Origin of the sequence: Streptomyces syringium (assembly GCF_017876625.1) — a bacterium.
GTDB lineage: Bacteria > Actinomycetota > Actinomycetes > Streptomycetales > Streptomycetaceae > Streptomyces > Streptomyces syringius.
The window spans coordinates 1198405-1429090 of the sequence record NZ_JAGIOH010000001.1 but is presented as its reverse complement, the minus strand read 5'-3'; the positions used below and the strand labels follow the sequence as shown (position 1 = coordinate 1429090).

The 230686-nt window shown below is 72.0% G+C and carries 200 protein-coding genes, 3 rRNA genes and 2 riboswitches (2 of these 205 running past the window's edge); of the genes, 116 read left to right on the top strand and 87 right to left on the bottom strand.

Annotated elements, in window-relative coordinates:
* Nucleotides 1-698, bottom strand: partial view of a benzoylformate decarboxylase gene (gene mdlC, locus JO379_RS06245; RefSeq protein WP_209514287.1) — the beginning only. Its footprint begins 964 nt before the window's first position; the window shows 698 of its 1662 coding nt (coding positions 1-698); the start codon lies at nt 696-698; the stop codon falls past the left edge of the window.
* A gap of 166 nt (nt 699-864) precedes the next feature.
* On the opposite strand from mdlC, the gene JO379_RS06240 reads away from it, so the two are divergent.
* Nucleotides 865-1047 (top strand): hypothetical protein, encoded by a 183-nt coding sequence (locus JO379_RS06240; RefSeq protein WP_130876754.1) that lies wholly within the window; start codon nt 865-867, stop codon nt 1045-1047.
* 113 nt (nt 1048-1160) lie between these two features.
* On the opposite strand, the gene JO379_RS06235 is transcribed toward JO379_RS06240, so the two are convergent.
* On the bottom strand, nt 1161-1592 hold the full coding sequence (locus JO379_RS06235; protein WP_130876753.1) for an SPW repeat protein: 432 nt from the start codon (nt 1590-1592) through the stop codon (nt 1161-1163).
* 193 nt (nt 1593-1785) lie between these two features.
* Here JO379_RS06235 and JO379_RS06230 point away from each other — a divergent pair, with 193 nt between their 5' ends.
* Nucleotides 1786-1944, top strand: a complete 159-nt coding sequence (locus tag JO379_RS06230; protein WP_165451491.1) for a hypothetical protein — start codon at nt 1786-1788, stop codon at nt 1942-1944.
* Between the two features lie 132 nt (nt 1945-2076).
* Nucleotides 2077-3231 (top strand): glycosyltransferase family 4 protein, encoded by a 1155-nt coding sequence (locus JO379_RS06225; protein WP_209514286.1) that lies wholly within the window; start codon nt 2077-2079, stop codon nt 3229-3231.
* Nucleotides 3232-3248: 17 nt separating this feature from the next.
* Here JO379_RS06225 and JO379_RS06220 read toward each other — a convergent pair whose 3' ends face one another.
* From JO379_RS06220 to JO379_RS06205, 4 genes are read right to left on the bottom strand one after another with little or no spacing between them, the layout of a single operon-like run.
* Nucleotides 3249-4112, bottom strand: a complete 864-nt coding sequence (locus JO379_RS06220; RefSeq protein WP_209514284.1) for a 5-oxoprolinase subunit C family protein — start codon at nt 4110-4112, stop codon at nt 3249-3251.
* Nucleotides 4109-4723: a 5-oxoprolinase subunit PxpB gene (gene pxpB, locus JO379_RS06215; RefSeq protein WP_209518554.1), complete on the bottom strand. Its 615-nt coding sequence runs from the start codon at nt 4721-4723 to the stop codon at nt 4109-4111. The genes JO379_RS06220 and pxpB overlap by 4 nt, the downstream gene beginning before the upstream one ends.
* Nucleotides 4724-4749: 26 nt before the next feature.
* Nucleotides 4750-5544 carry a LamB/YcsF family protein gene (locus tag JO379_RS06210; RefSeq protein WP_130876750.1) on the bottom strand — a complete coding sequence of 265 codons (795 nt, stop codon included), beginning with the start codon at nt 5542-5544 and terminating at the stop codon, nt 4750-4752.
* Complete coding sequence (locus JO379_RS06205; RefSeq protein ID WP_209514282.1) at nt 5541-6185, bottom strand: GntR family transcriptional regulator; 645 nt, start codon at nt 6183-6185, stop codon at nt 5541-5543. Before JO379_RS06205 ends, JO379_RS06210 begins: the two co-directional genes overlap by 4 nt.
* Nucleotides 6186-6352: 167 nt before the next feature.
* Here JO379_RS06205 and JO379_RS06200 point away from each other — a divergent pair, with 167 nt between their 5' ends.
* The 6 genes from JO379_RS06200 to JO379_RS06175 all read left to right on the top strand — a co-directional run bounded on the left by JO379_RS06200 (nt 6353) and on the right by JO379_RS06175 (nt 16240).
* Nucleotides 6353-7063, top strand: coding sequence for a DUF969 domain-containing protein (locus JO379_RS06200; RefSeq protein ID WP_130876748.1), 711 nt, complete (start codon nt 6353-6355; stop codon nt 7061-7063).
* The gene (locus tag JO379_RS06195; protein WP_209514279.1) at nt 7060-8028 is read left to right on the top strand and encodes a DUF979 domain-containing protein; all 969 of its coding nucleotides are present in this window, start codon (nt 7060-7062) and stop codon (nt 8026-8028) included. Before JO379_RS06200 ends, JO379_RS06195 begins: the two co-directional genes overlap by 4 nt.
* An 80-nt stretch (nt 8029-8108) precedes the next feature.
* On the top strand, nt 8109-8753 hold the full coding sequence (pcp, locus tag JO379_RS06190; RefSeq protein WP_130876746.1) for a pyroglutamyl-peptidase I: 645 nt from the start codon (nt 8109-8111) through the stop codon (nt 8751-8753).
* 78 nt (nt 8754-8831) lie between these two features.
* The gene (locus JO379_RS06185) at nt 8832-10394 is read left to right on the top strand and encodes a hypothetical protein (protein WP_209514277.1); all 1563 of its coding nucleotides are present in this window, start codon (nt 8832-8834) and stop codon (nt 10392-10394) included.
* 175 nt (nt 10395-10569) lie between these two features.
* Nucleotides 10570-11520 carry a hypothetical protein gene (locus JO379_RS06180; RefSeq protein ID WP_245381395.1) on the top strand — a complete coding sequence of 317 codons (951 nt, stop codon included), beginning with the start codon at nt 10570-10572 and terminating at the stop codon, nt 11518-11520.
* A gap of 31 nt (nt 11521-11551) precedes the next feature.
* Nucleotides 11552-16240, top strand: a complete 4689-nt coding sequence (locus JO379_RS06175) for a hypothetical protein (RefSeq protein WP_130876744.1) — start codon at nt 11552-11554, stop codon at nt 16238-16240.
* A 192-nt stretch (nt 16241-16432) separates the two neighbouring features.
* Here JO379_RS06175 and JO379_RS06170 read toward each other — a convergent pair whose 3' ends face one another.
* The 3 genes from JO379_RS06170 to JO379_RS06160 form a co-directional block, all read right to left on the bottom strand.
* A complete protein-coding gene (locus tag JO379_RS06170) occupies nt 16433-17083 on the bottom strand; it encodes a hypothetical protein (protein ID WP_130876743.1) in 651 nt (216 codons plus the stop codon).
* Between the two features lie 33 nt (nt 17084-17116).
* Nucleotides 17117-18250, bottom strand: a complete 1134-nt coding sequence (locus JO379_RS06165) for an L-histidine N(alpha)-methyltransferase (RefSeq protein WP_130876742.1) — start codon at nt 18248-18250, stop codon at nt 17117-17119.
* Between the two features lie 98 nt (nt 18251-18348).
* Nucleotides 18349-18699: a hypothetical protein gene (locus JO379_RS06160; protein ID WP_130876741.1), complete on the bottom strand. Its 351-nt coding sequence runs from the start codon at nt 18697-18699 to the stop codon at nt 18349-18351.
* Between the two features lie 402 nt (nt 18700-19101).
* Between JO379_RS06160 and JO379_RS06155 the strand changes: the two genes are divergently transcribed.
* The 4 genes from JO379_RS06155 to JO379_RS06140 all read left to right on the top strand — a co-directional run bounded on the left by JO379_RS06155 (nt 19102) and on the right by JO379_RS06140 (nt 23450).
* Nucleotides 19102-21738: a sensor histidine kinase gene (locus JO379_RS06155; RefSeq protein ID WP_209514276.1), complete on the top strand. Its 2637-nt coding sequence runs from the start codon at nt 19102-19104 to the stop codon at nt 21736-21738.
* Complete coding sequence (locus tag JO379_RS06150) at nt 21735-22196, top strand: roadblock/LC7 domain-containing protein (protein ID WP_130876739.1); 462 nt, start codon at nt 21735-21737, stop codon at nt 22194-22196. The genes JO379_RS06155 and JO379_RS06150 overlap by 4 nt, the downstream gene beginning before the upstream one ends.
* 8 nt (nt 22197-22204) lie before the next feature.
* A complete protein-coding gene (locus JO379_RS06145; RefSeq protein WP_209514273.1) occupies nt 22205-22702 on the top strand; it encodes a DUF742 domain-containing protein in 498 nt (165 codons plus the stop codon).
* Nucleotides 22703-22841: 139 nt separating this feature from the next.
* Nucleotides 22842-23450: a GTP-binding protein gene (locus tag JO379_RS06140; protein WP_130876737.1), complete on the top strand. Its 609-nt coding sequence runs from the start codon at nt 22842-22844 to the stop codon at nt 23448-23450.
* Between the two features lie 130 nt (nt 23451-23580).
* Here the strand turns inward: JO379_RS06140 and glpK are convergent, their stop codons facing one another.
* The 3 genes from glpK to JO379_RS06125 all read right to left on the bottom strand — a co-directional run bounded on the left by glpK (nt 23581) and on the right by JO379_RS06125 (nt 28569).
* Nucleotides 23581-25098 carry a glycerol kinase GlpK gene (gene glpK, locus JO379_RS06135; protein ID WP_130876736.1) on the bottom strand — a complete coding sequence of 506 codons (1518 nt, stop codon included), beginning with the start codon at nt 25096-25098 and terminating at the stop codon, nt 23581-23583.
* A 56-nt stretch (nt 25099-25154) separates the two neighbouring features.
* Entirely contained in the window at nt 25155-25952 is a 798-nt protein-coding gene (locus JO379_RS06130; protein WP_130876735.1) for a M15 family metallopeptidase, read from the bottom strand.
* Between the two features lie 178 nt (nt 25953-26130).
* Complete coding sequence (locus tag JO379_RS06125; RefSeq protein WP_209514271.1) at nt 26131-28569, bottom strand: glycoside hydrolase family 31 protein; 2439 nt, start codon at nt 28567-28569, stop codon at nt 26131-26133.
* A gap of 230 nt (nt 28570-28799) precedes the next feature.
* On the opposite strand from JO379_RS06125, the gene JO379_RS06120 reads away from it, so the two are divergent.
* Both JO379_RS06120 and JO379_RS06115 read left to right on the top strand, forming a co-directional pair.
* A complete protein-coding gene (locus JO379_RS06120) occupies nt 28800-30812 on the top strand; it encodes an acetoacetate--CoA ligase (protein WP_209514270.1) in 2013 nt (670 codons plus the stop codon).
* A 121-nt stretch (nt 30813-30933) separates the two neighbouring features.
* Nucleotides 30934-31884 (top strand): DUF8829 domain-containing protein, encoded by a 951-nt coding sequence (locus JO379_RS06115; protein ID WP_209514268.1) that lies wholly within the window; start codon nt 30934-30936, stop codon nt 31882-31884.
* Nucleotides 31885-31963: 79 nt separating this feature from the next.
* Here the strand turns inward: JO379_RS06115 and ptsP are convergent, their stop codons facing one another.
* Together ptsP and JO379_RS06105 are read right to left on the bottom strand one after the other, a co-directional pair.
* A complete protein-coding gene (gene ptsP / locus JO379_RS06110; protein ID WP_130876731.1) occupies nt 31964-33634 on the bottom strand; it encodes a phosphoenolpyruvate--protein phosphotransferase in 1671 nt (556 codons plus the stop codon).
* An 86-nt stretch (nt 33635-33720) separates the two neighbouring features.
* Nucleotides 33721-34170, bottom strand: a complete 450-nt coding sequence (locus tag JO379_RS06105) for a PTS sugar transporter subunit IIA (protein ID WP_130876730.1) — start codon at nt 34168-34170, stop codon at nt 33721-33723.
* 737 nt (nt 34171-34907) lie between these two features.
* Here JO379_RS06105 and JO379_RS06100 point away from each other — a divergent pair.
* From JO379_RS06100 to JO379_RS06040, 13 genes are all read left to right on the top strand, one after another.
* Nucleotides 34908-36431, top strand: a 16S ribosomal RNA gene (locus JO379_RS06100).
* Between the two features lie 277 nt (nt 36432-36708).
* Nucleotides 36709-39832, top strand: a 23S ribosomal RNA gene (locus JO379_RS06095).
* 73 nt (nt 39833-39905) lie between these two features.
* Nucleotides 39906-40022: ribosomal RNA gene (gene rrf, locus JO379_RS06090) — 5S ribosomal RNA — on the top strand.
* Together the 16S, 23S and 5S rRNA genes form the textbook arrangement of a ribosomal RNA operon.
* A 206-nt stretch (nt 40023-40228) precedes the next feature.
* Nucleotides 40229-40819 carry a cardiolipin synthase ClsA gene (clsA, locus tag JO379_RS06085; RefSeq protein WP_130876704.1) on the top strand — a complete coding sequence of 197 codons (591 nt, stop codon included), beginning with the start codon at nt 40229-40231 and terminating at the stop codon, nt 40817-40819.
* Nucleotides 40820-40935: 116 nt separating this feature from the next.
* A complete protein-coding gene (locus JO379_RS06080; RefSeq protein ID WP_130876703.1) occupies nt 40936-43431 on the top strand; it encodes a mannose-1-phosphate guanyltransferase in 2496 nt (831 codons plus the stop codon).
* A gap of 128 nt (nt 43432-43559) precedes the next feature.
* Complete coding sequence (locus tag JO379_RS06075; RefSeq protein WP_209514266.1) at nt 43560-44480, top strand: DUF881 domain-containing protein; 921 nt, start codon at nt 43560-43562, stop codon at nt 44478-44480.
* A complete protein-coding gene (locus JO379_RS06070; RefSeq protein WP_003984969.1) occupies nt 44477-44809 on the top strand; it encodes a small basic family protein in 333 nt (110 codons plus the stop codon). Before JO379_RS06075 ends, JO379_RS06070 begins: the two co-directional genes overlap by 4 nt.
* 5 nt (nt 44810-44814) lie before the next feature.
* Nucleotides 44815-45831, top strand: coding sequence for a DUF881 domain-containing protein (locus JO379_RS06065; protein ID WP_245381392.1), 1017 nt, complete (start codon nt 44815-44817; stop codon nt 45829-45831).
* 130 nt (nt 45832-45961) lie between these two features.
* Complete coding sequence (locus JO379_RS34075; RefSeq protein ID WP_370418267.1) at nt 45962-46801, top strand: double zinc ribbon and FHA domain-containing protein; 840 nt, start codon at nt 45962-45964, stop codon at nt 46799-46801.
* 17 nt (nt 46802-46818) lie between these two features.
* Nucleotides 46819-47589, top strand: coding sequence for a transcriptional regulator FtsR (gene ftsR, locus JO379_RS06055; protein ID WP_130876701.1), 771 nt, complete (start codon nt 46819-46821; stop codon nt 47587-47589).
* Nucleotides 47590-47642: 53 nt separating this feature from the next.
* The gene (locus JO379_RS06050) at nt 47643-48116 is read left to right on the top strand and encodes a bifunctional nuclease family protein (protein ID WP_130876700.1); all 474 of its coding nucleotides are present in this window, start codon (nt 47643-47645) and stop codon (nt 48114-48116) included.
* 181 nt (nt 48117-48297) lie between these two features.
* Entirely contained in the window at nt 48298-48912 is a 615-nt protein-coding gene (locus JO379_RS06045; protein WP_130876699.1) for a MerR family transcriptional regulator, read from the top strand.
* 92 nt (nt 48913-49004) lie between these two features.
* Nucleotides 49005-50567 carry a DNA polymerase IV gene (locus JO379_RS06040; protein ID WP_130876698.1) on the top strand — a complete coding sequence of 521 codons (1563 nt, stop codon included), beginning with the start codon at nt 49005-49007 and terminating at the stop codon, nt 50565-50567.
* Here the strand turns inward: JO379_RS06040 and JO379_RS06035 are convergent.
* Nucleotides 50537-50914, bottom strand: coding sequence for a PRC-barrel domain-containing protein (locus JO379_RS06035; protein WP_130876697.1), 378 nt, complete (start codon nt 50912-50914; stop codon nt 50537-50539). The two genes, JO379_RS06040 and JO379_RS06035, sit on opposite strands and share 31 nt — an antisense overlap.
* A gap of 170 nt (nt 50915-51084) precedes the next feature.
* A riboswitch (glycine riboswitch) is annotated at nt 51085-51192 on the top strand.
* Nucleotides 51193-51382: 190 nt separating this feature from the next.
* On the opposite strand from JO379_RS06035, the gene gcvP reads away from it, so the two are divergent.
* Nucleotides 51383-54268, top strand: coding sequence for an aminomethyl-transferring glycine dehydrogenase (gcvP, locus tag JO379_RS06030; protein WP_130876696.1), 2886 nt, complete (start codon nt 51383-51385; stop codon nt 54266-54268).
* A 150-nt stretch (nt 54269-54418) separates the two neighbouring features.
* Here the strand turns inward: gcvP and JO379_RS06025 are convergent, their stop codons facing one another.
* Both JO379_RS06025 and JO379_RS06020 read right to left on the bottom strand, forming a co-directional pair.
* Nucleotides 54419-54625 (bottom strand): DUF5999 family protein, encoded by a 207-nt coding sequence (locus JO379_RS06025; protein WP_207303840.1) that lies wholly within the window; start codon nt 54623-54625, stop codon nt 54419-54421.
* Nucleotides 54626-54965: 340 nt separating this feature from the next.
* A complete protein-coding gene (locus tag JO379_RS06020) occupies nt 54966-55556 on the bottom strand; it encodes a hypothetical protein (RefSeq protein WP_130876694.1) in 591 nt (196 codons plus the stop codon).
* 485 nt (nt 55557-56041) lie between these two features.
* Here JO379_RS06020 and JO379_RS06015 point away from each other — a divergent pair, with 485 nt between their 5' ends.
* Together JO379_RS06015 and JO379_RS06010 are read left to right on the top strand one after the other, a co-directional pair.
* On the top strand, nt 56042-57544 hold the full coding sequence (locus tag JO379_RS06015; protein ID WP_130876693.1) for a glutamate-cysteine ligase family protein: 1503 nt from the start codon (nt 56042-56044) through the stop codon (nt 57542-57544).
* 217 nt (nt 57545-57761) lie between these two features.
* The gene (locus JO379_RS06010) at nt 57762-58514 is read left to right on the top strand and encodes a CPBP family intramembrane glutamic endopeptidase (RefSeq protein ID WP_245381815.1); all 753 of its coding nucleotides are present in this window, start codon (nt 57762-57764) and stop codon (nt 58512-58514) included.
* Nucleotides 58515-58557: 43 nt separating this feature from the next.
* Here JO379_RS06010 and JO379_RS06005 read toward each other — a convergent pair whose 3' ends face one another.
* Nucleotides 58558-59373: a PhzF family phenazine biosynthesis protein gene (locus JO379_RS06005; protein WP_130876691.1), complete on the bottom strand. Its 816-nt coding sequence runs from the start codon at nt 59371-59373 to the stop codon at nt 58558-58560.
* Between the two features lie 143 nt (nt 59374-59516).
* On the opposite strand from JO379_RS06005, the gene JO379_RS06000 reads away from it, so the two are divergent.
* The 4 genes from JO379_RS06000 to JO379_RS05985 all read left to right on the top strand — a co-directional run bounded on the left by JO379_RS06000 (nt 59517) and on the right by JO379_RS05985 (nt 64937).
* A complete protein-coding gene (locus tag JO379_RS06000; RefSeq protein WP_209514262.1) occupies nt 59517-61865 on the top strand; it encodes a glycoside hydrolase family 3 N-terminal domain-containing protein in 2349 nt (782 codons plus the stop codon).
* 281 nt (nt 61866-62146) lie between these two features.
* Nucleotides 62147-62671, top strand: a complete 525-nt coding sequence (locus JO379_RS05995) for a Clp protease N-terminal domain-containing protein (protein WP_130876689.1) — start codon at nt 62147-62149, stop codon at nt 62669-62671.
* A 69-nt stretch (nt 62672-62740) separates the two neighbouring features.
* Nucleotides 62741-63745, top strand: a complete 1005-nt coding sequence (locus JO379_RS05990) for an EamA family transporter (protein ID WP_209514260.1) — start codon at nt 62741-62743, stop codon at nt 63743-63745.
* Between the two features lie 157 nt (nt 63746-63902).
* Complete coding sequence (locus tag JO379_RS05985) at nt 63903-64937, top strand: DMT family transporter (protein WP_209514258.1); 1035 nt, start codon at nt 63903-63905, stop codon at nt 64935-64937.
* Here JO379_RS05985 and JO379_RS05980 read toward each other — a convergent pair.
* Complete coding sequence (locus tag JO379_RS05980; RefSeq protein ID WP_242625933.1) at nt 64924-65610, bottom strand: pyridoxamine 5'-phosphate oxidase family protein; 687 nt, start codon at nt 65608-65610, stop codon at nt 64924-64926. The two genes, JO379_RS05985 and JO379_RS05980, sit on opposite strands and share 14 nt — an antisense overlap.
* A 35-nt stretch (nt 65611-65645) precedes the next feature.
* Here JO379_RS05980 and JO379_RS05975 point away from each other — a divergent pair, with 35 nt between their 5' ends.
* Entirely contained in the window at nt 65646-66977 is a 1332-nt protein-coding gene (locus tag JO379_RS05975; RefSeq protein ID WP_209514256.1) for an aminotransferase class I/II-fold pyridoxal phosphate-dependent enzyme, read from the top strand.
* 102 nt (nt 66978-67079) lie between these two features.
* On the opposite strand, the gene JO379_RS05970 is transcribed toward JO379_RS05975, so the two are convergent.
* Nucleotides 67080-68147: a DMT family transporter gene (locus tag JO379_RS05970; RefSeq protein ID WP_209514255.1), complete on the bottom strand. Its 1068-nt coding sequence runs from the start codon at nt 68145-68147 to the stop codon at nt 67080-67082.
* Nucleotides 68148-68221: 74 nt separating this feature from the next.
* On the opposite strand from JO379_RS05970, the gene JO379_RS05965 reads away from it, so the two are divergent.
* Nucleotides 68222-69136, top strand: coding sequence for a LysR family transcriptional regulator (locus JO379_RS05965; RefSeq protein WP_130876683.1), 915 nt, complete (start codon nt 68222-68224; stop codon nt 69134-69136).
* 33 nt (nt 69137-69169) lie between these two features.
* Here JO379_RS05965 and JO379_RS05960 read toward each other — a convergent pair whose 3' ends face one another.
* The gene (locus JO379_RS05960; protein WP_209514253.1) at nt 69170-69637 is read right to left on the bottom strand and encodes a pyridoxamine 5'-phosphate oxidase family protein; all 468 of its coding nucleotides are present in this window, start codon (nt 69635-69637) and stop codon (nt 69170-69172) included.
* A 160-nt stretch (nt 69638-69797) separates the two neighbouring features.
* Here JO379_RS05960 and JO379_RS05955 point away from each other — a divergent pair, with 160 nt between their 5' ends.
* Nucleotides 69798-70442 carry a cysteine hydrolase family protein gene (locus JO379_RS05955; RefSeq protein WP_130876681.1) on the top strand — a complete coding sequence of 215 codons (645 nt, stop codon included), beginning with the start codon at nt 69798-69800 and terminating at the stop codon, nt 70440-70442.
* A gap of 26 nt (nt 70443-70468) precedes the next feature.
* Here JO379_RS05955 and JO379_RS05950 read toward each other — a convergent pair whose 3' ends face one another.
* Both JO379_RS05950 and JO379_RS05945 read right to left on the bottom strand, forming a co-directional pair.
* The gene (locus tag JO379_RS05950; RefSeq protein ID WP_372449053.1) at nt 70469-70981 is read right to left on the bottom strand and encodes a Rieske (2Fe-2S) protein; all 513 of its coding nucleotides are present in this window, start codon (nt 70979-70981) and stop codon (nt 70469-70471) included.
* Nucleotides 70982-71130: 149 nt separating this feature from the next.
* A complete protein-coding gene (locus tag JO379_RS05945) occupies nt 71131-73248 on the bottom strand; it encodes a S9 family peptidase (RefSeq protein ID WP_209518548.1) in 2118 nt (705 codons plus the stop codon).
* Nucleotides 73249-73345: 97 nt separating this feature from the next.
* Here JO379_RS05945 and JO379_RS05940 point away from each other — a divergent pair, with 97 nt between their 5' ends.
* From JO379_RS05940 to ung, 5 genes are all read left to right on the top strand, one after another.
* Nucleotides 73346-74170, top strand: a complete 825-nt coding sequence (locus tag JO379_RS05940) for a HipA family kinase (RefSeq protein WP_209514250.1) — start codon at nt 73346-73348, stop codon at nt 74168-74170.
* Nucleotides 74167-74562 (top strand): DUF3037 domain-containing protein, encoded by a 396-nt coding sequence (locus JO379_RS05935; protein WP_130876679.1) that lies wholly within the window; start codon nt 74167-74169, stop codon nt 74560-74562. The genes JO379_RS05940 and JO379_RS05935 overlap by 4 nt, the downstream gene beginning before the upstream one ends.
* Nucleotides 74563-74727: 165 nt before the next feature.
* Nucleotides 74728-75489, top strand: coding sequence for a 3-oxoacyl-ACP reductase FabG (gene fabG, locus JO379_RS05930; protein WP_209514247.1), 762 nt, complete (start codon nt 74728-74730; stop codon nt 75487-75489).
* A 17-nt stretch (nt 75490-75506) separates the two neighbouring features.
* Entirely contained in the window at nt 75507-76259 is a 753-nt protein-coding gene (locus JO379_RS05925; protein WP_209514245.1) for an SDR family oxidoreductase, read from the top strand.
* A 113-nt stretch (nt 76260-76372) separates the two neighbouring features.
* On the top strand, nt 76373-77059 hold the full coding sequence (ung, locus tag JO379_RS05920) for a uracil-DNA glycosylase (RefSeq protein WP_130876676.1): 687 nt from the start codon (nt 76373-76375) through the stop codon (nt 77057-77059).
* A 74-nt stretch (nt 77060-77133) separates the two neighbouring features.
* On the opposite strand, the gene JO379_RS05915 is transcribed toward ung, so the two are convergent.
* The 3 genes from JO379_RS05915 to JO379_RS05905 form a co-directional block, all read right to left on the bottom strand.
* Nucleotides 77134-77808: a hypothetical protein gene (locus JO379_RS05915; RefSeq protein WP_209514243.1), complete on the bottom strand. Its 675-nt coding sequence runs from the start codon at nt 77806-77808 to the stop codon at nt 77134-77136.
* A gap of 98 nt (nt 77809-77906) precedes the next feature.
* A complete protein-coding gene (locus tag JO379_RS05910) occupies nt 77907-78419 on the bottom strand; it encodes a DinB family protein (RefSeq protein ID WP_209518547.1) in 513 nt (170 codons plus the stop codon).
* 43 nt (nt 78420-78462) lie between these two features.
* Entirely contained in the window at nt 78463-79065 is a 603-nt protein-coding gene (locus JO379_RS05905) for a TetR/AcrR family transcriptional regulator (protein ID WP_209514241.1), read from the bottom strand.
* Nucleotides 79066-79148: 83 nt separating this feature from the next.
* On the opposite strand from JO379_RS05905, the gene JO379_RS05900 reads away from it, so the two are divergent.
* Nucleotides 79149-80339: an FAD-dependent monooxygenase gene (locus JO379_RS05900; protein ID WP_209514239.1), complete on the top strand. Its 1191-nt coding sequence runs from the start codon at nt 79149-79151 to the stop codon at nt 80337-80339.
* A gap of 17 nt (nt 80340-80356) precedes the next feature.
* Nucleotides 80357-81262, top strand: coding sequence for a Gfo/Idh/MocA family protein (locus JO379_RS05895; protein ID WP_130876671.1), 906 nt, complete (start codon nt 80357-80359; stop codon nt 81260-81262).
* Here the strand turns inward: JO379_RS05895 and lnt are convergent.
* Complete coding sequence (gene lnt / locus JO379_RS05890; RefSeq protein WP_209514236.1) at nt 81234-82790, bottom strand: apolipoprotein N-acyltransferase; 1557 nt, start codon at nt 82788-82790, stop codon at nt 81234-81236. The two genes, JO379_RS05895 and lnt, sit on opposite strands and share 29 nt — an antisense overlap.
* A 619-nt stretch (nt 82791-83409) precedes the next feature.
* Here lnt and JO379_RS05885 point away from each other — a divergent pair.
* Both JO379_RS05885 and JO379_RS05880 read left to right on the top strand, forming a co-directional pair.
* Nucleotides 83410-84318 carry an SAM-dependent methyltransferase gene (locus JO379_RS05885; protein WP_130876669.1) on the top strand — a complete coding sequence of 303 codons (909 nt, stop codon included), beginning with the start codon at nt 83410-83412 and terminating at the stop codon, nt 84316-84318.
* Nucleotides 84319-84322: 4 nt separating this feature from the next.
* Nucleotides 84323-85534 carry a terpene synthase family protein gene (locus JO379_RS05880; RefSeq protein ID WP_207303839.1) on the top strand — a complete coding sequence of 404 codons (1212 nt, stop codon included), beginning with the start codon at nt 84323-84325 and terminating at the stop codon, nt 85532-85534.
* On the opposite strand, the gene JO379_RS05875 is transcribed toward JO379_RS05880, so the two are convergent.
* From JO379_RS05875 to JO379_RS05855, 5 genes are read right to left on the bottom strand one after another with little or no spacing between them, the layout of a single operon-like run.
* Nucleotides 85426-86883 carry a cytochrome P450 gene (locus JO379_RS05875; protein WP_130876668.1) on the bottom strand — a complete coding sequence of 486 codons (1458 nt, stop codon included), beginning with the start codon at nt 86881-86883 and terminating at the stop codon, nt 85426-85428. The genes JO379_RS05880 and JO379_RS05875 overlap by 109 nt on opposite strands.
* Nucleotides 86880-87503 (bottom strand): GTP-binding protein, encoded by a 624-nt coding sequence (locus JO379_RS05870; RefSeq protein ID WP_130876667.1) that lies wholly within the window; start codon nt 87501-87503, stop codon nt 86880-86882. The genes JO379_RS05875 and JO379_RS05870 overlap by 4 nt, the downstream gene beginning before the upstream one ends.
* The gene (locus JO379_RS05865) at nt 87484-87843 is read right to left on the bottom strand and encodes a DUF742 domain-containing protein (RefSeq protein WP_130876666.1); all 360 of its coding nucleotides are present in this window, start codon (nt 87841-87843) and stop codon (nt 87484-87486) included. Before JO379_RS05865 ends, JO379_RS05870 begins: the two co-directional genes overlap by 20 nt.
* Nucleotides 87840-88226: a roadblock/LC7 domain-containing protein gene (locus JO379_RS05860; RefSeq protein ID WP_184737155.1), complete on the bottom strand. Its 387-nt coding sequence runs from the start codon at nt 88224-88226 to the stop codon at nt 87840-87842. The genes JO379_RS05865 and JO379_RS05860 overlap by 4 nt, the downstream gene beginning before the upstream one ends.
* 25 nt (nt 88227-88251) lie before the next feature.
* Nucleotides 88252-89748, bottom strand: a complete 1497-nt coding sequence (locus JO379_RS05855) for an ATP-binding protein (RefSeq protein ID WP_130876664.1) — start codon at nt 89746-89748, stop codon at nt 88252-88254.
* A gap of 400 nt (nt 89749-90148) precedes the next feature.
* Between JO379_RS05855 and JO379_RS05850 the strand changes: the two genes are divergently transcribed.
* A complete protein-coding gene (locus JO379_RS05850) occupies nt 90149-92854 on the top strand; it encodes an ATP-binding protein (protein ID WP_209514234.1) in 2706 nt (901 codons plus the stop codon).
* A 4-nt stretch (nt 92855-92858) separates the two neighbouring features.
* On the opposite strand, the gene ku is transcribed toward JO379_RS05850, so the two are convergent.
* Entirely contained in the window at nt 92859-93896 is a 1038-nt protein-coding gene (gene ku, locus JO379_RS05845; protein WP_130876662.1) for a non-homologous end joining protein Ku, read from the bottom strand.
* A gap of 32 nt (nt 93897-93928) precedes the next feature.
* Between ku and ligD (JO379_RS05840) the strand changes: the two genes are divergently transcribed.
* On the top strand, nt 93929-94831 hold the full coding sequence (gene ligD, locus JO379_RS05840; protein WP_209514232.1) for a non-homologous end-joining DNA ligase: 903 nt from the start codon (nt 93929-93931) through the stop codon (nt 94829-94831).
* Nucleotides 94832-94849: 18 nt separating this feature from the next.
* Here the strand turns inward: ligD (JO379_RS05840) and ligD (JO379_RS05835) are convergent, their stop codons facing one another.
* On the bottom strand, nt 94850-95797 hold the full coding sequence (gene ligD, locus JO379_RS05835; protein ID WP_130876660.1) for a non-homologous end-joining DNA ligase: 948 nt from the start codon (nt 95795-95797) through the stop codon (nt 94850-94852).
* A 52-nt stretch (nt 95798-95849) separates the two neighbouring features.
* Entirely contained in the window at nt 95850-96857 is a 1008-nt protein-coding gene (locus JO379_RS05830) for a PHP domain-containing protein (protein ID WP_209518544.1), read from the bottom strand.
* A 177-nt stretch (nt 96858-97034) separates the two neighbouring features.
* On the opposite strand from JO379_RS05830, the gene JO379_RS05825 reads away from it, so the two are divergent.
* On the top strand, nt 97035-98474 hold the full coding sequence (locus JO379_RS05825; protein ID WP_209514230.1) for an FAD-dependent monooxygenase: 1440 nt from the start codon (nt 97035-97037) through the stop codon (nt 98472-98474).
* On the opposite strand, the gene JO379_RS05820 is transcribed toward JO379_RS05825, so the two are convergent.
* Nucleotides 98471-99901 (bottom strand): lipase maturation factor family protein, encoded by a 1431-nt coding sequence (locus tag JO379_RS05820; protein ID WP_209514228.1) that lies wholly within the window; start codon nt 99899-99901, stop codon nt 98471-98473. The genes JO379_RS05825 and JO379_RS05820 overlap by 4 nt on opposite strands.
* Before the next feature lie 68 nt (nt 99902-99969).
* Here JO379_RS05820 and JO379_RS05815 point away from each other — a divergent pair, with 68 nt between their 5' ends.
* The 4 genes from JO379_RS05815 to meaB all read left to right on the top strand — a co-directional run bounded on the left by JO379_RS05815 (nt 99970) and on the right by meaB (nt 107488).
* Nucleotides 99970-102057, top strand: coding sequence for a SpoIIE family protein phosphatase (locus JO379_RS05815; RefSeq protein ID WP_130876657.1), 2088 nt, complete (start codon nt 99970-99972; stop codon nt 102055-102057).
* 154 nt (nt 102058-102211) lie between these two features.
* The gene (mutA, locus tag JO379_RS05810; RefSeq protein WP_209514226.1) at nt 102212-104137 is read left to right on the top strand and encodes a methylmalonyl-CoA mutase small subunit; all 1926 of its coding nucleotides are present in this window, start codon (nt 102212-102214) and stop codon (nt 104135-104137) included.
* Nucleotides 104137-106344, top strand: coding sequence for a methylmalonyl-CoA mutase (scpA, locus tag JO379_RS05805; protein ID WP_209514224.1), 2208 nt, complete (start codon nt 104137-104139; stop codon nt 106342-106344). The genes mutA and scpA overlap by 1 nt, the downstream gene beginning before the upstream one ends.
* Nucleotides 106345-106357: 13 nt before the next feature.
* On the top strand, nt 106358-107488 hold the full coding sequence (gene meaB, locus JO379_RS05800) for a methylmalonyl Co-A mutase-associated GTPase MeaB (protein ID WP_209514222.1): 1131 nt from the start codon (nt 106358-106360) through the stop codon (nt 107486-107488).
* Nucleotides 107489-107510: 22 nt separating this feature from the next.
* On the opposite strand, the gene JO379_RS05795 is transcribed toward meaB, so the two are convergent.
* Nucleotides 107511-108836 (bottom strand): aldehyde dehydrogenase family protein, encoded by a 1326-nt coding sequence (locus JO379_RS05795; protein ID WP_209518542.1) that lies wholly within the window; start codon nt 108834-108836, stop codon nt 107511-107513.
* A 275-nt stretch (nt 108837-109111) separates the two neighbouring features.
* Here JO379_RS05795 and JO379_RS05790 point away from each other — a divergent pair, with 275 nt between their 5' ends.
* The 10 genes from JO379_RS05790 (at nt 109112) to JO379_RS05745 (ending at nt 131806) form a co-directional block, all read left to right on the top strand.
* Nucleotides 109112-110059, top strand: a complete 948-nt coding sequence (locus JO379_RS05790) for an ATP-grasp domain-containing protein (protein WP_130876653.1) — start codon at nt 109112-109114, stop codon at nt 110057-110059.
* Nucleotides 110056-110889: an ATP-grasp domain-containing protein gene (locus JO379_RS05785; protein WP_209514220.1), complete on the top strand. Its 834-nt coding sequence runs from the start codon at nt 110056-110058 to the stop codon at nt 110887-110889. The genes JO379_RS05790 and JO379_RS05785 overlap by 4 nt, the downstream gene beginning before the upstream one ends.
* 230 nt (nt 110890-111119) lie before the next feature.
* Nucleotides 111120-115667, top strand: a complete 4548-nt coding sequence (locus JO379_RS33635; RefSeq protein ID WP_281066572.1) for a type I polyketide synthase — start codon at nt 111120-111122, stop codon at nt 115665-115667.
* Nucleotide 115668: 1 nt separating this feature from the next.
* On the top strand, nt 115669-118956 hold the full coding sequence (locus JO379_RS05775; RefSeq protein ID WP_209514216.1) for a type I polyketide synthase: 3288 nt from the start codon (nt 115669-115671) through the stop codon (nt 118954-118956).
* Nucleotides 118953-127265 carry a hybrid non-ribosomal peptide synthetase/type I polyketide synthase gene (locus JO379_RS05770; protein WP_209514214.1) on the top strand — a complete coding sequence of 2771 codons (8313 nt, stop codon included), beginning with the start codon at nt 118953-118955 and terminating at the stop codon, nt 127263-127265. The genes JO379_RS05775 and JO379_RS05770 overlap by 4 nt, the downstream gene beginning before the upstream one ends.
* 143 nt (nt 127266-127408) lie before the next feature.
* Entirely contained in the window at nt 127409-127972 is a 564-nt protein-coding gene (locus JO379_RS05765) for a carboxymuconolactone decarboxylase family protein (protein WP_130876648.1), read from the top strand.
* 159 nt (nt 127973-128131) lie between these two features.
* Entirely contained in the window at nt 128132-129187 is a 1056-nt protein-coding gene (locus JO379_RS05760) for a hypothetical protein (protein WP_130876647.1), read from the top strand.
* Between the two features lie 159 nt (nt 129188-129346).
* On the top strand, nt 129347-129931 hold the full coding sequence (locus JO379_RS05755; protein ID WP_130876646.1) for a glycoside hydrolase family 25 protein: 585 nt from the start codon (nt 129347-129349) through the stop codon (nt 129929-129931).
* A gap of 224 nt (nt 129932-130155) precedes the next feature.
* Nucleotides 130156-130575, top strand: coding sequence for a peptidase M23 (locus tag JO379_RS05750; RefSeq protein WP_130876645.1), 420 nt, complete (start codon nt 130156-130158; stop codon nt 130573-130575).
* A 73-nt stretch (nt 130576-130648) separates the two neighbouring features.
* A complete protein-coding gene (locus tag JO379_RS05745) occupies nt 130649-131806 on the top strand; it encodes a hypothetical protein (RefSeq protein ID WP_209514212.1) in 1158 nt (385 codons plus the stop codon).
* Between the two features lie 91 nt (nt 131807-131897).
* On the opposite strand, the gene JO379_RS05740 is transcribed toward JO379_RS05745, so the two are convergent.
* The gene (locus tag JO379_RS05740) at nt 131898-132770 is read right to left on the bottom strand and encodes an undecaprenyl-diphosphate phosphatase (protein WP_130876643.1); all 873 of its coding nucleotides are present in this window, start codon (nt 132768-132770) and stop codon (nt 131898-131900) included.
* A gap of 271 nt (nt 132771-133041) precedes the next feature.
* Here JO379_RS05740 and JO379_RS05735 point away from each other — a divergent pair, with 271 nt between their 5' ends.
* The gene (locus JO379_RS05735; protein ID WP_209514210.1) at nt 133042-134340 is read left to right on the top strand and encodes a helix-turn-helix transcriptional regulator; all 1299 of its coding nucleotides are present in this window, start codon (nt 133042-133044) and stop codon (nt 134338-134340) included.
* A 120-nt stretch (nt 134341-134460) separates the two neighbouring features.
* On the opposite strand, the gene JO379_RS05730 is transcribed toward JO379_RS05735, so the two are convergent.
* The 9 genes from JO379_RS05730 to JO379_RS05690 form a co-directional block, all read right to left on the bottom strand.
* Nucleotides 134461-135393 carry an NADP-dependent oxidoreductase gene (locus tag JO379_RS05730; RefSeq protein WP_209514208.1) on the bottom strand — a complete coding sequence of 311 codons (933 nt, stop codon included), beginning with the start codon at nt 135391-135393 and terminating at the stop codon, nt 134461-134463.
* Nucleotides 135394-135401: 8 nt separating this feature from the next.
* Nucleotides 135402-135797, bottom strand: coding sequence for a nuclear transport factor 2 family protein (locus JO379_RS05725; protein ID WP_130876640.1), 396 nt, complete (start codon nt 135795-135797; stop codon nt 135402-135404).
* A 136-nt stretch (nt 135798-135933) separates the two neighbouring features.
* Complete coding sequence (locus JO379_RS05720; protein WP_209514206.1) at nt 135934-136959, bottom strand: methyltransferase; 1026 nt, start codon at nt 136957-136959, stop codon at nt 135934-135936.
* A gap of 79 nt (nt 136960-137038) precedes the next feature.
* Complete coding sequence (locus JO379_RS05715) at nt 137039-138190, bottom strand: acyl-CoA dehydrogenase family protein (protein WP_209514204.1); 1152 nt, start codon at nt 138188-138190, stop codon at nt 137039-137041.
* A 44-nt stretch (nt 138191-138234) separates the two neighbouring features.
* Nucleotides 138235-140154, bottom strand: coding sequence for a flavin-containing monooxygenase (locus tag JO379_RS05710; RefSeq protein WP_209514203.1), 1920 nt, complete (start codon nt 140152-140154; stop codon nt 138235-138237).
* A gap of 22 nt (nt 140155-140176) precedes the next feature.
* Entirely contained in the window at nt 140177-140629 is a 453-nt protein-coding gene (locus JO379_RS05705; protein ID WP_242625931.1) for a flavin reductase family protein, read from the bottom strand.
* A 39-nt stretch (nt 140630-140668) separates the two neighbouring features.
* The gene (locus tag JO379_RS05700) at nt 140669-140926 is read right to left on the bottom strand and encodes an acyl carrier protein (RefSeq protein ID WP_130876636.1); all 258 of its coding nucleotides are present in this window, start codon (nt 140924-140926) and stop codon (nt 140669-140671) included.
* A 2-nt stretch (nt 140927-140928) separates the two neighbouring features.
* Entirely contained in the window at nt 140929-142221 is a 1293-nt protein-coding gene (locus tag JO379_RS05695) for a ketosynthase chain-length factor (RefSeq protein ID WP_130876722.1), read from the bottom strand.
* 5 nt (nt 142222-142226) lie between these two features.
* The gene (locus JO379_RS05690; protein WP_209514202.1) at nt 142227-143495 is read right to left on the bottom strand and encodes a beta-ketoacyl-[acyl-carrier-protein] synthase family protein; all 1269 of its coding nucleotides are present in this window, start codon (nt 143493-143495) and stop codon (nt 142227-142229) included.
* A 346-nt stretch (nt 143496-143841) separates the two neighbouring features.
* On the opposite strand from JO379_RS05690, the gene JO379_RS05685 reads away from it, so the two are divergent.
* The 6 genes from JO379_RS05685 to JO379_RS05660 are packed head-to-tail and all read left to right on the top strand — an operon-like array spanning nt 143842 to nt 150541.
* A complete protein-coding gene (locus JO379_RS05685; RefSeq protein ID WP_209514201.1) occupies nt 143842-144987 on the top strand; it encodes an acyl-CoA dehydrogenase family protein in 1146 nt (381 codons plus the stop codon).
* 55 nt (nt 144988-145042) lie between these two features.
* Nucleotides 145043-146758 (top strand): acetyl-CoA carboxylase, carboxyltransferase subunit beta, encoded by a 1716-nt coding sequence (accD, locus tag JO379_RS05680; RefSeq protein WP_209514200.1) that lies wholly within the window; start codon nt 145043-145045, stop codon nt 146756-146758.
* Nucleotides 146759-146783: 25 nt separating this feature from the next.
* Entirely contained in the window at nt 146784-148136 is a 1353-nt protein-coding gene (locus JO379_RS05675) for an acetyl-CoA carboxylase biotin carboxylase subunit (RefSeq protein WP_130876632.1), read from the top strand.
* A 52-nt stretch (nt 148137-148188) separates the two neighbouring features.
* Nucleotides 148189-149181, top strand: coding sequence for a DUF6081 family protein (locus JO379_RS05670; RefSeq protein ID WP_209514199.1), 993 nt, complete (start codon nt 148189-148191; stop codon nt 149179-149181).
* Nucleotides 149178-149618, top strand: a complete 441-nt coding sequence (locus tag JO379_RS05665; protein ID WP_209514197.1) for a lipocalin-like domain-containing protein — start codon at nt 149178-149180, stop codon at nt 149616-149618. Before JO379_RS05670 ends, JO379_RS05665 begins: the two co-directional genes overlap by 4 nt.
* Entirely contained in the window at nt 149615-150541 is a 927-nt protein-coding gene (locus JO379_RS05660) for an alpha/beta hydrolase (RefSeq protein ID WP_209514195.1), read from the top strand. Before JO379_RS05665 ends, JO379_RS05660 begins: the two co-directional genes overlap by 4 nt.
* Before the next feature lie 99 nt (nt 150542-150640).
* Here the strand turns inward: JO379_RS05660 and JO379_RS05655 are convergent, their stop codons facing one another.
* Nucleotides 150641-151219: a flavodoxin family protein gene (locus JO379_RS05655; protein WP_130876628.1), complete on the bottom strand. Its 579-nt coding sequence runs from the start codon at nt 151217-151219 to the stop codon at nt 150641-150643.
* A gap of 531 nt (nt 151220-151750) precedes the next feature.
* Between JO379_RS05655 and JO379_RS05650 the strand changes: the two genes are divergently transcribed.
* Complete coding sequence (locus JO379_RS05650) at nt 151751-152518, top strand: AfsR/SARP family transcriptional regulator (RefSeq protein ID WP_130876627.1); 768 nt, start codon at nt 151751-151753, stop codon at nt 152516-152518.
* A gap of 95 nt (nt 152519-152613) precedes the next feature.
* Here JO379_RS05650 and JO379_RS05645 read toward each other — a convergent pair whose 3' ends face one another.
* Together JO379_RS05645 and JO379_RS05640 are read right to left on the bottom strand one after the other, a co-directional pair.
* Nucleotides 152614-153108 (bottom strand): acetyl-CoA carboxylase biotin carboxyl carrier protein, encoded by a 495-nt coding sequence (locus JO379_RS05645; protein WP_209514192.1) that lies wholly within the window; start codon nt 153106-153108, stop codon nt 152614-152616.
* 46 nt (nt 153109-153154) lie between these two features.
* Nucleotides 153155-153949, bottom strand: a complete 795-nt coding sequence (locus tag JO379_RS05640) for a cyclase family protein (protein WP_242625930.1) — start codon at nt 153947-153949, stop codon at nt 153155-153157.
* A 385-nt stretch (nt 153950-154334) separates the two neighbouring features.
* On the opposite strand from JO379_RS05640, the gene JO379_RS05635 reads away from it, so the two are divergent.
* Complete coding sequence (locus JO379_RS05635) at nt 154335-155747, top strand: FAD-binding oxidoreductase (protein ID WP_245381388.1); 1413 nt, start codon at nt 154335-154337, stop codon at nt 155745-155747.
* 151 nt (nt 155748-155898) lie between these two features.
* Nucleotides 155899-156855, top strand: coding sequence for an aromatase/cyclase (locus JO379_RS05630; RefSeq protein WP_209514187.1), 957 nt, complete (start codon nt 155899-155901; stop codon nt 156853-156855).
* A gap of 50 nt (nt 156856-156905) precedes the next feature.
* On the opposite strand, the gene JO379_RS05625 is transcribed toward JO379_RS05630, so the two are convergent.
* Nucleotides 156906-157349: a nuclear transport factor 2 family protein gene (locus tag JO379_RS05625; protein ID WP_209514185.1), complete on the bottom strand. Its 444-nt coding sequence runs from the start codon at nt 157347-157349 to the stop codon at nt 156906-156908.
* A gap of 202 nt (nt 157350-157551) precedes the next feature.
* On the opposite strand from JO379_RS05625, the gene JO379_RS05620 reads away from it, so the two are divergent.
* The 7 genes from JO379_RS05620 to JO379_RS05590 all read left to right on the top strand — a co-directional run bounded on the left by JO379_RS05620 (nt 157552) and on the right by JO379_RS05590 (nt 162469).
* A complete protein-coding gene (locus tag JO379_RS05620) occupies nt 157552-158337 on the top strand; it encodes an SDR family NAD(P)-dependent oxidoreductase (protein ID WP_209514183.1) in 786 nt (261 codons plus the stop codon).
* Nucleotides 158338-158385: 48 nt separating this feature from the next.
* Nucleotides 158386-159153 (top strand): SDR family oxidoreductase, encoded by a 768-nt coding sequence (locus tag JO379_RS05615; protein ID WP_209514181.1) that lies wholly within the window; start codon nt 158386-158388, stop codon nt 159151-159153.
* A gap of 257 nt (nt 159154-159410) precedes the next feature.
* Nucleotides 159411-160268: a metallophosphoesterase family protein gene (locus tag JO379_RS05610; protein ID WP_209514178.1), complete on the top strand. Its 858-nt coding sequence runs from the start codon at nt 159411-159413 to the stop codon at nt 160266-160268.
* Entirely contained in the window at nt 160265-160930 is a 666-nt protein-coding gene (locus JO379_RS05605; RefSeq protein WP_130876619.1) for a 4'-phosphopantetheinyl transferase family protein, read from the top strand. The genes JO379_RS05610 and JO379_RS05605 overlap by 4 nt, the downstream gene beginning before the upstream one ends.
* A gap of 90 nt (nt 160931-161020) precedes the next feature.
* On the top strand, nt 161021-161356 hold the full coding sequence (locus JO379_RS05600) for a hypothetical protein (RefSeq protein WP_209514176.1): 336 nt from the start codon (nt 161021-161023) through the stop codon (nt 161354-161356).
* Nucleotides 161353-161946 carry a hypothetical protein gene (locus JO379_RS05595; RefSeq protein WP_209514174.1) on the top strand — a complete coding sequence of 198 codons (594 nt, stop codon included), beginning with the start codon at nt 161353-161355 and terminating at the stop codon, nt 161944-161946. Before JO379_RS05600 ends, JO379_RS05595 begins: the two co-directional genes overlap by 4 nt.
* Nucleotides 161947-162100: 154 nt before the next feature.
* The gene (locus JO379_RS05590) at nt 162101-162469 is read left to right on the top strand and encodes a nuclear transport factor 2 family protein (protein ID WP_130876616.1); all 369 of its coding nucleotides are present in this window, start codon (nt 162101-162103) and stop codon (nt 162467-162469) included.
* 66 nt (nt 162470-162535) lie between these two features.
* On the opposite strand, the gene JO379_RS05585 is transcribed toward JO379_RS05590, so the two are convergent.
* The 3 genes from JO379_RS05585 to JO379_RS05575 form a co-directional block, all read right to left on the bottom strand.
* The gene (locus JO379_RS05585) at nt 162536-162880 is read right to left on the bottom strand and encodes a DUF1036 domain-containing protein (protein WP_130876615.1); all 345 of its coding nucleotides are present in this window, start codon (nt 162878-162880) and stop codon (nt 162536-162538) included.
* A 12-nt stretch (nt 162881-162892) separates the two neighbouring features.
* Nucleotides 162893-163120, bottom strand: a complete 228-nt coding sequence (locus JO379_RS05580; protein ID WP_130876614.1) for a hypothetical protein — start codon at nt 163118-163120, stop codon at nt 162893-162895.
* 172 nt (nt 163121-163292) lie between these two features.
* Complete coding sequence (locus JO379_RS05575) at nt 163293-164012, bottom strand: TVP38/TMEM64 family protein (protein WP_130876613.1); 720 nt, start codon at nt 164010-164012, stop codon at nt 163293-163295.
* Between the two features lie 213 nt (nt 164013-164225).
* Between JO379_RS05575 and JO379_RS05570 the strand changes: the two genes are divergently transcribed.
* Together JO379_RS05570 and JO379_RS05565 are read left to right on the top strand one after the other, a co-directional pair.
* Nucleotides 164226-164441: a hypothetical protein gene (locus JO379_RS05570; protein ID WP_130876612.1), complete on the top strand. Its 216-nt coding sequence runs from the start codon at nt 164226-164228 to the stop codon at nt 164439-164441.
* Nucleotides 164442-164513: 72 nt separating this feature from the next.
* Nucleotides 164514-165359: a spermidine synthase gene (locus JO379_RS05565; RefSeq protein WP_242625928.1), complete on the top strand. Its 846-nt coding sequence runs from the start codon at nt 164514-164516 to the stop codon at nt 165357-165359.
* A 100-nt stretch (nt 165360-165459) separates the two neighbouring features.
* Here the strand turns inward: JO379_RS05565 and JO379_RS05560 are convergent, their stop codons facing one another.
* Nucleotides 165460-166221 (bottom strand): DUF8017 domain-containing protein, encoded by a 762-nt coding sequence (locus tag JO379_RS05560; RefSeq protein WP_505016580.1) that lies wholly within the window; start codon nt 166219-166221, stop codon nt 165460-165462.
* 336 nt (nt 166222-166557) lie between these two features.
* Between JO379_RS05560 and JO379_RS05555 the strand changes: the two genes are divergently transcribed.
* From JO379_RS05555 to JO379_RS05525, 7 genes are all read left to right on the top strand, one after another.
* Nucleotides 166558-167010: a DUF4442 domain-containing protein gene (locus tag JO379_RS05555; RefSeq protein ID WP_130876611.1), complete on the top strand. Its 453-nt coding sequence runs from the start codon at nt 166558-166560 to the stop codon at nt 167008-167010.
* 189 nt (nt 167011-167199) lie between these two features.
* Nucleotides 167200-167364 carry a hypothetical protein gene (locus JO379_RS05550; protein WP_209514173.1) on the top strand — a complete coding sequence of 55 codons (165 nt, stop codon included), beginning with the start codon at nt 167200-167202 and terminating at the stop codon, nt 167362-167364.
* Between the two features lie 471 nt (nt 167365-167835).
* Nucleotides 167836-169716 carry an NHL repeat-containing protein gene (locus JO379_RS05545; RefSeq protein ID WP_209514171.1) on the top strand — a complete coding sequence of 627 codons (1881 nt, stop codon included), beginning with the start codon at nt 167836-167838 and terminating at the stop codon, nt 169714-169716.
* Nucleotides 169717-169881: 165 nt separating this feature from the next.
* A complete protein-coding gene (locus JO379_RS05540; protein WP_372449052.1) occupies nt 169882-170979 on the top strand; it encodes a glycosyltransferase family 4 protein in 1098 nt (365 codons plus the stop codon).
* 118 nt (nt 170980-171097) lie between these two features.
* On the top strand, nt 171098-171469 hold the full coding sequence (locus JO379_RS05535; RefSeq protein WP_130876608.1) for a hypothetical protein: 372 nt from the start codon (nt 171098-171100) through the stop codon (nt 171467-171469).
* Between the two features lie 162 nt (nt 171470-171631).
* Nucleotides 171632-172315, top strand: coding sequence for a hypothetical protein (locus tag JO379_RS05530; protein ID WP_209514169.1), 684 nt, complete (start codon nt 171632-171634; stop codon nt 172313-172315).
* A gap of 209 nt (nt 172316-172524) precedes the next feature.
* Nucleotides 172525-173211, top strand: coding sequence for a DedA family protein (locus tag JO379_RS05525; protein ID WP_209514167.1), 687 nt, complete (start codon nt 172525-172527; stop codon nt 173209-173211).
* 75 nt (nt 173212-173286) lie between these two features.
* On the opposite strand, the gene JO379_RS05520 is transcribed toward JO379_RS05525, so the two are convergent.
* Nucleotides 173287-173856 (bottom strand): gamma carbonic anhydrase family protein, encoded by a 570-nt coding sequence (locus tag JO379_RS05520; protein WP_209514165.1) that lies wholly within the window; start codon nt 173854-173856, stop codon nt 173287-173289.
* A 135-nt stretch (nt 173857-173991) separates the two neighbouring features.
* On the bottom strand, nt 173992-174432 hold the full coding sequence (locus tag JO379_RS05515) for a gamma-glutamylcyclotransferase family protein (protein WP_207303836.1): 441 nt from the start codon (nt 174430-174432) through the stop codon (nt 173992-173994).
* Nucleotides 174433-174513: 81 nt separating this feature from the next.
* On the opposite strand from JO379_RS05515, the gene JO379_RS05510 reads away from it, so the two are divergent.
* From JO379_RS05510 to JO379_RS05500, 3 genes are read left to right on the top strand one after another with little or no spacing between them, the layout of a single operon-like run.
* Nucleotides 174514-176853: an ABC transporter ATP-binding protein/permease gene (locus tag JO379_RS05510; RefSeq protein ID WP_209514163.1), complete on the top strand. Its 2340-nt coding sequence runs from the start codon at nt 174514-174516 to the stop codon at nt 176851-176853.
* Nucleotides 176854-176868: 15 nt separating this feature from the next.
* Nucleotides 176869-177489: an SH3 domain-containing protein gene (locus JO379_RS05505; protein ID WP_130876603.1), complete on the top strand. Its 621-nt coding sequence runs from the start codon at nt 176869-176871 to the stop codon at nt 177487-177489.
* Nucleotides 177489-178526: a serine/threonine-protein kinase gene (locus tag JO379_RS05500; protein WP_130876602.1), complete on the top strand. Its 1038-nt coding sequence runs from the start codon at nt 177489-177491 to the stop codon at nt 178524-178526. The genes JO379_RS05505 and JO379_RS05500 overlap by 1 nt, the downstream gene beginning before the upstream one ends.
* A 60-nt stretch (nt 178527-178586) precedes the next feature.
* On the opposite strand, the gene JO379_RS05495 is transcribed toward JO379_RS05500, so the two are convergent.
* Nucleotides 178587-179885 carry a streptophobe family protein gene (locus tag JO379_RS05495; protein WP_209514161.1) on the bottom strand — a complete coding sequence of 433 codons (1299 nt, stop codon included), beginning with the start codon at nt 179883-179885 and terminating at the stop codon, nt 178587-178589.
* Nucleotides 179886-180193: 308 nt separating this feature from the next.
* On the opposite strand from JO379_RS05495, the gene JO379_RS05490 reads away from it, so the two are divergent.
* Entirely contained in the window at nt 180194-181363 is a 1170-nt protein-coding gene (locus JO379_RS05490) for a DUF6777 domain-containing protein (protein ID WP_209514159.1), read from the top strand.
* An 81-nt stretch (nt 181364-181444) separates the two neighbouring features.
* Here the strand turns inward: JO379_RS05490 and JO379_RS05485 are convergent, their stop codons facing one another.
* Nucleotides 181445-182308, bottom strand: a complete 864-nt coding sequence (locus JO379_RS05485; protein ID WP_209514157.1) for an EamA family transporter — start codon at nt 182306-182308, stop codon at nt 181445-181447.
* Between the two features lie 110 nt (nt 182309-182418).
* On the opposite strand from JO379_RS05485, the gene JO379_RS05480 reads away from it, so the two are divergent.
* Both JO379_RS05480 and JO379_RS05475 read left to right on the top strand, forming a co-directional pair.
* Complete coding sequence (locus JO379_RS05480) at nt 182419-182991, top strand: helix-turn-helix domain-containing protein (protein ID WP_130876598.1); 573 nt, start codon at nt 182419-182421, stop codon at nt 182989-182991.
* An 88-nt stretch (nt 182992-183079) separates the two neighbouring features.
* The gene (locus JO379_RS05475) at nt 183080-183622 is read left to right on the top strand and encodes a YbaK/EbsC family protein (RefSeq protein ID WP_209518538.1); all 543 of its coding nucleotides are present in this window, start codon (nt 183080-183082) and stop codon (nt 183620-183622) included.
* 141 nt (nt 183623-183763) lie between these two features.
* Here the strand turns inward: JO379_RS05475 and JO379_RS05470 are convergent, their stop codons facing one another.
* Nucleotides 183764-184171 (bottom strand): CoA-binding protein, encoded by a 408-nt coding sequence (locus tag JO379_RS05470; protein WP_130876597.1) that lies wholly within the window; start codon nt 184169-184171, stop codon nt 183764-183766.
* Nucleotides 184172-184247: 76 nt separating this feature from the next.
* Between JO379_RS05470 and JO379_RS05465 the strand changes: the two genes are divergently transcribed.
* The 3 genes from JO379_RS05465 (at nt 184248) to JO379_RS05455 (ending at nt 189273) form a co-directional block, all read left to right on the top strand.
* A complete protein-coding gene (locus JO379_RS05465; protein WP_130876596.1) occupies nt 184248-184874 on the top strand; it encodes a YigZ family protein in 627 nt (208 codons plus the stop codon).
* Nucleotides 184875-185017: 143 nt separating this feature from the next.
* Nucleotides 185018-186190: an exonuclease SbcCD subunit D gene (locus JO379_RS05460; RefSeq protein WP_130876595.1), complete on the top strand. Its 1173-nt coding sequence runs from the start codon at nt 185018-185020 to the stop codon at nt 186188-186190.
* Nucleotides 186187-189273, top strand: a complete 3087-nt coding sequence (locus JO379_RS05455; protein WP_209514155.1) for an AAA family ATPase — start codon at nt 186187-186189, stop codon at nt 189271-189273. The genes JO379_RS05460 and JO379_RS05455 overlap by 4 nt, the downstream gene beginning before the upstream one ends.
* Here JO379_RS05455 and JO379_RS05450 read toward each other — a convergent pair.
* From JO379_RS05450 to JO379_RS05435, 4 genes are all read right to left on the bottom strand, one after another.
* The gene (locus tag JO379_RS05450) at nt 189263-189709 is read right to left on the bottom strand and encodes an Lrp/AsnC family transcriptional regulator (protein WP_130876593.1); all 447 of its coding nucleotides are present in this window, start codon (nt 189707-189709) and stop codon (nt 189263-189265) included. The genes JO379_RS05455 and JO379_RS05450 overlap by 11 nt on opposite strands.
* Nucleotides 189710-189852: 143 nt before the next feature.
* The gene (locus JO379_RS05445) at nt 189853-191028 is read right to left on the bottom strand and encodes a UDP-N-acetylglucosamine--N-acetylmuramyl-(pentapeptide) pyrophosphoryl-undecaprenol N-acetylglucosamine transferase (protein WP_242625926.1); all 1176 of its coding nucleotides are present in this window, start codon (nt 191026-191028) and stop codon (nt 189853-189855) included.
* 142 nt (nt 191029-191170) lie between these two features.
* Nucleotides 191171-193084 carry a YncE family protein gene (locus JO379_RS05440; protein ID WP_130876591.1) on the bottom strand — a complete coding sequence of 638 codons (1914 nt, stop codon included), beginning with the start codon at nt 193082-193084 and terminating at the stop codon, nt 191171-191173.
* 86 nt (nt 193085-193170) lie between these two features.
* Nucleotides 193171-193626, bottom strand: a complete 456-nt coding sequence (locus JO379_RS05435; RefSeq protein WP_209514153.1) for a hypothetical protein — start codon at nt 193624-193626, stop codon at nt 193171-193173.
* Between the two features lie 445 nt (nt 193627-194071).
* Here JO379_RS05435 and JO379_RS05430 point away from each other — a divergent pair, with 445 nt between their 5' ends.
* Genes JO379_RS05430 through JO379_RS05420 form a run of 3 tightly spaced genes read left to right on the top strand, consistent with a single transcriptional unit; the run spans nt 194072 to nt 195248 of the window.
* A complete protein-coding gene (locus JO379_RS05430) occupies nt 194072-194590 on the top strand; it encodes a rhodanese-like domain-containing protein (RefSeq protein ID WP_372449134.1) in 519 nt (172 codons plus the stop codon).
* Nucleotides 194591-194643: 53 nt separating this feature from the next.
* A complete protein-coding gene (locus JO379_RS05425; protein ID WP_130876588.1) occupies nt 194644-194877 on the top strand; it encodes a hypothetical protein in 234 nt (77 codons plus the stop codon).
* Nucleotides 194877-195248: a toxin Doc gene (locus JO379_RS05420; RefSeq protein WP_130876587.1), complete on the top strand. Its 372-nt coding sequence runs from the start codon at nt 194877-194879 to the stop codon at nt 195246-195248. Before JO379_RS05425 ends, JO379_RS05420 begins: the two co-directional genes overlap by 1 nt.
* Nucleotides 195249-195280: 32 nt before the next feature.
* On the opposite strand, the gene JO379_RS05415 is transcribed toward JO379_RS05420, so the two are convergent.
* The 3 genes from JO379_RS05415 to JO379_RS05405 form a co-directional block, all read right to left on the bottom strand.
* Nucleotides 195281-196651: a GNAT family N-acetyltransferase gene (locus JO379_RS05415; protein WP_130876586.1), complete on the bottom strand. Its 1371-nt coding sequence runs from the start codon at nt 196649-196651 to the stop codon at nt 195281-195283.
* A gap of 147 nt (nt 196652-196798) precedes the next feature.
* Nucleotides 196799-198190, bottom strand: a complete 1392-nt coding sequence (locus JO379_RS05410) for a dihydrolipoyl dehydrogenase family protein (RefSeq protein WP_130876585.1) — start codon at nt 198188-198190, stop codon at nt 196799-196801.
* Nucleotides 198191-198266: 76 nt separating this feature from the next.
* Nucleotides 198267-199838 carry an alkaline phosphatase D family protein gene (locus JO379_RS05405; protein WP_209514149.1) on the bottom strand — a complete coding sequence of 524 codons (1572 nt, stop codon included), beginning with the start codon at nt 199836-199838 and terminating at the stop codon, nt 198267-198269.
* A 219-nt stretch (nt 199839-200057) separates the two neighbouring features.
* Here JO379_RS05405 and JO379_RS05400 point away from each other — a divergent pair, with 219 nt between their 5' ends.
* The gene (locus JO379_RS05400; RefSeq protein ID WP_130876583.1) at nt 200058-200492 is read left to right on the top strand and encodes a VOC family protein; all 435 of its coding nucleotides are present in this window, start codon (nt 200058-200060) and stop codon (nt 200490-200492) included.
* Between the two features lie 22 nt (nt 200493-200514).
* Here the strand turns inward: JO379_RS05400 and JO379_RS05395 are convergent, their stop codons facing one another.
* Complete coding sequence (locus JO379_RS05395) at nt 200515-201345, bottom strand: alpha/beta fold hydrolase (RefSeq protein ID WP_130876582.1); 831 nt, start codon at nt 201343-201345, stop codon at nt 200515-200517.
* A 159-nt stretch (nt 201346-201504) separates the two neighbouring features.
* Between JO379_RS05395 and sigJ the strand changes: the two genes are divergently transcribed.
* Complete coding sequence (sigJ, locus tag JO379_RS05390) at nt 201505-202398, top strand: RNA polymerase sigma factor SigJ (RefSeq protein ID WP_307841902.1); 894 nt, start codon at nt 201505-201507, stop codon at nt 202396-202398.
* A gap of 33 nt (nt 202399-202431) precedes the next feature.
* Here sigJ and JO379_RS05385 read toward each other — a convergent pair whose 3' ends face one another.
* Nucleotides 202432-203178 (bottom strand): SDR family oxidoreductase, encoded by a 747-nt coding sequence (locus JO379_RS05385; protein ID WP_130876581.1) that lies wholly within the window; start codon nt 203176-203178, stop codon nt 202432-202434.
* A 150-nt stretch (nt 203179-203328) separates the two neighbouring features.
* On the opposite strand from JO379_RS05385, the gene JO379_RS05380 reads away from it, so the two are divergent.
* Complete coding sequence (locus tag JO379_RS05380) at nt 203329-204069, top strand: GntR family transcriptional regulator (RefSeq protein WP_130876580.1); 741 nt, start codon at nt 203329-203331, stop codon at nt 204067-204069.
* Between the two features lie 24 nt (nt 204070-204093).
* Here the strand turns inward: JO379_RS05380 and JO379_RS05375 are convergent, their stop codons facing one another.
* The 13 genes from JO379_RS05375 to bioB all read right to left on the bottom strand — a co-directional run bounded on the left by JO379_RS05375 (nt 204094) and on the right by bioB (nt 218061).
* Nucleotides 204094-205260, bottom strand: a complete 1167-nt coding sequence (locus tag JO379_RS05375) for an ROK family protein (protein WP_130876579.1) — start codon at nt 205258-205260, stop codon at nt 204094-204096.
* Between the two features lie 109 nt (nt 205261-205369).
* On the bottom strand, nt 205370-206020 hold the full coding sequence (locus tag JO379_RS05370; RefSeq protein ID WP_209514147.1) for a response regulator: 651 nt from the start codon (nt 206018-206020) through the stop codon (nt 205370-205372).
* A gap of 206 nt (nt 206021-206226) precedes the next feature.
* On the bottom strand, nt 206227-207417 hold the full coding sequence (locus JO379_RS05365) for a sensor histidine kinase (RefSeq protein ID WP_209514145.1): 1191 nt from the start codon (nt 207415-207417) through the stop codon (nt 206227-206229).
* 43 nt (nt 207418-207460) lie between these two features.
* Complete coding sequence (gene mug, locus JO379_RS05360) at nt 207461-208006, bottom strand: G/U mismatch-specific DNA glycosylase (protein WP_130876576.1); 546 nt, start codon at nt 208004-208006, stop codon at nt 207461-207463.
* 114 nt (nt 208007-208120) lie between these two features.
* Nucleotides 208121-209563, bottom strand: coding sequence for an adenylosuccinate lyase (purB, locus tag JO379_RS05355; RefSeq protein WP_209514143.1), 1443 nt, complete (start codon nt 209561-209563; stop codon nt 208121-208123).
* Between the two features lie 59 nt (nt 209564-209622).
* Nucleotides 209623-210426, bottom strand: a complete 804-nt coding sequence (locus JO379_RS05350) for an SGNH/GDSL hydrolase family protein (RefSeq protein WP_209514141.1) — start codon at nt 210424-210426, stop codon at nt 209623-209625.
* 72 nt (nt 210427-210498) lie between these two features.
* The gene (locus JO379_RS05345) at nt 210499-211512 is read right to left on the bottom strand and encodes a hemolysin family protein (RefSeq protein ID WP_130876573.1); all 1014 of its coding nucleotides are present in this window, start codon (nt 211510-211512) and stop codon (nt 210499-210501) included.
* Nucleotides 211509-212906 carry a hemolysin family protein gene (locus tag JO379_RS05340; RefSeq protein WP_130876572.1) on the bottom strand — a complete coding sequence of 466 codons (1398 nt, stop codon included), beginning with the start codon at nt 212904-212906 and terminating at the stop codon, nt 211509-211511. The genes JO379_RS05345 and JO379_RS05340 overlap by 4 nt, the downstream gene beginning before the upstream one ends.
* A 183-nt stretch (nt 212907-213089) precedes the next feature.
* The gene (locus JO379_RS05335; protein ID WP_130876571.1) at nt 213090-213536 is read right to left on the bottom strand and encodes a GNAT family N-acetyltransferase; all 447 of its coding nucleotides are present in this window, start codon (nt 213534-213536) and stop codon (nt 213090-213092) included.
* 235 nt (nt 213537-213771) lie between these two features.
* Nucleotides 213772-214452, bottom strand: coding sequence for a class I SAM-dependent methyltransferase (locus tag JO379_RS05330; protein WP_130876570.1), 681 nt, complete (start codon nt 214450-214452; stop codon nt 213772-213774).
* Between the two features lie 124 nt (nt 214453-214576).
* Nucleotides 214577-215290 carry a dethiobiotin synthase gene (gene bioD / locus JO379_RS05325; protein WP_130876569.1) on the bottom strand — a complete coding sequence of 238 codons (714 nt, stop codon included), beginning with the start codon at nt 215288-215290 and terminating at the stop codon, nt 214577-214579.
* A gap of 253 nt (nt 215291-215543) precedes the next feature.
* The gene (locus tag JO379_RS05320) at nt 215544-216848 is read right to left on the bottom strand and encodes an adenosylmethionine--8-amino-7-oxononanoate transaminase (RefSeq protein ID WP_130876568.1); all 1305 of its coding nucleotides are present in this window, start codon (nt 216846-216848) and stop codon (nt 215544-215546) included.
* Complete coding sequence (gene bioB, locus JO379_RS05315) at nt 216841-218061, bottom strand: biotin synthase BioB (RefSeq protein ID WP_209514139.1); 1221 nt, start codon at nt 218059-218061, stop codon at nt 216841-216843. The genes JO379_RS05320 and bioB overlap by 8 nt, the downstream gene beginning before the upstream one ends.
* A 148-nt stretch (nt 218062-218209) precedes the next feature.
* Between bioB and JO379_RS05310 the strand changes: the two genes are divergently transcribed.
* Nucleotides 218210-219379, top strand: a complete 1170-nt coding sequence (locus JO379_RS05310; protein WP_209514138.1) for an 8-amino-7-oxononanoate synthase — start codon at nt 218210-218212, stop codon at nt 219377-219379.
* A gap of 3 nt (nt 219380-219382) precedes the next feature.
* Here JO379_RS05310 and JO379_RS05305 read toward each other — a convergent pair whose 3' ends face one another.
* Both JO379_RS05305 and JO379_RS05300 read right to left on the bottom strand, forming a co-directional pair.
* Nucleotides 219383-219658, bottom strand: a complete 276-nt coding sequence (locus tag JO379_RS05305) for a DUF397 domain-containing protein (RefSeq protein ID WP_130876565.1) — start codon at nt 219656-219658, stop codon at nt 219383-219385.
* Nucleotides 219659-219667: 9 nt separating this feature from the next.
* Nucleotides 219668-220546 (bottom strand): helix-turn-helix domain-containing protein, encoded by an 879-nt coding sequence (locus JO379_RS05300; RefSeq protein WP_130876564.1) that lies wholly within the window; start codon nt 220544-220546, stop codon nt 219668-219670.
* Between the two features lie 265 nt (nt 220547-220811).
* On the opposite strand from JO379_RS05300, the gene JO379_RS05295 reads away from it, so the two are divergent.
* Nucleotides 220812-221240 carry an ATP-binding protein gene (locus tag JO379_RS05295; protein WP_130876563.1) on the top strand — a complete coding sequence of 143 codons (429 nt, stop codon included), beginning with the start codon at nt 220812-220814 and terminating at the stop codon, nt 221238-221240.
* Nucleotides 221241-221597: 357 nt separating this feature from the next.
* Here JO379_RS05295 and JO379_RS05290 read toward each other — a convergent pair whose 3' ends face one another.
* The 3 genes from JO379_RS05290 to JO379_RS05280 all read right to left on the bottom strand — a co-directional run bounded on the left by JO379_RS05290 (nt 221598) and on the right by JO379_RS05280 (nt 223528).
* Nucleotides 221598-222068, bottom strand: coding sequence for a C40 family peptidase (locus JO379_RS05290; protein WP_130876562.1), 471 nt, complete (start codon nt 222066-222068; stop codon nt 221598-221600).
* 4 nt (nt 222069-222072) lie between these two features.
* Nucleotides 222073-222258: riboswitch (cyclic di-AMP (ydaO/yuaA leader) on the bottom strand.
* Between the two features lie 319 nt (nt 222259-222577).
* Complete coding sequence (locus tag JO379_RS05285; protein WP_130876561.1) at nt 222578-222886, bottom strand: hypothetical protein; 309 nt, start codon at nt 222884-222886, stop codon at nt 222578-222580.
* A 6-nt stretch (nt 222887-222892) separates the two neighbouring features.
* Nucleotides 222893-223528: an ATP-dependent Clp protease proteolytic subunit gene (locus tag JO379_RS05280; RefSeq protein ID WP_130876560.1), complete on the bottom strand. Its 636-nt coding sequence runs from the start codon at nt 223526-223528 to the stop codon at nt 222893-222895.
* 201 nt (nt 223529-223729) lie between these two features.
* Between JO379_RS05280 and JO379_RS05275 the strand changes: the two genes are divergently transcribed.
* The 9 genes from JO379_RS05275 to JO379_RS05235 form a co-directional block, all read left to right on the top strand.
* Complete coding sequence (locus JO379_RS05275) at nt 223730-224479, top strand: dienelactone hydrolase family protein (protein WP_130876559.1); 750 nt, start codon at nt 223730-223732, stop codon at nt 224477-224479.
* A 269-nt stretch (nt 224480-224748) separates the two neighbouring features.
* Nucleotides 224749-226053 (top strand): phosphatase PAP2 family protein, encoded by a 1305-nt coding sequence (locus JO379_RS05270; RefSeq protein ID WP_372449133.1) that lies wholly within the window; start codon nt 224749-224751, stop codon nt 226051-226053.
* Nucleotides 226054-226229: 176 nt separating this feature from the next.
* Nucleotides 226230-226529, top strand: a complete 300-nt coding sequence (locus JO379_RS05265; RefSeq protein ID WP_130876557.1) for a type II toxin-antitoxin system Phd/YefM family antitoxin — start codon at nt 226230-226232, stop codon at nt 226527-226529.
* A gap of 197 nt (nt 226530-226726) precedes the next feature.
* The gene (locus JO379_RS05260) at nt 226727-227029 is read left to right on the top strand and encodes an urease subunit gamma (RefSeq protein ID WP_130876556.1); all 303 of its coding nucleotides are present in this window, start codon (nt 226727-226729) and stop codon (nt 227027-227029) included.
* A gap of 17 nt (nt 227030-227046) precedes the next feature.
* On the top strand, nt 227047-227358 hold the full coding sequence (locus JO379_RS05255; RefSeq protein WP_130876555.1) for an urease subunit beta: 312 nt from the start codon (nt 227047-227049) through the stop codon (nt 227356-227358).
* Nucleotides 227351-229072 carry an urease subunit alpha gene (locus JO379_RS05250; RefSeq protein WP_130876554.1) on the top strand — a complete coding sequence of 574 codons (1722 nt, stop codon included), beginning with the start codon at nt 227351-227353 and terminating at the stop codon, nt 229070-229072. The genes JO379_RS05255 and JO379_RS05250 overlap by 8 nt, the downstream gene beginning before the upstream one ends.
* Nucleotides 229073-229074: 2 nt before the next feature.
* Nucleotides 229075-229791: an urease accessory protein UreF gene (locus JO379_RS05245; RefSeq protein WP_130876553.1), complete on the top strand. Its 717-nt coding sequence runs from the start codon at nt 229075-229077 to the stop codon at nt 229789-229791.
* 166 nt (nt 229792-229957) lie between these two features.
* Nucleotides 229958-230653 (top strand): urease accessory protein UreG, encoded by a 696-nt coding sequence (gene ureG, locus JO379_RS05240; RefSeq protein ID WP_130876552.1) that lies wholly within the window; start codon nt 229958-229960, stop codon nt 230651-230653.
* Nucleotides 230650-230686 carry the beginning of an urease accessory protein UreD gene (locus JO379_RS05235; RefSeq protein ID WP_307841901.1) on the top strand. It continues 773 nt past the right edge of the window, so only the first 37 of its 810 coding nucleotides appear in the window; its start codon is at nt 230650-230652; its stop codon lies beyond the right edge, outside the window. Before ureG ends, JO379_RS05235 begins: the two co-directional genes overlap by 4 nt.

Genomic DNA, 230686 nt, shown 5'->3' with positions numbered 1-230686 from the left:
AGCCGCCGGTGCTCGGCGAGCGCGACGGCCGCCTCCCAGGCCCCTTCGGCGTCGATCGCGCCACCGGTCACCAGCACCGGATTGGCGGCCTCCGCCAGCCGTCGGGCGAGGTCCTGCACGGCGGGCGCGGCGGCCGCGGTGCCGTCGTGGACCCGGCGGCGCGCCGCGGCCAGCGCCCCCGCGTACTCCGCCTCGTCCAGCTCCACGTCGAAGTCGTCCATCGGCAGCGACAGGAACACCGGGCCGCGCGGCGCGGTCTCGGCCAAGTGGAAGGCCCGGGCCAGCGCCGCCGGCACGTCCTGCGCGCGCGGTGGTTCGTAGGCCCACTTCACGGCCGGACGGGGCAGGACGGTGGCGTCCACGTTGGTCAGCAGCGCCTCCATGGTCATCATGGCGCGGACCTGCTGCCCGGCGGTCACCACCATGGGCGTGTGGTTGGCGGCCGCGGTGATGATGGCGCCCATGGCGTTGCCGACGCCGGGAGCCGTGTGGAGATTGACCAGGGCGGTCCCGCCGGTGGCCTGCGCGTACCCGTCGGCCATCCCGACGACGACGGCTTCCTGGAGACCGAGCACGTACCGGAAGTCGTCGGGGAAGTCCTGGAGGAAGGGGAGTTCCGTGGAGCCCGGATTGCCGAACACCGTCGTCACTCCACGGGACCGCAACAGCTCAAAAGTGGCTGCGCGTACGGTCGTCATGCCTCGCACCTCTTGGGGTCGGTGGGCCGGTTGGGAGAGGGGAGCATTGCCACTTCCCGCCCGGCAAAGCCATGACAGCCGAAGATCAGCTCAGTATTCATCCGCAGGAGTGAAAACCTGCTTTTCCGCCCGGTCCGACCGGTCTGCGGGTCCTACGGTCGCCGGTATGCCCGACTTGGACGAAGTCATCCAGCGGATCCGTCACGACATGGACAGACGCCTCCGTGAGCGCCTGCGCGGGATGCCGCCGGAGCGGCCGGCCGACTGGCCCGTCGACACCCTCTCCGACCCCCGCGCCGACCGCCCGCTCGACGCGGTCGAACCCGGGCAGGCGGCCGGGACCGGCTGAGGCGTCGTCCCGCGCCCGGACGCGGACGCGACGGCGGGAGGCGGGCCGTCCCTCGGCGGCCGCCTCCCGCCGTCCGGTCGGTGCGGTGGGTTCGGTCTCCTGTGGTCCGGTGGTCAGCGCCTGGATCTGCTCATTCCCAGCCCCGCGAGGGCGAGGGAGCACAGGAGGGCCACGCCACCGACGATGATGTTGCTGACGATGGCCCGGGTGGTGTCGACGTTGCCCGCCACGACCCAGGGCGCGACGATCGTCCACGCGGCTATGCACAGCGCGGCCCAGCTCATCGCGTGCGTACGCTCATACGCCGACCCGAAGCCGCCGAGCAGACAAGCGAAGGCCGCACCGGCGATCAGGTTGGTGATGGCCAGGGTCGTTGAGCCGTTGAATCCGACAATCCATGGTGAGGCGGCCAGATAGACGCCACACATAAAGGCGAGGGCTTCGACGCCCTGTGCGGTGGGTGTCGCGGTGGTTTCCTCCGAGTGCGCGCGGAGCGCCAGGAGGTCCGGGTGCTGGTCGATACGGGGCGACGTAGGAGCGCTCACGTCGGCCACCTTCTTTCCCTACTTGAGTGCCACCTGGCTGTATTTTAACCTCAATTGCCCCAATTTCCACCCTGATGGCGTAGACAACACCACCCCCTGACGCCTGTTTGGGAGTGAGGGAACGGGGGAGCCGCAAGAAGAGGCCGTCGGGAGACCGGCGGGTCACAGGGGGATGAAAAGGGGGAAAACCACGATGGAGCGTCGCGAGGGACAGCAGGAGCAGAGCGCGGGCCGGGCGGGGGACCGGACACCGGGACCGTTACCCGGCCGGACGGAGCTGACGGAGCCCTTGGGCAGCACCGTCCGTGACGAGGACGACAGCGAGCCGCACATCGTCCGCGGCATGGACTGAACCCGGCCCCGACCCGGACCGGGTCCGGACCGCATCCGCCCGGGGCGTCGCGCGGCCAACGCTCACGGGACGTTCCCCGGGCGGAAAGATCCACGTGGCCCGCGAGGCGCGCGGGGGGCCGACAACACCCCTATGCGCATCGTCATCGTCACCGAGTCCTTCCCGCCCGACGTCAACGGCGTCGCCCTCTGCGCCGAGCAGACCGCCCGGCACCTGGCCCGGCGCGGCCACGAACCGCTCGTCGTCACCCCGTCGGGCCCCTACGATCCGGGCGGTGGCGAAGACGACGCCGGGTGGTACCCCGTCGTGCGGGTCCCCTCGATACCGCTGCCCGGCTGTCCGGGGATCCGCGTCGCGCTGCCGAGCCGACGGCTGCCCGGGGCGCTGGCCGCCCACCGGCCCGACATCGTCCACCTCGCGAGCCCTTTCGTGCTCGGCGCGCGCGGCATGAGCGCCGCCGCGCGCCTCGGCGTGCCCGCCGTCGCCGTCCACCAGACCGACCTCGGCGGCTACGCCCGCACCCATCCGGGCACCGGCGGCCACCTCGCCTGGCGGCGGATACGGGCGGTGCACACGGCCGCCGACCGCACCCTCGCGCCCTCCTCCGCCGCCGCCCGCGACCTCGTCGCGCACGGCGTCCCCCGGGTACGGCTGTGGCCGCGCGGCGTGGACTCCACCCGCTTCCACCCCGCACGGCGCGACCCCGAGCTGCGCCGCGCGCTCGCCCCCGGCGGCGAGCTGATCGTCGGCTACGTGGGCCGGCTCGCCCCGGAGAAACGCGTCGAGCTGCTCGCACCCGTCTGCGCGCTGCCGGGCGTGCGCCTCGTCATCGTCGGCGACGGCCCCAGCGCCGCCGGGCTGCGCACCGCCCTGCCCGGGGCCCGCTTCCTCGGCAGCCGCACCGGCGAGGGCCTCGCCCGGATCTTCGCCTCGCTGGACGTCTTCGTCCACACCGGCCCCCAGGAGACCTTCTGCCAGACCGGGCAGGAGGCGCAGGCCAGTGGCGTACCGGTGATCGCACCGGCGGTCGGCGGCCCCCTCGACCTCATCGACCACGGCCGCACCGGCCTGCTCGTGCGGCCCTGTGACGCCGAGGCGGTCCGCGACGCCGTCCTCGCCCTGGAACCCTGCCGCGCCCGGCGCGCCGCGTACGGACGGGCCGGCCGCGAGTCCGTCCTCGGCCGCACCTGGACGGTGATCGGCGACCGGCTCCTGGACCACTACGACGACGTCCTGGCCCGCCGGTGCGCCCGCAGCCGGCCGGCCGTGGAGGGGAGCACGGTCTGAACGCGCCTCGCCGGGCCCTACACCCGTACGGGCACGAACCGCACCGGCGTGCCGGGCACCGCCTGGGCCGCGGCGGCCAGCGACGGCTCGGGGACCACCCCGACGACGGGGTAGCCACCGGTCGTCGGGTGATCCGCGAGGAAGACCACCGGGCGGCCGTCGGGCGGGACCTGGACGGCGCCGAGGACCATGCCCTCGCTGGGGAGTTCGCCCTCCCGCGCCCGCTCCAGACGCGGCCCCTCGGTGCGCAGCCCGATGCGGTTGCTCGCCGGCGACACCCGGAAGGCGCCGCCCGCCAGGGCCCGCCGCGCACCGGGGGTGAACCAGTCGTCCCGCGGGCCGAGGACGACCGGCAGCACCAGCCCGGCCGTGGGCGGTCCGGCCGAGGGCACGGTGTCCGCGGTCAGCGGCGGCCCGCAAGGGGCGCCCAGCGGCAGGGACATGCCCTCGGCGAGCGGTGCGGGCCCAAGGCCGGAGAGCAGATCGCGGGAGCGGCTGCCGAGGACCCGCGGCACGGCCACACCGCCGCCGAAGGCCACGTAGCAGCGCAGCCCCGCGCGGGCGCTGCCCACGTCGAGCACGGCACCCGCCGCCAGCCGCACCGGCGCGCCCCACGCCACCGGGCGGCCGTCGACCCGCACCGGACAGGGCGCCCCCGTCACGGCGGCCGTCACGGCCGTGTCCGTGCGCACGGCACACCCGTCGACGGTGGTCTCCAGGGTGGCGAACGCCGCGGGGTTGCCCACCAGGCGGTTGGCGAGCCGGTGCGCGGGCCGGTCGAGGGCGCCGGAGCGGGGCACCCCGAGATGCGCGTGGCCGGGCCGGCCGAGGTCCTGCACGGTGGTCAGCGCCCCGGACCGCAGCACCGTCAGGGCGCTCACGCGAGTGCCTCGAAGCGCACGCGGGTGCCCGGGGCGAGCAGCGCGGCCGGCTCCCGCGCGGGGTCCCACAGGGCGGCGTCGGTACGGCCGATGAGCTGCCAGCCGCCGGGGGAGGAGCGCGGGTAGACCCCGGTGTAGGGGCCGGCCAGGCCCACCGACCCGGCGGGCACGGCCGTGCGCGGAGTGGACCGGCGTGGCACCCGCAACCGCTCGGGCAGACCGGTGAGATAGCCGAAGCCGGGTGCGAAACCGCAGAAGGCGACGCGGAATTCGAGGCCGGAATGGATGCGCGGGACCTCGTCCTCCGGTACCCGCCACAGGGCCGCGACCTCGGCGAGGTCGGCCCCGTCGTAGCGGACCGGCAGGACGACGGCCGCGCTGCCGGCGGCGGTCAGCGGGGGTATGGACCAGCTCGTGAGGTCCTCGGCGAGGGCGCGCGGGTCGTCGAGGCCGTCCAGCAGGACGGTGCGGGCCGCGGGCACGATCTCGGCCACGGGCGGCAGCGACCCGGTGGCTCGGCGGCGCAGCAGCTCGGCGTGCAGGGCCTGGGCCTGTTCGGCGGTGGCGACCTCGACGAGCAGGGCGCGGCGCCCGACGGGAAGGGCGCGCACGCCGGTGAGCCGCTCCGGGGGCGCGGTCACGCGAACGCCTCGATCCGGACGCCGGCGGCCTCCAGTCCGTCCCGCACCCGGCGGGCGAGCTGCGCGGCCCCGGGGGTGTCGCCGTGCAGGCACAGCGAGCGGGCCTCGACGGCGACCTCCTCGCCGGTGAGGGCGAGGACGGCGGACGCGCGGGCGATGCGGACGGACCGGGTGACGACGGCGTCCGGGTCGGTGATCACGGAGCCGGGCTCCCGGCGGGAGACGAGCGTGCCCGCGGCGGTGTACGCGCGGTCGGCGAACGCCTCGGTGACCACCGGCAGTCCGGCCCGTCCGGCGGCCTCGTGCAGCAGCGAGCCGGGCAGCCCGAGGACGGGCAGCGCCCCGCCCGCACCGGATATGCCCGCCACCACGGCGGCCGCCTGGGCGGCGTCGGTGACCGTGCGGTTGTAGAGCGCGCCGTGCGGCTTCACATACGCGACGTCCGCACCGGCCGCCTGTGCGAAGACGCGCAACGCGCCGATCTGGTAGGTGATCTCGTCGGCGAGCTCGTCCGGCGGCACGTCCATGGCGCGGCGGCCGAAGCCGGCCAGGTCGCGGTAGGAGACCTGGGCGCCGATGCGCACGCCGAGTTCGACGGCGCGCTCGCACACCCGGCGCATCGTGGAGGGGTCCCCGGCGTGGAAGCCGCAGGCGATGTTCGCGCTGGTGACGACCGACAGCAGTGCGTCGTCGTCGGTGAGCCGCCAGCGGCCGAAGCCCTCGCCCAGATCGGCGTTGAGGTCGAGCGCCGGCCGGGGCGTCGTGCCCGGCCCGTCGGCAGGTCCGGTCATCGGCTGGTCTCCCGCATCACGTCGAGTATGAGTGTCCGTGCGTCGTCCAGATAGGTGGTCAGCTCGGCCTCGGCGCGGTCGTACGCGCCGTCGTCGAGGAGGGCGGCGAGGGCGCGGTTGCGCGCCAGGAACGGTTCGTGGAAGCGGCGCGGCGAGGGCATCGCGTGGAAGGCCAGGCGCAGTTCGGCCAGCAGCCGGTCCATGGCGGTGTCGATGCGGGCGCTGCCGGCCAGCGCCGCGAGCGCCCGGTGGAAGCGCAGGTCCGCCGAGCCCACCTCCCGCCAGTCGTGACCGGCCGCGGCGCGCTCGCCCTCGGCCACCGCCCGGCCGACGGCGTCGCGCAGCGTCCGGTCCGCGCCGTCGGCGGCCCGTACCCCCGCGGTCTCCAGGGCGGCGCGCACCCGGTAGATGTCCGTGACGTCGGCGGGCTCCAGGACCCGGACGAACACCCCCCGGTTCAGCACGTGGACGACCAGGCTCTCGTGGATGAGCAGCCGGAAGGCCTCGCGCAGCGTATTGCGCGACACCCCGAGGTCCCGGCCGAGCGCCTCCTCGGACAGCTGGGTGCCGGGCGGCAGTCCGCCGCCCTCGATACGGGTGCGCAGCGCGTCGGCCACGCGCTGCGCGGTGGATCGGGCCATGCGTCCTCCACGTGCGGCGGTCAAGGGCGATGCCAAGGCGTGTTCACCGGCCGCGGCCAAGTGATCCGCCAGTCAAGCCCCTTGAGGATTGTTGAACAATATCTTAGCCTCCTCGCCAGTCACCTCACCCGATCGAGTGAGGTCCGGGAACGCGGAAGGCAAGGCCCATGCTCGTTCTCCTGGGCGTCCTCGTGGTCGTGATCGGCTTCGCCACGAGGCGCAACCCCCTGCTGGTCGTCGGTGTCGCGGGCATCGCCACCGGCCTGCTCGGCGGGCTCTCGCCGCAGAAGGTGCTGGCCGCCTTCGGCACCGGCTTCGCCTCCAGCCGGGCGGTGACGATCTTCGTGATCACCCTCCCCGTCATCGGCCTCCTGGAGCGCTACGGGCTCCAGGAGCAGGCCCGCCGGCTGATCACCCGCTTCGCCGGGCTCACCACCGGCCGTTTCCTGGCCCTCTACCTCCTGCTCCGTCAGATCACCGCCGCACTCGGGCTCCTCAGCGTCTTCGGACACGCCCAGACCGTCCGACCGCTCGCCGCCCCCATGGCCGAGGGCGCGGCCGAGCGGCGCCACGGCCCGCTGCCCGACAAGGCCCGGGAGAAGGTGCGCTCCTTCGCCGCCAGCGCCGACAACGTCGGGCTCTTCTTCGGCGAGGACGTCTTCCTGGCCGTCGGCTCGATCCTGCTCATCACCGGATTCGTCAACACCACCTACCACACCCACCTCGAACCGCTGCAGCTCGCGCTGTGGGCCATACCCACCGCCCTGTGCGCCCTCACCATCCACGGCTGGCGGCTGCTGCGCCTGGACCGGGCACTGGCCGCCGGGGACACCGGAGCCGGCGCGCGCGAGGCCCTCGACCGGAAGGCCGCCAAGTGATCAAGGCAGAGTGGTTCTACTGGCTCGTCGGGGGCATCTTCCTGGTGATGGCCGCCCAGATGCTCACCGACCGCAGCAATCCCAAGCGGCTGGGCACCGCCGCCTTCTGGGGCCTGCTCGGCCTCGGCTTCGTCTACAGCACCTGGGTCGTCGACAAGTCCGCCCCGCCCGAGCCGCTCGGGGTGGCCGTCCTCGTCATGGTCTGCCTCGCCGGCTTCGGCTTCACCGGGCGCGGCGAGGCCCGTACGACGACGCCCGAGCAGCGGGCGGAGAGCGCGCGGCGGCTGGGCGGCAAGCTGTTCGTGCCCGCCCTCGCCATCCCGGCCGTCGCCCTGGTCTGCGCGGTCGGCGTCAAGAAGCTGTCCCTGGGCGGCGAGCCCGTCCTGCAGAAGGGCAGCGAGACCATCCTCGGGCTCGGGATCGGCTCGCTGGTCGCCCTCGCCGTCGGGATGGTGATGCTGCGCGAGCGGCGGATCACCGTGCCCGTGCACGCCGGACGCTCGATGCTGGAGACGATGGGCTGGGCGATGCTGCTGCCGCAGCTGCTGGCGACGCTCGGCACGATCTTCTCCGTCGCGGGCGTCGGCGACCAGGTCCGCCGGATCACCACCGCGGTCCTGCCGGACGGCTCCGTTCTCATCGCCGTCGTCGTCTACTGCGCCGGGATGTTCCTCTTCACCGTGATCATGGGCAACGGCTTCGCCGCGTTCCCCGTGATGACCGCGGCAGTCGGCTGGCCGGTCCTGGTGGAGCAGGCGCACGGCAACGCCTCCGCGGTGCTCGCCATCGGGATGCTCGCGGGCTTCTGCGGCACGCTGGTGACGCCCATGGCCGCGAACTACAACGTCGTCCCCGCGGCCCTGCTGGAGCTCAAGGACCAGTACGGGCCCATCAAGGCACAACTGCCCACCGCGGTCGCCCTGCTCGGCTGCAATATCGTCATCATGGCCGCCTTTGCTTTTTGACCCGTTACGACCCCATCTGACGTCACCTGATGCCATCTGGCGCCTTCCGGCGTCACTTGTCTTGTAGGGAGCACCCCTCGATGACCCGGGTACTGCTGACCGGATTCGAACCCTTCGGCGGCGAGAGCCTCAACCCCTCCTGGCAGGCCGTGCGCGCCGTCGCCGTCGACCCGCCCCAGGGGATCGACGTGCACGCCGCCCAACTGCCCTGCGTCTTCGGCGACGCCATCGACGCCCTGTACGACGCCGTCCGCGAGACCGAGCCCGACCTCGTCGTCTGCGTCGGCCAGGCCGGCGGCCGCCCCCACCTGACCGTCGAGCGCGTCGCCGTCAACATCGACGACGCCGTCATCCCCGACAATCTGGGCGCCCGGCCCGTCGACGAACCCGTAGTCCCCGGCGGCCCGGCCGCCTATTTCGCCACCCTCCCCGTCAAGGCCTGCGTCGCCGCCGTCCGCGACGCGGGCCTGCCCGCCGCCGTTTCGCAGACCGCCGGCACCTACGTCTGCAACCACGTCTTCTACGCCCTGATGCACCTCGCCGCGACCGAACGCCCCGGCCTGCGGGGCGGGTTCGTCCACGTTCCCTACGCGCCGGAACAGGTCACCGACCGGGCCCTGCCGTCACTCCCCGTGGCCACCGTCGCCGAGGGGCTGCGTATGATCGTGATCACCGCCGCACACCGCACCGAGGACGTACGCGCTGTGGGGGGCGCCACACACTGAGGCCACCGGCTCCGGCACCGGGCACGTCCGCCCGTGCCGTTTCGTCCGTTGTCGGGGTGAGCGCCTACTCTGTGCGACGTGACTTCTCCAGCCCCGGCGGCCGTTCCGCCCCAGCTCAACGGGCCCGCACTCCCCCAAGCTCTCGGCTCCGCTCGAGCAGGGGGGACCCCCATCGCCCCGGGCCCGGCCGCCGACGAGGGCCTGGCCCGTCGGCTGCGGGCGCTCGCCTGCACCGCGCCGCTGCACGACCTGGACGCGCGCAAAGCCAATCTCGCGGGCGAGTACGGCGGCTACGCGATGGCGGAGGTGGCCCTGGCCGCCATCGACCTGGTCACGCTCAACATGGACTTCGACACCGGCGCCGACCACGAGCAGATAGTGGCCAGGCTGCTGCCGCGCGTCGCCGCCCAGGAACCGCACCGGTCCGCCGCCGAGCACGAGCGCGTCGCCCGCTGGGTCCTGGAGAACCTCATCAACGTCGGCAGTGTCGACCGCGGCTTCCGGGCCGTCTACGGCACCTTCGGCACCGACGGCACGTACGTCCGCCGCGACTACGACTTCAAGCTGATCGAGGAAGTCCCCGGCCACGGCGGCACCGTCTTCCTGCGCACCACCGACGAGGCCGTCAACGTCCTCGTCGGCGCCCTCGACACCGATGTCACCAGCGCGCAGATCGCCGCCGAGGTGAAGCTGGAGGTCCTCATCAGCCGGGGCCGGCTCGCCGACGCCCAGCTCGCCGCGGAGCAGGCCCGCTACCGCACCGTGCAGTACGCCGAGACCCTCCGCAAGACCCTCGACGCCACCCGCCGCAACGTCCGGGCCGTGGACTGGCTGCGCACCGTCCCCGACATGATCGCCGAAGCGCTCGACCACGTCGCCGACCGCTACCGCCACGAGAACGCGATCCTCACCAACATCCGCAAGGCGCGCGACGAGGCCGAGGAGCCCGAGAACAAGCGGCGCGCCGCCGAGCTGGTCGACATCGTCAAGGACTGCATCCGCCGCCACACCCAGCTGCAGTCGAGGCTGCTCGAAGCCGGCCCCCTCTTCCGCGCCGAACAGGACCGGCAGGCCTTCGCACCCCCGGCCGCCCGCGCCGGCCTCGACCTGTACGGGCAGCTCCTCGCCCCCGTCCTGCCGCTCCCGCTCGAGCAGGCCGGCCGCGTCACCGACGCCTTCTTCACCCACGGCACCGGCCTGCGCACCCCGGTGTCCGTCCGCGTCGGCGACCTGGTGGAGATGCTGCTGACGCCGCCCGCCGAGCGCGAGCACCTCGGCGCGGAGATGCCCGAACCGGACCTCATCGCGACCCCGGACGACAGCCGCTTCAGCGAGGAGCAGCTCGCGAGCGCCATGGAGCTGCTCGACCTGCCGGCCGACGCGCCCCGCCGCCTCTCCGGCCTCCTGGCCGACGCCCGCCGCCGCGACCCGGAACTCCCCTACCTCGTCGCCCTGCTGGCCGTCCACGCCGCGAGCCCCTCGGTCGGCACGGCCTACCGCCAGGGCGAGCAGACCCTGCTGTTCGCCGTCGACGACGGCACCCAGCTCGACGACATCGAGTTCGGCGGCGCCGACCTCATCGTCGGCAAGGCCCTGCTGGACGCGGCCGGCATGGCGGCGGACCGCGCGGAGGCCACGTGATCGCCGTACGGCTTCCCGCCGTGGCGGACGGAGACACCACGGCCCTGCCCCTCTCCCGGCCACCGCTGGGATACGCCCCCGGCCACGGGAAGGGGCGGGTCCGGGGAGGAACTCCCGCCGCCACGGCGAGCCACCACCGCGGCGCGGCCCGGCGGTGCCGAACCGACCACCACCCATGGAACCCCCAGCAGGAGCACCGACCGTGACTGAGTACGACGCCGAGTACCCGGCGCAGCCGGATGTGGCCGAGCCGAGTCCCACCCCGAGCGGCAGCGGCAACGTCACCCCCGCCGACGCCGCCGACGCCGCCCGGCTCATCGCCTTCGGGCTGCAGCCCAAGCTGCTGCCCGCCCGCGACGCCGAGTACGCCGAGCTGCTGCGCCGCCACCGCGACGAGCCCGCCTTCGCGCGGCTCGCGGACGCCGTCGCCGCCGGCCTCGGGCTCATCGTGCTGGAGGTGTCCAGCCGGGCCGGCATGGCCGTCACCGCCGCCGAGGACTCCGTCTTCGCCGTCCGGATGGGCGACTACGCCCGCCGGGCCACCGCCGACTCCGCCGACCGGTTCCTGCACGGCCTCGCCCATCTCGCGGTCGCCGCCATGGCCTTCCCGCGTCCGGAGGACCTCGCCGACGACGGCTACATCGGCCGCGTCACCGTCAACGGCATCGACGCGTTCGTCCGCCAGGCCTGCCGCCGGCTGGAGGAGAAGGCCGCCGAGCAGGGCGAGAACACCGACCCCACCACCGACGCCCCCGGCCTCGAAGCCGCCTGGCGGGTCTACGCCCGGCGCAGCGCGACCGGCGCCACCAAGGACGCCCGCCGTCTCGCGGGCTCCACCACCGGCATCATCGCCAAGGCCGTCGCCTTCCTCGTCGACTCCGGTTTCCTCCAGCGCACCGGCGACGACGCCGGCGGCGCGTACCGCACCACGCCCCGCTACCAGCTCCAGGTCCGCGACATGGCGGGCAGCGCCGCCATGGCCGAGCTGCTGGAGCTGGGTGTCGTCCCTGTCGGCGACGGCAGCGCCACCCTGCTGCCGCCCAGCGACGCCGACGCCCTCGACCTCGTCGCGGACGCCGGACTGCCGTTCTTCGAGAACGGCTTCGACCACAGCAACGCCTCCTGACCACCGCCCGTCACGACAACGAGAGTCCGCCATGTACGAGCTGTCCCGGGTCCGCCTCTACTCCATCGGGCCCGCCGGTGCGCGGTACGCCGACACCGTGCTGGACCTGCGGAGCGTCGGCGCGCCCGTGCCCCACCCCGCGCCCGCGCAGGCGGAGTTCTTCGAGGACGAGCCCGTCGGCCCGCCGCGCCGCCCCGCACCCGCGGGCGTGCTCTTCCTGGAGAACGGCGGCGGCAAGTCCGTCCTCCTCAAGCTGATCTTCTCGGTGATGCTGCCGGGCCACCGCAACACCCTCGGCGGCGCCAGCTCCGGTGTGCTCCGCAAGTTCCTCCTCGCCGACGACTGCGGTCACGTCGCCCTGGAGTGGAGCCACGTCCTCACCGGCGAGTCCGTCGTCGTCGGCAAGGTCAGCGAGTGGCGCGGCCGCCAGGTCTCGGGCGATCCCCGGAAGTTCGCCGAGGCCTGGTACTCCTTCCGGCCCGGCCCCGGCCTGAGCCTCGACTCGCTGCCCGTCGCCGAGTCCACCGCCATGCGCGGCGGCGCCGACGGCAGCTCCGGCGCCCGGGGGCGGCGGCGCACCATGAAGGGCTTCCGCGACGCCCTCACCGAGGCCGGCAAGGCCTACCCGCACCTCGACGTGGTGTGGGAGGAGATCCACGAGCGCTGGAACGAGCACCTCGGCGAGCTGGGCCTGGACCCCGAGCTCTTCCGCTACCAGCGCGAGATGAACGCCGACGAGGGCGAGGCCGCCGGCCTCTTCGCCGTCAAGAACGACTCGGACTTCACCGACCTGCTGCTGCGCGCCGTCACCGACACCCGGGACACCGACGGCCTCGCCGACCTCGTGCACGGCTTCGCCCACAAGCTGGGCCGCCGCGCCGAGCTGACCGCCGAGCGGGACTTCACGGCCGGCTCGCTGGACCTGCTGACCCGCATCGCCGACGCCGCCGCCGTGCGCGAGCAGGCGCGCGGCGTGCACACCGGGGCCGAGCGCCGCACCCGCGTCCTCGCCCGCCGGCTCTCCGCGCGCGGCGCCGAGGAGCGCGGCCGCACCGCCGAGCTGGCCGAGCAGGTCGCCGCCGCCGCGCACGGCGTCACCGACGCCGAGACCGAGCGCGGCCGCCGCTCCCTGGTCGCCGCCGAGATCGCCTACCGGCACGCCTCGCTGGCGCTCGCCGCCGCCGAGAAGGCCGCCGCCGCCCAGCGCCGCGAACTCCTCGACGCCCGTACCCTGCACTCCGCCTGGCAGGCCGCCGAGACCGTCCTGCGCCACCGGGCCGCCGCCGACCGCTCCGCGCGCGTCGCCGCCGCCATCCAGGAGGCCGAACGGGACGCGGCCCCCGCGCTCGCCGCCCGCGCCCAGGCGGCCACCGAGCTCGTCCGGGCCCTCAACACCGCCGCCGAGGAGGGCGAGCGCGTCGCCAACGAGGAGGAGGAGCGCTCGGCCGTCCTCCAGGAGACGGCCGAAGCCGCCCACCGCGACGCCACCTCCGCCGCCACCGAGGCCCAGCGCGCCCGCAGCGAGTCCGGCCACCTGCGCCAGCGCCTCGTCGAGGTCGAGCAGGAGACCGCCGAGGCGGTCCGCGCCGGCTGGCTCGACGACACCGCCCCCGACGCCGACCCGGCCAGGGCCGCCCTCGCCGCCAGCGACGCCGAGAAGCCCGCGGCCGCCGCCTACGAGAGCGCCCGCGAAGCCGCCCGCCAGGCGGCCGAGCGCGCGAAGGAGGCCGCCGCAGCCCAGGCCCGCACCGAGCTGTCCGCCGCCCGCGCCGCCGACGCCGCCACGGCGGCCGAGTCCGCCTACGACGCCGAGCGCCGCGCCGCCGAGTCCCTCGGCGCCGACCAGCGCATCGTCGAACTCCTGGGCCTGCCCCAGCCGACGGCCGCGGGCCAGGTCCCCGGACCGCGCTCGGGACCCGACCGCACCCCCGCCGACCCGGCCCCTGCCGCCAACGCCGTGCCCGCCGCCCGCCGCACGGTGGACGGGCCCCTGACGGCTGAGGAGCTGGACCGGAACGCCGACGCGCTGCGCGAGATGCTCGACGCGAGCGTCGCCGCCTCCGAACGGCAGATGTTCGACCTGCGCACCGCCGCCGCCGACGACTCCCGCATCCTCGGCGCGCTCGGTGACGGTGGTCTGCTCCCGCCCAGCCCCGACGTCCTCGCCACCGTCGAGTACCTCGGCGAGCACGGCATCCCCGCGCTGCCCGGCTGGCGCTACCTGGCCCAGGCCGTCGACCCGGCCGAGCACGCCACCGTCCTCGCGGCGCGGCCCGAGCTCGTCGACGGTGTCGTCATCACCGACCCGGACGCCCACACCCGGGCCCGTGAGGTGCTCGCCCAGGCCTCGCTGCTGCCCCGCTCCGCCGTGGCCGTCGGCACGACCGCCGCCCTGCTCGCCCCGGCACCCGACCCGGAGACCGGCGACGGCTCCGGTGCCTCCGGCGCTTCCGCCGTTTTTCTGGTGCCCCCGAACCCCGCCATGCACGACGAGCGCGCCGCCGACGACGAGCGGCACGCCCTGCGCGCCCGGGCCGCCGCCCGGGACGAGGAGATCCGCGCCATAGCGGCACGGCTGGCCGGCGACCGCACGCTCGCCGCCCGGCTGGCCTCCTGGCGCGCCGGCTGCCCCGTCGGGCGGCTCGCCGAGCTGGCCGCCGAGGCCGAGCGGGCCCGCACCGCCGCCGACGACGCCCAGGAAGAGCTGGCCGAGCTGCGCGTGGCCCGCGCCGAGGCGGACGAGAGCGCCGCCGAAGCCGCCCGGGTGCGCGACGAACGGCAGGAGACCGCCCAGCGCGCCCGCCGCGTCGCCGACGCGCTCGCCGGCCTCGCCTACCGGCTGCGCGAGCGCGCCGCCTGGCAGTCCCGGCTGCGCGAGCTCGCCGAGGAGGCCGCCGAGGCCGAGGAGCAGGCGGCGGTCTGCGTGGACCGCGCCCGCGCCGCCGACGAGGACCGCCGCGCCGCCCAGCGCGCCGCCGACGACGCCCGCCGCACGGCCCGCGCGCTGCGCGCCGAGCGGGCCGAGATCGCGGGCGCCCCCGACGAGGTCGCCGCCGACGCCCCGGCCCCCACCGCCTCGCTGCCCGCCCTGCGGGAGGCCCACCGTGCCGCCTCGCAGCTCTACGAGAAGGTCGGCGTCGGCGCCGACCTGCGCGCCGAGCAGGCCCGTGCCGAGAGCGACGAGAGCGCCGCCCGCGCCGAACTCGACCGCCTCACCAACAAGGTCCGCACCCGCGCCGCCCAGCTCCTCGAAGGCACCGACGGCGCCGACGGCCCGTCCCGGCAGGCCGCGGCGGCCCGCGCCGAGGCCCTCGTGCAGATGCTGGAGACCCGCGCCTCCACCGCCAGCGAACAGCTCGGCCGGCTGCGCGGCGAGGCCGAGCGGCTCGCCCCCGCCGACGGCGACGCGCACACCGAGCTGCCCGCCGAGCTGGTGCCCGCCGACGCCGACCGGGCCAAGGAGCTGCTGCGCACCGCCACGGCCGAACTCGCCGCCGGCACCGACGCCCTGGAGCGCGCCCGCACCGTCCACGGCGACCTGCTGCGCGCCCACCGTGCCGCCGAGGACGCCGCCGCCGGCTTCGACGACACCGCCGCTCTCCTGCGCGACCTGCTGCGCGACAACACCCAGGAGGACGAGGGCGAACAGCCCGAGGCGTACACCGGGACCCTGGAGGAGGCCCGGCAGGCCGCCGCCGAGGCCCGGCGCTCCCTGCGCGGCTGCGCGGGCGAGCTGTCCGCCGCCGAGTCCGCCGTCCGCGAGGCGAGCGACGTCCTCGTACGGCACGCCAACTCCACCCGCTACGAGCAGGTGCGCACCCCCGCCCGCCAGCAGATCCGCGAGCTGCCCGCCGCCGCCCTGCCGGAGCACGCCCTCGCCTGGGCGGAGGCCTTCGCGCCCCGGCTGCGGGTGCTGACCGACGAGCTGGAGCAGCTGGAGCGCAACCGCGACAGCATCGTCGACCGGCTGCGCGGCCTCGTGGAGTCCTCGCTCACCACGCTGCGCTCCGCGCAGCGCCTCTCCCGGCTCCCCGAGGGCCTGGGGGAGTGGTCGGGCCAGGAGTTCCTGCGCATCCGTTTCGAGGACCCCGACCAGTCGACCCTCACCGAGCGGCTCGGCGAGGTCATCGACGAGGCGACCAGCTCGGCCGTCAAGAAGAACTCCGACCTGCGCCGTGACGGCATGTCCCTGCTGCTGCGGGGCGTCCAGGCGGCGCTGCTGCCGCGCGGCGTGGCCGTGGAGATCCTCAAGCCGGACGCGGTGCTGCGCGCCGAGCGGGTGCCGGTCCGGCAGATGGGCGACGTGTTCTCCGGCGGCCAGCTGCTGACCGCGGCCATCGCGCTGTACTGCACCATGGCGGCGCTGCGCAGCAACGACCGGGGCCGAGACAAGCAGCGGCACGCGGGCACGCTGTTCCTCGACAACCCCATCGGCCGCGCCAACGCCACCTATCTGCTGGAGCTCCAGCGGGCGGTCGCCGACGCGCTCGGCGTGCAGCTGCTCTACACCACCGGCCTCTTCGACACCACGGCCCTGGCGGAGTTCCCGCTGGTCATCCGGTTGCGCAACGACGCGGACCTGCGGGCGGGCCTGAAGTACATCAGCGTCGAGGAGCACCTGCGCCCCGGCCTGCCCCAGCAGGACCCGGACGCCGAGCCGGTGCACGGGGAGATCACGGCGACGCGCATGTACCGCCGCCCGGTGGAGGAACCGGCGTAAGGCCTGGCCGGCCGGTCGTGGTCGGCGGCTGCCCCGCCGTTTCGTCCTCAAGCGCCGGACGGGCTGGTTTTGGCTGAGCTCAGCCGCCAAGCCCGTCCGGCGTTTGAGGACACAGCACAGCAGCCCGTCCGGTGCTTGAGGACACCGCCGCGCAGCGGAGGTGCACGCGCCACGGCCCGCAGGGGCCAGGGCTCACCTGCCGGGATCCGGCCGGCCAGGACCGAGCCGGGCGGCCACCCCCGGCTGCCGCCCGTACCGCTCACGCAGCAGCAGCGACAGCTCGTCGCGCAGCCGGCACAGCCCGTCGAGCTGCCCGCCCGGGCGGCGCATCGCCTCGTCGATCGCCAGCAGCTCCTCCGCGGGCACCTGGCTGACGTACGTCCGCAGTTCGGCGAGGTCGAGCCGTCGGTTGAAGTCGTGCACCGCGTCCCGCCAGCGGTGCAGCAGCGCGATCAGCGCGTCGTGCCCCGGTTCGGCGAACGCCCCCGACACCAGCGTCGCGTCCGTCGCGGACTGCACGAGCCGGGGATAGACCCGGGCCTTCGGCGCCAGCGGGTCCTGCGGCAGAAAGCTCTCCCCGGCCAGCAGTTCGCTGTTCTTCACCAGCTCGTCGGTGAGCGCGTACAGCGCCTGCGCGCGCCGCTCCCGCGCGGCCGCCCGCCGCTCCGCGTACACCCCGGTGATGGCGGCGACGAGCGCGAGGCCCGAGGCCACGGGCTCGAAACGGCTGTCCGAGCCCTCGGCGACGGTCACCCACCACACGCACGTGCCGAGCGCGAACAGCAGGCAGGAGATCGTGGCCGCGGCGAAGAACTGCCGGCTGAACCGGCTGACGAGTCCCATCCGACGTCCCCCCGGGCGTCTCATCGCGGCCCGTCAGTCGCGGAACGGATTGGGCCCGGGGACGCGGGGCGCCGGCTCGGGGGCCGCGTCGGCGGACTGGAGCATCAGCAACGCCAGCCCGAACGCGGGCCGGTCGAAGGCGGCGTGCCCGACGTCATGGGTCTCGCCCACCTTCGTCACCCGCGCGTCCACCAGCATCTTCTCCAGACCGGCCGGAGTGTACTTGCGGCTGAGGAGCAGCCGGATGGTGTCCTGGTCGGGGAACGGCACCGTGCTGCGGTCGGGCAGCGTCAGCTCCAGCGGGCCGCCCGTGCGGTTGCGGTAGACGACCTTGATCTTCAGCGCCCGGTCGTCCTCGACCAGCCCCTCGCAGGTGAGGCTGTTCATATCGATCTGGAGGTCGGTGTACTGCATCAGGGCGCTGGTGACGAACTCCCGGAAACGCGGGCTGTTCTCGTACTCGTGGGCCGCCGCGCGCGCCGCCGCCTCGTCCTGCCCGGCCGTGCTCGCCACCTCCAGCAGGAAGCGGTCCTGCGGGCGCAACAGCTTCTCGGCGAGGAGGGCCAGCAGCTGGGTGTCGTTGTCGAAATTGGCGAGCGTATTGCCCAGCAGCGAGTACACCACCGGCTCGTCGCCCACCGCGTGCCGGATCAGGGTGCACAGCCGGTCGAGGTTGGCGGGCATGGAGAAGTCCAGCTGCACCGGCAGCACATCGGCGGGCGGCACGTGCAGATGCTCCAGCGCCTCGCGCTGCGCCAGGCGCAGCATCTCGGCGCTGACGTCGACCGGGATGTAGCAGCCGGAGCGGCCCCGGCTGTCGAGGTATCTCAGCAGCGCCTGGTCCTTCTGGCCGGTGCCGGGCCCCAGGCTCACATAGTGCAGCGGCCCGTCGGGCAGCGTCTGGGTCATCGCGCGCCAGCGGCGGCTGAAGGAGCCGATGCTCTCGCGCATCACCGGGTAGTACAGGTCGTTGCACGCGTGGGCCCACGCCACCGTCGACTCCAGGCCCCAGTAGGAGAAGCCGGAGGTGATGCGCTTGCCCGAGCCGCTCGGATCCGGCCCGTGCCGCAGCCCCGCGGTCACCTGCGCGAGCTTGCCCGACTGCTCCTCGCCGACCAGGCACACCGTCCAGCCCGGGTCCCCGAGAATCGACGGAATCCGACGCACTGCCTGTTCCCGATCCGACATCCGCGACGCCCCCTCCGGCCGGCCGCCGCGCACGGCCGACACACCGTCAACTTCCGAACCTACCCGCCTGTTGACGATCAGGGGAAGCGGGGCCGGCGCGCTCTGCGCATCTCGCGCGCCGAACTGCTGGGCACCGACACCACGCCGTGGCGCTGGCGCCACACCTGCCGGGTCACCCACACGTCCAGCACCGCCCACGTCGCCGCCACCACGCTCGCCACCGTGCACAGCAGTGCGGGCAGCGCGAGCCAGGAACCGACGAGGGTGAACAGCGCCGCGACCATGGCCTGCACCAGCGTCACCGAGATGATGAGCACCGCGCGCACCGCGGAGTCACGGACCGGATCGGGCATCCTCGGCCGCTTGGCCGGCTCCTCCACCCACAACGGCCTGCGCGCGTACGGCCGGATGTCGTGATCCTGGTCCATGACGGCTCACCTCCCCCATTGGCTGCCCCGTTCGGGCCGCTTCCAAAAGGATTCCAAAACGATCCAAAAGCATTCCAAAGGTGGGGGCATCGGATGTGACGCCGTCGCCGTCCCGTCCGACTCACCCCAAGAAAGAGCGATCGACCAGGCCCGATGGTTCCCGTGGGGAGGGCAATTCCAGCCAGTTCGGCCGGTTGAGTGACCTGCCGCGAGCGGGCCGTGACCCGCTGCCGCGCGGGGGGAAAGTCGGGGAATCACCGGACAACTCGGGACGCCCCTCCCGCGCCGACCGGTTCGACGGCCGCACTGGTCTTCGAGCACAGCGCAACGCAGTAGTAGGCTCACGCCGCGTTATCCGTCGGAACACCACCCCCGCGCGCCGGGGTTCACGTAGGGGAGGCCATGCGCTTTCGCGGGAAGTCGATCCGCCGGAAGATCGTGGCGCTGCTGCTGGTGCCACTGGTGTCCCTGACCGGCCTGTGGGCCTTCGCCACCGTGATCACCGGCAGCGAGGCGATGCAGCTGCTCGGCGTCGCCGACGCGATGCGAAAAATCGGTTACCCGGCCGACGACCTGGTACGCGCCCTGCAACAGGAGCGCCGCCAGACCCTCGTCCACCTCGCCGACCCCCGCCGGTCCGACGCCCAGGCCACCCTGCGCCAACGGCAGCGCACCACCGACAGGATGGTCGCCACCTTCCGCACCGGCGCCGCCGACGGCGTCCGCGACGAGATCGACGACACCGCCCGGGCCCGCTTCACCGTCATCGAGAAGAGCCTCGAGACCATCGAGGACATCCGCCGCAAGGTCGACGACAACACCGTCTCCCGCTACGGCGCCTTCCAGGCGTACAACGACCTCATCGAGCCCTACTACGCCTTCCTCGGCAGCCTGAGCGCCGTCCAGGACGACGACCTGGACCGGGAGGGCCGCGCCCTCGTCGGCATCACCCGGGCCCGTGAGGCCGTCGCCCGCGAGGACGCCCTGCTCGCCTCCGCGTTCGCCGCGGGCAGCATGAGCCGCCAGGACCTGCGCGCCTTCTCCGACCACGTCGCCGAGCGCCGGGTCCTCTACAACACCAACCTGCCCGTCCTGCCCGTCGCCGACCAGAAGATCTACGAGGACTACTGGCGCGGCACCAACGCCCAGGCGCTGCGCACCGCCGAGGACGCCGTGATCCTCGCCGGCGCCGGCCGGGCCACCCACGCGGTCAACCCCCAGCGCTGGCAGCACACCATCGCCCCGGTCCTCGACGACCTCGGCCGGATGGGCATCGAGGCCAGCAACCGCTACGCGGACCGCGTCGAGCCCGTCGCCATCGGCGTCCTCGGCAAGGCCGCCGCCGCGGGCGTCCTCGGCCTCGCCGCCCTCGTCGTCTCCCTCGTCGTCTCCTTCAAGATCGGCCGCGGCCTGGTACGGGACCTCAGCCGACTGCGCAAGGAGGCCCACGAGGTCTCCGGCATCCGGCTGCCCAGCGTGATGCGCCGCCTCGCCGCCGGCGAACAGGTCGACATCGAGACCGAGGCCCCCCGCCTCGAATACGGCGCCGACGAACTCGGCCAGGTCGGCCAGGCCCTCAACACCCTGCAGCGCGCCGCCGTCGAGGCCGCCGTGAAACAGGCCGACATGCGCCGCGGCGTCTCCGACGTCTTCGTCAACCTCGCCCGCCGCAGCCAGGTCCTGCTGCACCGCCAGCTGACGCTCCTCGACACCATGGAACGCCGCACCGAGGACACCGACGAACTCGCCGACCTCTTCCGCCTCGACCACCTCACCACCCGTATGCGCCGCCACGCCGAGGGCCTCGTCATCCTCTCCGGCGCCGCCCCCTCCCGGCAGTGGCGCAAACCCATCCAGCTGATGGACGTCGTACGGGCCGCGGTCGGCGAGGTCGAGGACTACAAGCGCGTCGAGGTGCGCCGCCTGCCCCGGCTGGCCCTCCACGGACCCGCCGTCGCCGACCTCACCCACCTCCTCGCCGAACTCCTGGAGAACGCGACCGTCTTCTCCCCGCCGCACACCGCGGTCCAGGTCGTCGGTGAGCGCGTCGCCAACGGCTTCACGCTCGAGATCCACGACCGCGGCCTCGGCATGACCCCCGACGCCATGCTCGAAGCCAACCTCCGGCTCGCCGAGACCCCGGAGTTCGAGCTGTCCGACACCGACCGCCTCGGCCTGTTCGTGGTCAGCCGGCTCGCCCAGCGCCAAGGCGTACGGGTCTCTCTCCAGCCTTCCCCCTACGGCGGCACCACCGCCGTCGTCTTCCTCCCCACGACGCTGCTCACCGAGACCGTCGCGGGCGCCGGTCCGGGGGCCAAGAAGGGACAGGGCAGGGACGAGGACAGCGGCGCCCACGCCAAGCGGCCCGTCGAGCGGGGCGGGACATTCCCGCTCACCCGCCGAGCGCCGCTGGCCCCCGTGCCCCCGGCCGGACCGGCCGCACCGGACAAGGCCGACCGGCCCGTCCGGAGCTGGGTGGCACAGAAGAACCTGCCGGTCGAACTCGAAGCGCCGCTCTCCCTGTTCGACGACGAGACGGACGAGAGCTGGCACGACGGCGAGAACGGCTGGCCCATCCCGCGCCGCGCCACCACGGCCTCCCCGGCCGCGGACCCCGGCGCCGAGCAGCACCACCAGGCGAGCGACGCCCTCGCCCCGCTGCCGCGCCGCAGGTCCCCCGTCCTGGTCTCCGACCACGGCCGGCGGATCGACGACACCGAGGCGGACGGTGCGGCGGGCGCGGCGCGCGAGCCCGCCAAGGACACCGCCGGGGAGCCGGACGAGGACCGGACGCCGACCGGAGGGCTGCCCCGGCGCGTACGACAGGCCAGCCTCGCTCCCCAGTTGAAGGACGGCCCACCGGCCCCCTCCGGCGAGCAGCCGGCCCCCGCCGACCCCGGCCCCCTCCGCGACGCCGACGAGGTGCGGGCCAGGATGGCGGCCCTCCAGCGCGGTTGGCAGCGCGGCCGGGAGGAGAATGAGACGGACCCACCGGGAACAGCAGCACCAGGAACAACATCTGAGGGGGACGGTCGATGACCGCACCGAAGGCCGCGATACGCACTGCCCCAACCGGGCGGAGCACGGAAGAGCAGACCGGGACGGGGGAGCTGAGCTGGCTCCTCGACGACCTGGTCGAGCGCGTCGGCAGCATCAGCAAGGCCCTCGTCCTCTCCGGCGACGGCCTGCCCACCGGCACCTCGAAGGGCCTCACCCGTGAGGACGGCGAACATCTGGCCGCCGTCGCCTCCGGCTTCCACAGCCTCGCCAAGGGCGTGGGCCGGCACTTCAAGGCCGGTGACGTCCGCCAGACCATGGTCGAGCTGGACGAGGCCTTCCTGTTCGTCACCGCCGCCGGCGACGGCAGCTGCCTGGCCGTGCTCACGGACGCGGAGTCCGACATCGGGCTGGTCGCCTACGAGATGACGCTGCTCGTCAAGCGTGTGGGCGCACACCTGGGCACCGCTCCGCGGACCGGCGTGGCCGCCGACGAGTGACGGCCGGCATGACCGGAGACCATTCCGCGTCCCCCCGGGGGGCACCGACACCCCCCGGGGGCCCGGCCACCGCGCCCTCGCGGGAAGCGGGACGCCCCCACCCGGGGGCGCCCGCCGCCCGCTGGTACGACGACGCGGCGGGCCCCGTCGTCCGCCCGTACGCGATGACCCGGGGGCGCACCCGCAGCGCCGCCGAGGCCAAGCTCGACCTCATCGCCGTCGTCGTCGCCGACGAGACCCTGGCCGACCACCCCGGCGGCGCGCACGCCATCGCCGACCAGACGCTGTCCCCGGAGCACCTCGACATCGTCGACCTCAGCCGTGACGCACCGCAGTCCATCGCCGAGCTGTCCGCCGGACTCGATCTGCCGGTCGGCGTGGTCCGGGTCCTCGTCGGAGACCTGATCGACGCCGAGCTGGTACGGGTCTCCCGGCCGGTCCCCCCGGCGGAGCTGCCCGACGAGAGCGTGCTGCGCGAGGTGATCGACGGCCTGCGGGCGCTGTGACCGGCGTGCCCGCGGGCCCGGCGCCCGAGGAGTCCCAACTGCCTGCCGCGGGGACTTGTCGGGGCCGTGGTCCGTGCGGAACGATCACATCCACGGGGGAGCGCGATACCGCACTGCACCTGAAGAGAAGGAAGAGACCATGGTGTTCAGGCGCTCCGACCGGGGCCACAAACGGTCCGCCACCGACCCGGTGACCCTCAAGCTCCTGGTCGCGGGCGGCTTCGGGGTCGGCAAGACCACGCTCGTGGGCGCGGTGAGCGAGATCAGACCCCTGCGCACCGAGGAAGTGCTGACCGAGGCGGGCCGCCCCGTCGACGACACCCACGGCGTCGAGAACAAACGCACCACCACCGTCGCCATGGACTTCGGGCGCATCACCCTCCGCGACGACCTGGTCCTCTACCTCTTCGGCACCCCCGGCCAGGACCGCTTCTGGTTCCTCTGGGACGAGCTGGCCCAGGGCGCGCTCGGGGCGGTCGTCCTCGCGGACACCCGGCGGCTCGCGGACTGCTTTGCCGCCGTCGACTACTTCGAGCGCCGCGACATCCCCTTCACCCTCGCCGTCAACGTCTTCGACGGCGCCGTCCGCTATCCCGAGGAGACCGTGCGCGAGGCACTCGACCTCGACCCCGACGTCCCCGTCGTCCTGTGCGACGCCCGCGAGCGCGACTCCGCCAAGCAGGTCCTCATATCCGTCGTCGAGCACGCCATGGCCACGGGAGCCGCTCGCCGGGCGGCTGCCGTATGAGCCGTATGAACTGCGCTGTGTCCTCAAGCGCCGGACGGGCTTGATCGAGCTGAGCTCAGCCACAACCAGCCCGTCCGGCGCTTGAGGACGCGCCCGCAGGGCGCCGGCCGCTGCAGGCGGCAGACACGGTTCAAGCCCCGGCCGCAGGCTCCTCGTACCAGCCGAAGCTGCGCTCCACCGCCTTGCGCCAATTGCGGTACTCGCCCTCCCGCGCCGCCGCCCCCAGCCGCGGCGTCCACTCGGTATCGGGCCGCCAGTGCGACCGCAGCTCGCCCAGGTCCCGCCAGACGCCCGTGGCGAGCCCCGCCGCGTACGCCGCGCCCAGACACGTCGTCTCCGAGATCACCGGACGGATCACCGGCACGCCGAGCACATCGGCCTGATGCTGCATCAGCAGACCGTTGACCGTCATCCCGCCGTCCACCTTGAGCGAGGTGATCCGCACCCCCGAGTCCTGGTACATCGCGTCCACGACCTCACGCGTCTGCCAGCTCGTCGCCTCCAGCACGGCCCGCGCCAGATGGGCCTTCGTCACGTATCCCGTCAGCCCGGTGATCACACCACGGGCGTCGGAACGCCAGTACGGCGCGTACAGGCCGGAGAACGCGGGGACGACGTACGCGCCGCCGTTGTCCGGCACGCTCGCCGCCAGCGGCTCGATCTCGTCGGCCGAGCGGATCAGCCCCAGCTGGTCGCGGAACCACTGCACCAGCGAGCCGGTCACGGCGATCGACCCTTCCAGGCAGTAGACCGGCGGCTCGCCACCGAGCCGGTACCCCACGGTCGTCAGCAGCCCGTTCTTCGACGGAACGGGCCGCTCACCCGTGTTCAGCAGCAGGAAACTGCCCGTGCCGTACGTGTTCTTGGCCTCGCCCACCCCGAAACACGTCTGCCCGAAGACCGCCGCCTGCTGATCGCCGAGCGCCGACGCCACCGGCACCCCGGCGAGCCGCCCGACAGCCCTCCCGTACACCTCCGACGAGGACCGGATCTCCGGCAGCACCGCCTCCGGGATGTTCATCGCGGCCAGGATCGCGGGATCCCACTGGAGGGTCGCGAGGTTCATCAGCATCGTGCGCGCCGCGTTGGTGACGTCCGTGACGTGCGTCCCGCCGTCCGTGCCGCCCGTCAGATTCCAGATCAGCCACGAGTCCACGGTGCCGAACGCGATCTCACCGTTCTCCGCCCGCCGGCGCAGCCCCGGCACGTGGTCCAGCAGCCAGGCGACCTTGGGCCCGGAGAAATAGCTGGCCAACGGCAGCCCCGTGGCCTGCCGGAACCGGTCCTGGCCGGCCGCTCCACCCAGCTCGTGGCAGAGCGCCGAGGTGCGGGTGTCCTGCCAGACGATGGCGTTGTGCACCGGCTTGCCCGTGGTGCGGTCCCACAGGATGGTCGTCTCACGCTGGTTGGTGATACCCAGCGCGCTCAGCTCGTCGGCCCGCAGCCCCGCCCGGGCCAGCGCCCCCGCCACCACCGCCTGCACCTTCGTCCAGATCTCCGCCGCGTCGTGCTCCACCCAGCCGGGCCTGGGGAAGATCTGGCGGTGCTCACGCTGCTCGACGGCGACGATCGCACCACTCCGGTCGAAGACGATGCAGCGGCTGGAGGTGGTGCCCTGATCGATCGCGGCGACGTACGAGTCCGTCATGGCGTCTCCTGACTCGGTGGTCCGAACGGGCAGTGTTCACCTGCCGCGTTGGAGCGTCAAGGCGCTGGACGACGCGAGACGGGGAAGTCGAAATAGGTGTCGGGGAACGGCTCCGCGCGGTAGGTGTAGTGCCACCACTCCTCGGCGAGATTGACGAAACCGGCCTCCTCCATCAGGGACTTCAGCAGCATCCGGTTCGCCCGCGGCACACCCTGGACCCGCGGGTCCGCGGTGTGCGACAGGGTGTCGAAGCAGTCGTACCCCGTGCCCATGTCGACGGAGTTGTCGGGGAAGCGCAGCTCCTTCGGCGCGTAGCAGGACACCAGCGGCTCCCCGGGGACGTACGGCCGCGTCGGCACGGCCGGCAGCCGCACGATCGTCAGATCCAGGGTGCTGCCCCTGCTGTGCCCGGACTTCTCGGCGATGTACCCGTCCAGGAACAGCCGTGACTTCGCCACGCGCGGATAGAACTCCGCCTTCATCCTCAGATCGTCGAGATCCTTCGCCCACGCCACGAAGTCATCGACCGCGCGCTGCGGGCGGTAGCAGTCGTAGACCTTCAACCCGTAGCCCCGGCGCAGCAGCGCACGCTGAGCCCCGCGCAGGGCCTCGGCGGCCGGGCGGGTGAGCAGACACAGGGGACGGCGGTAGCCCTCGACGCGGTGGCCGGTGAAGTTGTGCGGGGTGTAGTAGCGCATCTCCTGGAGGATCGTGGGATCGACGTCGGAGAGCGCGACGAACTCCTTCGGCGGCCGCGGTTCCGGCTGCGCCTGGGCCAGGGGCGCGGAGGTGACGGCGACGACAACGGCGAGGGGCAGGACGAGAGCACGCAAGACGGCGGAGAGTCGTGACATGCGCTCCACATATCAGGGGACGGAACGAGAAGGAAGATGCAGGGATGGCCCCACATACGCGAGGGCCCGGGACGCGCAGGTGGGTTGCGGGGCGTAAAGCGAAGCAGCCCCGCAACCCACCGGAGCGGCACGGGCCCGCCCGCTACCGCGCAGCGGACCCGCAGCGGTCCCCGCACCGCTACCGCGCAGCGGACCCCGCAGCGGACCCGCGTACTCGGACCGGGTACGACACCTCCTCCGCACCGTCCTGCTCCACCGTCACCACCCCACCCCGTGACCGTGTCGTGAAGCGCACCACCTCCGGCTGCTCCCAGCCGTCACCCGCGTCCGTGATCAGCACACCACCGCCCGTACGACCCGGAGCCGGGGCCCACACCTCCAGTTCCACCTGCCCGTCCGCGCCCGCGACCGGCAGCACCGAACCCGCCCGCGCCAGCACCGGGATCCGGGACAGCGGAGCGTCCAGCAGCACCTGCCCCGGCCCCTCGTGCGCCAGACCCGTGGCCGTGTCGTACCAACGCCCCCGCGGCAGCCGCACCGCCCGCCGGTCCGCCCCCTGCTCCAGCACCGGCGCCACCAGCAGCGAATCCCCCAGCAGGAACGCGTCCTCGCAGTCCCGCAGGGCCCGGTCCTCGGGCGAACGCCACCACACGGGCCGCACATAAGGCGCCCCGGTGCGCCGCGCCAGATGCGCCAGCGTCATGAAATACGGCAGCAGCCGCACCCGCTCCCGCAGCGCCGCCGTCGCGTGCTCGAGAGTCCGCGCACCGAACTCCCACGGCTCCCGCCGACCCGCCCCGATTGCCGCGTGCGTACGGAACAGCGGCAGATACGAGCCCAGCTGGAACCAGCGCAGATACAGCTCCGGTGACGGCGAGCCCGTGAACCCCCCGATGTCCGGCCCCGAATACGGCACCCCGCACAGCCCCATCCCCAGCACCAGCGCCAGCGACGCCCGCAGCCCCGGCCACCCCGTCGTCACATCACCCGACCACGTGCCGCCGTAACGCTGCATCCCCGCCCAGCCCGAGCGGGAGAAGAGGAACGGCCGCTCCTGCGGGCGCAGTTCGCACAACCCCTCGTAACCGGCCCGCGCCATCGCCAGCCCGTAGACGTTGTGCGCCTCGCGGTGATCACCGCCGCGGCCCTCCAACGCGTGCCGGGCCGAGCGCGGCAGCGTCGGATCGCCGAACGCCGCGAACGACACCGGCTCGTTCATGTCGTGCCACACCCCGGAGAAGCCCTGCGCCAACCGCTCCGCGTACAGCCCGCCCCACCACGCGCGCACCCCCGGATCCGTGAAGTCCGGGAAGACCGACTCGCCCGACCACACCTCGCCGCGCACCTCGCGCCCCCGCCGGTCCCGTACGAAGGCCCCCGCCGCCACCCCGCTGTCGTACTCCGCGAGCCCCGGCTCGGCCTTCACCCCCGGATCCACGATCGACACCAGCCGCACCCCCTGCTCCCGCAGCTCGGCCGCCAGCCCCGGCAGATCGGGGAACCGCTCCCGGTCCACGGTGAAGACCCGATGGCCCCGGTAGTGATCGATGTCCAGGTGCAGCGCCGACAGCGGCAGCCCCCGCTCCTGGTACCCGGTCACCACCCGCCGCACCTCGCGCTCACTGCCGAACCCCCACCGCGCGTGGTGGTGACCCAGTGCCCACGCGGGCGGCAGCGCCGGCGCGCCGGTGAGCGCCGCCCACGCGTGCAGCACGCGCGCGGGCGTGCCCGCCATCACCCAATACCGCACCGGGCCGCCGTCCATCCGCAGCTCACCACGGCCCGGCCGGTCGTGCCCGGAACCCTCGCCCTCCTCGCCCTCCCACAGGGCGACCCGCCCGTCCCACGAATTGTCGTGGAACACCAGATGCGTCCCCGCGTCCGCCACCACCAACTGCACCGGCATCGTCACGTACAGCGGGTCGTCGCCCGGCTCGAACGCACCCCCGGGGTCGGTGTTCCACAGCCGGTACGCACCGGTCCGCAGCCGCGGCCCCGCCGCCCTGCCCCCGAGGCCGAAGAACCGGGCGTCGGCCGCCACCTCGGACCGCTGCACCCACGGGGAACCCGCGGGCGAGCCGGTGCCGGCGGCAGTGCGGGGCCCGGCAGAACCCGCCGGGCCCCGCAGCGCCGCCGGCACCGGCTCCCACCACCGCGGCGGCAGATCACGCCGCAGCATCACCCCGCCCGGAGTCCGCACCTCCACCGCCCCGAGCCGGGACACCACCACCAGCACCCGTTCGGACACCACCCGCCAGCCGCCGTCGGTGTCCGGCTCCAGCACCGCTCGCTCGTCCGCCTCCGGACACGCCCCCGCCAGCGCGTACGACGGCTCCGGCTCCGCCCCGTCCCAGCCGCAGAACACCGCACCGCCCGCCGCCACCCGCACCCGCAACGACGACCGCGCGAACCGCACCACCCCACCCCCCGGCTGCGGCTCGGCCCCCACCGCCTCGCCGGGCACCCGCGCCCGCCCCGCCCCCGGCGGGGGCAGCTCCACCGAGTCCGCGCGCCACCGCCGCCACGCCGACCGCACGGACCGCAGCCCCCGCGCCGACCCCACCGTCCGCACCGCCGCCACCGACCTCACCGACCGCACCAGCTCACGCGCATCCATGCTGATCACCCTGCCACCGCCGCCACCGGGTGCGCGGTCCGTTCAACTCCCGTTCACCCGCACCGATCACCCACCGGAAAAGCCGTGACGACCCCGACGCGGCGTGAGATGGGCCGCCGACCCTGGTGCCGGAGTCGATCACGTGGCATCGTCCTGGTCAGCCGCGTCACGCGCATACCCCGCCCGTGTGCGCGGCGACGCCCACGACGCGTACAGCCCGGGAGCCGACCATGACCACCGCACCGCAGCCCGCCACCCAGCCGGAGCCCCTGTGGCGTCCCGGCGAGGACCGTGTCGCCCGCGCGCAGGTCACCCGCTTCCAGACCTGGGCCGCGGAACAGCACGGCGCCCCCGCCCCGGTCCCCGGCGATCCCGCCGCGAGCTACGCCGCCCTGCACCGCTGGTCGGTGGACGAGCTGGAGCGCTTCTGGCAGGCCGTCGCGCAATGGTGCGACGTCCGCTTCACGAGCCCCTACGAGCGGGTGCTCGCCGACCGGGGCATGCCGGGCGCGACCTGGTTCCCCGGCGCCACCCTCAACTACGCCGAACACGCCCTGCGCGCCGCCGAGGACCCGGGCCGCGCCCACGAGCCGGCCCTCCTGCACGTCGACGAGACCCACGAGCCGGCCCCCGTCACCTGGGCGGAGCTCCGCCGCCAGGTCGGCTCCCTCGCGGCCGAACTGCGCCGCCTCGGCGTCCGCCCCGGCGACCGGGTCAGCGGCTACCTGCCCAACATCCCGCACGCCGTCGTCGCCCTGCTCGCCACCGCCGCCGTCGGCGGCGTGTGGACCTCCTGCGCCCCCGACTTCGGCGCCCGCAGCGTCCTGGACCGCTTCCAGCAGGTCGAGCCCGTCGTCCTGTTCACCGTCGACGGCTACCACTACGGCGGCAAGCGCCACACGCGCGCCGACGTGGTCACCGAGCTGCGTGCCGAGCTCCCCACCGTGCGCGCGGTCGTGCACATCCCGCTGCTCGGCACGGCGGCCCCCGAGGGCGCCCTCGACTGGGACGCCCTCGTCTCGGCGGACGTGGAGCCCGTCTTCGAGCAGCTCCCCTTCGACCACCCGCTGTGGGTCCTCTACTCCTCCGGCACCACCGGCCTGCCCAAGGCCATCGTCCAGTCCCAGGGCGGCATCCTCCTCGAACACCTCAAGCAGCTCGCCCTGCACTGCGACCTCGGCCCGCAGGACCGCTTCTTCTGGTACACCTCCACCGGCTGGATGATGTGGAACTTCCTCGTCTCCGGCCTCCTGGTGGGCTCCACCGTCGTCCTCTACGACGGCAGCCCCGGCCACCCCGACACCGGCGCCCAGTGGCGCATCGCCGAGCGCACCGGCGCCACCCTCTTCGGCACCTCCGCCGCCTACGTCATGGCCTGCCGCAAGGCCGAGGTCCACCCCGGCCGCGACTTCGACCTCTCCCACGTCAAGTGCGTCGCCACCACCGGCTCACCCCTGCCGCCCGACGGCTTCCGCTGGATCCACGACGAGGTCGCCGAGGACATGTGGATCGCCTCCGTCAGCGGCGGCACCGACGTCTGCAGCTGCTTCGCCGGAGCCGTCCCCACCCTCCCCGTGCACATCGGCGAACTCCAGGCCCCCTGCCTCGGCACGGACCTCCAGGCCTGGGACGCCCACGGCAAGCCCGTGGTCGACGAGGTGGGCGAGCTGATCGTCGCGGCTCCCATGCCGTCCATGCCCATCCGCTTCTGGAACGACCCCGACGGCACGCGCTACCGCGAGAGCTACTTCGAGATGTTCCCCGGCGCCTGGCGGCACGGCGACTGGATCACCCTCACCTCGCGCGGCAGCGTCATCATCCACGGCCGTTCCGACTCCACCCTCAACCGCCAGGGCGTACGGATGGGCTCCGCCGACATCTACGAGGCCGTCGAACGGCTCCCCGAGATCCGCGAATCCCTCGTCATCGGCGCCGAACAGCCCGACGGGGGCTACTGGATGCCGCTCTTCGTCCACCTCGCCCCCGACGCCACTCTGGACGACGAACTGCTCACCCGCATCAAGCGGACGATCCGCGAACAGCTCTCCCCGCGCCACGTCCCCGACGAGGTCATCGAGGTCCCGGGCATCCCGCACACCCTCACCGGCAAGCGCATCGAGGTCCCCGTCAAGCGACTCCTCCAGGGCACCCCGCTGGAGAAGGCCGTCAACCCCGGCTCCGTCGACAACATCGACCTCCTGCGCTTCTACGAGGACCTGGCCCGCAGCCGCGCCACCGGCTGACGGGCGGGCCACGGGCCGCCGGCCCTGCCGTCCGGCGGCCCGTACACCCACGTCGAGATCGATTGTCAGTGCCCCCGCTTACTGTGAGTGAGTATTGATCACGCGCGCTGAGGGGGAGTTCATGGCGCACAGCAACGACGGCAGGAAGCGACCGACCGTGCGAAGGCGACCGGGCGACCGGCGCCGGCTCCGGTGCGAAGTGCCCAGCACCGTGGCCCTGCTGGCCGACGAGCGGGACTTCGCCGCCATGCGGCAGTACGCGTCGTTCACGTTCGACGACCACGCGACGTATCTGCGGCAGATGGAGGGGCTGCTGCGGACCCTCGCCGCCGAGGGCACGTACACGAGCGTCGCCCTCTTCGACCCCGCCGACTACGAGGAATTCTGCGCGGACTCCCACCTCGACCCCGACACCCCGGCCAGCCGCACCCGCTACACGGCCGAGGTCGCCGCGGCGGGCAGCAAAGTGACCTACGAGGGCCAGCCCCTCGGCAGGCTGCTGCCCCAACTCGTCGACGAGGCCGAGCAGCAGGCGACCTGGGAGTACGCCACGGCGCTGCTGACCCGCGGCGGTGACTGCGCGACCTGCGGCGAGGACACCGGAAAGACGGCCTTCGCCAGGGCATCGCAGCTCCTGCGCCGACTCGTCGAAGCCGTGGGCCCCGGCACCCACCACCTCGTGTGCAGCGTCCCCGCCGAAGGGGACGTCCCGCTCGTCGCCGTGCTCCACACGGAGAGCCACGCCGACGGCATGCTGCGGCTGGGGGAAGCCGCGGCGCTGATCTTCTGCACCGTACTGGCCGCCGGAATCGCCACCGACCGTCCCGGCGGCGTCGTCCTGCGCACCACCACACCCGGCCACCCCGACACGGTGCGCGGCTGGGGCCTGCGCGACGGCCGGCTGAGGCCCCTCAGCGAGGCCGAGGTCTTCGACGCCTACTGCACCGACGCCGACACCGGCGAACCCGTACCGCCCGAGCCCGGCGTCGCCTACCGCGCCGGCCTCCCCCTCGACGATCCCGAGGAACCCAAGAGGCCCGAGTGGCCTGAGGGACCGCAGAGAGGGGCCTGACGCGAGAAGGGGTGCCCCGCCGGACCGGCGGGACACCCCTCACCTCACTCGTGCGCCGACTGCCGCCGACGGCACCGGCTCACTCGCCGGACAGCACCGCCTGCGCGGCCACGCGGGCCTCCTCGGCACTGTCGGTGGCACGGGCCGCGGCGGCGGCACGCTCGCACTGCGCGAGCGTGTGCTTGGCCAGCGTCGCGCGCACATACGGAATCGACGCGGCGCCCATGGACAGGCTCGTCACGCCCAGACCCGTCAGCACACAGGCGAGCAGCGGGTCGGCCGCGGCCTCACCGCACACACCACAGCTCTTGCCCTCGGCCTTGGCGGCCTCCGCCGAGGCGGCGACCAGGTCGAGCAGCGCCGGCTGCCACGGGTCCTGCAGACGCGACACCGCACCGACCTGACGGTCGGCGGCGAAGGTGTACTGCGCGAGGTCGTTCGTCCCCAGCGACAGGAACTCGACCTCCTGCAGGATCGAACGTGCTCGCAGCGCGGCGGAGGGGATCTCCACCATCGCGCCGAACTTGGCGTTCAGCCCCGCCTCGCGGCACGCGTCGGCGAACGCCTTCGCGTCGGTCCGGTCCGCCACCATCGGGGCCATGACCTCGAGGTAGACCGGCAGCCCCGCGGCGGCCTTGGCCAGCGCCGTGAGCTGCGTGCGCAGTACGTCCGGGTGGTCGAGCAGGGTCCGCAGACCCCGCACGCCCAGCGCCGGGTTCGGCTCGTCGGCGGGCGTCAGGAAGTCCAGCGGCTTGTCCGCGCCCGCGTCCAGCACGCGCACGACCACCCGGCCCTCGGGGAACGCCTCCAGCACCTTGCGGTACGCCTCGACCTGCTTGGCCTCGGACGGTGCCTTCTTGCTGTCGTCGAGGAAGAGGAACTCGGTACGGAAGAGACCGACGCCCTCCGCACCCGCCTCGACCGCGGCCGGCACGTCGGCCGGGCCACCGACATTGGCGAGCAGCGGCACCTTGTGACCGTCGGACGTCGCGCCCGGACCGGACGAGGCGGACAGCGCCGCCTTCCGCTCCTCCGCGGCCTTGGTCAGCTCGTCGCGCTTCTCCAGGCTGGGGTCGACGAAGACGTCGCCCGTGCTGCCGTCCACGGCCACCACCGTGCCTTCGGCAAGCTCACCCGCGCCGGGCAGCGCCACGACCGCGGGTACCCCGAGCGCCCGCGCCAGGATGGCGCTGTGGCTGGTCGGCCCGCCCTCCTCGGTCACGAAGCCCAGCACCAGCGTCGGGTCGAGCAGTGCCGTGTCGGCGGGAGCGAGGTCCCGGGCGATCAGCACGTACGGCTCGTCACTGTCCGGCACACCCGGCATCGGCACGCCCAGCAGGCGCGCGACGATGCGGTTGCGCACGTCGTCGAGGTCGGCCACCCGGCCGGCCAGGTACTCGCCGGCGTTGGCGAGCAGCGCCCGGTAGGCGGCGAAGGCGTCGTACACCGCGCGCTCGGCGGTGCTGCCGACGGTGATGCGCCGGTCCACGTCCGCCATCAGCTCGGGGTCCTGGGCCATCATGGCCTGGGCCTCGAGCACGTGCTGGGCCTCGCCACCGGCCAGGTTGCCGCGCGCGATGAGATCGGCGGCGACGGCCTCGACGGCCTGGCGGGCGCGCCCCTGCTCCCGCGGTGCCTCGTCCGTCGGAATCTGCTTGGCCGGCGGCTCCAGAACCGCCGTGCCCATGTGCCGCACCTCGCCGATCGCCACACCGTGGCTCACGCCGACGCCTCGCAGCGTTGTCTCCATTTCACCCGTCTCCGGTTGATGCGGCGGATCCGCCCGCCGCGGTGAATGTCGTACGTGCCGTCAGGGACGGCGGAGGGTCGCTGCGATCACTGCCAGGAGAACAGAGCGTCGCCGGCCTTGAGGTCGCCGTCCTCACGGACGTCGCCCAGCGCGTCGGCGGTGGCCTCGAGCGCGACGATCGGGCAGACCGGCGACTTGCCGGCGGCCTCGACCGCGACGGGGTTCCAGCGGATGATTTCCTGGCCGCGCGTCACGGTGTCGCCCTTGTTGACGAGCAGCTCGAAGCCCTCGCCGTTGAGCTGCACGGTGTCGATGCCGAGGTGCGTCAGCACGCCGTGCCCTTCCGCGTCGACGACGACGAACGCGTGGGGGTGCAGCGAGACGATGACACCGTCGACCGGCGAAACCGCCGTCGAGGCCTCACGCACGGGGTCGATGGCGGTACCGGGACCCACCATCGCGCCGGAGAAGACGGGGTCGGGCACAGCCGCGAGTCCGATGGCGCGTCCGGCGATCGGGGACGTCACGGTGGTCATGGGAAGCCTCCCAGGGGTGGAGATTCATCACGCGCCGCCACTACCTGTCCTGGGCGGCGCGCTGATCAGAAGCGTAAGTCATAGGAACTGAGGATTCCGCACACGTGAGCCCACCTGGCGGAGGTCGCGCGAGGGCACGCGCGCGCGTGCGGAGTAGAGCTGTGGCGACCAGAAGAATGAGCCGACGGAGCGTCAGTGGGGGAAGTCGTCGTCCCGGGCAGGGGAGGAGAGCCTCCGAGTTGGCGGTCGACGACGCTCCAGAATCGATTTGCCTCGCCCTGGTGAGACCTGTACTGTCGTACTCCTGCCCACCACCGAGGCCCGCAGTCAACTGCCGGCAAGGCGGGGGCGGCACCTATCGGATTATGATCCTTCCCGGATCCGCTTCTGTGTGTCCGTATGCCTTTATGGCTGCGGAAAACGAGCGGTAAGGGAGCGGAAAAACTCCTGATAGAGTGGTGGAACACGAAGGGAAGCGCCCGGAGGAAAGCCCGAGAGGGTGAGTACAAAGGAAGCGTCCGTTCCTTGAGAACTCAACAGCGTGCCAAAAGTCAACGCCAGACTATAAAATACCCCGTCTCCGGTCGCTCTGCGATCGGGACGCGGTTCCTTTGAAAGTCCTGCCGGTCCCCTTGGGGTCTGGTGGGCAACAACACAGCGAGGACGCTGTGCACGACCGGACTTATTCCGTCTGGTTGTGCCGCTCAACGCGAGTGTCACCCGATTACGGGTAAACATTCACGGAGAGTTTGATCCTGGCTCAGGACGAACGCTGGCGGCGTGCTTAACACATGCAAGTCGAACGATGAAGCCTTTCGGGGTGGATTAGTGGCGAACGGGTGAGTAACACGTGGGCAATCTGCCCTTCACTCTGGGACAAGCCCTGGAAACGGGGTCTAATACCGGATACGACCTGCCTCCGCATGGGGGTGGGTGGAAAGCTCCGGCGGTGAAGGATGAGCCCGCGGCCTATCAGCTTGTTGGTGGGGTAATGGCCTACCAAGGCGACGACGGGTAGCCGGCCTGAGAGGGCGACCGGCCACACTGGGACTGAGACACGGCCCAGACTCCTACGGGAGGCAGCAGTGGGGAATATTGCACAATGGGCGAAAGCCTGATGCAGCGACGCCGCGTGAGGGATGACGGCCTTCGGGTTGTAAACCTCTTTCAGCAGGGAAGAAGCGAGAGTGACGGTACCTGCAGAAGAAGCGCCGGCTAACTACGTGCCAGCAGCCGCGGTAATACGTAGGGCGCAAGCGTTGTCCGGAATTATTGGGCGTAAAGAGCTCGTAGGCGGCTTGTTGCGTCGGATGTGAAAGCCCGGGGCTTAACCCCGGGTCTGCATTCGATACGGGCAGGCTAGAGTGTGGTAGGGGAGATCGGAATTCCTGGTGTAGCGGTGAAATGCGCAGATATCAGGAGGAACACCGGTGGCGAAGGCGGATCTCTGGGCCATTACTGACGCTGAGGAGCGAAAGCGTGGGGAGCGAACAGGATTAGATACCCTGGTAGTCCACGCCGTAAACGTTGGGAACTAGGTGTTGGCGACATTCCACGTCGTCGGTGCCGCAGCTAACGCATTAAGTTCCCCGCCTGGGGAGTACGGCCGCAAGGCTAAAACTCAAAGGAATTGACGGGGGCCCGCACAAGCAGCGGAGCATGTGGCTTAATTCGACGCAACGCGAAGAACCTTACCAAGGCTTGACATATACCGGAAACGGCCAGAGATGGTCGCCCCCTTGTGGTCGGTATACAGGTGGTGCATGGCTGTCGTCAGCTCGTGTCGTGAGATGTTGGGTTAAGTCCCGCAACGAGCGCAACCCTTGTTCTGTGTTGCCAGCATGCCTTTCGGGGTGATGGGGACTCACAGGAGACTGCCGGGGTCAACTCGGAGGAAGGTGGGGACGACGTCAAGTCATCATGCCCCTTATGTCTTGGGCTGCACACGTGCTACAATGGCCGGTACAATGAGCTGCGATACCGTGAGGTGGAGCGAATCTCAAAAAGCCGGTCTCAGTTCGGATTGGGGTCTGCAACTCGACCCCATGAAGTTGGAGTTGCTAGTAATCGCAGATCAGCATTGCTGCGGTGAATACGTTCCCGGGCCTTGTACACACCGCCCGTCACGTCACGAAAGTCGGTAACACCCGAAGCCGGTGGCCCAACCCTTGTGGAGGGAGCCGTCGAAGGTGGGACTGGCGATTGGGACGAAGTCGTAACAAGGTAGCCGTACCGGAAGGTGCGGCTGGATCACCTCCTTTCTAAGGAGCACATAGCCGACTGCAGACAAACGTTCTGCACGGTTGCTCATGGGTGGAACGTTGACTATTCGGCACGATCGGTTTGGTTCACTAGTACTGCTTCGGCGTGGAACGTGATACTGGATGGGTCGGGTCGGGCACGCTGTTGGGTATCTGAGGGTACGGAACGTAAGTTTCGAGCCTTCGCGATGCCGGCCCCGGTGTAGTTCTGCTTCGGCAGGGTGTGACGGGTGGCTGGTCGTTGCTTGAGAACTGCACAGTGGACGCGAGCATCTGTGGCCAAGTTTTTAAGGGCGCACGGTGGATGCCTTGGCACCAGGAACCGATGAAGGACGTGGGAGGCCACGATAGGCCCCGGGGAGCTGTCAACCGAGCTTTGATCCGGGGGTGTCCGAATGGGGAAACCCGGCAGTCGTCATGGGCTGTCACCCGCTGCTGAACACATAGGCAGTGTGGAGGGAACGCGGGGAAGTGAAACATCTCAGTACCCGCAGGAAGAGAAAACAACCGTGATTCCGGGAGTAGTGGCGAGCGAAACCGGATGAGGCCAAACCGTATGCGTGTGATACCCGGCAGGGGTTGCGTGTGCGGGGTTGTGGGAGTTCTCTTGATCAGTCTGCCGGCTGGTCGGCGAGTCAGAAACCGTACAGGTAGGCGAAGGACATGCGAAAGGTCCGGCGTAGAGGGTAAGACCCCCGTAGCTGAAATCTGTACGGCTCGCTTGAGAACCACCCAAGTAGCACGGGGCCCGAGAAATCCCGTGTGAATCTGGCGGGACCACCCGTTAAGCCTAAATATTCCCTGGTGACCGATAGCGGATAGTACCGTGAGGGAATGGTGAAAAGTACCGCGGGAGCGGAGTGAAATAGTACCTGAAACCGTGTGCCTACAAGCCGTGGGAGCGTCGCGCATCAAGCTTGCTTGGTGCGTCGTGACTGCGTGCCTTTTGAAGAATGAGCCTGCGAGTTTGCGGTGTGTTGCGAGGTTAACCCGTGTGGGGAAGCCGTAGCGAAAGCGAGTCCGAATAGGGCGATTGAGTAGCGCGCCCAAGACCCGAAGCGGAGTGATCTAGCCATGGGCAGGTTGAAGCGGAGGTAAGACTTCGTGGAGGACCGAACCCACCAGGGTTGAAAACCTGGGGGATGACCTGTGGTTAGGGGTGAAAGGCCAATCAAACTCCGTGATAGCTGGTTCTCCCCGAAATGCATTTAGGTGCAGCGTCGTGTGTTTCTTGCCGGAGGTAGAGCACTGGATAGGCGATGGGCCCTACCGGGTTACTGACCTTAGCCAAACTCCGAATGCCGGTAAGTGAGAGCGCGGCAGTGAGACTGTGGGGGATAAGCTCCATGGTCGAGAGGGAAACAGCCCAGAGCATCGACTAAGGCCCCTAAGCGTACGCTAAGTGGGAAAGGATGTGGAGTCGCAGAGACAACCAGGAGGTTGGCTTAGAAGCAGCCACCCTTGAAAGAGTGCGTAATAGCTCACTGGTCAAGTGATTCCGCGCCGACAATGTAGCGGGGCTCAAGCGTACCGCCGAAGTCGTGTCATTCACACAATAGGTCCAACGACCGTGTGGATGGGTAGGGGAGCGTCGTGTGCCGGGTGAAGCAGCCGCGGAAGCGAGTTGTGGACGGTTCACGAGTGAGAATGCAGGCATGAGTAGCGATACACACGTGGGAAACGTGTGCGCCGATTGACTAAGGGTTCCTGGGTCAAGCTGATCTGCCCAGGGTAAGTCGGGACCTAAGGCGAGGCCGACAGGCGTAGTCGATGGACAACCGGTTGATATTCCGGTACCCGCTTTGAAACGCCCAATATCGAATCAGACGATGCTAAGCCCGTGAAGCCGTCCTGGATCCTTCGGGTGAAGGGAAGTGGTGGAGCCGGTGACCCGGATCTGTAGTAGGTAAGCGATGGGGTGACGCAGGAAGGTAGTCCAGCCCGGGCGGTGGTAGTCCCGGGGTAAGGGTGTAGGCCGTGTGATAGGCAAATCCGTCACACATTAAGGCTGAGACCTGATGCCGAGCCGATTGTGGTGAAGTGGATGATCCTATGCTGTCGAGAAAAGCCTCTAGCGAGTTTCATGGCGGCCCGTACCCTAAACCGACTCAGGTGGTCAGGTAGAGAATACCGAGGCGTTCGGGTGAACTATGGTTAAGGAACTCGGCAAAATGCCCCCGTAACTTCGGGAGAAGGGGGGCCATGTCCGGTGATGGAACTTGCTTCCTGAGCTGGGTGTGGCCGCAGAGACCAGCGAGAAGCGACTGTTTACTAAAAACACAGGTCCGTGCGAAGCCGTAAGGCGATGTATACGGACTGACGCCTGCCCGGTGCTGGAACGTTAAGGGGACCGGTTAGCTCTGTTTCGACAGGGCGAAGCTGAGAACTTAAGCGCCAGTAAACGGCGGTGGTAACTATAACCATCCTAAGGTAGCGAAATTCCTTGTCGGGTAAGTTCCGACCTGCACGAATGGCGTAACGACTTCTCGACTGTCTCAACCATAGGCCCGGTGAAATTGCACTACGAGTAAAGATGCTCGTTTCGCGCAGCAGGACGGAAAGACCCCGGGACCTTTACTATAGCTTGATATTGGTGTTCGGTTCGGCTTGTGTAGGATAGGTGGGAGACTGTGAAGCATGCACGCCAGTGTGTGTGGAGTCGTCGTTGAAATACCACTCTGGTCGTGCTGGATGTCTAACCTGGGTCCGTGATCCGGATCAGGGACAGTGTCTGGTGGGTAGTTTAACTGGGGCGGTTGCCTCCTAAAGAGTAACGGAGGCGCCCAAAGGTTCCCTCAGCCTGGTTGGCAATCAGGTGTTGAGTGTAAGTGCACAAGGGAGCTTGACTGTGAGACCGACGGGTCGAGCAGGGACGAAAGTCGGGACTAGTGATCCGGCGGTGGCTTGTGGAAGCGCCGTCGCTCAACGGATAAAAGGTACCCCGGGGATAACAGGCTGATCTTCCCCAAGAGTCCATATCGACGGGATGGTTTGGCACCTCGATGTCGGCTCGTCGCATCCTGGGGCTGGAGTCGGTCCCAAGGGTTGGGCTGTTCGCCCATTAAAGCGGTACGCGAGCTGGGTTTAGAACGTCGTGAGACAGTTCGGTCCCTATCCGCTGTGCGCGTAGGAATATTGAGAAGGGCTGTCCCTAGTACGAGAGGACCGGGACGGACGAACCTCTGGTGTGCCAGTTGTCCTGCCAAGGGCATGGCTGGTTGGCTACGTTCGGGAGGGATAACCGCTGAAAGCATCTAAGCGGGAAGCCTGCTTCGAGATGAGTATTCCCACCCCCTTTGAGGGGTTAAGGCTCCCAGTAGACGACTGGGTTGATAGGCCAGGTGTGGAAGACCGGTAACGGTTGGAGCTGACTGGTACTAATAGGCCGAGGGCTTGTCCTCAGTTGCTCGCGTCCACTGTGTAGGTTCTGAAGTAACGACCGTGTTGTGTTCCGGTTGGTTAATTTCATAGAGTTTCGGTGGTCATTGCGTTAGGGAAACGCCCGGTTACATTCCGAACCCGGAAGCTAAGCCTTTCAGCGCCGATGGTACTGCATGGGGGACCGTGTGGGAGAGTAGGACGCCGCCGAACAATTTTTAAGAGTAGCCCCTGTGGGAGCCATTTGGTTCCTGCGGGGGCTATTCTGCGTTTCCGGACAAAATCGCTGTACCGGGAACCGCACCAAAACCCCTCCCGCCCCCCCTGCGCGGACCCCGGCCCCCTCTGCACGGACCGTCGAAGTCTGCGGGTAGGGTCAGGGTGCATCGTTGGTACATATCCCCACAGGAGGCCCCCGGGTGGAGGTCCAGGAGACGCGTGTCCAGACCGACCGCGTCCTCACCATCCCGAACATCCTCAGCATGGCGCGCCTCGTCGGCGTACCCCTCTTCCTGTGGTTGATCCTCCGGGGAAGCGACGGCTGGGCACTGCTCGTGCTGGGACTGAGCGGCATCAGCGACTACCTCGACGGAAAGCTCGCCCGGCGCTGGAACCAGATCAGCAGCCTCGGCCGACTCCTCGACCCGGCCGCCGACCGGCTCTACATCCTCTCCACACTGGCCGGCCTCACCTGGAGGGAGATCCTTCCGGTCTGGCTGACCGCAGCCCTGCTGGCGCGAGAAGCGATGCTGCTGGTCATGGTGTGGATCCTGCGCCGCCACGGCTATCCGCCGCCGCAGGTCAACTTCCTCGGCAAGGCCGCCACCTTCAACCTGATGTACGCCTTCCCCTTGCTCCTTCTCAGTGACGGAGACGGCTGGCTGGCTTCACTCGCTGCTGTTTTCGGATGGGCGTTCGCCGGGTGGGGTACAACCCTGTATTGGTGGGCAGGGATCCTCTACGTGGTCCAGGTCCGCCGACTCGTCAAGGCGGACGCCACCACCGACTGACCTCGCCGTTGTTCAGGAGCCCCTTCAAGGAGCGAAAGCCGTACGCGAGTCGCGTCGGCGATCCGCGCGGGTGAAGTCGGAACAGACCGTCGTCTCGCAAGGAGGACGTTTCCGACATGAAGGCCGTCGTGATGGCCGGCGGCGAAGGCACCCGCCTTCGCCCCATGACCTCGAGCATGCCCAAGCCGCTCCTGCCGGTGGTGAACCGGCCGATCATGGAGCATGTGCTGCGTCTGCTCAAGCGGCACGGGCTCACCGAGACCGTGGTGACCGTGCAGTTCCTCGCCTCACTCGTCAAGAACTACTTCGGTGACGGCGAGGAACTGGGCATGGAGCTCACCTACGCCAATGAGGAAAAGCCACTCGGCACGGCGGGCAGTGTCAAGAACGCCGAAGAAGCCCTCAAGGACGATGCCTTTCTGGTCATCTCCGGTGACGCCCTCACTGATTTCGACCTGACCGACCTGATCCGTTTCCACAAGGAGAAGGGCGCACTCGTCACCGTCTGTCTGACGCGGGTACCCAATCCGCTGGAGTTCGGCATCACCATTGTCGACGAGGCGGGCAAGGTCGAGCGCTTCCTGGAGAAGCCCACCTGGGGCCAGGTCTTCTCCGACACCGTCAATACGGGCATCTACGTCATGGAGCCCGAAGTTTTCAACTACGTCCAGCCCGACGTGCCCGTCGACTGGTCGGGCGATGTCTTCCCGCAGCTGATGAAGGAAGGCAAGCCGATCTACGGCTATATCGCCGAGGGCTATTGGGAGGACGTCGGTACCCACGAAAGCTATGGCAAGGCCCAGGCCGACGTGCTCGAAGGCAAGGTCGATGTGGACATCGACGGCTTCGAGATCTCGCCCGGGGTCTGGGTGGCCGAAGGCGCCGAGGTGCACTCGGACGCGGTCCTGCGCGGCCCGCTCTACATCGGCGACTACGCCAAGGTCGAGGCCGGCGCCGAAATCCGCGAGCACACGGTGGTGGGCTCCAACGTCGTCGTGAAGAGCGGTGCCTTCCTGCACAAGGCCGTCGTGCACGACAACGTCTACATCGGCCCGCAGAGCAATCTGCGCGGCTGCGTCATCGGCAAGAACACCGACATCATGCGCGCCGCCCGCATCGAGGACGGCGCCGTCATCGGGGACGAGTGCCTCGTCGGTGAGGAATCGATTATTCAGGGCAACGTCCGGGTCTACCCCTTCAAGACCATCGAGGCGGGCGCGTTCGTCAACACCTCGGTCATCTGGGAGTCCCGCGGCCAGGCCCATCTGTTCGGGACCCGCGGTGTCTCCGGCATCCTCAATGTGGAGATCACCCCCGAACTCGCGGTGCGGCTCGCCGGCGCGTACGCGACGACCCTCAAGAAGGGGTCCACGGTCACCACGGCTCGCGACCACTCCCGGGGCGCGCGGGCGCTCAAGCGCGCGGTGATCTCCGCGTTGCAGGCCAGCGCCATAGATGTCCGGGACCTGGAGAACGTGCCGCTGCCGGTCGCCCGGCAGCAGACCGCGCGCGGCAGCGCCGGCGGGATCATGATCCGTACGTCACCGGGCGTGCCGGACTCGGTGGACATCATGTTCTTCGACGAGCGCGGCGCCGACCTCTCCCAGGCCGGACAGCGCAAGCTCGACCGGGTCTACGCCCGGCAGGAGTACCGGCGGGCGTTCCCCGGTGAGATCGGTGATCTGTCCTTCCCGTCCAGCGTCTACGACTCGTACACGGGCTCGCTCCTGCGATCGGTGGACACGACCGGGGTCGCGGAGGCGGGGCTCAAGGTGGTCATCGATGCCTCGAACGGCAGCGCGGGGCTCGTTCTGCCCAGCCTGCTCGGCAGGCTCGGGGTGGACGCGCTCATCATCAACCCCGGGCTCGACGAGGCGCATCCGACCGAGACCGCCGACACCCGTCGGTCCGGTCTGGTGCGGCTCGGGGAGATCGTCGCTTCGGCGCGGGCCGCGTTCGGAGTGCGGTTCGACCCGGTGGGTGAGCGGATCTCGCTCGTCGACGAGCGCGGGCGCATCGTCGAGGACGACCGCGCCCTGCTGGTCCTGCTGGACCTGGTCGCCGCCGAGCGGCGCAGCGGGCGGGTGGCGCTCCCGGTGACCACGACCCGGATCGCCGAGCAGGTCGCCGCGTACCACGGTACCCAGGTCGAGTGGACGACGACGTCGCCCGACGATCTGACCCGGGTCGGCCGCGCCGAATCGACGATCTTCGGCGGGGACGGGCGCGGGGGGTTCATCGTCCCGGAGTCCAGCAGCGTCTTCGACGGCACGGCCGCGTTCGTACGCCTCGTCGGTCTGGTGGCGCGTACGCAGCTCACCCTCAGCCAGATAGACGCACGCATTCCGCGGGCGCATGTGCTGCGGCGCGACCTGGCCACCCCATGGGCGGTGAAGGGACTCGTCATGCGTCATGTGGTCGAGGCGGCCGGGGACCGCTCGGTCGACACGACCGACGGTGTGCGGGTGGTCGAGGCCGACGGGCGCTGGGTGATGGTCCTGCCCGACCCGGCCGAGGCGGTGACGCACCTGTGGGCGGAGGGCCCGGACGACGCCTCCGCGCAGGCCCTGCTGGACGAGTGGTCGGCGATCGTGGACGGCGCCGGGCGCTGACCGGCGCGTAGCGGGGTACCCGACAGCGGTACCCGGAGAGTCAACGGGACGTCGTCTCCCCGGTCCGGATCCGGCACGCCGGTGGGGCCATTGGGAGACGGCGGCTCCGACGTGCGACGATGTGCGGCATGTCGCAGCAGCCCCCCGTTCGGAGCACCGCATCGCCGGCTCCGCGCCCTGATGCCTCCATGTCGCTGCTGACCAATGTCATGGACCACAGCCTCGACGACGGTTACGCGGAGGCGGCCGCCCGGCGCGCGGAGGGCGGCAAGGGGCTGCCGAGCACGCTCCGCGCCAAGTTGGGGCTCGCCGCCGCCCTGTTGCTCGCCGCGGCGGTGGTGACGCTCGGAGCCGCGCAGGCGCGGATAGCGGCGCCCACCCTGGCCAAGGAGCGCGAGCAGCTCATCGACCGGATCGAGACCGAGACCTCGGCCGCGGACACCCTGCAGAAGAATGTCGACACGCTGCGGGACGCCGTCGGCACGAAGCAGCGTGACGTCCTGGAGAAACACGGCGGGGACAGCGCCGAGTTGGTGTCGCTGCTCGCGGGAGCCACGCCGGCGCGCGGGCCGGGGGTCAAGATCGTCGTCGACGACGCCAAGCAGACCAAGCAGTCCGGCGCCGGGGGTCCGCGCGAAAGCAGCGGGTTCTCCGACACGGGGCGGGTGCGCGACCGTGATATGCAACGCATCGTCAACGGTCTGTGGCAGTCCGGCGCCGAGGCGATCGCGGTCAACGGACAGCGGCTGACGGCGCTGTCGGCGATCAGGGCCGCCGGTGACGCCATACTGGTCGACAACAGACCGCTGGTACCGCCCTACACGGTGCTGGCGATCGGCGACGGGCAGCGGCTGAGCACCGCTTTCCAGGACAGTGCCGACGGACAGTATCTGCATGTTCTCCAGCAGAGTTACGGCGTCCGGGCCAGCATTTCCGCCGAGGGTGAGGTCCGGTTGCCGGCCGCGCCGAGCCTGCTCGTACGTACCGCACAGCCGCAGGGCGGTGGCGCGGACAAACGCGGCACCGACACAGGGAAGGGCACATCGTGATCGCCGTATTGGGCCTCATCGTGGGAGTCGTGGTCGGACTGGTCGTCCGTCCCGTGGTGCCGACGGTGGTCGAGCCCTACCTTCCCATCGCTGTCGTGGCGGCACTCGACGCGGTGTTCGGCGGCCTGCGGGCGATGCTGGACGGAATCTTCGACGACAAGGTCTTCGTCGTCTCCTTCCTGTCCAACGTGGTCGTGGCCGCGCTGATCGTCTTCCTCGGTGACAAGCTCGGTGTCGGTGCGCAGCTGTCCACCGGTGTCGTGGTCGTCCTGGGTATCCGTATCTTCTCCAACGCGGCCGCCATCCGGCGGCACGTGTTCCGGGCGTGAGGCCGATGAGCAGCGACGACACGCCGGACAAGTCCGGAAAGCCGGAGCCGATCGAGGAGCCGGAACAGCAGCCGAAGCCCGAGAAGCCCGGTGAGAAAGCCGACAAGGGCGACGCGGCCGAGCGGGCACCCCAGCCCGACGAAGGCCCGGCAACGGGCAAGCCGGACACCCCGGACGAGGCGATCCGGCCCGAGCGACCGGAACAGCCGGAGCGTCCGCAGCCCGCGCCGCCCGGGGGCGACACGCCCGAGCCCGAGCCGGAACCCGTGGTTTCGGCGGAAGGGCCTGCCGGGCCTGCTCCCTTGACCGGCCGTCAACGGCTCGCCAAGGGACTCTGGCCCCCGAGGCTGACGCGGGCGCAGCTCATCGTGGCGCTGCTGCTGTGCGTGCTCGGACTGGGCCTGGCCATCCAGGTCCGGTCGACCAACGACAGCAGTGCTCTGCGCGGGGCCCGCCAGGAGGACCTGGTGCGGATCCTCGACGAGCTGGACAACCGCACGAAGCGGCTGGAGGACGAGAAGCGGCGGCTGGAGAACCAGCAGTCGGAGCTGGAGAGCAGCTCCAACCAGGCCGCCGAGGCGCGCAAGCAGACCGAGCAGAAAGAGGGACAGCTCGGCGTGCTCGCCGGCACGGTGGCGGCTCGGGGGCCCGGCATCGAGCTGACGGTCAGTGACACCAAGGGCAAGGTTGAGGCGGACATGCTGCTCGACGCGATCCAGGAGCTGCGCGCCGCGGGCGCGGAGGCGATCCAGATCAACGATGTCCGGGTGGTCGCCGACACCTATTTCTCGGGTGCCGCGGGCCGGGTGGAGATCGACGGGAAGAAGGTCTCGCAGCCCTACCGGTTCAAGGTCATCGGCAAGCCGCAGGACCTGGAGCCGGCGCTGAACATCCCCGGTGGTGTGGTGCAGACTCTGGAGAAGGAGCAGGCGGGCGTGGCGGTGGCGCGGTCTGAGAAGATCATTGTGGATGCCTTGCGCCCGGCGAAGCGGCCTGACTACGCTCGGTCGTCATCGCAGTGAGGCGGGCATGGACGAGGGCTCCAGGGGGAGCGTGGGAGGTTGCGGGGGGTCGGCGCACCAAGTTGGGGGCGCGTGGTGGAAACTGTGAGCTGACCACGGACGTTGTAGAGATGTCCGGGTCGGACGGTGTGTGCATCGAGGGTTTGTCCTGCCCCACGGGCGGGTCTGTTTCGGTCAAGGGGAATCGCCCGTGAAGTTGTTTGGGAAGTTGTTCGGCAAGAGCGCACGCCAGGACGGCGGCTCCGCCCGTCACAGGGCGTCGCGTCCGTCGGAAGGCGGCGAGGGGGCCCAGGAAGGGCGTCCTCTGTTCCGGGACCAGGTGGGTGCCCCCGGAGGTGGCGTCCCTGGCGGTCAGGGCGCGTCCTCTGTTGACCCTGCCGCAGCCGGACGCATAGGTTTCGGAGCACCAGAGACCTCAAGTGCGGGTGGAGGGTTTGCCTTGCCGGTCTGTACGAGGTGTGGCCACCGGGCCGGCGAGGCCAGCCGGTTCTGTTCCAACTGCGGTGCGCCGCTGCGGCCCGGCGCCGCTGCCGAGCGCGCCTCGGAGACGACCTCGACCATCTCCATCTCCGGTCTCGAGGCGTACGACTCGGAGACCACCGGGCAGACGCCGATCCCGTCGCTCTCCCCGGAGGCCCAGGCGGCCGTCGACGCGCTGCCGCTGGGTTCGGCGCTGCTGGTGGTCAGGCGCGGTCCGAATTCGGGCAGCCGCTTCCTGCTGGACGGCGATGTGACCACCGCGGGCCGTCACCCGCAGAGCGACATCTTCCTCGACGACGTCACGGTCTCCAGGCGGCACGTGGAGTTCCGCAGAGGACAGGACGGCGGTTTCACCGTCACGGACGTCGGCAGCCTCAACGGCACGTACGTCAACCGGGAGCGCATCGACACGGTTCCGCTGTCGAACGGCGACGAGGTGCAGATCGGCAAGTACCGTCTGGTCTTCTACGGCAGCCAGCGCGGCATCTGACCCCGCGAGGGAAGGCCATGCTTCGAACATCGTCGGGCGGTACCGGATCCTCCGGTGCCGCCGGCGCGGACGGCCGGCTGGTGAGCATCGGCACGGTGCTCAATCTGCTCCGGGACGAGTTTCCCGAGGTCACCATCTCCAAGATCCGTTTTCTGGAGGCGGAGGGCCTGGTGGAGCCGCAGCGCACCCCGTCCGGCTACCGCAAATTCAGCGCGGAGGATGTGGAGCGACTGGGGTTCGTGCTGCGCATGCAGCGTGACCACTACCTTCCGCTCAAGGTCATCCGGGAGCAGCTGGACGCCCTGGCCCGGGGCGAGCGGGTGCAGCTGCCCGCGCAGGGGCAGCAGAGGGACGCTCCGGGCGCCCCGGTGGACCCCATCGGTCCGGAGGCCGTGGAGGCCGGCTCGAAGCCGTCTGCGGCCACGCGCATCGGCCGCGCGGAGCTGCTGGCCGTCACCGGGGTGACCGAGCCCGAGCTCGCCGAATGGGAGTCGTACGGCCTGATCGGCGCCCACCCGGACGGCGGATTCGACGTCGATTCGGTCGCGGTGGCCAAGCTCGTCGCGGATCTGGGCCGTTTCGGCCTGGAACCGCGACACCTTCGCGCCATGAAGGCCGCCGCCGACCGCGAGGCCGGCCTGGTCGAACAGGTGGTCGCACCCCTGCGGCGGCACCGCAATCCGCAGACCAGAGCGCACGCCGAGGCCACCGCGCGGGAGCTCGCCGCGCTGTCCGTACGGCTCCACGCGGCCCTGGTGCGCAGCGCCCTCCACCCGCGCCCGTACTGACCGGAGGGTGGCCCGACTACCCAAACCTGCCGGGCACGTCCTAGGGTTGCTGTGTGAACGAGCTCGATGTCGTGGGTGTCCGGGTGGAAATGCCCTCCAACCAGCCGATCGTGCTCCTGCGTGAAGTGGGAGGCGATCGCTACCTCCCCATTTGGATCGGACCGGGGGAGGCGACGGCCATTGCCTTCGCCCAGCAGGGCATGGCCCCTGCCCGCCCGCTGACCCACGACCTCTTCAAGGACGTGCTGGACGCGGTCGGGCAGACGCTCACGGAGGTCCGCATCACTGACCTGCGCGAAGGGGTCTTCTACGCGGAGCTGGTCTTCGCCAGTGGCGTGGAGGTCAGCGCACGGCCGTCCGACGCCATAGCGCTGGCGCTGCGCACGGGCACGCCGATCTACGGCAGTGACGGGGTGCTGGACGACGCGGGCATCGCCATCCCGGACGAGCAGGAGGACGAGGTGGAGAAGTTCCGCGAGTTCCTCGACCAGATCTCGCCGGAGGACTTCGGCACCAACAGCCAGTGAGGCGCATCCGCGGCCCCCGTAGGAGAGCGGCCGCGGCGCATTCGAGTAGCCCTTCCCGGCGCTGGGACACGTAAAACCACTCTCTGGGTGATTATCACTCGGCGTGCCGAGTGTGGCGATCGTTGACGCACCCCGGGTGACTGCCTACCGTCGAGAAGGCAGGTCAAGGACGGAGGTCGGCGTGAGAAGCACGGGCGACGGTACGGCGGTCGGCGGTCCGTATCCGCTGCATGGGGGAACGGTCGAACCCGGACCCCGTCATGGCGCTCCGGCGGTGGTCGGCGCGCCGCAGGAGCCGGGGGACGACCACGTCGGGTACCGGGGCCCCACGGCGTGCGCGGCGGCGGGCATCACCTATCGCCAGCTGGACTACTGGGCGCGGACGGGGCTCGTGGAGCCGAGCGTGCGGCCCGCCTACGGATCGGGCAGCCAGCGGCTCTACAGCTTCCGGGACGTGGTCGTCCTCAAGATCGTGAAGCGGCTGCTGGACACCGGGGTCTCCCTGCAGAACATCCGCACCGCGGTGCAGCATCTACGGGCGCGGGGCATGGCCGACCTGGCACAGATGACGCTGATGAGCGACGGCGCCACGGTCTACGAGTGCACTTCGCCCGATGAGGTCGTCGACCTCCTCCAGGGCGGGCAGGGCGTCTTCGGGATCGCCGTGGGGGTGGTGTGGCGCGACGTGGAGAGCGCGCTGGCCAAGCTGCACGGGGAGCGCGTCGACACGGGGGAGACGCTCATCGGCCACAACCCGGCGGACGAGCTGGCGAGGCGGCGCAACCGGGTCGGCTGAGCGGCCCGCCGCCCGGCCTTCCGGCGGCCCTGTGGAGGGCGTTCCGTCGCACGTCCGTGCGATTGTCAGTGGTGTAGGGCAGCATCGAAGACGTGAGAGCCGCACCGACCATCCTGCACCTGGACATGGACGCGTTCTACGCCGCGGCGGAGCAGGCGGCCAAGCCCAGCCTGCGCGGGAAGCCCGTGGTGGTCGGCGGGATCGGTCCCCGGGGCGTCGTGGCCACCGCGTCGTACGAGGCACGCGCCTTTGGTGTGCACTCGGCGATGGCGACCGCCCAGGCGCGGCGGCTGTGCCCCAATGCCGCCTATCTCGCTCCCCGCTTCACGCTCTACCGCGAGGTGAGCGAGGTGGTCATGGGGCTGCTCGGGGAGCTGTCCCCGCTGGTGGAGCCGCTGAGCCTGGACGAGGCGTTCGTGGATCTGGAGGCCGGCGGCGTCGAGCCCTCCACGGCGGTCGTGCGGGCGGTGGGGGAGCGGCTGCGGCGGGACATCCGCCGGGCCACGGGGCTCAGCGGTTCGGTGGGGCTCGCCGGCTCCAAGATGCTCGCGAAGATCGCCTCCGAGCAGGCCAAACCCGACGGCCTCGTCGTCATCGAGCCCGGCACCGAGCTGGAGCTGCTGGCCCCGATGTCGGTGCGGGCCATTCCCGGCGTCGGACCGGCCACGGCCGAGACGCTGCGGCGGGCCGGGCTCACGACCGTGGGCGATACGGCCGAGGCGGGGGAGGCCGAGCTGGTGCGGCTGCTGGGCAAGGCGCACGGCGCGGGGCTGTACGCCCTGGCGACCGCCCGCGACAACCGTCCTGTGGTGGCCGAGCGGGATGCCAAGTCGGTGTCCGTGGAGGACACCTTCGAGGAGGACCTCACCGACCGCACGCGTGTGGAGCTGGAGCTGGCGCGGCTCGCCGACCGCTGTGTGCAGCGGCTGCGGGCGGCGGGACGGTCCGGGCGCACCGTCGTGATCAAGGTACGGAGCTATGACTTCTCGACGCTGACGCGCTCGGAGACGCTCCGCGGGCCGACGGACGACCTCGGGGTGGTGCGGGAGGCCGTGCGGCGGCTGCTGGACGGCGTGGACACCACGGCGGGCGTGCGGCTGCTGGGGGTCGGCGTCACCGGGCTCGCCGACTACACCCAGGAGGATCTCTTCGCCCAGGCGGCCGCTACGGCCGAGGCCGCCGCCGACGCGGAGAGACCACCGACCGCCGAGGCGGAAGGGGAGCCGGCCCCGGAGGAGGAGGCCGCGCGACGGCCACGGCGCTGGGTGCCCGGGCTGGACATCCGGCACACCGAGTACGGGCCCGGCTGGATCCAGGGCAGCGGGGTCGGCCGGGTCACCGTGCGCTTCGAGCAGCCGTGGTCCGCACCCGGCCGGGTGCGGACCTTCGCCGTGGACGACCCCGCGCTCGAGCCGGGGGAGCCGCTGCCGCTGATCAGAGCCGCGTGGGAGCAGCCGTCGGAGCCAACGGGACCGGCGAAGCCGCCGGAGCCGAGTGATCCGGCAGTGTCGGACGGGTCGGACGGGTCGGACGGGGCATCCGGGTCGGACGGGCCCGAGACCGGACCGTCGGCGCGTGAGCCCTCAGAGCGTCCCGAGCCGGACGTCGGGACCCGGTCCGACGGTCAGCCGCTGGCCGGTGGCGTGTCCGGCTGAGCGCCGGGCCGAGGGGCGGGCCCGGAGTCCGGCGGGGGGAGGTCGAGCCCGTAGTGGTGGTAGAGCTGCAGCTCCTGCTCGGGGGAGAGATGGCGGCCGACCCCGAAGTCCGGGGCGTCCTTGATGAGCGCCCGGTCATACGGGATGCGCAGGGCGTCGTCCTCGACCCGGCTCGGTTCCAGCGGCACGAACGCGTCCCGGCTGAACAGCCCGGTGCGCACCGCCGCCCACTCCGGTTCCCCCGTCGCGTCGTCGAGGTACACCTCGTCCACGGTGCCGATCCTCGCGCCATTGCGGTCGAACGCCTTGCGGCCGATGAGACTCCGCGGATCGATATCGGTCTGCACGGTTCCTCCCGTGGTCGCGCCTGCCCTCCGGAACTCCAGCCGACCTCCAGGCCCCTGGGAAAGCACAGAGAAGCACAGAGAAGCCCTGAGGACCACGAAAAGGCACAAAGCGGGAACCGGCCACTCGAGGGATCCGCTTGGACCCGCGCTGGTAGGCTGACAGTGGCTGCAGACCCCACGCGGGAGAGTCCTCCGAGATCCTTTGACGGGTTCGACGGGGGCGCCGAAGGAGCAAATCCTCCCCGGAATCTCTCAGGCACACGTACCGCGCGGACGAGGTCACTCTGGAAAGCAGGGCGGGCCGGGTCGGGTACAGCGCGACGAAGCCCCTCCTCACCGACGGTGAAAGCCGGACCGCCCTGTGCGGCCCGGTGAAGCTCTCAGGTTGAGATGACAGAGGGGGAGGCCGTCCGGGTACCCGCGCCGTGGTACCCCTCGCAGGTCGCAACGACCAGGAGGCCTCCGCAGATGACAGCCCACCGCATCTCCCTTTCCGACCTGGAGCGTGGCACGCCGTTCGAGCACCGCCACGTGGGGCCCGACAGCGCGGCCCAGGCGAAGATGCTCGCCCAGGTAGGGTTCGGCTCGCTCGACGAGCTCACCGCCGCCGCCGTACCGGCCGTGATCAAGAGCACCGAGGCGCTCCGGCTGCCCGACGCCCGCAGTGAGGCCGAGGTCCTCGCCGAGCTGCGCACGCTCGCCGACCGCAACGAGGTCCTCGCCCCGATGATCGGGCTCGGATACCACGGCACCTTCACCCCGCCGGTGATCCTGCGCAACGTCATGGAGAACCCCGCCTGGTACACGGCCTACACGCCCTACCAGCCGGAGATCTCCCAGGGCCGGCTGGAGGCGCTCCTCAACTTCCAGACCGTCGTCGCCGACCTGACCGGGCTGCCCACCTCCGGCGCCTCCCTGCTCGACGAGGGCACCGCCGCGGCCGAGGCCATGTCGCTGTCCCGGCGCGTGGGCAAGGTCAAGGACGGCGTCTTCCTCATCGACGCCGACGCGCTGCCGCAGACCGTCGCGGTGATACGCACGCGCGCCGAACCGACCGGCGTCGAGGTCGTCGTCGCCGACCTCTCCCAGGGCATCCCCGACGACATCGCCGAGCGCGGCGTCTTCGGTGTCCTCCTGCAGTACCCCGGCGCCTCCGGTGCCGTGCGCGACCCGCGCCCGGTCATCGAGCGGGCCCACGAGCTGGGCGCGATCGTCACCGTCGCCGCCGACCTGCTCGCGCTGACGCTGCTCACCTCGCCCGGCGAGCTGGGCGCGGACATCGCGGTCGGCACCACCCAGCGCTTCGGCGTGCCCATGGGCTTCGGCGGTCCGCACGCCGGGTTCATGGCCGTGCGCGAGAAGTTCGCCCGCAGCCTCCCCGGCCGCCTCGTCGGCGTCTCCGTGGACGCGGACGGCAACAAGGCCTACCGTCTGGCCCTCCAGACCCGCGAGCAGCACATCCGCCGCGAGAAGGCCACCAGCAACATCTGTACCGCCCAGGTCCTGCTCGCCGTCATGGCCGGGATGTACGCGGTCTACCACGGCCCGGACGGCCTCGCCGGCATCGCGCGGCGTACGCACCGCTACGCCACGCTGCTCGCCGAGGGCCTGCGGGCCGGCGGCGTCGAGGTCGTGCACGGCGCGTACTTCGACACCCTCACCGCGCGGGTGCCCGGCCGGGCGGCCGAGGTCGTCGCCGCCGCCCGCGAGCGGGGCGTCAACCTGCGCCTGGTCGACGCCGACCAGGTCGGCATCGCCTGCGACGAGACCACCACGCGCGTCCAGGTGGCGTCGGTGTGGTCCGCCTTCGAGGTGGACGCCGACATCGAGGCGCTCGACGCCCAGGTCGCGGAGGCGCTCCCCGAGGGTCTGCTGCGCACCGACGACTACCTCACCCACCCGGTCTTCCACCAGCACCGTTCCGAGACCGCGATGCTGCGCTACCTGCGCCGGCTCGCCGACCGGGACTACGCCCTGGACCGCGGCATGATCCCGCTCGGCTCGTGCACCATGAAGCTCAACGCGACCACCGAGATGGAGCCGGTCACCTGGCCCGAGTTCGGTGCGCTGCACCCCTTCGCGCCGGTCGAGCAGGCGGGTGGCTATCTCACGCTCATCACCGAGCTCGAGGAGCGCCTCGCGGAGGTCACCGGCTACGACAAGGTGTCCATCCAGCCGAACGCGGGCTCGCAGGGTGAGCTCGCGGGTCTGCTGGCGGTGCGGGCGTACCACCGTGCCAACGGCGACGAGGGGCGCACCGTCTGCCTGATCCCGTCCTCCGCCCACGGCACCAACGCCGCGAGCGCCGTGATGGCCGGCATGAAGGTCGTCGTCGTCAAGACCGCCGACGACGGCGAGGTCGACATCGAGGACCTGCGGGCCAAGATCGAGCAGTACCGCGACGAGCTGTCCGTACTGATGATCACCTACCCGTCCACGCACGGTGTCTTCGAGGAGCACGTCGCCGACATCTGCGCGGAGGTCCACGCGGCGGGCGGGCAGGTGTACGTCGACGGCGCGAACCTCAACGCCCTGGTCGGGGTGGCCAAGCCGGGTGAGTTCGGCGGCGACGTCTCGCACCTGAACCTGCACAAGACCTTCTGCATCCCGCACGGCGGCGGCGGCCCGGGCGTCGGTCCGGTCGCCGTCCGCGCCCACCTCGCCCCCTATCTGCCCAACCACCCGCTGCAGCCCACCGCGGGCCCGGCGACCGGCGTCGGCCCGATCTCGGCGGCCCCCTGGGGCTCCGCCGGCATCCTGCCGATCTCCTGGGCGTACGTCCGGCTGATGGGCGGCGAGGGCCTCAAGCGCGCCACGCAGGTCGCGGTGCTCGGCGCCAACTACATCGCCAAGCGCCTGGAGCCGCACTACCCCGTGCTCTACACCGGTCCGAACGGCCTGGTCGCGCACGAGTGCATCGTCGATCTGCGGCCGCTGACCAAGGCGACCGGCGTCAGCGTCGACGATGTCGCCAAACGCCTGATCGACTACGGCTTCCACGCGCCGACGATGTCCTTCCCGGTGGCCGGCACCCTGATGATCGAGCCCACGGAGAGCGAGGACCTCGCCGAGCTGGATCGTTTCTGCGAGGCGATGATCGCCATCCGAGCCGAGATCGAGAAGGTCGGCTCGGGGGAGTGGGACAAGGACGACAACGCCCTGCGGAACGCCCCGCACACCGCCGCCTGTGTGGCCGGTGACTGGGAGCACCCGTACAGCCGCGAGGTGGCCGTCTTCCCGGCCGGGGTGTCCGCCGCCGACAAGTACTGGCCGCCGGTGCGGCGCGTCGACGGCGCGTACGGCGACCGTAACCTCGTCTGCTCGTGCCCTCCCATGGACGAGTACGACGGCTGACGGTCCGGGCCGCCCGGGCGGGCGGCCCTTCCCGGGGGATTGATTCCCCGGGGCCGACACACGTCGGGGCCGGTTCGGCGATCGCGCCGGGCCGGCCCCTTCTGCATGCGGTTCCTGTATGCGGTTCTTTCGCGCTGTGCGGTGCCGGCACTAGGCGGCGGTCACCACGTGCTCGGTGCCCAGCGGCCGGTGCGGTGCGATGATCTGACCGTCCGGCAGCAGCTCACCGGTGTCCTCGAAGAACAGGACCCCGTTGCACAGCAGGCTCCACCCCTGTTCCGGGTAGTGCGCCACGAGATGGGCGGCTTCCCGGTCGGTGGAGTCGGCTGACGGGCATGCGGGCTGGTGCTGGCACATGGAAGCATTCTTTCGCTGCGGTGTGGTCTGTGTCCTGCGGCTCGATGCGGTGGTCATGCCGCCCCCCGTTGGTGAATCGTTCGGTCGCTCCCAGTGTTGCCCTACGGGCGTGATTCCGCAGGGATTTCCCGGCAGCTCTCCTCACAGGGAGGAGACGCATCACCCATGCGGGCGGTTGCTGCCAACAAGACGGCCCCTTTGGGGGGTTCGGGGTAGTCAATGTGGGCTACGCCCGAAGGGTGAGGGCATGACGGCGCCCCGCGACCGGCGGGTCGCGGGGCGCTCGGTGTTCGTAGCGGGACGGTTGGTTCGAATGCCTGCCCGGTCGGTTGACCCCGCGTCAGGCCGCCGGGTTCTTCAGGCGTGGGGCGGGGGCGAGCCGGTGGGTGAGGACGGTCAGCAGGTCGGCGACCCGGTGCGGACGGTGGGCGGCTATTCCGGGCGGCGCGGGGGCGAGCGGCACCAGCAGATCACCCGGGCCCGGGACGCCCGACGAGGCGTCGGCGGTGATGTCGGCGTGCAGCCAGAGCGTGAGCATGTAGAGCTCGGGCACGGACAGCAGCCGCGGCTGGTAGGGCGTGGTCATCGACTCGGCCTGTCGCAGGGCCAGCTCGGTGGAGGCGACGTACGGCCCTTCGAAGAAGTACGAGAACACCCAGCCGTCGGCGGTCAGCGTCGTCTCGCCCGCGGCCACCGCCCGCTCACCTCCCTTGATCAGAAAGCGCCAGCCGGTGAGCCGGGTGCGCGGCGCGCCGCTCCGGGCGGTCACGTGCTCCAGGACGTGGACGGGCAGCGGGAGTTCGGCGGTGAGGGGGCCTTGGGCGGACTTCAGGGAAGGGGTGCGTGCCTCACGGACCGCGGTCGGGGAACCGAGGGCCGTCAGGACCGAGCGGAGGGCAGGCGCGGGGGCAGGGGGGACATGCAGGGGCATGGCGGGTCGCCTCTCACTTCGGAGACACGGTGATGCTGGGCAAGTGCTGACGACGCTGTCGGTGTGCAGGGTCAGAGGGGGGCCGGGACCGACTGCCAGGGCGCCTACTCTCTGCCTTGTTCATGGAGTTTATACGACACATGTTCACGGGGTGTTTCCGCTAGCGGTCGCGAGTATTTCCGGCAAGGGGAAATCCGGGCCCGGTTCCGGGGTGATTTCGGTGAATTTGTTCCCGGCCCGCTCTCATGACCTCGGAAGCTGCCCCGGATACGGTCGGCCGAATCTCGTCGGTGTTTATCACCAGCGCAATGCGATATGCCCGGGGTGTCGCGTCATGCCGACGGAATGTGCCGGAGTGCGCTTCGGGCCGAGCCTACCGGGTATGTGGCACCGGCATGGCGTTATCGATCACATTGCCTGGGCATCATCGATGCTGACACGAGCGCCTGGCGCCGCGGGCGACCCACGTGAGGAGGGACCCGTCGATGGGTGAGAAGGTCGTGGCCGAGGGGTTCGACCTCGCTGACCGGCAGCGGTACCGGGACAAGCTCCGGCAGTGTCTGTGCGGGCTCGGGAGGCTGCTGGAGGAGAAGCGGTTCGACCGCCCCAGGAATCTCATGGGTGTGGAGATCGAGTTGAATCTCGCGGGTCCCGACGGGATGCCGAGCATGATGAACGCGAAGGTGCTGGAGCGTATTGCGAGCCGGGATTTCCAGACCGAACTGGGGCGGTTCAACCTGGAAGTGAATATCGTGCCGCACCGGTTGTCCGGGCGCGTCCTGGACCAGCTCGCCGAGGAGCTGCGCACGGGTCTTTCCTACGCCGACCGCAAGGCCGGGGAAGTCGATTCCCGGATCGTGATGATCGGTATTCTGCCGACCCTCACCGCGGAGGACCTGGTCTCCGCCAACCTCTCCGAGGCCGATCGTTACACCCTGCTCAACGACACGATCGTGGCCGCGCGCGGCGAGGATTTCACCATCGACATCGACGGCGTGGAGCGGCTGGCCTGCACCGCGAAGTCGATCACGCCCGAGGCGGCGTGCACGTCCGTCCAGTTGCACCTCCAGGTGACCCCGAGCCGGTTCGCCGCCGTGTGGAACGCGGCGCAGGCCGTCGCCGCCGCGCAGATCGCCGTCGGAGCCAACTCCCCCTTCCTCTTCGGCAGGGAACTGTGGCGCGAGTCCCGCCCGCCGCTGTTCGTGCAGTCCACCGACACCCGGCCGCCCGAACTCCAGGCGCAGGGCGTACGGCCGCGCACCTGGTTCGGGGAGCGCTGGATCGAGTCGGTCTACGAACTCTTCGAGGAGAACCTCCGCTACTTCCCGCCGTTGCTGCCCATCTCCGCCGACGAGGACCCGATCCGGGTGCTGGACGAGGGAGGAGTGCCCGGCCTGCACGAACTCGTCCTACACAACGGCACCGTCTACCGCTGGAACCGGCCCGTCTACGGCATCGCCGACGGCGTCCCGCACTTACGGGTGGAGAACCGCGTCCTGCCCGCTGGCCCCACCGTCCCCGACACCATCGCCAACGCCGCCTTCTACTACGGGCTGGTCAGGGCGCTGGCGGAGGAGGGGCGGCCGGTGTGGACACGGCTGCCCTTCGCCGTCGCCGGTGACAATTTCGACGCGGCCTGCCGGGACGGCATCGACGCCACCCTGCGCTGGCCGAAGGCCGGGCGCAACGGCACCCTGACCCGGGTGCCGGCCGTACGGCTCGTACAGGAGGAACTGCTTCCGCTGGCCGCCGCGGGGCTCGACGCGTGGGGAGTCGAGCCCGCCGACCGCGACCGCTACCTCGGCATCGTCGAGCAGCGCTGCCGCCGCCGGGTGAACGGGGCGTCCTGGCAGGCCGACACCTATCACCGGGCCCGGGACGCAGGGCTTGACCGGGACCGGGCGCTGGCCGCCACCACCCGGCGCTACCGCGAGCTCATGCTGACGGGGGAGCCGGTGCACACCTGGCCCGTCGGCGTCGGGGACTGACCCGGCCCCGGACCGCCTGCCGTTTGGCGGGCGCGAGGTCGTCGGGCAAGCTGGTGACGACCATGGGCGACGCTCCTCTCCGCGGGTGTGAGGGCGGGAGGAAGTGGAGGCAGGTGTGCGACGAGGTGCGCGCGACGAGGTGGACGTTCCGCCCGGCGGCCTTCCCGGCGTTCTCCCGGGCTCGTCGCCCGGAGCGGCCGGGGCCGTCGGCGGGGGGCTGTCGCGCCGGACGCTGCGCGTCGAGCTGCTGCTCGTCCTGGCGCTGTCGCTCGGGGCCAGCGGCGTCTCGTCGCTGATCAGCTTTGTCGGCGCGGCCACCCACCCCGGCGGGCTGAGCGACCAGGCCGCCACGCTCAACGGAAGCCACGCCCCCGGCCGACCCTGGCTGGACCTCGCCTGGCAGGTCTTCGGCATCACGACCGCGCTGGTGCCCGTGCTCCTCGTCGCCCATCTGCTGCTGCGCGAGGGCGCGGGACTGCGTGCCATCGGCTTCGACCGGCTGCGGCCGGCGTTCGACCTGAAGTGGGGGACGGCCCTCGCCGCGGCCATCGGCGGCACCGGTCTGCTCTTCTACCTCGGTGCCCGTGCGGCGGGGTTCAATCTGACCGTGGTGCCCGAGGCGCTGCCCGACGTCTGGTGGAAGCTGCCGGTCCTGATCGCCTCCGCCGCGCAGAACGCGGTGCTGGAGGAGGTCGTCGTGGTCGGCTACCTGCTGCGCAGACTCGGGCAGCTGGGCTGGACGCCGATGGCGGCCCTGGCGGCGAGCTCCGCGCTGCGCGGCTCGTACCACCTCTACCAGGGCATCGGCGGTCTCCTCGGCAACATGGCCATGGGCGTCGTCTTCGTCCTGCTCTACCGGCGGTGGGGGCGCGTCGGGCCGCTGGTCGCCGCGCACGCGCTGATCGACGTCGTGGCCTTCGTCGGCTACGCGCTGCTCGCCGGCAAGGTGGGCTGGCTGCCCACGGCCTGACCGGGCCGCTCCCGGGGGCCGTGGGCGAAGGCGGGCGACCCCGTCACGCGAGCAGTTCGCCGTCGATGACGGTGACGGCGGTGCCGGTCAGCAGCGTGCGGTCGCCGCGCACGGAGGTCCGTACGAGTCCGGAGCGGGCGGACGCCTGGAGTCCCGTCAGGTCGTCGCGGCCCAGGCGCGCGGACCAGAAGGGGGCCAGGGCAGTGTGCGCGCTGCCGGTCACCGGGTCCTCGTCGACGCCGACGTTGGGGAAGAAGCAGCGCGAGAGGTAGTCGTAGCCGCGGGCGGGGTCCTCGGCCGCGGCGGTGGCGATGATGCCCCGGCGGGAGTGCCGGGCGAGCGCCCGGACGTCGGGGGACAGGCCCCGTACGGTCTTCTCGTCGGCCAGCTCCACGAGGAGGTCGCCGATGTGCTCTCCGGTGTCGAGCACGGAGAGCGGCTCGGCGCCGAGCGCGGCGGCGACGCCGTCGGGGACGGCGGCCGGGGTGAGCGGCGACGTCGGGAAGTCCAGGGTGATCGAGCCGTCGTCGTGCGCGGTCGCGGTGAGGATGCCGCAGCGGGCCGAGAAGCGCACGGATCCGGTGGCGGCGCCCGTGCTGTGCAGGACGTGCGCGGTGGCGAGCGTGGCGTGCCCGCACATGTCGACCTCGGTGGTCGGGGTGAACCAGCGCAGCGCCCAGTCGGCGGCGGCGTCCTCGGGCAGCCGGTGCGCGAACGCGGTCTCGGAGAGGTTGACCTCGGCGGCGATCCGCTGGAGCCGGCCGTCGTCGGGGAAGGTGCCCGAGTCGAGAAGCAGGACCCCGGCCGGGTTGCCGGCGAAGGGGCGGTCGGTGAAGGCGTCGACGATTCGTATCCGCATGACCGGACCATAGAGGGCCACTGACCTGCTACGACACGGCCAATCCGGAAAATGTGGCCCGGTTCGGGGAGAGTGTCGTGCCTTGACGGTGTGTCAGGGCACGGAAAGACTCCTCCGGCATCCGACAGAAACGGAGTGCGGCCATGCCTTTGCGTCCCCGTGGGCATCACGGAATCCGCCGGACCCGCGCGACCGGCCGGTCCCGTTCGTCGCGATGGCGGTACCCCACCTCCGCGCTCGCCGCCGTCACCGCCTGCGCGGCCGCCGTCGGGGCCGTCCCCGCGGGGCTCGTGACCTCCGCGGACGAGGCCGGGCCGCTCTACCGGGACGCTCGCGCCGCTCCGGAACGGCGGGTACGGGATCTGCTGGACCGGATGACGCTCGACGAGAAGATCGGGCAGATGGACCAGATCGCCGTCGCCCGGATGCAGGGCGACTGCCGGGCCGGCGGCGGCGGACTCGTCGAGAGCTGCATGAAGACCGTGCTCGGCGACCACGCCACCGGGTCGGTGCTCTCCGGTGGCGGCATGGGACCGCCGAGGAACACACCGGGCGACTGGGCCCGCATGGTCAACGCGGTCCAGCGGTACGCCGTGGAGAAGACCAGGCTGCACATCCCCGTGCTGTACGGGGCCGACGCGGTCCACGGCCACAACAACGTCCTCGGCGCCACCGTCTTCCCCCACCAGATCGGCCTCGGCGCCACCTGGGATCCGGGGGTCGCCGAGGCCGTCGCCGCCGGGACCGCCCGGGCCGTCGCCGCCACGGGCATCGACTGGAACTTCGCGCCCGTCGCCGACCTCGCCCGCGACCAGCGCTGGGGCCGCTACTACGAGACCTACGGCGAGGACCCCCTGCTGGCCGGAACCCTGGCCGCCGCCCAGGTGCGAGGAACCGAGGGGACGCGGGGCGCCAAGCGGGTCGCGGCGACGGTCAAGCACTTCGGCGGCTACTCCGTACCGGCCAACGGGCACGACCGGGTGCCCGCCGACGTCTCCGCGCGCTACCTCCAGGACACCCTCCTCGCCCCGTACCGCACGGCGGTCGAGGCCGGGGCGAAGAGCGTCATGGCCAACTCCGGCGCCCTCAACGGCGTACCGGCGACGGCCTCCCGCTACCTGCTCACCGAGGTGCTGCGGAAGCAGTGGGGGTTCACCGGCGTGGTGATCAGCGACTGGGAGGACGTCCGCGCGCTGCACACCCGGTACAAGGTGGCGGCCGACTACCCGCGGGCCATCGCGCTCGCGGTCAACGCCGGCGTCGACATGACGATGGAGCCGTTCGAGGCGCGCCGGTTCACCGAGGGGCTGCGGGCGGCGGTACGGCGCGGGCTGGTCGGCCGGGAGCGGATCGACGAGGCCGCCGGGCGGGTGTTGCGGCTCAAGTTCGACCTCGGGCTCTTCGAGCACCCGTACGTCGACGCGGACCGGGCCGACGCGGTGGTGCTCGGCGCCGACCGGGCTCTCGCCCGGCGCGCCGCCACCGCTTCGCAGGTGCTGCTGCGCAACGAGAAGGGCACCCTGCCCCTCGGCCCGGCGGTGAAGAGGATCGTCGTCGCCGGGAACCACGCGGACGACATCGACAGCCAGGCCGGGGGCTGGACCGTCGGCTGGCAGCGGGTGCCCGACGGGGTGCGGCTGCCGGGCACGACCGTGCTCGACGGCATCAGGCGCGCGGCACCCGCGGGCACCCAGGTCGTGCGCCCCAAGGACGCGGCCGACGCCGTGGCGCAGGCCAGGACCGCCGATGTGACGGTCGTGGTGGTCGGCGAGAAGGCGGCGGCGGAAGGAGAGGCCGACAGTCCCCGGCCCGAACTCGCCGCGGACCAGCAGGCGCTGGTGACGTCCCTGAAGGCGAGCGGCCGGCCGGTCGTGGTGGTGATGATCGCCGGACGGCCGCTCGCGCTGGGTGACGCGGCGGGGACCGAGGGGCTGCTGATGTCCTGGCTGCCGGGCACCGAGGGCGGGCACGCGGTCGCGGACGTGCTGTTCGGCAAGGCGAACCCGGGTGGACGGCTGCCGGTGTCCTGGCCCAGGAGGACCGGGAACGAGCCGGTGCACCACCAGCAACTGCCCGGGACCAACGTGGGAGCGGAGTCCGCGCACGACGTCGCGTACGACTTCGGCGCCGGGCTCTCCTACACCGGCTACGGCTTCGAGGCGATCGGGCTCGGCTCCTCCTCGGTGCCGGCCGGTGCGGACGTGCGGGTGAGCGTGCGGGTACGCAATACCGGCGCCCGCGACGGGGAGACGGTCGTGCCCGTCCACGTCTCCCGGCCGGTCAGTACCGTGCTGGCGCCGCCGCGCAGGCTGGTGGCCTTCACCAAGGTGCGGCTGGCGGCGGGGCAGGCGCGGACCGTCCGGCTCACGGTCCCGGCGCGGGTGCTCGCGGTGACGCCGGGCGACCTCGACGGCTCGGGGACCCCGCGCGTCGAGCGCGGGGAGTACACCTTCACGGCCGGGGAGCGGCGGACCACGCTGAACGTCACCTGAACGCCACCCGCCCCGCTACCCCGTCAGCCCCGGCGCGGCAGCCACGCGCGGTCGCCCGATGACGGTCGCCCGATCATGGGGAGGCGTGAACGGGGCGCGCGGCGTGATGGTGTGCCGGTGCGTACGCGGCGTGCGGCTGAATGCCGTACGCCCCCGAGACGGGATCCGGCCCCCTCCTCCTCAAGGAGGAGAGCGTGATCGTCCGTACCCAACTGGCGTCGGATGCGGGAATGCTCCCTTCCGGGGATGCTCCGTCAGGACGGGACTGATGGGGTGGGAGGGTGCAAAGCCGTACGCCTGACACCGGACCGGCCGACGCCGCGAGCGAAGGCCCGCTCAGCGCGCAGTTGGCCTTCGCGGTCGTGGGAGCGCGCCGGCGCGCCCAGCGCGACGGCGACCGGCAGGTCGACACCGCCCATCTGCTGCACACCCTGCTGGAAGCCGACCCCACGACGTCCCGCGCCTTCGACGGCGGACCGGCCCAGGTCGCCCGGCTGCTCGGCTACCTCGTCCAGCGCACCATCGGCTACGGACTGCGCTGGCGCGGCACCGTCGAGGGCACCCGTCTGCCGCCCGCGACCGGTGACGGGGGCGTGCCCCGCTGGTCGCCCGCCGCCGCCACCGCGATGGAGGGCGCGCGAGCCCGCGCCCGCGCGCGGGGAGCGGACCTGGTGGAAGGGCTCGATCTGCTGGCGGCCCTGACCCGCGACCGCCGGTGCCGGGCCGTCCACGTGCTGCGCCGGGCCGGGGTCGACCCCGACGCCCTCACCGCGCGCCTGGACGACCTCTTCGACCTGGAGCGGTAGCGCATTCGCCAGGAGCCGAACAGGAGCCAAAGGGGTGACGCTCCTGACATCGGCTGCCATGATGCAGCGATGCAATCGTCTCCACACAAGGGCACCGGCAGGATCGCGGGCCTGGGACCCGCTCTGGTGTCCGCGCTCGCGTTCGGCGGCTCCGGCGTCGCGGCCAAACCCCTGATCGAGGCGGGTCTGGACCCGCTCCATGTGGTGTGGCTCCGGGTGGCCGGGGCGGCGCTGGTGCTGCTGCCCGTCGCGTGGCGGCACCGCGCCCTGGTGCTGCGCCGGCCCGCGCTCCTCGCGGGCTTCGGGCTGCTCGCCGTCGCGGGCGTGCAGGCCTGTTACTTCGCGGCCATCGCGCGGATCCCCGTCGGGGTGGCCCTGCTGGTCGAGTATCTCGGGCCCGCCCTGCTGCTCGGCTGGGTCCGGTTCGTCCAGCGACGTTCCGTCAGCCGGGCCGCCACCGTGGGCGTCGTGCTCGCCGTCGCCGGTCTCGCCTGCGTCGTGGAGGTGTGGGCCGGGCTCGGTTTCGACGCCGTGGGCCTGCTGCTGGCCCTCGGCGCGGCCTGCTGCCAGGTCGGCTACTTCGTCCTGTCCGACCACGGCGGCGACGGCGACGAGCCCGTCGATCCGGTCGGGGTCGTCGCCTACGGGCTGCTCGTCGGCGCCGGGCTCCTGACCGTGGTCGCGAGCCCCTGGACCATGGACTGGCAGGTGCTCGCCGGGCGGGCCGAGCTGGCCGGGGCGGCCGTGCCGGCCGGCCTGCTGCTCGCCTGGATCGTGCTGGTCGCGACCGTGGCGGCGTACCTCACCGGGGTGCTCTCCGTGCGCCGCCTCTCGCCGCAAGTGGCCGGGGTGGTCGCCTGTCTGGAGGCGGTCGTCGCCACCGTGCTGGCCTGGGTGCTGCTCGGCGAGCACCTGTCCACGCCGCAGATCGTGGGCGGCGCCGTGGTGCTGCTGGGTGCCTTCATCGCACAGACCTCCACGCCCAAGGCGGCCCCGGCAACTCCGGTGGCCGGTGGCGGGGGTGTTCCCGCCGGTGCCGAGGGGGAGTTGTCGCGGGAGTCCCGTCCGGCTTAGTGTGCTGATCATGCCGATGACTGTTCTGCCGCCTCCCGCCGCGTAGCGCGGGCGGCCGCTCCCGGAGGACCGGGCCCGGGGTGATGCCCCGGGCGGATCGCCGCTGCCCGCACAGGGGACCACGCGATCACCTCTTGTCTTCCGCGGGAGAACAGTCATGCCACGCTCCACCCTTTCCCCCTGCCCTGCGACGGGCGCCTCCGCTGTGCTGCCCTCGGGCGACCGGCCGTTCACGCCCGGGCCCTCCGTCGGGCGCGGGCTGCTCTACGTAGCCCTCGCGGCCGCCTCCTGGGGCACCACGGGCGCGACCGCCGCCCTGGCCTTCGACAGCAGCGGGCTCGGTCCCGTCGCGCTCACCTTCTGGCGCACGGCCGGGGGCCTCGTCCTCCTGCTCGCCGCATGGGCGGTGCGCTCGCGCCGGGTGCGGACGCGCCCCGTGCGGGCCTACCAGCCGCAGCGGCGCCGGGTGGTCCGGACGCTGGTCACCGGCGTGGGGCTCACAGTCTTCCAGACCGCCTACTTCGGGGCGGTGGACGCGACGGGGATCGCGGTCGGCACCGTCGTCACCCTGGGGGCCGCGCCGGTGACGGTGGCGCTCGGCGGCAGGCTGCTGATGGGCGAACGGCTCGGCGCGGGCGGCCGGGTGGCCGTGTGCGGCGCGCTCGCCGGGCTGGCCGTGCTGATGCTGGGCAGCGACGGCACGGGCACGGTGCGGCCGGCGGGCGTGGCCCTCGGGCTGCTGTCCGCCGCCGGATACGCGCTGGTCACCCTCGCCACGCGGTTCATGGGACGGCAGGGTGCGGGCGCCGACCCGTTCACCACGACGCTGTCGTCCTTCGCCGTCGGGACGGTCTGTCTGCTGCCGCTCGCGGCCGCCGAGGGGCTGTGGCCGCACGCGCGGGAACTGGGCCGCACCCTGTGGCTGATGGGATATCTGGTGACAGTGCCGACGGCGCTCGCCTACGGGCTGTTCTTCGCCGGGCTGCTGGTGGTGCGCGGCACGACGGTCGCCGTCATCACGCTCATCGAACCGGTCACGGCCGCGGTCATCGCCGTGGCCCTGCTCGGTGAGCACCTCACCGCCGCGACCGTGACGGGCACGGCGGTACTCCTGTGCGCGGTGGCGGCGCTGGCCGTCGTCGAGGCGCGCGGCGCGGCCGCCGCGGCCGGGGGCCCGCTCAGCGAGCGGTGAGGTAGCCGGGCAGGACAATGCCCGGCGCGAGGTCGTCCGCGGGGACCGGGGCGCCGTAGCCGGTGGTGAGGGGGACGACGCCGCTCCAGAAGGGGAGGGCGACATCCGCCTCGGAGTCCACCGGTCCGGCGTCGCGGACCTTGGCGGACACCTCGGTCAGCTCGATGCCCAGCACGGCCGTCGCGGCCAGTTCCTTGGGCGACGCCGGCCGGGAGTCGGCGGCACGGCCCGGCAGCACCTGGTCCACGAGGGCGTCGAGGGCGGCCTTCATCTCTGCCTCGTCCGTCACCGGCCGGGCCGTGCCGTGCACCACGACGGAACGGTAATTGAGGGTGTGGCTGAAGGCGGAGCGGGCGAGCACGAGCCCGTCGACATGGGTGACGGTCACGCACACGGGCAGGCCGGCATCGCTCTGCCCGGCGGTGCGCAGCGGGCGGGAGCCGGTCGAACCGTGCACGTAGAGCCGGTCGCCGACGCGGCCGTAGAGCGTCGGCAGGACGACGGGCGCCCCGTCGCGGACGAAGCCGAGGTGGCAGACATAGCCCGCGTCGAGTATCGAGTGGACCAGCTCGCGGTCGTAGTGGGCGCGCTCGCGGTGGCGGGTGGGGGTGGTCCGCTCGGTCCGCTCGTACGCGGACGGCTCCTGCGAGGCGGGGGCGACGGGTGCCGGCATTGCGCTCTCCATTGCACTAGTGCATACTTGGCTTTGTGCTAGGAGACTATCGGATCGAAGGCCGTCGCGCAGCGGACATCTCGGCGAACGTGGAGCGCGCCGTCGGATCGGGCAAGCTCGCGCCCGGCGAACTGCTGCCACCCATGCGGGAGTTGGCGGTCGAGCTGGGGGTCAATCCCAATACGGTCGCCGCCGCCTATCGCATCCTGCGCGAGCGGGGGGTGATCGAGACCTCGGGCCGCCGGGGCAGCCGGGTGCGCCACCGCCCGGCCAATACGCACCGCGAGCTGATCCGCGTGGAGGCGCCCGAAGGCGTGCGCGATGTCTCGACCGGCAACCCCGATCCGGCGCTGTTGCCCCCGCTCGGCGAGGCGCTCGCCGAGGCCGCCGCGCGCGCAGCCGAGGGCCCCGTGCTCTACGGCTCGTCCGCCGTCGACTCGGAGTTGGAGCGGATGGCCCGTGCCGCCTTCGACGCGGACCATGTCCCGGCCGGGCCGCTGGCCGTCACCTCCGGGTCGCTGGACGCCATCGAGCGCGTGCTGAGCGCCCATCTGCGGCCGGGGGACGAGGTGGCGGTCGAGGACCCCGGCTGGGGCAGCCTCCTCGACCTGATCTCCGCGCTCGGCCTGCGCGCGGTCCCCGTCGCGCTCGACGACGACGGGCCGCTGCCCGAGGACACCGACCGGGCCCTCCGGCAGGGCGCCCGGGCCCTGGTCGTCACCGACCGGGCGCAGAACCCCACCGGAGCGGCCGTCAGCGCGGCACGCGCCCGCGAGCTGCGGGCGGTGCTCGCCAGCCACCCGCACGTGCTGCTCATCGAGGACGACCACGGCCACGGCATCGTGGACCTCCCGCTGCACCCCCTCGCCGGTGGCACCGACCACTGGGCCCTCGTGCGCTCCGTCGCGAAGGCGTACGGGCCGGATCTGCGGCTCGCGGTGCTCACCGGCGACGCCGTCACCGTGGACCGGGTGCGCGGACGGCAGCGCCTGGGGCCGGGCTGGGTCAGTCATGTCCTGCAGCGGGCCGTGGCGCACCTCTGGCGGACCGGCGCGGTGGACGCGGCGGCGGTCGCCGGCTCGTACGGACACCGCCGTGAGGCGCTCGTCCGGGCGCTGCGGGACCGGGGCGTCGTGGCGCACGGCCGCAGCGGGATGAACGTCTGGCTTCCGGTGCCGGACGAGACGGGTGCCGTGGCGCGGTTGCTGCAGGCGGGCTGGGCGGTGGCGCCGGGGGCGCGCTTCCGGGTCTCCTCCCCGCCGGGAGTACGGCTGACCGTGTCGCCCCTGTCCATGGACGACATAGGGCCGGTCGCGGACGCGCTGGCGTCCGTGACCGGCCCGGATTCCACGGGGCGTTACGACTGAGGCGGTTGAGGTTGCGGATGCGGTTGCCGGGCCGCTTGCCGAACCCTTTGCCTGATCAGCGCCGGCTCGGTTGCCGGGGCGGTCCCGGGGGCGGCTGGCGGCTCACTTCCCCGCGCGCTGCGGAGCCGGTTGCCGGGTGTGCTCGCGGACCGCGTCGGCGGCGGGCCGGCGGGAGGCCTTCGCCCGGGAACCGCCCTGGGCGAGCGCCGCACCGGCCAGCACGATCAGCGCGCCGACCGGGGTGTTCCAGGTGAGCCGCTCGTCGAGGAGGGCGACACCGGCCGCCGTCGCGATGACCGGGATGAAGTACGTGGTCATGGTCGCGGTCGTCGGACCGACCTCCGCGACCAGCCCGTACTGGAAGAGGAAGGCGAGCCCGGTGCCCAGTGCCCCGAGCGCGACGATCGACAGCACGGGCACGGCGGGGAAGGAGGTGGGCAGCGGGCTGAACACCGGGGCGACCACGGCGAGCTGGGCGGTGGCGAGGAGCAGCTGGGCGCCGGACATCGACAGATGGGAGTTGCCGGTGTCGGACAGCGTGCGCCGGACGTAGATCCAGCCGACCGCGTAGCTGAGCGAGGCGATCAGCGCCAGCAGTGTGCCGGTCGGGTCCTGCCCGTCGAAGCCCTGCCACGCGCCGAGGACGGTGAGTACGCCGATGAAGCCCAGGCCGAGACCGGCGAACCGGCGCCGGGTCGGGCGGTCCTCGGAGAGGGCCACGAGCGAGAGGACCATGCCCCACAGCGGGGTGGTGGCGTTGCAGATGCCGGCCAGGGTGGAGGAGATGGTCAGCTCGGCGTAGGCGAAGAGCGAGAAGGGGAGGGCGTTGAGCAGGAGCGCCGCGACGGCCAGGTGCCCCCAGGTGCGGGCGCCGCGCGGCAGCCGCTGCCGCTTGACGGCGAGGATGGCGACGAGCACCAGGGCGCCGAAGAACACGCGTCCGAAGGAGACGTAGAGCGGGGCGAAGCCGTCCGTGCCGAGCTTGATGAACAGAAAGCTGAAACCCCAGATGAGCGAGAGCGCGCCGAAGCGGATACGCCAGTCCACGGTGGGCCGGCCCGGCCCGGAGCCCTTCGCGGTGCCGGTCGTGGGGCCGGGGGCAGAGGAGTTTGCGGTGGAGGGGCGGGTGGTGGCTGTGGCGGATGGTGATCCTGGTGCGACGACGCTCATGGAGATCACCATGCCGGGCCATACCTATTAGAACAAGCAAATAATTGTGTGCGGCATCGCGTAGCATCCCTTACATGTTGAACCTGGACCGCCTGCGCACCCTCAACGCTGTCGCCCGCCACGGTTCCGTCAGTGGCGCGGCGGACGGCCTGCACGTGACGACTTCCGCCGTTTCGCAGCAGCTGGCCAAGCTGGAGCGGGAGACCGGCCAGCAGCTGCTGGCCAAGAACGGCCGGGGGGTGCGGCTCACCGACGCCGGCCGGCTGCTCGCCGAGCACGCCTCGCGCATCCTCTCCCAGGTGGAGCTGGCCCAGGCCGATCTGGAGGCGCAGCGCGGCCAGGCCGTCGGCGAGCTGCTGCTCGGCGCGTTCCCCACGGCGGCCCGCGGGCTGTTCCCGGCCGCGCTCGCGGAGTTGCGCGACGCCCACCCGCAACTGCGCGCCCGGCTGGAGGAGATGGAGCCCGACGAGGCCGTGCCGCGCGTGGTGCGCGGCGACATCGACGTCGCGGTCGTCCTCGACTGGTACAACAAGCCGCTGCCTATGCCCGACGGCCTGGCCAAGGCCCCCATCCTCGACGACCCCGCCGACGTGGCGCTGCCCGCCGGCCACCCGCTCGCCGACCGGGACGAGCTGGATCTCGAGGACCTCGCCGACGACGAGTGGGTCTCCTGGCCCCGGGGGGAGTTCTGCCACGACTGGCTGATGCTCACCCTGCGCGGCAAGGGCATCGAGCCCCGCATCTCGCACATGGCCGAGGAGCACCACACCCAGCTCGCCCTCGTCGCCGCCGGGCTCGGGGTCGCGGTCGCGCCCCGCCTCGGCCGCGGCCCGGTGCCGGACGGGGTGCGGGTCGTGCCCGTACGCCACTCCATGTGCCGCCATGTGTACGCGGTCTGGCGGGCGGACGCCGACCGCAGGCCCTCGATCCGGGCGGCGGTCGAAGCGCTGCGCACCGCGGGGGCAGCGGTCGGCGGCCGCACCGGCTGAGCGGGCCCCCGCGAGCCTGCGGCTTCCGCGTCCCTACCCGCCGGGCATCTTGCGGAAGTCCCAGGAGACGACGGCCTCCGGAGTCAGCCGCAGCCAGGCGTGCCGGCCGTCATGCGGCATGGTGTCCAGGCCGAAGTACTTGGCGGCGAACAGCGCCTCCGCGGCGCCGAGCTCCGGGCAGGGCTCGCCGGTGCGCGGGGCCTCGCCGACGAACGCCGCGGTGCCGGACAGCTCGGCGCCGCGCAGCTCCCCGTACTCCCGGCCGTCGTCCACGACCACCGCCATCCGCGGGTCCCGGCGCAGATCGGCCCACCGGCGGCTGCGGGTCAGGGAGTACAGCCACAGCGCGGCCCCGTCCCAGACGAACCACAGCGCGCCGACGTGCGGCCGGCCGTCGGGGCCGACCGTGGCCACCCGGCAGGTGCGCCGCTCGGTGAGGAAGGCGTCCAGTTCGGGCCGCGTCATCATGATCCGGCGGCCCCGCCGCTGTGTGGCGGTCATCTTCCGCATCACCCTCCCGGAACTGACGGTATGTCAGGATGCGTATGCCGGAAAGCATCGGACAACTTCCCCCGCCGCGCAATGCCCGCTACCCTCACGCGCCTTGGATCCGGGCCTTCGCGGCCCGCCCGGCCGTACCGAGAAGCCGACGAGGAGCGCCATGGCGCCGCAGGACCAGCCCGGCGAGCGGCTCGACCCGGCGACGACCGTGCTCCTGACCGTGGAGTGCCAGCGCGGCGTCGTCGGCCCCGACAGCGCGCTGCCCGAGCTCGCCGCCGTCGCCCGTGCCTCCGGCGCCGTGGGCAACGTCGCGCGGCTCGTCGAGGGCGCGCACGCGGCGGGCGTCCAGGTCGTGCACGCCATCGCCGAGCGCCGCCCCGACGGCCGCGGCGCGGGCCGCAACGCCCGCCTCTTCCGCGCCGCCGAACGACTGCCCGTACAGCAGCTGACCGGCACGTTGGCCGTTCGCGTCGCCGAGCCGATCCCGGTCGGCGAGGACGACCTCGTCGTCCGGCGGCTGCACGGGCTCTCACCGCTCGCCGGCACCGGCGTCGACGCGCTGCTGCGCAATCTCGGCTGCCGCACCCTGATCGTCACCGGGGTCTCGGCCAACGTCGCGATCCCCAACGCCGTCTTCGACGCCGTCAACCTCGGTTACACGGCCGTCGTCCCCGCCGACGCCATCGCCGGCGTGCCCGCCGACTACACCGCGGCGATGGTCCGCCACACCCTGGCCCTCGTCGCCACCATGACCACGACCGACGCCGTCCTGCGCGGTTGGCGGCGCCCGGGCGGGCCGCGCTGAACGCGGCGCGCCCGGCCCCGTTGGTCTCAGCCGAGCCCGATGGAGTCACCCCGCACGGAGATCTTCATCTCCGGCAGCGGCAGCTTCGCCGGGTCGTGCCGGACGCCGCCGTCCTCGATGCTGAACTTGCTGCCGTGACAGGGACAGTTGATCGTGCCGTCCGACACGTCCTTGACCACGCACTTCTGGTGGGTGCAGATCGCGGAGAACGCCTTGAACTCGCCCCGGGACGGCTGCGTCACCACCACCCGCCGGTCCGCGAAGACCTTTCCGCCGCCCACCGGGATCTCCGACGTCCGGGCCAGTGCCCGGCCGCCGGTGGGCCCGGCGGCCGAGGACTCCTGGCCGGGCGGGGACGTCGGCTGGGAGGGCTGCTGAGCCGTACCGGACGTGGCATCCGCGTCCGGGGTGCCGGGCGGGGTCGCCTTGTCGTCCGAGCCGCCGCAGGCCGCGAGCGCGGCGGCGAGGCCGGTGGCCCCGACCGCCGCGACGACGGTGCGGCGGCTCGCGCCGCCCGGGGCGGGTGACATGTGCGTCATGTTCGCTCCTTGGTGCCGTTGCCGTGCTGTCTGCGCAGTCAACGGGGCGGTGCTGCCGTGCCCGCTGCCGTGCGCGACCGGTGCGACGACGTGACGGGCACGCGACGCGACCGGTACAAGGAGACCTACGGGTCCGCCGCCGCCCGCGTTCAGCGCCCGAGTGCCTTGGTGAGGAAGTCCAGCTCGAACAGCAGGAGGTTCTCGGTGGTGTCCTCCGCCGCCATGTGCGTCGATCCCACCAGCGGCAGCACCGAGTGCGGCCGCCCCGCCGCCAGCAGCGCCGCCGACATCCGCAGTGTGTGGGCCACCGTCACGTTGTCGTCCGCCATGCCGTGGACCAGCAGCAGCGGGCGGCGCAGCAGGGGTGCGTCGTCGATCGTCGACGAGCGGGCGTAGTTCTCCGGCTCCTCGTCCGGGTGGCCGAGGAAGCGTTCCTTCCAGTGTGTGTCGTACCACCGCTGATCGGTCGGCGCCGCACCGGAGACCGCCGCGTGGAAGACCTCGGGCCGGCGCAGGACCGCGGCCGCCGCGACGGTGCCGCCGAAGGACCAGCCGCGGATCCCCACCCGCCCCGGATCCAGGTCCGGGTATCGCTCGCACACCGCCCGCAGCGCGTCGACCTGGTCCTCCAGGACGGGCGTCAGCTGGTCGCCGTGTACCGCCTTCTCCCACGCGGGCCCCCGGCCGGGTGTGCCCCGGCCGTCCACGATCAGCACCGCGAAACCCTGCTCGGCGAACCACCGCGCCACACACGTCCACCACGCGCGGCCTCGCACCACGAGCCGCACCCCAGGCCCGCCGTACGGGCAGAGCAGCACCGGCAGCCTCCCGGTGCCCGGCTCGTGCCAGGACGGCAGGAACAGCATGCCGGGCAGCTCCCGCTCGCCGAGCGTCAGGAACTCCGGCCGCGGCGCGAGCAGGGGGTCGGCGACGAACGAGGCGATCGAACCGGCCGGCTCGCCGTCGCGCAGGACCGTCACCGTGTGCCCGTCCGCGGTCCGGCCGTCCAGCACCACCGTGGGGCCGCCCGGGACCGCCGTGTGCGTGCCCGGCTCCCGGCTCAGCCGGGTGAGGCCGGGGCCCGGCTCGTAGGACCAGACGTGACACTCGGTCGGGTCCTCCCAGGCCGTGAACAGCACCCGCTCGCCGTCCGTGCCGAGCACCGCGTCCAGGTGCAGCCCCTCGGGGGTCACCGGGTGGCCGTCGATCCCCAGCCGCCTGGTGTCCTGCGATTCGACGGGCTCCACCAGGGCGCCGGAACGGGTGCGGGCCGGGGTGCCGGGGACGAGTTCCACCCACGCGGGGTCGTGCCGCTCGCCCGCCGTCCCGGTCGCGCCCGTCTCCGGATCCACCGTCAGCACCCGCAGACGACGCTGGTCGCGGCTCTGCACACCGATCAGCGGGCCGTGCGCGTCCCAGTCGGCCGTGGCCAGGTATTCGAACGCCGCGCGGTCCCAGGCCACCTCCGTGCGCCGGCCGTCGAGCGTCACCACGGACAGGGTGACCTCGGCGTTGGTGGTGCCCGCCGCCGGGTAGCGGACGGGGCGGGGCGCCTGCGCCGGGGCCGCCGGGTCGGCCAGGTACCACAGGGGCACCGGCGTGGGGTCGACCCGGGCGACCAGCAGCGCCCGCCCGTCCGGCGCCCACCAGTAGCCCCGCGAGCGCCCCATCGACTCCATCGCCGTGAACTCCGCCAGGCCGTAGGTGACCTCCGCCTCCTCCGGCACCAGTCGCAGCAGCTCCTCGCCCGCCATGGACATCACGTGCAGCGTGCCGCCGCTGACGTAGGCGACCTGACGGCCGTCGGGCGAGGGCCGCGGGTCCACGGCGGGACCGGCCGTCGGCAGCCGGAAGGGCGCGGTGCCGTCCGTGCGGGCCGCCCAGAGCGCGCCGCCCAGGGCGAACACGGCCAGCCGCGCCTCGCGGTCGGTCGCGTACGACACGATGCCCCCGGACTGCTCGCGGGCCCGCTCCCGCCGTGCCCGCTCCGCGTCCGGTATGCCGGTGCCGTCCGCCAGTGCCGACGGGTCGGCGAGCAGACGCTCCTGCCCGTCCTCGTGCAGCCACAGCCGGCTCAGCGGGTCCAGCCCGCCGCCCGTGCGCGTGAACAGCACCCGCCGCCCGTCCGGGGAGACCGTGAAGTGACGCGGCGCACCGAGCGAGAAGCGCCGGGAACGGGCGAACCGGCGGGGGAACCCGGCGACGTCCGCGCCGTTCCCGTCGATGCCGAAGGGGCCCTCCGCCGTGCCGGTTTCCTTGTCGATCATGTTGTCCATGCTCGGCACCCTGACAGGAGAACGACCGTCGCCGGTACCGGGGGCCGCCGTGGCCGGACGGCCCCGTCCGCCGCAGTAGCCTGGGGCAATGCTCCCCGAAGTCACCGCCACCCGCTATGTCACGCCCTTGCGTGAGGGTGGCTCACTCCCCGGCATCGTCGAGGCCGACGATCTCGGTACGTACGTCATGAAGTTCACCGGCGCCGGCCAGGGCCGCAAGACGCTGGTCGCCGAGGTGATCTGCGGACAGCTGGGCCGCCGGCTCGGGCTGCGCGTCCCGGACCTGGCGGGCATCCAGCTCGATCCGGTGATCGGCCGGGCCGAGCCGGACCAGGAGGTGCAGGGCCTGCTGAAGGCGAGCGGCGGCCTCAATCTCGGGATGGACTTCCTTCCCGGGGCCCTCGGCTTCGACCCCCTCGCCTTCGAGATCGGTGCGGCCGAGGCCGGGCGCGTGGTCTGGTTCGACGCGCTCATCAACAACGTCGACCGCTCGTGGCGCAACCCCAATCTGCTGGTCTGGCACGGCGAGCTGTGGCTCATCGACCACGGTGCCACGATGATCTGGCACCACAACTGGCCCACCGCGCGGTCCGCCGCCGACAAGGCCTACGACGCCTCCGACCACGTCCTGGCCACCTTCGGCCCGGACGTCGCCGCCGCCGGGGCCGAACTCGCGCCTCAGGTCACCGAGGAACTGCTGACCGAGGTCACCGCCGACGTGCCGGACGAGTGGCTGGTGGACGAACCGGGTTTCGCCGACCCGGACGCGCTGCGGCGCGCGTACGTCGAGACGCTGCTGGCCCGCGCCGCGACCATCGGTGACCGCATCACGCTCGGCGAGCGCAGCAAGGACAAGCCCTCGCAGGCCCCGGAGTGGGTGCGGGTCAGGCTCGACGGAAGGGCCGGAAAATGACCGGGCGCCACAACGGACGCGACGTTTTCGAGTACGCGCTGCTGCGCGTCGTACCGCGCGTGGAGCGCGGTGAGCTGATCAACGCGGGGGTGGTCGTCTACTGCCAGGCGAAGTCGTTCGTCGCGGCCCGGGTCCATCTGGACGAGGCACGGCTGCTGGCGCTCGACCCGACGGCCGACGTGGCGGGCGTACGGGCCGCGCTGGGTGCCGTCGAGGGCGTCTGCTCCGGCGGGGAACGGGCCGGTCAGGCCGCCGGGGACGACCCCGGGCGGCGCTTTCGCTGGCTGATCGCGCCGCGCAGCACCATCGTCCAGCCCGGACCGGTGCACACCGGGCTGACCGCGGATCCCGAGCGGGAGTCGGAGCGGCTGCTGGACCTGCTGGTGCGCTGAGCCCGGGCGGAGCGACAGGGAGCGTTGACAGCGGGTGGCGGGGCTTCTAGCGTCTGTCTGCTGAAGCTACTAAGCGGTTGCTCACCCGAGGGCGGCTCCCGGACCCCGGAGCCGGATCCCGCGGTGAGCCGCCGTGCCCTGTCGTCCGAGGTGAGGAGAACCCGCATGTCCACCACCGAGCAGCGCGTAGCCGTCGTCACGGGCGCGGCCCGTGGCATCGGCGCCGCGACCGCCGTTCGCCTGGCCGGGGAGGGCCGCGCGGTCGCCGTTCTCGACCTCGACGAGGCGGCCTGCGCGGACACCGTGGAGAAGATCACGGCGGCCGGCGGCAAGGCCCTCGCCGTCGGTTGCGACGTCTCGGACGCGGCACAGGTGGAGGCCGCCGTGGCCCGCGTCGCCGCCGAGCTGGGCGCGCCGGTGATCCTGGTCAACAACGCCGGGGTGCTCCGCGACAACCTGCTGTTCAAGATGAGCGAGGACGACTGGGACACCGTCCTCAACGTGCATCTGCGCGGTGCGTTCCTGATGTCGCGGGCCTGCCAGAAGCACATGGTGGACGCCGGGTTCGGCCGGATCGTCAACCTCTCCAGCAGCTCGGCCCTCGGCAACCGCGGCCAGGCCAACTACGCCGCCGCCAAGGCCGGGATGCAGGGTCTCACCAAGACCCTCGCCAAGGAGCTCGGCAAGTTCGGCGTCACCGCCAACTCCGTCGCCCCCGGCTTCATCGCCACCGACATGACCGCGGCCACCGCGGCCCGCGTCGGGATGGGCTTCGAGGACTTCAAGACCGCGGCCGCCTCCCAGATCCCGGTGCAGCGCGTCGGGGAGCCCGCGGACATCGCCAACGCCGTCGCCTTCTTCACCGGCGAGGAGGCCGGCTTCGTCTCCGGCCAGGTCCTGTACGTGGCCGGCGGACCGCTCAACTGACAGGGGTGCAGCACCACATGACCACACAGGACAGCGGGAAGGTCGCCCTCGTCACGGGCGCCAGCCGGGGCATCGGCTACGGCATCGCCGAGGCGCTCGTCGCCCGCGGCGACCGCGTCGTGATCACCGGCCGCACCGAGGAAGCACTCAAGGAGGCCGTCGAGAGGCTCGGCGCCGACCGGGCGGTCGGCGTCGCGGGCAAGGCCCACGACGAGGCCCACCAGGCCGTCGCCGTCGAGCGCGCCATGGAGGCCTTCGGCCGCGTCGACTACCTGGTCAACAACGCCGGCACCAACCCGGTGTTCGGCCCGATCGCCGAGCTGGACCTCGCGGTCGCCCGCAAGGTCTTCGAGACCAATGTCATCTCGGCGCTCGGCTTCGCCCAGCAGACATGGAAGGCGTGGCAGAAGGAGAACGGCGGGGCGATCGTCAACATCGCCTCCGTCGCCGGCCTCGGCGCGTCCCCGTTCGTCGGCGCCTACGGGATCAGCAAGGCCGCCATGGTCAACCTCACCCTCCAGCTCGCGCACGAGCTGGCGCCGGGGGTGCGGGTCAACGCCATCGCCCCCGCCGTGGTGAAGACCAGGTTCGCCGCGGCGCTCTACGAAGGGCGCGAGGAGGAGGCCGTGGCCTCCTACCCGCTCGGCCGGCTCGGCGTCCCGGAGGACATCGGCGGCGCGGCGGCGTTCCTGCTCTCCGACGCCGCAGGCTGGGTCACCGGTCAGACGCTCGTCGTGGACGGCGGACTCTTCCTCAACGCGGGGGTCTGAGAACGGCCGGCTGCCCGGACCCCGGGCAGCCGACCGGATTCCGTGGCGGCGTTGTCAGTGGTCGCCGGTAAGTTCTCCAGATGAGAACAGAACGAACCCCGGAGGTTGTTGACGTGACCTACACCGACATGCTGCCCGAGTCCTGGCGCGGAGTCCTCGGCGAGGAGCTGGAGAAGCCGTACTTCAAGGAGCTCGTCGACTTCGTCGAGGAGGAGCGGGCGGCCGGGCCGGTGTACCCGCCGCGCGAGGAGGTCTTCGCGGCCCTGGAGGCGACCCCCTACGACCAGGTGAAGGTCCTGGTCCTCGGGCAGGACCCCTACCACGGCGCGGGACAGGGCCACGGCCTGTGCTTCTCGGTCCGCCCCGGGGTCAAGACCCCGCCCTCGCTGCGCAACATCTACAAGGAGATGCACGAGGAGCTGGGCCTCCCGGTGCCCGACAACGGCTATCTGATGCCGTGGGCCCAGCAGGGCGTCCTGCTGCTCAACGCGGTGCTGACCGTCAGGGCCGGCGAGGCCAACTCCCACAAGGGCAAGGGCTGGGAGAAGTTCACGGACGCCGTCATCCGTGCCGTCGCCTCCCGGCCCGACCCCGCCGTCTTCGTGCTGTGGGGCAACTACGCCCAGAAGAAGCTGCCCTTGATCGACGAGCAGCGCCACGTCGTCGTCAAGGGCGCGCACCCCTCGCCCCTCTCGGCGCGGAAGTTCTTCGGCAGCCGCCCCTTCACGCAGATCAACGAGGCGATCGCGGCCCAGGACCACCGGCCGATCGACTGGCGGATCCCGAACCTCGGCGCCTGACCGCCTCCGCCGGGGCCGAACGGCGGGGCCGAGTGACGGGGCCGAACGCCGGGGCCGAACGGCGGGGCAGCGGATCAGCGCCCGTACACCTGGCGACAGATCCGCGACGCGTCGTCGTCCTTCTTCCAGCGCCCGTACGATTCGCCCAGCCCGCACACGTTCGACCCGGAGCGGGGCGGGGTCTGCTGCGCGGGGCGCGACTCGGAGCGCTGCGGTGGCGGCGGGGCCTGCTCGACGTGGTGCCGGGAGGGCGGGGCCTCGCGGGGCGCCGGCGCGGGCGCCGATTCCGGCTCCCGGCCCGGTGCCGAGCGCGCCGGGGGAGCGGCGCCCGGCGAGCGCACCTCGGTGCGGCCCGGGCCGTCCCACCGGTCCGGATCGGCCGCCCGCGACGAGGAGGGACGTGCGTCCGACCGCGCGTCCGCGTCGTCCTCCGCACGGGCCTCCGCCTCGGTGCTCCGGTCGGGATCCGCATCCCCGTCCCGGTCCTGCCCCGGCCCGGACGCCGACGGTGTCCCCGATGCGGCCTCGGACGGGGACCGTGAACCGTCCGGTCCCTCCGGGCCGCCGTCCGGCCCCACCAGGCCCAGGGATTCCCGGGCCGGAGCCGGTGACATCCTCGGTTCGGTGACGCGGGAGAACCCGGACCGGTCGGACGCGGGGGAGGCGGCATGGGGGGAGAGGGCGACGCAGCCGACGGCGGCCGACATCGCCACCGCCGCCAGAGCCGCCGCCGCGGGCATTCGATGCATTCGCCCCACCCTGCTGCCTGACGCGGTGGGTTGGGTATTCCCCGCACGGGTGATGCTCGACGAGCCGCCGGCCGGGGCCGGTCCCCGAGGGGGCCGGGTCAGTACCCGGCCGCGCCGTCGATCCGTTCGCGGACGAGGTCGGCGTGACCGTTGTGCCGGGCGTACTCCTCGATCATGTGGAGGTAGATCCAGCGCAGGTTGAACGACTTGCCGCCGTGATGCGCGGCGTGGCCGACGTCGTCGAGCGAGCGCCCCCGCGCCGCCTCGCGTGCCGCCGCGATCTCCGCCTGCCAGGTGGCGTAGGCCTCTTCCCAGGTGTCCTCGTCCGGGGTCAGGAAGTCACCGTCGAGATTGTCCTCGGTGTAGTAGATCGGCCCGGCCGACTCCTCCCCGGCGAGCACCCGCCGGAACCAGGACCGCTCGACCTCCGCCATGTGCCGGACGAGCCCGAGCAGGGAAAGGGCGGAGGGCGGCACGCTCGCCTCGCGCAGCTGCTTGTCGTCGAGCCCGGCGCACTTGATGGCCAGCGTGGCCCGGTGATAGTCGAGCCAGCTCTCCAGCGCGGTGCGTTCGTCGGCGAGGGTGGGCGTCTCGGGGCGCTCTGGTGTGATCATGACGGCCATCCTGGCCCGGGCCGGTCCCCACCGCCACGGGTTATTGCCCGAGCACGCCGCGCAGCAGCTCGCCGATCCTCTCGCGCAGTTCCTCCCGCCCCGGCACCTCCGCGTGGTACGCCCCTGCCGCGCACAGGAACATCAGCCCCTCGCCCCACGCGATCATGGACAGCGCGTGCCGCTCCGGGGTGGCGGACCCGGCGGCGGCCATCAGGGCGATCAGCGGCTCCCGGAAGGCCCGGCCCTCCTCGTCGTAGATCTTCCGCAGCTCCGGCCGCCGGGTGGCCTCCAGCGCCAACTCGTACCGTGCCACGAGCAGTTCGCGGTGGTCGGTGAGCGTGCGGTGCAGGGCCAGCGCGAGCGCGTCGGCCAGCGCGTCCCGCCCGGCGGCGAGGTCCGGCATCTCGGTCAGGGTGAGCGCGCGCGCCTCGCGTGCCGCGTGCCGCCGTAGCGCCAGCTCCAGCAGCGCCGCGCGGGTGCGGGCGTGATTCGAGGTCGAGCCCGGCGGCAGTCCGGCCGCCTCGTCCACCGCGCGGTGCGTCAGCCCCCGCATGCCGCGCCCGGCGAGCAGGGCGATGGCGGTGTCGGCGATCAGTTCGGCACGGGAGACGCCCGAGGTGCGGGCGCTGCGGTCGGTGGTCATGGGGCCAACCTAGCAATTCCACTACGGGCGTAGTACCGTCACTACAGTCGTAGTGACTACGGTTGTAGTAACGGGGAGGAATCATGCGGCAACCACACGCCGTCGTCATCGGAGCGGGAATCGGCGGGCTCACCGCGGCAGTGGCCCTGCGGCGGCAGGGCTGGCACGTCACCGTTCTCGAACGCGCGGCCACTCTCGACCCCGTGGGCGCGGGCATCTCCCTCGCCCCCAACGGGCAGCGCTCCCTCGACGTCATCGGACTGGGCGACGACGTCCGGGCGCTGGCCGCCTGGCAGGGCGACGGCGGTCTGCGCGCCCCGGACGGCCGCTGGCTCTCACGCACCAGCAGCGAGGCCGCCGCCCGCCGCTTCGGCGGACCCCTGGTCCTCCTCCACCGCGCCACCCTCGCCGACCTGCTCGTCGGGCACCTGCCGGACAAAGCCGTCCGTACGGGCATCGCCGCCGTCCTCGCCGACCCCGGCGCCGCCGGCCGGCCGGCCCGGGTCGCCACCCCCGACGGCGACATCGAGGCGGACCTCGTCGTCGCCGCCGACGGCATCAACTCGGCGGCCCGCGCCGCCCTCTTCCCCGCCCACCCCGGCCCCGTGTACTCCGGGTTCACCACCTGGCGCCTCGTCACCCCCGCCCCCGGCCGGCCCTTCGCGGCGCACGAGACCTGGGGCGGCGCCCGGCTCTGGGGCACCCATCCGATGAAGGACGGCCGGACCTACGCCTACGCCGCTGCCGCGGCCCCCGCCGGCACCCGCGCCCCCGACGACGAGAAGGCCGAACTGCTGCGCCGCTTCGGCACCTGGCACCACCCGGTGCCCGACATCCTCGCGGCGGCCGAGCCCGGGCGGATCCTCCGCCATGACGTCCGTTTCATGGCCGAGCCGCTGCCCGCCTACCACCGCGGCCGCGTCGCCCTCCTCGGCGACGCGGCCCACGCGATGGCCCCCACCCTCGGGCAGGGCGGCAACCAGGCCATCGAGGACGCGATCGTCCTCGCCCACCACCTGGCTCCCAGCGCAGGGGACCTCTCGCCCGCGCTCGCCGCCTACACCCGCGACCGGCTGCCCCGCACCATGGACGTCGTGCGCCGCTCGGCCCGGACCGCCCGGCTGTTCATGCTCTCCGGCGCCCCCGCCGTCGCCCTGCGGGACACGGCGATCGCCGCCGTCAGCCGTTTCGGCCCCGGCCTCCTGCTGCGCGGCTTCGACGGCATCGCCGACTGGGAGCCACCCGTACGGACGTATGCTTCTCAAACGGGATGACGCACCAGGGAGGCTCAGTGAAGGTCGGCTGCATCGGGCTCGGGGACATCGCACAGAAGGCCTACCTACCGGTACTGGCCGCCCAGCCGGGAGTCGAACCGCACCTCCACACCCGCACCCCCGCCACCCTCCACCGGGTCGCCGACACCTACCGCGTCCCCGGAGCCCAGCGCCACACCGACCTCGACTCGCTGATCGGGGCCGGGCTCGACGCGGCGTTCGTGCACGCGGCGACCGCCGCGCACCCCGAGATCGTCACCCGGCTCCTCGAAGCGGACGTGCCGGTCTACGTCGACAAGCCCCTCGCCTACGACCTCGCCGCGAGCGAACGCCTGGTCCGCCTCGCCCAGGAGCGCGGAGTCAGCCTGATGGTCGGCTTCAACCGCCGCTTCGCACCCGGCTACGCGCAGTGCCTGGACCACCCGCGCGAGCTGATCCTGATGCAGAAGAACCGCGTCGGCCTCGCCGAGGACGCGCGCTCCCTGGTCTTCGACGACTTCATCCACGTCGTGGACACCCTGCGCTTCCTCGCGCCCGGCACCGTCGATCACGTCGACGTCCGGGCGCGGGTGCGCGACGGCCTGACGCACCACGTCGTCCTCCAGCTGTCGGGCGACGGCTTCACCGCCATCGGCACCATGAACCGGATGAGCGGCTCCACCGAGGAGATCCTCGAGGTCGCCGGCCAGGACACCAAGCGGCAGGTCCTCAACCTCGCCGAGGTGGTGGACCACAAGGGCCAGCCGACCGTCCGCCGGCGCGGCGACTGGGTGCCGGTGGCCCGGCAGCGCGGCATCGAGCAGATCGTCCTCTTCTTCCTCGACGCGGTCCGCGCGGGCAAGGTCCTGGACGCCGAGGACGCCCTGCGCACGCACGAGCTGTGCGAGCGGATCGTCACCGCGGTGACCGAACAGGCTTCCTGACCGCACGCCGCAGCCCGCGAGCGCCCTCGGTGGCGCAGAAGACACCGAGGGCGGCCAGCGAGCCGTACACCACCCAGTCCCCGAACCGGACGTAGGGGCTGGTGCCCCGCGCGAGCGGCACGTCGTGGACGGCGAAGGCGCTGCGGTCGGTACCCAGTCGCCCGCCGATCTGCCGTCCCCGGGCGTCCGCCACCGTGCTCACCCCCGTCAGCGTCGCGTGCACCATCGGCCGCCAGGTCTCGGCGGCCCGCAGCGCGGCCAGCGAGGCGTGCTGCCCGGGTGCCCAGCTGTGCTGGAAGGTCGAGGTCGCGGACTGCGCGACGATCAACCGGGCCCCGTCGCGCACCAGACGACGGCTCATATCGGGGAACGCCGTCTCGAAGCACACCAGCGGACCGATCAGCGGCCCGTCGGCGCCCGGCAGCCGCATCACCACCGGGCCGTCGCCGCGCCGCCGGTCCTCGGCCGCCGCCTTGCCCACGGAGGTGGCCCAGCCCAGCAGCGACCGCGCCGGGATGTACTCGCCGAACGGCACGAGCCGCGTCTTGTCGTAGCGGTCACCGGTCGGCCCGTCCGGGCCGATCAGCACCGAACTCTTGAAGATGCCCGGACGGTCCGAGCGCTGCGCGTCGACGTTGACGAGCAGCGGCGCCCCCACCGCGCGGGACAGCGCGGCCAGCCGTTTCCGCAGGCCGGGCCGCCGGTCCAGATCATGGCCGACGCTGCTCTCGCCCCACACCACCAGATCCACCCGCCGCCCGGCCAGCCGACGGGTGAGCTCCTCCTCGCGGTCGAAGCGCCGCTGCGGACTGTGATCGCCGGCGATCACCCCCGGCTGGACGAGCGCGATCCGCACCGTGCCGGCCCGCTCCGGCAGCGGTGCCCAGGCCCACACCCCGGCCACCGCCACCGCGCACGCGAGCACCCCCGCCGCCCCGGCCGCCCGCGCCCGGGGCGCCGAAAGCAGCGCGGCCACTGCGGTGTTGACCGCCACCAGCAGGAAACCCACCAGCCAGACCCCGCCGACCGAGGCGACCCGCAGGGCGGGCGCGACCTGCCACTGACTCGCGCCGAGCAGCCCCCACGGCCCGCCGAGGTACTCCCAGGAACGGACCAGCTCGACCATCAGCCAGCCGGACGGCACCAGAACCAGCGCCGCCACCGCCCGGCCGGGACCCGGATCCCCGCCCAGCAGCCGGCGCACCAGCACCCCCCACGGCGCCCACAACAACCCCAGCAGCGCGGACAGTACGAGGATGAAGACGTGCAGGCTCGGCAGCAGCCAGTGGTGCACGGCGAGCAGGAAGCCGGCGCCGCCGAACCACCCGTCCAGGGCGGCCCGCCGGGGCGTCGCGGCCGACGCGACGATCAGCAGCCACGGGACGAGGGCCACATAGGCCAGCCACCACAGGGCGGGGGCGGGAAAGGCCAGCGCGGGCAGCGCCCCCGCGAGCAGCGCCGCCACCGCCCGCCACCCGGGCGAGGCACCGAACCGGGACCACCCTCGTACCGCCGACACCGATGCCATGCCGCGCCTCCCTTGTCCCGGCCGCTTCACCAGTGTGCGGGAGTGAGGCGATCAAGGGCAGGGTGCGACGGCCGCGACACGCTGCGCGGCCGGGCGCCTCGGCCGCGGGCCGGTGCCGACGCCCCGGCCGGCAGCGTCCCAGGCGTCCCTGGCCGCACGCGGGCGCGCTGCTTCCCCAATAGCCCAGGGGCGCATGCGCAGAAGCCGTGCCCCCCTTCGATCGCCCGCACACCATATGCGTAAGAGGGTTCCGGCCATCCCCGGCCCGTCTGGATACTGGCCTGTCGGAAGGCCAAAACCCCGACAACAGCGCGCAATTTTCAGCCTTTCTGGTCGTGAAGCAAGCCAATGTCAGCTCAATTTGGTCTAAATTGAGCTGAAGTGATCCTGGCGCCCTGCGTCAGAAAGGCGCACGACGGTACGTAATGTGGGTTATCGCTGACCCGGCATGGGCAGGTACCGGGCAAAACTGGACAGGCGTGCTGGTTGTGTGTCGCCGGGGGGCGGCGTGACATACGTGCGAGACCGAACATGCGATTCAGTCACCAGAGAGCGTCCCCTCCGTGGTCCATCTCCCTGTCCGCCTCTTCACCGACAGTCGATGTCTCGGAGGTATCCCATGGACAACCTTGTCGCCGAGGTGACCGCTGCTCCCGACGCGGTGCGCGATGAGACCCAGGTGCCGCTGTACTACTCGAGGAAGACCACCGACATTCTCCACAAGTACGGCCCCGGCCCCCGGGTTCACTTCCATGTGGGGCTGTTCGACTCCGGTGCGGCACCGAACACCACGGTCTCCCAGCGCGTCATCCGGCGCCGTCTCTTCGAGTCCCAGGAGGCGGCGCTCGATCACGCCGCCCGCTCCTGGGGGGTGACGGACAACCCGCCGGCCTCGCTCTTCGACATCGGCTGCGGCCTGGGCGGCGGTTCCATCTACTGGGCCCAGGAGCACGGTTGCGCGGTCACCGCGATGACCGTCACCGCGAAACACGTACCCGTGATGGCGGACCTCGTCCGGCAGGCGGGCGTGGAGGACCTCGTCACCCCGGTCCTCGGCGACATCCACGACCTGTGCGAGGAGCACAAGTACGACGCCGCCGTAGCCATCGAGAGTTCGGGCTACATGGACCGCGAACGGCTCTTCTCCGTGGTGGCCAAGGCGCTCAAACCCGGCGGCTGGTTCGGGATCCAGGAGCACTTCCTGTGCCGGCCGGAGTGGACCAGCTTCATCGACGGGTACTACAAGACCCGGCTGGGCACCCTGTCCGAATACATCGACGCCGCCCACGCGGCCGGCTTCGAACTGGAACAGGACGAGGACGTCACCGACCAGGTGGCGGAGTTCTGGGTGCAGTCCATGGCCTGGACGACGGCCGAGCTGGACAGGATGGCGCGGACGGACGACCAGTCCCCGATCGCGGCCGACCGGCTCGTCGAATCGGCCCTCACCCATGGGAAGTTGTTCCGGGTCTGGCGGGATCACGCGATCGAGACCCGGCTCCTTCTCTTCCGTCTCGAAGGACACTGATGCCATGACCGAGACAGCGACGCGCGCATCCGCCATCGGCTGGCGGCTGCCCCCCTTCTACTGCCCGATCGACGACGCCATCCACCCCCGGGCGGACCAACTGGAAGAACGGGCCATAGCCTGGCTCGACGCCATGGGCATCTTCCGCGACGGAACCGAGCGGGCCTGGAGCATCGCCACCCACAGCACCGATTTCAGCTGCCGGATGATCCCCTACGGGAAGGACGAACCGCTGCTGCTGTTCATCGAGTGGAATCACTGGGCGTTCGCTCTCGATGACTTCTGGCACGACACGGGCTCCGCGGACATCCGCACCTCCCGCATCGTCGACCTCAATGCCCGGATCTCCCGCTGTCTCGAGGCGCCGGGCTCCGCCATGCTCGGCAACGCCCCGTTCGCCGCAGCCCTGGAGGACCTCGCGTCCCGCACCCGGGCCCTGGCCACCCCCGTTCAGCTCCGGCGGGTGGCCGAAGGCCTGCGGGACTGGCTGTTCGGTGCCGCATGGCAGGTCAGCAATGTGGAACGCGGCATCATGCCGACCCTGTCCGACTACGTCGCCCTGCGCCCCTCGATCAACGGCACCCGCTTCTCGCTGGCCTGGAGCGAGATCGCGAGCGGCATCGAGATCCCGGACGGGGAGCTGTACTCCGCCCCCGTCCAGGCCCTCACCGACGCCGCGGGATTCATCGTGAGCTGCGACAACGACCTTTTCTCCTATGCCAAGGAAGACAACCAGGAGACCACGGACCAGAACATCGTGAACGTCCTGGCCCACCAGAACGGCAGCTCCCCGGACAAGGCCCTCGGCGAGGCCCTGGCCATACGCGACCGGGCCATGACGCTCTTCCTGGACCTGCGCGACCAGATCGCCCGGGACGCCGACCCCGAGCTACGCCGCTATCTCGAGGCCCTGGGCCACTACATCGCCGGCTGCATACGGTGGATGAACGCGGCCCCGCGCTACGCCAGCCCCCGGAACCGGCATGAACTCCCGGTGCCAGGGGCGACCTACGGCATAACGTGGCGGGACACGCCCAGCGATCCCGGCACCGGTCCGCTGCCCATAGCGTCGGCGGCCTGGTGGTGGGACCAGCTGGACAGCGTCACTCACCGCCGCCGGAACCACCCGGTCAGCGACTTCCACACCGACGTCCGGGGGCGGGACGGCTTCGCCGGTGCGGGGATCCCCGCGGACCTGTCCGGTGCTGAGGTCTGAGGCTCCAGGGAATCCGGCTCCGACCGGTCCGCCGCCGTGGACTGGGCGGGCAGCCCCGACTCCTCGGGCGGCTGCGGATGCTGGGGGGTGAACTGCACCGGCAGCGCGACCAGATGACGTGACATCAGGGAGGAGATCCAGTTCAGCTCGGACTCCGCGACGGCCAGCCGGATGTCCGGCAGCCTGTTCAGCAGCGCGTCGATACCCGTGTCAGCGATGGCCCGGCCGATGTCCTGGCCGGGGCATTCGTGCGCACCCCCGCTGAACGCCAGATGGGAACGGTTGCCGTGGACGGGCGCCGTCGGGTCGGGGCGGATGGCCGTGTCCACATTGGCCGCGGCCAGCCCCAGCACGAGGGCGTCACCCGCCTTGATCTTCTGGCCGGCGAGCTCGGTGTCCTGGGTGGCCCAGCGGCCGAGGATCGTCGTGAAAGGCGGTTCGTCCCACAGGACCTGCTCGACCGCGTCCGGCAGGGTCATGTGGCCACCGGCCAGGTTGGCACGGCACCGCGGGTCGGACAGCACCATGCGCACCGTGTTCGCGATCAGGTTCGCCGTGGTCTCGAAGGCGGCGATGAGCACCAGCCGCAGATGCTGCTGGACCTCCTCGTCGGAGAGCTTGGCGGGGTGCTCCAGCAGCCAGCTGGTGAAGTCGGGTCCGGGATCGGCGTGCTTGCGCACCACCAGCTTGCGCAGCGTCTCCTGTACGTAGGCGTTGCTGGCGACGGCGGTCTCGGTGCCCTTGATCATGTCGCGGGCGGCCTTGACCAGCTGCGGCCCGTACTCCTCGGGCATCCCGAGCAGCTGGGTGAGCACCAGCATCGGCAGGTGCTCGGCGAACTCGTGCACCAGGTCGGCCTTGCCGGTGGTGCAGAAGCCGTCGACGAGCTGATTGGCGAAGCGGGTGATGTGGCGGCGGACACCGCGCCGGTCGAAGCGGCCCATGGCGTCGTTGATGGCGCCGCGCCACCGCTCGTGCACCTGGCCGTCGGCGAACGCGCAGATGGGCTGCCAGGTGGAGATCGGAGCCAGCGGGTGGTCGGGGGTGAGCTTGCCCTCCCGCATGTCGCGCCAGTTCCGCGAGTCGCGCGAGAACCGCGACGGTGTCCGTGTGACGTCGAGGTTCTCGCGGTAGCCGAGGATCAGCCAGGCCGGGAGATCGCCGTGCAGCAGCACCGGTGCGACCGCGCCGTGCCGGTCGCGGAGCTGTTCGTACAGTCCCATCGGGTCTGCCTCGGCCGCGGGCCCGTACAGCCGCGCGATGCCGCCCTCGCCGTAGGCATGGGCGGGGCACTGCGGTGGAGCGACCGTCGCCGAGTCGGCGCGGGAGTGTTCGTCACGGGGGGTCACTGTGGCTCCGGGTTTTCGTTCGTGAGGGTGTAGAGGTAGCGCATGAGGGTCATCAGCGCGTCCCGGCAGGAGGCGCGCTCACGGGCGTCGCAGGTGAACATGGGCACGGAATCGGGGAGGTCCATGGCCGCCCGCAGCTCCGACATGGCGTGGACGGGGGAGCCGGGGAAGGTGTTGACGGCGACGACGAAGGGCACGCCCCGCTCCTCCAGCAGGCCCATCACGTCGTAACTCACCTCCAGTCGACGGGTGTCGAGGAGGACCACCGCGCCCAGCGCGCCTTCGAACAATCCGTCCCACAGGAACCAGAAGCGCTCCTGGCCGGGCGTGCCGAACAGATACAGCACCAGCTGTTCGTTGATGCTGATCCGGCCGAAGTCCATCGCCACGGTCGTCTCGGTCTTGTGCTCGATGCCGGCCAGGTCGTCCACGCCGACCCCGGCCTGGGTCATCGTCTCCTCGGTGGTCAGCGGTCTGATCTCGCTCACCGCGCCGACGAGGGTCGTCTTGCCGACCCCGAATCCACCGACGATCACCACCTTGACGGCCGCCGCGGTCGAGGCGGGGAGGATGTCCTCGGTCCTGGGTCCGGCGTGTGTGTCAAAGGTTCTGTAGTCCATGCATCACCGCCTCCAGGAGTCGCACATCGGGTAGTGCGGCGACCGGGACCGGGGGCCTGGCCTCCACTTGATCGTTCGTGAGCAGATCCGTGAGCAATACGGTCACGGTGCTGACGGGCAGGGTGAGATAGGCCGATATTTCGGCGACCGAGAGCGGGTAGTCACACATCCGCACAATGGCGGCGTGCTCGGGCTGGAGTCCGGGATCGGTCTCGGTCCGGGCGACGATCAGCGTCACCAGATCGAGCTTGAGGTCCTGGTCGGTGCTGCTGCGCCCGGTGGTGAGGATGTATAACCGGTCCGGATTTCCCTGGTCCCACGGATTTTTGGGCTTACTCACGTGACCGGCCCGCTGACGCGCGGCGGACTGGTGAGATGCTCGCCGATCCGGGCCACCAGGTCCCGCATCCGCTGGCCCATGAGGCCGGCGTCGACGTCGTCGTCCGCCAGTACCGCCAGATACGCCCCGGCGCCGGCCGCCATCAGATAGAAGAAGCCGCCGTCGACCTCGATCACGACCAGTCGCATCTGCCCGTCACCGTGCGGGAACTCCGCGGCCACCGCCGTGGACAGGCTCTGCAGTCCCGCACAGGCGGCGGCCAGGCGATCCGCGGCGTCCGTGTCCGAACCGTGCTGCGCCATGCGCAGACCGTCCGAGGACAACACGATCACGTGGCGGGTCTGAGGAACGCTGGATGCCAGGTCCTTGAGCATCCAGTCCATGTTGAACCGCAGCTGCGTCACTTGGCTACTCTTCCTTGTCTGACGATTCATCACTGAACGGTCCCCGCGCGTCGGTCGTCGGCTCCTCACCGTTGACAGCGCTCGTGAAGGCGGCCAGCCACAGGCCTGGCTGCGGGGGAGGCTCGGCCGCCGGGGAGTGCCTGCGGGGAGTGCGGCCCGCCGCGGCGGCCGCTGCCTTCCGGGCGGCCCGTGAGGGGATGCCGGGAGCGCGCCGACGGCGCTGCGGAAGCCCGCCCGATCCGTCGGACTCCTCGGTCGGCCGGTCGAGTTCCGGGGGCGGCGGCAGCGGCCGGCCCGGCTTCTTCCTGGGCTTGGGGGGCGGGAGGGTGGCCGCACGGGCGATCTCGCCGCCCGGGGTGGCGCTCGCCGTGATCAGGTTCTCCGGCACGATCAGTACGGCACGCACACCGCCGTACGCCGAAGGCCGCAGCGAGACCCGGAACGCGTAGGTCTTGGCGAGCCGGCTGACGACGGCCAGGCCCAGTCGCGGGGTCTCGCCGAGGTCGTTGAGGTCGAGGCCGCGGTCGGCGAGCTCCAGCACCGCGTCGGTACGGCGGCGGGCCTCGTCGGTGAGGCCGACGCCGGCGTCCTCGATCTCCACCGCGACGCCCGACTGCACCTCGACGGCGGTCAGGTGCACCCGGGTCTGCGGGGGCGAGTAACGGGTGGCGTTGTCCAGCAGCTCGGCCAGCGCGTGGATCAGCGGCTCCACCCCGGGGCCGGTGACCGCGACGTCCGCCACCGAGTGCAGGTCCACCCTGCGGTAGTCCATGATCCGGGACATGGCGCCGCGCAGGACGTTGTAGAGGGGGATCGGGTTCTTCCACTGGCGCCCGGGGCGGGAGCCGCCGAGCACCGCGATGCTGTCCGCGAGCCGGCCGATCAGCGCGGTCCCGTGGTCCAGGTGCAGCAAGTCGCCGAAGACATCGGGGTCGTTGCCGTGCCGGTCCTCCATCTCCCGGAGGTCGGTGGCCTGTTGGTGCACGATCGCCTGCACACGGCGGGCGATGTTGACGAAGGCGCGGTGCGCGGAGTCGCGCAGGCCCTCCTCGGCCTGCACCGCCTCCACCACCGAGCGCAGTACCGAGCGGTGCGCGGCCTCGAACGACGGGTCGAGCGGGGTCAGCGGCCTGACCTCACGGAGCACCTCATCGGCTGACGCCCCCTGCTGCAGCAGGTTCACCGCGGCGGGCAGCAGCTCGCGGGCCAGCCGCCGGGTCTCGATCTCCTGCTGGACGAGCCGGTGACGGAACGCGGCCTCCTGCTCGGCGCAGCGCCGGCGCAGCGTGTCGATGATGCGGCCGCGCCGCACCGCCTCCGACGAGGTGAGGGCCACCGCGACGGTCGCCACCGTCCCGCACCAGGCCACCGGGGAGCGGGCGCCGAGAGGTACGAGGACTGCGGCGGTCACCGTGCAGACCGCCAGCACGACAGGGGGGACCAGCCATATGAGAGCGGAGGCGGGCCGCCTGCCTTGGTGTGACGATCCAGTACCAACCATCGAGATCCTCGGTGCTCTTGGGAAAGGCTTATGGGGCGCCGCGGGAATGGGCGACGCCGTACGCGGAATGCTGGGTGATGTTCTCCGGCCTGCGGCGGCACGGCGGTTGGGGCAGCGGGCTCGAGTCGCCTCGACCCGCTGCGCGACATGGAGCGTAGCCTGTCACGCGGTGCCGGGACCGCGAAGTTGTCATATTCGCGGATTGGGCTGACGGGCGAATTCGAAAGGCCTCACAATGCCCCCGGGATCGGAATATCGAAAAGAATTCCGAGTGCAACGAATGAATGTTCGGTGCCGGGGGAGGGTCACGCTGCCGGGTGGATCGCTGCGGTGAACCTTGCCCCAACGTCCGCCGACGGGGCTAGGCTCGGCCCACCACATCCCTACAGGAGACACTGCCATGACGGGGCATCAGCGTGATCGACGCCAGTACACCGCCCTGTTCGAGCGCGAGCAGGAGATCGCCGCCGCGGAACAGGCTGTAGACGGCCTGTGCGGCCGTATCGCCGACGGGGAAGCGATCCTCGGCGGACTGTTGCTGTACAGCGGGGAGGCGGGGGTCGGCAAGACGGCTCTGCTCGGCGAGCTGCGGAAGGTCGCCGTCGAGCGCGGCTGCACCGTGCTGGCCGGCCGGGGCAGCGAGTCGGCCACGGCCGTTCCCTTCCATATCGTGCGCCAGCTCCTCCAGCCGGCCCTGGCGCCCATGTCACCGGCCCGGCGGCAGGAGTTGCTGGGCGACTGGTACGACGTCGCGCTGCCGGTCCTCGGCATCGCACCGCCGCTCGGACCGCCGGCCGACCCCCAGGGCGTGCGCGACAGCCTCGACTGGGTGGTCACCCAATTGGCGATGACCACCTCGCCGTTGGTCGTCGTGATCGACGACGCCCAGTGGGGCGACGCCGAGTCCCTGGCCTGGCTGGCCTCCTTCGCCGTGCGGCTGCGGGAGCTGCCGCTGCTCGTGGTCGTGGCCTACCGGCCGGACGAACTCCCCGACCACACCCCGGCGTTCAAGGACCTGGTCAACGGCCGCGACACCCGGCCCGTCAGCCTGCACGCCCTGACCCCGGCGGCGGTGGCCGATCTCGTCCGGGCCACGCTCAGCAGGGAGGCGGACGACCCCTTCTGCCGTGAGGTCTGGGCCGTCACCGGCGGCAATCCCTACGAGGCCGTCGAGCTCATCGCCAAGGCACAGGACCGGGGGCTGCGGCCGGCCGAGGAGTCAGCCTGCCTGCTGCGCGAACTCGGTGCCGCCGCCCGGGGCAGCGGTCTGGTCACCCGGCTGGAGCGGCTCGGCACCTCCGTCACCCGCTTCGCCTGGGCGGCGGCCGTCCTCGGTACGGAGATCTCACCGCGCGTCGCCGCGATGCTGGCGGGAATGAGCCCGTCGGAGGCCGCCGAGTGCGCGGACCGGCTGCGCGAGGCCCGTATCCTCACCGGCGCCGGCGATCTCGAATTCGTCCATCCGCTGATCGCCACCTCCGTCTACCGGGCGGTGCCGCCCGCCACCCGCACCGCGATGCACGGCCTCGCCGCCTGGGCGATCACCAACGCGGGCCACGGCGCGGCCGCCGCCTCGCGGCACCTGCTGGAGGTCCACCCCGACGACGACCCCGATCTGGTCCGGCAGCTGCGCGCCGCCGCCCATGAACACCTCGCCGTCGGTGCTCCCGAGGCCGCCCGCCGCTGTCTGGAGCGCGCGATGGCCGAGCCGCCGCCGGACGAGGACCGGGCCTCGGTGCTCTACGAGCTCGGCTGCGCGGCCCTGCTCACCTCGCCGTCCACCACCATCAACCATCTGCGCGCGGCCCTCGCCCTGCCGAGCCTGCCCAAGGAGCTGCAGGTCGAGGCCACCTACCGGCTCTCGCAGGTGTACGCCCACAACGGCCAGCTCGGCGACGCGGCCGAAGTGGTGGCCGCCCGCGCGGCCGAGATGCCGACCGGCTCCGGACGGATGCGGCTGCAGGCCGCCCACTTCCTGTGGAAGGGCATCCAGTACGAGGAGGAGGGCGCCGAAGAGCGCTCACGGCAGATCGCCGACCTCGCCGACGGCCTCGAAGGGCGGAACAACTCCGAGCGTGCCCTGCTCGCGCTCCGCGCGTTCGACGGCATGGTCCGCGGCGAGGACGCGGTACGCGTCGCCGAGCTGAACGACCGCGCGCTCGACGACGGCCGGCTCGCCACGGGCATGTCCTGGACCAACACCGAATGGGGCATCGAGATCCCCAGCGTCATCGGGATCACCTACGCCTACACCGACCGGCTCGACCGTGCCGAGCGGCTGTTCAGCGAGGCGGTGCGGGCGTTCGAGATCTCCGGCTGGAGCGGTGCCCACCTCGCCTTCGCCCACGACTTCCTCGGACTCGTCCACCGGCGGCGCGGCAATCTCGCCGTCGCCGAGGACTTCCTGCGCGAAGGGCTGCGGCTGGCGGGCCGGCTCGGCCCCGGACTGCCCATCCAGTGGGACGGCACCTGCCTGCTGGTGGAGACCCTGCTGGCCCGTGGTCACTTGGCGGAAGCCGAGGCCGTGGCGGAGAAGTACTCCTTCCGCCCGCCCTATCCTCCGGCGATGGTGATGCCCGACGCCCCCTCCGTGGTCGGTCGGCTGCTGCTCGCCCGTGGCCGCCGGAAGGAGGCCATCGCCGAACTCGAGGCCGTCGGGCGGATCATGGAGGAGCGCGGCCGGAACAACACGCTCTGGGCTCCGTGGGCGCTCGACCTGGCCTCGGCGGTCGCGGAGGACAACCCCGAGCGGGCCCGCGCGCTCGCCGAGCAGGCGATCCGGCACGCCGGGCGGTTCGGCACCGATACCGCGTTGGGCGAGGCACTGCGGCGGGCGGCGCACCTGACCGAAGGGGACGAAGCCCTGGACATGCTCGGCCGTGCCGTGACGCATCTGCGCAGATCTCCCTGCCGGTACGAGCTGGCGATGGCGCTGGTCGACCACGGCACCGCGCTGCGCGGCGTCGGCCTCGCCCACGAGGGTGCCGAGCTGCTCCGTGAGGGCCTCGCCCTCGCAAAGCGCTGTGGCGCGGACGGGCTCGTCGAGACGGCCCGCGGGGAACTCGCGGCGGCCGGAGGCGAAGGGGCGGACGCCTCCGGCGGATAGCGGTTCAGGAGGCGCGGCTCGACTTCCGGGCCGCGGTCTTTTTCGTGGTCTTGGCGGCGGTCTTTCCGGCCGCCGCCGACTTCTTGGCGGTCGTGCGGGTGGCCGACCGGGCATTCGACGAGCTTGCCCGGTCGGTTTTCTTCCCGGCACTTTGTGCCTTCGCCTTCGTCGGCTTGCGTTCCGCCGCCGACTTCTTGGCCGCTGTCTTCTTCGTGGCCCCCCGGGAGCGCCGCCCGGCGGGCTCTTCCTTCTGCTCCTCCGTGTCGCCGCGCTCGGCGGCCCGGTCGATGGAGGCCTGGAGCGCGGCCATCAGGTCGATGACGTTGTCGGGCGCCGGGGCGGTCTCCTTCCTGGGCGCGGGCCTGTCCTCCAGATGGGCGGAGATCAGCTCGCCGAGGGCCACCTCGTACTCGTCCTCCAGGGCGTCGAGGTCGAAGTCCTCCGAGAGGGTGTCCATCAGACTCGTGGCCATCTTCAGCTCCTGCGGCCGCACGGTGACCGAGGACGGCGGGGCGAGATCGCCGCTGTCGCGGACCTCGTCGGGCCAGTACATGGTGTGCAGGGTCAGCAGCTCGTCGTGGACCCGCAGCAGCGCCAGCGACTCCCGGGTACGCAGTGCGATCTTGGTGACGGCGACCCGCTCGGTCTGCTTCAAGGTCTCCCGGAGCAGGACGTACGGCTTGTTGGCCGCGGCGCTCTCGGGGGCCAGGTAGTACGCGCCGGAGAGCTGGAGCGGGTCGATGCGGTCGGCGTCGACGAAGGCCAGCACGTCGATGAGCCGCTTGCTCGGCAGCGGCAGCCCCGCCATCTCCTCCTTGGTGACGACGGCGACGTGTCCCTCGTCGTCCTGGTAGCCCTTGGCGATGTGCTCGTAGTCGACCTCCTCGGAGCAGACGTCGCAGACGCGCTTGAGGTGGATCCGCCCCCCGTCGGCGTCGTGGACCTGGTGCAGCCTGACGCCGTGCTCCTGTGTGGCGGCGTACAGCCGTACGGGCACGGACACCAGCCCGAAGCCGATCGCGCCTTTCCACATGGTCCGCATACTTTGATCCCTCCACGGGGAATTCCTACTTTATGCCCGCATCTTCGGACCGGCAGGTGGTGGAAGTCGACGGCCACCGGCTGTCCCTGTCCCATCTGGACCGGGTGCTGTTCCCCGCCACGGGCCACACCAAGGCACAGCTGCTGCGGTACTACGCCGCGATCGCCCCGGTGATGCTGCCGCACGTCACCGGGCGGCCCGCGTCCTTCGTCCGCGCCCCCGAGGGCCCGGCCGGGGAGAGCTGGGTCGCCAAGAACCCGCCGCCCGGGGCACCCGGATGGGTGCCGGTGGTGCCGGTGGAGCACCGCGAGGGGGTCACCGAACAGGTCGTGATCGACTCCACCGCCGCGCTGGTGGCCATGGCGAACCTCGGCGCGTACGAGGTGCACGTCCCGCAGTGGAAGGCCGCCGCCGGGCGCGACGGCCACGACCGGCTCGTCCTCGACCTGGACCCTGGTCCGGGCGCCGACCTGGTGCTCTGCTGCCGCGTCGCCCAGCGGCTGCGCCAGCTCCTCGACGCCGACGGGCTCACCGCCCACGCCGTGGTCTCCGGTTCCAAGGGCCTGCACCTCTACGCGCCCATCCGTCCCGCCTCCGGCCGTGCCACCGCGGACTACGCCAAGGACCTGGCCGGCCGCATGATGGGCGAGCACCCCGGCCTGGTGGTCGTCTCCATGACGCGCTCCGAGCGCCCCGGCAAGGTGTTCATCGACTGGTCGCAGAACGCGAGCGCGAAGACCACCGCGGCCCCCTACACCGTGCGCCTGCGCGAGAGCCCCGGAGTCGCCGCCCCGGTCGGCTGGGACGAGGTCGCCGCCGTCGGTGCGCCGGGCGACCTCGCCTTCACCCCCGAACAGGTCCTCGACCGCGTCGCCGCGCACGGCGACCTCCTCGCGCCGCTGGCCGCCGGCACGTCCCGCGGCGCGCTCCCGTGACGGCCCGGCCCACAGACCCTAGTCGAGCCGCGTCAGATCCGGGCGCAGCCGGTGCCAGGTCGGGTGCCGCATCCGGCCCGCGGGCGTCCAGCCGGAGAAGGCGACCTCGGCGACCAGCCGGGGCTCGACCCAGTGCGCACCCGGGACGTCGACCGGGTTCACGAACGGCGAGGCGGCGCGCCGCACCACCTCCAGATAGCGGGCGAGATCCCGGCGCTCGTACTCCGACAGCCCCGACCCGACGGAGCCGACGTACCGCAGTCCGGCCGGCTCCCACAGGCCCGCCAGAATCGCCCCGGGCAGCCCGGTGAGCCCGCCGCGGCCCTCCGCCCAGCCGCCGATGACCACGTCGAGGGTCGACAGATGCTTGGTCTTGCGCCACTCGGGTGACCGGACCCCCGGGGTGTACACGGACGACAGCCGTTTCGCCATCACCCCCTCCAGCCCGTTGCGCGCCGTGGCGTCCCACGCCTCGCGCCCGTGCCCCTCCAGATAGCCCGGCACCGACCAGCCCGGCCCGCCGAGCCCCATCCCGGACAGCACCGCCCGCCGCTCCCGGTAGGTGGAGCCGAGCAGCGACCAGCCGTCCAGGTACATCAGGTCGAACAGCATCAGATGGACCGGGTACTCCATGGCCAGGTGGGCCGCGCGGCGCGGATTGACCACGCCCATCCGGCGCTGGAGCAGCCCGAAGTCGGGTCGGCCCGAGGCGTCCAGGACCACGACCTCGCCGTCGAGGACCGCCGGCCGGCCGCGCAGCTGCTCCCCGAGCGCGGCCAGTTCGGGATAGGTCGCGGTCGCGTCGTTGTCCGCCCGGGTGGTGAGTCTGAGGGTGCCGTCGCCCGGCGCGCCGACGACCAGGCGCACCCCGTCCCACTTGGCCTCGAACGCCCAGTCCGCGTCCTCCCCCTCGGCCGGCAGCGGGCCGGGGGTGGCCAGCATCGGCCGGATCACGGGCAGCGTCATTCTTCGATGATCAGGGGGGCCGCGGACGCGCGCAGGTCGGCCGCCGGCGCCGTCAGCGGGAGCGGGTCCACTCCAGCAGCTCCGGCGCGCTCCAGGTGTTGATGATCCGGTCGGCGGGCACCCCGCACTCCTCGGCACGGGCGCAGCCGTGGATCTGCCAGTCCAGCTGGCCGGGCGCGTGGGCGTCGCTGTCGATGGCGAACAGCACGCCCGCGTCGAGGGCCTGCCGGAGCAGCCGGCGCGGCGGGTCGAGCCGCTCGGGACGGCTGTTGATCTCCACGGCGGTACCGAAGCGGGCGCACGCGGCGAAGACCATCGCCGCGTCGAACTCCGACTCCGGGCGGCTGCCCAGCAGCCGCCCCGTGCAGTGACCGAGGATGTCCGCAAGGGGATTGGCCACGGCCGACACCAGACGGCGGGTCATGCTCTCCGCGTCCATCCGCAGCTTCGAGTGCACCGAGACGACCACCACGTCCAGCTGCTCCAGCAGCTCGGGTTCCTGGTCGAGGGAGCCGTCGGCGAGGATGTCGCACTCGATGCCGGTGAGCAGCCGGAAGTCCTTTCCGAGCCGGTCGTCGACCTCGGCGACCACGTCGAGCTGTGCCCGCAGCCGCTCGGGGGTGAGTCCCCGGGCGACCGTCAGCCGGGGGGAGTGGTCGGTGAGCACCGCGTACTCGTGCCCGATCGCCTTGGCGGTGGCGGCCATGACGTCGATCGGGCTGCCGCCGTCCGACCAGTCCGAATGCAGATGGCAGTCGCCGCGCAGCGCGGCCCGCAACTCCTGCCCGCCCTCGGTCAGCGGCCCCGCGGCCTCCTCCTCCAGCCGCTCCAGGTATCCCGGCACCCGGCCCGCGGAGGCCTCGGCCACGACCGCCGCGGTCTTCGGCCCGATGCCCTTCTCCCGGGTGAGGGACCCGTCGGCCGCCCGTCGGCGCACCTCCTCGGCGGGCAGCGCCGAGATCACCTCGGCGGCCGTGCGGAAGGCCTTCACCCGGTACGTCGGGGCCGCCGTCCGCTCCAGCAGGAACGCGATCCGGTCCAGCGCCTCCACCGGTTCCACCACGCCACCGCCTCGCCTCGTCCCCTGACCCGGGCCCCACCCCCTACCGTGCGGCACCCCCCGGCCGGGCGCACGCCGTCCGGCCCGGCGGGGGTTCAAGGATTGCGCCGGATGGGCAGTGACCTCTCGTCACCGCCCGTCGCGCGCGCCCGCGCCCGCCCGTCAGGAGAGCCGGTCATGAGCGACCCGAACAGCGGCGGCACCGCCCGGCGCACCGGGACCGGCCGGGTCCGCCGGGCGGTGGTGCTCGGTGGCGGGATGGCCGGAATGCTGGCCGCGGCCGCCCTCGCGGACCGGGCCGACGAGGTGGTCGTCGTCGACCGGGACCGGATGCCGGCCGGGGCCGGGTCGCGCAAGGGACTGCCGCAGGCTCGCCATGCCCATCTGCTGATGGCCGGTGGCGCCCGGGCCGTGGAGACCCTGCTGCCCGGCACGACCGACCGGTGGACTGCCGCCGGAGCCCGGCGGATCGCGGTACCGACGGGGCTGGTGGTGCTGGGGCCGCACGGCTGGTTCCCGCGGCGGCCCGAGACGCACTTCATGATGGCGTGCACCCGCGACCTGCTGGATCTGGTCGTCCGGGAGCAGGTGCTGGCCCGCCCGGGGATCACCCTGCGGGAGGGCACCGAGGCGGTGGGCCTGACCGGCGGCGCCGGGCGGGTCACCGGGGTGCGGGTCCGTGACACCGGTACGGACGCGGCCGCCGGGACGATCGGGGCCGGCCTGGTCGTCGACGCCTGCGGGCGCGGCTCCCGGGCGGCACGCCTGCTCGTGGAGCTGGGGCTGCCCGCCGTCCGCGAGGAGACCGTCGACGCCGGGCTGGTCTACGCCACCCGGATCTTCCGGGCACCGGCGGGCAGCGAGGACTTCCCCCTCGTCACGGTTCAGGCCGACGCGCGCGCCCGCGTGCCCGGCCGGGGCGCGACGCTGGTCCCGATCGAGGGCGGCCGCTGGCTGGTCACCGCCTCCGGGACGCGCGGCGGCGAACCGTCACGGGAAGCCGAGGCCTTCGAGCCGTTCCTGCGCACCCTGCGCCACCCCCTGATCGCCGATCTGATCGCGGGCGCGGAGCCGCTCACCGATGTGTACCTCACCCGCAGCACCGTCAACCGCCGCCGGTACTTCGAGCGGCTGCCCGCCTGGCCCGAGGGGTTCGTGGTGCTGGGTGACGCGCTCGCGCAGTTCAACCCCGTCTACGGGCAGGGCATGTCCGTGGCGGCCCAGAGCGCCGTCGCGCTGCGCGACCTCCTCGGCGAGCGGGACCCGGCCGCGCCCGGGCTGGCCCGCAGCGTGCAGCGGTCGGTCGCCCGGGTGGCGGGCGGTGCCTGGGACCTGGCGACGGGCGAGGACATCAACTACCCCGGGGCCATCGGGCCGCGTCCCCCGGTCGCCGCCCGGCTGTTGCGGGGTTACTTCATGCGGCTGATGCGCACCTCGACCGTGAACCCGAGGGTGCTGCGGCATCTGATGGCCGTCATGACGCTGTCCGCGCCGATGACCGACCTGGTCAGGCCGGAAGTGGTGCTGGGGGTGCTGCGCGGCCCCGGCCGCGCCGCCCGGACCGGGCCGACGATCACCCCCGACGAGCTGGCACTGTGCGGGCCGGACACGTCCTAGGAGGACCGCAGGGCCACCGGTGGCAGGAACTCGTGCTCCAGCGTGCGGTGCCACCAGGCGCCGGTGGCCCGTCGCTCCTGGCGGGTGGTGAAGCGGTAGAGATAGACGCGGGCCCGGACATGAGTGGGCGGGGCGTCGGGGAAGGGGTTGTGCCTCAGCAGGCGCAGGGTCGCCGGGTCGCCCTCCAACAGGCGTTCGACGAACGGGCCGAACCAGGACTGCGCGTAGCTGGGCGAGATCCCGGCGAACCACATCAGCCAGTCGAGCCGCAGATGGTACGGGGCGAACTGGCGCGGCGTCCGGCGGACGTCGCCGGGCTTTCCCTTGAAGCCGTACTCCTTCCACACCGTCTCGGGCCCCAGGTGCGCCGCGTCGGTGCCCTCCACCACCACCTCGTGCCGGCGGCGGTTGATGCTGCCGAACGCCCCATAGGTGTTGACCAGGTGAAACGCGTTGAAGGACATGTTCATCCGCTGGTGCCGGGAGAGCATATTGCGCGCGGGCCACCAGCTCATGGCGACCACGAGGGCCGTGGCGGCGAGGACGAGGACCTCGTACCAGAGCGGGGGAGCGGGCAGCGGGCCGTGCGCGGGCAGCGACAGCAGCTCCGCGGCCGCCGCCCCGTCGACGGCGGCGAAGGCGAGGATGATCGTCAGCCAGTTGAGCCAGGCGAAATTGCCGGAGACGACGAGCCAGAGCTGAGTGCAGATGATCAGCCCCGCCGCGCAGCTCGCGACGGGCTGCGGGGTGAAGAGGAGGACGGGGACCACCAGCTGGGCGACGTGGTTGGCGGCCACCTCGACCCGGTGCAGGGGCCGCGGCAGCCGGTGGAAGAACCAGCTCAGCGGGCCGGGCATCGGCTGCGTCTCGTGGTGGTAGTACAGACAGGTCAGGTCGCGCCAGCAGCTGTCCCCGCGCATCTTGATCAGCCCCGCGCCGAACTCGACGCGGAAGAGCAGCCAGCGCATCAGCCACAGCACCAGGACGGGCGGGTCGGTGCGCGCGTTGCCGAGGAAGACGGCGAGGAAACCCGCCTCCAGCAGCAGGGACTCCCAGCCGAACGCGTACCAGGTCTGGCCCACGTTGACGATCGACAGATACATCACCCACAGGGCCGCCCACAGCACCATCGACGCCCACAGCGGCACCGCGTCCGCCGCCCCCGCCACCACCGCGCCCGACAGCAGGACACCCGCCCACGCCCAGCCGGCGAAGAAGCGGTCCGAGTAGTGCAGCTGGAAGACCCCCGGGGCCCGCAGGAAGGGCACCCCGCGCAGGAACCGCGGCACCGGCAGCATGCCCCGCTCCCCGATGAGCGGGCGGAACTGCAGGGCCGCGCCCAGGAAGGCCACCAGATAGACCGCGGCGAGCGCCCGTTGAAGCACCAGCCGGCTCAGCCAGTAACCGGACTCCGTGAACCACTCCATGGCGTATCCGTACCACCCGACCGCGCAGTCGCATCGAAGAAACGGACAAAAGATGGCAGAGTGGCTCCATGGTTGATCGGGGAGCGACGCCTGCCGCCGGAGCGCAGCCGGACGACTGGCCCGCCCGCCCGGAGCTGAGCCTCGCCCTCAACCGCATCGGCACCTTCGACTGGGACCTCGACAGCGGACGGTTGCACCTGGACCCCGCGGCCCTGGAGATCCTCCAGGTGCCGCCGGAGGACTTCGCGGGCCACATCACCGACCTCGGCGGCCGGGTGCCGCGGCCCGACGCCGTCATGCTCGACTCCCTGGTGGCCACGGCGATGAAGAACGGCAGCGAGACCTACGGCGCGTACTACCACGTGCGGGACGACGGCGGCGCGCTGCACTGGACCTACACCCAGGGCCGGATCCTCCGTGACGGGCAGGGGCGCCCCTGCCGCATCGTCGGCGTCGTCCGGGACGCGGCCGAGGAGCTCAGCCACGCCGCCGAGCCGCGCGACGGGGCCGAGGAGCACCGCCACCAGACCACCGTCGTGGAGACGACCACCGCCGCCCTCGCCCACGCCAGAACGGTCGAGGACGTCATCGACTTCTTCAAGGACTCCCGGGCCGTGGAACACCTCGGCGCCGACCTCCTGGTCCTCGGCCTCGTCGAATCCGGCCGGATCCACCTCGTCGCCGAGGGCCCGGAGGAGCACTACATCCCCGGCACCCGCTACACCCGCATCGACGACAACTTCCCCATGAGCGAGGTCATCCGCACCCTCACCCCGCGCTTCATCGAATCCCGCGAGGAATTCGCCACCTCCTACCCCTGGCTGTGGGAGCGCATCAAGGACATCGGCATCTCCTCCGCCGCCTACCTGCCGCTGATCGCCCAGGCCCGCCCCATCGGCGCCCTCGGCCTGCTCTACCGCGAGGGCCGCGGCTTCACCCAGCAGGAGCGCAACCTCTTCATCGCCCTCGGCAGCAGTCTCGCGCAGAGCCTGGCCCGGGCGATGCTCTTCGACCAGGAGCACGACCTCGCCGAGGGCCTGCAGCAGGCCATGCTGCCGCGCCGCATCCCCGACGTCCCCGGCGCGCAGATCGCCGTGCGCTACCGCTCCGCCCGGATGGGCCGGGACATCGGCGGCGACTGGTACGACGTCATCCCGCTGCCCGGCGGCCGGGTCGGGGCGGTCATCGGGGACGTCCAGGGCCACGACACCCACGCCGCCGCCGTCATGGGCCAGCTGCGGATCGTCCTGCGGGCCTACGCCACCGAGGGGCACGCCCCGGCGACGGTCATGGCACGCGCCTCGTCCTTCCTGCACGAGCTGGACACCGACCGCTTCGCCACCTGCTCCTACGTCGAGGCCGACCCCTCCACCGGCATGCTGCAACTCGTCCGCGCCGGCCACATAGACCCCCTGCTGCGCCACCCCGACGGCACCTGCCGGCGGCTGCCGCTCGCGGGCGGGCTGCCGCTCGGACTCTCCGCCGAGTTCGGCCGGCTCGACTACCCGGTGACGACCGTGGAGCTGGACCCGGGGGAGACCCTGCTGCTGTTCACCGACGGCCTGGTCGAGCAGCCCGGGGCCGACCTCGACGACGGCATGCAGATCCTCTCCGGCATCGTCCGCGACGGCCCCTACGACCTCCAGGCCCTGGCCGACAAGCTGTGCGACGTCGTCGAGGACCGGGTCGGCGAGGACGACATGGCCATCCTGCTGCTGCGCCGCGAGGGCGTCCCGGCCCGGGGCGGCGGCCGGCTCCAGCAGCACATCGCGCCCGCCGACCCCGAGGCGCTGTCCGCGGCCCGTCACATGATCCGGGCGGCGGTACGGGCCTGGGGCGCGCGGGAGCGCTCGGACGAGATCGAGCTGGTGGCCGACGAGTTGGTGACCAACGCCCTGCTGCACACCGACGGGGCCGCGGTGGTGACGATCCGTATGCTCGGCGGTCCCGAACGCCGGCTGCGGCTCGAGGTGGAGGACAAGTCCAGCACCCTGCCGCGCCGCCGGGAGCCCGGCGAGTCGGGGGTCTCGGGCCGGGGGCTGCTGCTGGTGGACCGGCTGGCCGACGTCTGGGGCGTGGAATCGCGCGGCACCGGCAAATCCGTCTGGTGCGAATTCGTCGTCCCCGAGCGCCACGAACGCCAGGAAACGGACTGACGACCGGCGTTCGACGACCACGCCGAAGCAGGGCTGAAGCAGGGCCGGAGCAAGGGGTGACGGACGGCGGCGGGCTGCCGTCGGACCCGGAAGAGGCCAAGGTCACAGCGGTTGCCTCTGCTGCCGGAGGCGTCCGCGCCCTAGCCTTCCCCCCATGACGGTCCAGCCTGATGACGGCTTCTCCCTGGCCGCCGAGTTCCCGGACGCGACCCGCGAGCAGTGGCAGCGCCTTGTCGAGGGCGTACTACGCAAAGCGGGCACCGCGGCCGAGGGCCCGGCGGCCGAGGAAGCGTTGTCCACCGCACTCCTGGACGGGCTCACGACCCGCCCGCTCTACACCGCAGAGGACGCCACGGCGGCCGGACCGGACGGAGGGCAGCCCATCGGCCCCGCCGGGCCCGGCTACCCCGGCTTCCCGCCGTTCGTCCGGGGCGGACGTGTGGCGGGCACCGCCGTCTCGGGGTGGGACGTCCGCCAGCGCCATGCCCACCCGGACCCCCGGCGCGCCAACGACGCCGTACTCGCCGACCTCGAGAACGGCGTCACCTCCCTCTGGCTGACCCTCGGCCCGGGGGGCCTGCCCACGGACGGCCTCGCGACCGCCCTGGAGGGCGTCTACCTGGACCTCGCACCCGTCGTGCTCGACGCGGGCACCGGGACCGGGGCCGCCGCCCGCGAGCTGCTGCGCCTCTACGCCGAGCGCGGGGTCGCCCCGCACGCGGCGACGGGCAACCTCGGCGCCGACCCGCTGGGCACCCTGGCCCGTACGCACACCGCCGGCGACCCCGCCGAACCCCTGGCGGCCGCCGCCGGACTCGCCGTGCTGTGCGCCCGCGAATACCCCGGCATCCGGGCCCTGACCGTCGACGCGCTGCCCTACCACGAGGCCGGCGGATCCGCCGCCCAGGAGCTCGGCTGCTCCCTCGCCACCGGCGTCGCCTACCTCCGCGCGCTCACCGCGGCGGGGCTGGACACCGAAGCGGCCTGCGCGCAACTGGAGTTCCGCTACGCGGCCACCGCCGACCAGTTCCTGACCATCGCCAAGCTGCGCGCCGCCCGCCGGCTGTGGGCCAGGGTCGCCGAGGTGTGCGGCGCGCCCCCGGGCGCGGGAGCACAGCGCCAACACGCCGTCACTTCCTCGGTCATGATGACCCGTCGCGACCCGTGGGTGAACATGCTGCGCACCACCGTCGCCGCGCTGGGCGCCGGAGTCGGCGGCGCCGACTCCGTGACCGTGCTGCCCTTCGACGACGCCCTCGGCCTGCCGGACGCCTTCGCCCGCCGCATCGCCCGCAACACCTCCTCCATCCTTCAGGAGGAGTCCCACCTGGCCCGGGTCATCGACCCGGCCGGCGGCTCCTGGTACGTGGAGCGGCTGACCGACGAGCTGGCCCACGCCGCTTGGGCCTGGTTCCAGGAGATCGAGCGCGCCGGCGGCCACGCCGCGGCGCTCGGCTCCGGGCTCGTGGAGGAGCGGCTGGCGGACACCTGGCGGCAGCGGTCCGCGCGGCTCGCGACCCGCAAGGAACCCATCACGGGCGTCAGCGAGTTCCCGAACCTGGCCGAGGAGCCGGTGCGGCGCGAGCCACCGGCCGCCGCGCCGGCCCCGGGCGGCCTGCCCCGGGTCCGCCGCGACGAGGCGTTCGAGGCGCTGCGCGCCCGCTCCGACGCGTACCTGGCCGCCACCGGCAGCCGCCCCCGCGTCTTCCTCGCCGCGCTCGGCCCCGCCGCCGCGCACACCGGCCGGGCCACCTTCGCCGCCAACCTCTTCCAGGCCGGCGGCATCGAGCCCGTGCACGATCCCGCCACGGTCGACGCGGAGTCCGCCGCCGCGGCCTTCGCCGCCGCCGGCGCCACCGTCGCCTGCCTGTGTTCCAGCGACGCCCTCTACGCCGAACAGGCCGAGGCCGTGGCCACCGCGCTCAAGAAGGCCGGCGCCGACCGGGTGTTCCTCGCCGGGAAGCCGCGCGGCGAACAGCGGGAAGCCCTCGAGCGCGCCGGAGTCGACGAGTTCGTCTTCGCCGGCGGCGACGCCGTCGCCGTCCTCTCCTCCGTCCTCGACCGCATGGGAGTGGTGTGATGTCGATCCCCGATTTCTCCGGCATCGACCTGGGGCCCACGGCCGGCGTCCCCGCCGACCCGGCTCTCTGGCGGGCGGCCCTGAAGGAGGGCACCGGCAAGAGCGCCGAGGATCTCGTCTGGGAGACCCCCGAGGGCATCGGCGTCAAGCCGCTCTACACCGCCGAGGACCTCGACGGGCTGGACTTCCTCGCCACCTACCCGGGCGTCGCGCCCTACCTGCGCGGCCCCTACCCGACGATGTACGTCAACCAGCCCTGGACCATCCGGCAGTACGCCGGATTCTCCACCGCCGAGGAGTCCAACGCCTTCTACCGCCGTAACCTCGCGGCAGGCCAGAAGGGCCTCTCCGTCGCCTTCGACCTGCCGACGCACCGCGGCTACGACAGCGACCACCCGCGCGTCACCGGCGACGTGGGCATGGCCGGCGTCGCCATCGACTCCATCTACGACATGCGCCAGCTCTTCGACGGCATCCCGCTCGACCGGATGAGTGTGTCGATGACGATGAACGGGGCGGTACTGCCCGTCCTCGCCCTGTACATCGTCGCCGCCGAGGAACAGGGCGTACCGCCCGAGAAGCTGGCCGGGACCATCCAGAACGACATCCTCAAGGAGTTCATGGTCCGCAACACCTACATCTATCCGCCCCGGCCGTCGATGCGGATCATCTCGGACATCTTCGCGTACACCTCGCAGAAGATGCCGCGCTACAACTCGATCTCCATCTCCGGCTACCACATCCAGGAAGCCGGGGCCACGGCCGACCTGGAGCTCGCCTACACCCTCGCCGACGGTGTGGAGTACCTGCGCGCCGGGCTCGGCGCCGGACTGGACGTGGACGCCTTCGCGCCCCGGCTGTCGTTCTTCTGGGCGATCGGCATGAACTTCTTCATGGAGATCGCCAAGTTGCGGGCGGCCCGGCTGCTGTGGGCCAGACTCGTCAAGCAGTTCGAGCCGCGGAACGCCAAGTCGCTGTCGCTGCGCACCCATTCGCAGACCTCCGGCTGGTCCCTCACCGCGCAGGACGTCTTCAACAACGTGGCGCGCACCTGCGTCGAGGCCATGGCGGCCACCCAGGGGCACACCCAGTCGCTGCACACCAACGCCCTCGACGAGGCCCTCGCGCTGCCCACCGACTTCTCCGCCCGCATCGCCCGCAATACCCAGCTGCTGCTGCAGCAGGAGTCCGGGACGTGCCGGGTGATCGACCCCTGGGGCGGCAGCGCCTACGTCGAGCGGCTCACCCACGACCTCGCCCGTCGTGCCTGGCAGCACATCCAGGAGGTCGAGGCGGCCGGCGGCATGGCCCAGGCCATCGACGCGGGCATCCCCAAGCTGCGCGTCGAGGAGGCCGCGGCCCGCACCCAGGCCCGGATCGACTCCGGGCGCCAGCCGGTGATCGGCGTCAACAAGTACCGCGTCGACAGCGACGAGCAGATCGACGTCCTCAAGGTCGACAACTCCTCCGTGCGCGCCCAGCAGATCGACAAGCTGCGGCGCCTGCGCGCCGAGCGCGACGAGCAGGCCTGCCAGGACGCGCTGCGCGCGCTCACCGCCGCGGCCGGCGCCGGCCACCAGGAAGGCGGGGGCCTGGAGGGCAACCTCCTCGCGCTCGCCGTGAACGCGGCCCGCGCCAAGGCGACCGTCGGCGAGATCTCCGACGCCCTGGAGAAGGTGTACGGACGGCACGCCGGGCAGATCCGTACGATCTCCGGTGTGTACCGCGACGAAGCCGGACCCTCCTCCGGAGTGGAGCGCACCCGCGCCCTGGTGGAGGCATTCGAGCGGGAGGACGGCCGCCGCCCCCGCATCCTGGTCGCCAAGATGGGCCAGGACGGCCACGACCGCGGCCAGAAGGTGATCGCCACCGCCTTCGCCGACCTCGGCTTCGACGTCGATGTCGGCCCCCTCTTCCAGACGCCGGAGGAGGTCGCCCGGCAGGCGGTGGAGGCCGATGTGCACATCGTCGGCGTCTCCTCGCTCGCCGCCGGCCACCTCACTCTCGTCCCCGCGCTGCGCGACTGCCTGGCCGAGGAGGGCCGGGAGGACATCATGATCGTCGTGGGCGGGGTCATCCCGCCGCAGGACATCGCCACGCTGCGGGAGATGGGTGCCGCGGCGGTCTTCCCGCCCGGCACGGTCATCCCGGACGCGGCCCACGACCTGCTGAAGACCCTCGCCGGGGTCCTCGGCCACGAGCTGTGAGCCCGGACCGCTGATGGCACCCTTTTCCTCCTCCGGAAGCGATCCCCGCGAAGACGGCCCCCGCGCGGCCGACTCACCGGAGACGGCCGCCCGGGAGCCCGTTGCCCGTAGAGCCGTCCCGCGCCGGGCGATCGATGTCGACGCCTACGTCAAGGGTGTGCTGGACGGCAAACGGGCGACCGTCGCCCGCGCCATCACCCTGGTCGAATCGGTACGCGCCGATCACCGGGAAGCCGCCCAGCGGATGCTCACCGAGCTGCTGCCGCACACGGGCACGGCACGCCGGATCGGCATCACCGGCGTGCCCGGCGTGGGCAAGTCCACCTTCATCGACGCCCTCGGGACCCTGCTCACCGGCCTCGGCCACCGGGTCGCCGTGCTGGCCGTCGACCCGTCCTCCACCCGCACGGGCGGCAGCATCCTCGGCGACAAGACCCGCATGGAGCGGCTCGCCGTGGACCCCGCCGCGTTCGTCCGGCCCTCACCCACGGCCGGCACCCTCGGCGGCGTGGCCAAGGCCACCCGCGAGACCATGGTCGTGATGGAGGCGGCGGGCTACGACGTCGTGCTGGTGGAGACCGTCGGCGTCGGCCAGTCGGAGACCGCCGTCGCCAACATGGTCGACACCTTCCTGCTGCTCACCCTCGCCCGGACGGGCGATCAGCTCCAGGGCATCAAGAAGGGCGTCCTGGAGCTGGCCGACATCGTCGCCGTCAATAAGGCCGACGGCCCGCACGAACGCGACGCCAGGTCCGCCGCCCGTGAGCTGGCGGGCGCGCTGCGCCTGCTCCAGGCGCCCGACGCGGCCTGGAACCCACCCGTGCTGACGTGCAGCGCACGGGAGGGCACCGGCCTCGACACCCTCTGGGAGCGGCTGGAACAGCACCGGCGGGTCCTCGACGCCACGGGCGAGCTGGCCGCCAGACGCCGGGAGCAGCAGGTCGACTGGACCTGGACCATGGTCCGTGAGCAACTCCTCGCCGAGCTGCGCGACCACCCCGAGGTGCGCCGCACCGGCCCCGGGCTCGAACAGCGGGTGCGCGAGGGCACACTGCCGGCGAGCCTGGCCGCCGAGCGGCTGCTGGAGGCGTTCCGCGCTCCGCGCGACGGCGGGGGACCGGCCCCGGACACGTCCGGGGCCTGACGCGGCGTCGGCTCCGGGCGGTTCAGGCCGCCAGCGGCTTGTCGAGCACGGCCTTGCGGTGGCTGAACGTCTCGATGGAATAGCGGCCGTGGTAGCGGCCCATGCCGCTCTCGCCGACCCCGCCGAACGGCAGTTCCGGGACGGTGAGGTGCGCCAGCGGCAGCCCGAATCCGAGGCCTCCCGACGAGGTCTCCTCCGCCAGCCGCCGCCGGGTGGTGTCCGCCTCGGTGAACGCGTACAGGGCCAGGGGCTTGTCCCGCTCGTTGACGAAGTCGATCGCCTCGTCGAGCCCCGGCACCTCGACGATCGGCAGGATCGGTCCGAAGATCTCCTCGCGCATGACGGGGGAGTCGGGGCGGACGCCGGCCAGCACGGTCGGCGCGATGTACTTCGCCGCCCGGTCGTGCCCGCCCCCGACGACGACCCGCCCGGAGGCCAGGAGCGCGGTCAGCCGGTCGAAATGCCGGGTGTTGACGATCCGTCCGTACTCGCCGGACGCCGCGGGGTCGGCTCCGTACAGGGCGCCGACCGCCTCGGCCAGGGCGGGCTCCAGGGCGCGGGCGGTCTCCGGGTCGGTCAGCACGTAGTCGGGCGCCACACAGGTCTGGCCCGCGTTGAGGAACTTGCCCGCCGCGAGCCGGGCGGCCACCGTCCGCACGTCCGTGCCCCGGTCGACGAAGACCGGTGACTTGCCGCCGAGTTCCAGGGTGACCGGGGTGAGATGACGGGCCGCGGCCGTCATGACGATCCGGCCCACCGCTCCGTTGCCGGTGTAGAAGATGTGGTCGAAACGCTGCTCCAGCAGCGCCGTGGTCTCCGCAACGCCGCCTTCCACCACGGCCACCGCCCGTGCGTCGAGGTACTCGGGCAGATACCGGGCCAGGGCCGCCGACGTGGCGGGGGCCAGCTCGCTGGGCTTGGCCACCACACAGTTTCCCGCGGCGAGCGCCCCGACGACGGGGGCCAGCAGCAGCTGCGCCGGATAGTTCCACGGCGCGATGACGAGGACGACACCCAGCGGATCGAGGACCGTCCACGCCGAGGCGTCCGCGCCCAGGCGGTCCGGCACGGCGGCGGGCTCGGGGCGCAGCCACTCCTGAAGGTGCTCCAGCGTGTGGTCGATCTCGCGCACGGTGAAGTCGATCTCGGTGCGGTATGCCTCGGCCCGGCTCTTGCCCAGATCCGCGTGGAGCGCCTCGGCGAAGTCCTCGCCCCGCTCGGTGAGCATGGCGCGCAGCGCGCGCAGCCGGCCGGTGCGCCAGGCCAAGGGCTTGGTGGCGCCGGTGCGGAAGAACGCGCGCAGCCGGGCGACGGCGTCGGCGGGCTGCTCGGACTCGTGGGGGCGCATGGTGTCCTCGGTTTCCTTGCCGTTCGGAAGCTTCAGCTGGTGAAGCAATAATATATGTAAACACCAATGATTGAGGTGGTCAAGTTTATCGGGGGTGAGGGGAGCCGTGTCGTGGGGGCCGAGGGGGCGGCGGTGGGGCGGCCGGTGGACGCGTGACCGGACGCGGCGCAATACCGACAGCCCGGAAACCCGGTGGTGAACGCCCATGACATCCTGAGCCGGTCACAGTTCTGCCGGACGGGATCGGCGGACGTCCGGGATTCGAGGATGTACCAATGAGACTCTGCTTCCTGGTGGAGGAGCAGTACCGGCACGACGGAATGCCGGTGGACGTGATCCGCCAACTGACCGCCTGGGGTCACCGGGTGGACGTGGTGCGGCCGGGCGGCTCGCTGCTGAGGCTCTCCGAGACCGTACGCGCGGGCGACCACGACGCCTGGGTGCTCAAGACGGTGTCCGGCGGACCGGGGCTGACGCTGCTGGAAGCCGCCGCCACCCTCGGTCTGACCACGGTGAACGACGCCCGCGCGATCCGCGGCGTGCGCGACAAGGCGCTGGCCGCGGTCGTCGCCGAAGGCCATGGACTGCCCGTCCCGGTGACCTACGCGGCCGCCCGGCCGGAGGAGTTCGCCGAGATACCCGAGGCCGAGTACCCGCTGGTGGTCAAGCCCGCCGACGGCAGCTCGGGGCGGGCGGTCCGGCTGGTGCCGACCCCGGGGGACCTGGTGCCCCCGGGCCGGGAGGGCGGCGGTGAGGGCATGCTCATAGCCCAGCCGTACGTGCCCAACACGGGCGTGGACCTCAAGGTGTACTGCGTCGACGGCGAGTTCTTCGCGACCGAGCGCTGCTCCCCGCTGCACCCCGACCGGCCGCGCCGTGAGCGCCAGGTGCCGCTGACCGCCGAGGTCGCGGCGATCGCCGCCGAGGTCGGGGCCGCCTACGGCCTCGATCTCTACGGGCTGGACGTCGTCCTCGGCCCGGACGGCCCGGTGGTCGTGGACGTCAATGACTTCCCGAGCTTCCGCCAGGTGCCGGACGCGGTGGCCCGGGTGGCGTGGGCCGTCCTGCGGCTGGCCCACGCCGGTACGCAGACGCCCGGGACGGCTTCCGGCCCGTACGCCTCTTCTTATGCTTCCTCCCCTCATGGGGCGTCAGCCCTGGAGCTCCCGGCCCTTCCGGCCGAGCCGGCGCCGGCCTCCGCCCCGGTCGGTGGCATCGCGTGAGGGTCTGTCTGCTGACGCCCGCTCCGGACCATCCGCTGCTGGCCGCGACCGCCGGGCTGCTGACGCCCCGCCACCGGGTCGAGACGCTGGACCCCGGCACGGAGCCCCGCGCGGTGGACTCCTCCGCGCTCGCGGACGTCTATCTGATGAAGACGAGGACGCCCCGTGCCCTGGCCCTCGCCCGTCACCTGGAGGCGCACGGGGCCCCGGTCCTGAACTCGGCCGCGGCGACCGGGCTGTGCCAGGACCGGACGGCCATGGCGGACCTGGCACAGCGCGCCGGGCTGCCCTTCGTCGCCACGGCCACCGCGCCCCGGCTCGGGCACCTGGTGGAGACGGGCGCGCCCCTGACCGCTCCCGTGGTGATCAAGAGCCGCCACAGCCGTCGGCACGACCTGGTGGCCCGCGTCGACGACACCGCGCGGCTGCGGTCCCTGGCCGCCGAGTGGCGCGATGAGCCGGTGGTGGTCCAGCAGTTCACCCCGAACGACGGGTGGGACCACAAGCTCTGGGCGATCGGGGACGAGGTGTTCGCCGAGTTCCGCCGGTCGGAACTGGCCGCGCCCGCGGCCGCGCGGACCCGCCCGCTGCCGGTGCGCGACCTCTCCGCGGACTGGGTCGACATGGTGCGGCGCGTCGGCGAGGTCTTCGCGCTCGACGTGTACGGCGTCGACCTCCTCGATGTGGCGGGAGCGCCGCTCATCGTCGACATCAACGCCTTCCCCGGCGTCCGGGGGCAGCGCGGCGCCCCCGAGGCGCTGGCGGACCTGGCGCTGCGCACGGCGGCCGGCCGGCACCGCCCGCGCATGCTCACTCCCGTCGGCCCGTAGCCGCCGTGGCCGCCGTGGCCGTTGCGGCCGAGGGGGCCAAATGGAACCGCCCGCGCTGATTGGTATCTGTCGATTCCGAATGTGAAGTCGTCCCAGACGGAAGTACTCCGTATTTCCGGCTCCCTTTCCAATGGGGCGACTTTGCTTTTGCTTTACTTTATTTACAAGGCCTTCATGTTAGGTTGCCTGCGTCGGCGGAGTTGACGTGCGCCGACGCACACGCATGGGGGATGCGAAATGATCATGATTCCGGTTCGGTGCCCGTGAGTGGCGCCACGGAGAGCGGCTGTCGCGATATACGCTCGGTCGCAGGATTATGTGCCTGGTTACGCGAGGAATTATCCGTACTGCTCGAATGCCCAGCCGAGAGCATTCGTGATCACGAGACGTTCGCGCGCTACGGAGTCGACTCGCTGCGGGCCACCACGCTGGCCTCGAAACTCTCGGAAGCCCTCGGCAGAAGCGTGCCGGTGGCGCTGCTGTGGGCCTACCCGTCGCTCGCCGCACTCTCGGCCCACCTCCTCGACCGGCCCGGAGAGGAGGCGGGCGACCGCCGCCGGAGGCCCGGCGGCCCGGGCGGGCCGGCCGCCGTGGGGCACGAGCCCATCGCGGTCGTCGGAATGGCCTGCCGATTCCCGATGGCCGACAATACGGCGGAATTCTGGGAGCTGCTGCTTTCCGGTACGGACGCCGTCGGCGCCGTCCCGCCCGGTCGCTGGGACCCCGCCGATTTCGTGGACCCCGACCCGTTCGCCCCGGCGAAAATGATGACCGACCGGGCGGGATATCTTCGCGGTCGGCTCGATGAATTCGACCCGCTGTTCTTCGGGATATCCCCGCGCGAGGCCGCGGAAATGGACCCGCAGCAGCGCCTCTTTCTGGAAGTCGCCTGGGAAGCCCTCGAAAACGCGGGCATGGCGAATGACGCCCTGGCGGGCAGTCGCACCGGGGTATTCGCCGGAGTGATCTGGCACGACTACGCCGATCTCGCCGCACCGGCGCTGCACGGTGTCGTGCCGCACTCCGCCACCGGCCGAGCGCTCAACATGGTGGCGAATCGTCTCTCCTACGCCCTGGGCCTGCGGGGACCGAGCGTCGCCGTCGACACCGCCTGTTCCGCCTCGCTCTACGCCCTGCATCTCGCCTGCCAGAGCCTGTGGCTCGGCGAGTCGGCCGCGGCCGTGGCCGGCGGGGTGAACCTGCTGATCAGCCCGGGTACGAGTGTGGCGCTCAGCAAGTTCGGCGGACTGTCTCCGGACGGCCGCTGCAAGTCCTTCGACACCCGTGCCGACGGCTACGGCCGGGGCGAGGGCTGCGGGGTCGTGGTCCTCAAGCGCCTCTCCCGTGCACTGGCCGACGGGGACGACATCTGGTGTCTCGTTCCGGGCAGCGCGGCGAACAACGACGGCCTCAGTAATGGACTCACGGCTCCCAATCCCCTCGCCCAGGAGGAAGTCCTCCGGGATGCCTATCAGCGGGCCGGCGTGCACCCCGGTGAGGTGCATTTCATCGAAACCCACGGCACGGGCACCGCGCTCGGCGACCCGATCGAGGCCGCCGCGCTGAGCGCCGTACTGTCAGACGGGCGCCCCGCTGACGCACCGCTGATTCTCGGTGCCGTGAAGACGAATATCGGCCATCTCGAAGGCGCCGCCGGCATCGCGGGATTCATCAAGACCGCGCTCGCCCTGCGCCACCGCCGTATTCCACGGAACCTGCATTTCGAGCGGCCCAACCCGCACATCGACTTCGCGGGCCTGGGACTGCGCGTACCCTGCGACGCCGAGCCCTGGCCCGAGGACCGCGCCCTGCTCGCGGGCGTCAGCTCCTTCGGCTGGGGCGGCACCAACGTCCATGTGGTCATGGAGGGGTGGCGAGAGCCCGCCCCGCTGCCCGGAGTCGTCCCCGGACGGCCGCAGGGTGCGAAGGAGACGGCCGACCCGCCGCCCCGGCCGGTCTTCGTCTGCTCCCCGCACGGTCAGCAGTGGGCCGGCATGGGCCGACGGCTCTTCCGCACCGAACCCGTCTTCCGCCGGGCCGTGGAGCGCTGCGACGAAGCGCTCCTGCCCCACACGGGCTGGTCGGTCGTCGACGCCCTCTTCCCCCCGGGCGGGACGGGGCACACCGACCGTACGGATTCCCTGGGGCAGAGCGACGTGACGGCTCGTACGGACGCCACGGACGGCCTCGACCGCGTCGATGTCGCCCAGCCCGTGCTGTTCGCCGTCCAGCTCGGCATCGCCGCCTGGCTCGAAGCGGCGGGAGTGCGCCCCCACGCCGTGGTCGGCACCTGCTTCTCCGAGATCACCGCGGCCGTGATCGCCGGGATCCTCGACCTCCCCGACGGCGCGCGGCTCGTCCACCACTACAGCCGCGCCCAGAGCCGTGTCGCGGGCCGGGGCGGCGCGATGGCCGTCGTCGAACTGCCCGCCGGGGAACTCGCGGAATACACCACGGACGCCCACGGGCTGAGCGTCGCCGGACTGTACGGACCCCGCTCGACCGCCCTGGCCGGGCCCGTCGACGCCCTGCGGACCGCGCTCGCCGTGTGGAAGTCCCGGGGCGTGCTGTGCGGCATGGTGCGCATCGACGCGGCCGTGCACAGCCCGGACATGGACCCCGTCCTGGCGGAGCTGGAGAGCGGGACGGCGGGGATCACCCCGCGCCCCGGCAGGATCCCGATGGTCTCCGCCGTCACCGGCGCGCCCGTCGGATGGCGGGAGATCACCCCGGGCTACTTCGCCCGCGGACTGCGGCAGCCGGTGCGGCTGACCGACGCCGTGGCGCACCTCGCCGCCACCGGCCACGGCCCGTTCGTCGAGATCAGCGCCCACCCCGTGCTGCTGCACGCCCTGCGGCAGCACGTCACGGCCGTCGGCACGATGCGCCGGGGGAGGGACGACCGCGAAGGCCTCGGCGACGCGCTGGAGGAACTGGCACGGGCGGGCGTGCCCCTGACGGACCCGGGGGCCGGGGACCGGGGCGGCGAGCTGTTCACGCTCTCCGCCGCGACCCCGGAGGCGCTGCGCGAACTGGCCCGCCGCACCGCTGCCGCGGCTGCCCCGCCCGCCCCGGCCCCGCTGCGCGACCTCGCGCACACGGCCGCCCGCAGGACCCACCACGCGTGGCGGCTCTCGGTCGTCGCCCGCGACACCGACGAGCTCGGCGCCGCACTGAGCGCCTTCGCACGCGGCGAGGAGCCCGCCGGGCTGCACGTCTCGGCCGCGCCCGTCGTCGACCCGCCCAAGGTGGCCTTCGTCTTCCCGGGCCAGGGCTCGCAATGGATCGGCATGGGCCGCGAACTCGCCCGTCACGAACCGGAGTTCCACGCCGCCCTGCGCGAGTGCGACGACGCCGTCGGGGCGTACGCGGGATGGTCCGTACTGGACGAACTCGTCGCCGAAGAGCCGGACTCGCGGCTCGCGCGCATCGACGTGGTGCAGCCGATGCTCTTCTCGGTCGAGGTCGCGCTCGCCGCGCTCTGGCGCTCCTGGGGCGTCGTGCCCGACGCCGTCGTCGGCCACAGCATGGGCGAGATCGCGGCCGCACACGTCGCCGGGGTGCTCGGCCTGGAGGATGCCGTTCGGATCATCTGCGGCCGCAGCGCCCTGCTGCGCCGCGTCAGCGGGCAGGGCGCGATGCTCGCCGCCGAACTCACCCTGGAGGAGGCGCTCCGCGCCGTCCGGGGACACGAGGAGTCCGTCGCCGTCGCCGTGAGCAACAGCCCGCGCTCCACGGTCCTGTCCGGCGACGAGCGGGTCCTCACGGACATCTCGCGCGAGCTCGACCGGTCCGATGTCTTCTGGCGGTGGGTGAAGGTCGACGTGGCCTCGCACAGCCCTCAGGTGGACCCGCTGCGCGAGGATCTCCTCGCCACCCTCCGCGGCATCGCGCCGCGCCCCGGCACGGTGCCGTTCCACTCGACCGTCACGGGCGAGGTGGCCCCGGGCGAAAGTCTCGACGCGCACTACTGGGTGCGCAATCTGCGCGACCCGGTGCTCTTCTCGGACCGGATCGGGCGGCTGCTGCGGGACGGCGTGGGCGCCTTCGTGGAGATGAGCCCGCACCCCGTCCTCGTGCCGACCGTCGGCCAGTCCATCGCCCACGCGGGCGACGGCCGGGCGCAGGCCCTGCCCTCGCTCCGCCGCCACGAAGCGGAACGGGCGGTGCTGCTGGAGTCGTTGGGAAGACTCCATGTCCTGGGCTGCCGCGCCGACGTGGGCCGGGCCAACAGCCCCGGACGGCACGGCGCCCCGCTGCCCGCCTACCCCTGGCAGCGCGACCGGCACTGGCCGGACCACCTCACCTTCGGGGCACCTGCCGCACCGCCCCTCGGCCCCGCCGACGGCCCCGGGCCGGGTGACGTCCCCACGGCCGGCGCACCGGCGCCCCCCGAGGAGAGCGCGGAGGACCGGGTCCGCCGGCACGTGGCCCGGGTGGCGAAGATCGCCGCCGCCCGTATCGACGCGGCCGTGCCCCTGCGCTCGTACGGCATCGACTCCGTCATGTCCCTGGAACTGCGCAACCGGCTCGAAGGCGAGTTCGGGGTGAGCCTGTCCGCCACGGTCATCTGGAACCACCCGACCGTCGCCGGACTGGCAGACCTCCTCGCCGGGCCGGCCGGACCACCCGCACCGGACCTGCCCGCCGCGGCCGCCACCGAGGAGCCGGGGAGCGAGAGCCGGGAGCCCTACGACACGGGCCATGACGGCCTGAGCCCCGAGGAGCTCCTCGACCGTGAACTCGCCGAACTCAACGCACGCTTGGAGACCCTCTGAGATGAGTACATCCCGCGAGCCGGGCGCGGGGGCGCCCGACCCGCGCCTCACCAAGGCGCTCACGGCAATCAAGGACCTACGGGCGAAGATCGACGCGCTGGAGGACGCCCGGCGCGCACCGCTGGCCGTCGTCGGCATCGGCTGCCGGCTCCCCGGCGGGGTCACCTCCGCCGCCTCCTTCTGGCACCTGCTCGAGAACGGCGTCGACGGGATCAGCGAAGTCCCCGCCTCCCGATGGGACATGGACGCCTTCTACGACCCCGACCCCGAGACGCCCGGCCGGACGGCCGTGCGCTACGGCGGCTTCCTCGACGACGTCGACGCCTTCGACCCGTACTTCTTCGGCATCTCGCCCCGCGAGGCGGAGCGCATGGACCCGCAGCAGCGGCTCTTCCTCGAAGTGGCCTGGGAGGCCCTGGAGGACGCGGGGCTGACCAGGAAGCGGCTGAGCGGCAGCGCCACCGGGGTGTTCGTGGGCACCAACTGCTCCGACTACCTCCAGATGCAGCTCGCCGACCCGGCCGACATCGACACCTACACCGTCCTCGGCGGCCTCGCCTTCGCCATCCCCAACCGGCTCTCCTACCTCCTGGACCTGCGGGGTCCGAGCATGGCCATGGACACCGCCTGCTCCTCCTCGCTCGTCGCCGTGCACACCGCGGCCACCAGCCTGCGCACCGGGGAGTGCGACACGGCGGTCGTCGGCGGGATGAACCTGATCCTCTCCCCGCACGCCATGGTGGCCCACACCAAGGGCCTGCCGATCGCCGCCGACGGCCGGTGCAAGACCTTCGACGCGCGCGCCGACGGCTACGTCCGCGGCGAGGGCGTCTGCGCGGTCGTCCTCAAGCGGCTCCCCGACGCGGTGGCCGCCGGGGACCGGATCTGGGCCGTCATCCGCGGCACGGCCGTCAACCAGGACGGGCTGACCAACGGTCTCGCCGCGCCCAACGGCCGGTCCCAGCGCGACGTCATCGAACAGGCCCTCGCCAACGCCCGGCTCGAACCCTCGCAGATCACCCTGCTCGAAGCGCACGGCACCGGCACCTCCCTCGGCGACCCGATCGAGGTCGAGGCCCTGGACTCGGTGTACGGGCGGGTGGACGAGGACGGCGACAGCTGCGCGCTGGGCTCCGTCAAGACGAACGTGGGGCACGTCGAGGCGGGCGCGGGCCTCGTCGGAATGATCAAGACGGCGCTGTCCGTGCACCACCGCCGGATCATCCCCAACCTGCACTTCGAGACCATCAACCCGCACCTCTCCCTCGACGACAGCCGGCTCTACATCCCCACCGCGCCCCGGGACTGGGACGTACCCGACGAGCGATGTCACGCCGCGGTGAGTTCCTTCGGAGCGGGCGGCACCAACGCCCACGTCATCCTCGGCCCCGCGCCCGCCGCGCGGCCCGTGACCACTGCGGCCCAGGACGCCGCGACCGGCTCCGGGCCCTGGCTGATCCCGGTCTCGGCGCCCACGCGGCGGGCCCTCGCGCCCATGGCCGCGGCCTACCGCGACTTCCTCCTCTCGGCCCCCGGCCGCGCCGTGCCGCTGGGGGACATCGCCTGGTCGGCGGCCCACCGCAGGACCCACCACGAACACCGCTGCGCCGTCGTCGCGGACTCCCACGAGGAGGCGGCCGAACAGCTCACGGAGTGGCTCGAGGGCCGGGGCGGCACCGGTGTCGTGACCGGTTCCACCACCAGCGCCGTCGACCGCGGTGTGGTCTTCGTCTTCCCCGGCCAGGGCTCCCCGGGCGCCGGCACCGGCAGCGAGCTGATGGACACCTGCCCCGTCTTCCGCGACACCGTCACGGAGGCCGACGCGGCCCTGCGCCGGTGGACCGGCCGGTCCGTCGTCGAGGAGATCCACGGCGCCGGCGACGCGGGGGACGACCGCGCCGAGCCGCGGGGGCAGGGCATCGGCCAGCCCGCCCTGTTCGCCGTCGGGGTGGGCCTCGCGGCCCACTGGCGCTCCCTGGGCCTCGAACCCGACGCCGTCATCGGCCACAGCATGGGCGAGGTCGCCGCGGCGTACGTCGCCGGGGTGCTGAGCCTGGACGACGCCGCGCGGATCGTCTGCCGGCGCGCGGACCTGCTGGGCCGGATCCACGGCCGGGGCACGATGCTGGCGGCGGCCCTGCCCCGGACGGAAGCCGAGGCGCTCCTGGACGGGCGCCGGGACCGGGTGTCGGTGGCTGTGTGCAACAGCGCCGTCTCCACGATGTTCTCGGGCGACCCGGCGGCGCTGGACGAGATCGCCCACGAGCTGCGCGCGCGCAATGTCCTGTGCCGGCCGGTCGGGACGGACATCGCCTGGCACAGCCCGCAGACGGACCCGCTGCGCGCGGACCTGCTCGCCGCACTGGCCGGCATCACCCCGAGGACGGCGAAGATCCCCGTCCTGTCGGGCGTGACCGGCCGGCTCTGCGACGGAACGGGCTTCGACGCCGCGTACTGGGCACGCCAACTGCGTGAACCCGTGCTGTTCGGGGACGGCGTCGGCACGCTGCTGGAGGGCGGCCACGGCGTCTTCGTCGAGATGAGCCCGCACCCCACCCTGCTGTCCGCCGTCGAGCAGGTGCTCGAACCGGCCGGTAAGGAGGGCCTGTTGCTGCCCTTCTCGCGAAGTGGCGAGGGGGAGCGCCGGGCCATGACCGCGTCGCTGGGCGCACTGCACGCCCACGGCTTCCCCGTGCCCGCCGACGCGGTGTTCCCGGCCGAGGGCCGCGCGGTCGCGCTGCCGTCCTACGCCTGGCAGCGGGAGCGGTTCTGGTTCCGGAGCGGGCCCCGGGCCGGGAGTACCGGTCCGGCCCCCGCATCGTCGCCCACGGCGTCTCCCGTGCCCTCGCCCGCGCCGTCTCCTGTGCCGCCTCCCACGGCGGGAACGCGGGACCGGGCGCCCGCCGGGCACGACCGGGACGGCGTCTTCACCGCGGTGCTCGACGCGGTGAGCGACCTCCTGCACCTCGACCGCGAACGGGTCGACCCCGACAGCGGCTTCTTCCAGATGGGGATGGACTCCCTGCTCGCCACCCAGGTGCGACGGCGGGTCGAAGCACGGCTCGGGCGCAAGCTGCCCGCGACGGTCATGTTCGAACACCCCACCGTCAACGGCCTCACCGACCACCTGGCCGAAGCGGCCGAAGCGGCCGGAACAGTCGCACCGGACACTCCGCGGCGGCACCACGCCGCCCAGGAATCCGTCGAGGAATCCGTCGAGGGGCTCTCCGAGGACCGGCTCCTCGCGATCCTGGCCGACGAAATACGTGCAACGGGGAGCACACGATGACCACGATCACCGAGCCCGGTGACCTCACCGGCGCGAACGCCGCCCGGCCCGAGGGCCGGGAGACCGACCGCAACGCCGTGCTCGTCCAGAGCATCCAGGAGATCCGCCGGCTCCGCGCCGAGGTGGCCGCACAGACCCGGGCCGGGACGGAACCCGTCGCGATCGTCGGCATGGCCTGCCGGATGCCCGGTGGCGCCGACGGACCCGAGGCCTTCTGGGAGTTCCTGCGCGACGGCGGGGACGGCATCCGCGAGATCCCCGACTCCCGCTGGGACACCGGGCGCTTCCACGATCCCGACCCCCGGGCACCGGGCCGGACCTACACCCGGCGGGCCGGGCTGCTGTCCGACGTGGACCGCTTCGACGCGTCCTTCTTCGGCATCGCCCCGCGCGAGGCCGCCACCCTCGACCCGCAGCAGCGGCTGCTGCTGGAGACCGGCTGGGAGGCGCTGGAGCACGCGGGCCGGCGCCCCGACGGCCTGGCGGGCAGCGCCACCGGCGTCTTCCTCGGCATCACCAACAACGACTACGGCCAGCAGCAGTTGTACCAAGTGGCCCCCGAGCGGCTGGAGGCCCACGCCCTCACCAGCAACGCCTCCACGTTCGCCGCGGGCCGGCTGTCGTACTGGCTCGGCCTCAACGGCCCCAGCATGTCCGTCGACACGGCCTGCTCCTCCTCGCTCGTCGCGGTCCACCTGGCCGTGCAGAGCCTGCGCTCCGGGGAGTCCTCGACGGCGCTGGCCGGCGGGGTCAACGTCCTGCTCTCCCCGGAGTGGTTCGTGGTGCTGTCCAAGGCCCGCATGCTGGCCCCCGACGGCCGCTGCAAGACCTTCGACGCCGCCGCCGACGGCTATGTGCGCAGCGAGGGCTGCGGCATGGTCGTCCTGAAGCGGCTGTCCGACGCGGAGGCCGACGGCGACCGGGTATGGGCGGTGATCCGGGGCTCGGCGGTGAACCAGGACGGCCGCAGCAGCGGCGTCACCGTGCCCAACGCCACCGCGCAGAAGGACGTCATCCGGCGGGCGATGGCCGTCGCCTCCGTACCCGCCCGCCGCATCGGCTACGTCGAGGCGCACGGCACGGGCACCCCGCTCGGCGATCCCATCGAGCTGCGGGCGCTGCGCGCCGCGCTCGGCGAGCACGAGGGCACCGAGCCGCTCCCGGTCGGATCGGTGAAGACCAACGTCGGCCATCTGGAGCCGGCCGCCGGGATCGCGGGACTCATCAAGGTCGTCATGTCCCTGCACCACAAGGAGATCCCGCCGCACCTGCACCTGCGCGAGGTCAACCCCGAGATCCCGCTCGACGAACTGCGCCTGCGCGTGCCCACGGCCCGCACACCGTGGCCCGCGCCGGAGGACGGCCCCCGCGCCGGTTCGGTCAGCTCCTTCGGGGCCAGCGGCACCAACGCGCACATCGTGCTGGAGGAGGCACCCGCCCCGCCCCCCGTCGCCGCGGACGCCGGCGACGGACCGGGGGACCGTACGACCCATGTGCTGGCGCTCTCGGCGAAGAGCCCCGCCGCGCTGACGGCCCTCGCGGAGCGCTACCACGACCACCTGGGCGCGCCGGCGGAGACCGCCGGGGGCAGTGCCGCCGATCTCTGCTTCACGGCCAACACCGCGCGGGCGCACTTCCCGCACCGCCTCGCCGTGACCGGCGCCACCGCCGCCGAGCTGCGCGAACGGCTCACGGAGGGCGCCCAGGGCGCGGCGCGGCGGGGGTACGCCCCCGCCGGCAGCCGCACCCGGCCGGTGTTCCTCTTCACCGGCCAGGGCGCCCAGTACCCCGGCATGGCCCGGGCGGCCGACACCACCGAACCGGTCTTCCGCGCCGCCCTGGACCGGTGCGACGGGGTGCTGCGGCCGCTGCTCGGCCGTCCGCTGCGCGAGGTGCTCCACCCGCGCCCGGAGGACGCGGGGCTCGTCCACGAGACCCGGTTCACCCAGCCCGCGCTCTTCGCGGTGGAGTTCGCGCTCGCCGAGCTGTGGCGCTCCTGGGGGGTGACGCCGGCGGCCGTGCTCGGACACAGCGTCGGCGAGCTGGTCGCGGCCACCGTCGCGGGCGTGCTGAGCCCCGAGGACGGGCTGCGGCTGGCCGCGCACCGCGGCCGGCTGATGCAGGACCTCGGCGGGGAAGGCGCCATGGCCGCGGTCCTCGCCGGGGAGGAACGGGTGCGCGAGGCCCTCGCGCCGTACGCGGCGGAGGTGTCCCTCGCCGCGGTGAACGGCCCGGACAGCGTCGTCGTCTCGGGGGCGTCCGCCGCGGTCGGACGGCTGCGCGAGGCGCTCGCCGAACAGGGGGTCCGTACCAAGGACATCCGGGTCACCCGCGCCTTCCACTCCCCGCTCATGGACCCCGTCCTCGACGCGTTCGAGGCGGAGGCCGCGCGGATCGCCTACGGTCCGGCACGGATCCCGCTCGTCTCCAACGTCACCGGTGAGGTCCTCCTCGGCGAGGGCGTCTACGACGCCGCCTATCTGCGCGCCCACATCCGGCGGCCGGTGGACTTCCACGCGGGCATGCGGACCCTGTACGGGCAGGGCCACCGCGTCTTCCTGGAGGCGGGCCCGAGCCCGACCCTGCTGGGGATGGCGGACTGCTTCGCACCGGAGGCGACCGAGGGGACCGACGGGCCGGAGGGGGGCGGGTATCTCTTCCTGCCCTCGCTGCGGCCCCGCCACGACGACGGACGGGTGCTGGCCGACAGCCTCGCCGCGCTGTACACGGCCGGGGCGGCCGTGGACTGGGACGCCTACGACAGCGGGCGCGGCCGTCGGCGCACCACCGCACCCCTCTACCCCTTCCAGCGCACCCGCCACTGGTCCGAACCGAGCCCGCCGGCTGTCGCACCACCCGCGCCCGCGCCCGCCGACCGGTCCGCCGACGAGGCCGGGAGCGAGGCTGTCCGGCCGCTCCTCGGCCGTCGGGTGCCCTCGCCGCTGGAGGTGGTCCAGTACGAGTCCCGGCTGAGCCCCCTGACCCACCGCTGCCTCGGCGACTGCGTCGTGGACGGCCTGCCCGTCGTCAACATCGGCGTCTATCTGGAGGCGGTCTTCGCAGCCGTGCACGACCTCCGGAGCCCCGGCCCGGTGACGGTACGGGACCTGCTGGTCCTGCAGAGCCTGGTCATCGACCAGGGCGAGACCAGGAACGCCCAGCTCCTCGTCGAACCCGCCGCCGACGGACAGCACTCCTTCGGCTACTACGCCGAACACCAGGGCGAGGACGGCCCCCACTGGTTGCAGCACGCCCGCGGCACGGCCGCCCCGGGCCCCGGGACACCGCCCGGCGCCGTCGACACGGCCGCCGTCCGCGCCCGCCTCGGCCGCGTGACGACCGGCGAGGAGTTCTACCACCGCATGTGGCAGCGCCGCGTGTACCTGGGGACATCGGCCCAGTGGGTGGAGGAGGTCCGGCACGCCCCCGGTGAGGCGCTCGCCCGGATGCGCGCGCCACGGCCCGAGGAGTCCGCGTCCTATCTGCTGCACCCCGGACTCACCGACGCCATGTTCCAGACCCTCTTCGCCTGCCCGCCCGAAGGGACCCCGCGCGACGCGGTGTTCATGCTCGTGGGAGTGGACCGGTTCGTGCTGCACGACTACGACCGGACCCGGCCGCTGCTGTGCCACGCGACGGTCCTGCCGTCCGCGGACCCCGCCTCGACCATCGCCGCGACCGTACGGCTGCTGACCGAGGACGGGCACCCGGTGGCCGAGGCCGAGGGCGTCTACCTCAAGCGGGCCGAGCGCTCCCGGCTGCTGCCCGCCGCCCAGGGCCGGCCCGACGGGACGCCGGCTCACAAGGCACCGACGCCGGCCCCCGCCGCCCGTACTCCCGCACCACGCCCGGCCGCCGGGCCCACCGAGCCCGTACGGGACGTGCTCACGCGCATCATCGGCCGGGCGCTCGGCGCCGACCCGGCCGAGCTCGACCTGCACGAGCCGCTGCCGGGCCTCGGCCTGGACTCGCTCATGGCCCTGGAGGTCAAGGACGCGCTCGCGCGGGAGCTCGGCATCTCCCTGCCCCTGGTCGCCTTCCTCGAAGGGCGCAGCATCACACAACTCGGCGACGAGGCACGGGCCCTGCGCGGCGAGGAGGACCCGGAGCCGGGTCCCGACCCGGACAGCGCCGTGGACCCGGACACCGGCGAGCGGCCCACGGCGGCTGCCGGCGCGGGCACGGGATCCGCGCTCCCCGCCCTGCTCCGCGACGAGGAGGGCCGGTACGAACCCTTCGCGCTCACCGACCTCCAGCAGGCCTACCTGGTGGGCCGGACCAGTGCCTTCGAACTCGGCTCCGTCTCCACCTACTTCTTCCTGGAGGTCGACGTCGAGGCCGACGTGGACCGCCTCGCCGCCGCCCTGCGCACCCTGATCACACGGCACGACATGCTCCGCGCGGTCGTCAGCCCCGACGGCTACCAGCGGGTGCTCGACCGGGTGTCGGACTACGAGCTGCGCACCCTCGACCTGCGCGAGCACACCGACAGCGCGCGCGAGGAGCGCCTCGCCGCCGTCCACGAGGAGATGAAGCACCAGGTCTTCGACACCTCCGTCTGGCCGCTGTTCGACATCCGGGCCACACGCCTGGACGAACGCCGAACCCGCTTGCACATCGGTCTCGATGCCCTCATCATCGACGCCTGGAGCACCTCCCTTCTCCTCGAGGAATGGGCGACCGTGTACCGCGAGGGCGCCGACGCGCTGGCCGAACTGTCGCTCACCTACCGGGACTACGTCCGCACCGCCAAAATGATCGAAGGCACCCCTCCGCACGCGGCGGCAGAGGCGTACTGGGAGGAGCGGCTGCCCACACTGCCGCCGGCCCCCGAGCTGCCCCTGGCCAAGAACTCGGCCACCGTGGAGCACCCCCGGTTCACCCACCGCTCCGTCCGGCTCGACGCGGCGGCGTGGGCCGGGTTCAAGCGGCGCGCGACGGCCGCCGGGGTCACCCCGTCGGCGGCGCTGTGCACGGCCTACTCCCAAGTCCTCGCCGCCTGGAGCAAGTCGGGCCGCTTCACCCTCAACGTGCTGTTCTTCAACCGGCTGCCGCTGCACCCCGACGTCGGCAAGGTCGTCGGCAACTTCAGCGCCACCACCCTGCTGGAGGTGGACGCCGCGGCGACCGAGGGTTTCGCCGTCCGCGCCGAGCGGGTGCAGAAACAGCTGTGGACCGACCTCGAGCACAGCCAGGTCTCCGGCGTCGACGTGCTGCGCCGGCTCAACCGGCGGCGGGGCACGGCCGCCATGGCCACCATGCCGGTCGTCTTCGCGAGCATGGTGAACTTCGCCGCGGGCCAGGACTCGGCCGCCTCCACCGGGGTCGCCCAGCACCTGGTCGGGCTCGGCGAGTCCGGCCGGGAGGTCAGCAGTTCCATCCGCACCCCCCAGGTCTGGCTCGACCACCAGGTCGTGGAGGACGCGGGTGAACTGGTCGTCAACTGGGACGTCATCGAGGAGATCTTTCCCGCGGGAATGATCGACGCGATGTTCACCGCGTACGTCGCGACCCTGCGCGAACTGTGCGCGGACGACGAGGCGTGGCGGCGCCCGGCCGCGGCCCTGGTGCCCGCCGCCGACCTCGACGTACGGGCCCAGGTCAATGCCACGGCCGGCCCCGTCCCCGAGGGGCTGCTGCACGAGCCCTTCGTCGCCCGCGCGGCCCTCACCCCGGACGCGCCGGCCGTTCTCACGGCGGAGCGGACGATCACCTACGGGGAGCTGGACCGCCACGCCAACCGCCTCGACCACGCGCTGCGCGCCCAGGGGGTACGACCCGGCGACCTCGTCGGCATCGTCATGGACAAGGGCTGGGAGCAGCTCGCCGCGGCCATCGGCATCCTCAAGTCGGGCGCGGCGTACGTCCCGGTCGACGCGGCCGTACCGGCCGAGCGGCTGCGGAGGCTGCTGGACATCGCCGGGATCCGTGTGGTCCTGACCCAGCCGTGGGTGGAGGTCGCCACGGACTGGCCGGCGGACACCGTACGGCTGACCGTCGACGCGGCCTCCGGGGCCGGTGCCGCTCCCGCCGGGGAGGACACCGCGCTGCCCGCGCCCGACGTCTCGCCCGGTGATCTGGCCTACGTCATCTTCACCTCGGGATCGACCGGGCTGCCCAAGGGCGTGATGATCGAGCACGGCGCCGCGCTCAACACCGTCCGCGACGTCAACGACACCTACGGCATCACCGAGCACGACCGGGTCCTCGCGCTCTCGGCACTCAACTTCGACCTGTCGGTCTACGACGTCTTCGGACTGCTGGCCGCGGGCGGCGCCGTCGTCCTGCCCGAGCCCGGCGCGCACCGCGAACCGGCCCGCTGGGCGGAGCTCATGGTCGCGCACGACGTCACGGTGTGGAACAGCGTCCCCACCCTGATGGAGATGTTCACCGAACACGCCCTCGCCGAGGGCCTCGGGGAGCTGCTCTCGCTGCGCGTGGTCATGATGAGCGGCGACTGGATACCCGTCACCCTCCCCGACCGGATCCGCGCCCTGGTGCCGGGCGCCGAGATCTGGAGCCTGGGCGGGGCCACGGAGGCCGCCATCTGGTCGATCCGCTACCGCGTCGAGGACGTCGACCCGTCCTGGACGGCCGTCCCCTACGGCAAGCCCATGCGCAACCAGCGCTTCCACGTCCTGGACGACGCCCTGCGGCCCTGCCCGGTCTGGGTGCCCGGCCACCTCTACATCGCCGGCACCGGACTGGCACGCGGCTATCTCGGGGACGAGGCGAAGACCCGGGCGAGCTTCCCGCGCCACCCGGTGACCGGCGAGCGGCTCTACCGGACCGGTGACCTGGGCCGCTGGCTGCCCGACGGGAACATCGAGTTCCTGGGCCGCGAGGACTTCCAGGTCAAGATCAACGGCTATCGCGTCGAGCTGGGCGAGGTCGAGGCCGCGCTGCTGCGGCGGCCCGAGGTACGCGCGGCGGTCGCGGCGGCCACGGGCGCGCGGCACGAGGCGAAGCGGCTCGTCGCCTACGTCGTCCTCGACGACGAGCCGGGCGCGGCCGCCACGGCCGACGAGCCCGCCACCACGGGCGCCCTGGACCGGGCCCTGCGCGCGGAGCTGCCCGACTATCTCGTGCCCCACCGCATCGTCGTCCTCGACCGCCTGCCGCTGAGCGCCAACGGCAAGGTCGACCGGGCGGCGCTGCCCGCACCCGACGCGCACCCGCGGGGCACGGAAGGCACCGTCCCGCCCCGGGATGAGACGGAGCGGGAACTGGCCGACATCTGGGGCGAGTTCTTCGACGAACGACCGGTCGGCGTCACCGCGAGCTTCTTCGACCTCGGTGGCAACTCCCTGCTCGCCGTCCGGCTGATGGGCCGGATCCAGGCCCGCACCGGCCGCTCACTGCCCCTGTCGACACTCTTCGCCCGGCCCACCATCGAGCTGCTGGCCGAGACCCTGCGCGACGCCGGCGACGGCTCCGCCGACCGGCGCGCCGCCCTGGTGCCGATCCGGCCGGAGGGAACGGCGGTCCCCCTGATCTTCGTCCACCCGGTGGGGGGCGACGTCCTGTGCTACTCCGAACTCGCCTCCCTGCTGGACGAGGACCAGCCCTTCTACGGGCTCCAGGTCCCCGACCTCGACGAGCCGCCGGCCACCGTGCCGGCGATGGCCGCCCACTACGCACAGGCGATCACCGAACGGTTCCCCGACGGCCCGTACCGCCTCGGCGGCTGGTCGATGGGCGGGGTCCTCGCACTGGAGATATCGGCCCTGCTCACCGAGGCGGGCAAGGACGTCGAACTGCTCGCACTGATCGACCTCCTGGAACCCCCGGGGCAGGCGGCCCCGGGCGGCCGTGCCCCCGAGGACGTCGACGACGCGGCGCTGCTCGCGTGGTTCGCCCGCGACCTCGCCGGACTCGCGGGACGGAGCTGGGATCCCGAGCCCGGGCTGTTCCGGACGGCCGACGGCACGGCCTCCGTCGAGGCGCTCCACGACCACGCCTGCCGCGAGGGCGTCCTGCCCGCTGACATCGCCCCGGACACCCTGAAGCGGATCGTCGAACGCTTCTGCCGCAACTCCCGTGCCCTCATGGGACACCGGCCGCGCAACCACCCGGTCTTCGCCGGCCGGACCCTCCTCTGCCGCGCCGAGGACGGCGGCGCCACCCGGGAGACGACGGCGGCGTGGGCGGCCCTACTGCCCGGCGACCACGAGATCACCGAGGTGCCGGGGGACCACTACACCGCGATGGCCCGGCCGCACCTCGCCGCCCTGGCGGGCGAACTGCGCGCCGCACTGGCCGCCGGACAGGGAGAGGGGGTGGTCGCCGGAGCGGACACCGGGCCGTGAACCGGCCGCATTCGCTCGCGCCGGTGCCCGGCAGCCCGATCGGGCGGCCCGTGCGAGCCCACGCCAGACGGACCAAGCACCACCGGCAGGCGCCGAACCATCGTCTGCCGCATCTCATACCGAAAGCACAAAGGAGACACACCATGACCGACTCCCCCTTCACGCTCCACACACCCGAGACCGCTCCGGAGGCCTCGCGCCCGCTGGTCGAGGGTGCCCAGAAGAACTTCGGATTCGTGCCCGGGCCGGTGGCTGCGATGGCGGAGTCGCCCGAGCTGCTCGGCACGTTCATGAAGGCCGTGGGCACCTTCGACCAGACCTCGCTCGAGATGCTGGAGCGTGAGGTGGTCGTGCTGACCGTGGCGACCTACGTCGAGTGTCACTACTGCGTGGCCATGCACTCGGCCACGCTCACCCGCCAGAAGGCGCCGGCCGAGCTGCTGGCCGCCCTGCGCGAGAAGGCGCCGCTCGCCGACGCCCGCCTGGAGGCCATCCGGCAGTTCACCCTGGCCGTGCTCACCCGGCACGGCCAGGTCGGCAAGGAGGAGTTCGACGCCTTCTTCGCCGCCGGCTACACCCGGCGCAACGCCCTCGAGGTGGTCATGGGCGTCGGCACGTACACGATGTCCACCTTCGCGAACCGCATGACGGCCGTCGAGCTCGACCCGCCGTTCGTGCCCTTCGCCTGGGAGGCCCCGGCCGAGTAGGGCCCGAGCACGGAGCGCCACACACGGAACGAGGAGCGGCCGGCAGCCCCGAACTGGCGCTGACGGCCGCTTCTCGCTTACCGCACACCCCACACCCCCGACCGACTGCGAGCCACCGAGCACTCTGCGACACACTCTGAACCACGAACGGGGAAGCACGTGAACGGAACGAAGAGGAACCGGACCACCAGAAGGCCACGCAAGACCCTGCTGCTCTTCATGGCACTGCTGTTGACGGCACTGGGCGCCTCCGCGCTGGCTGTCGGGAACATCACCGCGAGCACCGCCTCGGCGGAGCAGGGCCGATCGACCCCGGAAGCCGCCCGCAACGCAGCCGATCCCGGCCCCGACAAGGACGGTGATCTCATCGTGGAGAACCGGACCTCGCTGGGCAACGGCCATGTCGAGACGGTCTACTCCCGTAAGCCCGACGGCTCACCGAAGGTGATCGGCGTCGCGGTCAGCGAGACGGCCGCCAATTCGCTGCCCACGACCCCCCGGCACGACGGGAACACCTGCTTCGACAAGAACGAGGACGGCAAGGTCGACCCGAACACCGAATGCGGCGGCGGCCACGAGCGGGTGCTGTGGTTCCCCAAGCTCAAGGGGCTGCCCTTCAAGTGGATGATGTTCAACTGGCAGTCGGTGGGCCACGGCCCGGAGCACGTCTTCGACAAGCCGCACTTCGACATCCACTACTTCATGATGGATTACGAGGCGCGCAACGCCATACGCACCGGCCCCTGTGGTGCCATCTTCGTCAACTGCGCGGACAACGAGAAGGCGGCCAAGCCCGTGCCCGCCCCGTACCACCCGGAGGGCTTCGGGCTGCCCGGAGCGGCCGGCCGCATGGGCAATCACATCGTCGACCTCAGCGCCGCCCCCGCCAATGGCGGACCGTTCACGCAGGCGTTCGTGTACGGGACGTACGACTCCCACATCACCTTCTGGGAGAACGTCCTGTCCACCGACTGGCTCAAGAGCACGAAGCCGAAGCGCAGCTGCCTCACGCTGAAATGGGCACCCGAGGTCGAGATCAGCGGCTCCTACCCGAAGAAGTCGTGCACCAGCTATCGGGCCAAGGAGAAGGACTATCTGATGACCTTCGAGGACTTCGCCTACCGCAAGGCCCCGGCCGGGGCAAAGGCCCCGAACTGGACCCAGCCGCCCGCCACCGCGGGCACACCGGCGGCCGGCCGCGGGCACGGCCACTGATCGCATACGGGCCTTTCGCCGCGCGGGCCGGCATTCCCGGCCTGCGCGGTTCCGCCGTGCCAGGGGAATCACCCGAGGGGGCTCTCGCCAGCGCGCCGATCCGGATCGATACTGCGGACACGCTCCCAGGTGAGATGTCCGCATTCCGGAGGAGGCGGCATGATTCACGGCATCGATGTCAGCAGTTACCAGAGCGAGAAGTACCCGGTGGACGGGTACGACTTCGTCTTCGTCAAGGTCACCGAAGGTGTCTCCTACACCAACCCGAAATGGGTGGCCCAGCGGGACCGGGCCCGGGCGGCGGGACTCGTGGTCGGCTACTACCACTACGTCACGGCCGGGTCGATGTCCGCGCAGGGGAACTACTTCCTCGGCAAGATTAAATTGCGGCCGGGGGACGTCCTGGCCCTCGACTGGGAAGAGCCGAAGGTCCCGTGCAGAGACAAGGACCGCTGGCTGAGCCATGTGCGTGCCAAGGCGCCCGCCCACCGAGTGGTGCTCTACTGCAACCGCGACTACTGGCTCAACCGCGACACGACCAGCGAAGCCGGCGACGGGCTGTGGATCGCGGACCCCGACCACCCGGCCGGCCGCCCGGCCGTCAAGCACCCGTGGACCTTCCACCAGTACAGCTCGGCGGGGAACCTGGACCGTAACGTCGGCCGGTTCGACGACCGGGCGGCGCTGCGGGCGTGGGCGCGACGCGAGAAGGCGGAGCAGGAGGGAATCGGTCACCACCCCTGAACAGCGGGGCGGTTTGGGTCGATACGCGGGGCCTCCGTACGGGCATACCCCGCCATTCCGGATGGATGCCATGGACACGCTCTTTGCCGGTGGGCTAGGTTCGCCCTGCTCGGAAGCCGGGCTTCACCTTTTCGAGGTCGCGCCCGGCTGCCCGCAACGTACGTGCCCCCTTTTCGCCCGGACGTGAAATTCCCCGGCGTCCGCCCAGAATGGCAGGTGGTTCGATGCGACTGAAGCATGCCCTCATCGCGGCCTCATTGACGGGAGCGGCGACCCTCGCTCTCGCTCCCACGGCACAGGCGGCGGCTCCGCCGGACCCGAATTGCCTCGGGGCCAGGGCATTCTGCCTCTGGTACAACTCCAACCAGCAGGGATCGGTGGCCGGCTGGGACCTCAGCACGGGATTCCAGGGATTTCCCAATCTGAAGGACGCGGGCAGATTCCTCACCCCCGGCGAGGGGCAGGGCGTGCCGGTGAAGAACAATGCCGCCTCCGCCACCTATCAGTTCCCCGGCCAGTGCCGCGGCGATGTGAAGGTGTTCGTCAACAGCGGATGGAGCGGCCCGTACGACACGGTGCCGGCGTGCAGCGCGATCAATCTGGTGAAGACCAAGAATGACAATGCCTCCTTCCTGGTCAACTGACATGAACTGACCCCGTGAACTGACCCGGTGCACTGACCTGGTGAACGGAAAACCCGCCGGGAGGCAGAAGCACATGACGCGTCCGACTCGCCGCCGCGTCGGCAGGTCCCGGCTGTCGATCACACTGCTCGTATGCGGTGCCTGCCTGGCCACGGCGTCCTGCACCACGGGCGGCGGGAAGGACGCGCAGGCCGCGGGGCCGGCCGCACCCCCGACGGCGCCCACCACCCCGTCGGCCGATGCCCGGCCGGGCCCGCTGCCCTTGGACAGCCTTTTCCTCTCACGTGAGGATCACCGGAAGCTCCGGTCGGCCCTGGACCTGCTCGTCGCGACGTGCATGAAACGGGCGGGAGTGCCGCTGCCGCCCGCGCCGGAGGCCGTCGCCGAACCGCCGCGGCACGAGCGGCGGTACGGAATCAGCTCCCCGGACCAAGCAGTCCGCTACGGCTATCACTTGGCGGAACGTACGACACCGCCGACGCCCCCGCCGGTCACCGCCCGCCAGCAACGGGCACTGTCCGGCACACCCGACGGAAGGCCGGGGCCGGGTGGCAGCCCGCCCGAGGGCTGCAACGCGGCGGCCGCCAGGAAGATCACCGGCACGGCTTCCTTCCCGGCCGACGCCCTCGTCGTACGGCAGCTGAACATGGACTCGTTCGAACAGTCCAAGAACGATGCACGCGTGCGCACCGTGCAGCGGAAGTGGTCGGACTGCATGAAGGCCGGCGGATTCTCCTACGCCGGTCCGCTGGACGCCCCCCGGGCGATGGCGGCCGGCCCCCGTGCCTCGGCCCGGGAGATCGCCACGGCCCGGGCGGACATCGCCTGCAAGGACAGGACGCGACTCATCGGAGTGTGGAGCGCGGTGGAAACCGCCTACCAGCACCGGCTCATCAAGGAACGCGCGAAGGAACTCGCCGCCGCACGGCGGGAGCGCGACGACCGGCTGCGACGCGCCACCGAGGTCCTGCGCTCCTCGGCCCCTCCTCCTGACGCTCCTCCTGACGCCCCTCCGGGCCCCTGCCCCTCGCCCGCGGCCCGTCACGCCGCCGTCTCGAACCCGGCCCGCACGGCCGCCACCCACCGCCCCCGCAGTGCTTCGTACTCGGACCGCTCGGATCCCGACAGCGCCCGGCCGCGCCGCGCCGACAGGAACGCCCGTATCGCGGTGTTCAAGGCGGTGGCGTCCGGGTGCGGGGGAGCGGCGGTAGTTGACATGGCAACAGATTAGGGGAGGCCACTGACAAAGGAGCCGGTATCGCTGCAGCGGTTCCGTCGGCGGTGGCCCTCCGGCCCGCCCACCGACGGGTGAAGCGCCGTGCTCAGCCCGCGTTCTCACCGGCGTGCGGGCTCAGTACGTCCGCTCCCACCAGCGCGAACAGCAGCAGACCGAGCAGGACGCGGTAGATCACGAAGGGCATGAAGCTCTTGGAGGAAATGAACCGCATGAACCACGCGATGACGGCGTATCCGACCACGAAGGCGATGAGCGTGGCGAAAATCGTCGGCCCCCACGCCGTGTGCCCCTCGCCCGCGTCCTTCAGTTCGAACAGGCCCGAGGCGAGGACGGCGGGGATGGCCAGCAGGAAAGAATAGCGGGCGGCGGACTCCCGGGTGTAGCCGATGAGCAGTCCGCCACTGATCGTCGCGCCGGACCGCGAGACCCCCGGAATCAGCGCCATCGCCTGGCAGACCCCGAAGATGAGCCCGTCCCGGGTATTGAGCTGCTCCAGGCTCTTGCGCTCCCTGACGGCCCTGTGGCGGCCGCCCTGCTCGTCGCGCGCCGCGAGCCGGTCGGCGAAGCCCAGCACGATTCCCATGACGACGAGCGTGGTGGCGATCAGCCGCAGATCGCGGAACGGGCCCTCGATGGCGTCCTTGAGCAGCAGCCCCAGCACGCCGATGGGGATCGAACCGACGATCACCAGCCAGCCCATCGTGGCGTCGTGGTCGTGCCGCATCCGGCGGTCGAACAGGGAGCGGAACCAGGCGGAGACGATGCGCGCGATGTCCTTGCGGAAATAAATGATGACGGCCGTCTCGGTACCGATCTGCGTGATCGCGGTGAAGGCCGCTCCGGGGTCCTGCCAGTCGGCGAACGCGGCGGTCAGCCGCAGATGGGCGCTGGAGGAGATCGGCAGGAACTCCGTCAAGCCCTGGACGAGCCCGAGGATGAGAGATTCGAACCAGGTCATGGAGTCAGTGCCATCCCAAAAATGATCATGGCCCGACCGGTGCAGACGGTGTCAGGCGGGCTCTACGGGTTTCCGAGGGAGCCAGTCGATGCGGATCATCCACCGGGCAGGAGGCAGATTAGCGTCATCGAAGTGAACGTTTACTGAAGTCACGGCCGTCCGGGGCGAGGTGTCCCCACATTGTCCTGAACCTCTCTCTCTAGTCTTCCGGCTAGGTAGGACTAGCCGGAAGACCGGTAGGCGGAGGTGGGGTGTCCACTACCATCGACATATGGTGTATGCGGACTGGGGGGACCCGCAGCGCACGCTGGCTGTGGCGAAGGCTTTGATGCGGGCGCCCCTCAAGGAGATCCTGTCCACGCTGTCGGAGGCCATGACCGACCTCGTACAGCACCACGCCCTGGTCATGCTCACCGGCGACTGTCCCAAGTCGGCGACGTGGAATCACGGTGACGCCGAGCTGACACAGGACGTCACCAGCACCGAGCTGGCCGCCCTCGCCACGCACGTCGACGTCGGCAAACCATGGTTCGGCCAGGCACGCCTCGCGGGCTCGCTCCGTCCGGTGCTGGCCGTGGCCTCCGCACCACCCGGCTCGGCGGGAGCCATGCTGGCGGTGCTGCCCGCCGACGGCAGTACGCCCGAACCGCGGGTGCTCGCGGTGCTCCAGCAGCTGTGGGACCTCGCGACCGTACGCGTGATCGATCTGATGCCCCAGGCGGTGCCGGTCGACATGGCCGGCCCCTGGATCGCCAACAGCGAGCGGGCCCGGGTCGTCGCCAATCTGACCGACGCCCATGCCACCACCCTCACCACGCTGCTCGGCGTCCTGCGCACCCGCACCCTCGACGCCGAGGCCGCCCGCCGGACCGCCACCGACATCGCGGTCTCCGCCCTGGTCGAGCTGCGGGCGACCGGTGAGGACGAGGAGCTGCCGCCCGAGGAGACGGTCGGCGGTGCCTTCGGGCGGCTGTCCGACATGCTGGGTCTGCTCTCCCGGTACAGCAATGTGGAGCTGGAGTTCTCCCCGCCCGACTGCCGCCAGCGGCTGTTGCCCGCGGACATCGCCCGGGCCGCGCTCACCACGGCACGCGGCACCGTGCTGACCATGCTCGAACAGGGCGGCGTCAGCCGGATCCGGGTCAGCTGGCAGGTCGAGGACACCGAACTCCGCACGACCATCCGGGACGACGGTCCGGGAACGCTCGCCGCCGAGGCGCTCGCCGTGCACCGGCTCACCGACCGGGTCGCCGCGCTCAATGGCGCCCTGCACGTCGACGCCGTCCCGGAATGGGGCACGATCGTGACCGCCCGGCTGCCGCTGACGGCGCCCGACCGCCCGCACAGCGACCCCTTGGGCGGCCTCAACCCCCGTGAGCTGGACGTTCTCGAACGGCTGGTCCACGGCCACCGCAACCGGACGATCGCCCAGCAGCTCCAGATCAGCGAACACACCGTCAAATTCCATGTGGCCAAGATCCTCAAGAAGCTCGGCGTCAATTCCCGCGGCGAAGCAGCGGCCCTCGCCCGCGCCTCGGGATTCCCCACCGCGCTGTCGCTGGTGACCTAGAGCGTTTCCGGCGGTGTTCTCCGGATCAAGTGATCAAGCGCGTCCGGCGTTCGAGGACGCGCCCGGGGCGCCCGCCGTCACAGGCGGCACAGGCGCCACGGACGGCCCGCGGACCGCAGGTCACACGGTGAGGACGACCTTGCCCGTGGTGGAGCCCGAGTCGATCAGCCGATGCGCCTCGACGGCCCCGGCGAGCGGCAGTACCCGGTCGATACAGGGCCGCAGCCTGCCCGCGTCGACGAGCTCCGCCAGCGCCGCCAGCCCCACCTGGTCCGGCTCGGCGGTCACCCCGATGACCCGCAGACCACGCTCCGCCGCCCGGCCGGCGAGCCCGGCATCGCGCATATCGACGATCGTGACCAAGGAACCACCGGGCCTGAGCACGTCCAGCGAACGCATCGCGGTGTCACCGCCCACACCGTCGAGCACGACGTCCACCTTCCCGACCACGGCCGCGAAGTCCACCGCGCGGTAGTCGACGACCTCGTCGGCACCCAGCCGGCGGACGAAGTCGTGCTTGGCCGCGCTCGCGGTCGTCACCACCTCGGCGCCCCGGGCCTTGGCGATCTGGATCGCCAGATGTCCCACACCACCACCGCCGGCGTGGATCAGCACCCGCTGACCGCTGCCGACCGCCGCCGCGTCCACCAGTGCCTGCCAGGCGGTCAGCCCGGCCAGCGGCAGCGCGGCCGCCGACGGATGGTCGAGGGCGGCCGGCTTACGGGCCAACTGCCGGGACGGTGCCGTGAGGTATTCGGCGTACCCGCCCGCGGCACGCGGAATGAGCGGCATGCCGTACACCTCGTCGCCGATGGCGAAGCGGGTGACCCCCGGAGCCACCTCCTCGACCACGCCGGAGACGTCCCAGCCGAGGGTGAAGGGCGGCGGGCCGAGAAAGGGGAGGGCACCGGAGCGGACATGCGCGTCGATCGGGTTCACCCCGGCCGCGTGGACGCGCACGAGCACCTCGTTCAGCGACGGACGCGGACGGTCCACCTCGGTCGGCTCCAGCACCTCCGGTCCGCCGAAGGACCGTTGGGTGATCGCTCGCATCCTGGCCGTCATCGGGCGTCCGACACCATCTCGTCGAGGGTGGTGCCCTCGGGAACGGCCTGCCCCACATCCCAGTGCTCGGCCAGCTTGCCGTCCTCGACGCGCCAGATGTCGACCACGACCGCCGGCGGCGCGTCCGGGGCGATCCTGGCCACGCTGTGGGTCCAGACGAACTCACCCTCTGCGATCGTGCGCAGCACCGTCAGCGAGAACTCCGGGAACGGCCCGGCGGCCTGCTCCCGGAAGGTCTCGACCGTCCGGTCCCGGCCCGCGCCGACCCCGGGGTGGTGGTTGGCGAAGTCCTCGGTGAGCAGCGACTTCGCGCGGTCGAAGTCCTTGGCGTTGTAGAACGCCTCGATGTACTCGGAGACAAGGTCCTTGTTCGCCTTCAGGGAATCGGGCATCCGGTGCTCCTCCGGTCGAAGGTGTGCGTGTGCGCGGTGTGTGTGCGGCGCGTGCGCAAGGGGGTACGTGTCCAGGTGCCGGGCCGTGTACACCTGGGGCGAGGCGGCTGCCGCACGGCCCGGGCCGTGCGGCAGCTCATTCTTTGATGCCCACCACGATCGAATCGGGCCCGACGAGGTGCTCCGTCCGGGTACGGGTGAATCCGGCTTCGGTCATCCAGTCCACGCACTCGGCCGCGGTGTAGCCGAATCCGCCGTCGGTCACCGCCCGCATGGTCAGGCTCATCAGCAGCGCGAACGCGTTCTCGGACCGGTCGTCGTCGATGAGCGCGTCATAGACGATCACGGCACCGCCCTTGGGCAGCGCGTGCCATGCCTTCTCCAGGAGGAGCTTCTTCTTCTCCAGGTCCCAGTTGTGCAGGATGTGGCCGAAGGTGATGACGTCGGCCGGCGGCAGCTCCTCGGCGAAGAAGTCGCCGCCCACGAAGCGCAGCCGGTCCCGCAGGCCGTTGTCCTCGACGTACTCGTCGAACACGGGGGCGGCCGCCGGCAGGTCGAAGCCGATGCCGGTCAGATGCGGATTCGCCAGCATCACCTGCACTGCCAGGTCGCCCTGGGCGGTGCCCATGTCGGCCAGCGTCCGGTAGTCCTCCCACGGCACCTGCTGGGCGATCTTGAGGTTGGCCGCGTGGCTGATGCTGGTCATCGACGAGAGGAACTGCTTGAGGCGACGGGGATCGGCGTAGAGCGCGTCGTAGGTGTCCATGTCGCTGGACTTCGACTCGTCCTGCGGCTCACCCGTGCGCAAGGTGTCGGTCAGATGGTTCCAGATGCCGAACAGCCGCGCGTTCGCCATCTCCAGCATGCCGCCGACATGCGCGTAGGACGGCTTGGCCCGGTCCAGGAACGCGCCGGTGTCCTCCGCGTTGTGGTAGACGCCGTCGATCCGCCGGAGGAAGCCCAGTGCCACCAGCGTGTCGAAGAAGTCACCCGCCGCGCGGGGGTGCAGACCCAGCCGGTCACGCAGGGCCGGGGCGTCCGCCGGGCTCTTGGCCAGCTCGGTGAAGACGCCCACCTCGACGGCGCTCAGTAGCGTCTTCGACGCTTCGAAACCCAGGCCGGTCTGCATGATGCGGTCCGGGGAGGGCTGGGGTCGGGTCACGGTGTGCTCCTTCGCGTTCCGGTCGTGCTCTGATTGCGGTGGGGTGCGTGCGGTGCGGTGGCGGTCGAGTGCCGGGCTGTCAGGCCCTGGCGAACAGTGACCGTGTGTAGTTCCGGGCCGTCGGCTCGAATTGCAGGGCCTGATGGGTGGCCATGGAATTGACGTCACGCCAGAGCCGCTGCAAGGGGCCGTCGGCCGCCTGCCCGTTCGTCCCCGCGGTGCGGAAGATCCGATTGACCGCGGTGACCAGCACCTCGATGGCGAACGCGCTGTCCCGCGCGTTCCGGGCGACCTCGACGGGAGTGATCTCCTCCTGGCGGTCGGCCAGGTCCGCGATGCGCTCCAGCAACAGCTGCACGGCGTCGATCTCGGCGGCGGAGCGCGCCAGCACGGTCTCGTACGTCGCCAGATTGCCCGCCACGCCCGGCATCCCCGGCAGCGCGGGCGTGTCACGGATCTTCTTGCCGAGGTAGTCGGACAGCAGGGCCAGTGCGCCACGGGCCGCGCCGAGGGCGGGAACCACGAACGTCAGGCCGTTGACGGCGGCCAGCGGAGCCAGCGGGGCGGCCGGGGGCTCGGCGCCCGGGTCCGCCGGACGGCCGGCGAACACCGCCGTCCGGTCCCCGACCCGGTGGGCCGGGACGAAGACGTCGTCGAGCACGACGGTATTGCTGCCGGTCGCCCGCATCCCCACGCTGAACCAGGTGTCCTCCACCTGGCATGCTGCCCGGGGCACGAGGACCAGCCGCAGCTCCGGCTCACCGTCGCCGAGCACCTTCGGGCACACGATCACCCAGTCGGCGAACTCGATGGCGCTGATGTACGGCCACCGCCCGGACACCCGCAGGCCGTCCCCTTCGGCGACGGCATCGCCGAAGGGGAGGACCGAGCAGACGACACCGGCGTCCGGTCCGTCGGCCCACACCTCCCGGCGGCCCTCCGGCGGGAAGAACGACACGAGCCGGGGCGTGCTCGCGAACAGCGAGGCGCACCACGCGGTCGCCGCGCACTTCTCGCCGATCGCGGTCACGGCGCCCAGCAACTCCCGGAACGTACCGGCCCGCCCGCCGAACTCCGCCGGCACGAAGTGCCGCATGAACCCCGCGTCGGTCATGGCCTTGACCACGTCCGCACTGAGCCGGCGGTCACCGTCCATGCCGTCGGCGAGGCCGGCGGCGATCTGGGCGATGTCCCGTGCGGCCGCCGACAGCGGCCCGCTGGTTTCGTTCATCTCTCGACACCCTCGCTTGCCTCGGAAGCGGTTTGTGGAGCGGTTCATCGCAGCTCGTACTCGGAGGGATCGACGGCGTGGGTCAGCCGCCAGTAATCACCGGCTGTATAAGGCCAGTTGGTGGCCGAACGGCCGCCCTCGTTGTACCAGCCGCCCACCTTCGACCAGCCCCACGCGCGGTCGCGGTTGCCCGCGTCCACCCACGCGTTGTAGGCGTCGTGCACCTCGGCGCGGACCGACAGGGAGCGGCTGCCGCTCGCCAGCAGGAGCCGGATCGCATCGAGTATGTACGTGGCCGCGCACTCCGAGAAGTAGACGATGCTGCCGCCCTGCCCCACGAGATTGGTGTTCGGCCCGTACATGCAGAACAGGTTGGGGAACTCCGGAACGGTGATCCCGAGATACGCCCGGGGTGTGCCGTTCCAGCCGTCGTGGAGATCGACGCCGCCCCGGCCGGTCACCCTCATCGGGGTGAGGAAGCGGGAGGCCTCGAAACCGGTGGCGTAGACGATCACGTCCACGCCGAACTCCTCGCCGCCGGCGCGGATCCCGGACGGGGTCATCCGCTCGATGGGAGCGGTCACCACCGTGACGTCGTCCCGTTTGAGGGTGGCGAGCCAGCGTCCGTCGTCCCGCAGGACCCGCTTCGCGCCGACCGGGTACGCCGGGATCACCAGCTCGCGCAGCTCCGGCGCATCGCCCAGCTGGGCCTCCATCGCCTGGAGCAGCGTGGCGCGCAAGCCCTCGTTGAGCGCGGAGACCGCCCGCTCGGTGGGCGGGTGGTCATGGTCGACGACCCACCCTTCGAGGATGCCCCGCAGGCCGGGCGCGAACAGCCAGAACCGGTACCACCGGTCGTAGTAGGGCACGTGCTCGAACAGCCAGCGGGCGCTGTCCGGCATCGGTTGGTGGTAGTGCGGGGTGGGCCGGAGCCACGGCGGATTGCGCTGGAAGACGACGACCTCGGAGGCGGTACCGGCGATCTCCGGGATGATCTGGTAGGCGCTGGCGCCGGTACCGATGACGGCGACGCGCTTGCCCGACAGATCGGCCTCGTGGTCCCAGGCGGCGGAGTGGAAAGCCCGGCCGGTGAAGGCGTCCCGGCCGGGGACGTCCGGCAGCCGGGGGCGGTTCAACTGCCCGACGGCGCTGATGACGGCGTGGTGCCGGACCGTCCGCTCGCCGGCCGGGCCGTCCAGCGTCAGGTGCCAGAGCGACTGCTCCTCGTCCCACCGCATGGCCGAGACCTCGGTGCCGAAGCGGATCCGGTCGCCGACGCCGGAGTCCTTCGCGAACTCCCGCAGATAGTCCAGGACGACGTCCTGGCCGCAGAAGTGATCGGGCCAGTCGTACTTCGGGGCGAAGGAGTAGTTGTAGAGATGGCTGGCCACATCGGTCCGGCAGCCCGGGTAGGTGTTCTCGAACCAGGTGCCCCCCACGTCGGGGTTCTTCTCGTAGACGACGAAGGGGACACCGGCCTGGGCGAGGCGGTGGGCGGCCAGCAGGCCGCTGAATCCGGCTCCGATGACGGCGACCTGGAAATCGCTGCCGGGGCTCAGCCCGGCCCGGGTCCAGCCGGGCGCCTTCGGGTCCTCGCCGGGGCCCACGAGCTCCTCGGCGAGCAGCGGCAGCAGATCCTCGGTGTCCGAGCCCATGGCCCAGGACGTGATCGTGTGCAGCAGGGCGCGGCCCGGCGGCCGCGGGATCGCCCCCGGCCCCCGCTCGCCCAGTCGGAGAAGCACCTCCAGCGCTCGCTCGCGGACCTCGGCCTGCTGCTCGGCGGTCAGCCCGCCCTGCGGCGCGAACAGCCAGCCCGGTGCCCGGAGGTCCTCGCGCAGCACCGATACGTCACCGGTCAGATGGGCGATCGTCATCAGCAGCGCGGGAATCTCCGCACCCGTCAGATGACCGCGCAGCGTTTCCTCGTCGACGGCGACCGGCCGGGCCGGGGAGCTGAACCCCATGGACAACAACCACCTTCCGGGCTCATCGCGCCGAGTCGAGCGCCGCGAACTTCCGATTGAAATAGACGGCGGGGCCACCGGCGTCGGAGAGCAACTGGTCGACGACCTCGCCGACGAGAATGACGTGGTCGCCGGCGTCGTGCCGGCGGTCCACCTTGCATTCGACCGTCGCCAGTGCGTTGTCGACGACCACACCCCCTCGGGAGGTGCGGACGAATCCGCCGTCACCGAACTTCCTGGCCTTGCTGTTGGCGAACCTCAGCGCCAGCTCCACATGGCGCTCGCGCAGAATGCTGACCGCGAACTCGCCGGCCCGCGCGAACACCGGAAAACACCTCGCGGACTTGGCCACGCAGATCAGCACCAGCGGCGGTGCCAGGGACACCGAGCAGAAGGAGCTGACCGTCAGCCCGTGAGGATCGCCGTCCTCGTCACAGGTCGTGGCGATGGCCACCCCGGTCGGAAACCGGGCCATCACTTCCTTGAAGTCATCGGACATCTGATGCCCGCCCGGTCAACTCGGCTGGGCGAGCGCGTCGTTGACGAGGTCGAGCACCTCGCGCGGCGTGCGCAGCTCGGCGATCCGCTCGTCCGGGATCTGCACGCCGAACTCCGCGGTGATGCGCGCGGCGGTCTCCATGAGCGCCAGCGAGTCATAGCCGAGCGACGCGAAGTCCTGGTCCTGGATATCGCCGGAGAGGCTGCCGTCGTCCGTCTCGCCCGCGCATTCGATCAGCACGCGACGGAGGTCGTCGATGGTCATCTTGCTCATGGTCAACTCCTCGGAGGTGATGTGTTCACGGAAGGGGCAGCAGCCGGAACGGCAGCGGGCGGTGCAACGGGCTCGGCGGGCACCGCACGGACGACGACCGCGGAGTTGAACCCCCACTTGCCCCGGGCCAGCACCAGCGCCGAGCGCACCCGGCCCGGCCGCGGTGCGCCGCGCACCAGGTCGATGCCGTACTCCGCGGGCACGTCCGTCGTCCCGCCGGCCGGCGGGACGACGCCGTCCCGGATGGCCAGCAGGGCGCCCGCCACGTCCACCGGCCCGCCACCGGAGTAGAGCCGGCCGGTCAGCGCCTTGGGCGCGGTGACGGGCACGGCACCCGGCCCGAACAGCCCGCTGATCGCCGCTGCCTCGGCGCGGTCCAGCTCCCGCACCCCGGAGGCGTCGGCGAACACCACGTCGATCTCCGCCGGGGCGAGCCCGGCGTCGGCGAGGGCCAGCTCCGCGGCCCTGCGCAGCCCGGGCGGCCGTGACGAGCCCGCCGGCGGGTCGAAGGTGGTCGCGTACCCGGCGATCTCGCCGTAGACGTGCTGGGCGGCGCGGGAGCGGGCCGCCCCGGCGGCTTCGAGGACGAGCATGGCGCCGCCCTCACCCGGCACATAACCACAGGCATGGGCGTCGAAGGGCAGATAGGCGCGGTGCGGGTCGGTCGCCGGACTCAGCCGCCCGCTGGAGATCTGCGCCACCCAGCCCCAGGGGTCCAGTGCCGAATCGACGCCGCCCGTGACCACCATCGGCGTCCCGCGCAGCACCGTCCGCCGCGCGTGACCGAGGGCGTCCAGGCCGCCCGCCTGTTCGGCGACCAGCGCACTGCTCGGCCCCCGCAGCTGATGGCGAATGGAGATCTGGCCGGTGTTCACGGCGTAGAACCAGGCGAAGGACTCATAGACGCTGACCGATCCCGGCCCCTGCGACCAGAGCTTCTTGAACTCCCGGTGGGTGAACTCGAAGCCGCCCGAGGCGTTGGAGGTCACCACCCCCATCTCGTAGTCGGCGAAGGTGCCCTGCTCGATCTTGGCGTCGGCCAGTGCCCAGTCCGCCGCCACCAGGGCGAGACGCGTGGAGGCGTCGGTCTGCGGCAGGAGCCTGCTGGGCAGGTGACCGGCGGCGTCGAAGTCGTCGATCTGCCCGGCCAGCCGGATCGGATAGCCCGAGACGTCGAAGCGGGTGAGGGTGCCGATCCCCGTGCGCCCTTCGAGAGCCGCCTCCCAGTACCGCTCCAGGCCCACCCCGTTCGGAGCGAGCAGACCGATGCCTGTGACGTAGACCTTCTCCGTCATGTCCGTCATGCCGCCGCACCCCCGACGTCGCGCAGGATCATCGCGCTCTGGAATCCGCCGAAACCGCTGCCGACCGTGAGGACGCTGCGCAGCCGCTTCTCCCGGGCCGTCAGCGGGACGTAATCCAGGTCGCATTCCGGGTCGGCCTGTCGCAGATTGGCCGTCGGCGGGATGACCCCGTTCTCGATCGCCAGCGCGCAGGCGGCGATCTCGATCGACCCGATCGCGCCGAGGGAATGCCCGACCATCGACTTGATGGAGCTGATGGGCACCCGATAGGCGTGCCCGCCGAGGCTGCGTTTGTACGCGGCGGTCTCGTGGCGGTCGTTCTGCTTGGTCCCCGAGCCGTGCGCGTTGATGTAGTCGATCTCGGTGCCGTCGATCCGGGCCTCGCCCAGCGCGACCCGGATGGCCTCCGCCATTTCGCGGCCGTCGGGCTTCAGGCCCGTCATGTGGTAGGCGTTGCACCGCGTGGCATAGCCCGAGATCTCCGCGTAGATGTGCGCGTCCCGCCGCTTCGCGTGCTCGTATTCCTCGAGCACGAACATGGCGGCGCCCTCGGCGAGGACGAATCCGTTACGGGATCCGTCGAACGGCCGTGAGGCGTGCTCGGGGTCGTCGTTGCGCGTGCTCGTCGCCTTGATGGCGTCGAAGCAGGCGACGACGATCGGGGTGACCGGGGTGTCCGACGCGCCCGCCAGCATCACCTCCGCGGAGCCCTCACGGATCAACTGGCAGGCGTGCCCCACCGAGTCGATGCCCGAGGTGCACCCGTTGGAGACCATGGCCACCGGCCCCTCCGCCGCGACGGTCCAGGCCACCTCCGCCGCCATCACGCTCGGCACCAGGTAGTCGAACATGTGCGGCGACAGGCTGGTGTGGTCGACCAGCCAGTTCCGTCCGCTGTCGGACAGGACGAGATATTCCTGTTCGAGACTGGTCGCGGCGGCCACCGCACTGCCCAGGCTCACCCCGACCCGGCCCGGGTCGAAATCCTCGAATTCCAGGCCGCTGTCGGAAATCGCGTCCCGCGCACAGGTGACGGCGAATTGCGACGCACGGTCCATCCGGCGGATCTCCAGCGGGGAGAGGCCCTCGTGCACCGGGTCGAAATCGGCCTCCGCGGCGACCTGCGAGCGGTAGGGCGACGGATCGAAATGGGAGATACGACGGGTGGCGGTCTGCCCTGAAGTCAGCAGCTCCCAGAACGCCTTGACCCCGTTTCCCCCCGGAGTCCGCACGCCGATTCCGGTGATCACCACTCGACGCGTCATCGCCTACCGCCTATTGCCGTCACACCTGCTGAGCCGGTCATGGTGTTGCCCCTTTCGCCAGAAGCGCACGACATCAGCGCGGAAGAGAACGCGCGCCGCAACGAAGACGATCGTCAGCGTCCGGGGGGTTACTCGAGCGTCGCTCGAAGCCCGGTCGTACGGGCGTCATCGATCACCGGGTGCCTTTCGGGAGCCCGGGGGAGCGGCGGGGGAACCGCCCGCTGGCTCAAGCGAGGATCGAGCGATCTGCGAACCGGGGCGACGAGCTTGGGCCGTAGTGGTCGGCCGGGCCCGCGGGGGCCGGGGCCCTACGAGCCGACGCACCCGAGCCGAGGAGCGAATCAGGATGGACCTGACGTCAACCACGCTGTCGTCGGCGGCGCGCGAGGTCGCGGAGGCCGCGGCCCGGAGCGCGGCCGCCGCGGAGGCCAACCGCCGGCTCGATCCCGATGTGGTCAAGTCCGTCGTCGCCGCGGGCTTCCCCCGTCACTTCGTCCCGGCCGACCGCGGCGGGAGCATCGGCACCTTCCTGGAGCTGAACCGCGCGGTGAGCACGGTCGGCGAGGGATGCACCGCCACCGCCTGGTGCGCGTCACTGGCCGCGCACGTGTCCCGGATGGCCGCGCACCTGCCCGCCGAGGGATACCGGGAGATCTGGGCCGACGGCCCGGACGCCTTCCTGGTGGCGGCCCTGACACCGATCGGCAGGGCCGAGCCCGTCCCCGGCGGCTACCGCCTCACCGGGACCTGGCCGTTCGTCAGCGCGATCGACTACGCGGACTGGGCCCTGCTGGCCGCGCTGACCGACCGGGACGGCCGGCCGGAGCCCAGGATGTTCGCCGTGCCCCGCACGGCCTGGCGGACCGTCGACACCTGGGAGAACGTGGGCATGGCCGCCACCGGCAGCAATACGGTGATCGTCGAGGACGTCGTGGTCCCCGCGGCCCGCACGGTCAGCCGGGACGACCTGTTCACCGGCCGGTCACCCGACTCGGACGCGCCGTGCCACGCCATCCCGATGCAGGCCACCACCATGATGTTCGCGACACCCGCGCTGGGCGCCGCCAAGGGGGCCCTCAAGGCCTGGGCCGGCTACGTCACCCCGAAGATCCGGGCCGCCGCGCAGCAGTCCAAGCCCGCCCTGGCCGGGATGCCGACCTTCCACCGCACGTCCTACGACGTGATCCTGACCCGCAGCGCCACCGAGATCGACGCCGCCGAAATGCTCCTCGAGCGCGCGGCGGCGACGGCCGACTCCGGGCCCGCCATCCCGCCTCTGGACACCATGCGGAGCTGGCGGGACTGCGCGATGGCCACCGACATCCTCGTCGGCGTCGTCAACCGGCTGTTCCGCAGCGTGGGCACCACCGGCCAGGCCACGAGCAACCCCGTCCAGCGCTTCTGGCGCGACGCCAATTCGATCGCCGGCCACCAGGGGCTCCAGGTCGAGTCGGCCGCGACCGCCTACGCCCACCAAGTGATCGAGATCTGACCGGGTCCCGCACCCCGACACCCCCGTGCACCAGACGGTTATCAGGAGACCAAGGATGACTGAGACGATCGAAGAGGCCGCGGAGGTCGAGTGGGTGCTCTGCCACGGCTGCCGGGTGCCGGTCTACGGCAAGCGCCTGATCCGCAACCTCCACGTCTGCCCGGAGTGCGGCCTGCACCTGCCGGTGACCGCCCGGCAACGCCTGGCCCAGCTCGCCGACGACGGCCGCTTCGAACCGCTGCCCTTCACCGTGAGCAACTCCGATCCGCTCGATTTCGTGGACACCGTCGCCTACACCGACCGGCTCTCCGGCGCCCAGGAGCGCACCGGGATGCGCGAGGCGGTGCTCTGCGTCAGGACGACCATCGAGGGCCATCCCGCGATCGTCGCCGTGATGGACTTCCGGTTCCTCGGCGGCAGCCTGGGCACCGCGGTCGGCGAGCTGATCACGCTCGCCATCGAGACCGCGCAGGAGGAGCGGGTCCCCCTGATCATGGTGACCGCCTCCGGCGGCGCCCGGATGCAGGAGGGCGTGCTCTCCCTGATGCAGATGGCCAAGACCAGCGCGGCACTCGGCGAACTGGACAAGGCCGGCATCCTGTCGATCTCCGTGATCACCGACCCCACCTACGGCGGTGTCGCGGCCTCCTTCGCCACGCTGGGCGACGTCATCATCGCCGAGCCGCGGGCCCGCCTCGGCTTCGCCGGGCGGCGGGTGATCGAGCAGACCATCCGGCAGCGGCTGCCGGAGGACTTCCAGACCGCGGAGTTCCTCCTCGAGCGCGGATTCGTCGACATGATCGTGGAGCGGTCCGCGCTCCGCGCCGAGCTGGGCAAGCTGCTGCGGATCGGCGGTTCCAAGGTCTGCGGGCGGTACGCCAGCACGGCACGGCCGCCCGCACCGGTGGTCACCGACCCGAACCGGCTCCCCGAGGCCGATCCCTGGGACCAGGTGGGCAGGGCCCGGTCCCTCGACCGTCCCACCGCGCTCGACTACCTCGGGCTCGCCTTCGACGACTTCCAGGAACTGCACGGCGACCGGGCGTCCGGCGAATGCCCGGCCCTCATCGGCGGCACCGCCTGGATCGACGCCATACCCGTGATGGTCCTCGCCCATCAGAAGGGGCACACCGCCGCCGAACTCGCCCGGCGCAATTACGGCATGGCCTCGCCGGCCGGATACCGCAAGGCCGCCCGGCTGATGCGCCTCGCCGACAAGCTCGGGCTGCCCGTCGTCACCCTCGTCGACACCCCCGGCGCCCACCCGGGCGCCGACGCGGAGGAACAGGGCCAGTCGGTGGCCATCGCGGAGAACCTCCGGCTGATGGCCACCCTGTCCGTGCCGGTCGTCAGCGTGATCATCGGCGAGGGCGGCAGCGGCGGCGCGCTGGCGCTGGCCGTGGCCAACCGGGTGCTCATGTACTCCGACAGCATCTACTCCGTGATCAGCCCCGAGGGGTGCGCCGCGATCATCTGGAAGGACCCCTCGGCCGCGCCCGCCGCCGCCCGGGCCCTCCGGCTGAACGCCCGGGAGCTCCTGCGCCTCGGCGTGGTGGACGCCGTGCTGCCCGAGCCGGAGGGGGGCACGGGCGCCGCGCCGTGGGCGGCGGCCGAGCGGCTCCGCGCCGCCCTGAGCAGCGAGCTGCACGAACTGGCCGGGCTCGGGGAGGCAGCGCTGCGGGTGGGCAGGCGGGCCCGGTTCCGGCAGTTCGGCTCGGCGATCACGGTCGAGGCGGAGCTGCTGCAGATCAACGACGGCAGGCTCGCCTGATATGGAGCCCGACAGGGAACGTGCGATGTTCGAGAAGGTACTGATCGCGAACCGGGGCGAGATCGCGGTGCGGGTGGCCCGTGCCTGCCGGGAGCTCGGCGTCCGTTCGGTCGCCGTCCACTCCACCCCGGACGAGGACTCGGCCGTCGTCCAGCTCGCCGACGAGGCGATCCGGATCGGCCCGGCGGCCCCGGCGAAGAGCTATCTGAACGCCGCGGCGGTGCTGGAGGCGGCCGCACAGAGCGGCGCGGACGCGATCCACCCCGGTTACGGCTTCCTCTCGGAGTCACCCGACTTCGCCGAGGCGTGCCTGGCCCGGGGCATCACCCTGATCGGCCCGCCACCGTCGGTCATGGCCCGGCTCGGGGACAAGACCTCGGCCCGCGCCCTGATGCGGCGCGCGGGCCTGCCCCTGCTGCCGGGCAGTGTGCAAGCCCTCGATCCGCACGCCGCGGAGGAACTCGCCCGGCGGATCGGCTTGCCCGTCATCGTCAAGGCAGCGGCAGGCGGCGGCGGTCGCGGCATGACCGTCGTGGACGACGCGGACCGCTTCGCCGAGGAGTACCGGCAGACGCAGGCCACGGCCCAGATGCTGTTCGGCGACGGACGGGTCTATGTGGAGAAGTACCTCCCGAAGGCACGGCATGTGGAGGTCCAGGTGCTCTGCGACGGCCACGGCCATGCCGTGCATCTCGGTGAGCGGGACTGCACGGTCCAGCGCCGCCACCAGAAGCTCATCGAGGAGACCCCGGCTCCCGCCCTGCCGGACGGGCTGGCCGAGCGCATGGGCCGCTCGGCCGTCGAGGGCGCGCTCGCCGTCGGCTATACCGGCGTGGGCACCTTCGAATTCCTGCTCGCCCCGGACGGCAGCTATTACTTCATGGAGGTGAACTGCCGGATCCAGGTCGAACACCCGGTCACGGAAATGGTCACCGGCATCGACCTCGTACAGCAACAGCTGAAGGTCGCCGCCGGGAACGCACTCGAACTGGCCCAGGCTGACATCCAGCTCCGCGGTGCGGCCATCGAATGCCGCATCAACGCCGAGGACCCGGCCGCCGGGTTCGTCCCCGCACCGGGGCCCGTGGAGCGCCTCGTGCTGCCGGGCGGACCGTTCGTGCGGGTCGACACCCATGTCCGGCAGGGCGATGTGATCCCGCCCCACTACGACTCGCTGCTGGCCAAACTCGTCGTCTGGGCGCCCCGGCGCGACGAGGCAATCGCCCGTATGCACCGCGCGCTCGATGAATTCGAGGTGTCCGGACCGGGTATCACAACGACTCGGACGTTTCTCGCCGAGGTGCTTTCCCACCCCCGGTTCCGGGCCGCGGAGCATTCCACCTCGCTGGTCGACGACCTGTTGTCGGGAAAAGCCTGAAAATCGGTTCGCACGCAAAAAACGGGTTCGTATTTCCAGGAAAGGGAAACATATGACGGGCGATCACCTCGTCTGGGACGACGACTTCTTGGGCGGCTTCAGCACCGAGGGGCCCGACGCGCGCTACACGTTCCTGCCGTTCGGCACCGAAGTGGGCCACGACGGCGTGGCCGCCACATCCCGGCAGGGGCTGCGGGTCGTCGCCGCCGGGACGAATCCGACGACCGGTGAGCCCGCGTTCACGATGTCGCTGGGCCAGGGCGACCCCAGCGGGCTGCCGGGCACCCTCGACCACGTCAAGTGGCTGGTCTACGCGAACAAGCAGTCGTCCGGCGGCGTCCTCGGCTTCGACACCGGCCCGGGGCACGAACTGTCCTGCGAGGCCCGGATGTCGGGCGCGGCGTACGGCGTGGCGGACCATCCCTTCGGAGCCGCCGTGCCCGACCCGGGCACCGACCCCAGGCTGGCCTCGGCCTGTCTGGCCCTCCAGGACCCGGAGTCCGACGTCGCCTTCGAGTTCTCCCTCACCAATGAGGCGGTCTACGTCTACTACGAACGGCTGCCGAACGCCCGCGCCCGGTCGGGCGACTACGCCTCCTTCCTCCACACCGTCCCGGTCGCCCGCCGCACCCCCTACGACGAGCACGACCTCAAGATCACCTACGACGGGTCCCGCGGCGTGGTCACCTGGTTCCTGGACGGCCGGGAGGTCTTCCGGCTCGACCGGATCGGCTATCGGCTGACGTCGCGCGATCACCTGGTGGTCGACCACGGCGGAGTCGAGGAGCGGGTGGCACCCCGCCAGCTGGCCTGCGGGATGGGCCTGTTCAATTTCCTCGACGGAGGGTTGCCCGGCCGGCCCGGCTCCGGCCTCGTACGGCTGACCACCACACCGAAGTACTACTACGACCCGGTGACGGGCGAGCCCGCCCCGCAGCGGTTCCTCGACGACGCGAGCCTCGCGTCCAACCGTCTCTTCGGCCAGGGAGCGGGCTTCCGGATGAGCAGGTTCACGGTGTCGAGCACGCCCGTCGGGTCAGCATGACCGGCACGGTGAGCGACGCGGTCGCCCCGGCCGACCTGGTCGGAGCCTGGCAGCTCGAGTCCTATGTCGGCGTCGACGAGGACGGCGGCGTCAGTGAGGGCCCGCTGGGCCCCGCACCCGAGGGCGTGCTGATCTACAGCGCCGACCGCCATATGACGGTGAGCATGATGCGCGCCGGTCACGAGCCGCCCCCGGGCGCCGTCCCGGTCCCGGTCACCCGCTTCATGGGGTACGCCGGCACCTGGCAGCTGTCCGAGCGGCAGATCGTCCACGAGGTCGCCGTCAGCTCGCACCGTCACATGGTCGGCACCCGGCAGGTCCGTGGCCTCACCCTCAAGGGAGATCTGCTCATACTCTCCGGGTCGGCGCGCACCCCGGACGGACGGCAGGAGCAGCGCGTCCTGAACTGGCGGCGGGTTTCCGGAGGACGACCGTGAGCTATGACTTCGACCCCGAGCTGAAGCCCTTCGTCCCCCGGATGAGGCCCCTCGACTACACCGAGCCCCAGGCCGCACGGGCCACGATGCGGGAGGTCATGGCCCGTCAGCCGGCGTACGAGCCGATATCGCGGGTCCTGGTGGAGGACCGGCGCATCCCCGTGCCCGACGGCCCGGAGATGACCGTACGGCTCTACCGGCCCATGGACCGGCCCGGCCCGCGGCCGGCCCTGGTCTTCCCGCACTGGGGCGGCTTCGTCACGGGCGACCTGGACACATCGCTGACCGCCGCCACCCGCATCGCCGACCTGGTGGGCGCGGTGGTGGTCTCACCGGACTACCGCCTCGCACCGGAACACCCCTTCCCCGCCGGGCTCCAGGACTGCTACGCGGCGCTGGAGTGGACCGTCGACCACGCCGCGGAGCTGCGGATCGACCCGGGCCGGATCGGCGTGGGCGGCTTCAGCGCCGGCGGCGGGCTGGCCACGGGGCTCGCCCTGCTCGCCCGGGACCACAAGGGTCCGCCGCTGCGCTGTCTGTACCTGCTCTTCCCGCAACTGGACGACCGGCTCGAGACCCTCTCGGCCCGGGACTTCGTGGACACGCCCATGCTCGACCGGGCCAATCTGGCGGTGAGCTGGCAGCACTACCTCGGCGGCGGCGCGGCCACGCACTACGCCGCGCCCGCCCGGGCCGAGGACCTGACCGGGCTGCCGCCGGCCTTCGTCGGCGTGTGCGAGTTCGACCCGCTGCGGGACGAGGGCTTCACCTTCGCCCACCGGCTGATCCAAGCGGGGGTGAAGACCGAACTGCGGCACTACCAAGGAGCGTTCCACGCGTCCATCGGTCTCGCCCACGCGGCCGTCTCCCAGCGGATGGTGACCGACCAGGTCGACGCGCTGTGCCACTACCTGGCCCCCTGACGGGACCGGCCTGCCGGCCGGTCCCGTCAGGGGCGCCGTGGAAGCGGGAAGTCCCCGAGCCCCCCGTGCCCGGGGACTTCCCGCGTACCCCGTGCGGTGTCACGCCGCCGATCTGGCCAGCTGGAGCAGTTGCGCGTGCTGGGCGACGCGCTGCCCGAGGTGGGCCGCGGTGAGCAGGTCGGACTTCTTCATGGACTCCGGCCCCTGGTCCCCGGCGCACTGCCCCATGGCGCCCAGCCAGCCACCGAGCCGGTTGAGCTCGTCCTCCGACGAGCCGGGCAGCAGGTCGAGATTCACCCAGTGCATCCCGTGCTGAGCCGCCAGGACGGTGAAGTACTGGAGCGTGTTCACCTTGTCACCGCTCATCGATCCCGAGGTGGTGAAGCCCGCGGCGACCTTGTCCTTCCACGCCTGTGCGTACCACCGACCGCTGGAGTCGTGCGCGAAGGTGTGGAAAGCCGGGCTGGCCGAGCCCATATAGGTGGGTGAGCCGAAGATGATCGCGTCCGCTGAGTCCAGCGCGGCCCACTGCTCGTCGGTGAGCGCTTCGACGGAGATCAGCTGGACGACGGCACCCCTGACCGACGCCGCGCCGTCGCGCGCCGCCTCGGCCATCCTGGTCGTATGTCCGTAGCCGCTGTGGTACGCGATGACGACGGACACCGAACGATCGGACATGTGCATCCCCTTTGTGATCTCAAGTAAAGGTCCTGGGGCCCAGACTGACAATCATTCCGGTGCAGGTGTACTGACCTTTCGGGCTGTCGGACCTGCTCGAAGGGAGGGGCGGCGCCCACCCGTCGCCGCCTTCCAAGATCACCCCTGAGGCCACATCAGCCCGCGGGGATCGAAACCACCCCGTCGGGTGGTGTGAATACGAAAATCCGACCTTAATGCTTGGGTAAATTTTTCGGGCAGTTCCTCAACCATCAATTGGAGCAGCGGGATTCGCCGTTCCCCAGCAATTCGATCAGTGTGATGCGGCGCACAGATAAACATGTGGCGGGGCGGGTTCGCGTCGGATATCTTGCGAGTGGCACCAAAAGCGCATCGCCGTACCCACTTGGGGGTGAATGGGTCTCGGCGACGGGGGATGAAGCGCTTGGCGGATCCGACAACGTCGTTGATCCACTTTCGAAATGGATGAATTTCGAACGATGCTGGATCACTCTCTTGCCGGAGTTCGCTGATCAACTACGGGGGAGTACGGTGAAATTCAAGCTGCTCGGACAATTCGAGATCGTGGTCACCGAGGACCGTTCGTTCTTCCTGAGCCGGTCGAAGGTCAGTCAGCTCATCGGCCTGCTGCTGGTTCAGAACGGCGAAACGGTCAGTGTGGACACCCTGATCGAGGAACTATGGGGAGAGAACGCGCCACGCAGCGCGCTCACCACTCTCCAGACGTACATCTACCACGCGCGGAAGATCTTCGCGGGCATGCCCGGCGGGGAGCATGTGCTCGTCACCAGGCCTGCCGGGTACGTCATCCAGGTGCCCGACGACGCGATCGACGTCGCGGTCTTCGAGCGACTCGTCCAGCGGGCGAGGCGGCTGCTGGACGACGGCCGGCCGGAGGAGGCCATGGGCTGTCTCGACGAGGCGCGGGCGCTCTGGAGGGGCCCCGTCCTCGTCGGCATGATGATCGGGAGCGTCCTGGAGGCGCACCTCACGTACATCAACGAACTCCGGTTCTCCGCCACTCATCTCCATATCGAGGCCAGTCAGCGCCTCGGCCGGCACCAGGAGATCATCCCGCAGCTACGGCTGCTGGTCGCCGAGAACCCGCTCAACGAAAGCCTCCACGCCCAACTGATCAAGGCGCTCGACAAGTGCGGGAGGCGGGCCGAGGCCCTTCAGGCCTATCGGAGCCTCTGGCGCATCCTCGACGCGGAGCTGGGCGTCGAACCTGCCCCTGAACTGCAGCTGTTGCAACATGAGCTGCTGTCCAGGGGCAGTGTCGTGCACGGCAGGAGCTGACAGCCGTCCGGCGTGAGCCTGATCGGTGCGACAGGTGCCGGGCCCGGCCGGAAATCGGCCGGGCCCGGCACCGCGCGTTTCCCGGCCGCTTCGGGCTACGCCCGCTGCGGGACGATATGGAACAGCGGCTCGTCGTACTCGACCGGATCGCCGTCCGACTTGAGTGTCCGGGCCACCTTCCCGGTCACGTCCGCCTCGACGGGGATCATCAGCTTCATCACTTCGACGATGGCGATCTGCGCGCCCTTCGCGATCACGTCGCCCACCTTCACAAACGGCTCGGCTCCCGGCTTCGGGGCGCTGTAGAAGGTCCCCACCGAGGGGGCGCGCACCTCATGCGGGCCGTCGTCGCTCCGCGCCGCCGCGGCGGCCTCCGCCGGGGCGGCGGAGGCCGTGACCGGCCGGGGAGCGGCGCCGGGCGCGGCCGGCGGGCTCTGCGGCCACTCGGCCTCCAGCGTCACCCCGCCGGCCTGGACCCGTAACAGCCTCGGCGGGCTGTCGAATCCCTTGAGCAACTCCAGGACGTTCTCCCGGACGAGGTCCAACGCGGCCGATGTGCTCGGCGCGTTGTCGTCTTCGCCTGTGTTCACCTTTGCCCCCTGCCCTTCGTCCCTCGCGTGCCGTAGTCCGTCCATGTCAGCCGACGAGGCCGACGACCCGCGTCCATCCGGCGCCCGCCCCGGCCACCGACACGGGGAAACAGGCGACGGTGAATCCCGTCGCCGAGGGGAGGTCGGCCAGCCGGGCGAGCTTCTCCAGCTGGAGGTACTCCTGGGTGCGGCCGTAGATATGGGCGGGCCACAGATACCCCCGGTCGCCGGTGCGGCGGTAGTCCTCGATCATCGACCGCATCGGCCGGTCCAGGCCCCATGCGTCGATACCGATGACCCGCACCCCGCGCTCCACCAGGAAGGCCGTGCCCTCACCGGTCAGCCCCGCGTAGTCGGTGAGGTACTTCGCCGAGCCCCAGAGCGCGTCGGCTCCGGTCCACAGCAGAACGATGTCACCGGGGCACAGCTCGTGCCGTGCCGCGGCGAGGGCGCCGCGGAGGTGGTCGACTGTGATGCCCTCACCCGCGGGCACCTCCCGCAGGTCGAGGCGGACGCCGGGGCCGAAACACCAGTCGAGCGGCACCTGGTCGATGCTTTTCGCCGGAAGACCGCCGCTCAGCGGCCCGTAGTGCAAGGGCGCGTCCATATGGGTGCCGGTGTGCGTGGTGAGCGTGACGGTCTCATTGGAAATGGCCATCCCGTCCGGGAAGTCGTCCGGGGCGAGCCCGAGGACGGCCGCGGCCGCCTCGTGGCCGAGCACCTCCACCGTCACCGGCGTGGCTTCACTGTCGGTGTCGCGGGTGGCCACACTGAGGTCGACGAAGCGGGTCACTCCGCTTGCCTTCCCGTCAGCGAACAACGTCCGTTCGATGTTTCGCATGACTTGTCTCCTCTCCATGCCGCCGCTTGGCCGCCCGGTCATCGTCCGGTGACGGGATCGAATAACGCTCGAGAACGACCCGGATCGCGGTAAGTGGAACGCGGTGAACTATTCGTCGGGACTGCTTGGAAAGCCTCTGGGCGTATGGAAGGATGCGTGCCGTTCGCACGCGACACGGGGTTCGGGGCGGCGAGCGCCACCCGTGCCCGATCACAGGGGAAAGTGAACTACGGGGGGATGTATCGCCATGCCGGTCGAACGAGAAGACGTTTCGGCGAAAGAGCCGGAATTCGGTCCGGTCTCCATCGGTCCCGACGACCGTCGCTATCCGGAGCTTGTTTCCGGATTCAATCGCCGATGGTCCGCCGCGCCTGAGTCCGTACGCATGGCCGGAAAATCCGAACATGTAGCGAAGGCGGTCCAGGCGGCGGTCAGCACCGGAAAGCGACTCTCCATCCGCAGTGGTGGGCATTCGTACGCCGACTTCACCTACAACAAGGACGTCGAAGTCATCGTCGACCTCTCGATGATGAATGACATCTTCTACGACCCGCGTCGCAAGGCCTTCGCCATCGAGAGCGGCGCGCAGCTCGGGCACATCTACGAAACGCTTTTCCGTGGTTGGGGCGTGACCCTGCCCGGCGGGGTGTGCCCCGCGGTCGGTATCGGCGGCCATGCCACGGGAGGCGGCCACGGCCTGCTGTCCCGGCAGTTCGGCAACGTCTGCGATCTCATCGAGGCCGTGGAGATCGTGGTCGCCGACCGTCCGAACAAGGTCCGCACGGTGATCGCCTCGCGGGAGGACACCGGCGACCTCAAGGACCTGTGGTGGGCGTGCTGCGGAGGGGGCGGCGGCAGTTTCGGCGTCATCACGAAGTTCTGGTTCCGCAGCCGTGGGGCGACGGGCAGTCGCCCGGCCGAGCAACTCCCGCAGCCGCCGCGAGAGGTGCTGATCAGCACGGCCTTCGCGCCCTGGCAGCAGATGGACGAGACCCGGTTCACCCATCTGCTGCGCAACCAGTGCCAGTGGTACGTGGAGAACAGCGACCCCGCCTCACCGGCCTCGGCCCTGTGCGGACTGCTGTTCGTCCAGCATGTGTCGAGCGGCGGGATCGGCATGCTCACCCAGGTCGACGCCTCCGCGCCGAACGCGGAGAAGCTGCTCGAGGAGTACCTCGGCGCGGTCACGGCCAACACCGGCATCACGCCGTTCCCGTTCCGGCGGCTGCCCTGGATGGCCTCGACCGTGACGATCGACACCAGCAACCCCACGGTGATGACCAACGCGACCCTGCGCGGTGCCGTCAAGCACGCGTATCTGCGGCAGTCGTTCACCAAGGAGCAGTGCGCGGCCATCTACCACCACATGACGCGCCCGGACTACGCGAACACTAGCCCCGGCACGGCCATGATCCAGCTCGGCGCGATGGCCGGCGGCAGGATGAACGCGCTCGCCCCCGGGGACACCGCGCTGCCCCAGCGCAGGTCGGCGCTGGTGGCGATGTTCGAGAACTTCTGGGTCGAGGCGGCCGAGGACGCCAAGCACCTTGGCTGGGTGCGTGACATCTACGGTCAGACCTTCGCGTCGACCGGCGGCTACCCCGTGCCCGGCGACCGCTACGAGGGCTGCAACATCAACGCGCCCGACCTCGACATCACCAACCCGAAGTTCAACAAGTCGGGGGTCCCCTGGCACACGTTCTACTTCGGCGACAACTACCGCCGACTGCAGCGGACGAAGGCGCGCTGGGATCCGAAGAACGTCTTCCGCCACTCGCTCTCGATCAGCGCTCACTGACGTCACCGCCGTCAGCCGCTCTCGACGTCGTGCGGGCCCGGGTGTGCCGACCCGGGCCCGCACCCGTTTGCGCGCGTGCCGCCGGTCGCGGTCCTGCTTCCCCCACGCGACCTCGAGTGGTCTTCGAGCCGGTTGCAGCAGTTTGGGGGCCATGGAAACCACCCATGAGCATCGCACCGAGCACACCCGGGTCGTCGCGGCGCCGCCCCGGGTGCTCTACGGCCTGGTGGCCGACGTGACCGTATGGCCGGCTCTCTTCGGCCCCAGCGTCCACGTCCGCCATGTGGAGCGCTCCGAGCGCGCGGAGAGCTTCGAGCTGTGGGCGACCGTGAACGGAGAGGTCAGCAGCTGGGTGTCCCGGCGGACGCTGGACCCGGACCGGCTGCGGGTGACCTTCAGGCAAGAGGTGAGCCGGCCGCCGATCGCCTCCATGGGAGGGGAGTGGCTCTTCCGCGAGCTGTCCGGCGGGCACACCGAGGTGGTGCTGCGGCATTCCTTCTCGGCCGTCGACGACAGCCCCGAGACGGTGGCGCGGGTCAACGCGGCGCTCGACCGCAACAGCCCCGAGGAGCTGGCCGCGCTGGGCCGCATCGCGGAGTGCGGCCACGCCCCCGAGGACATGGTCCTCACCTTTACCGACACCGTCGAGCTGTCCGGTGCCGCCGCCGACGCCTACGCGTTCGTGGCGCGGGCGGATCTGTGGGCCGACCGGCTGCCGCACGTCGACCGGGTCCGGTTCGGCGAGCCCGCCCCGGGCGTCCAGGACCTGGAGATGGACACGGTGACGGCGGACGGGGCGCGCCACACGACCCGGTCGGTGCGGGTGTGCCGGGCGCCGGAGTGGATCGCCTACAAGCAGTTGCTGCCGCCGAAGCTGCTCCTCGGTCACAGCGGACTGTGGACCTTCACGGAGGGGCCCGCGGGAGCGGCGGGGGCGACCCTGACGTCCCGGCACACGGTCGTGATCGACCCGCACGCGGTGGAGGCGGTGCTCGGCGCGGGCCACGACCTGGCCGACGCGCGGACGTTCATACGCGAGGGGCTCGGCCGTAACAGCGCGACGACCATGGCGTACGCCGCGCAGTACGCGGCCCGCACCCAGCGGTAGGCACCCCACGCGCCCGCCCGGCGCGGCCGGGCGGGCTGATGCGAGAGGCCTCACGGCTCCAGGAGCAGCCGGTCCTGCCGGACGTGCCGGGAGCGGTTCAACAACACGCCGTCGACGCGCACCAGCACATCGGTGACCACACAGACGGGGCCCGTCTGCGGCTGGCTGCCGGGCCTGGTGTTGATCACGTAGGCGTAGTAGGTGGCGCGCAGTGACCCGTCCTCCTGCGGATCGAGGACGATCATGTTGAACCAGTGCCTGCGGACGACGGGGTCGTCGTCGAACCGCCGGTGGAACTCCAGCAGCTCCGTCACGATGCCCGCCCGGGTCCGGGCCAGCTGGCCCGGCGAGTGGCTGAACTCGCCGTCCTCGGTGAACGTGGCCGCGAACGCCTCGAAGTCACGACGGTCCATCAGCTGCATCTGCCGGGCGAAGAAATGCTGGACCTCGGCGTAGAGCGCGGTGATGTCGGTGCGGGTGTCGATCGTTGTCATGGGGATCCTTCGGGAAGACGGCGGCAACTGCCGTCACCGTGGCCGCGCCGGATCGCGGTTGGCTCGAGGATCGGCCGGACCGGCCGGGGCGCGGGGCCCGCGGCCCGGTGCCGGATCAAGGCTCGTCCGACCGAGCTTCGAGTGGGCCCGGCCAGGCTGACGCCCAATTGCCCGTGGCTTGGCGTGAGTGGGAGGAACGGAAATGGCACGAACCGGCAGGCCGGTCGCGATCGTCACCGGTGCCACCAGCGGAATGGGCCTTGTCATCACCGAGCGGCTGGCTCAGCAGGGCCTCCGGGTCTATGTGTGCGCACGGGGGGAGGGCGTCCTCGCCGAGAGCGTCAAATCGCTCCAGGACCGGGGCTTCGACGTGGACGGAAGCCCCTGTGACGTCTCCTCGCCCGACCAGGTGCGGCAGTTCGTCCAGGCGGCCGTCGACCGGTTCGGCCCCGTCGACATCCTGGTCAACAACGCCGGGCGCAGTGGTGGCGGCGCCACTGCCGAGGTCCCCGACGAACTGTGGTTCGACGTCATCAACACCAATCTGAACAGCGTGTTCCTGATGACCAAGGCCGTGCTCACCATCGGCGGGCTGCGGGAGAAGGACTGGGGGCGCATCATCAACATCGCCTCGACGGGCGGAAAGCAGGGCGTGGTCCACGCCGCCCCCTATTCGGCGTCCAAGCACGGTGTCGTGGGCTTCACCAAGGCCCTCGGGCTGGAGCTGGCACCGACGGGCATCACGGTGAACGCGGTGTGCCCCGGCTTCGTCGAGACCCCCATGGCGGAGCGCGTCCGTGAGCACTACGCCGAGATCTGGGGCGTGTCCACCGACGAGGCGTTCGACCGGATCACGACCCGGGTGCCGATCCACCGCTACGTCGAGTCGGACGAGGTGGCGGCCATGGTGGAGTACCTGATCAGCGACCGGGCCGGCGCGGTGACGGCACAGGCACTGAACGTGTGCGGGGGCCTCGGGAATTACTAGGCTGACCACCAGAACCGACCGGGACCACCCACTGCGGAAGGCTTCACGATGACCGACGGACAGCACCACGGCGAGGTAGCGCTGGTGACCGGCGCCAACAAGGGCATCGGCAAGCACATCGCCCGGCGCCTGGCCGGTGAGGGAATGACCGTCTACCTCGGCGCCCGTGACGAACAGCGCGGTCGCGAGAGCGCGCGCGAGCTCTCCGTACCGGGGCTGGACGTCCGCTTCCTCCAGCTCGATGTGACCGACCAGGAGCAGGTCGACGCCGCCGTCCGGCGGATCGAGACGGAATCCGGACGGCTCGACGTCCTCGTCAACAACGCCGGTGTGGTCGTCGAATGGGGCGTCACGGTGCCGGAGGTCACCCGGGAGCACATGCGCACGGCCTTCGAGGTCAATGTCTTCGGCACCGTCGCCGTGACGCAGGCCTGCATCCCGCTGCTGCGCAAGTCGGGTGCGGGCCGGGTGGTGAACATGTCCAGCCCGCTCGGGTCGCTCAGTCTGCTCAGCGACCCGGACAACCCGATCTCCACCCGCAATCTGCTGCCCTACAGCTCCTCCAAGGCCGCGCTCAACGCCATCACCATCGTCTATGCCAACGCCTTGCGCGAGGCCGGCATCCGGGTCAATGTGGCCAACCCCGGTCTGGTCGCCACCGATCTCAACGCCGGCTCCCCCTTCAGCCGGGGGACCCGCACCCCCGAGGAGGGCGCCGAGGTGCCCGTACGCCTTGCCCTGATGGGCGCTGACGGTCCGACGGGAAGCTTCCGCGGCAGCATGGACGGCTCGGTGGACGAGACCGTGCCGTGGTGAGTGCCCCGTAGCGGCCCCTTGGGAGAACTGTCCGCAGAGGTCACAGGCCGGCCCGCCGGCCTGTGACATGGGCAACAGGCCGCACAACATCATCGGGGCGATATGGCAGTATCTGGTCCACACGTGCCGGAAATTGTCTGTGGATGAACGAGCGGAGCCGACACCGCAGTTGAGGGGCCGGGTCGGCCGGCAGCGAGCCCGGCCGGTGGCCGGCCGCGAGGCAGTCGGGCGTGGGCTCCGTGAAGAAGGATGCCACTGTGCCCCAGAGGAAATTGCTCGCTGTCAGTGATCTGCATGTGGCGTACCAGGAGAACCGCGCCATCATCGAGTCGCTGCGCCCGGAGTCGGACGACGACTGGCTCATCCTGGCGGGTGACGTCGCCGAGCTGTACGAGGACATCGAATGGGCGCTGCGGCTGCTCAGCGGCCGTTTCGCCAAAGTGGTCTGGGCGCCGGGCAATCACGAGCTGTGGACCCACCCCAAGGACCCCGTCGACCTCCGGGGCGAGCGGCGCTATCTGCACCTGGTGGAACTGTGCCGCTCCCTCGGTGTCGCCACCCCCGAGGACCCCTATCCGGTGTGGCAGGGCGAGGACGGCCCGGTGACGATCGCCCCGCTCTTCGTGCTCTACGACTACACCTTCCGGGCCCCGGGCGCGACCACGAAGGAGGAGTCGCTGCGCATCGCCTACGACTCCGGCATCGTCTGCACGGACGAGCACTTCCTGCACCCCGACCCCTACCCCACGCGGGACGCCTGGTGCCGGGCCCGGGTGGCGGCGACCGAGCGCCGTCTCGCGGCCGTGGACCCCGGGCACCGCACCGTCCTCGTCAACCATTTCCCCCTGACCCGCGAGCCCACCAGGATCCTGCGCTACCCCGAGTTCGCCCAGTGGTGCGGCACGGAGCTGACGGCCGACTGGCACATGCGCTACCGCGCCACCGCCGTCGTCTACGGACACCTCCACATCCCGAGGGTGACGTGGAGCGACGGGGTGCGGTTCGAGGAGGTCTCGATCGGCTATCCGCGCGAATGGCGCACCCGTACGCCGCGTGACCCGCTGCGGCAGATCCTGCCCCAGCGCAGCGCCGTCGGTGTGGGGGGAGCGCGGTGATCGAGGAGATACTGCCCGCCGCCGTGGTCGGCGTGGAGACCTTCGCCGATCTGCCCGACGACGCGAGGGGCCTCTTCCCCGAGGAGGAGGCGGTGGTGGCCAGGGCCGTGCCGAAGCGGCAGCGCGAGTTTGCCGCCGTACGGTCGTGTGCCCGGCAGGCGCTCGGACGGTTCGGACTGGCGCCCGTGCCCTTGATCCCCACCCCGCGCGGCGCCCCGCGGTGGCCCGCGGGGATGGTCGGCAGCATGACGCACTGCGACGGCTACCGGGCGGCGGCCGTGGCCAGAGCGGGCGACGCCGTCTCGATCGGTATCGACGCCGAGCCCGACGGGCCGCTGCCGGAGGGAGTGCTCGACCTCATCGCGCTGCCGGGCGAACTCCGGTGGATCCATGCCCGCACGGCGGCCGGCCCCGGGGTGCACTGGGACCGGCTGCTGTTCAGTATGAAGGAGAGCGTCTTCAAGACGTGGTACCCGCTGACCGGCCAGGAGTTGGACTTCTCGGAGGCGGAGATCGAGGTCGACCCGGACGCGCGCACCTTTTCGGCCCGTCTGCTGGTGCCCGGCCCCGTGGTGGCCGGGCGGCGCGTGGACGGCTTCTCCGGCCGCTGGACGGCCGGTGCCGGTTTGATCGTGACGGCCATCGTGCTGCCGGGCAGCTGAAACACGTCGTCGCATCAGGAGGCGGACCGCGTCGAGCGAGTGTCAAGAAAAAGTTGACAGAGGGTGTGGCGTCAAGGAAACATTGACGCCATGATCACTTCGACGCGGCCCGCGTCCGCCGCCAAGCCCGCCGCCGCCCTCCTCCCCGCCGTGCTCGGCATACTCACCGTCGCGGTCTGCCTCATCAGCGTGGCGGTGACCTCCGCGGACGATCTCGGCGACGGCCCCTTCTTCGTCCTCCTCGTGGCCCAACTCCTCCTGGTCGCCGGCATGGGGGCGATCGCCGGCGCGATGCGGACGCAGGCGGTCGCCGACGTGGCGGGGATCGAGGAGGCGCGCATGCGGCGGGACCGGGAGACGCTGGACGCGCTCGAACCGCTGCGGCCGGCCGACCGCGCGGAGCCCCGCACCGACGAGCGCCGATGAGCGCCGCCGAACCGCTCAGCGCCGAGGAGACCGCCCGGATCCGGGAAGGGATCGCCGGGGCCGTCCTCGGGGCACCCGAGGGACTGGCCGAATCGCTGGAGCACGACCCCGACGGGTTTCTGCGCCTGGTCGCCGCCACCCGGGTCGGCGCCGAGGAGGCCGGCCGGCTCCTGCGCGAGGCGGTCCAGGGTGCCCGAGCCGCGGGCCACAGCTGGGACACCGTGGGCCGCATCCTCGGAGTGAGCCGACAGGCCGCCCAGCAGCGGTTCTCCGTCAAGGGCGACTCGGCCCCCGCCGCGACGGGCGAGGGGAGCGGCGAGCGCCGGGTGCTCACCCCGCTGACCGCCTTCGACGAGATGCAGGCACTCGCGGAAGCGGGCCTGGAGCGCTGGGAACTGGTCGACTACGGACCGCTGTACCACGTGGTCGAGGCGTCCGACCGCCCCTGGGAGCACCGCCGGGTGCCATTCGCGGTCGGCGGCCGGCACCGGCGGATGGAAGCCGACGGCTGGAGCCAGGTCGGCACCGGCTCCTTCCCCTGGCGCTACTACAAGCGCCCGCTGAAGAACCCCGAGCACCGGCAGCCGTAGCCCCGCCGGCCGGGCTGTTCCCCTTACCCGCGAGGTAATCGCGCGTCCTCCGCCGCCTCGGCATGCTGAGGGCAGCGGATCTCGGGCCGGCGCCCTCCGGCCCGAAATCCGCGCCCCACCCCCCTTATTCAGCACCGAACGAGGAGAACTCGCCATGTCGCAGTACGAGACCGCCGTCGCCCGCTACTTCGAGGCCTGGAACGCCACCGACCCCGCCGCCCGCGCCGAGGCGGTCGCCGCCGCCTGGACGGAGGACGGGTCCTACACCGACCCGCTGGCCGATGTCCGCGGGCACGAGCAGCTCGCCGAGGTCATCGCGGGCGCCCACGGGCAGTTCCCCGGCTTCGAGTTCCGGCACACCGGGACGGTCGACGGACACCACGACACCGCGCGGTTCGGCTGGGAGCTCGTGTCCGCCGCCGACGGGTCCGCGCCCGTCGCCGGGTTCGACGTGATCACGCTGGCCGACGACGGCCGGATCCGTAGTGTCCTCGGGTTTCTCGACCGGGTGCCCACGGCGTGAGGCCGTGAACGCCCGCAAGCCACGGCTCGTCCGGAGGGGGAGGGAAGTCTCCCCTCCGGCAGGTCGTCAGGGCGTCAGATTGACCGTGTAGTTCGTGAATCCATTGACGTCGATCTCGCGGAAGCCCTCATTGCGGGTGGGCGGGTCACACCGGTTGAGGCACCATTCGAAGGCGTTGTTCGTGACGCAGGTGACGATCGGCCCCGCCCACACCGCGCCGTCCGTGGCTTCGGCGTGGAAGTACCAGAAGCGGTTGACCGCCGATACGTTCGCGCCGTCCACGGTCACCGTCGCGCCCGGCTGGATGTTCCACCAGCCGCGCTTCAGCCAGCCTTCCGGGCAGTTCGGGAAGCGCTTGATGTACGCCACCGAGACGAGGGTGCGGTAGCTGTTACGGAAAGACAGCGACATCGGATTCCCCCCTCAGCTCTCGGACGGTGCGAGTCGGAAGCTCGGGCCCGCGCCGGCCTGCGGCGCGTACTCCTCGGTCACCAGGAGGCCCGGCCGATGGCGGACGACCCCCTCGGATTCGACCTCCACGGCTTCCTCGGCGGTCACGGGCGCCGCGGCGGTCCGGACGGCGTTCGCCACCTGCGGATCCAGGTCCGAACGGGCGTCCGCGCCCGCGTCGTCTGCTTGCTGCTCCGTCATGTGCGACCCCTCCTGCGATACGCCGGTTCGGTCACCGGACTGTGAATGCCGAGAGTAATCGGATGACTTCGCAGTGTGATACGGCGTGTGGTGGCGTAGCCTCCGGACCGTTCTGCGGGCATCGCGCGCCGGCGCGCGGGCTGCGCGCGAGCCCCTCGCCCACCGGCCGGGGTCAGGAGGGGGCGTGCTCGCCGGACTCGCGCATCCGGCCCCTCTTGCGCCAGGCGACGACGACCGCCGCGAGCCCGGTGAGCGCGATGAAGCCCATGGCGGCGATGAACGCCGGTGACGTGGGAGCGGTCGCGTGGCTGCCCGCGATCACATAGGCCGCGGTATTGGGCACGCTGCCGAGGCCCGTCGCCAGCAGGAAGGGCAGCCAGCCCATCCGGGAGACGGCCGCGCAGTAATTGGCGGCCGCGAACGGCACGCCCGGGAAGAGACGGATCGCCAGCATCGAGCGGAAGCCGTGCCGGCTGAGCTGCCGGTCCGCGGCCCGCAGCCACCGCCCGCGCAGCAGTGGACGCAGCGCGTCCTGGCCCAGCAGCCGTCCCAGACCGAAGGCGATGCCCGAACCGAGGACCGTGCCCGCCAGCGCGGCGGCGGTGCCGAAGGGCGCACCGAAGAGCGCGCCTGCGGCGAGGTTCAGGATCGGGCGCGGTACGAACGCCGCGGTGCACAGCCCGTACGCGACCGCGAACAGGACGACCGCTGCGCCGCCGGACAACTGCGGGGGCCAGCCGTCGGCGAGCAGCCGCTCCGGGCGGCACACGAGCACGGTCGCCCCCGCAGCGGCGAGCAGCGTGGCGAGCAGACCCAGCCGGGACCACGGGGACAACAGCACGCGGGTGCAGCGCGTGGCGAAACCGGGGGAGGGCGCGGCGGACTCGAGCATCGATGGAGCGTAACTGACGCGGGCGTAAGGCGGGCGTGATGTCGCGGAGCCGGGACAGAACCGGCACGGCCGGTCACGTGCCGTTCGCCTCGCCGACACCGGGTGTCCGGAGCGCCGGGCCCGCCGCCCCCGAGCCCGTGGGAACGGCCCGGCGTGCTGCCGGGGGATTCATAATCGCGTGCCCCCGGGCGGGACCCGGCCTAGGGTGCAGCCATGGAAGAACGGCAGGAAGGGGCACTGGAGAGGGCTGAGCAGATGGTGTTGTTCATAGCGGCGGAACGGCGGGCCAGGCTCGCCCTGCGCCAAGGGCAGTTGGAGAAAGTACTCACCGCCCTGCAGCTCAAGATGGTGATCCGGCAGATGACGCAGATGTGGATGGACGGCTTCGTCGTCGGCACGGCGCACCGTGCCAGGGGCGAGCAGCCCTAGAGGCGCCGACCGCGGCGTTGTGTCACGGGGGTGGCCGAGCGGACGAGCCGGGCGCATCGGCACAATGGGGGAGTGGACGAACCAATACCCGTGACCCGGGACGTGGACTGGGGCATCGCCAAGCTGATGCCCGACGTGGACCGGGCGCGGGCCTGGCTGCTGACGGTGAACGGCGCGCCCCAGTCCTATGTGGATCTGGACGATCCCACCCACCTCGAATTCGAGTACGCGCGGCGGCTCGCCCACGCCGTGGACGCCGCCACCGAGCCGCGCCGGGCCCTCGACGTGCTGCACCTGGGCGGTGGCGCGCTCACCCTGCCGCGCTACGTCGCGGCCACCCGGCCCGGCTCGCGCCAGCGGGTCGTCGAGGCGGACCGCGGCCTCATCGCCCTCGTCGCCGAGTACCTGCCGGTGCGGGACGGGTCGGGGATCGAGGTGTGCGCGGCGGACGCCCGTACGGCGCTGGAGGCCGAGCCCGACGCCTCCGCCGACGTGATCATCGCGGATGTCTTCGGCGGCTCGCGGGTGCCCGCGCATCTCACCTCGGTGGAATACGCGCGCCGCGCGGCCCGGGTGCTGCGCCCGCAGGGCCGGTACGCGGCGAACCTCGCCGACGGCGCCCCCTTCACCTTCCTGCGCTCCCAGGTGGCGACGTTCGCGGCGGTCTTCGCGCATGTGTGTCTGATCGCCGAGCCGTCGATGCTGCGGGGCCGCCGCTTCGGCAACGCGGTCCTCGTCGCCTCGCACGCCGAACTGCCCGTCACGGCGCTCGCCCGCCGTGCCGCCGGCGACGCCTTCCCGGCGCGGGTCGAGCACGGACCGATGCTGGAGCGCTTCACCGCCGGGGCGGCGCCCGTGCACGACGCGGACGCGGCACCGTCGCCCGAGCCGCCGGGCGGCACGTTCAGCATCGGCTGACACCGGGCGGGTGTCCGGGCCGCCGTCACGGCGGCCCGGACCCACAGGGCCGGGGGACGCGGTCGCGGGATCGGTTCCGGGACCGGTCAGGAGGGGCCGGTCAGGAGGACTGGAGCGGCCGGAGCGAACTCATGATCTTCTTGATGGTGTCGTCGGGGAGCTCGCCGTCGAAGCCGGTGCCCGCGTAGAGGATCCAGGTCGCCAGGTCGCCCGAGGTGTCCTTGTACGTCACGGCGAAGGCCTTGCCGTCCGTCACGCACTTGTCGGTCTTCTTCACGCCCGTCACCGTCGCCGAGGCGGTGTAGCCGGTGATGCCGTGGTCGCTCTTGAACGGCTTGGCCTTGGTGGTGTCGAAGCGGCCCGTCTTCTTCTGGTCGAACGCCGCGAAGACCCAGTTGAGCGACTCGATCTCGGCGGCCGAGCCCTCACTCTTGGCGCCCTGCGCGCCCTTGGTGCCGGCCCCGGCGCGGTGGTCGTTCTTCGCGCACTCCCCGTCCTTGTAGACGGCGTTGCCCGACATCGTGACCAGGGGCTTGCCGTCCTCGCCCTCGAAGCCGGTGGACATCGTCGGGGAACGGACCGTCCAGTCCGCCGGGACGTCGAAGGCGTTGTGCCGCTTGCCGTTGACGACGACCTTCCATCCGTCGATCACCGGCTTGACCGCTTCGCCGTCGCGCGGATTGTCGTCCGGCGCCCCGCTCTGGCCCTGGCTCGGGTTCGGTGACGGGGTCGCCGGGGCGGACGACGCCGGCTTCGGGTCGCCGCCCTTCGCGGCGGGCTGCTCGTCGTCGTCCTTGAGCACGACGACCCCGGTGACCACGGCCGCGGCCACGACCGCCACCGCCGCCCCGATCGCGATCATCGTGGTGCGCCTGCGGTTGTCACGCGGCGGCTGCGGACCGCCGGGCGCGCCCGGCGGGGTCCACTGCGGGACGCCCGGCTGCCCGGGATGCCCCGGAGCCCCGGGCATCCCCGCCGGCTGCTGGTAGGGATTGGGCTGCTGGTAACCCGGCTGCTGATACGGGTTGGGCTGCTGGTACCCCGGCTGCTGGTACGGGTTCTCGTTCGGCTTATGCATCCTGCTCGCCCCCGGGCGGCTGTTGTCCTGGCCACATGGCCGATAACCATAGAGGGCGTGGCTGACGTCGCCGACCGTCGCCCCTTCCCGACCCTTGCTACCGGCTGGTAACTTGCGGGTATGTCTCAGACCACGCCCTCGATCGGCGACATGCTCGCGGCCACCGTGCCCATGGCCCGTACGCTCAACCTCGTCTTCGACGAGACGACCGCCGAGCGCGCCGTCGTCCGGCTGCCCGACCAGCCCGACTACCACAATCACGTCGGGGGCCCGCACGCCGGCGCGATGTTCACCCTCGCCGAGTCCGCCAGTGGCGCGATCGTGCTCGCCGCCTTCGGCGACCAGCTCTCCCGTGCCGTGCCGCTCGCCGTGCGCGCCGAGATCGGCTACAAGAAGCTCGCCAAGGGCGAGGTCACCGCCACCGCCGAGCTGGGCCGCCCGGCCGCCGAGGTCGTCGCGGAGCTGGACGCGGGGGAGCGCCCGGAGTTCCCCGTCAACATCGCCATCACGCGCGCGGACGGCTCGGTCACGGGCGAGATGACCGTGGTCTGGACCCTGCGGCCCAATTCCTAGCCTCTGGCCTGGGAAGACGCTGATCTGCCGCTCCCGCGGGGCGCATTGAGGTCACGCTGCTTTCCGATTCCATACCGATTCGGCGACGGTGAAGATCCCCGTCAGCAGGATGTCCGTGGTGGCCCGGCCGCGATCCCCCGCACCGACGCGGCCACGGACATACCGGCGGCAGGTGACGAGCGGGTTCGCGTGCCCCATCCACTCGGCGGCGTCCACGACCGACTCGCCGACGTCGATCCGGGCGGTCGCGAAGAAGTGCCGCAGGACGTCACGGGCCGCCGCCCGGTCGTGCGCGCACTCATCGACTTCACCCAGCGGTGGCCCTGCTGCCGGTGGCCGTCCTGCACTTCGTGAAGGACGAGGAGGACCGTCATCGTCGCCACGGTCACTTCTGCCCGTACGAGAGTGTCTGGCCTGTTCCATCCGAACCGGTCCAAGTCATTGTGGTCCCGTTTCGGCGTGGGGTGCCCGAGCGTCTGGGGACCGGCTGTGCCGCGTGGTGTGAGTGGGAAGGTAGCGCTGATCCTGCACGTTGCGCGTGTGGTGCTTGTCATCAAATGATGCGCGGCTCGGCGGACTTGGCCGTGTGGCAGGGAACGGCACGTCGCGTAAAGAGCCCTCTTTCGTGGGAGCCCGGACCAGGGCGAGCCTTGTTCGGCACAGCAAAGGTCACATCAGGGATATTTGCCTCGAACATGGGTGAGTCGGGCGGATGGTGACCGGCCCAAGGGGCGGGCAGTGATCACTCCGCATGTTCCAGGCAGCAAAGCGACAGGCGAGTCGAAGATCGCGTACTTCGCAATCAACTGCGGGGAGGATCCGGCGATGAGTGAACACGGCGGTACCCAGGGGGCTCTGGAGCCGACGAGCGACCCGTCCATCGACACGGCGGCGGGCAACGGCAACGGCGATTACTCCGGTGACGGTCACACCGCTACCGCGGCCGACCTTTACCACCCCAACGCCGTCGCAACGGACGCCTTCGGCAATGTCTACATCGCCGATACCGGCAACCACCGGGTGCGGAGGGTCGACGCGAAGACCCGGACGATCAGCACCGTCGCGGGCAACGGTGAACTGGACTTCTCCGGCGACGACGGGCCGGCCATTGACGCCGCTCTCTCCAGCCCCTGCGGCGTTGCCTTGGACGCCGAAGGCAATCTGTACATCGCCGATACCGGCAACCACCGGGTGCGGAAGGTCGACGCGAAGACCCAGGCGATCACCACATACGCAGGTGACGACAGCGCCGGCTTCGACGGCGACGAGAAGGCGGCCGACGAGGCCAGCCTCTATACGCCCTTCGGCGTCGTGGTGGATTCCGGAGGTGATCTCTACATCGCCGACACCGACAACCACCGGGTGCGGAAGGTCGACGCGAAGACCCGGACGATCACCACCGTCGCGGGCAACGGTGAACAGGACTTCTCCGGCGACGACGAGCCGGCCGTCCACGCCGCCCTCAACCGTCCACGCGGTGTCGCGGTGGATCCCCACGGCAATCTCTACATCGCCGACACCGACAACGATCGGGTGCGGAGGGTCGACGCGAAGACCCGGACGATCACCACCGTCGTAGGTGACGGCAGCGCGATCTTCTCCAATGACTTCGGGGCGGCCGTCCACGCCGGCCTCAACCGCCCCCGCAGTGTCGCGGTGGATTCCGGAGGCAGTCTCTACGTTGCCGACACCGGCAACCACCGGGTGCGGAGGGTCGACGCGAAGACCCAGACGATCACCACATTCGCAGGTGACGGCAGCGCTGATTACGGCGGCGACGGCGGGCCGGCTGCCAAGGCATCCCTCAACGGTCCCTGCGGTGCAGCGGTGAGTTCCGATGGCAGCCTGTACATCGCGGACACCCGGAACAATCGGGTGCGGAAGGTGAGCAGTCTTCCTGTCCCGGCCCGGATCGCCGTGTGGTCGGGGGGAATGACGACCCTGGACCGCTCCGGCGGTGCCGGCTGGCCGGGCGTATACGTGAAGGCACTCGGAGGCGGCTGGATTCCCCCGCAGACGGTGAGCGTGCAGCTCCCCAAGGGAAAGAACCTGCGGTTCTCCGGCAGCGGCACACTGCTGGTGTACCTCGAGGACGGGAACACGTACTCCTACGACGGGACCTTGTCGGAAGACCAACAGACCTTCACCACCAACAGCCCCGTCGACCTGCATCTGTCGGGAGCAGGCGCGACGAACTCACTGCTGATCGCGGTGGAAGCCCCCGACAACGCCGTGCTGGGCGAAGCGCAACTGACCTTCACGGTAGGCGACCAACCTCCGACCGCCTCACCCGTCGACGTCGTGGTCGGGTTCTCGGTGACGCCGGGGGGACCGACGGAGCTGCGGCGCGGGCAAGACCTGGCCATGCCGGGCATCTACGTGAAGCAGCTCGGAGGCGGCCAGGTTCCCCCGCAGACGGTGAGTGTCCGGCTCCCCGAGGGAAAGAACCTGCAGTTCTACGGCAGCGGCAACCTGATCGTGTACGTCAGCCCCGAGGAGCAGTATCCGTACGGCGGGAGGTTGTCGGCCGACAAACAGGCCTTCACCGCCGACAACGTCGACCTGCGCCTGTCAGGGCCGGGTACATCGAGCTCGCTGCTGATCCTGGTGCACACCCCCGACGACGCCGTGCTGGGCGAAGGGGACCTGACCTTCACGGTGGGCGGCAAACAGGCTGTCGCGCCCGTCGACGTCATCGCCGAGTAGGCCCGGTGACGGCTGGATCGTCCCCGCCGGAAGGCTGCCATGAGAGACGCGCCGCCAGGCAGGACCGGGGCCGCGGTGAGGCCGTGGCCCCGGCCGGCCTCGCGGACGGCATCACTCGAAGGCGCCCTTCGCCCCGCTCTCATGTCGTTCTTCCGGAGGGAGTACATGCACGTGGACTCGGCGGCGGCCCGCCCGCACCAGCCCACCCTGGCTGCACGCACCAAGTCATGGAGCCTGTCCATCGCGGCCCGGGTGTACGGATATCCACCGGCCCATAACGCGGGATCCGAGTGGATGCTCCACTCGATGCTCCGCCCCCTGGCCGAGCGCGGCCACCGGGTGACGGTCTGGCTTTCCCACCCCGGGAGCATCGAGAAGAGTTACGACATCGACGGGGTGCACGTCATCCCGTACCAGGAAGGCGCCGACTTCGCCGCCGCCTCGCAGAAGGCGGACGTGCTCCTCTCCCACTTCGAGAACGTCCCGATCGTGTCGGGCCTGGCCCGGGCCCGCCGGATTCCCGTGGCCGTGATCTGTCACGACAACTTCGCCACGAGCTTCCACAATGCGGCGGGAGCCGATCTCGTCGTCTACAACAGCGAATGGATCCGGCGGGACGGGGAGATCTTCTACGCGCGGTACCCTCCGGAATTCCTGCCCAAGCGCACGGTCGTCGTCCGTCCCCCTGTGATCGCGGAGGATTACCGTACCGAACCGGGCGATCACGCCACCCTGGTGAACCTCAACCCCGACAAGGGCGGCGATCTCTTCTGGCAGATCGCCGCATGGACACCGGAGTGGCAATTCCTGGGCGTGCGCGGCGCCTACGGGCAGCAGATCATGCCGCCGCCACGGCTGCCCAACTGCGAAGTCGTCGAGGGCGTACCCGGAAACGAGATGCGCGCGCATGTCTACAGCCGGTCCCGCGTCATGCTCATGCCCAGTCTGTACGAGTCCTGGGGACGGGTGGCCGTGGAGGCGTTCGCATCCGGCATCCCGGTGATCGCCCACCCGACCCCCGGACTGGTCGAGTCCCTCGGCGAGGCAGGGATCTTCGCCTACCGCGACGACATGGACGCCTGGATCCACGCTCTGATGACGCTGAAGGATCCGCAGAACTGGGCCAGGGCCTCCCGCCGGGCGAAAGCCCGCTCCGATGAACTGACCAAGAGCCCCGAGCTCGATGTCTGGTGCGAAGCCATCGAGTCGCTGGGCAGCGAGAGCCGACGGACGTCCTTCCGTATAGCGGACTCGGCGCGCTGACCAGTGCCCTTCTCGGCGGGATGACCGCCCCATGTGCGATCACTCGAGCGAAGAATCTCGGAGTGATCACGGCAGAAAATCGCCAGCGAAACTTCCGACCCGAACTGGAGGCAAGGCAGTGCCTATCGAATTCAAACCGGTCACTTTCTCGGTGGGCGATACGCCCATGGGTGACAGCCCGTGCAAGCAGACGGTGGGATTCGTGCTCCACGGCAAGGTTCGTAAGGACGACAGGAACAAGTCCGTCTGGAGTGTGGCGCTTCAGTCGTACTCACTCGAAGCGGTTTACAACCACAACGCCGACGCCGATCAGATTCTGACGTTCGACCAAGTGGGGTTGAAGATCGTCGGAATCGAAAATCCGGATTACGATGCGGCCGTCGAGCTGACCATCTGGCGCCGCACCCGCCCCGGTGCGACTCCGGACGTCAACCGGCAATTCAGGGGGACCGTCACCGCACTCGTCATCGCCGACGTCACCAGTACCTGACCCCCGGAGAGCGGCAGCCCGAGAGGCAGCGCGTCCGCCGCTGATGGAAGGCCCTCCGGCCGACGAGACCTGTCGGCCGGAGGGCTTCGCTACGGCCGCCGTCGCCCACGGCGTGACCTCCCGCCGCTCCCGTAGTGGCCGCACACCGTCCCAGGAGGAGTTGTGAACATCGCCGTCGCCATACCCTGGCGGCCCCAGACCGGCCGCGAGGAAGCCCACGACATCACCGTCTCCCACTGGCGCCGTACGCTGCCCGCCGCCGCGGTGCTCGACGTCGACACCGGCGACGAGCCGTTCAACGCGGCTGCCTGCCGCAACGCGGGCGTGCGCCGTGCCGCGCGGTCCGGCGCCGACGTCGTCGTCATCGCCGACGCCGACACGCTGGCCGAGGAAGCCCCCCTCTGGAACGCCATCGAAGGGGCCGCCGGGAGTGACCTCGCCCATCTGCCGTACACCGAATACCGATCCCTCGACGCCGAAGGCAGCGCGCAGCACCGCGCGGGAGTGACGCTGTCCGAGTGCAGCGCCCTCACCGTTGAGGGGGCATGCAGTGGCGTCTACGTGACCACCCCGGCGACATGGTGGGCCCACGGGGGACAGGACGAGCGGTTCCGCGGCTGGGGCTTCGAGGACGCCGCGTGGGAAATTGCTCACACCGCCCTTCTGGGCGCACCCCCCGTCCGCCACGAAGGCCGCGTCTACGCCCTGCCCCACCCACCGGGGGTCAAGGAGGGGCTGCAGTACGTGGCCAACGCGGCGCTGTGCCATCGCTACCAGCAGGCCGCGACCGACCCCGAGGCCATGCGCGCCCTTGTCGAGGAGCGGGCGGCCGCCCACTTGCTCTGACGAGTGGGGCTGCCTCTCCGTCGTCGGGTGGCCCTCGGCGTCGCGCGCGGATCGCCCCCGGCCGGTGGCCCGGTCCCTTGTCCCACTCGTGACCCTCGCCCGAGCAACCGGCGGCCCCGCGAAGGAGTCCTTTCCTCCAGTAGGCTGCCCGGCGTGTGCCCTCGTGGCGCACGCCGGGCATTTGATCACCAACCGGGGAGGAACCGGCGTTGCACATCCAGGAGTGGCTCGAAACAGTACCGGCGGTAGCCGTCTACCTGCTGGTGGGCGGGGTCATCGGACTGGAGAGCCTCGGCATCCCGCTTCCCGGTGAGATCGTCCTGGTCAGCGCCACGTTGCTGGCCGCCACACAGGATCACATCAACCCGTACGTGCTGGGCGCGTGCGCCATCACGGGCGCGATCGTCGGTGACTCCATCGGCTACATGATCGGCCGTAAGGGCGGCCAGCCGCTGCTGGACTGGCTCGGCCGCAAGTTCCCCAAGCACTTCGGGCCCGACCACGTGGCCACCGCCGAGCGGTCCTTCCACAAGTGGGGCATGTGGGCCGTCTTCTTCGGCCGCTTCATCGCGTTCCTGCGGATCTTCGCCGGTCCGCTCGCGGGCGTCCTGAAGATGCCGTACTGGAAGTTCCTGATCGCCAACGTGCTGGGCGGCATCGTCTGGGCCGGTGGCACGGTCGCGGTGATCTACACCGTCGGCAAGGTCGCCGAGGACTGGATCAAGAAGTTCTCCTACGTCGGCCTGGCCGCCGCCGTGGTGTTCGGCCTCGGTTCCCTGCTGGTGATGCGCCTGCGGGCCAAGAAGGCCGCCGCCAAGCGTGCGGAGGCCGAGGCCGAGGCGGCCGTCGCGGGACCGGGCGTCGAGCGGCCCGCCCCCGTGTCCGTCAACGACTGACGACGGCGGCCGGGGCCACGCCCCGCCTGTCCACGGCCCGCCCGGGTGCGCCCCGGGCGGGCCGTTCGCGTTCCCCTACGCGTCCGTGCCGCCCGCCGCCACGTCGCGGTGCTGCTGCGCCAGCTCCAGATACATCGCGGCGTTGAGCCCGATGTGCTCGCGCTCCTCCTCAGTCAACTCCCGCCGGACCTTGGCCGGGATACCCGCGACCAGGGAACCCGGGGGGATCCGCATGCCCTGCGGGACGAGGGCCTGGGCGGCGACCAGCGAACCGGCCCCGATCACCGCGCCGTTGAGGACCGTGGCCCCCATCCCGACCAGCACGTCGTCCTCGACCGTGCAGCCGTGCAGGACGGCGTTGTGACCGACGGTCACCCGCTCGCCGACGCTGACCGGGAACCCGGGATCCACGTGGACCGTGCAGTTGTCCTGGATGTTGCTGTCCGCGCCGAGCGTGATGGGACCGCAGTCCGCCCGCAGCACGGCGTGGTACCAGACGCTCGCGCCCGCCGCCAGCGTCACCTCGCCGATCACCACCGACGTCGGCGCGGTGAACGCCCCCGGGTCGATCCTCGGCTCGTGGCCGCCCACACCCGCGATCAACGCCCGCTCCGCCACCGTCTCTCCTTCTGCCTCACCCGTCATGATCCACACTCAGGGGCACCGTAAGCCACGGGCGCGGAACGCCACCAGAACCTGTCCGGCGGATCCTCGCGGGCGCGCGGCGCCGCTCGCTGATCCACCACGAAGTTCCGCCGGTGCCGGTCAGGCCCGGGCACCTCAGCGGAGCCAGTCGCCGCCGGGCAGCGGTGTGCCGGCGTCGCGCAGCCGCCGGGCCAGGCGGTCCGCGGCGAGGTAGACCCAGGCGCGGACCGTGCCCCCGCCGTCCGGGAGGACCTCGCGGGCGACCCGCTCGTAGAGATTGCGGGGATCCCCCGGTGCGTAACCCTCCAGCGCGTCCAGCGCCGCCAGCAGCTCCGCGTACCGCGCCGGGTCCAGAGTGATCAGGTCGCCGCGGATCAGGTGCTCCCCCGGCCCCTCCGGAGCGCTCACCGCGTACGGGTAGCCCGGGCCCGCGTACAGCACCGCGCCGCGCAGCCGGGCGGGCTCCTCGGCCGTGGTGCGGCCGCGCAGCAGACGATCGTGGTTGCCCTGTCCGGGGCGCAGCGTCCCGTAGACGAAGACGGGCAGCCGCTCGGCGGCCCCGTGCTGCGACGACACCTGTGGGCTCCCTTCGAAGGGCGGGCCGGGGTGCGTCCCCTTGGACAGGCGAGGCCGGACGGTCCGCCGTAGAATCCAAACATGGGAGAGCGGTCGGTCGCGCCCCCCGCCCCCGAACTCGTCGTCGAGGCCGACGGCGGCTCGCAGGTGATGAGTCCGACCCGGACCTACCACGTGGGGCGCGATCCCTTGAGCGACATCGTGCTGCATGATCTTCGGGTCTCATGGCACCACGCGGTGCTGCGCCCTGTCGGGGACCACTGGACGCTCGAGGACAGCGACAGCACCAACGGCACCTACACCGAAGGCCACCGGGTGCGTACGGAGGACGTGGGACCGGGCAGCGTCATCCGGTTCGGCAACCCCGACGACGGCCCGGCCGCACTGCTCAAAGGCGTGGCCCACGCCGCGGGGCGCCCCTCGTCCGTCTCGCTGCCGTCCGCCACGGGCACCTTCCGCAGCCCCACCTCCGTACACCCCTTGCCGAGCCGGACCGTCCGGATCGGCCGCGGCGCCGACAACGACTTCGTCGTCGACGACCTCGTCGTCTCCCGCCGGCACGCCGAACTGCGCGCCACCGCCGACGGCGGCCACGAGATCGTGGACCTCGGCAGCCACAACGGCACCTATCTCAACGGCCGGCCCGTGCAGCGGGCCCGGGTGGACCAGGGCGACATCGTCGGCATCGGCCACTCCGCGTTCTGCCTCGTCGGCGACGAACTCCAGGAGTTCGTCGACACCGGTGAGGTCTCGCTCGACGTCCAGGACCTGCTCGTGCAGGTCGACAAGGGCCGCAAGACCCTGCTGGAGGACGTGTCGTTCCCCGTCGGCGAGAAGAGCCTGCTCGCGGTCGTGGGCCCGAGCGGCGCCGGCAAGTCGACGCTGCTCAACGCGCTCACCGGCCAGCGCCCCGCCGACCGGGGCACCGTGGTCTACGACGGCCGTGATCTCTACCGGGACTACGCCGAGCTGCGGGCACGCATCGGGCTGGTGCCGCAGGACGACATCCTGCACGCCCAGCTGACCGTGCGCCGCGCCCTCGGCTACGCCGCCGAGCTGCGCTTCCCCGGGGACACCGCACAGGCCGAACGGCAGGCCCGGGTGGACGAGGTGATCGGTGAACTGGGCCTTCAGAAGCGCGCCGACCAGCCCATCCACAGTCTCTCGGGCGGTCAGCGCAAACGCGTCAGCGTCGCCCTGGAACTGCTGACCAAGCCGTCGCTGCTCTTCCTCGACGAGCCGACCTCCGGCCTCGACCCGGGCATGGACCGCTCCGTGATGCACATGCTCCGCACCCTCGCCGACGACGGCCGCACCGTCATCGTCGTGACCCACAGCGTCCTCAGCCTGGATGTGTGCGACCGGCTGCTGGTCCTCGCCCCCGGCGGGCGGATCGCCTTCTACGGACCGCCCGACGAGACCCTCGACTTCTTCGGCTACGCCCAATGGCCGGAGGCCTTCGAAGCGTTCGAGGCCGAGGCCGGGCGCGACTGGGCGGGTCAGTTCCGCGCCTCCTCGCACTACCGCCAGTACATCGCGGCGGCCACCGAACAACCCCGGCTGGACGGGGCCCACGCGCCGGAGGAAGCGCCCAAGCCGCCGAAGGCGCAGAGCTGGGGCGCCCAACTGCGCACCCTGGTGCGCCGGTACGCGGCCGCGCTGACCGCCGACCGGACCTTCCTCGCCATCATGATCGCCCTGCCCTTCGTGATGGGCGCGATGGCCCGGGCGCTCGCGGGCAGCAAACTGACCCAGGACTCGGCGATGAACGCGCTGCTCATCCTGTGCGTGGGCGGCGTACTGACCGGAGCCGCCAACGCGGTACGGGAACTGGTGAAGGAGCGGGTGATCTACCAGCGGGAGAGAGCCGTCGGCCTGTCCAGATCCGCGTATCTGATGTCCAAGGTGGTGGTGCTGGGGCTGATCACGGTGGTGCAGGCCGTCGTGCTGACCCTGGTCGCGCTGTTCGGCGTGGACATCAACGCCCCCGGCGGCAAGGGCGTGTTCTTCCCACCGCTCGTCGAGATCGCCCTGGCCGTGGCACTGCTGTCGTTCACCGCCATGATGCTGGGCCTGGTCGTGTCGGCACTGGTGCGCAAGGAGGAGGTCACCATGCCGCTGCTGGTCCTCCTCGCCATTGTCCAGGTCGTCTTCTGCGGGGCGCTGCTGAAGCTGGCCGGGGTGCCCGGCCTGGAACAGCTGGCGTGGCTGGTGCCCGCGCGCTGGGCGCTCGGCGCGATGGCCGGCACGGTCGGGCTGGAGCGGATCGTGCCGGGCAAACTGACCTCCGACCCGCTCTTCGACCACTCGGCGGGCACCTGGCTGATCAACATGGGCATGCTGGTGGTGCTCTCGGTCGTCTTCGGCGTCATCGTCGCGCGACTGCTGCGCCGCCACGAGCCCGCCATCATGCGCAAGTAGCAGGCGGGAGCCTTGATGAACGCAGCGTATCCACCCCAGTCCGTCATCGCGGCCGCCGTGGGCCCGGCCGCCGGCTTCCGTCCGACGCACGTGGTGCCCGGCGACGGCATGCCCACCTGGGAGGCCCCGGACGGGCTGGTGGCGAGCGAGCCGCTGGACGCGCTGCTGCCGGTGCGGCTGCTGGAGCGGCGGGGCGATTGGGGGCAGGTGCTCTGTCTCAACGGCTGGTCCGCGTGGGTCGACGCCCGGCTGCTGCTCCCGGTGCCGCAGGGCCCGCCGTCCGCCGGGCAGCAGCTCGCCCGGACGGCCGACGCGCGGGCCCTGCTGGCCCGGGTCGAGGAGACCGTCGGACGCTACCGCCGGGCGGTGGAGGACCTCGCGGCGGGCCGGACAGACGGGGAGACGTTCCGCGACACCACCCGGGGGCTGCGGATCGGGGCCGTCATCGACGGCGAGGCGATGTGGGTGTACGACGCGGAGCACGACCGCTGGTGCTACTGCGACGGGACGGCGATGGCCACGTTCGCGGTGCCGGGGACCGAGGACGCCGAGGGGGCAGGGAGCGAGCCGGGCGCCGGTGCGGGAGAGGCCGACGGACCCGGTGCGCCGCCGACCACCGTGTTCGGTGACCGCTGATGGCGGGCCCCGACGACCGTACGCGCGGGGACGTGCCGATCGGCCGGCAGTCCGACCTCATCGGCCGGCAGATCGCCGCCTACCGCGTGCAGGGCGAGATCGGGCGCGGTGGCATGGCCGTCGTCTACCGCGCCCAGGACCTGCGGCTCGGGCGGACGGTCGCGCTCAAGCTGCTGGCTCCGGAGCTGGCGCGCAACGACACCTTCCGGCAGCGCTTCGCCCACGAGTCGCGGGTCGCGGCGGCCATCGACCACCCCAACATCGTGCCGGTGTTCGAGGCCGGGGAGACCGAGGGCGTCCTCTTCATCGCCATGCGCTACGTGGCGGGCCAGGACCTGCGGGCGCTGCTGGACCGGACCGGCCGGCTGCCCGTCGTCGACGCCTGCCGCATCGGCCTCCAGGTCGCCTCCGCCCTGGACGCCGCCCACGCGCACGACCTGGTGCACCGGGACGTCAAGCCGGGCAACATCCTCGTTGCGGAGGGCACCGACAGCGACCACCCCGAGCATGTGTACCTGACCGACTTCGGGCTGACGAAGAAGTCGCTGTCGCTGACCGGCTTCACCACGGTGGGCCAGTTCGTCGGCACCCTCGACTACGTCGCGCCCGAGCAGATCTCGGGCAAGCCGGTCGACGGCCGCTGCGACGTCTACAGCCTGGCCTGCGTGGTGTACGAGATGCTGACCGGCGGCCCGCCCTTCCAGCGCGACGACGACATGGCGTTGCTGTGGGCGCACCAGAACGACCCGCCGCCCCCGGTCTCCGAGCACCGCCCCGACCTCGGCCCGGCCGTCGACGAGGTGCTGATGAAGGCCCTCGCCAAGGCGCCCGAGGACCGTTACGACACCTGTCTGGAGTTCGTCAGCGCCCTGCGCCGGGCCGGTACGGGCGCGGTGCCCGAGGAGCCCCCGCCCGTGCGGGGACACGAGCCCACCCGGGTCGATCCGCGGCCCGCGGGAGCGCCCCCGGTGCGGACACCCCCGCCGCACCCGCCGCGCTGGGCGGCGCCGGTCTTCCCCGACGCCACCCGCCGATAGCCCGGCCGGTACCGAAACGGCCGGTACCGATCAGCGCCCGTCAGCGCCCGTCAGCGCCTGTCAGTGCCTGTCAGGGTCCGGCGTCGTCTCGCCGCGCCGCCGGACCCGGGCGGTGAACAGGCCGCCCAGGAAGCCCGCGACCAGCCCCCACAGCAGGCCGACGCCCACCAGCAGCCACAGCCGGGGCCGCAGCAGCACCTCACCGCCGAGCGCGTCGAGGTCGCCGATGCCGAACACCGACAGACCGAAGCGGGCCGAGATGCGGGTCAGCAGTCCCACGACGAGCAGGGTGACCGCCGCGGCGATCCCGAGCCGCACGGCGTGCTGCCACGGCCGGGTACCGGCCGGTGACCGTACGGCCATGAGCAACCCGGCGGCCAGCAGCGCGACCGCCGCGAGGACCACCAACAGCCAGGCCCGCCCGTCCTGTTCCGCGAGCGCGCCCAGATCCACCGTGCCGGTGGCCTCGCCGTCGCGCTGACGCAGCACCGCCGCCAGGGCCCTGGGCACGGGCAGGCCGATGGGATTGGGCACCCTGCCCTCCCACGCGCCGCCGAGCCCCACGCCGAAGGCGAGCCACACCAGGTTGGGCAGCCCGAGCAGCAGGACGGCCGCGGTCTGGTCCGGGTGCTCGCGGGTGAAGAGCATGACCACACCGATGACCAGGCCGAGGGCGACATAGGCCAGCAGGACGATCAGCATCGCGAACGCGGCGGGCCGCACCGAGTCCTGGAACCGCAGCAGCCGCGGCGGGAGCGGCGTCTTGCGGGACACCGCCGACGCCACGGCGAGCAGCACCAGCAGCCAGAGCAGCCCGAACCCGAGGGTGGAGCCCACGGCCGCCCGGAAACCGACGGACGGGGTGGCGCCGAGGAGGTCGCCGATGTCGTCGAGGGCCTCGTCACCCAGGCTGATCCGGAAGGTGTGCCGCGCGCTGAGCGCCACGATCAGCAGGGCCAGCAGCCACAGCACGGCCGTACGGGCGACCCGCGCGAGCAGTTGGGGCCCGCTCACCACCGCGTGGTGGCGCAGCGGCAGCAGGAAGACCACGGCGATCGCCAGGGCACCGGCCAGGGTCACCGAGAGGGGAACGACGTTCAGCCCGCCGCCCGATTGGGCGATCGGGCCCGCGCCGCCCGACAGCCGCACCGTGCCGCCGACGGCGGTGACCACGGTGGCGGCGACCACGTGGGGGAACGCGCCGCCCGGCAGGGTCGACGCGCCCGCCGCCCACAGCCCGAGCGCGGCGACGACGAACAGGGCGACGATCCCGGCGGCCACGGTGGCGAGGGCGTCCCGCCAGGCCCGTACCTCGTCGAGCGCCCTGCCCGGCGCGGACCTTGGGGGCTGGCTGCTCAACGCTGACTCCGGTGGGTCTCGGGGGTCTCGGTGGGTCCCGGCGGGGCGGTGCGGCTCGCGGTGTCTCCCAACGTACGCACGGGGGCGCCGGGCCGCCCGCCCGCGAGGGCGGTCGGGGGACCCGCACCCCTGGTGCGCGCTCCCGCTTGCGGGCGGCGTGGATCCCGTACACACAATGAGCGGAGCGAAAACAGATAAAAACGACCGATATGCGGAAGGGGGAGCGGGGCGGAGGACGTCCCGGCTCCCGTGCGATCCGACTGCATCCGGCTCGATCCGCATCACCGTCAATGCCTGGGAGAAGGGCCGTGACTTCCGAACCGCCGTCAGGAAAACCCCCCACCGGCCCGCCGTCCGGACCGCTGTCCGGCCAGGGCTCCGAGCCCGCGCCCTCCGGGTCGTCGCACCGGCCGACGGAGCCGGGCCGGCCCGCGGCGCCGCCGCCCGGCGGCTCGGGAGGCGGGTATGGCCCGTCTGGTCCCTCTGGTCCCTCTGGTCCCTCCGGTCCCTCTGGTCCGTCCGGTCCCGGGCAGCCGCCGGGGCCGCCCCCCGGCGGTCGCGGGGGGACCGGCGGCGGCCGTCCTCCCTGGTGGCGGTCCGCCCCGCGGGTCGCCCTCGTCGCCGGCGCCCTGGTCACGGCCATCGCGCTCGGCGTCTTCTTCGCCCGGCCGGGTGGCGGGGGAGGGGAGGTCTTCCTCCAGGCGGCGGCCGCCGAGGGCCCCGACCCCTACTCCAAGTCGACGGCGAAGCAGTCGGACACCGGCGGGGCCAAACCCCCGGACCCGCCCGCCGACGGAGGGCGGAACCCGTCGTTCTCGGGGTCCACGCAGGGCCTCTACGGCGGCACCCAGAACGTCGCGGCCTGCGACGTCGAGAAGCAGATCAGGTACCTGACCGAGAATCAGGACAAGGGGCGCGCCTGGGCGCAGGCCGCGGGCATCGAGCAGGGCCGGATCCCGGAGTATCTGCGCGGGCTGACGCCCGTACAGCTGCGCTACGACACCCGGGTCACCAACCACGGCTACCGCGACGGCGCCACCACCAGCCGTCAGGACGTCCTGCAGGCGGGTACGGCCGTGCTGGTCGACGACCGCGGTGTGCCGCGGGTGCGCTGCGCGTGCGGGAACCCGCTGAAGGAGCCGGTGGCCATCAAGGGCGACGTCAAGCCCAAGGGCCAGGCGTGGCCGTCCTACCAGGACAAGAAGTCGGTGGTGGTCCAGCGGTCCACCACGGTCATCAACATCTTCTGGATCTACGATCCGCGCACCGGTGAGTGGATCAAGCGGTACCGCGGGGACTCGACGGGAGCCAAGGACGTGCCCGCCCCGCCGCCCGGCGGTGGCGCGTCCCCCGGGACGTCCTACGGGAGCGACACACCGTCGTCCGACGAGTCGGCGCCCGCACCGGGCTCCTCGCCCCCGACGGGCGGCACGACCGACGGCCCCGGCGGCCCGCCCTCGGAAGGCCCGGCGTACTGAGGCGGGACCGAGGCGGAACATGCCTGCGGCCGACGCGTTCACGCGTCGGCCGCAGGCATGTCTTCCCCGGGGGCGGCCAGGTCAGCCGCTCGCGAGGAGGACCGTGCCGACCAGGGCCAGGCCGGCGCCCGCCGCCTGCACCGCGCGCAGCCGTTCGCCCAGGCCGCGCGCGGCCAGCGCGGTCACCACGGGGTAGAGCGAGGCGAGGACGGCGGCGACGGTGACCGGTCCGCTCTGGGCGGCGATGCTGTACGTGCCGTTGGCGGCCACGTCCGCGAGGCCGACGAAGGCGAGCGCCGGCAGTGCCGCGCGGATGACGCCCCCGCCCTCGGCGGGCAGCACCGGATTGCCGCGCCGCGCGGACGCGAACAGTGCCGCGCCACCGACCATCACGTTGCAGACGCGCTGGACGAACAGGGCGAGGAACAGCCCGGTCAGGGTGTGCGACGCCTCGGCGATCAGTGCCATCACCGAACCGAAGCCGAACGCCGCGACGAGGGTGAGCACCAGCGTCTGCCGCTGCACGGGCGCGCCGCCGAACCCCGGGCCGCTCGCGAGGACGACACCGGCCACGGCGACCACGATGCCCGCGATCTGGAGCAGCCCGGGCCGTTCGCCGATCACCAGGCCCACCCCGACCGGTACGGCGACACCGCCGAGCGCGCCGAGCGGTGAGACGACCCCCATCGGCCCGAGGGCCAGCGCGCGGTAGAAGCAGAGCATCGCCGCGGGGCCCACCACACCGGCCGCCACCGCGTACCACAGCCGCGGTCCGGCCTCGGACCAGCCGCCCGTGGCGACGACGACCGCGCCCAGCACGACCACGGCCAGCAGCTGCGAGACGACGACCACGGTGAGAGCGGGGATGCGACGGGTCAGCATGCCCCCGCCGAAGTCGGCAAGCCCCCAGAGAAGGGCGGTTGCCAGGGCGAAGACCGCTGTCATGGGGGAAACCTCGCAGTACAGTGTGATGAACGGTGGGGTCCAGCACACCGTAGTTCAACTTATTGAACTCTGTCACTCAAAATATTGTCACTCGCGATAGGGGACGGTCCGTGACGGACCTCGACCAGCTCACGCAGTCGCTCGCCCGCAACCTCAAGCGCTGGCGCGCCGAGCGGCACTTCACGCTCGATGCCCTGGCGGCCCGCTCCGGGGTGAGCCGAGGCATGATCATCCAGATCGAGCAGGCCCGTACGAACCCGAGCGTCGGCACGACCGTGAAGCTGGCCGACGCCCTCGGCGTCAGCATCACCACCCTCCTCGACCAGGACCAGGGCGCGCTGGTGCGGATCGTCCCCGAGGCCCAGGCGGTGCGCATGTGGTCCAGCGAGGCCGGCAGCCACACCACGCTCCTCGTCGGCGCCGAGGCGAGCGGACCGCTGGAGCTGTGGGACTGGCGGATCGTCCCCGGGGACGGCAGCGACTCCGACCCCCACCCGCCCGGCACCGTCGAACTCCTGCGGGTGACCGCCGGTGTGCTGACGCTCGTCGTCGACGGGCAGGCGCACACCGTGCCCGCCGGTACGTCGGCGACCTTCGACGCGGGCGCCCCGCACGCCTACCGCAACGACGGCGCCGAGACCGTCGAGATGACGATGGCGGTGGCCATCCCGCCCGCGCGGTGACCCGCCCTGTCCCCCCCGCTCCACCCGGTGGGACGGCCGCACGAGCGGGCCGGGGAGCCCTGCTGGCTTGGCGCGTGTGAGCACCCCGATGGACGCCTTCGACGATGTCCGCCCCGCCGCCGAGGCCCTGGACCTGCTGGTCGGCCCGGTGGCCGCCGCCGTCCGCGACTGGCGCGGCTCCGTACCGGCCGAGCAGCTGCTCCACGTCGACACCGATCCGGAACGTGCCGACACCGCCGTCCTCGTGGAGCACTACGGCGCCGGGCTGCTGGAGCAGTCCGCGAACTGCGTCGTCGTCGCGGCCAGGCGTGGCGGCACGACCACGCTCGCCGCCTGCCTCGTGCTCGGCCACACGCGCGTGGACGTCAACGGCGTCGTCCGCCGGCACCTCGGCGCCCGCAAGGCCTCGTTCGCGCCCATGGACACCGCGCTCGGCGCGACGGGCATGGAGTTCGGCGGCGTCACCCCGATCGGACTGCCCGCCGACTGGCCGGTGCTGGTGGACGCCGCCGTCGCCGACGCCCCGTACCTGCTCATCGGCAGCGGCAGCCGCCGGGGCAAGCTGATCGTCCCCGGCAAGGCGCTCGCGGAACTCCCCGGCGCCACGGTCCTCGCGGGGCTCGGCGTCTGACCGTTCGGGCCCGGCGCCGCGGACAGCGCGGCTGACCCGCCGTCTCGTCCTCAATCGCCGGACGGGCTGCGAAAGCAGCCCGTCCGGCGAAGGACACCGCCGTGCAGCCGAGGTGCACACCCGCCCCCGGCCGGGCGGACCTCAGCGCAGTCGCGGGATCTCGATCGCCGGACACCGGTCCATCACCATGTCCAGCCCCGCCGAGCGCGTCCGCTCGTACGCCTCCTCGTCGATGACCCCCAGCTGGAACCAGACCGCCTTCGCACCGATCGCGACGGCCTCGTCCGCGACGGAGCCCGCGAGCTCGGAGCGGAGGAAGACGTCCACCACGTCGACGGGGAAGGGCACCTCGGACAGGGAGCGGTATCCCTGCTCGCCGTGCACCGTCTCGGCCTTGGGGTGCACGGGTACGACGCGCTTGCCGTACCGCTGGAGCACCTCGGCGACGCCGAACGCCGCGCGCTGCTCGTTCGTCGACAGACCGACCACCGCCCAGGTGTCGCCGGTCCGCTCGATGATCTTCCGGATGATCCCCGCCTCTGCGTACATGCCCGCTCAACGAGCGGCCCGCACTGATCATTCCCGCGGTTCCCGCCCCGGTCACGGCGCCGCATAGGGTGGTGGAATGCAAGAGCAGTACCGGACGGTCGCGCGCGAAGGCGTGCACGAGATCGAGATCAACAAGTCGCGCTTCCTCTGCGCGCTCGCGCCCGCCGCGACCGAAGAGGAGGCGCAGGCCTTCATCGCGCGCGTCCGCAAGGAGCACCCCACCGCCCGCCACCACTGCTTCGCCTACGTCCTGGGCGCCGACGGCTCCGTCCAGAAGGCCAGCGACGACGGCGAGCCCGGCGGCACCGCCGGGGTCCCCATGCTGCAGATGCTGCTCCGCCGCGAGGTCCGGTACGCCGTGGCCGTCGTCACCCGCTACTTCGGCGGCGTCAAGCTCGGCGCTGGCGGGCTCATCCGCGCCTACGGCGGGGCCGTCGGCGAAGCCCTCGACACCCTCGGCACCGTCACCCGGCAGCGCTTCCGCCTCGCGACGGTCACCGTCGACCACCAGCGGGCCGGGAAACTGGAGAACGAGCTGCGGGCGACCGGCCGCGCGGTGCGCGAGGTGACCTACGGCTCCGGGGTGCGCATGGAGATCGGACTGCCGGAGGCGGACGTCGAATCGTTCCGCGCCTGGCTGGCGGACACCACGGCGGGAACGGCCGGCTTCGAGCTGGGCGGCGAGGCGTACGAGGACGCCTGACCCGGCGGGGCCCCGGGGCCGACGCGCGGCGGGCCCCGTTCCGTCCGGAGCCCATGTGGCGGGTGTCCACATCGAGTACCGTGCTGGGTCGGTGTCGGATCGGAGCGCGGAGGAACGGAAAGCATGCAGGCCGGAGCCCCGCGTTGAGAATGCTGCACACATCGGACTGGCACCTCGGCCGGTCCTTCCACCGCGTGGGCCTGCTGGAGGCCCAGCGCGCGTTCATCGACCACCTCGTCGACACCGTGCGCGAGCAGCGGGTCGACGTGGTCCTCGTCGCCGGTGACGTCTACGACCGGGCCGTGCCGCCGCTCACCGCCGTCGAGCTGTTCGACGACGCCCTGCACCGGCTCGCCGACCTCGGTGTACCCACCGTGATGATCTCCGGGAACCACGACTCGCCCCGCCGTCTCGGCGTCGGCGCGGGCCTCATCGAGCGGGCCGGCATACATCTGCGCACCGCACCGGCCGCCTGCGGCACCCCCGTCCTCCTCGCCGACGCGCACGGCGACGTCGCCTTCTACGGTCTGCCCTACCTCGAACCCGCCCTCGTGCGCGAGGAGCTCGGCGCCCGCCGCGGCAGCCACGCCGCCGTGCTGGAGGCCGCGATGGACCGGGTCCGGGCCGACCTCGCCACCCGGCCCGCCGGCACCCGGTCCGTCGTCCTCGCCCACGCCTTCGTCGCCGGTGGCGCCGAGAGCGACAGCGAGCGCGACATCACCGTGGGCGGCGTCGCCGCCGTGCCCGCGGCCGTCTTCGACGGCGTCGACTACACCGCGCTCGGCCACCTCCACGGCTCCCAGACGATCACCGAGCGCGTCCGTTACTCCGGCTCCCCCCTCGCGTACTCCTTCTCCGAGACCGACCACCGCAAGACCATGTGGCTGATCGACCTCGACGCCGCAGGGGCGGTCACCGCCGAGCGGCTCGACTGCCCCGTGCCGCGCCCGCTCGCCCGCATCCGCGGCCGTCTCGACGACCTCCTCGACGACCCGCGGCTGGAGCGCCACGAGCAGGCATGGGTCGAGGCCACGCTCACCGACGCGCACCGCCCCCAGGAGCCCATGGCCCGGCTCGCCCGGCGCTTCCCGCACGTGGTGAGCCTCGTCTTCGAACCCGACCGGGCCCCCGAGGACCCGCTCGCCTCCTACGCCCAGCGGCTGCGGGGCCGCACCGACCGGCAGATCGCCGAGGACTTCGTGGCCCATGTGCGCGGCGGCCGGGCCGCCGACGAGGCCGAGGCCGCCGTGCTCACCACCGCGCTCGACGCCGTCCGGCTGGCCGGGACCGAGACCGTCCGCGAGGAGACCCGATGAGGCTGCACCGGCTCACCGTCACCGCCTTCGGCCCCTTCGGCGCCACCCAGCACATCGACTTCGACGAACTGTCCGCCGCCGGACTGTTCCTGCTGCACGGGCCCACCGGCGCGGGCAAGACGTCCATCCTCGACGCGGTCTGCTACGCCCTCTACGGCACGGTCCCCGGCGCCCGCCAGGGCAGCGGACTGACCCTGCGCAGCGATCACGCGGAGCCGGGCACCCCCACCGAGGTGATGCTCGACCTCACCGTCGGCGGACGCCGCCTGGAGATCACCCGCCGGCCCGAGCAGCCACGCCCCAAGAAGCGCGGCACCGGAGTCACCCGCGAGAAGGCCTACAGCGCGCTCCGCGAGCACAAGGACGGCCACTGGCAGGGCCTCAGCCGCTCCCACCAGGAGATCGGCGAGGAGATCAAGCAACTGCTCGGCATGAGCCAGGAACAGTTCTGCCAGGTCGTCCTCCTGCCTCAGGGCGACTTCGCCCGCTTCCTGCGCGCCGAGGACGCCGCCCGCGGCAAGCTGCTGGGCAAGCTCTTCGACACCGGCCGCTTCGCCGCCGTCGAAGCGCACCTCGCCGAACTGCGCAGGGCCGCCGAGAAGCAGGTCACCACCGGCGACGAGCGGCTGCTCGCCCTCGGCCACCGGATGCGGCAGGCCGCGGCCGACCCGTCGCTGCCCGAGGTCGGCACGCCCGCGCCCGCGACCGTGGCCCCGCCCGGCACGCGGCCGCCCCGCGCCGTGTCCGTACCGGCGCAGCGCGCCGCGGAGCCGCCCCTGGCGCCCGGCGCCCCCGGACTGGCCGAGGCCGTCCTGGAATGGGCGGCCCTCGCCCGCAGCAACGCCCGCGAGCGCCGTGACATCGCCGCGGCCGCCGCCCGGGCCGCCGAGGAGGCCCACCGCGCCGCACGGGAGGAAGCCGACGCGGTACGCGAACGGGACCGCCTCCAGCGCCGCCACGCCGACGCCCGGCAGCGGGCCCTCGCCCTCGAAGAGCGGCGCGAGGAGACGCGGCGGGTGCGCGAGCGGCTGGACCGGGCCCGCGCCGCCGAGTCCGTCGCCCCCGTCCTGGAGCTCCGCGAACGGGTCGAGCGCGCCCACCGCGACGCCGTCACCGCCGAAGCCCGGGCGCGACGGGAGCTGCCGGCCGAGCACGCCGACAGCGGGTCCGAGACGCTGGCGGCGCTGGAGCGGCGGCTCCACGAGGAACTCGGCTCGCTCGCGGGCGCCCGCCGCGCCGAACAGCGGGCCGCCGAGATCGCCGCGGAACGCGCGACCCTCGCACGCGACGCCCGCCTGGACGAGGACACCCTCACCGACACGGCCGACTGGCTCGCCGGCTGGGAGAGTCGGCGAGCCGCCCACGAGCAGCGCGTCGAGACCGCCCGGGAGGCGGCCACCCGGGCCGCCCGCCTGGAGGGCGAGCTGGCCCCCGCCCGGCAGCGGCTCGGCGCCGCCGTCGAACGCGACCGCCTGGCCCGCCAGGTCGAGGACGCCGAGGAACGGCTGCGCGGCGCCCGCGAACGGGCCAACGAGGCCCGTGAGCACTGGCTGGACCTCAAGGAACGCCGGCTGCTCGGCTTCGCCGCCGAGCTGGCCGCCGAACTCGGTCCGGGCGAGGCGTGCAAGGTGTGCGGCTCCACCGAGCACCCCGACCCGGCGCGGACCGCGGCAGACCACGTGGACCGCACCGACGAGGAACGCGCCCTGGAGACCTCCCGGCGGGCCGACGCCGCACGCGAGGAGACCGACCGGCGGCTGCACACCCTGCGCGAGGCCCTCGCCACCGCCACCGCCGCGGCGGGCACGGCCACCGTCGCCGAACTTGCCGCCGCCGCAGAGGACGTCCTGCGCGCCTTCACCGAGGCGCGGGACGCGGGCTCGGGCGCCCACGCCGCCCGCGAGGCGCTGGAGCGCGCCGAGCGCGAGTACGAGCTGCGCCGGGAGGAACACCAGGCCGCGCAACTGCGCAGCTCCGCCCGCACGGCCCACCGGGAGCGCCTCGACGCCCAACTGGCCGCGCTGGAAGAGGAGTTGACCCAGGCGCGTGGCGGTGCCGCGACCGTCGCGCAGCGCGCGACGCTGCTGGAGCGGCAGCTCGCGTCCCTCGCCGAAGCGGCCGGGACCGTACGGGCGGCACAGGACGCGGCGACGCGTCTGAAGGAGGCCGACGCCCGCCTCGCCGACGCCGCCTACCGCGCGGGCTTCGACACCCCCGAGGGCGCGGCCGACGCGCTCCTGACCGCCGCCGAGCAGCGGGAGCTGCAACACCGCCTCGACCGGTGGCAGCGGGAGGAGACCGAGGTCGCCGCCCAGCTGGCCGACCCGGCCGCCGCGGACGCCGCCGCGCTTCCCCCCGCCGACCCCCGGGCCGCGCAGGAAGCCGCCGACACCGCCACCCGCGCCCTGCAGCGCGCCTCTGCCGAGGACGCCGCCGCCCGCACCCGCTGCACGGAACTGGACCGGCTCTCCGCACAGGCCACCGCCGACGCGCACCGGCTCGCGCCCCTGCGCGAGGAGCACCACCGGGTGGCGTCCCTCGCCTCACTGGCCGCCGGCACCTCCGCGGACAACGAGCGCAAGATGCGCCTGGAGTCCTACGTGCTCGCCGCCCGCCTCGAACAGGTCGCGGCCGCCGCCACCGCCCGCCTCCAGCGCATGTCCGGCGGCCGCTACACCCTCGTCCACTCCGACCAGCGCACCGGCGGCCGCGGCCGCTCCGGCCTCGGCCTGCACGTCATCGACTCCTGGACCGGCAGCGAACGCGACACCGCGACCCTCTCGGGCGGCGAGACGTTCTTCGCCTCGCTCTCCCTCGCCCTCGGCCTCGCCGACGTCGTCACGGACGAGGCGGGCGGCATGCGGCTCGACACGCTCTTCATCGACGAGGGCTTCGGCAGCCTCGACGAACAGACCCTGGACGAGGTCCTCGACGTCCTCGACTCCCTGCGCGAGCGGGACCGCACGGTCGGCATCGTCAGCCACGTCGCCGACCTGCGTCAGCGCGTCCCGGCGCAGCTCCAGGTCGTCAAGGACCGCACGGGCTCGGCCGTGCGGCACCGCACGGCGGCGCTCAGCGGCTGAGCGCCCGGCGGGCCAGCGGCGACGAATAGACGATGCTGGTGGTCACCGAGCCGAGCGCGCCGATCCGGCCCGCGACCTCCTCCAGGTGCCGCATCGACCGCGCGGCCACCTTGATGACGAAACAGTCGTCGCCGGTCACATGGTGCGCCTCCAGGATCTCCGGCGTCGCGGCCAGCAGATCGTGGAAAGGCTTGTAGTTCCCGTTCGGATAGCGAAGCCGCACGAAGGCGAGGACGGGCAGCCCCAGCTTCTCGGGATCCACGACGGCGGTGTACCCGCCGATGATCCCCGCCTCCTCCAGCCGCCGTACCCGCTCGGTCACGGCGCTGGAGGACATGTTCACGGTGCGCGCCAACTCGGCGAAGCCCGCGCGCCCGTTGCTCTGCAGGGCGTCGAGGATGCGCCAGTCCGTGGCGTCGGGGGAATAGCCGGTCATGGGCGATGTCTAGCAGTGAAATCCCCGGATGAACAGGGTTTTTGTCGTGGATCACACATGCCGTGACGCGATGGGCCGGGGGCTTTGATCTCTGTTCCCGCGGAGGCGGGGGAGCCGGGGACTGCCGCGACCGCCCGCGTCGGTCAGCCCGACGCGGCGGCCAGGATCACGTCCACGAGCCTGTCCGCCGCGTCCGGCCGCCCGTGCGCCCGGGCCCGCTCCGCCATCGCCGCTCGCCGCATGGGATCGGTGAGGAGCGGGCCCACCGCGTTGCGAAGGCTTTCCGCGGTCACCTCACCGAGCAGGGCGACGGCAGCCCCGGCGTCCTCCAGGTGCCGGGCGTTGTGCGCCTGCTCGTTCCCCGCCGAGGAGGCGAGCGGGACGAACACCGCCGGCTTGCCCAGCGCGGTCAGTTCGGCGAGCGTTCCGGCACCGCTCCGGGAGACCACGACGTCAGCGAGCGCCAGGACGTCGGGGAGCTCGGGGCCGACGAACCCGGCGAGGTAGTACCGGCCCCACAACTCCGGCGGCAGGGCCGCCACGTGCTGCCGCAGGCCGTCGACGTTGGCCGGCCCGCACTGGTGGATCACGTTCGCCCGCCCCAGCAGCCACGGCAGCGCATCCCGCACGACGTCGTTGATCTGCTGGGACCCCTGCGCGCCGCCGGTGACGTACACGGTCGGCAGACGCCGGTCGAAGCCGTACAGCCCCAGCGCCTGCACCGCCTTGTCCGGATGCCCGGTCAGCACCTCGGGGCGGATCGGATTGCCGGTGACGACCGCGGCACCCCGCACCGACTCCGGCAGGAGCGGCAGCGACGACTCCGACGACACCGCGATGCTCGTCGCCGAACTCGCCAGCTTCCGGTTGGCCAGGCCCAAGCGCACCGTCTGCTCGTGGAGCACCAACGGTCGGCGGCACATGCGGGCGGCCAGTCCGGCGGGGACGGCCACGTACCCGCCCGTGGCGAGCACCACGTCCGGCTCGAAGTCGGAGACGATCTTCCGTGCCTGGGCCACCCCGAGCGGCACCTTGGCCATGTCCCGGACGTTCGCCGGGCTCACCATCTTGAGCGGGTTGCTGGAGCGGCGGATCTTGCCCGTGGCCACGGTCGTGAACGCGATGCCCTCGGCCGGTGCCACCCGGGCCTCGAGGCCGTCCGCCGTGCCGATCCACAGGACCTCCAGCGCCCGGCCGTCAGCCGCCAGCCGGTGCTGCAACGCCCGGATCGCGGTCAAGGCGGGATACGTATGGCCCCCGGTACCTCCTCCCGTGACGATCAGGCGGAAGGTGCGAGAGAAAGAAGCAGCGCTGTTCACCTGGCGCACCCTACTGGCTGCCCGTCCTCGGTACGCGCCGGGGGACAGGCGGGCGTGAGCGACCCTTCGATCACGCGAGCTTTCGGCAACCCACACGATCAAGGCACCCATGCCCGCCCACCCGCGAAAAGGCTGCCCCGCGCTACTGCTTCGCCGGGGCATCCGGCAGCACGCCGGAGATCCGCAACAGCTTGCCCTCCCGGTTGCTGACGTAGATCAGGCCCTTGTCGCGGTCCAGCCCGACGCCGCAGACCGAGCCGAGATTCTCGGCCACCGTGCGCTGAAGACCCTTGTTCTCGCCGTCGGCCACCACCACCTCATTCAGCTTGCCGCCGGTGTAGGAGACGTAGGCGTTGTCCGCGCCGTCCAGCGCTACGCGGATACTGTTCCCGAGATTGGTGGCCACGGTCTGCGGGGTGGCCTGTGGGGTGCCGTCCTTCGCCTTCAGGTCGACCTCGTAGAGCCCGCCGAGGTCGTACTGGCCGACGTACGCCTTGTCCCCGGCCAGCGCTACTCCGGCGGCCCTCGGCACGTCCCAGGTGCGCTTTTTCTCCGCCCGTTCGCCGCTCAGGTCGAACTCGGTCAGCTTTCCGCTGTTGACGTCGGTGACATAGGCCTTCTTGCCCGGCAGGTCCAGCGCGACGCCGTACGCGGCCATGCCGTTGGCGGCCGTGACCGGGGAGACAGAACGGTCGGACAGGTTCACTGTGAACAGGCCCTTGCCGCCGTATTCGGCGACGTAGGCCTTGTTGCCCGGGAGGTCCAGCGCCACATCGTTGACGTAGCCCAGCCCCTCCACCTCCCAGTCCTTTTTGCCGTCGGCGAGGTCCACCTTGTACAGCTTGCCGCCGTTGTAGTCGGCGACGTACGCCTTTTGGTTCCCCAGATCCAGCGCGAGGCCCTCGGCCCTCCCCAACCCGGAGGCGAACTCGACGGAATCCACCTTCGAGCCCTCTTGCTCCTGGCCGTCACCCTTGTGAAGAGGGTGCTGCTTCAGATCGAACTCAAGCGTCTCCAGCTCGAAGACCTCGTGCACCCCGGCGAGGGTCGAAACGACCTCGGCCTCCCCCTTTTGTGTGAACGGCTTGCCGTCGTCGGTCAAGGTGAAAGCCTCCGTGGGCGTACCGGTCTCGCCGAGCTTCCATGCGATCACCTCGGAGTATTTCGGCTCCTTGGCCTGTGGGCCGTCCGGGCGGGTTTCCTTGACCTCCACCGGCTCGGGGTAATACAAAGCGACCCACCCGCCGAAGGAGACAGGGAATTCGTAGTCGAACCTCCGCACCTGACGTCGCTGCGTGGCCAGGACATCCACCCGGCTGCCGACGTTCCCGCTCAGCGTGGACGATGTTTTGAACGCAGTGGTCAGCGAACCGCTGACGGAAGCAGTGATCCCGAGCATCAGCTGTGCCGACACTTCCCCGGTGCCGGTGGCGGTACTCGTGGCTGTGGTCGTACTGGTCATTTGCGACTGAGACTCTGCGTCGACGCCCTGATTGTCCTTGCTGTTCTTCAGGGTGACCTTCTCGGACTGGTTCATCGCCATGCTCTTCTGCAGTTGCTGCTGAAGCGACGCGGTGGCTTTTGCTCCGAAGGTGAGCTGCACCTGCCCCTGGAGTGACCAGCTGATGGTGTTCGAGATCGAGAACTCGACCGTGTGTTCCCATTTCATGGGGACAGGGTCGGTGCGATTGATGTACGTCTGCTTGGAGATCACGTCGGGCGGGGGCTGCGCGATGTCGCCTCGCTCTTCGATGAGCGGTACGCCCACCGTCATGTAGGCGAGCCACCCGCGCTGGTGTGCCGTCTCCTCCTCCTTGGGGAATTTTTCGAATCGCCTTTTGTTCAAAGAGAACCCGATAGGGGCGATCTTCCGCTCGTTTCCGTCCTTCGTCTTCTTCTCGGCCTTCCGCTTCAGTTTTTCCTTGTCCCGATCCAGAATGGCAGCGGCCTTCTCGGCGATTTGAAGCTCGTCCAGGTTTCGCCCTGTCAGCGGGTGGCGAATGAATCGTTCGCCAAGATGAGCCTTGCTCACGTTGTTTTTGGTGGCGCCACCCATGGCCCTCAGCCTCCTTGCGTCGCAGAACTGAACGATGTGGCACTGGTGGTGTGTGATCCGTTACTGGTCAAGGGTGGGGCGGGCCCTCACCACCTGACGGACCCATCGGGATTCCTCTGGACGTTTTTGACCTTTTCGTGGTTGTCCTTCCTCAGGTCTTTTCGCTCTTCGTCACTGATCTTCGGCTTGTCTTCGTCCTTGATCTCCGCCTTCACCTTTTTGAATGCCTCGTCCTTGGTCGAAGAGGCCATATCGGATGTCGTTTGGGGGTCTTCGCTGGCTTTTCGCTGATCGGCGGCTGCCGTCCGGGTGTTCTTGAACAGCGGAGTGATGAAGTCGTTCACGATGCGGAGCGCCTCGGGCGACGTCTCGCGAATGATCTTCGGGTCCCGCGTCACTTCGGGAATGTCGTCGTAGAGCTCCGGATCGACGCCTTCCCGTTCGGGCCGGAAGCCGGGGACTGTTTCATGGACTTTCCGGGCGGACTCTTCGGCGGACTTCGCTTCGTTTCCGCCGCCGTCGAAAATGTTCTTAAAAGACATGAGCCTCTCTCCCGATCCTCTCGGCGGAGCCGTACACATCGGCGATCTTCATATGTTTGCCTACCCGTCCGCTGATCGGTCCATGTTTTTGGTCCGCCGTGACGGCTGAAATTGATCCCCGATTGGTTTTCGATTGAGGGATTGTTGAAATTGACCCCGCCTGTCACCTGCAGTGACCGGCTCGGAAAGGCCGCTTCAGGCGTTATCGAACTGCAGATTGAGTTCAGTCCTGGCCAACGCGGTGGCGCCCAAAGAGAGGCTCTGCGGCTGTGGGTCATTGCGGCCCTGGGGCCGAGTGCGGGTCCGAACTCGCCCCGTCACGGCGTCGGCCGCGCCGACTGGGGAATGCCCGGCCATGGGCGGCATCCCGCAGTGGAATCCTCGGCAGAACAGGGATTTCGCCGGGGAAGTGCTGTTCACGGCGGCGATCATGGACCGTAGATTTTTGGTCATGACCACCACGACTTCCTCGCTCCCGCAGCCCGCCCGGACCGGCACCCCCGTGCTCAGCCCCGTCCTCACCACGCCGCCCGCGGCCCCCGTCGACGCCGCTGCCTACTTCGCCGCCCGCCTCGCCTTCCACACCGACGTCGCCGATGTGCACGCCTCCCTGGCCGCCGGGGCCACGGACTTCGTGGTCGTCGACTCGCGCAGCACCCCCTCCTGGGACCAGGGGCACATCCCGGGCGCCGTGCACCTTCCCACGGCCCAGATCTCGCGGCTCGCGGCCGAGTTCCTCGATCCGGCCGTCCCCGTCGTCGTCCACTGCTGGGGTCCCGGGTGCGACGGTGCCACCCGCGCGGCCCTCGCGCTCGCCCGCCTCGGCTACCGCGTCAAGGAGATGATCGGCGGCATCGAGTACTGGATCCGCGAGGGCTACGCCGTCGACACCTGGGAGGGTCCCCGGCAGCTCCCGGCCGACCCGCTGACCGCTCCCGTCGACTCGGACGACTGCGGCTGCTGAGCCGGGGCCCCAGGCCCCTGCCGCCGCCGGTACCGGACCGGTACCGTGGAGCAATGCCGGCACTCAACGTGGAATTCACCGAACAGGAACTCGCGGACATCCGCGAGGCCGCCGCCGCCGACGGCAAGAGCATCAAGGCGTATGTGCACGACCTGTCCGTGCGCGAGCAGCAGCGCCGCCGCTTCGTGGAACGGGCCGCGAAGTTCTGGAACGAGAACATGGCCGAGTTCGACGCGGCCTTCCCCGAGGAGGCCCCGCCGTCCGCGGGGCGGGGCGCGGCGGCCTGATGGCTCTGCTCATCGATCTGCCCTGGCTCCTGGGCGTACAGGAGCAGAAGCTGCACGAGGAGCCCGCCGTGCACGACTACACGGCGCTCCACGCGGCCGTGTCCCGGCACGCCTTCGACGTGGCGCGGTTCGACTACCGGCCCGACGCCGCCTGGCGGGCCGCCGCCCTGATGCACACGCTCGTCCGGCTCCAGCCGCTGCCCGTGCGCAGCAGCCTGTACGCGTGCATGGTCGTCGTGGCGTACATGGCCGCCGCCGGCGAAGGCATCGACCCGCCGTACGGGGCCGTCGTCGACCTCGCCCGGGACATCAAGGAGTTCCGCGTCGAGGTGTACGAATGCGCCGAGCGGATCCGGGCCTGGCGCATCTGAGCCGTCCCGGGGACCGGCGCCGGCCGGCGCCGTCAGAGCATGGACGTCGCCGGCACCAGGCGTGCGGTGATCACGAGCGTGCCTTCCTCGATCTGGTAGTCCAGCGGCAGATCCAGGGCGCGCATCGCCGCGACCATCCCCGTGTTCGAGGCCTGGGTCACGGCGTAGACGCTCTCGCACCGTGCCTCCCCGGCCAGTGCCACCAGCCGGCCGAGCAGCTCGGCGCCCACGCCCCGCCGCTGCCAGTCGTCCTCGACGAGGAGGGCGACCTCGGTCTCGTCGCCGTCCCACAGCAGATGGCCGAGGGCGACGAGACGGCCGGAGGCGGTGTACGCGGCCAGGGTGCGGCCGAAGCGCGGGCTGAGGAGGTGGCGCAGATAGCGGTCGGCGTCACCCATCGGCCCGTGATAGCGCAGGGCCAGCGTCGCGGGGGAGCAGCGGTCGTGCATCTCGCGCGCCGCGACGAGGTCGCCGGGGCCGGCCCGGCGGACGGTGATGGCGTTGCCCTCGGGCAGCGTCAGCACATCGCTGCGCGGCGGCACGCGCGGACCGAGCCGCGCGTCCAGCTCCACCAGCGCGCGGGCGCGGGCGAACTCCGTGGGCGTGAACGGCAGATACGGGCGCTCGATGGTGATCGATCCGCCGGACGGGTCGCGCAACCGCATCACTGTCTCCTCCCACACCCCTTCCCCGGGCACCGCCTCCGTGGGGGTGCCGCTGCGCGGTGAGCGCGCCGGGATCGAGTGGATCGTGCACCGGCCGAGCAACTGCCTGAGTGCCAGCGGGAGTTCGGAGGCGTCGAGCGCGGTGCGGGTGGCGAGGTTCAGTACCCGGGTCGGGGCGTCCACGAGGTCGTGGGCGTCCGCCCGCTCCAGCCAGGTGCCGCTGCCGCCGCCGGTGGCGACGGCCTGGGTCAGCACACCGGGCGGCAGTGCCGCCGGGGCACGCAGCAGCAACTCGTCGACGGTGCCGTCGGCCAGCGGGTGGGTCTGGAGGGCGAGGATGTCCACGCGGTGGTGCGCCAGCGCCTGGCACAGCGCGGCCAGGCTGCCGGGCTCGTCGCGCACGGTGGTGCGCATCCGCCACAGCGTCGTCGCCCCCGTGTCCGCCTGCGGGCGGGGCCCGGAGGCGGCGGCCGGGGTACGTCCGGCGCCCCGGGGCTCGTCCGCCACCGGTGGGGGAGCGGGGTGGTGCCGCCGGGCCCACCAGGTGTGGAAGCCGGTCGTCGCCAGCAGGGCGGCGGCGGAGGCGACCAGCAGGGTGGGGCCGTCGGGGCCGTGCACGACGGTGTTGGCCACGGAATCGGCGGCGGCCACGGCGGTGAACAGGGCGGCCAGTTCGACCAGGTCCCGCCGCCAGTGAGGGGGCCGGTGAGCGCGCTTCGCGGGGGTCTCGTCGGTCATGCCACCACCCTGGCCCAGCGGTGTTGCGTGATCACGAACGTCCTGTGACCGATGGGTTAAGGGCGCTTGCGGGCTCTTCCGTGCGAAGCGCCCGTTTTCCGCCGCGGCCTGATTTCTCCCTGCCGCGCACTCGCCCGCGCGGCGGTCTCAGCTGGTGCCCGCGCCGGACCCCAGGTCCTTCAGCGCGTCCTCCACGGCCCGGTGGAACGTCGGATACGCGTAGATCATGTGCCGCAGCGACGCGACCGGCACCTCGGCCCGGACCGCCACCGCCAGACCGTACAGCACCTCGCCGCCCGCCGGACCCGCCGAGGTCGCGCCGACCAGCACTCCGCGGTCGGCGTCCTCGACGAGTTTCACCAGGCCCTCGTTGCCGGCCTTGTGGATCCAGCCGCGCGCCGAGGACGGCACCCGTGAGAGGCCCGTCCGCACCCGCAGCCCCTTCTCCCGGGCCTGTTTCTCCGTCAGGCCCACCGCGCCGATCTCCGGGTCGGTGAAGGTGACGCGCGGCAGGGCGCGGTAGTCGGCGTCGGGGCCCGGCTCGCCGAGCACCGCCCGGACGGCGATGTCCGCCTCGTACATCGCGACGTGGGTGAACGCCCCGTGCCCGGTCACATCGCCCACGCCCCACAGCCCCGGCGCCGCCAGCAACTGCCCGTCGACCGCCAGCGCCCGTGCCTTCGGGTCGAGGCCCACGGTCTCCAGGCCCAGTCCGGCGAGGTCCACCCGACGGCCCGTGGCGACCAGCAGCCGCTCGGCGGTCAGCTCGTCGCCGTCCTCCAGCGTGACCGTGAAGGTGTCACCGGTGTGCCGCACGCGGCTCGCCCGCGCCCCGGTCCGAAGGGTCAGGCCCTCCTCGCGCAGCACTCCGGCCAGCAGCTCCCCGGCCTCCGGCTCCTCGACGGGGATCAGGGCGTCGAGGGCCTCCACCACGGTGACGCGGGTACCGAAGCGGGCGTAGACCTGCGCGATCTCCACACCGATCGCGCCGCCTCCGAGCACGAGCAGGGAGCGCGGCGGCTCCTTCGCGGCGACCGCGTCCCGGTTGGTCCAGTACGGCACGTCGGCGAGACCGGGCACCGGTGGGATCTGCGGGCGGGTGCCCGTCGCGAGCACCACACCGCGCCGGGCGTGAAAGGCCTCGGTCCCCCCGTCGTTCCCCGTCACCTCCACCCGGCCCGGCCCGGTGAGCCTGCCGCGCCCGCGCGCCAGCCGGCCGCCCTTGCCGGTGAAGCGGTCGGCGGCGACGTGGTCGTCCCAGTCGTCGGTGGCCTCCTCGCGGATCCGGGCGGCCACCGGCCCCCAGTCCGCCGTGACCTCGGCGGATCCCGCCATACCGGGCACGCGCCGCGCCTCCGCCAGCAGATTCCCGGCGCGGATCATCATCTTGCTGGGCACGCACCCCCAGTACGGGCACTCGCCGCCGACCAGCTCCGCCTCGACGCCCACCACGCTCAGCCCGGCCTCGGCCAGGCTGCCCGCCACCTGCTCACCGCCCGGCCCCATACCGATGACGACGACATCCACCTGCTCGGCCATGGCGCAGCGCCCCTTCCCGTCGGGTCCCGCTCGGTTCGCCCAGGATTTCCCACCTTCCCATCCGCCCCCGGCGGCGTCACTGTCCGACGCGCCCCGGCTGGAGCACCTTGGTGAACAGCACCGCCCCGCTCTCGGCGCGCAGCCGGACGGTCAGCTCGCCGCTGTCCGCGTCGATGGCCACCTCTCCGAAGAACTGGCTGTCCTGCCCGGGCGGCACGTTCGCCGTGGCGGGTGCCTTGACGAAGGGCTGCTCGGGTCCGAAGGTGCCGTCCAGCCCCACCGCCGGGAAGCCGCCCGCATTCAGCGGTCCCGAGACGAACTCCCAGAACGGCGCGAAGTCCTTGAACGCCGCCCGTGCGGGGTCGTAGTGCTGCGCGGAGGTGTAGTGCACATCGGCGGTCAGCCACAGGGTGCCGGTGATCCGGCGGTGCTTGATGTGCCGCAGCAGCTCGGCGATCTGCAGTTCGCGGCCGAGCGGCGCCCCCGGGTCGCCCTGTGCGACAGCCTCGAAGTTCACCGCGCCGTCCGGGACGACCAGGCCCAGCGGCATGTCGGAGGCGATCACCTTCCACACCGCGCGCGAGCGCGACAGCTCCCGCTTGAGCCACGCCAGCTGCCGGGCGCCGAGGATGCCGCCGTTGTCGTCGGGCCGCCGGCCGGGGGAGTTGGCGTCGCGGTAGGTACGCATGTCGAGGACGAAGACATCGAGCAGGGGGCCGTGGCGCAGCACCCGGTAGACCCGGCCGTCCTCGTCGGCCCGTTTGGTGGAGAGGGGGAAGTACTCGCCGAAGGCCCGCAGCGAGCGCGCGGCCAGCACATCGACGCTCTTCTCGGTGTAGCGCGCGTCGTCGAGGATCTGCCCGGGGTACCAGTTGTTGCGCACCTCGTGGTCGTCCCACTGGACGATCGAGGGCACCTGGGCGTTGAAGTCACGCAGGTTCGTGTCCAGCAGGTTGTAGCGGAAGGCGCCGCGGAACTCCGCGAGCGTCTCCGCCACCTTCGACTTCTCCGGGGTGGTGAGGTTCCGCCAGGTGCCGCCGCCGGGCAGCGCGACCCGCTCCTGGATCGGCCCGTCGGCGTAGATGGTGTCGCCGCTGCACAGGAAGAAGTCCGGGTCCAGCCGCCGCATGTGGTCGAAGATGCGGTATCCGCCGCGGTCGGGGTTGATGCCCCAGCCCTGTCCGGCGAGGTCTCCCGACCACAGGAAGCGGATGTCCTTCCGGCGTGCCGGGGCGGTGCGGAAGGTGCCGTACACCGCGCGGCCGGTGCGCCGCGGGTCGTCGGGGTCGGCGAGGACGACCCGGTAGTGGATCTGCTCGCCGGGCGGCAGGCCGACGAGCGGCGTCCGGCCCGTGAAGTCCGTGTCCGGCCCGACGACCGGGCCGACCCAGCGGCGTGCTCCGCGGAACGAGTCGGTGGCCGCGGTCTCCACGACCATCCGGGCCCTGCGGTCCGAGCGCGCCCACACCAGCCCCGAAGAGGCCGTCACATCCCCCACCTGCACGCCCCATTCGGCGCCGGGCCGCCCCGACAGCGCCTGCGCGGGCGCCGCACCGGCCATGGACGGCACCGTCAGCGCGGCGGCCCCGGCCAGCGAGCCCCGCAGCACCGCGCGCCGGTCGACGGCCGTCCCCGAATCCCGGGTCATGGAAAACCTCCTGTGTCTCACTGATCCCCTTTGCTACCGGTGCCACATGCCCCGCGCCCGAACGGACGGTGAACAACGGGTCATCGGGCGACGGGGAAGCGCCGTCCGGACGGGCGCCCGGGTGGGCAGGCGCCGGCCGGACGGGCCGGGGTCCTGCGGCGGAGGTCCGAGGACCAACGACCGATCGCGCGATGATCAACCGCCGCATAGGCTCGCGCCATGCCTGCCAACGCACACGCACACATACGCATCGCCCGCCCCTCCCGTGACCTCGACGCCGCCGAGCGCTTCTGGGTCCACGGGCTGGGACTGTCCGTGGTCTGGCGGCGTGACATCGCCGCCGAGGACCCGCCGGGCGAGGAGTACCGGCTGCTCATGGTGGGCTGGCCGGACGCCGGCTGGCACCTGGAGCTGTCCTACGAAGCCGGGGCGCCCACCGCGCCCGTGCCCACGGACGAGGACCTGCTCGTCGTCTACCTCGACGGCCCGGTCCCGGACGAGCTGGTCGCCCGTCTCGAGGAGCACGGCGGCAAGCGCGTCCCGGCGCACAACCCCTACTGGGACACATGGGGGGTCACCGTCGAGGACCCGGACGGCTACCGTCTGGTGCTCTCGACGCGCGAGTGGACCAACGTCCCCTTCCCCGGGGCCTGATGCGCCGACGCGGCGGCGTGCGTCAGCGGGTGGCGTCGAGGATGACGCGGGCCACGAGCGCGGGATCGTCGTTCATGGGGACGTGCCCGCAGCCGGGCAGCCGGATGAGCCGCGCGCCGGGCATGACCTTCTTGGCGCGGATGCCCTGACGGCGCAGGAGGATCCGGTCGGCGGTGCCCCAGGCGACGGTGACCGGCACCTCGGCGAGGTCATGGGTGAACAGCACCGAACGCCCGGCGGCGAGGGTGGCCTCGAAGGCGGTCGCCTCGCGCAGGGCACGGGTCTCGGCGATCACCGCCTCCGGCGAACGGCGGGCGGGCCGGGCGTAGATGGTGGAGGTCAGCGCCGCGCGGCCGGCCGCCGTACGGGCCATCCGCGCCACCGTGGGGGACGGAAGCCTCAGGGCGCCGTGCCGCATGGCGCGCAGCACCCCGAAGGCATAGCGGCGCTCGCCCTCGGTCCAGAACCCGGCCGGCGAGAAGGTGGTGACGGTCCGTACGAGCTTCTCGTGCCCGAGCTGCAGGGCGAGCAGGCCGCCGAGGGAGTTGCCCACGACGTGCGGCCGGTCCAGACCCAGCGCGTCGAAGAGCGCGCCGAGGACGCCCGTCACCTCCCGCAGGCCGTGGCCGACGCCGTCGGGCAGCGCGGGGGAGACGCCGAAGCCGGGCAGGTCGACGGCAATGACGTCGCGCTCGGCGGCGAGGGCGCCGACGACCGGGTCCCAGGCCTGGAGGTGATGGCCGATGCCGTGCAGCAGGACCACCGGCTGCCCGCTGCCCACCCGTTCGTAGGCGACCTCCGCGGTCCGCCGTCCGGTGGGGGTGGCTATGGGGAACGAGATCGTGTCGACCATGGGAGCAACTCCTGTCGTCATCCGCGCTCGGCGTGAGTGAGACAGAATGTCAGCAGTGGTTACCGAAGGGTAGACCCCGGACGTGAGACGCCCCCGCCGCCTGCGGTGAGAGCGGGTTCACGTGGACAACCCGGCGCCGCGTCGGGTGGGATGTGAGGCGTGGGAGACCTGAAGACGACTGACGCCGCGCTTGACACCTTCGAGGAGCACCGGTCCACGCTGACCGGCGTGGCCTACCGCATGCTGGGCCGGGTGGCGGACGCGGAGGACATCGTCCAGGAGGCCTGGCTGCGCTGGTCCGGCGCGGACCGGGGCGAGGTCCGCGACGCGCGCGGGTATCTGGTGCGCGTCACCACCCGGCTGGCCATCGACCGGCTGCGCCAGGCGCAGTCCCGGCGCGAGGCCTACGTCGGGTCGTGGCTCCCCGAGCCGATCGCCACCGACTTCGGCCACACCGTTCCCGACACCGCCGAGCGGGCCGTGCTCGCCGACTCCGTCTCCTTCGCCGTCCTCGTCGTCCTGGAGTCGCTCTCCCCGCTGGAGCGCGCGGTCTTCGTGCTGCGCGAGGCGTTCGGCTTTCCGTACCAGGAGATCGCCGTCACCCTCGACCGCTCGGAGGCGGCCGTGCGCCAGCTCGCCGGGCGGGCCCGGCGCCACGTCGCGGAGGGCAAGCCGCGCTTCGCCGTGGACCCCGCGAGTCAACGCGACCTCACCGAGCGGTTCCTCGCCGCCGCCACCGGCGGCAGCGTCGGGGAACTGCTCGCCCTGCTCGCGCCCGACGTGCGGCTCGTCAGTGACAGCGGCGGCAGGGCGAAGGCCCCGCTGCGGGTCATCGACACCGCCGACAAGGTCGGACGGTTCCTCATCGCCGTGGGCCAAGAGGGGCTACCGGAGCCGGAGTTCCGCTTCATGGAGATCAACGGCCGCCCGGGGCTGTGCGTGTTGTCGCGGGGACGGCCGGACACCGTCTTCAGCCTCGATGTCGCGGACGGGCGCATCACCGCGATCTATCTGATGCGCAACCCCGACAAGCTCGCGGGCCTGGCGTCCTAGCGGCGGGCCGCCCCCGCCCGGGCGGCCCTCGGGTCAGAGCCCGCCGGCCACGCGCAGCACGGCGCCCGTGGTGTACGACGCCTCCGGCGACATCAGCCATGCCACCGCTCCCGCGACCTCCTCCGGCTCGCCGGGGCGGCCCATGGGCACGCGGTCGGCGTTGCGCCACGGCCGCTCGGGGTCGCCCATCGAGGCGTGGATATCGGTGACGATCATGCCGGGCTGCACCGAGTTGACCCGGACGCCCTCCTGGGCGAGTTCCTTGGCCAGGCCCATGGTGAGCGCGTCCACGGCGGCCTTGCTCGCCGCGTAGTGCACGTACTCCCCGGGGCTGCCCAGCGTCGCCGCGCCCGAGGAGATGTTCACGATCGCGCCGCCCTGTCCGCCGTGCCGGGTCGACATCTCCAGGGCCGCCCGCCGGGCGCAGATCAGCGCCCCTGTCACATTGACGTCGACGACGCGGCGCATCCGCTCCACCGGTGTCTCGGTGAACCGGCCGAGCAGCCCGGTGATCCCGGCGTTGTTGACCAGACCGGTGATCGGCCCCAGCCGCTCCCGCACCGTGTCGAACAGCTCGTCGACCTGGGACTCGACGCTGGTGTCGGCCTGCACGGCCACACACCTGCCGCCCGCTGCCCGGACCGCGGCCGCCGTCTCCTCGGCGGCGTCCCGGGCCCGTTCGTAGCCGATGCCGATGTGGTGTCCGGCGTGGGCCAGCCGCACCGCGACCGCCGCTCCGATGCCCCTGCTGCCACCCGTGATCACGGTGACCTGATCCATGTTCGCCGCCCCGAGTATGAAGAGCTGATGATCATCGACCGTACCTCTGTCATTGGTCTTGACCAAGTGTGCGTACCGTCCTATGGTCGCAGGGATACTGCAACAACCTTTAATAAAGAAGCGCGCAAAAAGCCTTTGCGGAGGATCAGGGTGGGGACCACGCAGCTGGACACGGTGCCGGAGCCGAAGTACTGGCACCTGAAGACCGTGCTCACCGACGCACTCGACTCCGAGTTCGCGGTGGGCGAGATCCTGCCCAACGAACGTGAGCTGGCGGCCCGCTTCGGCGTCGCCCGGGCCACGCTCCGACAGGCCCTCGAACAGCTCGAGCTGGAAGGCCGCCTCCAGCGCCGCCGCGGCGTCGGCACCACCGTCGCCCCGCCCCGGGTGGGTGTCGCCGTCGGCGACGCCGAGCACAGCTGGCCCGGCGCGGGCGCCGACAGCTGGCAGCCCGTCGACAGCGTCCTGGCCGCCCCGCCCGCCGCCGTCGCCCGCCTCCTCGGCACCGCTGCCGACGCCGTGGTGCACACCGTCCGCCGCACCCGCGGCAACCACGGCCAGCCGGTCGCCGCCGAGCTGCTGTACGTACCGGCGGACAGCGTTCCCTCACTCACCGCCATCGGCGCCCTCACCGGTGCGGGCCGCGCCCGGGCCGTGCTGCGCGAACTGCAGCGGCTGGACCTGGAGGGCCAGGACCGGTCCGTCGAGCTGGGCTCGGCCCGTGCCGACGACGCCAAGCAGCTCGACCGGCTCCCCGGCTCGCCCGTGCTCCTCGTCACCACCCGCTACTACGCGAACGGCCGCACCGTCGCCGTCGCCGTGGCCACCTACCGCGCCGACACCTGCAAGCTCACCTTCGGTGACTCGGGCATGCAGCTGCTGGCCGGCTGACGCCGCCCGGCATCCGGGGCCCGGTCAGCGACGTGCCGTGACCGTGCTCTCGACCGCGAAGAGCTGTTCCTCCACGTGGTCGAGGGCCAGTCGCAGCGCGCCCGTCGCCACCGCGGCCTCGCCCAGCAGCGACTGCGCCACCCGGGGCGGCCGCAGACAATAGCGGGCCAACTCCGCCCGCAGCGGCTCCAGGACACCGTCCAGTCCGGCCGCCCAGCCGCCCACCACGACCAGTTCGGGATCGAGCGCCAGCACCAGCGCCGCCACGTCGTGCACCAGCCGCCGCATGAACCGCTCCACCGCCGCCCGCGCCCGCGCGTCGCCCTCCCGGGCCAGCGTGAACACCCGCGCCACCTGCGCCTCGTCCAGCGGATGCAGCGGCTCCCCGGTGGTGGACAGCACCTCCTCCGGGGTGGCCTCCCGGCCCAGCAGATGCAGGGCGCCGATCTCCCCGGCCGCACCCCCGAAACCCCGGTGCAGCCGCCCGCCGATCAGCGAACCGGCCCCCGGACTCAGCCCCGCGAGCACGAACACCACATCGTCGGAGTCGGTGGCCGCACCCTTCCAGTGCTCGGCCACCGCGGCCGCGTTCGCGTCGTTCTCCACCAGCACCGGGCAGCGGAACGAGCGGCGCAGCCGCTCCCCGAGCCGTAGCCCGGTCCACTCCGGCAGCGCCGTACCCAGCCGGACCGTCCCGTCCGCCTCCACGATGCCGGGGCTCGCCACCCCCACCGCGCGCAGCGAACCGCACGCCACACCGGAGCGCCGCAGCAGATCGGCGACGGCCTCCCGCACCCGCTCCAGCCGCTCGTCGGCCGACGCGGTCTCGGACACCTCCAGGGACGCCGAGCCCATGACCCGTCCGCGCAGGTCCGCCAGGAGGGCGGCGACCCGGTGCGGTCCGATCTCGATGCCCAGCAGATGCCCCGCCTCGACCCGGAACCTGAAGCGCCGCGCCGGGCGGCCCTGGCGGCGTGCCGCGCCCTCCTCGGCGGACGCCTCCATCACGAGGCCGGATTCCATCAGCCCCTCGATCACGCCCTCGACGGTCGGCCGGGACAGCCCGGTCAGCTTGACGAGATCGGTGAGCGTGGGTGCCGCGGACGGGGCGGCGGTGCGCAACGCGTGCAGGACCACGGCCGAATTGATCCGCCGCAGCAGAGACGGATCCCCGCCGGTGAGCCGCCCCAACGTGCCGCCTCCTCGCTTGTGCGCGCCCTTCGCCCTGACGTGCGGATCGTATCCGGTGCCGTGCGGGTCGGCGAGCGTCGGGACGCCGCCCGGGGGAGGTGTCCGCGGCTCACCCCGGCGCGACGAATCCCGACTCGTACGCCGCGATCACCGCCTGGGTGCGGTCCCGTGCCCCCAGCTTCGCCAGTACCGCGCTGACGTGCGTCTTCACCGTCTCCGTGCCCAGGGTCAGGCTCGCGGCGATCTCCGGGTTGGACATCCCGCGCGCCATCAGCCGCAGCACATCCGCCTCCCGGGCCGTCAGCGCCGCCCGTTCCATCGCCGCGCGGGCGCGCTCGTTGCCGTACGAGGCCGCGAGCCTGCGCAGCGCGGTGGGGAACAGCAGCGAATCGCCCGCGGCCACCGTCCGTACCGCCTGCACGATCTCCGCCGGCGCGGCGCGCTTGAGGAGGAAGCCGTCGGCTCCGGCCCGCAGCGCGTCGTAGACGTACTGATCGTTCTCGAACGTCGTCACGACCAGGATCTTCGGGGGCGCCGCCACCGTGCGCAGCACCGCCCGGGTCGCCTCGATGCCGTCCAGCAGCGGCATCCGCACGTCCATCGCCACGACGTCCGGCCGCAGGCTCCGCACCAGCGGCAGTACGGCCGCGCCGTCCGCCGCCTCGCCCGTCACCTCGATGTCCGGCTGCGCGGAGAGGATGGCGCGCAGCCCGGCGCGCACCAGGGGTTCGTCGTCCACGAGCAGCACGGTTATCGGCACCGGGCCAGCCTAATGGGGCGTCAGAGCCGCTGCGGGCGGGCGCCGGTGGGGCCGTGGCGACCAGGCTCCGGACAACGTCGGCAGGTCGCGCATCGGCTCCAGCAGCACCTCACCGCCGTTGCCGCTGATCCTCTCGGCGGTGGCGGCGGCATCCGGCGACGAGGGCAGACACCGGGCGGCCTCCGTGTCCTGGGCCGCACGGCCGGTCAGCCCAGCGGGAGCACCGCCCGCACGCGCCACCCGTCCTCGTGCGCCCCCGCCTCGGCCTGTCCGCCGAGCAGGGTGGCACGCTCACGGATGCCCCGCAGCCCGCCGCCGCTGCCGGAGACCGTGCCACCCGCCCCGGACAGCGCGTTGTGGATCTCCAGCTCCACGGCCCGGTCACCGACGGCGATCCGTACCGACACCGGCACCGGGCCCGCGTGCCGCACCACATTGGTCAGCGCCTCCTGGACAATGCGGTACCCCTCCCGCGACACCGGCCCCGGCACGCTGTCCAGCGGACCGCTCACGTCCGACGTGACCTGTGCCCCCGAGCCCCGCGCCGCCGTCAGCAGCCGCTCGGCGTCGGCGAGGGTGGGGCGGGCTGCCGTCGGCGGGGCGTCCTCGCGCAGGATGCCCAGCACCCGTTCCAGGTCCTCCAGGGCGTGCCGGCCCGTCTCCTCGATCGCGGCCAGCGCCTGCTCGGTGAACTCCGCGGACCCCGCCGCCCGGGCCGCGCCCGCCTGGACCACGGCCACCGTCAGGGCGTGCCCGACAGAGTCGTGCAACTCCCGCGCCAGGCGGTTGTGTTCCAGCAGCCGTTCCGTACGCTCCTCCAACGCGGCGAGCCGCTCGGCCGCCGACGGCCCGAGCAGGGCCCGCGCCGCCGCGGCCAGCGCAGCGCCCGCCGCGACGACGAACACCAGCAGGAGGACCGGGGGCAACGGCGCGAGCAGCGCGTACCACCGGCCCTCGCCCGCCGGCCACCACGGAGCCGGATCGAGGACCCGGCCCCGGTCGGCGGAGCGCAGCAGCGCCCATGTCAGCGGGGGGACCCATACGCTCAGGAACGCCGTCAGCACGCCCAGTTCGTAGCGCAGCACCAGCCAGAGCGCCGTCCGCCACCGGTCGCCCCACGAGGCGCTGCGGGAAGCGGGCGTCCCGCCGTCGTGCGCGCCGGGGAACAGCAGCAACCGGGCCTGCACGCCCTCCGACAGCCGGACCGCCGGGACCATCGCCAAGGCCACCAGCAGGGGCACGGGAGTGACCAGCAGCCAGGCCGCCTGCCGCGTGCCGAGACCGGCCAGCCCCGGGTGGACGAGCGCGCAGACGGTCGCGAGCACGGTGGCCATGACCAGATGCAGCCAGCGGGTGAAGGTGACGGCCCGGAACACGAGGCGCGGTAGGGCGAGCATCCCGCCATCCTCGCAGCGGCCCCGTGGCAGCCAGGTGGCGGTCTCAGCCGGAGGGGGATTCGGCGGCGGCCCGCAGCCGCTCGTACTCCTCGGTCATCCTCGGCAGCGTCCAGGAGGCGTTCAGACCGCTGGGGTTGGGCAGCACCCAGATCCGCGTCGGGCCGATCGTCCGTTCCTGCGGTCCGATCACCGCGCGCTTGTCGTCGAAGGCGATCCGGTACGCGGTGACGCCGACGACCGCCAGCCACCGGGGCCGCAGCCGTGCCACCTTCTCGGTGAGCAGCAGCCCGCCCGCGCGGAACTCCTCCTTGCTCACCTCGTCGGCCCGTGCGGAGGGCCGGTCCACGACGTTGGTGATGCCGAGCCCGTACGCGAGCAGTTCCTCCTGCTCGGCCGGGGCGAGCTGCCGGGGCGTGAAGCCGGACCGGTACAGCACGGGCCAGAAGCGGTTGCCGGGCCGCGCGAAGTGATGGCCCGTGGCGGCGGACATCAGACCGGGGTTGATGCCGCAGAACAGGACCCGCAGATCCTCCGCGACCACGTCACCTACCACTGTGCGGCCCACCTTGAGCAACGGGAAAGAGGACATCCCGATGATAGGCGGTGCCGCCGAGCGCCCGTCCGGCCGGACAACGCGGACCGCCCGCCGCCGTGTCCGGAAAGGACACAGGGGCGGGCGGGTCCGTGAGACGCGGGGAAGACGTCAGAGGATGGCGCCCGGGGCGTACGCGGCCGCCTCCGGGTGCTGCTTGGCGATCTCCTCGATCCGGGCGACGACCGTGGCGACCTGGTCACCGGCGGCGCCGGTGAACGACAGCTTGTCGGCCATGAGGGCGTCGAGACCCGCGCGGTCCAGCGGGATCCGCTCGTCGGCGGCGAGCTTGTCGAGCAGCTCGTTGCGCTCGGCACCCTGCTCGCGCATCGCCAGCGCGGAGGCCACCGCGTGCTCCTTGATGACCTCGTGGGCGACCTCGCGGCCGACCCCGGCGCGCACCGCGCCCATCAGCACCTTGGTGGTGGCGAGGAAGGGGAGGTAGCGGTCCAGCTCCCGGGCGACGACGGCCGGGAACGCGCCGAACTCGTCGAGCACCGTCAGGAAGGTCTCCAGCAGGCCGTCGAGCGCGAAGAACGCGTCCGGCAGCGCGACGCGGCGCACCACCGAGCAGGAGACGTCGCCCTCGTTCCACTGGTCGCCCGCCAGCTCGCCGGTCATCGAGGCGTAGCCGCGCAGGATGACCATGAGGCCGTTGACGCGCTCGCAGGAGCGGGTGTTCATCTTGTGCGGCATCGCGGACGAGCCCACCTGACCCGGCTTGAAGCCCTCGGTCACCAGCTCGTGGCCGGCCATCAGCCGGACGGTCTTGGCCAGCGAGGACGGCGCGGCGGCCAGCTGTACCAGCGAGGTGACCACGTCGTAGTCCAGCGAGCGCGGGTAGACCTGGCCGACGGAGGTGAAGGCGTGCGCGAAGCCGAGGTGGCCCGCGATCCGCTGCTCCAGCTCGGCCAGCTTCGAGGCGTCGCCGCCGAGCAGGTCCAGCATGTCCTGCGCGGTGCCGACGGGGCCCTTGATGCCGCGCAGCGGGTAGCGGCCGAGCAGCTCCTCCAGCCGCCCGTAGGCGACGAGCAGCTCGTCGGCGGTGGTCGCGAAGCGCTTGCCGAGGGTGGTGGCCTGCGCGGCGACGTTGTGCGAGCGCCCCGCCATGACCAGCTCGGCGTACTCGCCGGAGAGCTTGCCGAGGCGGGCGAGGACGGCGACGGTACGGTCGCGCATCAGCTCCAGCGAGAGCCGGATCTGGAGCTGCTCCACGTTCTCCGTGAGGTCACGGGAGGTCATGCCCTTGTGGACGTGCTCGTGGCCGGCGAGGGCGTTGAACTCCTCGATGCGGGCCTTCACGTCATGCCGCGTGACCTTCTCGCGCTCGGCGATGGAGGCCAGGTCGACCTGGTCCAGAACCCGCTCGTAATCGGCGAGGGCGGCGTCCGGCACCTCGATCCCCAGGTCCTTCTGGGCACGGAGTACCGCGAGCCACAGCTTCCGCTCCAGCTTGACCTTGTACTCGGGGGACCACAGGACGGCCAGCTCGGTGGAGGCGTAGCGGCCGGCGAGGACATTGGGGATGCGGGGCTTCAAAGACGCAGCAGTCACGTGACCGGATTCTACTGGCGTTTTACGCAGGTCGGCGCCCCGCCCCGGTTTGTGCGTTGCTACGAGAGCGGCTCGGCGGGCTCGGCGTCGCCCCCGTACGGGCTCAGCTCGGCCCGCTTGGGCGGCCGGCCGTCCCCGCTGGAGCGTCCGGTCAGCCGGCGGCCGATCCACGGCACCAGGTGCTCGCGGGCGAACCGGGCGTCCGAGGTCCGGCGGGCCGCCCAGCCGGGGCGGACCAGCGGGGGCAGGGGCTCGCGCCAGTCGAACGAAGGCTCGTGCCCGAGTGCCTGCCCCACGGCCTCGGCCACCCGCCGGTGCCCCTCCGCGTTCAGATGCAGCCGGTCCTCGGCCCACAGCCGGGAGTCGCCCAGCACCTCGGCGCCGAAGAGATCGACGACGAGCGCACCGTGCCGGCCGGCCAGGTCGTCGATGAAGCCGAAGAGCTGCTCCATGCGCGGCCGGAACCGCTCCATCACCGGGCCCTGCCGTCCCGGGCTGCGCATCAGTACCAGCTGACGGCAGCTCGGCGCGAGCCGCGCCGCCGCTTCCTCCAGCCGCGCGCAGACCAGGTCCACGTCGCACTTGGGGCGCAGCACGTCGTTGAGTCCGCCGACCAGCGTCACCAGATCGGCGCCCATCGCCGCGGCGGGCGCTGCCTGCTCGTCGGTGATCTGGCCGATGAGCTTGCCGCGCACGGCGAGGTTCGCGTAGCGGAAGCCGGGGGCGCGCTCCGCGAGGCGGGCCGCGAGGAGATCGGCCCAGCCGCGGTACGAGCCGTCCGGCAGCTCGTCGGACATGCCCTCGGTGAAGGAGTCACCGACGGCGACGAAGCTCGTGTATGTGTAGGTCGCATTGATCTCCATGGCGCGGGCGATCCTACTCCCCGGCGGGGCGGCACCGGCACCCCGTGCCGGTGCCGCCCCGCCGGGGGCGCCTCACGGCCGCTGGCCCACCAGCTCGCGCAGGACGTCCTCCAGCGTGACCAGCCCGGCCAGCCGGTCGTCCGCGCCGATGACGGCCGCGAGGTGGGTGCCGGTGCCGCGCATCGCCGTGATCACGTCGTCCAGCGGGGTGGCCGCCCGGACCTGGGCGATCGGGCGCATCCGGCGGCGCGGGAAGGGTACGTCGCGCGGCTCGGCGTCCAGCGCGTCCTTCACGTGCAGATAGCCCGTGATCCGGCCCGCGTTGTCCACCACCGGGAAGCGGGAGAACCCCGACTCGGCGGACAGCCGCTCCAGCCCCTCGGGGGTGATGCCGAAGGGGGCGGAGACAACCCGCTCCACCGGCAGCACGACGTCCTGGACCGGGCGGGAGCCCAGCTCCAGCACGTCCCGCAGCCGCTCGGTCGCCCGGGCGTCCAGCAGGCCCGCCGCGCTGGAGTCGGCGACGATCCGGGCGAGCTGGTCGTCCGAGAAGGTCGCCGCGACCTCGTCCTTGGGCTCCACCCGCAACAGCTTCAGCAGCGAATTCGCCAGCTGGTTGATGGCGAACACCACCGGGCGCAGCGCCCGCGCGAGGGTGACCAGCGGCGGGCCGAGCAGCAGCGCGGTGCGCACCGGTTCGGCGAGGGCGATGTTCTTCGGCACCATCTCGCCGAAGAGCATGTGCAGATACGTCGCCACGGCTAGCGCGATCACGAACGACACCGGGTGGGTCAGCCCGGCCGGCATGCCGACCGCGTGGAACACCGGCTCCAGGAGATGGGCGATCGCCGGTTCGGCGACGACACCGAGCACCAGGGTGCACAGCGTGATGCCGAGCTGGGCCGCGGCCATCAGCGCCGAGATGTGCCGCAGGCCCCACAGGACACTGTGGCCACGCCGGTCACCGCGCTCGGCGTACGGCTCGATCTGGCTGCGGCGCACCGAGATCAGCGCGAACTCCGCGCCGACGAAGAAGGCGTTGACGACCAGCGTCGCCAGGCCGATGAGCAGTTGGACGGCGGTCATCGGCCGGCCTCCTTACGGGTCCCGAAGCGGGATCCGCCGTCGGTCGCGGAGCCGAGGCCGGCGCTGCCGCGCGGGTCGGGGCCCGCGTCCGGCGGCGGAGCCGTCAGCCGGACCCGTGCCGCGCGGCGGCCGGAGGCGTCGATCACGTCGATCCGCCAGCCCTCCACCTCGACGGTGTCGCCCTCGGCCGGGATCCGGCCGAGCTCGGTCGCGACCAGCCCGGCCAGCGTCTCGTACGGGCCGTCCGGCGCCCGCAGGCCGATGGCCTCCAGCTGGTCGGTACGGGCCGCGCCGTCCGCGTCGTAGAGCTCGCGGCCCGCGGCGTCCTGCCCGGCCGGGGCGAGGTCGGGGATCTCGACGGGGTCGTGCTCGTCGCGGACCTCGCCGACGACCTCCTCGATGATGTCCTCCAGGGTGACCACGCCCGCCGTGCCGCCGTACTCGTCGATGACGACGGCCATGCTGCGCTTGGCCGACAGCCGGTCCAGCAGCCGGTCCACCGTCAGCGACTCCGGCACCAGCAGCGGCTCGCGCAGCAGCGCCGCGACGGGATGGTGCGGGCGCTGCTCGGCGGGTATCGCGAGGACGTCCTTGATGTGGGCGATGCCGACGACCGTGTCGAGATTGCCGCGGTAGACGGGGAAGCGGGACAGGCCGGTCGCCCGGGTGGCGTTGGCGACGTCCTCGGCCGTGGTCTCCGCGCCCAGCGCGGTGACCTGGACGCGGGGCGTCATCACGTTCTCCGCCGTCAGTTCGGCGAGGTTCAGCGTCCGGACGAACAGCTCGGCGGTGTCCGCCTCCAGCGCGCCCTCCTTGGCGGAGTGCCGGGCGAGCGCGACCAGTTCCTGGGGCGAGCGCGCCGTGGCCAGCTCCTCGGCCGGCTCCAGGCCCATCCGGTGCAGCGTGCGGTTGGCGGTGTTGTTGAGGTGGGTGATCAGGGGCCGGAACGCCGCGCTGAACGCGCGCTGCGGACCCGAGACGCGCTTCGCCACCGGCAGCGGCCGGGAGATCGCCCAGTTCTTCGGCACCAGCTCGCCGACGACCATCAGCACCACCGTGGAGATCACGGTGCCCAGCACCAGGGCGGTCGAGGACGCCACGGAGGCGGACAGGCCGAGTGCCTTCATCGGGCCGGTGAGCAGCGCCGCGATGGACGGCTTGGAGATCATGCCGATGATCAGACCGGTGACCGTGATGCCCAGCTGGGCGCCCGAGAGCTGGAAGGTGAGGCCGCGCACCGCCTTGAGCGTGCCCTCGGCGCCGCGGTCGCCGTTCTCGACGGCCCGCTCCAGCTCACCCCGCTCGACGGTGGTGAGGGAGAACTCGGCCGCGACGAAGACGGCACAGGCCAGGGTCAGCAGCAGGGCGACCAGCAGGAGGAGTACTTCGGTCATCGGTTCACCTCCGTCCCATGATCCGGCAGGGGCGGGAGGAGCGCGCGATGTCGACTCCGGGGACTACTGGGAGGCTCGCCCATGGCTGGACGCTCACACCTTTCATTGGCTCGTGACGGGTGAAGCTCGTGGTGGGTGAAGAAAGGACCAAGAAGGTCAGTTTGACCACTCAATGGTAAAGGATCAGCAAAGTGGTGCGGTCGACGTGCCACCGAGCGGCTTGACCCACCGGCTCCACTGCGGCTCGCGGGTGTAGCCCGCCGCGCGCCACGCGTGGTGCGCCGCATCGTTGTGGTCCAGCACCATCGCGTCCCCGCGGCGCCCGCCGAGCGAGACGAACCGCTCCTCGGCGGCCGCGAGCAGCGCGCTCGCCACGCCCCGGCGGCGGTGGCGGGGGTGGACGGCGAGCCGGTAGAGATGGCACCGCCAGCCGTCGAAGCCGGCGATCACGGTGCCGGCCGGCTCGCCGTCGTACTCGGCCAGCAGCAACGCCCCGGGGTCCCGGTCGAGAAGCCGGGCCACGCCCGTGGGGTCGTCGCTGATGCTCGTCCCCTCGGCGGCCTCCTTCCAGAAGGCCAGCACGGCGTCGAGCTCCGAGGGCGCCGCGGCCCGGATGTGAAGATCGCTCATGGCGGCGATCCCATCACCGGCCGGGGCGCGGTGTCGAACATGTTCCGTCATGCGGTCAGGTGCCGTGCGGCTCTTCGGTCACCGAGGGCGAAGCCGTTCCGGGCGATGCTCCGGGACGGTGGACGACGTGCGGTCGAACGGCTCGCGACGGGCCCGCACCCGCTCCGGGCGGCGGCCGCCCGCCGGACCTCACGGTGCGGGACCCGCGGCGATCACCCGCCGATCACCCCGGCGGTCACCTCCCGTCGCTTTCGAGCGGGCGCCTGGCCACCCCCAGCACACAGGGCGAAGCGGGCGTCGGTACTCTGCCCGCCGGCACCCGCAGCCGACGGTACGGACCCAGCTCGAACCCCGCCGCCTCGATCTCGGCCAGCGGGTCCCGCGCGGTATGACAGCCGCCGAACAGCACCGGCCAGACGGTCCGGTCCAGCGCCCGCTGCACGGTCGCCTGCCCCCGGCCCTGCGCCAGCCCGTGCTCGAAGAACCGCAGCTCACCACCCGGCCGCAACACCCGGCGCAACTCCGCCAGAGCACGCCGCACATCCCGCACGGAACACAGCACCAACGACGCCACCGCCGCGTCGTACGCCTCGCTCTTCACCGGCAGCGCCTCCGCCGCCCCCGGCACCACGTCCACCGGCACCCCGGCGCGCACGGCGGACTCCACCGCCAGCCGCCGGAGCAGCCGCTCCGGCTCGATCGCCACGACCTCGGAGACGGTCCCCGGGTAATAGGAGAAGTTCAGCCCGTTTCCCGCGCCGATTTCGATGACCCGGCCCGACAGCCCGTCCAGCAACTCCCGCCGGTGCGCGGCCACTCCGGCCCGCCGGTCGGCCACCGGGCTCAGCTTCGCGTACACCCGCGCGAACAGCGGATGGTGCACGGCGTCGTGCGGCGTTCTGGTGTTCCGCGGCATGACACACCCCTTCCCGGGGATACGACGGCTACCGCGATTCTTCCCCGGTCGAACCCGCCCCCACCGTCGCCGCGCCGCCTCCTTGGAGTGGGGCGGGCGGGCGTCAGGGCCGCTGCTGTGTCGCTCAGTGGTGCTGCGACGCGAAGCGGCCCGCGTCCCAGCCGCCGGACAGCTCCGGCGCCAGCCAGGTGGGGGCCGCGGTACGGAAGGTGTCCGGGGGGAGGGTGCCCGCGCCCTCGGGGACGGCTCCCAGCAAGGGGGCCTCCGCCGCCTCGGGGAGGTCGGCGAGGTTGCAGAGGGTGGCGAGGTCGGGCACGGCCGGCCAACTGCCGATGACCACGCCCGCGCATCGCAGGCCGCGCGCACGCAGGGCCTCGGCCGTGAGCGCGGTGATGTTGAGCGTGCCCAGGCCCGGCTGGGCGACGACGAGGACCGGCGCGTCCAGCAGCCGGGCCACGTCCGCGAGCGTCGAGCCCGCCTCGTCCAGCCGGACGAGCAGCCCGCCCGCGCCCTCGACCAGCACCAGATCATGGCTCTCGGCCAGGCGCGCCGCCGCCTGCTCGATCTCCTTGGGGCGCACCGGTGCGCGGCCGGCCCGGCGGGCGGCCGTCGCGGGCGCCAACGGCTCGGGGTACCGGGCGAGTTCGAGGCCCGTCACCGCCCCCGCCAGCCGCTCGACCTCCGCGACGTCCCCCGGTTCCTGGGCCGTGACGCCCGTCTGGGCGGGCTTGAGTACGGCCACGGAGCGGCCGGCGGCCACCGCCGCGGCCGCGACTGCCGCGGTCACGACGGTCTTGCCGACCTCGGTGCCGGTGCCGGTGACGACGAGTACGGACATGGTTCCTGCCTCCGTTCGCCGCGCGCGCAGCGCGGTGTGCCTGCCGGCGGCCCGGTGAGCCGGTCGGCCGTCGGCGCCGAGCCGGCGCCTCCCGGCGTCCGCCGTTGATCGTGCCGCCGTGTACAGCGGCCGTGATGTGACGCCGCGCTGCCGGGACACCGCTCAGGGGCGGCGTCCGGGGCGCGGTGCGGTGCCCGGGGTCCCGGGCCGGCCGGCCGGGGGCGGGACACGGCCCCGTCCCCGGCCCGTGGCGTTACCCCGCCGCCGCGACGGCCCGCACCGCCGCGCAGATCCTGGCCACGTCCTCGTCCCCCGTGATGTAGGGCGGCATCGTGTACACGAGATTGCGGAACGGTCGCAGCCATACGCCCGCCCGCACCGCGGCCCGGGTCGCCGCGGCCATGTCCACGTCGTGGTCCAGCTCGACCACCCCGATGGCGCCGAGCACGCGCACCTCCCGTACCGCCGGGAGCTCGGCCGCGCCGGCCAGGCCCTCGCGCAGTCCGGCCTCGATCCGCTTGACGTCCGTGCGCCAGTCCCGCGCGAGCAGCAGGTCGATCGAGGCGTTCGCGATCGCGGCGGCCAAGGGGTTGGCCATGAACGTCGGGCCGTGCGCGAGCACCGGCACCTCGCCCCGGGAGATCCCCTCCGCCACCCGCGAGGTGCACAGCGTCGCGGCCATCGTGAGATACCCGCCGGTCAGCGCCTTGCCCAGGCACAGCACATCGGGGGAGACACCGGCGTGCCCGGAGGCGAACAGCGGGCCCGTGCGGCCGAAACCCGTGGCGATCTCGTCGAAGATCAACAGCACGCCGTGCTCGTCGCACGCTTCCCGCAGCACCCGCAGATACGCGGGGGAGTGGAAGCGCATGCCGCCGGCGTTCTGCACGACAGGCTCGACGATCACCGCGGCCAACTCGTCGGCGTGCCGCGCGACGAGCTCCCGCAGGTGTGCGACGTAGGCCGGGTCGGGCTCGGCGTCGAACCCGGTGGGCGGCGCGTCCGCGAAGATCTGTCGCGGCAGCACACCGGACCACAGAGCGTGCATGCCACCGTCCGGGTCGCACACCGACATCGGCTGCCAGGTGTCGCCGTGGTAGCCGCCGCGCCAGGTCAGCAGCCGCTGCTTGCCCGGTCTGCCGACCGAACGCCAGTACTGGAGGCACATCTTCACGGCCACCTCGACCGACACCGAGCCGGAGTCGGAGAGGAAGACGTGGCGCAGCGGTTCCGGAGTGATCTCCACCAGGCGGGTGGCGAGTCGCACGGCGGGCTCATGGGTGAGCCCGCCGAACATCACATGGCTCATCCGCCCCAGCTGTTGCTGGGCCGCCTCGTTGAGCACCGGGTGGTTGTAGCCGTGGACCGCCGACCACCACGAGGACATGCCGTCGATCAACTCGGCCACGCCGTCGACCGGTTCGGCCAGCCGCAACCGCACCCCCGACGCGGACTCGACGACCAGCGGGTCGACCCGGCCGGGCATCGGCCCGTACGGATGCCAGACGTGCTGCTTGTCCAGGGCGAGCAACTCGCCCGCGGTGAGCGGCTCAGGCATTGGGAGGCAGCTCCGTGCCGGCGCCACGACGGCGGACGGCGACCAGATCCGTACGGGCCTCGCCGGCGTCCGTGCGGGTCTCACCGGCCGGAGCCGGGAGCTCTCCCTCCGCGGTGGCCGCGGCCCCGTCGGCCGCGCCCGTCTCCCCGTCCCCGCAAGGGCCGCAGCCGCCGCCCCCGTGCCCGCCGCAGCCGGACGCCATCGCGTCGGCCCGGTGCGCGGGCAGCGTCGTGGTGCCGGTGCCCTCCACCTCGAAGCCGGCGTCCGCGATCATGTCGAGGTCCGCCTTGCCCTCCTGGCCCTCACTGGTCAGATAGTCGCCCAGGAAGATCGAGTTCGCGAGGTGCAGCGCGAGCGGCTGCATCGACCGCAGGTGCACCTCACGGCCGCCCGCGAGCCGTACCTCCACGTCCGGGCAGACGAACCGCACCATCGCCAGGATGCGCAGCGCGCGCTGGGGGGTGAGGTTCCACTCCTTGGCCAGCGGGGTCCCCTCGAAGGGGATGAGGAAGTTGACCGGCACCGAGTCCGGGTTCAGCTCGCGCAGCGCGAAGACCACGTCCACCAGGTCCGCGTCGCTCTCGCCCATGCCCGCGATCAGCCCGGAGCAGGCGGACATCCCCGCCGCCTGGGCCTGCTGCACGGTGTCGACGCGGTCGGCGAAGGTGTGGGTGGTGGTGATGTCGCCGTACGTCGCCTCGGAGGTGTTGAGGTTGTGGTTGTAGGCGTCGGCTCCGGCTGCCCGCAGCCGCTCGGCCTGTCCGTCGGTCAGCAGCCCGAGGCACGCGCACACCTCGACGTCCTCGTTCTGCTCCTTGATCGCCTCGATGGTCTTCGAGACCCGGTCGATGTCCCGGTCCGTCGGGCCGCGCCCGCTGGCGACCAGGCAGACCCGCTTCGCACCGCCGGCGACGCCCGCGGCCGCCGCCTTCGAGGCGTCGTCCGGCTTGAGCCAGGTGTACTTGAGGATCTCGGCCTTGGAGCCCAGCCGCTGCGAGCAGTACGAGCAGTCCTCGGGGCAGAGCCCCGACTTGAGGTTGACGAGGTAGTTCAGCTTCACCCGCCGTCCGAACCACCGGCGGCGCACCTTGCCCGCCGCGGCCACCACATCGAGCAGGTCGTCATCGGTGGTCGCCAGTACGGCGAGCGCCTCTTCGCGGGTCGGCAGCTCCCGCCGCAACCCCTTGTCCACCAGCGTGTTCAGCAGGTCCATGGCGCCGATCCTCGCCTACGGCAGCACTCCCGGCCAAGGTAGAGATCGCACAACGGGGGCCGATTCATGTGTGTGTATTGCCACACCCTGACCAGGGCCATCGGCGGCTACGTTCTATGCAAACCCCACAGAACGCGAAGGACGGCCGATGCCCCAGGATCCGTTCGACTGGATCGACGCGGAGCACGAGCGGCGGCTGGCCGCCGGGCTCGTACGGACCCTACGGCCGCGGCCGGCCGACTCGCCGCTCGTCGATCTGGCCGGGAACGACTACCTGGGCCTCACCCGTCACCCCGAGGTCACCGAGGCCGCCGCCGGCGCGGCCCGCCGCTGGGGCGCGGGGGCCACCGGCTCCCGGCTGGTGACCGGCACCACCGCCCTGCACACCCGGCTGGAGGAGAGCCTCGCCGGGTTCTGCGGATTCGAGGCGGCGCTCGTCTTCTCCTCGGGGTACGCCGCGAACCTCGCCGCGGTCACCGCCCTGTGCGGCCCGCCGAACCTGTCCGGTTCGTCCCCTTCGGTCCCGCTCGTCGTCTCCGACGCCGGCAACCACGCCTCGCTCATCGACGGCTGCCGGCTCGCCCGCGCCGAGACGGCCGTCGTCCCGCACGCCGACGCGGAAGCGGTCCGCAAGACGCTGGGGGCGCACGAGGGCCGGGCCCTCGCCGTCACCGACTCCGTCTTCTCCGTGGACGGCGACGCCGCACCGCTGGCCGCGCTCGCCGAGGCCTGCCGGGAGCACGGCGCGGCGCTGCTGGTGGACGACGCGCACGGACTCGGGGTCCTCGGCGAAGGGGGCCGGGGCGCGGTGCACGCGGCGGGCCTGGCGGGGGACGCGGACGTCGTCGCCACGGTCACCCTGTCGAAGTCGCTGGGCAGCCAGGGGGGCGCGGTGCTAGGCCCCGCGCGCGTCATCCGGCATCTCGTCAGCCACGCACGGACGTTCATCTTCGACACCGGGCTCGCCCCGGCGGCGGTGGGCGGCGCGCTCGCGAGCCTTGCGGTGCTGCGCCGCGAACCGGGGCGCGCGGCCCGGGTGCGGCACGTCGCCACCGAGCTGCACCGGAGGCTGACGGCGGCGGGGCTGACGGCGGTACGGCCCGACGCGGCGGTGGTGTCCGTCCGGGCCCCTTCACCGGAGGCCGCCGTGCGATGGGCGGCCGACTGCCGCGCCGCCGGGCTCGCGGTCGGCTGCTTCCGCCCCCCGTCCGTGCCCGACGGCGTCTCGCGGCTGCGGCTGACGGCGCGCGCGGACCTCACGGACCGGCAGATCGAGGAGGCGGCCGGCACGGTCCTGCGGACCGCACCGGCCGCCTGACGCTCAACTCCTGGTGGCGGTGGCCCCATCGGCCGCCCCGGCCCCGCGGCGGCGGCCGAGGCCACCGCCGCGGAGGTCTCCCACGAACGAGGACCACGCGGCGGGCGAGAACGACAGGACGGGTCCGGCCGTGCGCTTGGAGTCCCGTACGGCCAGCAGGTCCGGGCCGAGCGGGGCCGTTTCGACGCAGTTGTTCATTCCGGTGCTGTAGCTGCTGCGCCGCCACCTCGCGGCACGCAGGGCAGAGGGGGAAGGGACATAGCGAGGCATTGCGGGCATGGTGCCTCCTCACACGCCGTCATGGAGCCCGGCGATGTAATCCAACGAGTTCTCATGCGAGAGGGCGCGGGTCCGCAGGGTGGCGAAAGCGGAACCGTACGCCCGGAGGTCTTCTTTCCGCTCCAGATAGAGGCTACTCGTCAAGTGGTCGAGAACCACCACATCCAGATCTGCAATGCGCGGAAATGAGAAAATAACGAAAGGGCCGGTGATGCCGATATGGCTGCCCGCGGAGAACGGCAGCACATGCAGTCGCACGTGCCGCATGTGCCCCGTGGTCACCAGGTGCCGTAACTGCCCCGCCATCACCTCCCGGCCGCCGACCTCATGACGCAGTACCGCCTCGTCGAGCACCGCGCACAACTCCAGTGGACGCTCGCCCCGCAGCACCGACTGGCGGGCCATCCGCACCCGCACCAACTCCTCGACCTGCTCCGGGGGCGGGTCGTTCAGCGCCGCGCGGGTCACCGCGCGCGCGTACTCCGGCGTCTGCAACAGCCCCGGCACCACCGTGGTCTCCAAAGTGCGCAGGTGGGAGGCCTCGGACTCCAGGCTGATGAAATCGAGATAGGCGGGCGGCAGCCGGTCGCGGTAGGCGTACCACCAACCCCGCCGAGCCCCCGCGCCCTCACCCGGATCCGCCGACCCCGCGCCGCACAGCGCCCCCAGCAGCGCACGCAGTTCCGGGTCGGTCACCTGGTAGGCATCCAGCAACAGGGCGACGTCCGAGGGCTTCACGCCACTGCAGCCCGTCTCGATCCGGCTCACCTTCGACTGGTGCCAGCCCACCGCGCACGCCGCCTCCCGGCTGGTCAGCGCGGCCAGTTCACGCTGGCGGCGCAGCTCCGCGCCGAGCTTGCGTCGACGCACCGCGGGTCCGTAGCGCATGGGTATTCCCTTTCGGCCAAGGTGAACACGTCCACATCCATACGTCAGTGTCAATAGACGAGTGCGCCACCCAAATGTGGTCGCTCCCGGCAGAGTTCACCGCTTCGAGCGACAGATATATGCATTTTCCGGTGGATCGCTCACTCTCGGACGCCGACGGTGGCACTCTGTGACGAAGAGCCGTCCGAGACCGCTCCCGACGTCACCGCGTCAGTGCCCTGCGTCACGCGTCGGAGCCCGGCCTCGGTAGGAAAGGGACAGCGCCATGGCGGATCACCAGGAAGCAACCGTAACCCTGCCGAGCGCCCCCGCCTCGGTGTCCGACGCGCGCCGCTATGTCGCGCGTGTACTGGCGGAATGGGGGCTGGCGGACGGCACCGAGGACGCCGACACGGTTCGGCTGATCGTCTCCGAACTCGCCACCAACGCCGTGCAGCACACCCGCGGCCAGTCGCCCACCTTCACCGTGGACGTCCGGCTCGACCGGGAGGAGCAGCTGCGCATCGGCGTCACGGACAGTCACCCCCGCTATCCGAGAAGGCTGCCCGCCGCCGTCCAGCAGGACAACGGCCGCGGCATGGTCATCATCCGCTGTCTGACCGCCGAGCGCGGCGGCAGACTGTCGGTCACCCCGACGGCCGACGGCGGCAAGACGGTCTGGATCTGTCTGCCCTGGACGGTGCCCGTACCCTGACCGCCCCGCGCGGCTGTGGGCCGGGCGGTGGGCCCCGTGGCCTCGAGAAGGCCGAGGGGTCCACCACCCGGCCCAGGGGCTCGCACGGTGATCGCACGGTGCTCGCGGACAAGGCGGGTCGAGCGGCTCGGGCAGGTCACCGGCGGGCAGGCGCGCCCTTACCCGTTCCGGATCGCTGCCGGTGAAGGCGACCGTGTGCCCGGTCGGGGCCGGCGGCCCCCGTCGCGAACGAGGGGCCGCGGCACCACAGTCGTGTCCGCCGTCGGCGGGTGGGAACACACCCTTTGCCGTGTCGGCGCACAGGGAGGCGAGGACGGTGGCGGGGGCGGCCGTCGCGGCACGCCACCGTCGGCGCTTTCAGTTCACGCGGCCGTAGCTGACGCTTCTGGTCCAGATCCGCTCGTGGCGGACGACCGCGCCGGTCTTGGGAGCATGCAGGATCCTGCCGTTCCCGACGTAGATGCCCACGTGATAGACGCCGCCGGCGGAGTGGAAGAACACCAGGTCCCCGCGTTGGCGGGCGGAGCCGGGCACATGGCGGGCGCGGTTGTACTGGGCGGCGGCGGTACGGGGCAGCTTTTTGCCGACCCGCTTGTACGAGTACTGCGTCAGCCCCGAGCAGTCGAAGCTGTACGGTCCCGTCGCGCCCCACTGGTAGGGAGCGCCCTGCTTCGATTCCGCTATCCGCAGGGCGAGGGTGGAGACGTTCGCGGCCTCGGCGTCGGGCGAACCGCCGGGCACCAGCACCGAGGCGCCGACGGCTGCGAGGGTGAGGGCCGAGGCGGCCTTGGCCCTGGAGAACTTCGTTGGTCGTTTGTGCGCGGCCATACGCAACCCTTCGTCTGCCGCCTATGAAGGATGACCTGTCGGGTTCGGGCAGGCGAAGATGCCCGGCCGCCGAGGCGGCTTCACCCCAAGGGACGGCCAGTGGTGCCGGTCGTCCCGCCGTACTCGGGTCCTCCACTCCTGCCGATGCACTCGTGTCGACCAGTCATCCGGGCGGCGGCAGGATTCGGCGTCCGCCCGGACCGCCCCGCCGCGGTGGCGGGGTCTTGTCGTCGCCTGGATCTTGGCGCAGCCGCGGCACGGATTCCGAGAGGATCCGGTGATATGTGAGCCTGGTCACCTCTGGCGTGTTCGGGTGGACACCGGACGGTTTGACGCCCACCGCTCAACCCTGTTGAGCCGTTCACCTGCGGCGAGTTGATCTCCGTGATCGCCTCGTGCGCGCGCGGCTCGGATCGATCACTGCGCGATGTCTACGCAGGGTCCGCTGTCTGCGGGAGATCGCGTTGAGGTGTCGCCCGGCCGGTCGTTCCGGCGCGCGTCCGGGCTCATCAGCCCGGCGTGTTCGGCGGCATGGTGACCCGTGCGGCCCGCCGCTCCCCGTCCAGGACCAGCATCGCCCGCGCGAGTGTTCCGGTGTGCACCTCGCGTTCGCCTCGCTCGTGCATGAGCGTCAACGCCTCGCGCAGCCCCGTCGCCGCGACCACCAGAGCCTGCGCCGCCCGTAGTCCGGCGTACGTGTCATGCGCGCGGGCCGGGTTGATCCGGCCCAGAAGATCCAGTACTTCCAGATACCGGTCCACCAATTCGCCCTCGGCGCGGGTCAGGGCGGGCAGGGGTGGCAGTTGGGGCGGCCACATCGCGGCTCACCTCGCGCCGAGCGGCACGCCCGGGCCCTTGCGGCTGGAGGTGAGCCGGTCGACGAGCCCGTACGCCACCGCGGCCGCGGCGTCGAAGACGGTGTCCCGCTCGATGTCCCGGTCGACCCGCTCCACGCTCTGCCCCGTGTGCCGCACCAGCATCTCCGTCAGCGTGTCCCGCATGCGCGACATCTCCCCCGCCTGGATCTCCAGATCGGAGGGCTGGCCCTGGACCGGTTCGCTGAGGGACGGCTGATGAATGAGGACGCGCGCGTTCGGCAGCGCCAGTCGCTTGCCCGGGGTGCCGGCGGTGAGCAGCACGGCGGCGGACGAGGCGGCCTGGCCCAGGCAGATCGTCTCCACGTCGCAGCCGATGTAGCGCATCGTGTCGTAGATGGCGCACATGGCGGGGAAGGAGCCGCCGGGGGAGTTGATGTAGAGCGAGATGTCCCGCTCGGGCGCCGCGTGTTCGAGGTACATGAGCTGTGCGATCACATCGCCGGCGCAGGTGTCGTCGATCTGCGTGCCCAGAAAGACGATGCGCTCGGACAGCAGCTTGGAGTACGGGTCCATCGTGCGGGCGCCGGTGCTCGTGCGCTCCGTGAACTCGGGCAGGACATAGCGGGCCGTGGGTCGGTGCATGGTGGCACTCCTCGTCCGTAAAAAATGTACAGGACGTACAGATCGTTCGGATGAGCATGGCTCAGCGCGGCTCGGCGCGGCAACGGATCGGACGTGGTTTCGCTCTGGGCGTGAGCGCGGCGGTGCCGGGGTGGTGGGCCCCGGCCCGTCGTTGACTCAACCCTTGTGCGCGGGCATCGGGGCAAGGAAGGATGATCCGCCATGCCCACCAAGTCTCTGCAGATTCCCACCGCGGACGGCCAGGCCGACGCTTTCGCCGCTTTTCCCGACGGTGGCGGGCGGCACCCGGGGGTGCTGCTGTACCCGGACGCCTTCGGCGTGCGGCCCGTGCTGGAGGAGATGGCCCGCGAGCTGGCCGGGCACGGGTACTACGTGCTCGTCCCCAACCTCTACTACCGGCACGGCCCGGCGCCGGTGATCGAACTTCCCGGGCACATCGGGGAAGAGGTCCGGCCGGCGGTCTTCGAGCGGCTGATGCCCTTGGTCAAGGCGCACACCTCCGAGCGTGTCCTGCGCGATGCCGACGCCTACCTCGGATTCCTCACCGCCCAGCCCGAGGTGGGTGCCGGACCGGTCGCCGTGATCGGCTACTGCATGGGCGCCGCCTTGGCGATGCGCACCGCGACGGCCCACCCCGGCCGGGTGGCCGCCGTCGCCGGATTCCACCCCGGCTTCCTGGTCACCGACGCGCCGGACAGCCCGCACCGCGACATCCCCGAGCTCGCCGCCGAGGTCCACCTCGGTCTCGCGGAGAACGACATGACGCCCCAGACCATCGGCGAGCTCCGCCAGGCCCTGGACGCCGCGGGTGTCACGCACACCACCGAGGTCTACCCCGGCACCCTGCACGGTTTCACCATGGCCGACACCGACGCGTTCGACCCCTCCGGGCTGCGGCGCCACTGGGACCGTCTGCTTCCCCTTCTCGACCGCACGCTGGCCGCCGGCTGAGGCGCACGTCTTCGGAGTTCTCGGCTCGCGCGCCGGTCGAAATCCTTGATCGCGACGCCGAGCCGCCGGGCGGGCCGTGACCGGCGAAGCCGCCCCACAGCGCTCCGATAGCATGTTCGAGCTCACGACGATTGCCGTCATCGCCCGTCCTTCACCGGAAAATCATGGTATCCGGCGCGAAGGGTCGCTTTATTTAGCTAACGTCTAACACATCGGCCAAACAATTGATATCTATAGCATCACGGTTTTTCTCGCGAATAAACCGAAGAATTGCGTCCGTCCCGTGGCGCCAACCACGGGTGATCCTGTGGGCCACGGTGGTTGTGGTGGGCCTCGGATTCCTCATCGCGCTGGAGATCGCCGCACGGGGCTACGGCCTGCCGGGGCCGATGACCAACCAGGTGAAAGAGGTGGTGCTCGCCCCCAAATCCGGGCCGCTGCTGTACGCCAGCATGGCGCTGATGATGGTGGTGCTCACCTGGCGGGAGCGGTTCATCGCGGCCGGTGCCGCGGTCGGTATCGACATCGCCTTCTTTTTGGTGCGGTGGGCGGTCGACGCCAAGATGATGTTCGGCAACGGCGCGCTGTGGGTGATTCTGGCCTGCGCCGTCATCGCTGTCACGCGCCGCACCGGCCGTGAGCGTGTCCTGTTGCTGAAGGGCGTCGGGCTGGGCCTGCTGCTGGTGGCCGGCCGCAAGACCGGCGACACCTGGCTGCTCATCACGTCGAAGACCCGCCCGCAGGTGCTCGACCAGTACGTGGCGACCGCCGATCACGCGCTCGGCAACCCGTCGTGGCTGGCAGGCCGGATCGTCGAGGCCACCGGCACGGTCGGTGAGCACGTTCTCGACTACGTCTACATCCAGCTCGCGGTGGCCGCGGTCATCGTCGCGCTGTACCAGCTGCGTCACGTGGCGGCCGAGCGCCGCTTCCCGGGCCATCATCTGGTGCGCACCTTCCTGGTGATCGGCCTCCTCGGCCCGGCCATCTACATGATCTTCCCGGTGGTCGGACCGATCTTCGCCTACGGCGCCGACGGCGGGCACTGGGCGGTGGCCGACCTGTGGCCGAACACGCCGCCGCCGATCACCGCCCCGCACGGGATGCCGTTCGACGAGATTACCCCCCGCAACTGCATGCCCAGCCTGCATACCGCGTGGGCCACCACGATCTTCATCCATTCCCGCAGGGGCCCCCGCGTTCTGCGCTACGCGGGCACCTTCTGGCTGATAGCCACGCTCGGCGCGACGCTGGGATTCGGCTACCACTACGGCGCGGACATCGTGGCCGGCGTGGTGTTCGCGTTCACGATCGAGGCGGCGCTGCGCGCACTCGACCGTGGCTGGGACCGGTCGGGAATCCAGCTGGTCGGCTACGGCACCGCGGTCTTCGCCGCGCTCCTGGTGTCGTACCGCTATCTGTCGATGGAGATGGCCGAATACCCGTGGGTGTTCGGACCGCTGGTCCTGCTGGCGATGGTCTCCGTGGTCTACGGCTATATGCGGACGACCAAACTGTGGGAACCGAAGGCCGCACCGGTGCGGCAACCGGAACCGCAGCCCGAACTCGTCTGAGTAAGGGGCGACACATCATGGGCTGAGCGCTTCCCGGCCGGGGCCGGGAAGCGCTCAGCCGGTCCCCGCGGTGTACGGACTTTGCGCGCGAGGGCCGGCCCGAAGCCTCTGACCTGGTATTTCCCTGCTTTCCAGGGATCCCGCGGACATCGGGGCAGGCAATTAAGCTGGTGGGCATGGCCTACGAAATTCCTGTGACGCAAGCCCGCGCCGAGCTGGCGGAGCTGATCAACCGCGTGGTCTACGGCGGTGAGCGGGTGGTCGTCACGCGCCACGGGAAGCCGCTGGTCGCCCTGGTGTCCGCCGCTGACCTGCAGCGGCTCGAAGAGAGCGAGGCCGGGGCGGAGACCGGGGCCGAGGAGCAGGTGATCAGCACGGTCTCCACCATGCGCACCCTGCCGTCCGTGGCCGAGGACCGGGGCCGGTTCGGCATCGCCGCCGAGCACCGGGCCCCCGACGCGCCGCCGCGGCACTGAGAGGGCCGGCGACCCACCACCGGTGACCTCTGGCCACGGCTTTGCAAAGAGTCAGTTAACGCGTTGGAAAAGCTTGCGCCCTAATCTGCAATCCCAGGCCTTCGGGAGAAGAAGCCCAGGTCAACAGTGTGTAGAACTCAGGTGTGCCTCCACCGTGTTCGGTAGGGAGGTCCTGGTTCGTCAGTGAGGTGGGACGCATGCAACTTTCCCCGCATGAACAGGAACGCCTGCTCATCCATGTGGCCGCCGACGTGGCCGAGCGCCGGCGGGCGCGCGGACTGCTCCTCAACCACCCCGAAGCGGTCGCGCTGATCACCGCGCACATCCTCGAAGGCGCCAGGGACGGCCGTACCGTGGCCGAGCTGATGTCCTCCGGACGCAAGGTGCTCACCCGCGACGAGGTCATGAGCGGCATCCCCGAGATGATCCACGACGTCCAGGTGGAGGCCACCTTCCCCGACGGTACGAAGCTCGTCACCGTCCACGAGCCCATCGGATGACCGGGGGAGACGCGCGGATGATTCCCGGAGAGATCCTGCACGCCGCCGAGCCCGTACGCCTCAACCAGGGCTCCCCCCTCACCCGCCTCATCGTCCTCAACGCCGCCGACCGGCCCGTGCAGGTGGGCTCGCACTACCACTTCGCCGAGGCCAACCCGGGCCTGGACTTCGACCGGGCGGCCGCCCACGGCAAGCGCCTCGACATCGCCGCCGGCACCGCCGTGCGCTTCGAACCGGGCATCCCCGTCGAGGTCGGCCTCGTCCCCATCGGCGGCAAGCGCATCGTCGAGGGACTGCGCGGCGAGTGCGGAGGCCCCCTCGATGTCTGAACTCAGCCGCGTCGCCTACGCCGATCTCTTCGGGCCGACCACCGGTGACCGCATCCGGCTCGCCGACACCGACCTTCTCGTCGAGATCGAGGAGGACCGCTCCGGCGGGCCGGGCCACGCCGGAGACGAGGCGGTCTTCGGCGGTGGCAAAGTCATCCGCGAGTCCATGGGGCAGTCCCGCGTCACCCGCGCCGAGGGCGCCCCCGACACCGTCATCACCGGTGCGGTCGTCCTCGACCACTGGGGCGTCGTCAAGGCCGACGTCGGTCTGCGCGACGGCCGGATCACCGGCATCGGCAAGGCCGGCAACCCCGACACCATGGACGGCGTCCACCCCGACCTCGTCATCGGCCCCGAGACCGAGATCATCGCGGGCAACGGCAAGATCCTCACCGCCGGCGGCATCGACGCCCACGTCCACTTCATCTGCCCGCAGTCCGTGGACGCGGCCCTCGCCTCCGGTGTCACCACCCTCCTCGGCGGCGGGACGGGACCCGCCGAGGGCAGCAAGGCCACCACCATCACCCCCGGCTCCTGGCACCTCGCCCGGATGTTCGAGGCGATGGAGGGGTACCCCGTCAACCTCGGACTGCTCGGCAAGGGCAACACCGTCAGCTACGACTCCATGCGCGCCCAACTGCGCGCGGGCGCCGTCGGCTTCAAGATCCATGAGGACTGGGGCGCGACCCCCGCCGCCATCGACGCCTGTCTGAGCGTCTGCGAGGAGAGCGGCGCCCAGCTCGCCATCCACACCGACACGCTCAACGAGGCCGGCTTCGTCGGCGACACCCTCGCCGCCATCGCCGGGCGTTCCCTTCACGCCTACCACACCGAGGGCGCGGGCGGCGGCCACGCACCCGACATCATCACCGTCGTCTCCGAGCCGAACGTCCTGCCCAGCTCCACCAACCCCACCCGGCCGCACACCGTCAACACCGTCGAGGAACACCTCGACATGCTGATGGTCTGCCACCACCTCAACCCGGCCGTCCCCGAGGACCTGGCCTTCGCCGAGTCCCGCATCCGGCCCGGCACCATCGCCGCCGAGGACTTCCTGCACGACCTGGGCGCGATCTCGATCATCTCCTCCGACTCCCAGGCCATGGGACGCATCGGCGAGGTCGTGCTGCGCACCTGGCAGACCGCGCACGTCATGAAGAAACGGCGCGGCGCCCTCCCCGGCGACGGCCCGGCCGACAACGCGCGGGCCCGCCGCTACGTCGCCAAATACACCATCAACCCGGCCGTGGCCCAGGGGCTCGACCACGAGATCGGCTCCGTCGAGGCCGGGAAGCTCGCCGACCTCGTGCTGTGGGACCCGGCGTTCTTCGGCGTCAAGCCACAGCTCGTCATCAAGGGCGGCCAGATCGCCTACGCGCAGATGGGCGACGCCAACGCCTCCATCCCCACCCCGCAGCCGGTCCTGCCGCGCCCCATGTTCGGCGCGACGGGCCGGGCTCCCGCCGCCAACTCGCTGAACTTCGTCACCCAGTGGGCCCTCGACGACGGTCTCCCCGAACGGCTGGGCCTCGGCAAGAGGTTCGTCCCGATCCGGGACACACGGGGCGTCGGCAAGGCCGACATGCGCAACAACGACGCCCGCCCGCACGTCGAAGTCGACCCCGACACCTTCACCGTCACCATCGACGGCGATCCCGTCGATCCGCGGCCCGCGGCGGAACTGCCGATGGCCCAGCGGTACTTCCTCTTCTGATCATGGGAACCCCTTCCTACGACCCGGGTGCCGCGGGGTCACCCGCCGCCCGCGCCGCCCTGCTCGTCCTCGCCGACGGGCGGTTCCCCGCCGGGGGCCACGCGCACTCCGGCGGGGCCGAGGCGGCCGTCAAGGCCGGGCGGATCCGCGACGCGGCCACGCTGGAGGTGTTCTGCCGGGGGCGGCTGCACACCGCCGGTCTCACCGCGGCCGGGCTGGCCGCCGCCGCGACGGCCGGGCTCGATCCGCTCGACCTGGACGACGCGGCCGACGCCCGCACCCCCTCGCCCGCCCTGCGCGCCGCCGCGCGCAGACTCGGCCGCCAGATGATGCGGGCCGCACGGGCGGCCTGGCCGTCACCCGCCCTCGACGCCCTCGCCGCGGCCCGGCCGCGCGGCGCCCACCAGCCCGTGGTCCTCGGCCTCGCCGCCCGCGCGGCCGGGCTCACCCCGCTGGACGCCGCGTACGCCGCCGGATACGAAGCGGTCAGCGGGCCGGCCACGGCGGCCGTGCGGCTGCTGAGCCTGGACCCCTTCGACGCGACCGCCGTCCTGGCCGGGCTCGCGCCCGCACTCGACCGGGTCGCGCACGAGGCCGCGACGGCGGCGCGGCGCGCCGGGTACGAGGGGCTCGACGCGCTACCGGCTCCGGCCGCGCCGTTGCTCGACATTGCCGCCGAGCAGCATGCGGCGTGGCCCGTGCGGTTGTTCGCCTCGTAAGCAACCGGGGCTCCGCCCCGGACCCCGGTCCTCAATTGCCGGACGGGCTGGATTGTTGCCCGGGCCCGGACCGGAAGTCTCGCCGGACCGGCGGAACTTCCAGCCCGTCCGGCGCTTGAGGACGCCGCGCGCAGCGCGGTCAACCACCGAAACCTCCGGAGGAACCATGCATCTCGACCACCCCGACGCCTACCCCCACCGCCACACCTACGGCGCGGCGGACCCCCGCCGCGCCGACGGCACCCGCCGTGCCCTGCGGATCGGGCTCGGCGGGCCCGTCGGGTCCGGGAAGACCGCGACCGTGGCCGCGCTGTGCCGGCTGCTGCGCGACGAGCTGTCCATCGCCGTCGTCACCAACGACATCTACACCCGCGAGGACGCCGAATTCCTGCTGCGGCACGCCGTGCTGCCGCCCGAGCGGATCACCGCCGTCGAGACCGGGGCCTGCCCGCACACCGCGATCCGCGACGACATCTCCGCCAACCTCGAAGCCGTCGAGGACCTGGAGGACGCCCTCGGGCCGCTCGACCTGGTCCTGGTGGAGTCCGGCGGCGACAACCTCACCGCCACCTTCTCCAAGGGGCTCGTCGACGCGCAGATCTTCGTCATCGACGTGGCCGGCGGCGACGACATCCCCCGCAAGGGCGGCCCCGGGGTGACCACCGCCGATCTCCTCGTCGTCAACAAGACCGACCTCGCGCCCTACGTCGGCGTCGACCTGGAGGGCATGGCCCGCGACGCCAAGGCCCAACGCGGCGACCTGCCCGTCGTCTTCACCTCCCTCGTCGCCGAGGGCGGCGTACGGCCGGTGTCCGACTGGGTGCGCGAGCGGCTGGCCGGCTGGGCCGCGGTCTCGCCGTGACGTCCCTCGCCGCGGGTCCTGCGGTGGACGCCG

Bases quoted from the DNA above. Each gene is read 5' to 3' on its own strand.
- JO379_RS05250 (WP_130876554.1), top strand. From the start codon at position 227,351: ATGTCTGAACTCAGCCGCGTCGCCTACGCCGATCTCTTCGGGCCGACC.
- JO379_RS05450 (WP_130876593.1), bottom strand. From the start codon at position 189,709: ATGACCGGCTATTCCCCCGACGCCACGGACTGGCGCATCCTCGACGCC.
- JO379_RS05855 (WP_130876664.1), bottom strand. From the start codon at position 89,748: ATGGTTGGTACTGGATCGTCACACCAAGGCAGGCGGCCCGCCTCCGCT.
- JO379_RS05575 (WP_130876613.1), bottom strand. From the start codon at position 164,012: ATGCTCGAGTCCGCCGCGCCCTCCCCCGGTTTCGCCACGCGCTGCACC.
- JO379_RS05245 (WP_130876553.1), top strand. From the start codon at position 229,075: ATGGGAACCCCTTCCTACGACCCGGGTGCCGCGGGGTCACCCGCCGCC.
- JO379_RS05280 (WP_130876560.1), bottom strand. From the start codon at position 223,528: ATGCACCGACCCACGGCCCGCTATGTCCTGCCCGAGTTCACGGAGCGC.
- glpK (WP_130876736.1), bottom strand. From the start codon at position 25,098: ATGACGGACTCGTACGTCGCCGCGATCGATCAGGGCACCACCTCCAGC.
- JO379_RS05345 (WP_130876573.1), bottom strand. From the start codon at position 211,512: ATGACCGCCGTCCAACTGCTCATCGGCCTGGCGACGCTGGTCGTCAAC.
- JO379_RS05585 (WP_130876615.1), bottom strand. From the start codon at position 162,880: ATGTCGCTGTCTTTCCGTAACAGCTACCGCACCCTCGTCTCGGTGGCG.
- JO379_RS05820 (WP_209514228.1), bottom strand. From the start codon at position 99,901: ATGGAGTGGTTCACGGAGTCCGGTTACTGGCTGAGCCGGCTGGTGCTT.
- JO379_RS05365 (WP_209514145.1), bottom strand. From the start codon at position 207,417: ATGCTCGCCCTACCGCGCCTCGTGTTCCGGGCCGTCACCTTCACCCGC.
- bioB (WP_209514139.1), bottom strand. From the start codon at position 218,061: ATGGACCTGCTGAACACGCTGGTGGACAAGGGGTTGCGGCGGGAGCTG.
- JO379_RS05900 (WP_209514239.1), top strand. From the start codon at position 79,149: ATGCGGCAACCACACGCCGTCGTCATCGGAGCGGGAATCGGCGGGCTC.
- ftsR (WP_130876701.1), top strand. From the start codon at position 46,819: ATGCTTCGAACATCGTCGGGCGGTACCGGATCCTCCGGTGCCGCCGGC.
- JO379_RS05955 (WP_130876681.1), top strand. From the start codon at position 69,798: ATGGCGCCGCAGGACCAGCCCGGCGAGCGGCTCGACCCGGCGACGACC.
- JO379_RS05410 (WP_130876585.1), bottom strand. From the start codon at position 198,190: ATGGCCGAGCAGGTGGATGTCGTCGTCATCGGTATGGGGCCGGGCGGT.
- JO379_RS06175 (WP_130876744.1), top strand. From the start codon at position 11,552: ATGTACGAGCTGTCCCGGGTCCGCCTCTACTCCATCGGGCCCGCCGGT.
- JO379_RS05600 (WP_209514176.1), top strand. From the start codon at position 161,021: ATGATCACTTCGACGCGGCCCGCGTCCGCCGCCAAGCCCGCCGCCGCC.
- JO379_RS05260 (WP_130876556.1), top strand. From the start codon at position 226,727: ATGCAACTTTCCCCGCATGAACAGGAACGCCTGCTCATCCATGTGGCC.
- JO379_RS05685 (WP_209514201.1), top strand. From the start codon at position 143,842: ATGGACCTGACGTCAACCACGCTGTCGTCGGCGGCGCGCGAGGTCGCG.
- JO379_RS05755 (WP_130876646.1), top strand. From the start codon at position 129,347: ATGATTCACGGCATCGATGTCAGCAGTTACCAGAGCGAGAAGTACCCG.
- JO379_RS05945 (WP_209518548.1), bottom strand. From the start codon at position 73,248: ATGATCGACAAGGAAACCGGCACGGCGGAGGGCCCCTTCGGCATCGAC.
- JO379_RS05475 (WP_209518538.1), top strand. From the start codon at position 183,080: ATGGACGCCTTCGACGATGTCCGCCCCGCCGCCGAGGCCCTGGACCTG.
- JO379_RS05595 (WP_209514174.1), top strand. From the start codon at position 161,353: ATGAGCGCCGCCGAACCGCTCAGCGCCGAGGAGACCGCCCGGATCCGG.
- JO379_RS05275 (WP_130876559.1), top strand. From the start codon at position 223,730: ATGCCCACCAAGTCTCTGCAGATTCCCACCGCGGACGGCCAGGCCGAC.
- JO379_RS05985 (WP_209514258.1), top strand. From the start codon at position 63,903: ATGCCACGCTCCACCCTTTCCCCCTGCCCTGCGACGGGCGCCTCCGCT.
- JO379_RS06225 (WP_209514286.1), top strand. From the start codon at position 2,077: ATGCGCATCGTCATCGTCACCGAGTCCTTCCCGCCCGACGTCAACGGC.
- JO379_RS06160 (WP_130876741.1), bottom strand. From the start codon at position 18,699: ATGGACCAGGATCACGACATCCGGCCGTACGCGCGCAGGCCGTTGTGG.
- JO379_RS05670 (WP_209514199.1), top strand. From the start codon at position 148,189: ATGACGGGCGATCACCTCGTCTGGGACGACGACTTCTTGGGCGGCTTC.
- JO379_RS05735 (WP_209514210.1), top strand. From the start codon at position 133,042: ATGGTGTATGCGGACTGGGGGGACCCGCAGCGCACGCTGGCTGTGGCG.
- JO379_RS06170 (WP_130876743.1), bottom strand. From the start codon at position 17,083: ATGGGACTCGTCAGCCGGTTCAGCCGGCAGTTCTTCGCCGCGGCCACG.
- JO379_RS05555 (WP_130876611.1), top strand. From the start codon at position 166,558: ATGTCTCAGACCACGCCCTCGATCGGCGACATGCTCGCGGCCACCGTG.
- JO379_RS05935 (WP_130876679.1), top strand. From the start codon at position 74,167: ATGACCGGGCGCCACAACGGACGCGACGTTTTCGAGTACGCGCTGCTG.
- JO379_RS05640 (WP_242625930.1), bottom strand. From the start codon at position 153,949: ATGCGAAACATCGAACGGACGTTGTTCGCTGACGGGAAGGCAAGCGGA.
- JO379_RS06020 (WP_130876694.1), bottom strand. From the start codon at position 55,556: ATGCCCCTGCATGTCCCCCCTGCCCCCGCGCCTGCCCTCCGCTCGGTC.
- JO379_RS05395 (WP_130876582.1), bottom strand. From the start codon at position 201,345: ATGGTCGACACGATCTCGTTCCCCATAGCCACCCCCACCGGACGGCGG.
- JO379_RS05580 (WP_130876614.1), bottom strand. From the start codon at position 163,120: ATGACGGAGCAGCAAGCAGACGACGCGGGCGCGGACGCCCGTTCGGAC.
- JO379_RS05960 (WP_209514253.1), bottom strand. From the start codon at position 69,637: ATGACCGCCACACAGCGGCGGGGCCGCCGGATCATGATGACGCGGCCC.
- JO379_RS05455 (WP_209514155.1), top strand. From the start codon at position 186,187: ATGAGGCTGCACCGGCTCACCGTCACCGCCTTCGGCCCCTTCGGCGCC.
- JO379_RS05885 (WP_130876669.1), top strand. From the start codon at position 83,410: ATGGACAACCTTGTCGCCGAGGTGACCGCTGCTCCCGACGCGGTGCGC.
- JO379_RS05745 (WP_209514212.1), top strand. From the start codon at position 130,649: ATGACGCGTCCGACTCGCCGCCGCGTCGGCAGGTCCCGGCTGTCGATC.
- JO379_RS05540 (WP_372449052.1), top strand. From the start codon at position 169,882: ATGCACGTGGACTCGGCGGCGGCCCGCCCGCACCAGCCCACCCTGGCT.
- scpA (WP_209514224.1), top strand. From the start codon at position 104,137: ATGTCGATCCCCGATTTCTCCGGCATCGACCTGGGGCCCACGGCCGGC.
- JO379_RS05560 (WP_505016580.1), bottom strand. From the start codon at position 166,221: ATGATCGCGATCGGGGCGGCGGTGGCGGTCGTGGCCGCGGCCGTGGTC.
- JO379_RS05520 (WP_209514165.1), bottom strand. From the start codon at position 173,856: ATGACGGGTGAGGCAGAAGGAGAGACGGTGGCGGAGCGGGCGTTGATC.
- JO379_RS06155 (WP_209514276.1), top strand. From the start codon at position 19,102: ATGCGCTTTCGCGGGAAGTCGATCCGCCGGAAGATCGTGGCGCTGCTG.
- JO379_RS06005 (WP_130876691.1), bottom strand. From the start codon at position 59,373: ATGCGGATACGAATCGTCGACGCCTTCACCGACCGCCCCTTCGCCGGC.
- JO379_RS05400 (WP_130876583.1), top strand. From the start codon at position 200,058: ATGCCTGCCAACGCACACGCACACATACGCATCGCCCGCCCCTCCCGT.
- JO379_RS05385 (WP_130876581.1), bottom strand. From the start codon at position 203,178: ATGGATCAGGTCACCGTGATCACGGGTGGCAGCAGGGGCATCGGAGCG.
- JO379_RS05715 (WP_209514204.1), bottom strand. From the start codon at position 138,190: ATGAACGAAACCAGCGGGCCGCTGTCGGCGGCCGCACGGGACATCGCC.
- JO379_RS05570 (WP_130876612.1), top strand. From the start codon at position 164,226: ATGGAAGAACGGCAGGAAGGGGCACTGGAGAGGGCTGAGCAGATGGTG.
- JO379_RS05290 (WP_130876562.1), bottom strand. From the start codon at position 222,068: ATGGCCGCGCACAAACGACCAACGAAGTTCTCCAGGGCCAAGGCCGCC.
- JO379_RS06205 (WP_209514282.1), bottom strand. From the start codon at position 6,185: ATGGCCCGATCCACCGCGCAGCGCGTGGCCGACGCGCTGCGCACCCGT.
- JO379_RS05415 (WP_130876586.1), bottom strand. From the start codon at position 196,651: ATGACCGACGAGACCCCCGCGAAGCGCGCTCACCGGCCCCCTCACTGG.
- JO379_RS05700 (WP_130876636.1), bottom strand. From the start codon at position 140,926: ATGAGCAAGATGACCATCGACGACCTCCGTCGCGTGCTGATCGAATGC.
- JO379_RS05310 (WP_209514138.1), top strand. From the start codon at position 218,210: ATGCCCCAGGATCCGTTCGACTGGATCGACGCGGAGCACGAGCGGCGG.
- JO379_RS05915 (WP_209514243.1), bottom strand. From the start codon at position 77,808: ATGCATCGAATGCCCGCGGCGGCGGCTCTGGCGGCGGTGGCGATGTCG.
- JO379_RS06150 (WP_130876739.1), top strand. From the start codon at position 21,735: ATGACCGCACCGAAGGCCGCGATACGCACTGCCCCAACCGGGCGGAGC.
- JO379_RS05485 (WP_209514157.1), bottom strand. From the start codon at position 182,308: ATGACAGCGGTCTTCGCCCTGGCAACCGCCCTTCTCTGGGGGCTTGCC.
- JO379_RS05710 (WP_209514203.1), bottom strand. From the start codon at position 140,154: ATGGGGTTCAGCTCCCCGGCCCGGCCGGTCGCCGTCGACGAGGAAACG.
- JO379_RS05740 (WP_130876643.1), bottom strand. From the start codon at position 132,770: ATGACCTGGTTCGAATCTCTCATCCTCGGGCTCGTCCAGGGCTTGACG.
- JO379_RS05750 (WP_130876645.1), top strand. From the start codon at position 130,156: ATGCGACTGAAGCATGCCCTCATCGCGGCCTCATTGACGGGAGCGGCG.
- JO379_RS05675 (WP_130876632.1), top strand. From the start codon at position 146,784: ATGTTCGAGAAGGTACTGATCGCGAACCGGGGCGAGATCGCGGTGCGG.
- JO379_RS05850 (WP_209514234.1), top strand. From the start codon at position 90,149: ATGACGGGGCATCAGCGTGATCGACGCCAGTACACCGCCCTGTTCGAG.
- JO379_RS05300 (WP_130876564.1), bottom strand. From the start codon at position 220,546: ATGCGCTACGGACCCGCGGTGCGTCGACGCAAGCTCGGCGCGGAGCTG.
- JO379_RS05880 (WP_207303839.1), top strand. From the start codon at position 84,323: ATGACCGAGACAGCGACGCGCGCATCCGCCATCGGCTGGCGGCTGCCC.
- JO379_RS05940 (WP_209514250.1), top strand. From the start codon at position 73,346: ATGCTCCCCGAAGTCACCGCCACCCGCTATGTCACGCCCTTGCGTGAG.
- JO379_RS05420 (WP_130876587.1), top strand. From the start codon at position 194,877: ATGGCTCTGCTCATCGATCTGCCCTGGCTCCTGGGCGTACAGGAGCAG.
- JO379_RS05980 (WP_242625933.1), bottom strand. From the start codon at position 65,610: ATGCCGGCACCCGTCGCCCCCGCCTCGCAGGAGCCGTCCGCGTACGAG.
- JO379_RS05590 (WP_130876616.1), top strand. From the start codon at position 162,101: ATGTCGCAGTACGAGACCGCCGTCGCCCGCTACTTCGAGGCCTGGAAC.
- JO379_RS05730 (WP_209514208.1), bottom strand. From the start codon at position 135,393: ATGCGAGCGATCACCCAACGGTCCTTCGGCGGACCGGAGGTGCTGGAG.
- JO379_RS05330 (WP_130876570.1), bottom strand. From the start codon at position 214,452: ATGCCGCGGAACACCAGAACGCCGCACGACGCCGTGCACCATCCGCTG.
- JO379_RS05775 (WP_209514216.1), top strand. From the start codon at position 115,669: ATGAGTACATCCCGCGAGCCGGGCGCGGGGGCGCCCGACCCGCGCCTC.
- accD (WP_209514200.1), top strand. From the start codon at position 145,043: ATGACTGAGACGATCGAAGAGGCCGCGGAGGTCGAGTGGGTGCTCTGC.
- JO379_RS05655 (WP_130876628.1), bottom strand. From the start codon at position 151,219: ATGTCCGATCGTTCGGTGTCCGTCGTCATCGCGTACCACAGCGGCTAC.
- JO379_RS05705 (WP_242625931.1), bottom strand. From the start codon at position 140,629: ATGGCCCGGTTTCCGACCGGGGTGGCCATCGCCACGACCTGTGACGAG.
- JO379_RS05725 (WP_130876640.1), bottom strand. From the start codon at position 135,797: ATGCCCGATTCCCTGAAGGCGAACAAGGACCTTGTCTCCGAGTACATC.
- JO379_RS06130 (WP_130876735.1), bottom strand. From the start codon at position 25,952: ATGTCACGACTCTCCGCCGTCTTGCGTGCTCTCGTCCTGCCCCTCGCC.
- JO379_RS05465 (WP_130876596.1), top strand. From the start codon at position 184,248: ATGCAAGAGCAGTACCGGACGGTCGCGCGCGAAGGCGTGCACGAGATC.
- JO379_RS06115 (WP_209514268.1), top strand. From the start codon at position 30,934: ATGGCGCACAGCAACGACGGCAGGAAGCGACCGACCGTGCGAAGGCGA.
- mutA (WP_209514226.1), top strand. From the start codon at position 102,212: ATGACGGTCCAGCCTGATGACGGCTTCTCCCTGGCCGCCGAGTTCCCG.
- JO379_RS06140 (WP_130876737.1), top strand. From the start codon at position 22,842: ATGGTGTTCAGGCGCTCCGACCGGGGCCACAAACGGTCCGCCACCGAC.
- JO379_RS05770 (WP_209514214.1), top strand. From the start codon at position 118,953: ATGACCACGATCACCGAGCCCGGTGACCTCACCGGCGCGAACGCCGCC.
- JO379_RS05690 (WP_209514202.1), bottom strand. From the start codon at position 143,495: ATGACGCGTCGAGTGGTGATCACCGGAATCGGCGTGCGGACTCCGGGG.
- JO379_RS05965 (WP_130876683.1), top strand. From the start codon at position 68,222: ATGTTGAACCTGGACCGCCTGCGCACCCTCAACGCTGTCGCCCGCCAC.
- JO379_RS06015 (WP_130876693.1), top strand. From the start codon at position 56,042: ATGGGTGAGAAGGTCGTGGCCGAGGGGTTCGACCTCGCTGACCGGCAG.
- JO379_RS05815 (WP_130876657.1), top strand. From the start codon at position 99,970: ATGGTTGATCGGGGAGCGACGCCTGCCGCCGGAGCGCAGCCGGACGAC.
- JO379_RS05620 (WP_209514183.1), top strand. From the start codon at position 157,552: ATGGCACGAACCGGCAGGCCGGTCGCGATCGTCACCGGTGCCACCAGC.
- gcvP (WP_130876696.1), top strand. From the start codon at position 51,383: ATGACAGCCCACCGCATCTCCCTTTCCGACCTGGAGCGTGGCACGCCG.
- JO379_RS05265 (WP_130876557.1), top strand. From the start codon at position 226,230: ATGGCCTACGAAATTCCTGTGACGCAAGCCCGCGCCGAGCTGGCGGAG.
- JO379_RS06120 (WP_209514270.1), top strand. From the start codon at position 28,800: ATGACCACCGCACCGCAGCCCGCCACCCAGCCGGAGCCCCTGTGGCGT.
- JO379_RS05505 (WP_130876603.1), top strand. From the start codon at position 176,869: ATGAACGCAGCGTATCCACCCCAGTCCGTCATCGCGGCCGCCGTGGGC.
- JO379_RS05510 (WP_209514163.1), top strand. From the start codon at position 174,514: ATGGGAGAGCGGTCGGTCGCGCCCCCCGCCCCCGAACTCGTCGTCGAG.
- JO379_RS06025 (WP_207303840.1), bottom strand. From the start codon at position 54,625: ATGTGCCAGCACCAGCCCGCATGCCCGTCAGCCGACTCCACCGACCGG.
- JO379_RS05970 (WP_209514255.1), bottom strand. From the start codon at position 68,147: ATGAGCGTCGTCGCACCAGGATCACCATCCGCCACAGCCACCACCCGC.
- ligD (WP_130876660.1), bottom strand. From the start codon at position 95,797: ATGACGCTGCCCGTGATCCGGCCGATGCTGGCCACCCCCGGCCCGCTG.
- mug (WP_130876576.1), bottom strand. From the start codon at position 208,006: ATGTCCTCTTTCCCGTTGCTCAAGGTGGGCCGCACAGTGGTAGGTGAC.
- JO379_RS06125 (WP_209514271.1), bottom strand. From the start codon at position 28,569: ATGGATGCGCGTGAGCTGGTGCGGTCGGTGAGGTCGGTGGCGGCGGTG.
- JO379_RS05350 (WP_209514141.1), bottom strand. From the start codon at position 210,426: ATGGAGATCAATGCGACCTACACATACACGAGCTTCGTCGCCGTCGGT.
- JO379_RS05340 (WP_130876572.1), bottom strand. From the start codon at position 212,906: ATGACCGAAGTACTCCTCCTGCTGGTCGCCCTGCTGCTGACCCTGGCC.
- JO379_RS05405 (WP_209514149.1), bottom strand. From the start codon at position 199,838: ATGACCCGGGATTCGGGGACGGCCGTCGACCGGCGCGCGGTGCTGCGG.
- JO379_RS05545 (WP_209514171.1), top strand. From the start codon at position 167,836: ATGAGTGAACACGGCGGTACCCAGGGGGCTCTGGAGCCGACGAGCGAC.
- JO379_RS05615 (WP_209514181.1), top strand. From the start codon at position 158,386: ATGACCGACGGACAGCACCACGGCGAGGTAGCGCTGGTGACCGGCGCC.
- JO379_RS05695 (WP_130876722.1), bottom strand. From the start codon at position 142,221: ATGACGGAGAAGGTCTACGTCACAGGCATCGGTCTGCTCGCTCCGAAC.
- JO379_RS06210 (WP_130876750.1), bottom strand. From the start codon at position 5,544: ATGACCGGACCTGCCGACGGGCCGGGCACGACGCCCCGGCCGGCGCTC.
- JO379_RS05305 (WP_130876565.1), bottom strand. From the start codon at position 219,658: ATGCCCGCAATGCCTCGCTATGTCCCTTCCCCCTCTGCCCTGCGTGCC.
- ureG (WP_130876552.1), top strand. From the start codon at position 229,958: ATGCATCTCGACCACCCCGACGCCTACCCCCACCGCCACACCTACGGC.
- JO379_RS05625 (WP_209514185.1), bottom strand. From the start codon at position 157,349: ATGACAACGATCGACACCCGCACCGACATCACCGCGCTCTACGCCGAG.
- JO379_RS05635 (WP_245381388.1), top strand. From the start codon at position 154,335: ATGGCCGGAAAATCCGAACATGTAGCGAAGGCGGTCCAGGCGGCGGTC.
- JO379_RS05440 (WP_130876591.1), bottom strand. From the start codon at position 193,084: ATGGGTGGCGCCACCAAAAACAACGTGAGCAAGGCTCATCTTGGCGAA.
- meaB (WP_209514222.1), top strand. From the start codon at position 106,358: ATGGCACCCTTTTCCTCCTCCGGAAGCGATCCCCGCGAAGACGGCCCC.
- bioD (WP_130876569.1), bottom strand. From the start codon at position 215,290: ATGTCCGTACTCGTCGTCACCGGCACCGGCACCGAGGTCGGCAAGACC.
- JO379_RS06065 (WP_245381392.1), top strand. From the start codon at position 44,815: ATGAGCAGCGACGACACGCCGGACAAGTCCGGAAAGCCGGAGCCGATC.
- JO379_RS05425 (WP_130876588.1), top strand. From the start codon at position 194,644: ATGCCGGCACTCAACGTGGAATTCACCGAACAGGAACTCGCGGACATC.
- ligD (WP_209514232.1), top strand. From the start codon at position 93,929: ATGCCCGCATCTTCGGACCGGCAGGTGGTGGAAGTCGACGGCCACCGG.
- pcp (WP_130876746.1), top strand. From the start codon at position 8,109: ATGACCCGGGTACTGCTGACCGGATTCGAACCCTTCGGCGGCGAGAGC.
- JO379_RS06200 (WP_130876748.1), top strand. From the start codon at position 6,353: ATGCTCGTTCTCCTGGGCGTCCTCGTGGTCGTGATCGGCTTCGCCACG.
- JO379_RS05665 (WP_209514197.1), top strand. From the start codon at position 149,178: ATGACCGGCACGGTGAGCGACGCGGTCGCCCCGGCCGACCTGGTCGGA.
- JO379_RS06000 (WP_209514262.1), top strand. From the start codon at position 59,517: ATGCCTTTGCGTCCCCGTGGGCATCACGGAATCCGCCGGACCCGCGCG.
- JO379_RS05990 (WP_209514260.1), top strand. From the start codon at position 62,741: ATGCAATCGTCTCCACACAAGGGCACCGGCAGGATCGCGGGCCTGGGA.
- JO379_RS05790 (WP_130876653.1), top strand. From the start codon at position 109,112: ATGAGACTCTGCTTCCTGGTGGAGGAGCAGTACCGGCACGACGGAATG.
- JO379_RS05795 (WP_209518542.1), bottom strand. From the start codon at position 108,836: ATGCGCCCCCACGAGTCCGAGCAGCCCGCCGACGCCGTCGCCCGGCTG.
- JO379_RS05905 (WP_209514241.1), bottom strand. From the start codon at position 79,065: ATGACCACCGACCGCAGCGCCCGCACCTCGGGCGTCTCCCGTGCCGAA.
- JO379_RS05825 (WP_209514230.1), top strand. From the start codon at position 97,035: ATGAGCGACCCGAACAGCGGCGGCACCGCCCGGCGCACCGGGACCGGC.
- JO379_RS05925 (WP_209514245.1), top strand. From the start codon at position 75,507: ATGACCACACAGGACAGCGGGAAGGTCGCCCTCGTCACGGGCGCCAGC.
- JO379_RS06075 (WP_209514266.1), top strand. From the start codon at position 43,560: ATGTCGCAGCAGCCCCCCGTTCGGAGCACCGCATCGCCGGCTCCGCGC.
- JO379_RS05950 (WP_372449053.1), bottom strand. From the start codon at position 70,981: ATGACGCACATGTCACCCGCCCCGGGCGGCGCGAGCCGCCGCACCGTC.
- JO379_RS06230 (WP_165451491.1), top strand. From the start codon at position 1,786: ATGGAGCGTCGCGAGGGACAGCAGGAGCAGAGCGCGGGCCGGGCGGGG.
- JO379_RS33635 (WP_281066572.1), top strand. From the start codon at position 111,120: ATGCGAAATGATCATGATTCCGGTTCGGTGCCCGTGAGTGGCGCCACG.
- ptsP (WP_130876731.1), bottom strand. From the start codon at position 33,634: ATGGAGACAACGCTGCGAGGCGTCGGCGTGAGCCACGGTGTGGCGATC.
- JO379_RS05630 (WP_209514187.1), top strand. From the start codon at position 155,899: ATGGAAACCACCCATGAGCATCGCACCGAGCACACCCGGGTCGTCGCG.
- JO379_RS05860 (WP_184737155.1), bottom strand. From the start codon at position 88,226: ATGGACTGGATGCTCAAGGACCTGGCATCCAGCGTTCCTCAGACCCGC.
- fabG (WP_209514247.1), top strand. From the start codon at position 74,728: ATGTCCACCACCGAGCAGCGCGTAGCCGTCGTCACGGGCGCGGCCCGT.
- JO379_RS05335 (WP_130876571.1), bottom strand. From the start codon at position 213,536: ATGAGCGATCTTCACATCCGGGCCGCGGCGCCCTCGGAGCTCGACGCC.
- JO379_RS06080 (WP_130876703.1), top strand. From the start codon at position 40,936: ATGAAGGCCGTCGTGATGGCCGGCGGCGAAGGCACCCGCCTTCGCCCC.
- lnt (WP_209514236.1), bottom strand. From the start codon at position 82,790: ATGGCATCGGTGTCGGCGGTACGAGGGTGGTCCCGGTTCGGTGCCTCG.
- JO379_RS06180 (WP_245381395.1), top strand. From the start codon at position 10,570: ATGGAACCCCCAGCAGGAGCACCGACCGTGACTGAGTACGACGCCGAG.
- JO379_RS05285 (WP_130876561.1), bottom strand. From the start codon at position 222,886: ATGTGGCCGCCCCAACTGCCACCCCTGCCCGCCCTGACCCGCGCCGAG.
- JO379_RS05435 (WP_209514153.1), bottom strand. From the start codon at position 193,626: ATGTCTTTTAAGAACATTTTCGACGGCGGCGGAAACGAAGCGAAGTCC.
- JO379_RS05500 (WP_130876602.1), top strand. From the start codon at position 177,489: ATGGCGGGCCCCGACGACCGTACGCGCGGGGACGTGCCGATCGGCCGG.
- JO379_RS05255 (WP_130876555.1), top strand. From the start codon at position 227,047: ATGATTCCCGGAGAGATCCTGCACGCCGCCGAGCCCGTACGCCTCAAC.
- JO379_RS06105 (WP_130876730.1), bottom strand. From the start codon at position 34,170: ATGACCACCGTGACGTCCCCGATCGCCGGACGCGCCATCGGACTCGCG.
- JO379_RS05470 (WP_130876597.1), bottom strand. From the start codon at position 184,171: ATGTACGCAGAGGCGGGGATCATCCGGAAGATCATCGAGCGGACCGGC.
- JO379_RS05765 (WP_130876648.1), top strand. From the start codon at position 127,409: ATGACCGACTCCCCCTTCACGCTCCACACACCCGAGACCGCTCCGGAG.
- JO379_RS06145 (WP_209514273.1), top strand. From the start codon at position 22,205: ATGACCGGAGACCATTCCGCGTCCCCCCGGGGGGCACCGACACCCCCC.
- JO379_RS05870 (WP_130876667.1), bottom strand. From the start codon at position 87,503: ATGGACTACAGAACCTTTGACACACACGCCGGACCCAGGACCGAGGAC.
- JO379_RS05295 (WP_130876563.1), top strand. From the start codon at position 220,812: ATGGCGGATCACCAGGAAGCAACCGTAACCCTGCCGAGCGCCCCCGCC.
- ku (WP_130876662.1), bottom strand. From the start codon at position 93,896: ATGCGGACCATGTGGAAAGGCGCGATCGGCTTCGGGCTGGTGTCCGTG.
- JO379_RS06240 (WP_130876754.1), top strand. From the start codon at position 865: ATGCCCGACTTGGACGAAGTCATCCAGCGGATCCGTCACGACATGGAC.
- JO379_RS05320 (WP_130876568.1), bottom strand. From the start codon at position 216,848: ATGCCTGAGCCGCTCACCGCGGGCGAGTTGCTCGCCCTGGACAAGCAG.